The 230686-nt window shown below is 52.0% G+C and carries 196 protein-coding genes, 1 tRNA gene and 3 pseudogenes (2 of these 200 only partly in view); 74 read left to right on the plus strand and 126 right to left on the minus strand.

The annotated features are described in order from the left end of the window. Nucleotides 1–317, minus strand: the start of a protein-coding gene (locus tag EGM51_08525) for a hypothetical protein (GenBank protein QBG47433.1). 583 nt of this gene lie to the left of the window's left edge; only the first 317 of its 900 coding nucleotides appear in the window; it begins with the start codon at nucleotides 315–317; the stop codon falls past the left edge of the window. Nucleotides 318–397: 80 nt separating this feature from the next. On the opposite strand from EGM51_08525, the gene EGM51_08530 reads away from it, so the two are divergent. Then, a complete protein-coding gene (locus EGM51_08530) occupies nucleotides 398–640 on the plus strand; it encodes a hypothetical protein (GenBank protein QBG47434.1) in 243 nt (80 codons plus the stop codon). 25 nt (nucleotides 641–665) lie between these two features. Here the strand turns inward: EGM51_08530 and EGM51_08535 are convergent, their stop codons facing one another. The 17 genes from EGM51_08535 to mvaD all read right to left on the minus strand — a co-directional run bounded on the left by EGM51_08535 (nucleotide 666) and on the right by mvaD (nucleotide 26557). After that, nucleotides 666–2498, minus strand: coding sequence for an amino acid permease (locus EGM51_08535; GenBank protein QBG47435.1), 1833 nt, complete (start codon nucleotides 2496–2498; stop codon nucleotides 666–668). Further along, nucleotides 2495–3532, minus strand: coding sequence for a 23S rRNA (adenine(2503)-C(2))-methyltransferase RlmN (locus tag EGM51_08540; protein ID QBG47436.1), 1038 nt, complete (start codon nucleotides 3530–3532; stop codon nucleotides 2495–2497). Before EGM51_08540 ends, EGM51_08535 begins: the two co-directional genes overlap by 4 nt. Before the next feature lie 85 nt (nucleotides 3533–3617). After that, entirely contained in the window at nucleotides 3618–4466 is an 849-nt protein-coding gene (locus EGM51_08545; protein ID QBG47437.1) for a hypothetical protein, read from the minus strand. A gap of 198 nt (nucleotides 4467–4664) precedes the next feature. Beyond that, nucleotides 4665–5405 carry a type III pantothenate kinase gene (locus tag EGM51_08550; GenBank protein QBG47438.1) on the minus strand — a complete coding sequence of 247 codons (741 nt, stop codon included), beginning with the start codon at nucleotides 5403–5405 and terminating at the stop codon, nucleotides 4665–4667. Beyond that, on the minus strand, nucleotides 5402–6256 hold the full coding sequence (gene nadC, locus EGM51_08555) for a carboxylating nicotinate-nucleotide diphosphorylase (protein ID QBG49279.1): 855 nt from the start codon (nucleotides 6254–6256) through the stop codon (nucleotides 5402–5404). Before nadC ends, EGM51_08550 begins: the two co-directional genes overlap by 4 nt. Nucleotides 6257–6275: 19 nt before the next feature. Then, complete coding sequence (locus tag EGM51_08560) at nucleotides 6276–7337, minus strand: AI-2E family transporter (protein QBG47439.1); 1062 nt, start codon at nucleotides 7335–7337, stop codon at nucleotides 6276–6278. A 73-nt stretch (nucleotides 7338–7410) separates the two neighbouring features. Continuing rightward, nucleotides 7411–8838, minus strand: a complete 1428-nt coding sequence (locus EGM51_08565) for a phospholipase (protein ID QBG47440.1) — start codon at nucleotides 8836–8838, stop codon at nucleotides 7411–7413. An 88-nt stretch (nucleotides 8839–8926) separates the two neighbouring features. Further along, nucleotides 8927–9211: a hypothetical protein gene (locus tag EGM51_08570; protein ID QBG47441.1), complete on the minus strand. Its 285-nt coding sequence runs from the start codon at nucleotides 9209–9211 to the stop codon at nucleotides 8927–8929. A gap of 81 nt (nucleotides 9212–9292) precedes the next feature. Beyond that, entirely contained in the window at nucleotides 9293–9796 is a 504-nt protein-coding gene (locus EGM51_08575; protein QBG47442.1) for a hypothetical protein, read from the minus strand. Nucleotides 9797–9942: 146 nt separating this feature from the next. Then, complete coding sequence (locus EGM51_08580) at nucleotides 9943–10473, minus strand: toxin-antitoxin system YwqK family antitoxin (GenBank protein QBG47443.1); 531 nt, start codon at nucleotides 10471–10473, stop codon at nucleotides 9943–9945. A gap of 21 nt (nucleotides 10474–10494) precedes the next feature. Then, a complete protein-coding gene (locus tag EGM51_08585) occupies nucleotides 10495–11325 on the minus strand; it encodes a hypothetical protein (protein ID QBG47444.1) in 831 nt (276 codons plus the stop codon). 27 nt (nucleotides 11326–11352) lie between these two features. Then, on the minus strand, nucleotides 11353–19443 hold the full coding sequence (locus tag EGM51_08590; GenBank protein ID QBG47445.1) for a hypothetical protein: 8091 nt from the start codon (nucleotides 19441–19443) through the stop codon (nucleotides 11353–11355). A 460-nt stretch (nucleotides 19444–19903) separates the two neighbouring features. Continuing rightward, complete coding sequence (locus EGM51_08595; protein QBG47446.1) at nucleotides 19904–21334, minus strand: hypothetical protein; 1431 nt, start codon at nucleotides 21332–21334, stop codon at nucleotides 19904–19906. Between the two features lie 58 nt (nucleotides 21335–21392). Further along, a complete protein-coding gene (locus EGM51_08600) occupies nucleotides 21393–23303 on the minus strand; it encodes a hypothetical protein (GenBank protein QBG47447.1) in 1911 nt (636 codons plus the stop codon). Nucleotides 23304–23883: 580 nt separating this feature from the next. Continuing rightward, nucleotides 23884–24447: a redoxin domain-containing protein gene (locus tag EGM51_08605; GenBank protein QBG47448.1), complete on the minus strand. Its 564-nt coding sequence runs from the start codon at nucleotides 24445–24447 to the stop codon at nucleotides 23884–23886. 247 nt (nucleotides 24448–24694) lie between these two features. Continuing rightward, nucleotides 24695–25507, minus strand: a complete 813-nt coding sequence (gene mutM / locus EGM51_08610; GenBank protein QBG47449.1) for a bifunctional DNA-formamidopyrimidine glycosylase/DNA-(apurinic or apyrimidinic site) lyase — start codon at nucleotides 25505–25507, stop codon at nucleotides 24695–24697. Between the two features lie 60 nt (nucleotides 25508–25567). Then, on the minus strand, nucleotides 25568–26557 hold the full coding sequence (gene mvaD / locus EGM51_08615; GenBank protein ID QBG47450.1) for a diphosphomevalonate decarboxylase: 990 nt from the start codon (nucleotides 26555–26557) through the stop codon (nucleotides 25568–25570). A 47-nt stretch (nucleotides 26558–26604) separates the two neighbouring features. Between mvaD and EGM51_08620 the strand changes: the two genes are divergently transcribed. Next, nucleotides 26605–27747 carry a hypothetical protein gene (locus EGM51_08620; GenBank protein QBG47451.1) on the plus strand — a complete coding sequence of 381 codons (1143 nt, stop codon included), beginning with the start codon at nucleotides 26605–26607 and terminating at the stop codon, nucleotides 27745–27747. Nucleotides 27748–28012: 265 nt separating this feature from the next. Here the strand turns inward: EGM51_08620 and EGM51_08625 are convergent, their stop codons facing one another. Continuing rightward, nucleotides 28013–28471, minus strand: a complete 459-nt coding sequence (locus EGM51_08625) for a hypothetical protein (GenBank protein ID QBG47452.1) — start codon at nucleotides 28469–28471, stop codon at nucleotides 28013–28015. Nucleotides 28472–28995: 524 nt separating this feature from the next. Between EGM51_08625 and tig the strand changes: the two genes are divergently transcribed. The 3 genes from tig (at nucleotide 28996) to clpX (ending at nucleotide 32380) form a co-directional block, all read left to right on the plus strand. After that, a complete protein-coding gene (tig, locus tag EGM51_08630) occupies nucleotides 28996–30291 on the plus strand; it encodes a trigger factor (protein ID QBG47453.1) in 1296 nt (431 codons plus the stop codon). A gap of 105 nt (nucleotides 30292–30396) precedes the next feature. After that, nucleotides 30397–30996: an ATP-dependent Clp endopeptidase proteolytic subunit ClpP gene (gene clpP / locus EGM51_08635; protein ID QBG47454.1), complete on the plus strand. Its 600-nt coding sequence runs from the start codon at nucleotides 30397–30399 to the stop codon at nucleotides 30994–30996. Nucleotides 30997–31120: 124 nt separating this feature from the next. After that, entirely contained in the window at nucleotides 31121–32380 is a 1260-nt protein-coding gene (clpX, locus tag EGM51_08640; GenBank protein ID QBG47455.1) for an ATP-dependent Clp protease ATP-binding subunit ClpX, read from the plus strand. Between the two features lie 83 nt (nucleotides 32381–32463). Here clpX and EGM51_08645 read toward each other — a convergent pair whose 3' ends face one another. After that, complete coding sequence (locus EGM51_08645) at nucleotides 32464–33753, minus strand: hypothetical protein (GenBank protein ID QBG47456.1); 1290 nt, start codon at nucleotides 33751–33753, stop codon at nucleotides 32464–32466. Continuing rightward, nucleotides 33717–34244 (minus strand): sigma-70 family RNA polymerase sigma factor, encoded by a 528-nt coding sequence (locus EGM51_08650; GenBank protein ID QBG47457.1) that lies wholly within the window; start codon nucleotides 34242–34244, stop codon nucleotides 33717–33719. The genes EGM51_08645 and EGM51_08650 overlap by 37 nt, the downstream gene beginning before the upstream one ends. A 378-nt stretch (nucleotides 34245–34622) precedes the next feature. Here EGM51_08650 and EGM51_08655 point away from each other — a divergent pair, with 378 nt between their 5' ends. The 6 genes from EGM51_08655 to EGM51_08680 all read left to right on the plus strand — a co-directional run bounded on the left by EGM51_08655 (nucleotide 34623) and on the right by EGM51_08680 (nucleotide 38246). After that, nucleotides 34623–35447 carry a purine-nucleoside phosphorylase gene (locus tag EGM51_08655; protein QBG47458.1) on the plus strand — a complete coding sequence of 275 codons (825 nt, stop codon included), beginning with the start codon at nucleotides 34623–34625 and terminating at the stop codon, nucleotides 35445–35447. Then, entirely contained in the window at nucleotides 35437–35832 is a 396-nt protein-coding gene (locus EGM51_08660) for a cytidine deaminase (GenBank protein QBG47459.1), read from the plus strand. The genes EGM51_08655 and EGM51_08660 overlap by 11 nt, the downstream gene beginning before the upstream one ends. Beyond that, complete coding sequence (locus tag EGM51_08665) at nucleotides 35825–36322, plus strand: histidine phosphatase family protein (protein QBG47460.1); 498 nt, start codon at nucleotides 35825–35827, stop codon at nucleotides 36320–36322. Before EGM51_08660 ends, EGM51_08665 begins: the two co-directional genes overlap by 8 nt. Before the next feature lie 107 nt (nucleotides 36323–36429). Beyond that, nucleotides 36430–36612, plus strand: a complete 183-nt coding sequence (locus tag EGM51_08670) for a hypothetical protein (GenBank protein QBG47461.1) — start codon at nucleotides 36430–36432, stop codon at nucleotides 36610–36612. Nucleotides 36613–36692: 80 nt separating this feature from the next. Then, nucleotides 36693–37208: a shikimate kinase gene (locus tag EGM51_08675; protein QBG47462.1), complete on the plus strand. Its 516-nt coding sequence runs from the start codon at nucleotides 36693–36695 to the stop codon at nucleotides 37206–37208. 63 nt (nucleotides 37209–37271) lie between these two features. Further along, a complete protein-coding gene (locus EGM51_08680) occupies nucleotides 37272–38246 on the plus strand; it encodes a tetratricopeptide repeat protein (protein QBG47463.1) in 975 nt (324 codons plus the stop codon). 81 nt (nucleotides 38247–38327) lie between these two features. Here the strand turns inward: EGM51_08680 and EGM51_08685 are convergent, their stop codons facing one another. The 5 genes from EGM51_08685 to EGM51_08705 form a co-directional block, all read right to left on the minus strand. After that, a complete protein-coding gene (locus EGM51_08685) occupies nucleotides 38328–39020 on the minus strand; it encodes a hypothetical protein (protein QBG47464.1) in 693 nt (230 codons plus the stop codon). After that, nucleotides 39017–40009 (minus strand): serine/threonine protein kinase, encoded by a 993-nt coding sequence (locus EGM51_08690; protein QBG47465.1) that lies wholly within the window; start codon nucleotides 40007–40009, stop codon nucleotides 39017–39019. Before EGM51_08690 ends, EGM51_08685 begins: the two co-directional genes overlap by 4 nt. Then, nucleotides 40006–40674, minus strand: coding sequence for an HAD family hydrolase (locus EGM51_08695; protein ID QBG47466.1), 669 nt, complete (start codon nucleotides 40672–40674; stop codon nucleotides 40006–40008). The genes EGM51_08690 and EGM51_08695 overlap by 4 nt, the downstream gene beginning before the upstream one ends. A 6-nt stretch (nucleotides 40675–40680) precedes the next feature. Continuing rightward, a complete protein-coding gene (locus EGM51_08700) occupies nucleotides 40681–41280 on the minus strand; it encodes a hypothetical protein (GenBank protein QBG47467.1) in 600 nt (199 codons plus the stop codon). A gap of 251 nt (nucleotides 41281–41531) precedes the next feature. Further along, nucleotides 41532–42767 (minus strand): glucose-1-phosphate adenylyltransferase, encoded by a 1236-nt coding sequence (locus tag EGM51_08705; GenBank protein ID QBG47468.1) that lies wholly within the window; start codon nucleotides 42765–42767, stop codon nucleotides 41532–41534. Between the two features lie 176 nt (nucleotides 42768–42943). Between EGM51_08705 and EGM51_08710 the strand changes: the two genes are divergently transcribed. Then, nucleotides 42944–43019 (plus strand) — tRNA-Lys (locus tag EGM51_08710). 323 nt (nucleotides 43020–43342) lie between these two features. Here the strand turns inward: EGM51_08710 and EGM51_08715 are convergent. The 5 genes from EGM51_08715 to EGM51_08735 form a co-directional block, all read right to left on the minus strand. After that, complete coding sequence (locus EGM51_08715) at nucleotides 43343–44272, minus strand: IS110 family transposase (protein QBG47469.1); 930 nt, start codon at nucleotides 44270–44272, stop codon at nucleotides 43343–43345. Between the two features lie 640 nt (nucleotides 44273–44912). Continuing rightward, complete coding sequence (locus tag EGM51_08720) at nucleotides 44913–45902, minus strand: NAD(P)-dependent glycerol-3-phosphate dehydrogenase (GenBank protein QBG47470.1); 990 nt, start codon at nucleotides 45900–45902, stop codon at nucleotides 44913–44915. After that, nucleotides 45899–46501, minus strand: coding sequence for a glycerol-3-phosphate 1-O-acyltransferase (gene plsY, locus EGM51_08725; protein ID QBG47471.1), 603 nt, complete (start codon nucleotides 46499–46501; stop codon nucleotides 45899–45901). The genes EGM51_08720 and plsY overlap by 4 nt, the downstream gene beginning before the upstream one ends. A 73-nt stretch (nucleotides 46502–46574) precedes the next feature. Continuing rightward, complete coding sequence (locus tag EGM51_08730) at nucleotides 46575–47957, minus strand: hypothetical protein (GenBank protein QBG47472.1); 1383 nt, start codon at nucleotides 47955–47957, stop codon at nucleotides 46575–46577. A gap of 50 nt (nucleotides 47958–48007) precedes the next feature. Next, on the minus strand, nucleotides 48008–48574 hold the full coding sequence (locus EGM51_08735) for an ArsR family transcriptional regulator (GenBank protein QBG47473.1): 567 nt from the start codon (nucleotides 48572–48574) through the stop codon (nucleotides 48008–48010). 76 nt (nucleotides 48575–48650) lie between these two features. Here EGM51_08735 and EGM51_08740 point away from each other — a divergent pair, with 76 nt between their 5' ends. The 7 genes from EGM51_08740 (at nucleotide 48651) to EGM51_08770 (ending at nucleotide 57620) form a co-directional block, all read left to right on the plus strand. Beyond that, nucleotides 48651–49238, plus strand: a complete 588-nt coding sequence (locus tag EGM51_08740) for a hypothetical protein (protein ID QBG47474.1) — start codon at nucleotides 48651–48653, stop codon at nucleotides 49236–49238. Nucleotides 49239–49304: 66 nt separating this feature from the next. After that, nucleotides 49305–50684: a metallophosphoesterase family protein gene (locus tag EGM51_08745; protein QBG47475.1), complete on the plus strand. Its 1380-nt coding sequence runs from the start codon at nucleotides 49305–49307 to the stop codon at nucleotides 50682–50684. Nucleotides 50685–50771: 87 nt separating this feature from the next. Then, the gene (locus tag EGM51_08750) at nucleotides 50772–51782 is read left to right on the plus strand and encodes a DUF3857 domain-containing protein (protein QBG47476.1); all 1011 of its coding nucleotides are present in this window, start codon (nucleotides 50772–50774) and stop codon (nucleotides 51780–51782) included. Further along, the gene (locus EGM51_08755) at nucleotides 51725–54547 is read left to right on the plus strand and encodes a DUF3857 domain-containing protein (GenBank protein ID QBG47477.1); all 2823 of its coding nucleotides are present in this window, start codon (nucleotides 51725–51727) and stop codon (nucleotides 54545–54547) included. Before EGM51_08750 ends, EGM51_08755 begins: the two co-directional genes overlap by 58 nt. Nucleotides 54548–54551: 4 nt before the next feature. Further along, complete coding sequence (locus EGM51_08760) at nucleotides 54552–55226, plus strand: amidotransferase (GenBank protein QBG49280.1); 675 nt, start codon at nucleotides 54552–54554, stop codon at nucleotides 55224–55226. 156 nt (nucleotides 55227–55382) lie between these two features. Continuing rightward, on the plus strand, nucleotides 55383–56528 hold the full coding sequence (locus EGM51_08765; GenBank protein ID QBG47478.1) for a Gfo/Idh/MocA family oxidoreductase: 1146 nt from the start codon (nucleotides 55383–55385) through the stop codon (nucleotides 56526–56528). 9 nt (nucleotides 56529–56537) lie between these two features. Beyond that, the gene (locus EGM51_08770) at nucleotides 56538–57620 is read left to right on the plus strand and encodes a Gfo/Idh/MocA family oxidoreductase (protein QBG47479.1); all 1083 of its coding nucleotides are present in this window, start codon (nucleotides 56538–56540) and stop codon (nucleotides 57618–57620) included. Nucleotides 57621–57707: 87 nt separating this feature from the next. Here the strand turns inward: EGM51_08770 and EGM51_08775 are convergent, their stop codons facing one another. The 3 genes from EGM51_08775 to EGM51_08785 are packed head-to-tail and all read right to left on the minus strand — an operon-like array spanning nucleotide 57708 to nucleotide 61942. After that, nucleotides 57708–59057: a Gfo/Idh/MocA family oxidoreductase gene (locus tag EGM51_08775; protein ID QBG47480.1), complete on the minus strand. Its 1350-nt coding sequence runs from the start codon at nucleotides 59055–59057 to the stop codon at nucleotides 57708–57710. A gap of 52 nt (nucleotides 59058–59109) precedes the next feature. Continuing rightward, nucleotides 59110–60510, minus strand: coding sequence for a Gfo/Idh/MocA family oxidoreductase (locus EGM51_08780; protein ID QBG49281.1), 1401 nt, complete (start codon nucleotides 60508–60510; stop codon nucleotides 59110–59112). A gap of 10 nt (nucleotides 60511–60520) precedes the next feature. Next, nucleotides 60521–61942 (minus strand): Gfo/Idh/MocA family oxidoreductase, encoded by a 1422-nt coding sequence (locus EGM51_08785; protein QBG49282.1) that lies wholly within the window; start codon nucleotides 61940–61942, stop codon nucleotides 60521–60523. Nucleotides 61943–62147: 205 nt separating this feature from the next. On the opposite strand from EGM51_08785, the gene EGM51_08790 reads away from it, so the two are divergent. The 7 genes from EGM51_08790 (at nucleotide 62148) to leuB (ending at nucleotide 68549) form a co-directional block, all read left to right on the plus strand. Next, the gene (locus EGM51_08790; protein QBG47481.1) at nucleotides 62148–62909 is read left to right on the plus strand and encodes a DUF1080 domain-containing protein; all 762 of its coding nucleotides are present in this window, start codon (nucleotides 62148–62150) and stop codon (nucleotides 62907–62909) included. Further along, nucleotides 62909–63832 (plus strand): DUF1080 domain-containing protein, encoded by a 924-nt coding sequence (locus EGM51_08795; GenBank protein ID QBG47482.1) that lies wholly within the window; start codon nucleotides 62909–62911, stop codon nucleotides 63830–63832. The genes EGM51_08790 and EGM51_08795 overlap by 1 nt, the downstream gene beginning before the upstream one ends. A gap of 88 nt (nucleotides 63833–63920) precedes the next feature. Continuing rightward, entirely contained in the window at nucleotides 63921–64853 is a 933-nt protein-coding gene (locus EGM51_08800; GenBank protein QBG47483.1) for an AEC family transporter, read from the plus strand. Then, a complete protein-coding gene (locus tag EGM51_08805; protein QBG47484.1) occupies nucleotides 64850–65488 on the plus strand; it encodes an ATP-binding cassette domain-containing protein in 639 nt (212 codons plus the stop codon). The genes EGM51_08800 and EGM51_08805 overlap by 4 nt, the downstream gene beginning before the upstream one ends. Then, complete coding sequence (locus EGM51_08810) at nucleotides 65485–66267, plus strand: ABC transporter permease (protein ID QBG47485.1); 783 nt, start codon at nucleotides 65485–65487, stop codon at nucleotides 66265–66267. Before EGM51_08805 ends, EGM51_08810 begins: the two co-directional genes overlap by 4 nt. A 217-nt stretch (nucleotides 66268–66484) precedes the next feature. Beyond that, on the plus strand, nucleotides 66485–67261 hold the full coding sequence (locus EGM51_08815) for a hypothetical protein (protein ID QBG47486.1): 777 nt from the start codon (nucleotides 66485–66487) through the stop codon (nucleotides 67259–67261). A 202-nt stretch (nucleotides 67262–67463) separates the two neighbouring features. Next, the gene (leuB, locus tag EGM51_08820; GenBank protein QBG47487.1) at nucleotides 67464–68549 is read left to right on the plus strand and encodes a 3-isopropylmalate dehydrogenase; all 1086 of its coding nucleotides are present in this window, start codon (nucleotides 67464–67466) and stop codon (nucleotides 68547–68549) included. A gap of 94 nt (nucleotides 68550–68643) precedes the next feature. Here the strand turns inward: leuB and EGM51_08825 are convergent, their stop codons facing one another. From EGM51_08825 to EGM51_08835, 3 genes are read right to left on the minus strand one after another with little or no spacing between them, the layout of a single operon-like run. Continuing rightward, nucleotides 68644–69204 (minus strand): hypothetical protein, encoded by a 561-nt coding sequence (locus EGM51_08825; protein ID QBG47488.1) that lies wholly within the window; start codon nucleotides 69202–69204, stop codon nucleotides 68644–68646. Then, nucleotides 69197–69685: a hypothetical protein gene (locus EGM51_08830; protein QBG47489.1), complete on the minus strand. Its 489-nt coding sequence runs from the start codon at nucleotides 69683–69685 to the stop codon at nucleotides 69197–69199. Before EGM51_08830 ends, EGM51_08825 begins: the two co-directional genes overlap by 8 nt. Nucleotides 69686–69715: 30 nt before the next feature. Then, on the minus strand, nucleotides 69716–70204 hold the full coding sequence (locus EGM51_08835) for a peptidyl-prolyl cis-trans isomerase (protein ID QBG49283.1): 489 nt from the start codon (nucleotides 70202–70204) through the stop codon (nucleotides 69716–69718). A gap of 302 nt (nucleotides 70205–70506) precedes the next feature. On the opposite strand from EGM51_08835, the gene EGM51_08840 reads away from it, so the two are divergent. From EGM51_08840 to EGM51_08885, 10 genes and pseudogenes are all read left to right on the plus strand, one after another. Beyond that, nucleotides 70507–71481 carry a hypothetical protein gene (locus EGM51_08840; protein ID QBG47490.1) on the plus strand — a complete coding sequence of 325 codons (975 nt, stop codon included), beginning with the start codon at nucleotides 70507–70509 and terminating at the stop codon, nucleotides 71479–71481. Between the two features lie 64 nt (nucleotides 71482–71545). Beyond that, a complete protein-coding gene (mgtE, locus tag EGM51_08845) occupies nucleotides 71546–72922 on the plus strand; it encodes a magnesium transporter (protein ID QBG47491.1) in 1377 nt (458 codons plus the stop codon). Nucleotides 72923–72931: 9 nt separating this feature from the next. Further along, nucleotides 72932–73681 carry a DNA repair protein RecO gene (recO, locus tag EGM51_08850; protein QBG47492.1) on the plus strand — a complete coding sequence of 250 codons (750 nt, stop codon included), beginning with the start codon at nucleotides 72932–72934 and terminating at the stop codon, nucleotides 73679–73681. Then, nucleotides 73674–74798, plus strand: a complete 1125-nt coding sequence (locus EGM51_08855; GenBank protein QBG47493.1) for a dTDP-4-dehydro-6-deoxyglucose aminotransferase — start codon at nucleotides 73674–73676, stop codon at nucleotides 74796–74798. Before recO ends, EGM51_08855 begins: the two co-directional genes overlap by 8 nt. Nucleotides 74799–74853: 55 nt before the next feature. Continuing rightward, nucleotides 74854–75684 (plus strand): glycosyltransferase, encoded by an 831-nt coding sequence (locus EGM51_08860; protein QBG47494.1) that lies wholly within the window; start codon nucleotides 74854–74856, stop codon nucleotides 75682–75684. Nucleotides 75685–75730: 46 nt separating this feature from the next. Beyond that, nucleotides 75731–76690 (plus strand): glycosyltransferase, encoded by a 960-nt coding sequence (locus EGM51_08865; GenBank protein ID QBG47495.1) that lies wholly within the window; start codon nucleotides 75731–75733, stop codon nucleotides 76688–76690. Next, nucleotides 76690–77838, plus strand: a complete 1149-nt coding sequence (locus EGM51_08870; protein QBG47496.1) for an acylneuraminate cytidylyltransferase — start codon at nucleotides 76690–76692, stop codon at nucleotides 77836–77838. Before EGM51_08865 ends, EGM51_08870 begins: the two co-directional genes overlap by 1 nt. A 2-nt stretch (nucleotides 77839–77840) precedes the next feature. Continuing rightward, nucleotides 77841–78712 (plus strand): annotated as a pseudogene (locus EGM51_08875) (N-acetylneuraminate synthase). Then, nucleotides 78709–79443: a hypothetical protein gene (locus EGM51_08880; protein QBG47497.1), complete on the plus strand. Its 735-nt coding sequence runs from the start codon at nucleotides 78709–78711 to the stop codon at nucleotides 79441–79443. Before EGM51_08875 ends, EGM51_08880 begins: the two are co-directional and overlap by 4 nt. 32 nt (nucleotides 79444–79475) lie before the next feature. Further along, nucleotides 79476–80681, plus strand: coding sequence for a polysaccharide pyruvyl transferase family protein (locus tag EGM51_08885; GenBank protein ID QBG47498.1), 1206 nt, complete (start codon nucleotides 79476–79478; stop codon nucleotides 80679–80681). On the opposite strand, the gene EGM51_08890 is transcribed toward EGM51_08885, so the two are convergent. From EGM51_08890 to EGM51_08925, 8 genes are read right to left on the minus strand one after another with little or no spacing between them, the layout of a single operon-like run. After that, the gene (locus EGM51_08890; GenBank protein QBG47499.1) at nucleotides 80673–81833 is read right to left on the minus strand and encodes a hypothetical protein; all 1161 of its coding nucleotides are present in this window, start codon (nucleotides 81831–81833) and stop codon (nucleotides 80673–80675) included. The two genes, EGM51_08885 and EGM51_08890, sit on opposite strands and share 9 nt — an antisense overlap. Further along, the gene (locus EGM51_08895; protein QBG47500.1) at nucleotides 81826–82470 is read right to left on the minus strand and encodes a hypothetical protein; all 645 of its coding nucleotides are present in this window, start codon (nucleotides 82468–82470) and stop codon (nucleotides 81826–81828) included. The genes EGM51_08890 and EGM51_08895 overlap by 8 nt, the downstream gene beginning before the upstream one ends. Continuing rightward, nucleotides 82467–83096, minus strand: a complete 630-nt coding sequence (locus tag EGM51_08900) for a hypothetical protein (protein ID QBG47501.1) — start codon at nucleotides 83094–83096, stop codon at nucleotides 82467–82469. Before EGM51_08900 ends, EGM51_08895 begins: the two co-directional genes overlap by 4 nt. Further along, nucleotides 83093–84016 carry a hypothetical protein gene (locus EGM51_08905; protein ID QBG47502.1) on the minus strand — a complete coding sequence of 308 codons (924 nt, stop codon included), beginning with the start codon at nucleotides 84014–84016 and terminating at the stop codon, nucleotides 83093–83095. Before EGM51_08905 ends, EGM51_08900 begins: the two co-directional genes overlap by 4 nt. Continuing rightward, nucleotides 83998–85476 carry a hypothetical protein gene (locus tag EGM51_08910; GenBank protein QBG47503.1) on the minus strand — a complete coding sequence of 493 codons (1479 nt, stop codon included), beginning with the start codon at nucleotides 85474–85476 and terminating at the stop codon, nucleotides 83998–84000. The genes EGM51_08905 and EGM51_08910 overlap by 19 nt, the downstream gene beginning before the upstream one ends. A gap of 11 nt (nucleotides 85477–85487) precedes the next feature. Next, nucleotides 85488–86198, minus strand: a complete 711-nt coding sequence (locus tag EGM51_08915; GenBank protein QBG47504.1) for a glycosyltransferase family 2 protein — start codon at nucleotides 86196–86198, stop codon at nucleotides 85488–85490. Continuing rightward, nucleotides 86195–87703, minus strand: a complete 1509-nt coding sequence (locus EGM51_08920; protein QBG47505.1) for a hypothetical protein — start codon at nucleotides 87701–87703, stop codon at nucleotides 86195–86197. Before EGM51_08920 ends, EGM51_08915 begins: the two co-directional genes overlap by 4 nt. 3 nt (nucleotides 87704–87706) lie before the next feature. After that, nucleotides 87707–88219 (minus strand): GtrA family protein, encoded by a 513-nt coding sequence (locus EGM51_08925; GenBank protein ID QBG47506.1) that lies wholly within the window; start codon nucleotides 88217–88219, stop codon nucleotides 87707–87709. A gap of 99 nt (nucleotides 88220–88318) precedes the next feature. Between EGM51_08925 and EGM51_08930 the strand changes: the two genes are divergently transcribed. From EGM51_08930 to EGM51_08940, 3 genes are read left to right on the plus strand one after another with little or no spacing between them, the layout of a single operon-like run. Continuing rightward, the gene (locus EGM51_08930; protein QBG47507.1) at nucleotides 88319–91561 is read left to right on the plus strand and encodes a DUF2723 domain-containing protein; all 3243 of its coding nucleotides are present in this window, start codon (nucleotides 88319–88321) and stop codon (nucleotides 91559–91561) included. Continuing rightward, nucleotides 91561–92106 carry a hypothetical protein gene (locus tag EGM51_08935; protein ID QBG47508.1) on the plus strand — a complete coding sequence of 182 codons (546 nt, stop codon included), beginning with the start codon at nucleotides 91561–91563 and terminating at the stop codon, nucleotides 92104–92106. The genes EGM51_08930 and EGM51_08935 overlap by 1 nt, the downstream gene beginning before the upstream one ends. After that, nucleotides 92049–92582 carry a glycosyltransferase gene (locus EGM51_08940; GenBank protein QBG47509.1) on the plus strand — a complete coding sequence of 178 codons (534 nt, stop codon included), beginning with the start codon at nucleotides 92049–92051 and terminating at the stop codon, nucleotides 92580–92582. Before EGM51_08935 ends, EGM51_08940 begins: the two co-directional genes overlap by 58 nt. A gap of 171 nt (nucleotides 92583–92753) precedes the next feature. Here EGM51_08940 and pnp read toward each other — a convergent pair whose 3' ends face one another. The 9 genes from pnp to EGM51_08985 form a co-directional block, all read right to left on the minus strand. Then, nucleotides 92754–94859: a polyribonucleotide nucleotidyltransferase gene (gene pnp, locus EGM51_08945; GenBank protein ID QBG47510.1), complete on the minus strand. Its 2106-nt coding sequence runs from the start codon at nucleotides 94857–94859 to the stop codon at nucleotides 92754–92756. Nucleotides 94860–95021: 162 nt separating this feature from the next. Next, on the minus strand, nucleotides 95022–95291 hold the full coding sequence (locus EGM51_08950; protein QBG49284.1) for a 30S ribosomal protein S15: 270 nt from the start codon (nucleotides 95289–95291) through the stop codon (nucleotides 95022–95024). Nucleotides 95292–95509: 218 nt separating this feature from the next. Further along, nucleotides 95510–97102, minus strand: coding sequence for a sulfatase (locus EGM51_08955; protein QBG47511.1), 1593 nt, complete (start codon nucleotides 97100–97102; stop codon nucleotides 95510–95512). Between the two features lie 63 nt (nucleotides 97103–97165). Then, entirely contained in the window at nucleotides 97166–97636 is a 471-nt protein-coding gene (locus tag EGM51_08960; GenBank protein QBG47512.1) for a transcription elongation factor GreAB, read from the minus strand. Between the two features lies 1 nt (nucleotide 97637). Continuing rightward, the gene (hflX, locus tag EGM51_08965) at nucleotides 97638–98936 is read right to left on the minus strand and encodes a GTPase HflX (protein QBG47513.1); all 1299 of its coding nucleotides are present in this window, start codon (nucleotides 98934–98936) and stop codon (nucleotides 97638–97640) included. A gap of 92 nt (nucleotides 98937–99028) precedes the next feature. Then, nucleotides 99029–99937, minus strand: a complete 909-nt coding sequence (miaA, locus tag EGM51_08970) for a tRNA (adenosine(37)-N6)-dimethylallyltransferase MiaA (protein QBG47514.1) — start codon at nucleotides 99935–99937, stop codon at nucleotides 99029–99031. Continuing rightward, on the minus strand, nucleotides 99930–100514 hold the full coding sequence (gene lspA / locus EGM51_08975) for a signal peptidase II (GenBank protein ID QBG47515.1): 585 nt from the start codon (nucleotides 100512–100514) through the stop codon (nucleotides 99930–99932). The genes miaA and lspA overlap by 8 nt, the downstream gene beginning before the upstream one ends. Before the next feature lie 9 nt (nucleotides 100515–100523). Next, complete coding sequence (locus tag EGM51_08980; GenBank protein QBG47516.1) at nucleotides 100524–101060, minus strand: TraR/DksA family transcriptional regulator; 537 nt, start codon at nucleotides 101058–101060, stop codon at nucleotides 100524–100526. Between the two features lie 95 nt (nucleotides 101061–101155). Then, a complete protein-coding gene (locus EGM51_08985; GenBank protein QBG47517.1) occupies nucleotides 101156–104287 on the minus strand; it encodes an isoleucine--tRNA ligase in 3132 nt (1043 codons plus the stop codon). A 127-nt stretch (nucleotides 104288–104414) separates the two neighbouring features. Between EGM51_08985 and EGM51_08990 the strand changes: the two genes are divergently transcribed. Both EGM51_08990 and EGM51_08995 read left to right on the plus strand, forming a co-directional pair. Further along, on the plus strand, nucleotides 104415–108212 hold the full coding sequence (locus EGM51_08990; protein QBG47518.1) for an autotransporter outer membrane beta-barrel domain-containing protein: 3798 nt from the start codon (nucleotides 104415–104417) through the stop codon (nucleotides 108210–108212). 137 nt (nucleotides 108213–108349) lie between these two features. Further along, nucleotides 108350–110788 (plus strand): tetratricopeptide repeat protein, encoded by a 2439-nt coding sequence (locus EGM51_08995; GenBank protein QBG47519.1) that lies wholly within the window; start codon nucleotides 108350–108352, stop codon nucleotides 110786–110788. A 67-nt stretch (nucleotides 110789–110855) separates the two neighbouring features. Here the strand turns inward: EGM51_08995 and EGM51_09000 are convergent, their stop codons facing one another. Continuing rightward, a complete protein-coding gene (locus EGM51_09000; protein ID QBG47520.1) occupies nucleotides 110856–112055 on the minus strand; it encodes a phosphoglycerate kinase in 1200 nt (399 codons plus the stop codon). 143 nt (nucleotides 112056–112198) lie between these two features. Here EGM51_09000 and EGM51_09005 point away from each other — a divergent pair, with 143 nt between their 5' ends. After that, nucleotides 112199–112615 (plus strand): hypothetical protein, encoded by a 417-nt coding sequence (locus EGM51_09005; GenBank protein ID QBG47521.1) that lies wholly within the window; start codon nucleotides 112199–112201, stop codon nucleotides 112613–112615. Between the two features lie 25 nt (nucleotides 112616–112640). Here EGM51_09005 and EGM51_09010 read toward each other — a convergent pair whose 3' ends face one another. Further along, nucleotides 112641–113624, minus strand: coding sequence for a sodium:calcium symporter (locus EGM51_09010; protein QBG47522.1), 984 nt, complete (start codon nucleotides 113622–113624; stop codon nucleotides 112641–112643). Between the two features lie 198 nt (nucleotides 113625–113822). Between EGM51_09010 and EGM51_09015 the strand changes: the two genes are divergently transcribed. Beyond that, nucleotides 113823–115685, plus strand: a complete 1863-nt coding sequence (locus EGM51_09015) for a hypothetical protein (protein QBG47523.1) — start codon at nucleotides 113823–113825, stop codon at nucleotides 115683–115685. Nucleotides 115686–116445: 760 nt separating this feature from the next. Here the strand turns inward: EGM51_09015 and gap are convergent. Further along, nucleotides 116446–117441, minus strand: a complete 996-nt coding sequence (gap, locus tag EGM51_09020; protein QBG47524.1) for a type I glyceraldehyde-3-phosphate dehydrogenase — start codon at nucleotides 117439–117441, stop codon at nucleotides 116446–116448. Nucleotides 117442–118030: 589 nt separating this feature from the next. Between gap and EGM51_09025 the strand changes: the two genes are divergently transcribed. From EGM51_09025 to EGM51_09045, 5 genes are all read left to right on the plus strand, one after another. After that, nucleotides 118031–119260, plus strand: a complete 1230-nt coding sequence (locus EGM51_09025; GenBank protein ID QBG47525.1) for a hypothetical protein — start codon at nucleotides 118031–118033, stop codon at nucleotides 119258–119260. Next, on the plus strand, nucleotides 119166–119780 hold the full coding sequence (locus tag EGM51_09030) for an FMN-binding protein (protein ID QBG47526.1): 615 nt from the start codon (nucleotides 119166–119168) through the stop codon (nucleotides 119778–119780). Before EGM51_09025 ends, EGM51_09030 begins: the two co-directional genes overlap by 95 nt. A 2-nt stretch (nucleotides 119781–119782) precedes the next feature. Next, nucleotides 119783–120223: a hypothetical protein gene (locus tag EGM51_09035; GenBank protein QBG47527.1), complete on the plus strand. Its 441-nt coding sequence runs from the start codon at nucleotides 119783–119785 to the stop codon at nucleotides 120221–120223. Between the two features lie 84 nt (nucleotides 120224–120307). Beyond that, nucleotides 120308–120814: a hypothetical protein gene (locus EGM51_09040; protein ID QBG47528.1), complete on the plus strand. Its 507-nt coding sequence runs from the start codon at nucleotides 120308–120310 to the stop codon at nucleotides 120812–120814. A gap of 184 nt (nucleotides 120815–120998) precedes the next feature. After that, the gene (locus EGM51_09045) at nucleotides 120999–121205 is read left to right on the plus strand and encodes a hypothetical protein (protein QBG47529.1); all 207 of its coding nucleotides are present in this window, start codon (nucleotides 120999–121001) and stop codon (nucleotides 121203–121205) included. An 85-nt stretch (nucleotides 121206–121290) separates the two neighbouring features. Here EGM51_09045 and trxB read toward each other — a convergent pair whose 3' ends face one another. After that, nucleotides 121291–122235 (minus strand): thioredoxin-disulfide reductase, encoded by a 945-nt coding sequence (gene trxB, locus EGM51_09050; protein ID QBG47530.1) that lies wholly within the window; start codon nucleotides 122233–122235, stop codon nucleotides 121291–121293. A gap of 421 nt (nucleotides 122236–122656) precedes the next feature. On the opposite strand from trxB, the gene lpdA reads away from it, so the two are divergent. Together lpdA and EGM51_09060 are read left to right on the plus strand one after the other, a co-directional pair. Continuing rightward, on the plus strand, nucleotides 122657–124045 hold the full coding sequence (gene lpdA / locus EGM51_09055; protein QBG47531.1) for a dihydrolipoyl dehydrogenase: 1389 nt from the start codon (nucleotides 122657–122659) through the stop codon (nucleotides 124043–124045). Continuing rightward, a complete protein-coding gene (locus EGM51_09060; protein ID QBG47532.1) occupies nucleotides 123994–125220 on the plus strand; it encodes a DUF481 domain-containing protein in 1227 nt (408 codons plus the stop codon). The genes lpdA and EGM51_09060 overlap by 52 nt, the downstream gene beginning before the upstream one ends. Here the strand turns inward: EGM51_09060 and EGM51_09065 are convergent. Continuing rightward, nucleotides 125208–125816 carry a hypothetical protein gene (locus EGM51_09065; protein QBG47533.1) on the minus strand — a complete coding sequence of 203 codons (609 nt, stop codon included), beginning with the start codon at nucleotides 125814–125816 and terminating at the stop codon, nucleotides 125208–125210. The genes EGM51_09060 and EGM51_09065 overlap by 13 nt on opposite strands. A 348-nt stretch (nucleotides 125817–126164) precedes the next feature. Here EGM51_09065 and EGM51_09070 point away from each other — a divergent pair, with 348 nt between their 5' ends. The 3 genes from EGM51_09070 to EGM51_09080 are packed head-to-tail and all read left to right on the plus strand — an operon-like array spanning nucleotide 126165 to nucleotide 131312. Further along, nucleotides 126165–127916, plus strand: coding sequence for a threonine--tRNA ligase (locus EGM51_09070; GenBank protein QBG47534.1), 1752 nt, complete (start codon nucleotides 126165–126167; stop codon nucleotides 127914–127916). Nucleotides 127917–127962: 46 nt separating this feature from the next. Continuing rightward, nucleotides 127963–128463, plus strand: coding sequence for a translation initiation factor IF-3 (locus EGM51_09075; GenBank protein QBG47535.1), 501 nt, complete (start codon nucleotides 127963–127965; stop codon nucleotides 128461–128463). Between the two features lie 41 nt (nucleotides 128464–128504). Further along, entirely contained in the window at nucleotides 128505–131312 is a 2808-nt protein-coding gene (locus tag EGM51_09080; protein ID QBG47536.1) for an autotransporter domain-containing protein, read from the plus strand. A gap of 82 nt (nucleotides 131313–131394) precedes the next feature. Here EGM51_09080 and EGM51_09085 read toward each other — a convergent pair whose 3' ends face one another. Then, nucleotides 131395–133008 (minus strand): CTP synthase, encoded by a 1614-nt coding sequence (locus EGM51_09085; GenBank protein QBG47537.1) that lies wholly within the window; start codon nucleotides 133006–133008, stop codon nucleotides 131395–131397. Between the two features lie 240 nt (nucleotides 133009–133248). Between EGM51_09085 and EGM51_09090 the strand changes: the two genes are divergently transcribed. After that, entirely contained in the window at nucleotides 133249–137202 is a 3954-nt protein-coding gene (locus tag EGM51_09090; GenBank protein ID QBG47538.1) for an autotransporter domain-containing protein, read from the plus strand. Nucleotides 137203–137287: 85 nt separating this feature from the next. Here the strand turns inward: EGM51_09090 and EGM51_09095 are convergent, their stop codons facing one another. Continuing rightward, a complete protein-coding gene (locus EGM51_09095; protein QBG47539.1) occupies nucleotides 137288–138142 on the minus strand; it encodes an FAA hydrolase family protein in 855 nt (284 codons plus the stop codon). A gap of 73 nt (nucleotides 138143–138215) precedes the next feature. Between EGM51_09095 and EGM51_09100 the strand changes: the two genes are divergently transcribed. Continuing rightward, complete coding sequence (locus EGM51_09100) at nucleotides 138216–138863, plus strand: SOS response-associated peptidase (GenBank protein QBG47540.1); 648 nt, start codon at nucleotides 138216–138218, stop codon at nucleotides 138861–138863. A 30-nt stretch (nucleotides 138864–138893) separates the two neighbouring features. After that, a complete protein-coding gene (aroQ, locus tag EGM51_09105) occupies nucleotides 138894–139328 on the plus strand; it encodes a type II 3-dehydroquinate dehydratase (protein ID QBG47541.1) in 435 nt (144 codons plus the stop codon). A gap of 5 nt (nucleotides 139329–139333) precedes the next feature. Here the strand turns inward: aroQ and EGM51_09110 are convergent, their stop codons facing one another. The 12 genes from EGM51_09110 to EGM51_09165 form a co-directional block, all read right to left on the minus strand. Next, the gene (locus tag EGM51_09110) at nucleotides 139334–140320 is read right to left on the minus strand and encodes a DNA polymerase III subunit delta' (protein QBG47542.1); all 987 of its coding nucleotides are present in this window, start codon (nucleotides 140318–140320) and stop codon (nucleotides 139334–139336) included. After that, the gene (locus EGM51_09115; protein QBG47543.1) at nucleotides 140320–140958 is read right to left on the minus strand and encodes a dTMP kinase; all 639 of its coding nucleotides are present in this window, start codon (nucleotides 140956–140958) and stop codon (nucleotides 140320–140322) included. Before EGM51_09115 ends, EGM51_09110 begins: the two co-directional genes overlap by 1 nt. Nucleotide 140959: 1 nt before the next feature. After that, the gene (locus EGM51_09120) at nucleotides 140960–142336 is read right to left on the minus strand and encodes a cysteine--tRNA ligase (GenBank protein QBG47544.1); all 1377 of its coding nucleotides are present in this window, start codon (nucleotides 142334–142336) and stop codon (nucleotides 140960–140962) included. A gap of 23 nt (nucleotides 142337–142359) precedes the next feature. Further along, nucleotides 142360–142716, minus strand: coding sequence for a ribosome silencing factor (gene rsfS, locus EGM51_09125; GenBank protein QBG47545.1), 357 nt, complete (start codon nucleotides 142714–142716; stop codon nucleotides 142360–142362). An 8-nt stretch (nucleotides 142717–142724) separates the two neighbouring features. Continuing rightward, entirely contained in the window at nucleotides 142725–143354 is a 630-nt protein-coding gene (locus tag EGM51_09130; GenBank protein QBG47546.1) for a nicotinate-nucleotide adenylyltransferase, read from the minus strand. Nucleotides 143355–143374: 20 nt separating this feature from the next. Continuing rightward, nucleotides 143375–144112 (minus strand): hypothetical protein, encoded by a 738-nt coding sequence (locus tag EGM51_09135; GenBank protein ID QBG47547.1) that lies wholly within the window; start codon nucleotides 144110–144112, stop codon nucleotides 143375–143377. Further along, on the minus strand, nucleotides 144027–144695 hold the full coding sequence (locus EGM51_09140; GenBank protein QBG47548.1) for a tyrosine-protein kinase family protein: 669 nt from the start codon (nucleotides 144693–144695) through the stop codon (nucleotides 144027–144029). The genes EGM51_09135 and EGM51_09140 overlap by 86 nt, the downstream gene beginning before the upstream one ends. Beyond that, nucleotides 144539–146122: a hypothetical protein gene (locus EGM51_09145; protein QBG47549.1), complete on the minus strand. Its 1584-nt coding sequence runs from the start codon at nucleotides 146120–146122 to the stop codon at nucleotides 144539–144541. Before EGM51_09145 ends, EGM51_09140 begins: the two co-directional genes overlap by 157 nt. An 89-nt stretch (nucleotides 146123–146211) precedes the next feature. Beyond that, entirely contained in the window at nucleotides 146212–147393 is a 1182-nt protein-coding gene (locus EGM51_09150) for a hypothetical protein (GenBank protein QBG47550.1), read from the minus strand. 53 nt (nucleotides 147394–147446) lie between these two features. After that, nucleotides 147447–148007 (minus strand): hypothetical protein, encoded by a 561-nt coding sequence (locus EGM51_09155; protein QBG47551.1) that lies wholly within the window; start codon nucleotides 148005–148007, stop codon nucleotides 147447–147449. Between the two features lie 15 nt (nucleotides 148008–148022). Then, nucleotides 148023–148586 carry a hypothetical protein gene (locus EGM51_09160; protein ID QBG47552.1) on the minus strand — a complete coding sequence of 188 codons (564 nt, stop codon included), beginning with the start codon at nucleotides 148584–148586 and terminating at the stop codon, nucleotides 148023–148025. 61 nt (nucleotides 148587–148647) lie between these two features. Next, nucleotides 148648–149103 carry a hypothetical protein gene (locus EGM51_09165; GenBank protein QBG47553.1) on the minus strand — a complete coding sequence of 152 codons (456 nt, stop codon included), beginning with the start codon at nucleotides 149101–149103 and terminating at the stop codon, nucleotides 148648–148650. Between the two features lie 88 nt (nucleotides 149104–149191). Here EGM51_09165 and EGM51_09170 point away from each other — a divergent pair, with 88 nt between their 5' ends. Beyond that, complete coding sequence (locus EGM51_09170; protein QBG47554.1) at nucleotides 149192–150139, plus strand: ribonuclease HIII; 948 nt, start codon at nucleotides 149192–149194, stop codon at nucleotides 150137–150139. A gap of 53 nt (nucleotides 150140–150192) precedes the next feature. Here the strand turns inward: EGM51_09170 and EGM51_09175 are convergent, their stop codons facing one another. The 6 genes from EGM51_09175 to bamD form a co-directional block, all read right to left on the minus strand. Continuing rightward, on the minus strand, nucleotides 150193–150633 hold the full coding sequence (locus EGM51_09175) for a biopolymer transporter ExbD (GenBank protein ID QBG47555.1): 441 nt from the start codon (nucleotides 150631–150633) through the stop codon (nucleotides 150193–150195). A 2-nt stretch (nucleotides 150634–150635) separates the two neighbouring features. After that, nucleotides 150636–151067 (minus strand): biopolymer transporter ExbD, encoded by a 432-nt coding sequence (locus EGM51_09180; GenBank protein QBG47556.1) that lies wholly within the window; start codon nucleotides 151065–151067, stop codon nucleotides 150636–150638. Nucleotides 151068–151088: 21 nt separating this feature from the next. After that, nucleotides 151089–151679 carry a MotA/TolQ/ExbB proton channel family protein gene (locus tag EGM51_09185; protein ID QBG47557.1) on the minus strand — a complete coding sequence of 197 codons (591 nt, stop codon included), beginning with the start codon at nucleotides 151677–151679 and terminating at the stop codon, nucleotides 151089–151091. Between the two features lie 174 nt (nucleotides 151680–151853). Continuing rightward, nucleotides 151854–152672: a hypothetical protein gene (locus EGM51_09190; GenBank protein ID QBG47558.1), complete on the minus strand. Its 819-nt coding sequence runs from the start codon at nucleotides 152670–152672 to the stop codon at nucleotides 151854–151856. Further along, nucleotides 152669–153892 (minus strand): tetratricopeptide repeat protein, encoded by a 1224-nt coding sequence (locus EGM51_09195; protein QBG47559.1) that lies wholly within the window; start codon nucleotides 153890–153892, stop codon nucleotides 152669–152671. Before EGM51_09195 ends, EGM51_09190 begins: the two co-directional genes overlap by 4 nt. A 113-nt stretch (nucleotides 153893–154005) precedes the next feature. Then, entirely contained in the window at nucleotides 154006–155511 is a 1506-nt protein-coding gene (bamD, locus tag EGM51_09200) for an outer membrane protein assembly factor BamD (GenBank protein QBG47560.1), read from the minus strand. Nucleotides 155512–155659: 148 nt separating this feature from the next. On the opposite strand from bamD, the gene EGM51_09205 reads away from it, so the two are divergent. The 5 genes from EGM51_09205 to EGM51_09225 all read left to right on the plus strand — a co-directional run bounded on the left by EGM51_09205 (nucleotide 155660) and on the right by EGM51_09225 (nucleotide 159648). Next, nucleotides 155660–155866: a 50S ribosomal protein L31 gene (locus EGM51_09205; GenBank protein ID QBG47561.1), complete on the plus strand. Its 207-nt coding sequence runs from the start codon at nucleotides 155660–155662 to the stop codon at nucleotides 155864–155866. 130 nt (nucleotides 155867–155996) lie between these two features. Next, nucleotides 155997–157079 carry a peptide chain release factor 1 gene (locus EGM51_09210; GenBank protein ID QBG47562.1) on the plus strand — a complete coding sequence of 361 codons (1083 nt, stop codon included), beginning with the start codon at nucleotides 155997–155999 and terminating at the stop codon, nucleotides 157077–157079. Nucleotides 157080–157184: 105 nt separating this feature from the next. Then, nucleotides 157185–157679 carry a DUF3592 domain-containing protein gene (locus EGM51_09215; protein ID QBG47563.1) on the plus strand — a complete coding sequence of 165 codons (495 nt, stop codon included), beginning with the start codon at nucleotides 157185–157187 and terminating at the stop codon, nucleotides 157677–157679. A gap of 4 nt (nucleotides 157680–157683) precedes the next feature. Further along, nucleotides 157684–157956: a hypothetical protein gene (locus EGM51_09220; protein ID QBG47564.1), complete on the plus strand. Its 273-nt coding sequence runs from the start codon at nucleotides 157684–157686 to the stop codon at nucleotides 157954–157956. A 72-nt stretch (nucleotides 157957–158028) separates the two neighbouring features. Then, a complete protein-coding gene (locus tag EGM51_09225; GenBank protein ID QBG47565.1) occupies nucleotides 158029–159648 on the plus strand; it encodes an L-aspartate oxidase in 1620 nt (539 codons plus the stop codon). A 43-nt stretch (nucleotides 159649–159691) separates the two neighbouring features. Here EGM51_09225 and EGM51_09230 read toward each other — a convergent pair whose 3' ends face one another. The 5 genes from EGM51_09230 to EGM51_09250 all read right to left on the minus strand — a co-directional run bounded on the left by EGM51_09230 (nucleotide 159692) and on the right by EGM51_09250 (nucleotide 164386). Continuing rightward, entirely contained in the window at nucleotides 159692–159922 is a 231-nt protein-coding gene (locus EGM51_09230; protein ID QBG47566.1) for a hypothetical protein, read from the minus strand. After that, a complete protein-coding gene (locus EGM51_09235) occupies nucleotides 159919–160665 on the minus strand; it encodes a hypothetical protein (GenBank protein ID QBG47567.1) in 747 nt (248 codons plus the stop codon). Before EGM51_09235 ends, EGM51_09230 begins: the two co-directional genes overlap by 4 nt. Beyond that, the gene (locus EGM51_09240) at nucleotides 160662–161186 is read right to left on the minus strand and encodes a biopolymer transporter ExbD (protein ID QBG47568.1); all 525 of its coding nucleotides are present in this window, start codon (nucleotides 161184–161186) and stop codon (nucleotides 160662–160664) included. Before EGM51_09240 ends, EGM51_09235 begins: the two co-directional genes overlap by 4 nt. After that, complete coding sequence (locus EGM51_09245; GenBank protein QBG47569.1) at nucleotides 161110–161751, minus strand: MotA/TolQ/ExbB proton channel family protein; 642 nt, start codon at nucleotides 161749–161751, stop codon at nucleotides 161110–161112. Before EGM51_09245 ends, EGM51_09240 begins: the two co-directional genes overlap by 77 nt. Before the next feature lie 103 nt (nucleotides 161752–161854). Next, nucleotides 161855–164386 (minus strand): tetratricopeptide repeat protein, encoded by a 2532-nt coding sequence (locus EGM51_09250; protein ID QBG47570.1) that lies wholly within the window; start codon nucleotides 164384–164386, stop codon nucleotides 161855–161857. 183 nt (nucleotides 164387–164569) lie between these two features. On the opposite strand from EGM51_09250, the gene EGM51_09255 reads away from it, so the two are divergent. Beyond that, nucleotides 164570–165994, plus strand: a complete 1425-nt coding sequence (locus EGM51_09255; protein QBG47571.1) for a DUF1800 domain-containing protein — start codon at nucleotides 164570–164572, stop codon at nucleotides 165992–165994. Nucleotides 165995–166004: 10 nt separating this feature from the next. Further along, on the plus strand, nucleotides 166005–167252 hold the full coding sequence (locus tag EGM51_09260) for a DUF1501 domain-containing protein (GenBank protein ID QBG47572.1): 1248 nt from the start codon (nucleotides 166005–166007) through the stop codon (nucleotides 167250–167252). Here EGM51_09260 and EGM51_09265 read toward each other — a convergent pair whose 3' ends face one another. After that, entirely contained in the window at nucleotides 167253–168176 is a 924-nt protein-coding gene (locus EGM51_09265) for a GTPase Era (GenBank protein QBG47573.1), read from the minus strand. Nucleotides 168177–168278: 102 nt separating this feature from the next. On the opposite strand from EGM51_09265, the gene EGM51_09270 reads away from it, so the two are divergent. Continuing rightward, nucleotides 168279–169277, plus strand: a complete 999-nt coding sequence (locus EGM51_09270) for a hypothetical protein (protein ID QBG47574.1) — start codon at nucleotides 168279–168281, stop codon at nucleotides 169275–169277. Here EGM51_09270 and EGM51_09275 read toward each other — a convergent pair. Beyond that, complete coding sequence (locus EGM51_09275) at nucleotides 169274–169678, minus strand: peptide chain release factor-like protein (protein ID QBG47575.1); 405 nt, start codon at nucleotides 169676–169678, stop codon at nucleotides 169274–169276. The two genes, EGM51_09270 and EGM51_09275, sit on opposite strands and share 4 nt — an antisense overlap. Nucleotides 169679–169748: 70 nt before the next feature. Here EGM51_09275 and EGM51_09280 point away from each other — a divergent pair, with 70 nt between their 5' ends. Beyond that, nucleotides 169749–170567 (plus strand): CPBP family intramembrane metalloprotease, encoded by an 819-nt coding sequence (locus tag EGM51_09280; protein QBG47576.1) that lies wholly within the window; start codon nucleotides 169749–169751, stop codon nucleotides 170565–170567. A gap of 1 nt (nucleotide 170568) precedes the next feature. Here the strand turns inward: EGM51_09280 and EGM51_09285 are convergent, their stop codons facing one another. From EGM51_09285 to EGM51_09295, 3 genes are all read right to left on the minus strand, one after another. Beyond that, entirely contained in the window at nucleotides 170569–171306 is a 738-nt protein-coding gene (locus EGM51_09285) for a hypothetical protein (GenBank protein ID QBG47577.1), read from the minus strand. Beyond that, a complete protein-coding gene (locus tag EGM51_09290) occupies nucleotides 171177–171863 on the minus strand; it encodes a hypothetical protein (protein ID QBG47578.1) in 687 nt (228 codons plus the stop codon). The genes EGM51_09285 and EGM51_09290 overlap by 130 nt, the downstream gene beginning before the upstream one ends. Nucleotides 171864–171938: 75 nt before the next feature. Then, complete coding sequence (locus EGM51_09295; protein QBG47579.1) at nucleotides 171939–173414, minus strand: hypothetical protein; 1476 nt, start codon at nucleotides 173412–173414, stop codon at nucleotides 171939–171941. A gap of 156 nt (nucleotides 173415–173570) precedes the next feature. On the opposite strand from EGM51_09295, the gene EGM51_09300 reads away from it, so the two are divergent. Further along, a complete protein-coding gene (locus EGM51_09300) occupies nucleotides 173571–175397 on the plus strand; it encodes an ankyrin repeat domain-containing protein (protein QBG47580.1) in 1827 nt (608 codons plus the stop codon). A gap of 106 nt (nucleotides 175398–175503) precedes the next feature. Here the strand turns inward: EGM51_09300 and EGM51_09305 are convergent, their stop codons facing one another. The 6 genes from EGM51_09305 to EGM51_09330 form a co-directional block, all read right to left on the minus strand. Next, nucleotides 175504–176652: a DUF481 domain-containing protein gene (locus tag EGM51_09305; protein ID QBG47581.1), complete on the minus strand. Its 1149-nt coding sequence runs from the start codon at nucleotides 176650–176652 to the stop codon at nucleotides 175504–175506. Beyond that, a complete protein-coding gene (locus tag EGM51_09310) occupies nucleotides 176645–177127 on the minus strand; it encodes a 23S rRNA (pseudouridine(1915)-N(3))-methyltransferase RlmH (GenBank protein QBG47582.1) in 483 nt (160 codons plus the stop codon). Before EGM51_09310 ends, EGM51_09305 begins: the two co-directional genes overlap by 8 nt. 100 nt (nucleotides 177128–177227) lie before the next feature. Beyond that, nucleotides 177228–178145, minus strand: coding sequence for an SPFH/Band 7/PHB domain protein (locus EGM51_09315; GenBank protein QBG47583.1), 918 nt, complete (start codon nucleotides 178143–178145; stop codon nucleotides 177228–177230). A 9-nt stretch (nucleotides 178146–178154) separates the two neighbouring features. Then, entirely contained in the window at nucleotides 178155–178592 is a 438-nt protein-coding gene (locus tag EGM51_09320) for an NfeD family protein (GenBank protein ID QBG47584.1), read from the minus strand. A gap of 142 nt (nucleotides 178593–178734) precedes the next feature. Beyond that, nucleotides 178735–179550, minus strand: a complete 816-nt coding sequence (locus tag EGM51_09325) for an SDR family oxidoreductase (protein QBG47585.1) — start codon at nucleotides 179548–179550, stop codon at nucleotides 178735–178737. Between the two features lie 69 nt (nucleotides 179551–179619). Further along, complete coding sequence (locus EGM51_09330; GenBank protein ID QBG47586.1) at nucleotides 179620–182580, minus strand: hypothetical protein; 2961 nt, start codon at nucleotides 182578–182580, stop codon at nucleotides 179620–179622. Nucleotides 182581–182691: 111 nt separating this feature from the next. Here EGM51_09330 and EGM51_09335 point away from each other — a divergent pair, with 111 nt between their 5' ends. Then, nucleotides 182692–183066, plus strand: coding sequence for a DUF454 domain-containing protein (locus EGM51_09335; GenBank protein ID QBG47587.1), 375 nt, complete (start codon nucleotides 182692–182694; stop codon nucleotides 183064–183066). On the opposite strand, the gene EGM51_09340 is transcribed toward EGM51_09335, so the two are convergent. From EGM51_09340 to EGM51_09350, 3 genes are read right to left on the minus strand one after another with little or no spacing between them, the layout of a single operon-like run. Further along, entirely contained in the window at nucleotides 183063–183362 is a 300-nt protein-coding gene (locus EGM51_09340) for an MTH1187 family thiamine-binding protein (GenBank protein QBG47588.1), read from the minus strand. The genes EGM51_09335 and EGM51_09340 overlap by 4 nt on opposite strands. Nucleotide 183363: 1 nt before the next feature. After that, nucleotides 183364–185088 (minus strand): aminodeoxychorismate synthase component I, encoded by a 1725-nt coding sequence (gene pabB, locus EGM51_09345; protein ID QBG47589.1) that lies wholly within the window; start codon nucleotides 185086–185088, stop codon nucleotides 183364–183366. Nucleotides 185089–185094: 6 nt separating this feature from the next. Next, nucleotides 185095–186000 (minus strand): permease, encoded by a 906-nt coding sequence (locus EGM51_09350; protein ID QBG47590.1) that lies wholly within the window; start codon nucleotides 185998–186000, stop codon nucleotides 185095–185097. A gap of 127 nt (nucleotides 186001–186127) precedes the next feature. On the opposite strand from EGM51_09350, the gene asd reads away from it, so the two are divergent. Next, entirely contained in the window at nucleotides 186128–187237 is a 1110-nt protein-coding gene (gene asd / locus EGM51_09355) for an aspartate-semialdehyde dehydrogenase (protein ID QBG47591.1), read from the plus strand. A 190-nt stretch (nucleotides 187238–187427) separates the two neighbouring features. Here asd and EGM51_09360 read toward each other — a convergent pair whose 3' ends face one another. Then, on the minus strand, nucleotides 187428–190250 hold the full coding sequence (locus EGM51_09360; GenBank protein QBG47592.1) for a hypothetical protein: 2823 nt from the start codon (nucleotides 190248–190250) through the stop codon (nucleotides 187428–187430). A 145-nt stretch (nucleotides 190251–190395) separates the two neighbouring features. Between EGM51_09360 and EGM51_09365 the strand changes: the two genes are divergently transcribed. Then, nucleotides 190396–191271 (plus strand): hypothetical protein, encoded by an 876-nt coding sequence (locus EGM51_09365; GenBank protein ID QBG47593.1) that lies wholly within the window; start codon nucleotides 190396–190398, stop codon nucleotides 191269–191271. A 754-nt stretch (nucleotides 191272–192025) separates the two neighbouring features. Here EGM51_09365 and EGM51_09370 read toward each other — a convergent pair. From EGM51_09370 to EGM51_09385, 4 genes are all read right to left on the minus strand, one after another. Then, the gene (locus EGM51_09370; GenBank protein ID QBG47594.1) at nucleotides 192026–193123 is read right to left on the minus strand and encodes a hypothetical protein; all 1098 of its coding nucleotides are present in this window, start codon (nucleotides 193121–193123) and stop codon (nucleotides 192026–192028) included. Nucleotides 193124–193128: 5 nt separating this feature from the next. Further along, nucleotides 193129–195009, minus strand: a complete 1881-nt coding sequence (locus EGM51_09375; protein ID QBG47595.1) for a hypothetical protein — start codon at nucleotides 195007–195009, stop codon at nucleotides 193129–193131. Nucleotides 195010–195180: 171 nt separating this feature from the next. Then, nucleotides 195181–196524: an AraC family transcriptional regulator gene (locus tag EGM51_09380; GenBank protein QBG47596.1), complete on the minus strand. Its 1344-nt coding sequence runs from the start codon at nucleotides 196522–196524 to the stop codon at nucleotides 195181–195183. A 17-nt stretch (nucleotides 196525–196541) separates the two neighbouring features. Beyond that, nucleotides 196542–198170, minus strand: a complete 1629-nt coding sequence (locus EGM51_09385; protein QBG47597.1) for a sigma-54-dependent Fis family transcriptional regulator — start codon at nucleotides 198168–198170, stop codon at nucleotides 196542–196544. Between the two features lie 172 nt (nucleotides 198171–198342). On the opposite strand from EGM51_09385, the gene EGM51_09390 reads away from it, so the two are divergent. Genes EGM51_09390 through EGM51_09400 form a run of 3 tightly spaced genes read left to right on the plus strand, consistent with a single transcriptional unit; the run spans nucleotide 198343 to nucleotide 201865 of the window. Next, the gene (locus EGM51_09390; protein QBG47598.1) at nucleotides 198343–199560 is read left to right on the plus strand and encodes a M20/M25/M40 family metallo-hydrolase; all 1218 of its coding nucleotides are present in this window, start codon (nucleotides 198343–198345) and stop codon (nucleotides 199558–199560) included. Between the two features lie 12 nt (nucleotides 199561–199572). Next, nucleotides 199573–200814 (plus strand): acetate/propionate family kinase, encoded by a 1242-nt coding sequence (locus EGM51_09395; protein QBG47599.1) that lies wholly within the window; start codon nucleotides 199573–199575, stop codon nucleotides 200812–200814. Then, on the plus strand, nucleotides 200711–201865 hold the full coding sequence (locus EGM51_09400; GenBank protein QBG47600.1) for a hypothetical protein: 1155 nt from the start codon (nucleotides 200711–200713) through the stop codon (nucleotides 201863–201865). Before EGM51_09395 ends, EGM51_09400 begins: the two co-directional genes overlap by 104 nt. 53 nt (nucleotides 201866–201918) lie before the next feature. On the opposite strand, the gene EGM51_09405 is transcribed toward EGM51_09400, so the two are convergent. The 3 genes from EGM51_09405 to EGM51_09415 are packed head-to-tail and all read right to left on the minus strand — an operon-like array spanning nucleotide 201919 to nucleotide 203969. Next, nucleotides 201919–202557, minus strand: coding sequence for a DNA-3-methyladenine glycosylase I (locus tag EGM51_09405; GenBank protein QBG47601.1), 639 nt, complete (start codon nucleotides 202555–202557; stop codon nucleotides 201919–201921). Nucleotides 202558–202578: 21 nt separating this feature from the next. Next, a complete protein-coding gene (locus tag EGM51_09410) occupies nucleotides 202579–203268 on the minus strand; it encodes a DUF2293 domain-containing protein (GenBank protein ID QBG49285.1) in 690 nt (229 codons plus the stop codon). A 41-nt stretch (nucleotides 203269–203309) separates the two neighbouring features. Next, nucleotides 203310–203969: an AhpC/TSA family protein gene (locus tag EGM51_09415; GenBank protein QBG49286.1), complete on the minus strand. Its 660-nt coding sequence runs from the start codon at nucleotides 203967–203969 to the stop codon at nucleotides 203310–203312. Between the two features lie 295 nt (nucleotides 203970–204264). On the opposite strand from EGM51_09415, the pseudogene EGM51_09420 reads away from it, so the two are divergent. Further along, nucleotides 204265–205433, plus strand: a pseudogene (locus EGM51_09420) (MFS transporter). 88 nt (nucleotides 205434–205521) lie between these two features. Here the strand turns inward: EGM51_09420 and EGM51_09425 are convergent. The 20 genes and pseudogenes from EGM51_09425 to EGM51_09520 form a co-directional block, all read right to left on the minus strand. Then, nucleotides 205522–206136: pseudogene (locus tag EGM51_09425) on the minus strand (hypothetical protein). A 617-nt stretch (nucleotides 206137–206753) separates the two neighbouring features. Next, nucleotides 206754–207401 (minus strand): hypothetical protein, encoded by a 648-nt coding sequence (locus EGM51_09430; GenBank protein QBG47602.1) that lies wholly within the window; start codon nucleotides 207399–207401, stop codon nucleotides 206754–206756. Then, nucleotides 207398–207778, minus strand: coding sequence for a hypothetical protein (locus EGM51_09435; GenBank protein ID QBG47603.1), 381 nt, complete (start codon nucleotides 207776–207778; stop codon nucleotides 207398–207400). Before EGM51_09435 ends, EGM51_09430 begins: the two co-directional genes overlap by 4 nt. Before the next feature lie 132 nt (nucleotides 207779–207910). Next, nucleotides 207911–208324: a hypothetical protein gene (locus EGM51_09440; GenBank protein QBG47604.1), complete on the minus strand. Its 414-nt coding sequence runs from the start codon at nucleotides 208322–208324 to the stop codon at nucleotides 207911–207913. Then, entirely contained in the window at nucleotides 208308–208769 is a 462-nt protein-coding gene (locus tag EGM51_09445) for a type II toxin-antitoxin system HicB family antitoxin (GenBank protein ID QBG47605.1), read from the minus strand. Before EGM51_09445 ends, EGM51_09440 begins: the two co-directional genes overlap by 17 nt. Beyond that, nucleotides 208766–209017, minus strand: coding sequence for a type II toxin-antitoxin system HicA family toxin (locus tag EGM51_09450; protein ID QBG47606.1), 252 nt, complete (start codon nucleotides 209015–209017; stop codon nucleotides 208766–208768). Before EGM51_09450 ends, EGM51_09445 begins: the two co-directional genes overlap by 4 nt. A 161-nt stretch (nucleotides 209018–209178) precedes the next feature. Next, nucleotides 209179–212349 (minus strand): restriction endonuclease subunit R, encoded by a 3171-nt coding sequence (locus tag EGM51_09455; GenBank protein ID QBG47607.1) that lies wholly within the window; start codon nucleotides 212347–212349, stop codon nucleotides 209179–209181. Nucleotides 212350–212487: 138 nt separating this feature from the next. Next, nucleotides 212488–212970 carry a hypothetical protein gene (locus tag EGM51_09460; protein ID QBG47608.1) on the minus strand — a complete coding sequence of 161 codons (483 nt, stop codon included), beginning with the start codon at nucleotides 212968–212970 and terminating at the stop codon, nucleotides 212488–212490. A gap of 9 nt (nucleotides 212971–212979) precedes the next feature. After that, a complete protein-coding gene (locus EGM51_09465; protein QBG47609.1) occupies nucleotides 212980–213684 on the minus strand; it encodes a DUF3800 domain-containing protein in 705 nt (234 codons plus the stop codon). Further along, the gene (locus EGM51_09470; GenBank protein QBG47610.1) at nucleotides 213662–216817 is read right to left on the minus strand and encodes a site-specific DNA-methyltransferase; all 3156 of its coding nucleotides are present in this window, start codon (nucleotides 216815–216817) and stop codon (nucleotides 213662–213664) included. Before EGM51_09470 ends, EGM51_09465 begins: the two co-directional genes overlap by 23 nt. Nucleotides 216818–216830: 13 nt before the next feature. Continuing rightward, nucleotides 216831–219704, minus strand: coding sequence for a DEAD/DEAH box helicase (locus EGM51_09475; GenBank protein ID QBG47611.1), 2874 nt, complete (start codon nucleotides 219702–219704; stop codon nucleotides 216831–216833). Nucleotides 219705–220172: 468 nt separating this feature from the next. Next, the gene (gene thiE, locus EGM51_09480) at nucleotides 220173–220820 is read right to left on the minus strand and encodes a thiamine phosphate synthase (protein ID QBG47612.1); all 648 of its coding nucleotides are present in this window, start codon (nucleotides 220818–220820) and stop codon (nucleotides 220173–220175) included. A 2-nt stretch (nucleotides 220821–220822) separates the two neighbouring features. Beyond that, nucleotides 220823–221617, minus strand: coding sequence for a hydroxyethylthiazole kinase (locus EGM51_09485; protein ID QBG47613.1), 795 nt, complete (start codon nucleotides 221615–221617; stop codon nucleotides 220823–220825). A gap of 104 nt (nucleotides 221618–221721) precedes the next feature. Then, nucleotides 221722–222042 carry a hypothetical protein gene (locus EGM51_09490; GenBank protein ID QBG47614.1) on the minus strand — a complete coding sequence of 107 codons (321 nt, stop codon included), beginning with the start codon at nucleotides 222040–222042 and terminating at the stop codon, nucleotides 221722–221724. A gap of 408 nt (nucleotides 222043–222450) precedes the next feature. Next, entirely contained in the window at nucleotides 222451–223794 is a 1344-nt protein-coding gene (locus tag EGM51_09495; GenBank protein QBG47615.1) for a TolC family protein, read from the minus strand. Continuing rightward, nucleotides 223791–226946, minus strand: coding sequence for a multidrug efflux RND transporter permease subunit (locus EGM51_09500; protein QBG47616.1), 3156 nt, complete (start codon nucleotides 226944–226946; stop codon nucleotides 223791–223793). The genes EGM51_09495 and EGM51_09500 overlap by 4 nt, the downstream gene beginning before the upstream one ends. Before the next feature lie 35 nt (nucleotides 226947–226981). Continuing rightward, nucleotides 226982–228202, minus strand: a complete 1221-nt coding sequence (locus EGM51_09505) for an efflux RND transporter periplasmic adaptor subunit (protein ID QBG49287.1) — start codon at nucleotides 228200–228202, stop codon at nucleotides 226982–226984. Nucleotides 228203–228393: 191 nt separating this feature from the next. Then, nucleotides 228394–229041 (minus strand): DsbA family oxidoreductase, encoded by a 648-nt coding sequence (locus EGM51_09510; GenBank protein QBG47617.1) that lies wholly within the window; start codon nucleotides 229039–229041, stop codon nucleotides 228394–228396. Nucleotides 229042–229047: 6 nt separating this feature from the next. Then, nucleotides 229048–230091, minus strand: a complete 1044-nt coding sequence (locus EGM51_09515) for an NADP-dependent oxidoreductase (protein ID QBG47618.1) — start codon at nucleotides 230089–230091, stop codon at nucleotides 229048–229050. 20 nt (nucleotides 230092–230111) lie between these two features. Then, nucleotides 230112–230686, minus strand: the 3' portion of a protein-coding gene (locus EGM51_09520; protein QBG47619.1) for an iron-containing alcohol dehydrogenase. It continues 589 nt past the right edge of the window; only the last 575 of its 1164 coding nucleotides appear in the window; its start codon lies beyond the right edge, outside the window; it ends in the stop codon at nucleotides 230112–230114.

Genomic DNA, 230686 nt, shown 5'->3' on the forward strand with positions numbered 1-230686 from the left:
AACAGACCGAGGCGATAGTTGTCAATATTGTCCCAGGGCCGTACACCCAATCCGTCAAAATGATAATCATCCTGCCCATAACCGGCCGACACCGCAACCATCCGGTCAAAATCCCACATCCGGGCCATACCGGCCTCCACAAAATACCGACTCACAGCAAAAGAGCCCCCGCCATCGAGATCGGCAGGAAAATTATACACCGACCCGCCTTTCAGCGACGGCCCCCAGCGGGGAAACGAAAACTCAGGCGGCTTATTCGTCTGGCCGGACACGGCAAGGAGCAGGCCCGCAAATAATAGAATCAGTCGAAGTTTCATACTTTTTCCAATCATAGGATAGTGTAAAGAAAACCATATAATTGCTGAAATTCATATCCCAACCCGATTAAAGTTGCCGCATGAACACAGCAGCTTACATCCGGGCACTGGAAACGGAACGGGATGGCGACTGGGACGGCGCCCACCGTATTGTACAGAAAATCAGCACCCCCGACGCGGCATGGATTCATGCCTATCTGCATCGGGTTGAGGGCGACCTCGGAAACGCAGCCTATTGGTACCGCCGCGCCGGACGCCCAGAATGCCGATCGTCTTCAGAAGAAGAGTGGCAGGAGATTTACAATGCTTTAAAAGACACTTAATCCCCGCCGCCCACGTAAAAATTCATCACATCCGGATACGTTCGCTCAGCAGGAGAATATCCTTGAGCTGAGCTTCGTTCTTGGCACGAGTCCAGCGGGTCTCAAACTCCGGGTGCTGTACAATATGGGCAATGGCCGCCAGCGCCTTGAGATGCATGCTGCGCCGATCTCTGCTGCCGGCAATCACAAAAAACGCCTTCACCGAATGATCTCCTTCAAAAGGAATCCCTTCGCGGCTGCGAATCAGCGTAATATTAAAAAGGCCCTCGCCATCTACGATAATATGCGGAATGGCCACAAACGGCGTCAGCACACAACTGCCCTGCTGTTCCCGCTCAACGAACCGACGCCTGATTTCTTCTGCAGAATGATCCAGCACCCGCTCAAGAGCCTCCGACACCACCCGGAGCAGTTCATTCTGATCTGCACCCGGACCGAGATCAAGCGCCTCGGCATTCTTCAGAATTTCATCGAATTCATCGTGCACCACTTCATCCCGCTTCTCCAGCACCTCATAAAGCTCCTTCTCCAGCGAATCCGCCGTGAGTTCTTTATTCGTGAGACTTTCGACAATATGCAGCAGCGCATACTCCATATCCGTGCGTTTTCGCCCGTAGAAAAAATAGATCAGCAGGCCGAACACCACAATCCCCAGACTCACCTCAATCGCCGCCATCCCCATATCGATGATCAGCAGAGAAAAGCTGATTATTCCGAAAAGAGGAAGCCACGGGCACCACGGTACGCGAAAGGTCGGGCGGTAATTGGTCAGTTTGCTCTGGCGCATAACCAGCACCGCAGCCGCAGACAGCACATAGGCACTGATCACCACTGCCGATGCTGCTTTCACCAGTTTTTCAATATCCAGCAGCAGCGAGAGCAGAATAATCGCCGACGTCAGAATGATGGCCACCATCGGTTCGCCGCGCCGGTTGACCTTGGCGAAAAACGGAGGCAGCAGATTATCACGCCCCAATGCCAGCGGATAGCGCGAAGCCGACATAATACCTGCATTGGCCGTCGTCACAAACGCAAGAACCGCCGCCAGTGTAATTGCACCATAACCGATCGGTCCCACCAGCATCCGTGCGGTATCAGCAATCGGCGTATAGGAACCGGCGAGCTCTTCCGCCGGCAGCACCCCGATGGTCACAAACAGCAGCAATGCATACAGCAGCGTAATCGCCAGAGTGGCAGCAATAAACCCCGACGGTATATTTTTGCGCGGATTACGTACTTCCTCTGCAATCGTGGCGGTTTTCAGCAGACCACCAAACGAAACAAACACAAAGCCTGCCGTCGAAAGAATTCCCGAAAAGCCCATTCCCTCGTTGATGAAAGGCGTAAAATGAGAAGCCTCCAGATTCGGCATGCCAGCCACCATATACCCTCCCATCAGCAGGAACAGCAGCATCACCAGCGCCACCTCGAATTTCGCCGCCGCTTCGGCTCCCCTTATATTCAGCAAAGCAAACAGCACGGTCACCGGAACCGCCGTGGCAAACAGCGGAATCCGTTCACCACTCAGCAGATAAATCACTTCCGCCAGACCGAAAATCGCAAACGCGGTTTTCAACGAAAGCGCAAACCAGCTCAACAGGCCCGAGACCGTACCGATCAACGGCCCCAGACTCCGAGTCAGAAAATAATAATCCCCGCCGGCTTTCGGCATAGCCGTGGCCAGTTCAATCACACTCAGCACCCCGATAAGTGCAAGCAGTCCGGCAAGCAGATACGACAGAATCATTGCCGGTCCGACCTGAGAAAAAGCCAGACCAGGGAGTACAAAAATCCCCGAACTGATCATAGCTCCTGAGGCAATACAGAAGACATCAATAAAACCCAGGCCTTTTTTCATTCAGTCGCACCTTTTCGTTTATGCTGAACCAACTGACCGCACGCTGCGGCAATATCGGAACCCATAGAGTAACGGAGTGTAACGTCAAATCCCGCCGCTTTCAAGCGGTTCGCAAACTGTTCGCGCTCCGGCTGCGGCGTACCACGCAGGCTGCTTCCGGAAAATTCGTTATAGGGAATGAGGTTGATGTGTACCGGAATGCCGGTGAGATATTGCTCCAGCGCCTGAAAATCCTGCTCCCGGTCATTCACCCCCGCAAGCATCAGATATTCAATCATCACCCGGCCATGAGCTGAAGCCGCCACCAGCGTTTCACGGATCCGCTCAAGCGGATACACCCGGGCCTGCGGCATCATACGCTGCCGCACCTCCTGAACCGCGGAATGCAGACTCAGCGCCAGATGAACATTCGGATAAGTCTGCGTAAACAGCTCCATCGCCTCTGGAATACCCACTGTCGATACCGTGATGCGTGAACCGGCCAGATCAAACATTTTCGGATCCATCATAAAATCCAGCGCACGAAAAACCTGCCTGGTGTTCAACAGCGGCTCACCCATCCCCATAAAGACCACATTCCGGATAGCCCGCCCTTCCGGCTTCACCATCCGGTTGGCCTGAGTGACCTGATCCAGAATTTCGGCCATCGTCAGATTCCGCGTAAACCCCATTTTTCCGGTAGCGCAGAATGAACAATAACACGCACAACCGACCTGCGAAGAAATACAGATGGATGTCCGCCCGGTCTTCGGCCGCAGCACCACACTCTCGATCAGATGACCGTCATGCGTCTTAAAAATCAGTTTACTCGCACCGTCCACGTCCGAATCATGACGTTCCGCCAGCTCCAGACACCGGAACGTGATACTGCCCTCAAAATCCTCCCGCGCCTCTTGCGGCAGCACCGCCAGCGCTTCATGCCAATTCGCGGAATTCTTGAACAGCGCATTGCGGAACAGCTTCATCCGATGCGGCTGCACCGCATTCCGGCTCCGGATTTTCTCAATCGCATCGATATCGTAAATCGTGATCATAAAACCTGCGCAGCAGAGAGCACAACGATCACGAAGAGCAAACCACGCTCAACAGTGCACCCCGGCAGCCCGCTTTCAGTTCAGTCTACTGTTTGAAAGTTTTACGCGTCGTTTTGTTCAGCGCCTTCCACAACTCCGCTTCGTCGGCACAGTTCAGCAGCATTTCACGCGTATCTTTATCCCGAAACGTTTTCGAAAGCCCCGAAATGAGTTTCAGATAAAATGCACTCGTTGCCGTAGGAATCACCATAAAAAAGAAAATGCGCGACAGCGTGCGGCCGGGACCGCCGAACTTCACCCCTTTTTTACTGATCCCGACTGCCATCGAAAGACCACCCCCCTCAACACCGCGTACATGCGGAAAAGCAAGCCCGTTATCCACCGCTGTGCTGATAATGGCTTCACGCTGCAGCGCAAGATCAAGCAGATGCTCACTATTGTTCACAAAACCTTCCTGCTGCATCCGCTGACACATTTCCGCAAGTACCTCTTCGCCGGAGTTCCCTTTCAGTGGAAAAATCATCAACTCAGGTGCAGTGAAACGGGCAATCCCTTTCTTCTGCACCTCTCCGTACGACCGGCTGACGCGCTCGCGTTCCACGAGCTGGTCCGGATAATACAGAAAGCGGGCACAGTTCGGACAGCGGTTCAGCGCTTCCGACTTCACCACGCTCTGCACCAGACTCTTAGTCAGCGACATACCGCATCCTGTGCACAACTCACCGGCAACCGGCACAATCGCCTCCGGATGCTTCTGCAGAAGCCGATTGAAATGCGCCTTGATCTGCTGAGGCACGTCGGCACTCAGTGCCTGAATGGATTTGTTCAGTTCATCCAGACGGGCATTCGGTTGCGACACCTTTTTCTGCATGTTCGCAACGATCAGCTCCTGAAGCTGAATCAGCTGATTAATCAAACTGTGCGTTGTTGTCATATAAACTTCCTCTATGGGTTCAAAAGCTGGCAAATTTTACTGGTGGTAGAATAAAAGAAAAGCCCGGAGCTTATCTTTTCCAATCATTGGAACCTCACCGCCAGCGACCGTTCAATGATAATAACACAATAAACCGGTATTCTATGTCCGGGCAGCCGGAAACCGTACGAATACAACGTCCGGCCTTCAACCGCCGCATCATAAATTCAGCTCACCGATAATTCCGACCCCCCGCAGTGTGAGTTTGGGATCAATGACCGCCGCAATATCCCAGTCCTTGAATATCCACCCGGCATAACCGCCGGTACAGCAGACCGGAAGATCCGTAACACCGAAATCATTCTCCAGTGCCCGGAGAATTTCACGAACCATGCCGCGATAGCCCAGACGCGCACCGATCTGCATCGCCTGTTTGGTATTCCGACCGACAACCGCTTTGGTTTTCACCGGCTCCACATGCGGAAGCAGTGCGGTTTTCTCGGCCAGATAATCAAACATCAGCGGCAGGCCGGGACAGATAATGCCGCCTTTATAGCCCTTCACCGGATCAAGAATATCAAACGTCAGTGCCGTCCCGAAATCGCACACCACCGATGGCGTACCCATCAGCTTTGCCGCAGCTGCGGCATTGGCCAGACGGTCGGCACCGATTTTGTCCGGCTTAGGATAATCAACCGGAACGCCCAGTTCCAGTGCACAGGAAACAAACAGCGGCTTCGGCAGCCCCAGCTTCTTCAGCGCCTTCTTCCACCGGGCATTCACCGGCGGTACCACCGAGGCAATTACCACTGCATCAACCGGCTTCTTCGTGACAATCGGCACAACTTCTTCCAGATGCCGGAACCGAGATGCGCAACGCCCAACAGAAGTCACTTTTCCGTTCCGATAATACCCCGCCGAAGTACTGGTGTTCCCGATATCTATAACCAGTGAGGTCATTCCACAAAATCGAGCGCAAGATCGATGGACGGAGCGGAGTGCGTAAGAGCTCCCACCGAAATAGCATCCACGCCGGTCTGGGCAATATCATAAATCGTATCGAGATTGATACCGCCGGAAGCCTCCGTTTTACAGATGCCTTTGCACAACGCTACACATTCGCGCAATACCGGCGGCGGCATATTATCCAGCAGCACCCAGTCCGGACGGGTAGTCAACGCCTCTTTCAGCTGTTCCACCGTATCCACCTCAACCTCGATTTTCAGATCCGGATATTTTTTCCGTGCAGCTGCGACACATTCACCGACACCGGTTCCATACTTTTTTTCCCACGATGCAAGATGATTATCTTTAATCAGCACCGCATCATACAATCCGATACGATGATTCGTCCCTCCGCCGCAGAGCACCGCATATTTTTCAAACGCACGGTGCCCCGGCGTGGTTTTCCGGGTATCCAGCAGCATGACATCCGGATTACCGGCCGCTCTGACATATTCTGCTGTAATCGTCGCAACGCCGCTCATCCGCTGGATGAAATTCAAAGCAGTACGTTCCGCAGTCAGAATACTCTGCGCAGAACCTTTAATCACAAGCACCGTAGTCATCGCCTCAACAGCACGCCCGTCTTCAACCAAAACGTCGCACTGAAGCTCCGGATTAACCCTTCGAAAAACTTCCACCGCTACATGTATGCCGGCCAGACAACAGGCCTCACGTGCAACCATATGTGCAACCGCCTGTTCTTCAGGCGGCACCGTCGAATCGGACGTGACGTCGGTACCGATCGGACCGAGGTCTTCTGCCAGAGCCAGATCAATCAACTGATTAACTTCCCGTTTCTCAAAAATATTCGGTAATTCCACTGTTCTATTTCCCCTGGGTTTCGTGGGTTTCTTTCCACAGACTTTTGCCTGAGCCCATCAGGATACTGATTGGTTTGAGCGCGTCGATATTTTCACACACAATTTTAATCGCCGCCGCAATCGGCACCGAAAGCAGTGCCCCGGTGATACCCCACATCCAGCCGAAAAAAATCAGCGAAAGCAGAATCACGACCGGGCTCAGATTCAGACTGTCGCCCATAATTTTCGGCTCCACCACATTCCCCATTGTCATCTGAATCATCAGCAGCGCCACCGCCGTAAACACAGGCGTCCACACCGATGGATAATACTGAACAACAGCCAGCAGCACAGGAGGAATGGAAGCAATAATAGAACCGATGCTCGGTATGAAATTAAGAAAAAACGCCAGCGCCCCCCAGGTCAGAGCAAACTCCACCTTCAGCAGCGAAAGCACCACCCAGACCATCACCCCCGTGGTTCCACTGATCGCTACCTTCACCACAAGATACTGCCCGATCTGCTTGGAGATCGACGTAGTCATTTCAGTGAAAACCGTAGCCCGTTCCTCAGGGAATGCGGCGGCAACCTTATATTTGAAATACGGTTTACCCAGCAGCATAAACACCAGAAAGATCAGCACCAGCATCAGCTTGCCCAGAAAGTTGGTCATAAATCCGGCAAGCGTCACTGATGCCGATGCAATCTTTGGATACACCTGCTGCGTCCAGTTGATATCAGCCAGATAATCCTCCGGCAGATCCAGACCGGAAACCAGATCCTGATAAATCACATTAAGCTGCTGCAGATATTTCGGCGATTCCGCCAGCACATCGCGCACACGCCCGCCCAGAAAAACGCCACCGAGATAGCAGACAAAAAGCACCAGGACCAGCACCGCGAAAACCGACAAACCCAGTGGCACCCGCTTGTGCACCAGCCAGTTAACCACCGGTCCGCAGATATAGGACAGCAGCCAGGCAATCATCAGCGGAAGCACCACCGTTTGTGCCGCTTTGAATGCCGTTGCCACGGCAAACAGAACCAGCACACTGAGCAGGCCCGCCATTAAACTCGAACGCTTCATTCAAAAACCCCTTTAGAAGTGGCCTATAGATAAACCACATTTACGGACATTGGAAGGGGAATTGATCCATGCATCAGAAAATTGACATTCCGGAGCTTTCCCCCCACCACGCACTGAACTTCCGCCACCAGTTGCCATCGCGGTATTTTTCATAATCGCAGGTATGAATCCGGTTCGGCTCATTGTTCCACCACCGGTCAAAGGTATCGCGCGCTTTCGCCATATTCAGATTATCCAGAGGCGCGGTAAAGGCCAGATTGGCCTCGCAGTTGAAATTATTCATATTCCGCCGCGTATAATTACACGAACCCAGCAGCAGCGTGGCCGATCCGTCCGGATTTTCCACATAAAGCATTTTCACATGACACTGTTCACCATGTGTATCCGCCCACCGCAGCGGAATACCGTATTTCACCAGTTTCGCTCCGCTCTGCCGGTTCGGCACTCCGTTCTTTGTCCGCCCGAACGAATCTTTGGCCGGATCAAGAATGATACGTACATCCACTCCGCGTTTTCGGGCTTTTCCAAACGCCTTGATTATTTTTTTCTCCGACATGTAGAACATGCAAAGATCCACCCTCGCACCCGGATTCGCATGTTCCAGCAATTCAAGCACCTTGTCGCGAATCCGCCTTTCCGACAGCAGTTCGATCCGGCATGCATGAGAAACTTCAGCATCCCCTTTGATCCCGGACAGTGAAGATGCAGTCTCTTCAAACTCCGGCTCAAAACGTTCTGCACCGGACAACTCCAGAACCGCCGATTCCATCTCGCACGCTTCGGCCATGCCCGCATTCACTTTCAGAGCCACATTACGATGCGCCGAGCTGGCGCTGTGCGGATTGGCACTCGTCATCAGCAATGCTTTATCCGTAACCACCACCTTCCGATGGTTGGCCTTGAAATTCAGCATCCTGAACATACTGCGCAGCGAGATCCGCCCCTCACCCATCGGATTCGGCAGTACATTCCCCGGCCCCGTTCCCCACGGCTGTCCCAACAATCTCCAGGGCTTCGAATAAACCGGATTACTGTCACGTAGTTTATTCAGATCCGTCACCACCACCTGCACACCGGCTTTTTCCAATGCCTGAAACTGCGGTGATTCAATCGACCCGTACACCGTATTCACCGGATCAGTAATAAAGATGATTTCAACATCCGGACTGTTTCTCCGCTTCGCCTGCAGTTTTTCCGTCAGTTCCGGTCCCAGCGCCCGCATACACGGCCCCGCTTCGAAACCGAACTCATTCATCAGAAACAGATCCATCAGAACAAACCGCTCAGCCTCATCGATCATTTCATAGATCGTATCAAAAATTTCCTGGTCCACATGACGAACCTCATTCGTGTCCACCCAGGTCTGATCCACCAGAAACTCAACTTCTGAAGCACGGGTTTCGGCATAATAAGCCAACCCGCGTTTTTCATAGCTCGAAACACAGCCGGTCAGGAATGAGATAAAAACAGCTGCAGCCAGTATCAGAATCAGTTTTCGCATCGACCACTCCAGAACAAACCGGCAATTTAGACGCACTTCCAACGGTTGAAAATAAAAAAAGAGATTCGTGCATGTAACGCCTGAATCGTTAGCGACTTCGGTTTTCGGTGGTTAAGGTCGCTCTTGCGGCGGGGTTTTGAGTGGAGATCGGGCTGCGGACGCGTTTGGGCTGGTGCCCTTCGGGCAGGTAGAGCAGTTTGATGGACTGCAACAGGTCGTAGGCCAGGACGCCGAGCAGGTAGTAGACGTTGTTGGCCGCGAGGTTCCGACAGGGCGGTTGGTGCAGTCCGAGGTCGGTGAGCAGCTCAGAGAAGCGGCGGTCGTAATCACTTTTTAATCGTTTTTTTGAAGACTGGCTTCGAATCTGCGCCAAAGCGCTTTCCGTCGTAGATGACGAAGCCGTAGCGCCAGAACAGGTCGCCGTCACGGCGGTGACGAAGCACGGCAAAGGTTTTCAGGGTTTCGCAGCCGCCGGGCTGGCGTACTGGACGGCATGCACCTTTCCGTCACGCCAGCGGACGGTTTCGGCTTCGCTCCAGACCGCTTCCGGCAGCTCGGCAGCTTTCTGCTCGAGCGGCCCAACCCATTTGTTGTAGCTGACGCTGTAGTACTCGAAGTCTTTGGCGATACATTCAAGGTAATGTCCGGCACTTGATACACTGTCGGCAGACAGGTGTGAAGAGAAGCCTTCACCCAGCGGCGCGCAGCGTTCGAGCATCCCGGGCATCCAGACGCTGACGTCTCTGCCGTGGGCGCAGCTTTCCGGTGCGAACTTGTGGTCGGCGGGCGAACCCAGCACGGCATCGCACATAAACGGTTCGGCCCAGAGCGTCTGCCACGACTGGGCAAGGTCGCCGTTGTAGTTGATGGCCATCTGCCCGCCGTGGGCGGTTGCCTTGGTCGCGGAGCGAAACTCAATATTAATGCGACGGTCTTTCTTCGTATAACACCCGGTCATACAAAGAGTTTGGCAGACTTATTTTAAAAGGCCGCTCAAATTTCACCCGTAAGGTGAACAAATCACGGTATCGCTAATGATTCAGGTGTAACGAATGATTCCATCCCTTTTCAGGGATCTGACACTGCCGCACTCCTGATCGACCCCTATTTCAGCACCGTACCACCGTACTCATCCCAGAACTGCTGTTTAACAACAACGCCGTTTTCCATAAGCACCTCCGCTTTTTTCGCACCATCCTCATACCAGGCATAGGAAATTCCATGAGGAATGCCATTGCTGAATCCCGCATCTTCAGCCAACTGACCGTTCTTATACCAGCGCCGAAACCGTCCATGAATCTGACCGCGGACGATTTCTGCTTCAGACTTTTTTTCACCGGTAATGTACCACTGAGTTCGCAGTCCATGTGAAACTCCATGGGTGTAATATTCGGCCACCTGTAACTGCCCGTTGGTGAACCAGCCCTGAGACAGGCCGTCCGGAACGCCGTCCACGATTTCCGTGCGGCTTCTCAATTCACCGTTCGCATAACAACGTTCCTCGACCGGTTTTTCCGGACCGGCCGAATGAGGGCGCATCAGTGTCCAGAACAGGACGAAACAGACAAAGACCGTCCCGATTCCGGAGAAGAAAAGAACTCTGCCCGCAGGAGAGGAAAATTCAGATGCGCTCATATCGTTTTCCGCAGAAATCCACTATTGCACAACGCCCCGGTAAAAAACCGCAGGATTGGTTGAGTTCACCTTGATCTCAACGGTTTCCACGACGGCTGCCGGATAGGCAATCACCAGGTTCGTACGAATCGACGGCACAGAAAATACCGTACTGTTCCACTCCTGAAGATCCTCAGACTCCTCGATAGTGTATGTTCTTCCTCCAATCGCCAGAAACTGAAAAACGGTTGCATCCTCCGTGCGTTCCTTCAAATGGAGCTCAAACAGATCGGACTGATCAAATGCATACGTTCCGGCAATATACTCCTCAAAGTTGGTCATCCCGTCACTGTCACTATCCCCGTCCGGATCAATATCATTCAACGTTAAACCGCCATCGAGAATATCGATCAGAAACTGTTCCCACGCATCCGGCAGACCGTCTCCATCCGAATCAACTCCGAGCGTGAGATCCAGCCGCGTTTTCTGTCCCTCTTCTCCCAGCAGCAGGAAGTCACCTTGCATTTGAAGCGGGACATTGGTGGCGGAACCGATCACCACGTAAATCCGGAAAGGCACCTGGGGCGCAAGAGCATTCTCATGATAGGGATCCGATGGATCCACATCCATTGGAACAATCAGTTCATAGTTGATTCCCGGTTCAAGGCTCTCCGATACCCCCCCGCTGAAAGTCTTTCCTTCCGACGTTTCAAAGACAATACGGGAAGAATCATTCACCGGCTCGCCGTCTTCGCCCCGAATCATACCGTAGAGGGTATGCGGCGGAGCCGGAGGATATGCCATGGCCGCCCCGGCACTGAGCAACAGACCAACCCATGCCGTTCGCAGGATACTGTTTTTTGCTGTTTTCATAATTACCAACCTCAAGAGCACGTACGCTTAGTTTCCGGAATACGAATACGTTACGAAGTGAATCTTAATATCTTCAAGTGCCCGGATTAAGCGATTCAACCCCTCTTCCTCATCATTGAGCAGGGTTTTTCCGGGAATCACAATTTTCCAGCGGGTATTCCAAACCGAACGGGCAATCAAACGGTTGCTGGTATATTGCGACCGGGCCAGCCCCCCGCTGCCGACATAAATATCCGGACTGAACAGCGACGCATCGGACACCGGCCGGAAGGCCTGGTGTTTCCGGACCGCAAACATTGTTTCAGAAAGCGTATCTCCGGACTGATACATCGGCGTAACCGAAAAGTCGGAGATTCCGATATTAAACGGCATCGGCAGCGCTACATCATTAACGATCCACGAGCGGATTTCATCTGCATCGCCCAGCGGCGGGCTTCGCATAGTGTCAGCCCCCACCGGAATGAGATAAACGTACGGCGTTGCCGACAATCCGTCCGGGTTCAGGAACGATATATCCGGATCATCCGGAGATTCCCCGAATCCGGTATTCGCATCAGGATCGTCCATGCCCACATAACCTTCGAGCGCGAGACCGGCTGCGTAGATTTTGGTGGCAAAGGAGCTGCTGCTGAATGCATGATCCCCGGCGGCCAGCGGTTTTCCGAACAGGTTGTATCCATCTTGTATCGTTGTGCTGAACTCCAGAACGATACCCGGTACCGGCAAACCGTCATCATCGGCAATCTGCATGCAGTGCCGGCGGATATCCCCGTCCTCCAGCAGATCACGTTTGCGGGCCTTATGCAGGATTTCTTTCCAGCGCGCATCACCTTCACCATCCTCTTTAAGACGGAACAGCTCCCGTCGTAATGAAATCGTCGTACCGTAGCTGTCCGGATTATTAAAGCCGAGGCGCGTTTTCACAACATCCCAATCAGCTTTCATTTCAGCCAATACACTGGAGAGCCCCGGATCACCGGTGTTACTTCCGGCAAACTGAGGGGTTCCGTCAGGGCCCACCACACCGAGCGCCCGCGACTGAATGATCCGCGAGATAAAATCACGCCCATCATCACTGCCGAGCAGACCGGTTTCGTAGTCGTAGGCATTAGCAGCCAGCAGGCTGTATCGCGAAGTGAGATCGAACAGCGTTTTATAGCGTTCAAGCTTTTCGTTGCGGAAGATCCGGAACGCGGCATCCCGTGTCCGATACCCCTGCACCAGGGCGGCCGAACGCTTGCGGAAGATTTCACGCTCTTCCAGAATCCGGTTCCCCGATGCGATCTCGGCACGCGTGGCCTGCTGCGCATCCTCATACTCACGTGCGGCCTTGTTGATGCCCCATAGCTGGTCCTGCATATCGATCAGAATGTCCGTGATGCTTGCCACGGCGTCGCGCATCTCGATATCGCGTTCCAGCGGCTGAATCGCATTAAACTCCGTCCAGCGGCGCGCCGATGACGTTGCCCCTTCCAGAGACTGGATCACCGATTCACGAATGACCGCCGCTACCCGGAAGCCGATCTTAATCGAAGCGCTGATCGTTTTAATCGCACCCGAAGCCGCGAAGCCGACATCGCCGCCGGCAGCTAGTCCGGCGATAAAGCTGTCCGGTACCAGTTCGAGCGACGTCTCTTCCGCTTCCTCTGTCGCAAATTCGAGATTGTCCTGCAACGACTGGAAGATAGCATTGGCGATTTGAGCTTTTTCCAGCACCTCATCCGCAATCAGGAGGGACTCGTTATATCCCCGGATCTCCTTCTTCTTGCCTATTTCACCTTCCAGGACAGTGAGCTGACGTTTCAGGACCGCCTTAGTACCATCCTGCCCGTAAAGTGCTTCATAGAGCTTGTTGCGCGCGGCAATCTCTTGCGAGATAAGCTGCTGAATTCTACCCGGTGATGCCCGCTGCCCGGTCCAGTCAGACGGTTTTTCCAGATACCCATTCGGACCGATATGATACTCAATGACCTCCGTTGTCGGATCTTTACCATCAAATATATTCAGCGCATCGTATCCGTAATTATCCTGAAAATCTGACGGAAGATCCTGAACACCCAGACTGAATGTATGCGTTTCATTAATATTTCCGGGATAATTCCAGAGGCTTTCAAAATTCTGTTCCGGATTTTCCACATACATATAGTGCACCAGATCCGGTCCGTCATATTCCTGATTCCAGGTTTTTCCCGGCCCCGTATCGTCGGTATACGGCGTGCCGTAGACCTCAATCAGCGTATTACGATAAGCCAGCTCCTGCTCCGAAATACGGTTCTGAAGATTTACCAGCGAATCCTGTTCCGAACGCATCAGGCGGGTTACATCCTTGGCGTCGTCAAAGGCCGCCAGGGCATTTTTCAGCGCGGCTGTCGCCCGGGAATAGACCTGCTCAAAATGGGTTTCCCCTTTAGCACCGACCACATTCGGGTCAATATCAAAAACGACGGAGTCCTCCGGGATGCCGAGTGGAGAAACACCGGATTCCGCATTATCCATGGAAACCTGAAGGTCATCCGCGATTACCGGAAGCTCACTCAGTTCCGCCACCGTCGTACGATCAACCTTCTGAATCCCCTCGTGGGATAGATCCGGATCTTCATAGGGCACAATGGCATTGCCCACCACCCAGTTCAGATAACAGCCCTGCCCAATCCGGCTGGCCCACTGATCCATCCCCCAATGACGCGTCACGGCATTCGTCTCAGCGCCCGGGGCCGTATAGGTCCGTTGTCCATTTTCCCGGATATCAGAGAAGTGCGACCAGCCCACCGTATCGACCGGTGCATAATCCTGACGCCACGTCAGATCAAACACCTGCTGGCCGGAACGGGCCACCGCCGCGGCGGCCGCAGCAAATTTGCGTTCATCCTGATAATCAACAGATACCGGCTTCCCAAGAATGCTGACCGCCTCAATCCGCGGCACCCAGTCAAACTTCGAATTCATCAGCAGTGAATAATAGCCCTTTAACGCCGTTAAATAATGACCATAAGCATCGCCGTGACCCTGCGGATACATATGTGCCGCATCCTCAGCATCAATCACCCCGTCCGGATCATCATTCGGATTTTCCTGAATATTGTAATTCAGCGCATAGATGGCTTCTCCTGCGTCAATACCCCGGGTGTAGTTCCAGATCAACCGGTTATACACAGGCGACACCTCAACCCCCGGTTGAAAAACATCATCACGTCCGCGCAGCAGTGCAAGTTCTTCGTCCAACAGGGAAGCCAGCTGCCCCTTGAAAGAAAAAAGTGCGGTAGCAATATCACCGTACGTGCTGTCCGCGGTTCCGATTCCGATCGTTGGATTTGCCGCATCCGCCCAGGCCTCGTTACCCAGCATCATATACAGATCACTCAAATATCCCGCCGCCAGCAGCAGCGCATCATTGGCCGGGCCATAATTATAACCGGATTCAATACTCAGTGAACGGCCCCGGCGCAACACTGTTTCGTAGATTTCAATCAGGCCGTAATCGTTGATCGTTTCAAGGTTGAGGGCAATGTCGCCCTCCCAGCGCGGGCCAGCCTGTGTGAGGATACTGACATCCGTATTCACCCGGTTGTTAAAGAGATCCGTCACGCGCTGATTGAATGGATTGATTCCCGCCAAAACGCGTTTGATCCAGCCCTCAGCCAGCGCCGGATCCGTCCATTCCGACCATTGATTATAAAGCGGATGACCGGGCTGCCTGGCCCGATAACGCATAATGACATAGTTATCGCCCAGTGCCTGAATCCCGGCACCGCCCAACGTGTAGCGGGTGATATCATCGCCGGTCACGAGATCAAGATAGCCGGAAGGATCCTCAGGCGGGAAACCGTCAACCGGAGCCCCGATTTTCCATTCATATTCAAATTCGCCGGAACGCCCCCCCAGATCAGCCGTGTGCTGGAAAGACAGCAGTTCACTGAGCGGATTTTCAGCAGCGATCACTTTCAGTTCGCCGGGATCCAGTTCATCTCCCCCCACTTTGAATACGTGCAGGGCGACCGGATCTCCCGGCTCAGTGAAAGCATCACCTCCGGACTCCACCATCGTCACATAACCGCTTCCCGGACCGATGGCACTGACCGCATAGGAATCGTGCGGAATATTGTCATCCGCAATTTCAACGATATCACGGTACCCCACAGAGTAGGTGAGCGACTCGTTCGGAATATAGGAACCGGGCTGAGCCGAATCTTCATGGAAGGTTTCCACAACTGTATTGAGCCCTGTAACGACCGCATCCCACGCCGATTTATCCGGATCATCATCCGGACAGAGTGCCAGCGCTGCTTCAAGATCGCCGCCCCGCAGCAGGTTCAGCTGCAGATAATCCCGTCCCAGTGTTTCCTCCCTGTATTCCCCCTTCAGCACAAGACTTCCGTCGGCTCCCCGGTCAGGATCGAAAAACAGGCGCGGGCCGAGATGAGGCGGCAGGTTCGGAAAGTAGATTTTACCCAGATAGTATTCTGTTTTCACCCCGCCCGGAATGCTATCCAGCCCCTGCCCGGAAATATCGGAGAGTTTGAATACGGTCGGATCGTACAGAATGGCACTGTACTGCTCTGACTCCAGGTCGGAGGCAATCGACTGCTGATACAGTATTTTCGCGGTTCTCCAATCCCTGACTCCGGGAAGATTATACGCCGGTTTGGCCAGCGTTGACCCATACGGCAGCAACGGCAGCGGCTTGGAGCTGTCTTTCGGATCCACCACCGGCCAGACCGGACGATAGACGATATCCAGCGCGGCAGTGTCCGCAGAAGCACCGTCACCGACATATTCCCCATCCATCTCTTCTTCATTGTAAGGCCGAAGATACGGCACAATGCTGCCGGTTTCCGGAGGATCCTCCATTCCCGGCCAGGCAAAGCCCTCCATGGTTTTATAATAGTAACGCATGGTAAAACTGTTGGTCGGCGTGGGAGAAGCCGCCAGGAACGGAGGCCGGTTGGAAAAAGTCGTTACCGAACTCGTATACTTGTTTGTAGAGTTGAGCACCAGCGCGCCCTGAGTCTTCATGTTCAGATTGGATGAAACAGAAAGCGAAAACTGATTCGTCACCATGTCACCTTCATATCGATCTTCAATCAGCAGCGAGAGCGTATCGCTGTATCCTGCCTCATTGGTTGAAGGTGTACCCACCAAAGCCAGCCCTTCGATGCTCATCCAGCCTGGAAGATTCTCCACCGACAGGTCCAGGTACTGATCCTGCCTTGAAGCGTGAACAACATACCGGAACGGTTCATTCATCACAGCCACGGCATTCGGCAATGAATCAAATGTTCCGGTTGCGGCATTGTAAGATCCCGCCTCTAATTCAGGCCGTCCGGCATGCGGACCGCGGTAAACCCAGAAATCATCTTTACGATCTTTATAGGTGAATCCGATGTAATGAGCATAGGTATTGGCGTTGCCCGCCGTCGCCCAGTTACCGGGGAGGTCACCGGCCGAAGCCGGTTCCGTATTGTAGTTAACTGCCGTTTCACCAGTTCCTTCCACCGGTTTAGGCAACAGAGGAAGCGGCATCGGAGCCTGCAGCAATTGACCGGCCGGAACAATGTAATCAAAGACAAACCCATCGGCGGGTTTTTCCCGCAGCACTTTAAAGACCATCATCGCCGGTCTCAAATCACTTTCCACATAATCAAGCAGCACATACGGTTCCGAGGAATAATCCGATCCGCTGGTGATATTCAGATCATCACGGGTCGCAAACGGCGTTCCGCCGGACATGATGGCATGCTCTTCATTCGGATTGTATCCGGGCAGATCCGGGGCATTCTGGATATAAATACTGCCTTCAGCCGCCAGCGGGAAAAGATCCCCGCCCCCCTCATTACTCGCAAGAATGATTTCCGGTGTATTTTCAGGCCATTGTATTGTGTAGCGGCCGATCGCTGACGGCCAGTAAATCGGGGAAAAGCCCTTCGCCCCGTCCCCGGCATTGTAACCGGAATGACCGGCGTTCTGCCGAAACCACCAGACTTCCAGCTCATTTTTGCCCGGTATCGCATTCACCGGAATAATCGCACCCAGTGCTGCGGCATCAAAGCCGGCGGTAAACGGGTCAATGTAGGCCTCCGGATGATAGGATGTGCCGATCTCCGGATTCAGATGTCCTGCCTGGACATCATCCCCGACAGGTGCTTCGATCCGTTGCCCGACATCCACCGTTTCAAACAGGATTCTTGGAGAAACCGGGGTATTCACCCATGGACTCGATGCATTCGCCGGGGCTTCCGGAACAGCCGGCATTTCATATATCGGATCAAGCAGTTCATCCAAACCGGTGACTTTAGGCCCGGGTATTCCGGGCGGGAGACTTTCGCCGGTCTGATAATCTGTAGGACGATAAATCCCGCTGGCTGGAGTTGATTCAGGCACGGATATGGCCTGATCTTCAAACGACAAATTCAACCCGCTGATTACGACTCCGCCGCCACCTGCGTCGGACAGCAGAATGCACCCCCGCCCCGATGGAGATGTAAGGAAAATATCCCAATCATTCAGCCATGCATGACTGATGTCCCCAAGATGAACCTTAATCTGTACGACAGCGCCGGTCAGCCCGGATACCGTTACCACCGAGGGATAAGGGGATGCCGTTTCTTCCGGCGCCGGTATTAATATCGGACTGGTCTGACTGAAGGTATTCGTTAAATACGCATCTTCATTTTCCAGATAGGATACAACTTCCATACTCCAGTTTGAAATAGACCCGCCGTCGCTGCCGGAAACATCATCACTGACAAACAGGTTCCAATTTCCGTTAACCCCCCGGGTTACATCATTCAGATAATTGGTATACCTTCCGAAATCAACAAGGTACTCGGCATATTCATCCAGATACTCCGCATAGACCGCCGGATAGTTGGTATAATTCTGCCAGGCCTGCAGATCCTCCACAATGGTATCCGCAAAGTTGGTGCCCTTGAGATTATCGTCGAGCCAGGAATACACACGTTCAAAGGCGATATTGTCTCCGGAAGAAAAACGCAGCAGAGTACGGTGTGCCGGAACCGTTGAATCCAGCATGGTATAGAAGGCCGATGTCGGCGAAATTTTAGCCCGCGGCCGATCAAAAGGATCCTGATACTGAATGAACGGGACATTATCCGGATTCAACTGAACGGCCGTTGCCAGGGCCTCTTCATCTGTCGGCACATCCGGACGGACATAATGGCTGTAGCTGCCGATATCCGTCGGCCAGTCCAGTTCATACCGGGCAAGCCGTTTCGGCCAGCGGATCGAAGCCACCCCTTCCTCCATCCAGAAGATCTGCAGGTCAGACTGGTTCAGAGTTTTCCGGGCGGCATAGTATTCAACCTGCGCACTGCCTTCTATGACATGACGGTAAGCAAAATTCAATGCATTCAGCTGATTCAGCGGTTCCGGACTCACCGCATCGACCGTATCCGGGAACGGCGGATGAATGCGCTCGCCGAGTTCGGTTAATTCATCTACCGGCTGAGCCTGGCGATAGACATCCACAATTTCGAATCCGAGCTGCTCCCGGGACACATTGTCATCACGCAGATCCCCGAGCAGTTCAACAAAGACGCGACCTTCCACATTGTAGGCATACAGGTAACCCTGCTGCTGGTTATACCAGAGCGTACGCAGTTCCGGCAGGGCATTGGTGGCCGGTGAAGTATCTCCAATGGCCTCATATTCTTCAGTAACATTTTCAGGAAAAGTCACATCATTATAGACAATATTCACTGCACCCACGGAAGCCCCCGGTATCTGAACGGGTTTGCCCCTGGCCAAAAATGATTTTTCAGTCCAGTACATATTTTTCGGTTTTTTAACCGGACTTCCGGACACCAGATATTGCTGCGTATAGAGCAGGTATACATTAGCCCCGTTCGTCACAAAACTTCTTGCGCCCAGCTCATTTACATAGACCGGCTCGGAACCCTGAGCAAAAGGAACGCGTTTTCTCCATGTAATGCTTACCGGTCCCGGCTGAACCGCATAAACTTCCCCGGAGTGAGGGCTCCAGTAATAGCCCTCATTTTTATGACTGTTTTCGGTATAGGGTTCCGCGTCCCAATAGAGCAATCCTTCGGCGGTATCGGGCAACAGCACATTGTTTTCATCGGTTTCGGGTGCTGTAACCACCGAGCCGAAAAGATAGGTGATCGGCCGGTTCAGAAACGGTGCGCCGATCCGGGCCCGTTTAAGAACAAATGCCGCGCTTTCCGTTGAATCTGCCGGGACGGTATCATTAACACCCCCCCGAGGCTGAGCAAGGAGCTGTATTGTTTACCCGTAGCTGGAGGCACTTCGGGAGCCCGACCATCGGACCCCGGCGGTGTCCCCGCGATATGGGAAAGCGGAACGCCATTCGTCGACTGCAGATTATACGGTGTTGAATCCTGTACAATTTGCAGCGGGAGCACCTGTGCTTCCGCAGGTAAGGATGTCATAAAACAACCGGTTAAAAGTACAACCTGAAAAAATATGCGGATGCCCTTGCGCGAAACCGTTCCCGCCGGAGTCTTACCCGTCTTTTCCTCAGTGTATTGATGATGTCGCTTTTTCATGAGCATCCTCGGGAGGCTAAGTCAAAGAAATGGAATTACTGTTCCAGAGAAAGAATGCGGGATTCCAATGCATCCAGCCGGTCTTTGAGGGCCCTGTTTTCCGCCTTCAGAGTTTCGACCTTTGTATTGAGTTCTTTAATGGCGCCGATCGCAATCACTCCGACACGGCCGTATGAAAGACCCAGATATTCTTCCCCATCGTCCACAATTTCAGGGAAATAGGGTTGCACCTCCTGAGCAATAAAACCGAGCTGAAGTTCTCCATTCGGATTATCTTTAAAACGATACAGACGGGGCTGAAGCTGTACCGCCCGGTTCAGAACCGAATCCATATCCGTAATGTCCTGTTTCAAACGGGCATCACTGTTCCCTTTGAACCCGGACCCATCAGCATCAACCCAACCCTTTAAAGAGCCATTCAAATAAAAGAACAGATCCTCATCCAGACCGCCGGCATCGTCGGTATCAATTCGCAATGACCAGTCATCCGTACCGGAATTCGGTGTCGTACAGGACAAACGCAACACCTCAAGACCGCTGGAATTATAATCCACACGACGGCAAATACCCATTAAGCCATCTGCATTTTGAAATAAGGTATAAGTCCCATCCTCATAAGCCACCCAACGCGAATAGTTATCACCGACCCCCGGCTTGATCGTCAGGGCAGTATTGACGTAACGCTGGTTTATCCCGATACTCCCACTCAGCGTTAAGTCACTTTGCAGCTCGGAGTTACCCACCGCATTTGCTGCAATTTCGGAAGCGCCCACCGCATTCGCCGCGAGATCAGTGGCGGTCAGCGAATTATCCTGCACTTCTGAAGTGCCAACAGCTCCGGTCGCGATTTCAGACGCATAAACAGAGTTGGGAGCAAGGTCCTGATACGTAATGGATTCATTCTGAATATCAGAACTGTTGATGGTATTACTCAGAATATCGGCGGAAGAAACCGTGTTATCGGCAATATTTGCACCGCTGATGGAGTCCGGGGCAACGTGATGTGCCATAAAAGCGTACGGAACCGTGACCAGTTGGAGCCGCGGCAGAATATCCGCATCCGACCCGCCGGACCCGATTCCTTTAACACTGATGCCCATAAAACGCTCTGACGCATCGCTTCCCGTAAATACCGAGGAAAGGGCCGGCCGGAGTTCTCCGTTCACCTCGGTGCCTTCACCAAGCAATACACTGAAGTAGCCTTTATCCACCGTCACGGTCTGCTGTTCCGACCATTTAAGAATTCCGCCCGACTGCGCCGTCCAGATCCTGAAAATAATTTCGAAATTTTCCGGAGCACTGTTGCCGAGTACGGTTCCGTTGCCATCCACCACAAACCCCTGATAGGTCATGCGCTCCGGCGGCTCCTCTCCTGCGGAAACCCGGACAGGCAGGCCGAGTAGCACACTGGCCGCCAGCATTGAAAACAGGATGTTCGGCAGTTTCATATTGATCTGAGTTTTCATTGTTTTCTCCGTTTAAATAGTCATTTCAAAATTCACAGGATTAACGTTCCGACGTGAATCAAAGCGGATCGGTGATTTCTGCAATTTCAGAAACACGCCCCATACTGAACAGACCGCGTACTTCGAAAACCCGGCTGTCATTCGTCCCGCCGGCACGCGAAAGACCGATAACCCGGATAGTTTCCCGATACGATCCGGTTAACTGCTGATGGGCCTGTACCCGATCCGAAAAGTTGGTTCCCGGCGGGGCCACATTCAGCATGATTTCACGCTCAATCGTGTAGGACTCAGAACCTTGCCCCAGCTCCTGTTTAAAGCGGTTATCCAGATTGTCATGATCCGGATGATAGGTATGCAGAAAAGGATTCGAGCGGTGGTCATTAAACGCAGTGGTCACCTGAGCACTGATAGAACGGCCCCGCTCCAGTGTTCCGTCAAATTGCCAGCCCGGATTTTCCCCGCTCCAGGGAAGGTGGATGGCCGTGACACGGCGGACCTGATCATATTTGTCCGGATCCAGTACCGATTCTTCGCGGGTGATCACCGGCCGGGAAAAAGCATCCACTCCGAAATAGACCTGCTGCATCAGCAGCGCATTTCCCGATTCCGGGCTGTGCACAATCAGACGCAGAGGATAGGCCCGCGCGACCGGCTCGATATTGCGGTTAACGGAATCGACAATATAACGGCCTTCTTCCGAGATCCGGAGATCATTGGTCACCACCAGATCCGCATTGGTTACAATTAAAGGATCCGTCGATCCGGCCGCATAGGTTTTCAGGTATTGTCCCACTTCGGTAACCAACACCTGTCCGACCCATAAACCGGCATCCGAAGAAACGTCGGCCCGAACCGGAACATGGATGTCCAGCATCCCGCCCGAGTCAGAGAAATTCAGAATGCCCGCGAGCAAACTTCCCGGAGGCTCCGTAATCGCCGCCCGGTCTAGCCCCAGCACCACTTCAACTTCCGAACCCTCTTCATTCTTTGCAGCAAGTGTCCATTGGAAGCCGTTTCCGGCACCGGGAATCAGGATTTCAAATCCGGCCGTCAGTGTTTCCGGATCTGTAGGACCACGGACCAGCAGCTGAGGCAATCCGTCAACCGGCGGTTCCCCGTCAGGCGGATTCTCCGACGGAAGTAAATCCATCTGTACAATAACCGGCTGCCCGCTCATATTCCGTATACGTAAACTCAGCGTACTGCCGGAATCACGATAATTCAGCCCGTCTCTTCCTGACAAATCGACTTCAAAGGGACCGAAATATCGGTTGAACGCTCCCCCGGCAGACATCCAGAAAGCCTGTCCCCGGTTGAGCGCTTCATTTCGGTAAAGAAAAGGGTGGATCTTTTTCGGGTTGGCCGAATCCAGTTGAATTCCGCTGTAGGTATAAAACGTGTAATCCGCCGCCTGAAGTTCCGCCGAAGCATTAAAAAAATCTTCAATAACCGCCGGACTCATTTTGTCGGTCGGAAACCCGACGAGGTTCAGGCCGTCAACATTCCAGTTATAGACCGGAACCACGGGACGTCCCTTGATCGCCCAGGAATAATCGGTTCCCGTTTCCACCAGATAGGCTGTACCACCGGCCATCGTCTGCAGGCCCTCGAAAGGATCGCCGGCAATCCACTGCTTCCATCCCGTTGGAACCTGCGTATACTCAAAGGGATCCTCATAGAAATTTCCTGTCGACGGGGTATTCCAGCGCCAGATCTGAGTGATCGGACTGTTCACATCCTCCTCCAGCAACTCCGGAATGGATGCATGAGACGGATCAACATGTAAAAAAATCGCATTCCAGCCCTGCTTCAGCTCATAGGTTTCCGTAACCCACTGCGCCTGCACATTGAACAAAACGAATACAGAAAAACCGATCAGTGCTCCATGCAGCATTTTTGACTGATCATAAAAAAACCGGCCGCGGGCAGTTGCGAATGCAGTAAAGACACTAGTTTTTAAAAAATTCATCGCCACCATCCTTTGAGATTGGACTGCTGACCTTAAGCCTCATTTTTTATAATGCAATTTATAATAGTTTAAAATTCGATCAAAATTTACTCATTTTTAATAAGCCTATAATTTACTAATTTATTAAAAACCTCTTCAGCTAAATCTTTGGGTGACATTCGGTGAAGTAATGTCAAAAACACCTGAAACCATTGGTTTTCCTAGAGACAATGGCTGTTTTGTTTTCATGTACGACATTTGAATTAACGTTTTTAAGCCACTTTACGACGAATGAGGAGCGATCCCGGCCATCCACCGAACCAGTTCGGTTATTCGGGGCCCGATCTTTTCCAACAAGAAAAACATCTCTCTTAGCCCTGAAAAAGAAGGAGGACATGTAAAATCGCGTATAAGTGACCAACGGGCCGGAGCAAAGCGGAGTTATACTGCGATTTGACTTGTCCTGACGACGATTTAAAGAAACTCATGCTGTAACAGCAGGTGCTATTTGCCACGGATTCAGCGGAAGTCCAAAAAAATTGGCCCCGCCAGCGGGGAGCTGACGGGGCCAGGGGGTGGGGTGTTAACTAACCAGGGGAAGTTAGATCTTTCCTACGAGGTCGAGACCCGGAGTAAGGGTATCGCTACCCGGCTTCCAGTTTGCAGGACAAACCTGATCGCCGTGCTCGTGTACAAATTTTGCGGCTTCCAGCTTACGAAGTGCTTCTGCAGCACTGCGGCCGATGCCGAGATCGTGAATTTCTGCTGTTTTAAGCTTTCCGTCGGGATCAATGATAAAGGTTCCGCGAAGTGCCAGTCCTTCTTCTTCAATGTAAACACCGAACTGTTTGGATACTGCGCCTGTCGGGTCAGCACCCATCAGGTAGTTCACTTTGCCGATGGCTTTCGATTCATCATGCCATGCTTTATGAACAAAAGCGGTATCGGTGGAAACGGAGATGACTTCAGCACCGGCTTCCTGGAATTTAGGATAAAGTTCAGCCACTTCTTCCAGCTCGGTCGGACATACAAACGTGAAGTCTGCCGGATAGAACACCAACACTACCCATTTACCTTTAAAGTCTGACAGCCTGATGTCTTTAATTTCATCATCCTGAAACGCCGCCATTGCAAACTCAGGTACTTCCTGACCGATTTTAACCATGCTTAAATCTCCTTAATCCGTTCATTGTCTCTCAAACAACGGAGCAAACAGTACCATTTGCGTTCCGTTTGTAAATAGGAATATGGATACTTTTTTAATGTTTCCGCAAAACCCCTTATTTTATTGGCTGAAACCGCTGAAAAAACTTTATCAAACAAAGGATTTTCGGACAGAATTCATCATTTTCAGTGATTCATGTGCAAAAAATGCAGCATTACTCCCATGCGAATCGATACGCTCATACCCATTATACCTGACAGTTCGGACAAAATGTGGTCCCGCGCTGACCGACAACGATCTTCTTCAGTGTGTTTTTACACCGACGGCACGGCTTCCCCGATCGTCCATACGCCCTGACTTCGCCACGGTTTTCTCCGGAATCGCCGTCAACCTGCCGATAATTGGTCTTACCGGCGCCCAGCGAGGTACCGCGATTTCTAATTCCCTGCCGCAACACCGCCTTAACAGCTTTGAATAATTTTTCCCGCTCCAAATCAGAGAGCGAATCAGCCCGGCGTTCCGGATGAATCCGCGCATACCAGAGTGCCTCATCTGCATAGATATTTCCGAGCCCGGCCACCACCGACTGATCCAGCAACACCGACTTTACCGCACGCGCCCTCTTCCGAAGCTGATCTTCGAAATAGGCCAACGAAAAACGCCGGGTCAGGGCATCCGGCCCCAGCTCTCTAAGAATCACCTGCGGATCATCCACCAGTTTCCAGCGTCCGAACTTGCGGGTGTCCCGATAATATAGCGTTAACCCATCCGACAATCCGACCACAATACGGTCATAACTCCCCTGCTCCAAGGCAAACGAGCCCGCCATCCGCAAATGTACCATCAGGGTCTGTCCAGAACTGAGTGAAAACAGCATCCATTTCCCGACTCTGGAAATCTGCTCAATACGGCAGCCTTTCAGCAAACACTCAAACTCAGCGGGCGTAAAAGGCTCGATCGTTGGAGCCCAGTTCACCTGAACCGAACGAATAATTCTCCCTTCAACACCCCGTTCCCTCAACTGCGAGGCAATGGTTTCGACTTCAGGCAGCTCGGGCATTAATGATCTCCAATGACAGATTCAGCAGGTTTCAGATTCTGCCAGCATTCCGCGTCCCGTTTAATTGAAGGGCCGGACAACTTGAATACCAGGAAATGCAGACACAACATCCGCTTCCGAAGAAGCCTGAAACAGTAGTTTTATATTCGGTCCGGCGTCGATCGTGAGAAAAAGCTCAAGCCCTTCTCCGCGCAGACGCTGAACCCTGTGGATGATTTCGAGCGATTCCGGCTGCAGATAAATGAGCGGCGGCCAGGCAGACAGCATGGTGGCGTGCATCGAGAGCGCATTGTGCTCTGCGGTTTTTCCAAGCATTGGAAAATCCTGTTCCCGGATGGCGAGACGAATGGCTTCAAGATCGGCAGCCGCCTGCGCAGGCCATCTTTTATACAGCTCGGACGTTGCAACCGTCCGGTTCATGCCCTCACGGGAACCGACCGGCTTGTGAACATTGGACACTTCAAGTATACCGACCCGCAACTCCGGCCACTCAGCATCAATCCTCTCCGCATAGGAATCACTTCCGTCGTCATCGGTGCCGGCATACCACTGAACAAACCCGCTGTAGACCGAGCGCGCGGCACTGCCGCTGCCGAGCCGGGCGATCAATGACAGCATACGCCGCCCCAGCCCCCAGCCGGCCAGCTCATTCAGCGCCAGAACCAGCGCCGCAAACCCCGAAGCCGAGGATGCCAGCCCCGCAGCAGTTGGAATACTGTTCTGCGTCCGGACCTCAAAATGCATTCCAACCATGGGAAACAGCTTCAGAAAATCAACCGTTCGTTTATAGAAAGATGTTTCAGGCCCCATCGCCTCTCCATTGAGAAAAACCGCATCCTCAGCGGCCACGCAGATTTCGGTTTTAGTTCCGAGATCACCCAGCGAAACCGACAGACTGGACGTTACAGGCAGGTTAAGTTCGGGATTGCGTTTTCCCCAGTATTTAGAAAGCGCGATATTTGCCGGAGCAAAGGCCGCCCCCCTTTCCGACAGCCGCGTTTCAGTCCCCGCCAGAACGTTTTTGACAAATTGGGTTTGAATGTAGCTCATGAATTCCCTGTGATATTGTGGATTTACTAAAAGGAATACCGTTCTATATGAAGAAAAGCAACGTCACATTCATTGCCCTTACCCTTATTGCCATTCACGTCCTCGTCTTTATGTTCCTCATCGGCACCAAAGGCGGAGATTCCGAAACAGACTATCCGGAACGCGCCCCCCAACCAGTCACCGCGACCGAAGCAGACCCCGTGGCCATTCCCGAATTCAAGATCCCTGCAGTGGCCATTCCCGAAGCTCCAGCCATTGCCCCGATGCCGGAACCCGTAATCATGCCGGTTGAAGTGGTGAAAACGAACCCCGAAACACCGCTCGAAACCATTGCAACAACCGTAAATGCCCCCGGCTATCTCCGTTCCGACCGCCCGAACAAACGTACTAAACAGGTTTTTACAGAACTCAAAAACGATCCCTACCAAAGTGCCATCGTCGTAGATGCACGTACCGGAAAAATTCTTTACGAAAACCGTTCGGCCGTCTATTCCTATCCTGCCAGTGTCACAAAACTGATGACAATGCTCCTGACCCTGGAACAGATAGAAGCCGGTGTCATCAGCCTGAACGACCGCGTCAAAATCACTCCGGAAATTGCCGGCATCGGCGGATCAGGGGTTTACCTTGATGTGCGCGAATCCGGCGCATTCACCGTCGACCAGATGCTTGAATGCCTTATAATCCACTCCGCCAACGACGCTGCCGCCGCACTCGCCATCCATGTCGGAGGCTCCATGGAAGGTTTTGTGGATATGATGAATCAGAAAGCACGCGAGCTGGGCATGAATTCCACCAAATACCATTCACCGCACGGCCTGCCCCCCTCCGGCGGTAAACAACCGGACATCAGCACAGCCTACGATATTGCCATTTTGTCCCTGGCCTGCCTCCACCACCCGCGAACTCTCCATTACACCAGCACCAAACTCTCATGGCTGCCCACAAACAGTTTACGCAAAGAAAAGTTCATGCTCGCGAATCGGAATGCCCTGGTCGGAAAAAAGCCTTATCAAGGATGTGACGGCCTGAAAACCGGCTACCACTCCAAAGGCGGGTTCTCACTCGCCGCCACAGCAAAACGCGGAAAGAACCGGATTGTGGCAGTCATTCTCGGTTGCGAAAACCGGAATACACGTGATGTCGAAATCCGGAAACTCCTCGACAAAGGCTTCGCCGCACTGAAGTAGCGGTTCTCCACATCCAACCCTGCCACTTTATTCATACATTATAATGTATGGTTTAATTGAAATACCCTGTTTATTAGAATAAAATGAATTTCACACATTATAATGTATGAAATTTTCTCTCAAAAAGAACGCTCCCTACCTGAGCGATATTCCGTTTCACAGGCTCCGTTCAGATTCGGAACCCTACAGGTTCTCCTCTTTCAAAATCCGAATACCCAACCTTGCCCGACGGGTCATTTCCGACTCATCCCGTCAGTACATTTTTCTACTGATTATAAACTTCTCTTTCGCAGGAACTCACAAAACTTTCGGCAGTTGATTTCAGTTCCTCCCACTCTTTGCGGATTTTAGAGGATTCTTCAGGATCAATTTTTCCGTCGTTTTCAATACTTTCCGTCAGCACATCAAGCAACGCGGAAAATTCACGGACAATGCGACGGGTCATATGCAGGAGCGGAATTTTATCCACTTCCCCGGTCGGCACATTTTCTACAAAATAACCATCCGCCTTCCGGCAAAGCCACTCAATCGGACCGCGATCTCCGGTCAATTCATAAATGCGGACCAGCCGATCCAGCGGATTTCCCGTACCGCTGGCATCTTCAGAATCGGTCGGCTGGCACCATTTATAGATTAATGACGTAGAAAGTCCCAGATCCGAGGCCACAGACTTCACCCCCAAATCACTGACCGATTTTTTCAATATTTCATGTGATGATTCCATTTGATTCTCCTGACGGGCTCACACCATAGACGCAGGGAGTCCGACACTCTATTACAACTTCCACAGTTTTCTGTACCCACGCGGGATCTTCACCCACCAACGACACCCAAACCGCTCCTGATTTTATTTACAGCTTATTAAGATAAAAAGAGATAATCAAATTGTCCATCCGCAACCCATATATTCAAAAAACTTCCCGGACAGGCTTCTTCCACCGAAGCCAGCCATTCCGGTACGCCCCTTTTCTCGATCATTAAAAACTGCGTGCCGCCGATATAAATCGCCTTGCCGACGGGCTTGACCTCACGGGCCCCTGTGCGTATTGTGCGCTCTCTTTGACCAATATACAGAGAGCCGTACGTCCAACGCAGGTTGGAACAACGGCTTTTAGTTAGGTTCAGTTATTGGTATCGGGACAAGCCTGCCTGCAGATGAGTTGACCTGATTACCGATAATCCCTAACCGATAACCGGAGAAGGAAACCCGCGGTTTCCGGCTCCATTTATACAGGAGAAGAAGAATTTATGAACGTTTCAGTTAAAGACGACAGCGCCTGCCGGAAAATCATGACCATTGAGATTCCGGCCGATAAAATTGCCGAGGAGAAAGCCGAAACTCTGAAAGCTTATGTAAAATTCGCTAATATCCCCGGTTTCCGTAAAGGTAAAGCGCCCAAACACGTAGTTGCCAAAAAATACGCAGCCGACATCAACAAAGACCTGCAGGAACGTGTACTGCCTAAATACTATCACGAAGCACTTGCTGAAACCGAACTCAAAGTGGTGAACGTGGTCGATGCCACTGAACCGGAAATCACTGACGACGCACCGGTCACGTTCGACGTCACTGTTGATGTTGAACCGGAATTCACTCTTCCGAAATATACCGCCATTCCGGTAAAAGAAGAAAAAATCGAGGTCACCGACGAACAGGTACAGGCCCAGATCGATATGATTCTCAGCCAGCACGCCAACTATGAAGAAGTGGAGGATAAAGCCATCGAAGTCGGCGATATGGGCCAGCTGACCTATGAAGCCACCACCGACGGCCAGCCGCTGCAGGAAGCCGTCCCGGAAGCAAAAGGTATCGGTTCCGGCGAAGGCTACTGGGTATCCGCCGACGAATATTCCTTCATTCCCGGCATGGGCGAAGCGCTGGTCGGCCTGAATATCGGCGACAAAAAAGAAGTGGAAGTCACTTTCCCGGATGACTTCATGGTCAAAGAGCTGGCGGGAGTAAAAGCCCTCTACAACATCGAAGTCACTGCAGTACGTGTACGCACCGTACCCGAACTTAACGACGACATTCTTTCCAAACTTCAGGTCGATTCCGAGGAAACGCTGCGGTCCAGCATCCGCGAGCAGCTCGAAGCCCAGGCCGCTAACGCAGCGCTCAGTAAAAAACACGAACAGATCGTTGAGTACCTCATCAAGAAGACCAAACTTGAAGTTCCGGAAAGCGTCGTACAGCAGCAGACCCGCAATGTCATCAACGACATTGCCAACCGCCGTATGATGATGGGAGAAACGCAGGAAGCCATCATGGCCGACCTCGAAAACCTCCAGAAGGAAGCCGCCGACCAGGCGCTCGAGAACGTGAAACTGCGCTATATTGGCCTTGGAATTGCTAAAGAACAAGGGTTCGAGGCTTCTGAAGCGGAGATCGATGAAGAAATCGCAACGATCGCGATCCAGCAGCGTAAAGATGCTCAGACGCTGCGCAAGGAAATGGCGGAAAATGGGTCGATCGACAGCGTGGGCGAGCAGATCCGCTTTAATAAAGCCCTCGATTACATGGTCGAAAACGCGAAGATAAAATAAATTTCAGATTCGCCGATTCGAGAGGTGGATTATTGGATTGATGGGACAACCCGTTGGCCTGATAATCCTGCCATCTTTTTAAACCAAGAAAACGGAGCGATATTAATGAACGAAATGGCGAACTATCTTGTTCCAACCGTCATCGAACAGACCGGCCGCGGCGAGCGTGCTTTTGACATTTACTCCCGTCTGCTCAAGGAACGCATCATCTTTCTGGGAACAGGAATCGATGATAACGTGGCCAACCTGATCATTGCCCAGCTTCTTTTCCTGCAGAGTGAAGATCCGGAAAAAGACATCAGCGTATACATCAATTCCCCGGGTGGCGTGGTGACGGCCGGACTCGCGATTTACGACACGATGCAGTTTCTGAAGTGCGATATCACCACCTACTGCGTCGGACAGGCGGCCTCGATGGGTGCTGTCCTCCTTGCCGCCGGAGCACCGGGCAAACGGTTTGCCCTGCCCAATTCCCGCATCATGATCCACCAGCCGCTGGGCGGAGCCCAGGGCCAGGCCACGGACATCAACATCCAGGCCCAGGAAATCATGCGTATTAAACAGATTCTCAACGGTATTCTCTCGACCCATTCCGGTCGAAGCATCGAAGACCTCGAAAAAGATACCGACCGGGATAATTTTATGTCTGCCGAACAGGCCAAAGAATACGGTCTGATCGACGAAGTCGTCACAAAAGCAAAATAAAGAAACGGATGAACGGACTCCAGGATTGACTGGATACAGAGCAGATTCCCGACAGGTGTTGTAAAACCGTCAGCGTCTGCTCATCTATCCTTCCATCAGTCCCTACATCCAGAAGGATTCTCCCATGGCGGATAAACACAACACACCTGAATGCTCATTCTGCGGTAAAAATGAAAAAGAGGTTAAACGCCTGATCGCCGGACCGGGTGTATTTATCTGCGATGAATGTGTCGGATTATGTGATGCACTGCTGGGGCACCAGGCCGGAGAACACGATGAAGCACCCAATTCCTCTCAGGAGATCGGGGTACTCGCACCGCATGAAATTAAAGAAAAACTCGATGCCTACGTCATCGGCCAGGAACAAGCCAAAAAAGTGCTCTCCGTAGCCGTACACAATCACTATAAGCGCATGTTTGCAGAACTGGATGACGACGGCGTGGAGATCGACAAATCGAACGTGCTGCTCATCGGCCCCACCGGCAGCGGCAAAACGCTGCTTGCCAAAACGCTGGCACGCTCCCTGAATGTCCCTTATGCCATTACTGACGCAACGACCGTTACCGAAGCGGGCTATGTCGGTGAAGATGTTGAAAATATTCTGCTGCAGTTGCTGCAGGCGGCGGACTTTGATGTTGCGCGCGCTCAGAAAGGCATCATCTATATTGATGAAATCGACAAGATTGGCCGGCGCACCGATAATGTATCCCTCACCCGCGATGTCTCCGGCGAAGGCGTACAGCAGGCACTGCTAAAAATTATTGAAGGTACCGTCGCCCGCGTCCCCCCGAAAGGCGGACGCAAGCATCCACAGCAGGAATATCTCGAAATCGACACCTCCAACATTCTGTTTATCTGCGGCGGGGCATTTGTCGGCATTGAGGACATCATCAAAAAACGAGTCGACAAAAAGAGCATCGGATTCGGCCAGGCCAGCAAAACCGAGGAGGAACTTTCTCCGAATTTTGTAAGCATGAATGTTGAATCCGAAGATCTGCTGAGTTTCGGGCTGATTCCCGAATTTATCGGCCGGCTTCCTGTAGTTACCCGTCTGCAGGAACTGAGTGAAGATGATCTTGTCCACATCCTTACCGAACCGAAAAACGCAATGATCAAGCAGTACCAAAAGCTGCTCGCCATGGACGATGTTAAACTCGAGTTTGAAGAGGAAGCACTGCGCGCCCTTGCCCGCATGGCTATCAAGCGAAAAACCGGAGCTCGTGGTCTGCGCGCTATTATTGAGCACCTTATGCTCGACGTTATGTACGAAGTACCGATGCGCGACGATGTCACCCACTGTATCATTACGCGCGACATGGTTGAGCATGGTCTCCATCCGCTCGAAGGACTTAAACTGGTCGAAACCGAAAAAAAATCGGCTTAAGGTTTACGACATACTGACACTGTGAAAACGCCTTCTGCACTGCAAAGGCGTTTTTTTGTACCAGACCGCTCCGATCACTTTGCTTAACGCTGATCCGAGATTTTAAGCTCAAGAACCGGAGCCTGCTCAGTATCGCCTGCACTGAACCAGAAATCGTTGCCGCCGACATCCATCATCAGCAGAAATGCATTCCTGCCAGCAGTAAGCAACGAAACATCCAGATCCATTACCAGATCTTTTCCTTTTCCGACACCGCCGCTGAAATGAGCAATCGGAACACGCTTCCCCCCTCCCTGTTGATCGGGATCGACGCGATAAAGCCGCAGGTCGCCACGACCGCCGTATTCTTTCTGCCAGGCGGTCACATGCAGACGAAGAGCAGCTTCCAGAAGAGTTCCTTTCACCTCACCGATATCAAAAATTAAAAATCCTTCCGCATTCCGCTCAGGATCAACCACCATAAATTTATTACGGGTGAAATTCAGCGTCTGCACCAGCGACGGCCCGATACGCACCTCACGAAACGGAAGCGAAGCGTCCTGTTCGATAGACGTATCCGCAAAATGTCCGGCCCGGACAATACGCTTTCCGGGTCGATCGAGCGAATTAAACTGTACCTTTCCGCTGATCACCGACAGGCGCGTCCCCTCCTCCCCGGCCACAACTTCAAAAGAAGTTCCCAGCACAACCACCTCGGCATCGCGCGTAACCACGCGCATCGGCCGCCCCTCCTTCTGACGGGCAACCTGTGCCGACAGATGTCCGCGATCCAGCCGGATGCGCTTTGCCCCCTCAACATCCAGCACATGAACCAGCGAATTACCCCCCAGGCGGATACCCGTCTGCTCTTCCAGATACCGGAACGACAACTGACAGCCCGGCGGGATGATGATACGGTCACCCGTTCGTATTGCCGATGCGGAATTCAGTTTTCGGACATCACCATTGTTAACCACCGAAATCGCTTCACCTTCCACCGCAAAATAATCCGTGATCTTTGCAATTACCGGGGCCGTCGGCCGTGAAGCCATCATTTCAGAAATCGTTGCCGATTTGGAAAATAAAAGCACCCCCAGCGTGGCACAAACCGCCGAGATGGCTGCGATGGCCTGAATGTTCCTCCGGCGGCTCCGGCGGGATGTTATATGAATAATCTGCCGGCCTTCTGCATGATGCATATGATGCAACAGCCATTCATCGCGCCCGACCCGAACAAACTCCGCACGCGCCTCCTCATCCACCGACAACAGATCCTGCAGTTCCTGAAGCTCGGTTCGGCTCAGCTTCCGCAGATAGTATTCCGATATCAGATCAGTTTTAGCATATGTATGACTCATCATATCTCCGACTGCGACAACCGGAACTCCACACATTTGCGCAGCCCCAGCTTCATACGCTTAAGCATCCCGTAAATTCCCTGAACCGAACGCCCGATTGTTTTCGAAATCTGGGAGCAGTCGAGTTCTTCAACATAGCGCATCTGCATTATACGCTTCTGTTTTTCCGGCAGTTTTTCCACACAGTTTTTAAGCGCAATCTGGCGCTCGGAAATCTCCTCGTTTTCGTACGAGGTATAAAGCGGCATAAAATCTTCAAGGAGTTCGAAACTGATATTGGCGGCTTCCCGACCTTTGGTTCGGTAAAACCGCTGGATCTGATTCCGTGCAATGCCCATGAACCAGGGTAGAGCCGGACGTTCCGTATCATAAGTGGAGGCTTTCTTGGCCACAACAATGGCGATTTCCTGAAGAATATCCTCGGTGGCATGATAATCGCGCGTTGCGGAAAAAATATACCCGCGCAACCGGCCCTGGTCCGCATAGAACCGGCGTAGCAGTATTTCAATTAAAACAGCTTCCGTCATAACGCTCCCTGTTAGATGCTTATGGCCACTTATTCACCATTAATTCACATAAAAGCGAACAATTAGTCACGGAAAAGCCTGAATTACCGCATCGCCTTTCCAACCCTCAACCTCCCCGCCCATGTGCCGCCGATCATTCCAGCCCGTCACACAGCCTCGCTCGTTTTCTCCCATGATGCACAGGGACTCTCGATTCATACACAATCTGCGGATCTCCGGTCTTCACCTCATGCCCTAGAGCCTCGATCAGCTCCTTGCGGCCGTTCACCTGCAACGGCGAAACCCGGCATCCCTAAAACCAGAAGAACAGCGTAATTTTTCATACATTCACGTTAGCAAAAGGTTGAATCCGGAACCACTCGCATCTATTTTTCTGCCATGAAAAACATGATTAATCCGGCGGCACTCAAAACCGCGGCCGCAGAGCTGAAAGCCATGCGCTCGAAATCCCGGGTCAAATGCGGCATCATTCTCGGCTCCGGCTGGGGCAAAGCCGTCGAGGATTTTGACGGCATCGAAATTCCCTACGACCGCATTCCCGGCCTCGGTAATACCGGTGTGGCAGGGCATGCCGGTAAACTACTCTGCACCGACGTGAACGGTATGGAGGTTTTTATTTTCCAGGGTCGCCGTCACTGGTATGAAGGCGAAGGCTGGACGCCGGTCATTCTTCCCGTTTATCTACTGAAAGCAATGGGTGCCGACACGGTTTTGCTGACCAATGCCTCCGGCGGCATTCGCAAAGACCTTGCCCCCGGCACACTCGTCGCCCTTTCCGACCACATCAACCAGATCGGCTCCAATCCGCTTATCGGGCCGCATCTTCCGGAGCTTGGAACCCGCTTTCCCGACCAGAGCGAAATTTACCGCAAACCGTTGCGCGAAAAACTGCTCAAAGCAGGTGCCGATGCCGAAGGCGTCTATATTGCCACCTCCGGCCCCTCATTCGAAACCCCTGCCGAAATTCGGCAATACCAATCCATGGGCGCGGACCTCGTTGGAATGTCCACCGTACCGGAAGCAACAGTTGCCAATGCCATCGGTCTGCAGGTAGCCGGTCTCTCCTGTGTCTGCAACTGGGCTGCCGGAATTGCACAGCATCCCCTCACCCACGAAGACGTCAACAATACCGCCCACGACACCATGCCCCGCATGAAATCCACCATTGCCAGATTTATCAAGGATCTCACCTGTGCCCCCTGAAGAGCTGATTCACCATGCGTTCCAGGCCCTGGAACATGCACATGCACCCTATTCCGGCTATGCCGTCGGCGCAGCATTGCTGTGCGAAGATGGAACCGTTTATTCCGGATGTAACGTGGAAAACGCCTCATACGGACTGACTAACTGCGCCGAACGCTCCGCGTTTTTTTCCGCCGTTTCCAACGGCCGGAAAACCTTCCGAGCCCTCGCTATTGCAGCGTCCAGAGCTCCGACGCCCTATCCGTGCGGGGCCTGCCGGCAGGTCCTCGCTGAATTCTGCGATCCCGGTTTTGAGGTCTATATCGCCGACGGCGACAGCTTCAGCACCATAACCCTCGGCGAACTGCTGCCCCATTCATTCGATTTTGGAGAATCCCATGCCTAAAACCCTGTATCTTGTCCGCCACGCCAAATCAAGCTGGGTCAACCCGAGCTACAGCGATTTCGACCGCCCGCTCAATGACCGCGGGCGACGGGATGCCCTGGAAATGGCCCGCAGACTGAAAGATAAAGGAATGCTCCCCGAAATCATCATCTCCAGCCCTGCCCGTCGCGCCATAGAAACACTGGATCAGCTTCTGCCAGAACTCTGCGTGGACAAAAAACAGGTGTTTATGCAGAAACGCCTCTATGAAGCCTCCAGCGAAACGCTGATCGAAATTATTCAGGCTCTGGATCATTCCATCCGGTCAGCCCTGGTTCTCGGCCACAATCCATCCATAACCCGGGCCGCGGAAAAACTGAGCGGCGAACCGGTTGGCCATCTGCCGACCAGTTCTGTTGCGGCCATTAAACTGGATTCCGACGACTGGAACCTGGCCGGCATCTGTGCCGCCGATCTGCTTTTTCTCGATTACCCGAAAACACAGACCTGAAACGACATCCTTTTGCCCAAACTTTTCAACAGATAAAGATTGCGTCGACGGAGGGGGATGTGTAGGTTCCTCGCCTTGATTTTTCACCAAATGAATTGAGGTTTGCCATGAGAATTAGAAGAGCAATGCGTAAAAAGCCGTTGCGCCGTCCGGTCAAAAAACCGCGTTTGAAGCGTTACCGCATCAAACAGCAGAAATCCCGTCTGGCGGGTGCCGGCTATACGGAAGAACAGCTGGTACACATGAACACCAAGGAGATTCGCGCAGCAATTCGCGAAACCGGTGCTTAAGCAGTACGCTGACTGAGTTTGAGAAAACGCTCCTGACCGGAGCGTTTTTTCTGTGTCAGGGGCATTGCAAGGAGATTGGTATGAAAAATATTGTGCTTGTAGGATTCATGGGCAGTGGAAAAACCTCGGTAGGCAAACTGATTGCTGAACAGACCGGTATGCCCCTGCTCGACATGGATTCCATCATCGAGGAACGTGCCGGTAAGTCCATCAATGAAATCTTTGCGGACGAAGGTGAAGCCCACTTCCGCAAACTGGAGCGGGAGCTGGTACAGGAGCTGGCTCAGACTGAAGGTAATATCATTTCCACCGGCGGAGGTATTGTCCTGAACCCGGACAACATTGCCGATTTTGAAAAATCCGGCCTGGTGGTCTGTCTACTGGTCGATGCGGAGTCCGTGCTCGACCGTGTCCGTAACGACGATACCCGCCCTCTCCTCGCCGGCGACAAGGAAAAAGCGATTGTTGAACTGCTGGAATCACGCAAACCGCTTTACGAAGCTGTGACCCATAAAATTAATACCAGCGGACGGCCGTTTCCGCCCGTGCAGACTGCGGCAGAAGTTATTGCTCTCTACAACACATTCAATTCTTGATATTCAAGGGACGAATACTGAAACTGTGGTGTATCTTAATCTGAACCACTCGGGGTACGTTAAATGAGCGAAGAGAAAAAAGAACAACAGGATTTTCTAAGCGGTCACGAAGCGCTGCTGAACAGTATCAACAGCAAAAAAGAGACGCCTCAGGAAGAAACTGAACCGGAAACTGAAAACTCTGAAAATCCGGCAAGCGAAGCCGCTGCGCAGAAACCGGCTGACGAACCGACCCGAACAGAGCCCGACTCAGAAGAAACTGAAAACAGCACGGCTGCTGCGGAAGAAGAAAAGTCGGAGCCGGAAGCGGAAGTTGTAGAACAGAAGGTTGTTCCTGAAGTTCCGCCGGTCGTGACAGAAGTCCCGGCAAAACCGGCCCCCAAAAAGAAAAAACCGGCCAATCATGAACAGGCCGTGAAACAGCGGCACGAAGCCGTGGAAAAAGCAGAAGTTAAAGAGGTTCTCAAGTTTTATCAGAAATACCTCAAACCGGCAGCGGCCGCGATCATTGTGATCTGCGTTGTCGTGATCGCTGTCAGCCTGGTGCGCAACAATCGCATCAAAAAAGTAGCGGCCGCCGATTCGGCACTCATGTCGGCCCGGACGGCCGCCGATTATCAGGCCATTCTCGAACAGTATGGCAACACCCCATCCGCTCCGATGGCACTGATGGGCCTGGCGCAAAGTAAATTCAATGATGCTCAACCGGCCGCTGCCGCCGAACTCTACGCCGATTTCGTTAAAAAATATCCGAAACATGAAATGACGGTTCAGGCGGAGTACAATGCCATTTCCTGCCTGGAAGCAGAGCGAAAATACGACGAAGCGGCGGCAGCATTTGCTGCATTTCAAAAGACCCACGAAAAATCACACCTCGCCCCGGTTGCACTGCTGGATCAGGGCCGTTGTCTCGAAGCAATGGAAAAATATACCGAAGCCAGACAGGTTTACGAAGATGTCCTGGCCTTCTATCCGGACAGCGGCTGGGCACAGCTGGCTCAGGACAATATCAGCATTATCGACAGCAAGTTGAAATAAACAGCGTCTTCAACAGCTGAAAAAAAGACAGGCAGGTGCTCATGGACCTGCCTGCTTTGTTTTCTGCTCCGATCCTGCTCTTTATTGTTCCTCGAATTCCTCATCTTCAAGCAGCAGCTCACGGGCACTGATGAGCGGTCCCGGGAACATTTCAAGAAATTCAGCATCATCCTCTTCATAGAGCTCAATCATCGAATCATAAGCGGCACGACCGTAGCGAAGGATCTGCCCGAGTTCCTGACTCTGCACATCCTGCAGTACAAAACAGAATTCCTCATCGGTCGAATCTTCTACATTCAGCAGCAAACGATGCGTTTTAGGATTAGCCTTTTCAGGATTCCGGGTAAAAATACTGTATTTCACATATTCCACTACGCGCTGATTCAATCCCTTTTCCAGCATGAAAATAAGCTCTACAAGTTCTACCCGCGTCAGTACCAGCCGCACATTGGGCGCCTCCTGCCCTTCCGGCATCTGTTCATACATGCGCTCCAGCGACTCCTCAAACTCGTCAAGGATTTCCTCCCGGCCCATTTCCTCGGTTTCGGGTACCCAGTGAATCAGCATCCCGAGCTTCGGATCATTATACATGAGCGGTTTATCCACCCTGAAATTCAGATCACAGCCTTTGCACTGAATACGGTTGAGCATATTCTGCATCAACGCATCCTTCAATTCCGGATCTGTCTTCACGTTAACAACATCATAAAGACGCACATCCTGCTTCGTCCCGCAGGAAGGACAGGTGATATTTACAGTTCTGCTGATACTCATAAAAAATTCCCTCTATCGCCGTTCAGGCGTTCATCATCCATAATAGCGTGATACTGATGCTCCAGGTCATCGATCTCCCGTTGCCAGAACAGTTCACTGCCCCAGTCCGGAAAGTTGGCCCGGAATTTAAAATCGTCAATCTGCGTACTGCACCACGACAGAAAATAGATAATACGCATTGCCCGCAGGATTTCAATCAGCCGCAACTGCCGGTCATCGAAATCCATAAACTGCTCATAGCCCTCCAGAATCAGATTGATTTCACCCCGCGTCTGGTTGGCGTGGCCGGGCAGCAGCAACCAGATATCCTGTACCGCCGGCCCCATCACCATATCATCAAAATCAATCACCATCAGCCCCTCGCCCGGCCGCTCCAGGATATTGGCACGATGACAGTCCCCGTGAATCCGCTGCAGCTCAACCCCCTCAAACTCGCGCAATGCTATCTCAACAATGCGTGATGTAACCTCCCTGAAACGACCGGTCTGATGCGATGACATAAAACCGCCTTCCAGCAGCATTTCAATTTCCGGAAGCGTTGTGGTTTCCGGATGCATCTGCAGTCGATGTTCAGCGGCACGCCCCCAGCCCGCCTGATGAATCCGTCCCACAAGCCGACCAAGCCGTAACCAGCCCTCATTATCGCAAAGATCCATTTCCCGGCCTGATTTTTTCGGGAAAACGGCATACAGAATCTTATCATACAAACCGATGGTTCCGCCATGCGCCAGCTCCAGCGGAGCCACCACCGGAATCTCCTCGGCCGCGCAATCGCGGACAAAATCGTGCTCATCCTGCAGAGCCGCACGCTCCCAGCGTCCCGGACGGTAGAACTTGGCAATAAGCTTCTCTCCGCCGACCGTTTCCAGTTCATAGACCCGATTGATATAACTTGGCAACGGCGCTGTAAGACCGGTTAACCGGCAATCCATGCCCGTTTCCACCGCATCGAGAATGCGATCAGGAGTCAGGTCGTCAAATGCACTCATACATCCAGAATCCGGAAGAGATGTTCTGCATCGTCAAATGAATCCACAACGATATCCGGTTGCTCTGCTTCAAGCATTTCGCGGGAGAACTGCCCGTTGCAAACCGCAACGGAGGTCATCCCGTTGACGCGCGCAGCCTCAATATCCGAGGGGGTATCCCCCAGCAGAAACGAACCCTCCGGATGACCCGCGCGTTCGAGAGCCAATGCCGCCATACGGTTACGGTCGCTGTCGTCGTCACCGAATCCGCCGATATCGGAAAAATAGCGTTCAAGTCCACCGTGCTTCAGTTTCAGATAGGCGGTCGTGCGGGTATTCCCCGAAACAAGACCGAGTTTCCACTGACCGCTAACGCGTTCAAGAAAACGGCCGACACCCGGAAAAACGATCGGCGGCCGCTCTTTCATGTTTTCATCGAGATAAAACGCCATGCGCTCAAAAAAAAGCGCCGTTTTCTCCTCCGACAACACCTGACCGTTTTCGCTGGCCAACCGCGCCAGTACACCGAGATCGGTGGCCCCTGAAAAATTAATATGATCTACCGATATCGATACGCCGAACGCATCAAAAAAGGCTGCCCCGAAAGCGGGGCGGCCGGAACCCTTTGCATAGAGCAGCGTGCCGTCGATATCGCAGAATATAAATCGGTCCTGCACCGCAGTCACCTGTCCTTAATCCACCAGATCGATCAGCTCGTTGATGGCGTCGGCTTCGGACTTGTTTTCCTTCGGCTTACGTTCAGCTTTCGGCTTGCAGTTATTGGTATTGTTGTCACCGCTATTGTTTTTCTTCTGGCGGCGGCGCTGCAGGCGGTTTCCACGTGAACGATTACCGTTTCCACCTTCGGCTCGGTCGTTTCCACCATCATCTCCACCGGTATCGAAAACTTTGCGGAAGGTGCTCACCCGCATCTTCTTCACCTGACTGCCAACCAGCTTTTCTGCAGCAACATTCCCGGAGATCAGTACAGCACCGGCCCCTTCGGACCGAACAGTTTTCGCAAGATATTTAGCATGATCATCCATTGAAGCACTGTACAACACTGTGATTTCTTCAAATTTTTTCCCGGCCGGGGCTTTGTTAAGCGGTGTGCCGGAGAGCACAGCAATGACACCCAGTTTTTCGCGCTGGGCAAAGCGTGCCAGGCGGCGAAGCATCTGCAGCTGATTACGCGGGGGAATCTTGCCCTTCTGGCCAATGGCCTCGTTGAGAGATACGACGTCGACAACCAGCACCGTACGGGCCGGTTTGAACAGGCTGAATAAACCCATATTTATTTCCTTTATATTGTCTTTTCATTTTTCCATGCACATGCATCGTCGTTCCGGCTGTAAGCGTCTGGTTGAGATTTACAGCGGTGGCGATGTGCTGCCGTGCGGTTAAAGTTCCGGAAAGTACCCCAACCCATAAGGCGGCGCAAGCCCCGATTTTCCGAGGTCCCGGAGCGGAATCCGGCTGTTGGCCGGAAATTCCATGTCCGTTTTTACGCCTGCGTCAGTTAAAAGGCGAAGAATAAGGAGTTTTACAATACGGTTCCAGAAGGAATGACCGTATTCTTAGGAATAACCATGATTCCGTCACGAATCCAGTACAGATCAGTCCGCTCATTCTCGGGTTTCCCTTCAGGAGAAAGAATGACATTGTCGCCGATGCGGACATTTTTATCGATAATCGCATTTTTCACCCGGCAGTTTTTTCCAATTCCGATGGGAATACCGGAAGGATCATCCACCTGCCCGTGCTCGTAATAATCAGCGCCCATCAGGATCGAATCTTCAACAATCGAACCTTCCCCCACCAGAGCCCGCAGACCGACCACACAATGGTCCACCCGCTCACCGGAAATAATGCATCCATCGGACAGCAAACACCGGCTGAGGTTGCACTGATTGATCTTCGAAGGCGGCAGATACCGCATCCGGGTGTAGATCACCTTGCTCATATCATAAAACGAAAACTGCGGCAGCGGATCGGTCAGCGCCAAGTTGGCAGCCCAGAACGAACGAATAGTTCCGATATCCTCCCAGTAATCTTCGAAAATATAGCTGTATACCTTAAAATTTTCAATGGCACCGGGAATAATGTGTTTCCCGAAATCCGACTCATCACAATTGCAGAGCAGCTCCCGCATCACATTCATATTGAAAACATAGATCCCCATACTGGCCAAATAGGTATCATCATCACGCGGCGCTCTCAACGCCTCCAGCAGCTCTGCATCATCCGGTTTCTCAGCAAACTGAACAATCCGGCCATCTTCTTCGGTTTTCATGATACCCAGCGATCCCGCCTCATCACGCGAAACCGGCTTGGTGCTGATCGTCAAATCAGCTCCTTTGTCAATATGCTCATTAATCATTTCCTCCAGGTCCATGCGATAGAGCTGATCCCCCGAAAGAATAACCACAATATCCGGAGCCTCATCGCGGAAATAACGCATGGAACGCCGTACCGCATCGGCCGTACCCTGAAACCATCCGGCGGAATCCGGTGTCTGCTCCGCCGCCAGAATACGGACATGCCCGCCGCTGAACTGATCAAAGCGATACGTGTTTCCGATATGCTGATGCAACGAAACACTGTTAAACTGGGTAAGCAGAAAAATATTCCGTATGCCGCTGTTAATACAGTTGCTGATCGGAATATCGACCAACCGGTATTTCCCCGCAATCGGAACGGCCGGCTTCGCCCGTTCCGCCGTCAGCGGCTGGAGGCGGGTACCAGCTCCCCCGCCCAGAATAAGTCCCACAACGTTCATTCACCATCCCCTTGGGTTAATTACCGAGGCATAAATCAAGCATAGGAGAAGTGAGTATTTTTGCGAAACAAAAGAAAATAAAAATAATCGCTTGCCTCGCTCAGGCCTCTTCTGTAAAACATGCGCTCCTTTCACGGGAAAGACCTCATCAAACGGTTCGTGAAATGAAAATTTTTGGTCCGGTAGCTCAGTCGGTAGAGCATTTGACTTTTAATCAAAGGGTCCTGGGTTCGAGCCCCAGCCGGATCACCATATTAAACCCCGTTATCAGCAATGATAGCGGGGTTTTTGTTGATAGACTCCAGGCTCGCCCATGCTTGGGCACGGAAAATTGCGGAATGTATCAAACGCACTCCGCACTTTTCGAAAAAAGCTTAAGTCCGTCAACATAGCGATCCGTAATACGAGCCCCGGTCGGACCTTAAACTTTGTAAATGATCTGCTCTACCGGACTTTTTACAGTGCCAATCACTTTGCAGGCATGGTCCCTTCAATCCGGTACTTTATTTGAAATTGTGTTATACCAAACGTTAAAACTATCCGGTATAAATTTGATCTCTCGCAGAGCAACTGTGTCATAACTCAACCTTTATTTCTGCTTTTCTAAGTTCGGACTGCATGTGGATGAGCATTTTCCTCATCCCTGCGACCATTGCACATTTATAGGGTTTCCCGCGCGATTGGAGTCCATCGGTATAGGCTTTGATTACAGGATTATACATCGCTGCAGTTCCGGTCCCCATATACAGCGCTTTTCTGACCTTCGCACGCCCGCCTTTGATTTTTCGTTTTCCTTTAAATCTGCCGCTGTCTCTGTTGTAGGGGGCAACGCCGGCGAGAGCAACGAGTTCATTTCTGCTGAGCATCGTGATTTCACCGAGGAAGGCCATGATCATCCATGCGCTAACTTCGCCAACACCTTTGATGGCAGTGAGACAGGATAAACAGGCCGACAGACTCTCATCGGATTTGATCAGTTCCCGGATGCGCTTCTCAATGGCTGTAATTTCTTTTTTCAGGACATTGAGCATGCGTTTGATAGAGGCATGGATGAAGTCCGGGGAGTTCCGGATCCGGTTCTTTTCCCGTGCACCCTGTTCTTTAAGGTGATCGCGCCTGTCGAGCAGGGCGATCAATTCCCTGCGCCGACTCGATACCGGAGCTGCAGGACGTAATTCCTTACTTTTTGCGAACTTGAGGATTACATCCGCATCGATCGGATCGGTCTTGGCCTGTATGCCTTCACTGGCCGCAAATGCCCTTATCCGGGCTGGATTGGCCCTGCAGATCGGTATATCTGCTGCATGCATGCTCTCCAGCAACAGGCGTTCGTATCCGCCCGTTGCCTCACAAACAACAAAAGGCAGCTGAGCAGCTCTGGCTGCTTTAATTAAACGGGCAATGCCTTTTTTAGTGTTCGGGACATCAAAAGATCGTTCATCCGTCTGGATTTCCAGCGATTCTTTGCTAACGTCAACCGCAATCAGGGTTAATTCATGTTTCATGGTTTTTCTCCGTCTTGTAGAGGTGAGCTCAAAAGGCTCTGTCAACTGTTTGAGATAAAACCGGAGCAGCTTCGGAGGATCCCTGCTCTGCGATGAACGCTGCCTCCGGCAGGTTCTGGGCGCTGAATGATCTCTTCCGAAACCCCGCCGAGCTTTTCGTCAAAAGCTCGGCGGTTCCCTGGTGCTCCTCAGCTTACTTAACTGAGGAGCTTTTTTCCTCCCCTTTCTCCGACGAGTAATGGTTCCCATTCTCGAAAGGGGAAAAAGCTCAAATGATGTTGGGATAAACCTACAAGGCGCTGAGGACGCAGAGAAATTCAGTCATAAAGGGCTCCGCGCGCTCTGCGTCGCTGCGCGGAATAACGCTGTCGTTAAGACCGGAATGTTGTAGTAAATGGTATTAATTGCGCATTATGACAGCCAATAGAACGGTATATTCGCCCGCTCTTATTTGCGGGATAAAATCATCTCTGTTCGCAGAAATCGCATTTCGGCGCACTTTATCATAGACGTCAGAACTTTCACTCCGGCGGACTTCACATGAAAAAATTACAGCCTGAGCGGTGCTGTATCGATACAGCCTCACCCGGTCTTAGCGCACCGGGACTAAGACCGGCATACATCTCATCGGCAAAGGCGACTATTCAGATTCAGCTTTAGGAGTTCGCCCCATGAGATCAATAACCGCTTCACGGGGATCTTTCCCTTTGTGGACAACAGCATTCACCTGATCGGTAATCGGAACCGGCACACCTTTTTCTGCAGCCAGCTTGGCAGCGGCCTGGCAGTTCCACACACCTTCGGCCACCATTTTCATCGAGGCCATAATATCCTCTAACGTTTCTCCTTTTCCGAGCCGCTCGCCCACCCCGCGATTGCGCGAATGCCGGCTCATACAGGTCACCATCAGATCACCGATACCACTAAGCCCGATAAACGTTTCCGGTTTCGCACCAAGCGCTGTACCAAGGCGGGTAATTTCAGCAATACCGCGGGTCATCAGCGCCGCTTTGGTGTTATCGCCGAAACCCAGCCCGTCAGAAATCCCGGCCGCTACAGCCACCACGTTTTTCAGTGCACCGCCGAGTTCCACACCGATAACATCGTCAAGCGTGTAAACACGGAAGGTGTCATTGACAAACAGCTTCTGAATCCGCTCGGCCACGGCATGATCTTTAGCGGCAATCGCCACCGCACACGGGACACCACGTGCAACCTCTTCGGCATGGCTCGGCCCGGAAAGCACCGCCACATCGCGCCCGAGAATTTTTTCAGCCACTTCACTCATACGCTCATAGGTTTCTTCATCGAGCCCCTTGGTGGCACTCACGATGAGGGCGCTTTCAGGCAGATAGGGTTTGAATGCCTTAACCGTGTCCTTGTAATAGCGCGACGGAACAACAATCACCACCAATTCAGCTTCTTCCACCGCATTTTCATAACTGGAAGTCCAGCGGATGGAATTCGGCAGCTTGACGCCCGGAAGATAGTTAACGTTCTCTTTGAAAATGCGCATTTCATCCACATAACTTTCGAAGGGTCCCCAGACGGTGACCTCGTGTCCGTTGCGATCCAATACCATGGCCAGAGCCGTGCCCCAGCCTCCGTCTCCGATTACGGTTGCTTTCATGCGGATTTCTCCTTTTTCTTTCCAAAACGATTTTCAGTTCCATTGATCAGTCGTTTAATATTGGCACGATGTAGCCATATAACCAGAACTGCCAGAGTGCTTAATGTAACACATATGATCCGACTGTCTTTAAAAAACCAGACACTGATACCGACAGCCAGAGCCGCCAGAATCGAAGCCAACGATACAATACGAGAAAGAAGCAGGCTGATCAACCAGACCAGAAAACCGATCCCGACCGATGCGGGAGCCACACCGAGCAGCATTCCCGCACTGGTGGCAACCCCTTTCCCGCCCTTGAATTTAAGGTAAACCGGAAAACTGTGCCCCAGAATCGCCACCGTGCCGAACAGAACACCATAATCCGCATCAAGATAACCAATCATCGGAAAAACAAAAGAAGGAATGAATCCCTTAAGCGCATCAAGCAGAAAAGTGAATGTTCCCCATCCCCTTCCAACCACTCGAAAGACATTCGTGGCACCGATATTTCCGCTGCCCTTTTCACGGATGTCCACCCCCTGCGATTTCGCCACCAGCAGTCCGAAAGGGATCGCGCCGAAAAAATAGGCTGTTATGGTCAGTATTGCTATGGTCATTTAACCGTCTTCTTTCTGCCGCAGAACGAAAATGCTCTGCAAATCTTCATTCGCATATGAATTACCGTTGAAATCATTCCCCGAAAAGCCATCGACCCAGATTTTTGAGTTCTTTTTTGAGCTCTTCATCCTCCCCGATTTCCTTCACCTCATCTCCGAGAATATCGACAATCGTATCTGATACGGTCGGAGAGGACGCGTTTGTAGCGGAAGGATCTCCGCCTGCCAAATCCTTTAAAACCTTCTTCACACGTTCATTCTCGCCTATTTCCGGAACAACTTCACCCAGCGCTTCCACGGCGGCATCGACATTCGTCGGCACGTCAGAGGGATCTATTCCGTGTTTTTCAGCCTGCCCTTTAACCCATGCATTCAACAGCGAACCGGCATTCCGGCCGATCGCCGACATCAGAGCGCCCTGAAAATCGCCGCGTGGTTCACGGAGCGTGCCCGTAACAGGAACCGACAGCTCGAGCGATTCCACTGTCGCCATACCTCCGAGTTTTCGGGAAAGTTTATCCTCCAGTTCAATTTCACGCATGGCCATTCTGATCGCGGAATCCACAAAACGATGATCACGCACCTGAAGAAGCGGCTCAATGGAAAAAGGCTCCGGCCGAATCCCGGCCCGTTTCCAGAGCGATTCCAGCGAACGCGGATCAATCTCCATGACCTTACCGAATAAATCAAAGGAAAGCTGCTCCACATCCCGCACAGGCGCAAGTCTCAGGTTCAGCGTTGTGACATAACTGTTGTGATCATTCCCCAGACTGCCCTCAATAACAGCCCCTCCCCAGGGTGCGGCAGAGTCGGAAAGCGTGGAAAGATTTGCCGCTTTCAGGTTGAGATCCAGCACGACATCCAGCTGATCCAGTTGAAAATCAATATACCGCACCTTCGCATCACAGACCATGCGCTCGAACAGCAACTCAGGCAACGGTTTCTCCGGTTTCGGCGCAACAGATTCCCGCCCGGGTGGCGGCTCCGTTTCAACCGGCTGTTTTCCGGACTCCGGAATACCGGTGGGCTCAGCCGGGGATGCAGTCGCTACCTCCAGTCCCTCTTTCAATCTGTTGAAATTGATTTCGCCATCCTCATTACGGATCACATTGACGACAGCATTTTCGACCTCGACGTATTTCACCACAAGCGGCTTCTGCAGCAGCATGGACTTAACATCGACTTTCACATTTATACGTTCAACCGAAGCCAGATTCTCCAGCAGAAACCCTTCCGGATTACGCACTTCAACATCGTCGAGATGCAGCATGCCCTTTGCCGCATTGATGGACAATCGCCCTACCCGGACATCAATACCGATTTCGGCTTTGATCCTCGGCAGCACCACCTCACGCATTGTTTTTGTCAGCCCAAACAGCATCACCAGATGAAAGATGATTAAAATCACCGTCCCCAGCCCGAACACCAATCCCAGAACTTTAAACGTCGCCTTCATAAATCAGTATTCGACCATACTAGAGCCCGGCATATTCACCACCAGAAAAACTACAAACCGACCGCCAGCGCCAGCAACTCCCGGCCGAGCTCTGAATTCTGCGCAACCAATCGCAGCTCATCATGGTCCTTTTCAACGAAATTCCGGGCCTCAAGTTTTCTGAGATGCCGATAGAGCGCCTGCGGAGAAATCCCGGTTTTCACCGACAGCTCCAACTCCGACAATGCTCCCCTGGAAAGCTCCCGAACAATCGCAATCCGTCTATCGTGCGTAAACGCCGTAACCAATCTGATTACCGCCGGCACCGGCATATAATCATCATACGCACTGCGCAATGCAGCAAGCAACCGTTCCGCCCCCGCAACCTCCGGATTAGCCTGCGGACGGTACAGTACGAAATTTTTCTGGCGGCGCGGCAGAATCAGCCCCCGGGCATTCAGAGCGCGCAGATAGACACTGGTACACGGCTCCGTTAATCCCACCGCTTCCCCCAGATGAGTCACACCGGATTCCCCGGCCTGAAACAGCCTCCACAGCAGATACAGCCGCTTTTCATTTGCCAGCACTCTGCATGTGCGCCAGAGGGATGGATGTAAATCTGTCATCATGTTCTCCATATATTTCACACATTATGATGTATGAAATAACAGATTATCAATAAAACAATATATTTTATAAACTTCACACATCATAATGTATGAAAATACAACTCACCTTTCCTTCTTCCCTGACAAACGTGGATTGCACCCTGCCTCCAATCCCTCTATCTTTCTCCGCATGGGATTGTTCGAGAAAAAATTTACGATCGTGGTGGCGTGTAAGGCGAATATTACCCGGAGCGCATACCTGCATGGCTATATGGAACAGTACCTGAAGGAAAACTATCCATATGCCCGGAAAAAAATCCGTATCAAGTCGGCCGGTGTACGGGCGCGGCGGGGCAGTTCGGCCAATTCGGTCGTAAAACATGTGGCGAGAATCCATGGCTTCAGTCTGAAAACACACCGTTCCGATCCCTTCACAAAAAAACTGGTGAAGGAGGCAGACGTTATTCTGGTGATGGAACAGTGGCAGAAAGAGGAATTGCTGGAGCGCTACCCTAAAGCGGGGGATAAAATCTTCCGCATGATGGAATATCTGTGGCACGACGATCCGGCGGATATCCGCGACATTCCCGACCCTACCGGACAGAATACGAATGATTTTGAAGAGTTCATCGAGGTCGCTCACGCCGAAGTCGAACGCATTTTCCGAGAACTGGGACGGGAAGGCATTATTTAAAGGCCGCTCACATAAACCCAACATTCGGCGGGAAGAGTTGACTCAATCAAACGAGGCTCATTGATCATGAAAATATTATTTATTTCGGCCGCTCTGCTCGCCGGATCCATCCTTGCCCACGAAGGCGTACACGCTATGCGGCACTGGGAAATTCCGAGTCCGGATCCGGATCGGGTTTTTCTTACATTCAGCGGCGATCCGGCCACCTCACGGGCGGTCACGTGGCGGACAGACCAAACCGTCAGAAAAGCTTATGCCGAAATTGCGCCGGCCTGGGGAGAACCGGGGTTTATCCATAAAGCCATGCGGATCGAAGCAGAAACCGAAGTGGTTGAACTGAGCCGGATCATCAACAAAGACCGCGATCCCGTTCATTACCACAGTGTCGTTTTTCAGAATCTGGAACCCGAAACGCTTTATGCCTATCGCGTGGGCGACGGCAAGGACCGCTGGTCCGAATGGATTCAGTTTAAAACCGCTTCGGACAGGGAAAAGAATTTCCGCTTTGTCTATTTCGGAGATGCGCAGAATGATGTCTTCAGCCGCTGGTCGCGGGTCATCCGAATGGCGCACCAGACGGCACCGAATGCTGCATTTGCATTGCATGCCGGCGACCTGATCAACCACGCGAACGCCGATCCGGAATGGGCCGGCTGGTTCAAAGCCGGCAGCTACCTGCACGCGCAGTGGACCGGTGTCCCCGTGATTGGCAACCATGAATACAGTCCGGTGGGCGGTGCCAGCCGGGCCAATAAAACCATGTCCGCACTGTGGCGCCCCCAGTTCACCCTCCCGGTTGATGAATCCCTGCCGGATTCACTGAAGGAAACCGTCTATTCATTCGATTATCAGGGCGCGCGTTTTATCATCCTGAACTCCTGCTCCGAAAATACGGTCCAAACCCGGTTTCTTGAAAAAGAGCTGAAGAAACCCGGTGCACGCTGGAAAATCGTCTCTTTTCACCATCCGGTATTTGCCCCCGGCGGACGGACAAATTATAAACCGGAAGACCGCGAAGCCTGGCTGGATCTGTTTGCCGAATACAATGTGGATCTGGTGCTGCAGGGTCATGACCACAGCTATCTGCGCGGCCAGGTTCCAGCCCTTGAAAAAAACGGACAGCCATCCAATAATTTCCAAACGCTCTATGTGGTCTCCGTCAGCGGACCCAAACAATACCCGACCAACAAAGATTTTCTGAAGCAGTATGAACCGGAACACTATAAACCGGTTCGCCGCGGCGAAAACTCTCAGTTCTTCCAGGTTATCGAGGTGGACATCGACGAACTCATCTATGAAGCCTATACTGCGACCGGCGAGCTGTATGACCGCGCCGTGATCCGCAAAAATCATGAAAACGGCAAAAAGGAAATCCGGCAGGATTTTGAAGACATCGAATCGCGCACTATGCAGAATACCATTGAGTATTCAAAAAAAGATCTGTAGCAGATTCAACTAAACCGCACACATCCGGTCCATAGAAAGAGTTTGCGGGAGCCGTTCCTGAAAGGTACGGTTTCCTGAGCTTTTATCATGGAGATCTGTATGAAGAGTTTGTTGCGCGTCGGCCTTTCTGTTTTCACTGTTTTTCTTTTCACCCGGCCGCTTTCGGCCAAAGAATTTCTGGATCCGGATACGATCAGGAAACTGGCCGCCGATGTCACTGCCGAAAAATATCCCGATGCCGATGAGGTGCTGGTGGATGACGTGATCGAAGTCGAATATCAGGAGGATGGAACCTCCGATTCCTGGGATGACACCGCAGTTAAAATTATCACCGAAAAAGGCAAACGTAATAACCGCACCATGACACTCGGTTTCGATGTCGCTTACGGCACCAACTATTTCACCCGGGTCCAGCTGCTCAAACCCGATGGATCCATCGTTGAAATCGACCCCGAGGCCAACAGCAAGGTAATGACTGATCCGGGACAGATGAATGCCAACATCTACAATCCGAACTCCAAGCGCCTCACCCTCTCCATTCCCGGTCTCGAAGTCGGTGATACGCTGCGCTATGTCATCCGCCGCCAACACCACAAGACCATTGTTCCCGATTCTTTCAGCGACTATCAGACCTTTGAAGGTCCCACACCCTATGAACGGATGACCTATCGCATTATCGCCCCGAAATCGCGTCCGCTCGCAAAAATTGCACTGAAAGACGAAATTCCCGGCACGGTGGAATTTTCCGAACAGAAGAACGAACAGGATGACCGGATTATCTACACCTGGAAAGTTAAAGATGTCCCGCGCATGTTTGATGAACCGGATATGCCGACCCGCTACACGGTCGTTCAGCGCCTGCTCGTCAGCACCATAGAGAGCTGGGAGGATCTTTCCAGATGGTACTGGGAACTCTGCCTTCCCCGACTGAAAACCACCCCGGAAATGAAGGCCAAAGCCGCAGAGCTCGTTGAAGGGCCGAAACAACGCAGGAAAAAATCAACGCCGTTTTCAATTTTGTTTCACAGGAAATCCGCTACATGGGCATCACCACCGAAGACGAAGCCCCGGGCTATGAACCGCACGACGTCAGTATGACTTTTTCCAACCGCTACGGTGTCTGCCGCGATAAAGCCGCCCTGCTCGCCGCCATGCTGCGCGATGTGGGTGTAGAAGCCTTTCCGGTCATCATCATGGCCGGCCCGAAAAAAGATGAAGAAGTACCCCAGCCCTTTTTCAACCACGCCGTTACCGCCGCGCTGGATGATGACGGAAACTATATTCTGATGGATTCCACCGACGAAAATACAAAAGATATTTTCCCGACCTATCTGCAGAATATGAGCTATATCGTCGCCCGCCCCGAAGGCGACACTCTTCGGACCTCCCCGATCATCCCGGCGGAAGACAATCTGCTCACCATCAGTTCTGCCGGCACGCTCGATAAAGCCGGTAATCTTGAAGCGCAGAGCACCATGGTTTTTGAGGGAATCAACGACACCGCCTACCGCGGCTATTTCTCGAAAATCAAACCGGAGGAACGCCGCCGCTTTTTCGAAGGCCACATTAAACGCTCCATGCCGACGGCCGAACTCCAGTCTCTGGAAATTCTCCCGGCTGAGCTGCGCGACACTACACAGCCGCTGACGGTCAAACTTACATTCTCCGCCGATAATCTGCTCGTCGAAGGCGAAACCAAGAAAATGCTGTCTCTTCCAAGGCTTGGCAGCTCCCTGGGCTATGCCAATTTTCTGATCGGACAGACCGGCCTCGAAAAACGGGAATACCCGCTCTACACCCGCATGACCGCCGGTATCCGGGAAACTCTGGATCTGCGCATTCCAGACGATGTCGGCACCCTGAACATTCCCGACTACCAGACAATTGATAACAAGGAACTGACCTGGAAGATGAATGTTTCCCAGCAACCGGGAATGCTGTCGGCCGCCAACACCTTTCTCATGAATGCGGTTGAGTTCACCCCCGAGCAGTATCTGGTGCTGAAGGACAACCTGAAAGCGATCGAATACAATCTGCGCAAAAAACTGATTCTCGATGTACCGCCCCCCGGAAAAACAACCGAGCCCGATGTACGTATTCTTTCCCGCGACATCAACATTGATCTCGAATCGCCCGGTGTCTGGAAAGAGACCCAGCGTTCCCGTATTGAAGTTCTCACCTACGCCGGAAAAAAAGCGAATTCCGAAATCAAACTCGCTTATAATCCCGCCTGGCAGCACATCGAACTGACCGAGGCAAAAGTGACACTCCCTGACGGAACCGTAAAACTGCTGAGTAAAGACGAACTCAATATTATGGATGCCGGATGGGTATCATCAGCCCCGCGCTATCCCGCCGAAAAACTGCTGGTCGCCAATCTGCCCGGCGTGGAAATCGGTAGCATACTCGAATATGAATTTGTATCAACGGTTGACGGGAAACCCTACTTTTCCACCATACAGTCGTTCAATGCCCACGAGCCGATCGACCGCAAAACAGTGACCGTCAATGCCCCGGCCGATCTCGACCTTAAGATCCGCAACACCGGCATCAATGAAACCCGCACCGAGAGCAATGGAACGGTGACCTATGTCTGGGATGCCGAGAATCAGCCTGCCGTTGAAAAAGAAGAGGCCCTGCCCCCGTGGCACACCTTCAATCCAGTGGTCGCCATGGCATCGAGCGACTGGAAAACCTATGGAAACCGGATCCGGGAGGCGCTGCTGCAGCATACACTCAACCAAACCGACAGCGTTGCGCTGGCAGAAAAACTCACCGCCGGCTTAAAAACCGAAACCGAAAAGGCCACGGTCCTCCGGAACTGGCTGGCTGAAAATGTACGGCAGGCCGGTCCCGCACTGACGCGCCTTCCGCTCTCCGCACTCAGTACAGCCGATACCACTCTGACCGACCGCTATGGCAATAACGCCGATCGCATGATCCTGCTGTTCACCCTGCTGAAAGCTTCGGGATTCGAACCTGAATTTGTCCTGTCGGGCAATATCTCCCTGATTCCCGAAGCGGCAGAACTCCAGCTCGCAATTCCGGCACGCAACGCCTTCAGCAAAGTACTGTTGAAAGTCGATATCGACGGAGAAACAACCTTCATGGGCGGTGAATCGCAGTATGCAGAACTGGGAACAACCGCCTACAACCGCCGGGCCTATCTGGACCTCCGGGAGGGACACATTGACACCATTAAAGTCGACAGCGAAAAAGCGGACCGCGGACATCATATTTATGACATCTCGATGACTGCAGACGGAACGGCTTCCATCAAGCAGACCGCCATTCAGCAGGGCACCGCCTTTGAAGGTTTCCACCGGGGCTATGCGGAAATCACCCCGGAAAAACGGCGCCGCCATTATCTCGAAATGATCAACGCGGTATCCCAGTCAGCAAAGGCCGCCACCGAACTGATTACCGATTACACAACCTATCCCGGTAAACTGGAATATGCCGTGACGGCCGAACGCTATGCGGTGACGGATGGAGAATATCTCTATTTTTCGGTGCCGGGCGGACTGGGCGGCCTCCTCTCCTACCGTTCCAACGAACGCACCCTGCCGCTGGCCTGGGGTAATTATGTCGACAGCATCATTGAGTACAGCATTACCCTTCCGGAAGGATATGAACCGGCCATTCTGCCACGCACCTTTTCCTGGCAGGCCCCGCAGGGTGCCGGACTCGTTGAAATTGCCGTGGAATATTCAGAAAAGAATCATACGATCCGCATGGTGCAGATGGCCGACCTCAAACCGGCCCTCATTCCGGGCAAGGATTTCCCTGACATCATCCAGGCAATGAAAAAGCTGGCACATCCGGATATGCGTACTATTCTTCTGAAAAAGACTAAGGAGTAGGATGATGAAACTGCACTGGCTTCAGCACGTTCCGTTCGAAGGTCTGGGCTATATCGAAGACTGGGCAGAAGATCAGGAGTTTTCGATTACCTGCACCCGTCTTTATGACGATGACGACGAGTTTCCCGATGTGGATGATTTCGACTGGCTGATCGTTATGGGCGGCCCTATGGGCATTTTCGATTATAATGATTATCCCTGGCTTACCGACGAAAAGGAATTTATCGAGACCGCACTTGATGAGGAAAAAACCGTGATCGGAATCTGCCTCGGAGCCCAGTTAATGGCCGATGTGCTCGGCGCCGACGTATACCCGGGGCCCCGGAAGGAAATCGGTTGGTTTCCCATCACCCGCTCCCCCGAAGCCCCCGACCTGATTCCGGAAAAAATGACCGTATTCCACTGGCATGGCGACACCTTCAGCCTTCCCGATGGCGCGATCAGACTCGCCACCAGCGAACCCGGAATTAATCAGGGCTTTATATACAACGACCACGCCGTCGCCCTCCAGTTTCACATGGAAATCACCGAAGACAGCATCGAAGCTCTCATTCAGGAATGCGGAGACGAACTCACAGACGCCCCCTATATCCAAAGCCCGGAAGAAATGAAACGCGGCCTTTCAAATATTAAAAATGTTAATGCCGCAATGAAAAACCTGCTCGACACCCTGCTCTGAACCACGCCCTCTCTGCATACGCTCCGCTCAGTCCAGTCGGCATCGAATCAGCGAGTACACATCAGATACCGGCTCCCCCATTGCGGATAAGCCGTTCACACAGTTGACAGCTTCAGGCCGCCTTTGTTACCTTTCATGACAAATTAAGGATTTGCTATGAAATTTGGTATTATCGGTCTCGGCAACATCGGCCGGGTTCACGCAAAAAATATTCAGGACGGTTTAGTAGAGGACGCAGAACTGGTTGCAGTGGCGAACCTCCCGATCGAATCTACAGACGATTTCAGAAAACAGGGTATTGCCTGTTTCGGCGATGCATCGGAATTGATTGAATCCGCATTGTGCGAAGCTGTGATTGTTGCTCTTCCAACTCACCTGCACGCCCCCATCGGCATTCAGGCCCTGGAAGCAGGACTGCACCTGATCATGGAAAAACCGCTGGCCTGTCATAAGGCCGAGGGCGAGCGCATTCTCGCGGCCCTTCAGCGCGACGACCAGATTGCATCACTAATGATGAACCAGCGCACTCACCCCTGTTATGTCCGGATCAAACAATGGATCGATGAAGGTGCTCTGGGTGAACTGCAACGCGTTTCTTGGACTATGACCAACTGGTTCCGACCCGAAATCTACTATGCATCAAGTCCCTGGCGCGCAACCTGGAAAGGCGAAGGCGGCGGCGTTTTGATGAATCAATGCCCTCACAATATTGATGTGCTCCAGTGGCTCGTCGGTATGCCCGCAAAAGTCCGGGCACACTGTTCTTTCGGCAAATACCACAACATTGAAGTGGAAGACGAAGTGAATGCCTATTTTGAATTTGCAAACGGAGCAACCGGCCAGTTTTCCGCCAGTACCGGCGAATGTCCCGGTACCAACCGGCTCGAAATTGTCGGAGATCGCGGAACTATCATCACCGACGGCAATGAAGTCAAACTGATCCGCACCGAAGAGTCTGTTTCCGCGTTCAGCAAAACCACAGATGAAATGTTCGGTACCCCCGAAACCTCTGAGGAGATTTACCGGCCTGCGGAAACCGTCAACCAGCATGCCGCTATTTTAAACAACGTTGTAAAAGCCGCCAAAGGGGAAGCGGAACTGATAGCCCCCGCGGCCGAAGGGCTCAACTCGCTCGAGCTGGCGGGAGCCATGATTTATTCCACCTGGACTGAGGATGAAGTCAGCCTGCCGCTCGACGGCACAGCCTATGAAAAGATCATTAACGAAAAAATCGCCCGGTCCAAACCCCGTGAGGTCGTTCAAACCGAGGCCAAAGTGGATATGTCCAAATCCTATCGATAGAGAGTATATATGAGTAAACATCAGATTTCCAGCGGGGCGGATTATGCCCCGACCGCCGAAGCCGAAAAAGTGGTTGGACCGGGCGAGTTCATCTTCGCCTCAGCCTTCCTTGATCATGGCCATATTTACGGACAGACCAACGGTCTCCGCGACGCCGGAGCCACGTTGAAATGGGCCTATGATCCCGATCCGGCCCGGCTGGCCGATTTTATCGAAAAGAATCCGGAAGCCCGGGCTGCGGAATCCTATGAACAGATTCTGAATGACCCGGAAGTGAAACTGGTCTGCTCCGCAGCAGTTCCCTCCGAACGGGCCGGCATTGGTTTCAAGGCGCTGGAAGCCGGTAAGGATTACTTTACCGACAAATCACCTTTCACCACGCTTGAACAACTCGATCGCGCACGTGAACTGGTGAAAAAAACCCAGAAAAAATATATGGTCTACTATTCGGAACGGCTGCATAACGAAGGCGGTATGGCGGCCGGGAAACTGATCGATGAAGGTGCTGTTGGAACCGTACTGCAGGTCATCAACCTTGCACCGCACCGACTGAGCAAATCGATCCGTCCCGACTGGTTTTTCGAAAAAGAGAAATACGGAGGTATTCTGACCGACATCGGCTCCCATCAGTTTGAACAGTTTCTGCATTACACCAAAGCGAATGATGCCACCATTAATTTTGCACGCGTTGAGAACTTCAACAATCCCGACAAACCCGGACTGGACGATTTCGGCGAAGCCTCTCTAACTGCAGACAACGGCGCTTCATTCTATTGCCGTCTCGACTGGTTCACCCCCGACGGTTCTCCGGTCTGGGGCGACGGACGCACCTTTGTGGTCGGCACCGAAGGAACCATGGAGGTGCGGAAATACATGGACGTCGCGCGCGAAGCTCCGGCCAGCAGAATCTTTCTGGTGAACGGGAAAGAAGAACAGGAAATTGAATGTCTGGGCAATACCGGTTTCCCGTTCTTCGGCGATCTGATTCTGGACTGTATCAACCGTACGGAAAATGCAATGACGCAGGAGCACGCCTTCAAAGCGGCCGAGCTCTCTATGAAAGCCCAGGCGATAGCAGACGGGCTCATGTAGCACCCCGAAGTCTTAACCTGAAAAAGAAAAAAGAGACCTGATCCGATAACCGGAAGAGGTCTCTTTTCATTACAGCTTTATCTCCGTTTACAGTTTGTAGTACTGCTCCCAGCCCTTGCGCACCTCATCCTTCAGCAGGCTGTTGGCCTTTTTATTGTTGGTAATCTGCTTTGTTTTACGGTCGAAATGCAGTTCTCCGCCCAAACGCTGCGCCAGACAGCCCAGAGCCAAGACCTGAGACAGAGGCCCGGAAACCGAGAACGGTGAACGGGTCTTTTCCTCACCCTTACACGCCCGCAGGAAGTTGGTATAATGATCGGAATTTTTACCGAAGTTTTTCGGTATGCTTCCGGCCTTCAGCAGTTCGCGATACTTTTCGTAGGGCAGGATCTGGAGCGTTGATCCATGGCTGTCCCCCTGGAACACATAATCTTTTGAATAGATGAATTTACCCGGCTTATCCTTTTTCAGCTCACGGCCGGCAAACTCCTCCGGAACCGGGGGAAGATTTTCCTGCCCGTCGTACCAGTCGATATCCATAGCCGGCATGTCGCCGCGTGCCGGGAACGCAAAGTTAATGGTCGTAGCCAGCGGAAAGATCAGATCATTCGGCTGAATCCACGTTTTCGCGGTGATTTTTTCCGGCAGCCCAAGCTCAAGGAACTGATGAATTGTATCAAGGATATGTGCGCCCCAGTCGCCGAAACAGCCGGTGCCGTACTGATACCACCCACGCCAGTTTCCGGGATGAAACTTCGGGTCATAAACATTCGGGGTCGGAGTAACTCCCAGCCAGATATCCCAGTCGAGTCCGGCCGGTTTTTTCGCGCCGGTCGGATAGGCTTTCACATCGCCCCACGGATGCCAGCGCCGCCATTTATTCATATAGGCATCCACATGGGTGACATCCCTGATGATTTCCGCTTCCTTCCAGGCCTTGAACTGGAAATAGTTATCGCCGGAGTGCCCCTGATTGCCCATCTGCGTCGGAACGCCGTATTTCTTTTCGGCCGCCATAAGCAGTTCAATTTCCTGGAACGTACGGGCCAGCGGTTTTTCCGTGTAAACGGGCTTTCCGTTAGCCATGGAAACCATGGAAATCGGGAAATGCTGATGGTCCGGCGTAAGATTAATGACGGCATCAAACTGATTGGACATTTCATCAAACAGTTTCCGCCAATCCTGATAGACCTTGGCATTGGGATATTTGGCCTTCATCTCCTGCATGTTTTTGTTATCCACATGCACATCGCAAAGCGCAACAACATTCAGAATGCCTGAACGCTCGAAATTGCTGATGATACGCGGACCGCGGTTGCCCACGCCGATCCAGGCCACATCAACCTTTTCATTGGCCCCGAGCACCTTCCCGGGAATCATTGAAAATGAAGCGGCAGCCCCGCCGGCAAATAAGGCATTACGTCTGTTTAGATTCATATCCTGCTCCTATATAACAGCAACTCTCACACTGAAAGATGCCTGATTCCAATTACACTTTATAATACTGCTCCCAGCCTTCACGGACGTCATCCTTTAGAAGCGCATTGGCCGTTTTACTGTTGGTAATCTGCTGCGTTTCGCGGTCGAACTCAAACTCACCGCCCAGACGCTGGGCAATACAGCCTAGAGAAAACATCTGACAGAGCGGACCGGCCACCGAAAACGGCGAACGGGTCTGCTCCTCACCGCGCACCGCATTGACAAAGTTCTGATAGTGGTTGGAGTGCTTTCCGTAATCCTTTGTGACCGTGCCGTCGACCAGCATCTGCTTGAACTTCTCGTAAGGAATCACCTGCAACGGACGATGATGGCTGTTACCATGGAAAATCAGCTCTTTGGAATAGATGAATTTCCCCGGACCGCCGGGATTACGATCACCCATCTCTTTCGGTTTCGGGCACCAGTTTTTCTGCCCGTCATACCAGTCGATGTCCATGGCAGGGAGTCCTTCGCCACGTTCCGGGAACTGGAAATTAATGACCGACTTCATCGGGAAAATATAATCATTGCGTCCTTCAATCATTTTCGTACCGAACTTTTCAGGAAGTCCGAGTTCAAGGAACTGATGAATCGTATCCAGAATATGCGCGCCCCAGTCACCGAAACAACCGGTCCCGAACTGATGCCAGCCGCGCCAGTTGCCATAATGGAATTTATCGCTGAATTCCATCGGTCTGGGTGTGGTACCCTGCCAGACGTTCCAGTTCATGGTGGCAGGCACTTTTCCGCCGGTCGGATACCCCTTGACATCTCCCCACGGATGCCAGCGGCGCCAGTTGTTCATATAGGCATCCACATGCGTGACATCCTTAATGATCCCCGCTTCACGCCAGGCTTTAAACTGAAAATAGTTATCCCCCGAATGCCCCTGATTGCCCATCTGTGTCACCACGCCGTATTTTTTCTCGGCCTTCATCAGCAGGTCGCACTCCTGGAATGTACGCGCCAGCGGTTTTTCAACATAGACGGCAATACCCAGCGACATGGCATGCATGGCTATCGGGAAATGAGAGTGGTCCGGAACCCCGATGCAGACGGCATCAAGCTGATCGCCGATTTCATCGAACATTTTCCGGAAATCCCGGTATTTTTTCGCCTTGGGATATTTCGCAGCATTATGCGCCGGCGTGATGGTCGGCTTGCCCCAGCCCAGCTGTCCTTTGCTGTCATCTTTCACCGGCGAAGAACTGTCGATATCCACATCGCATATCGCAATCAGGTTGACCTTCGGATTTCCGGCAAACGCTCCGGTAATTCCGCCCCCCTGCTGTCCCAGACCGATGGCCGCGAAGTTCACTTTTTCATTTGCACCGAGTACCCGTCCCGGAATCATGGCCCAGCCGGCGGCAGCCGCACCGGCACCTAAAGTGGTTCTGCGTGAAATATTCATCATCTTTCTCCTAGATTTTATAGTATTGTTCCCAGCCTTTGCGGACCTCATCCTGCAGCAGACTGTTGGCGAATTTGTTATTGGTGATCTGTTTCGTTTCGCGGTCGAAGGTGTATTCCCCACCCAGACGCTGGGCAATGCAGCCGAGTGCAAACATCTGACAGAGCGGGCCGGCCACCGAAAACGGCGAACGGGTCTTTTCATCCCCGCGCACAGCATGAATGAAGTTGGCATGATGCGTCGAGTGCTTGCCGTAATCCTTGGAAACCTGTCCGGCCTTCAGCATATCCTTGAACTTATCCAGCGGAACAATCTGAAGCGGATGACCATGTGTCGAACCCTTGAACGTGAGATCATCGGAATAAATAATTTTACCGTTGCCCCAGAATTCCTTGCCCTCGTCTCCGCCCAGCTCTTTCGGCATCCGCGAACGGTTGCCCACTCCATCGCGCCAGTCAATGTCCATGGCCGGAAGGCCCGGCCCGCGTTCAGGAAACTGAAAATTAATGGTCGATTCCATCGGAAAGATATAATCGTTTCTTCCTACCAGATGGGTTGCGGCAATTTTTTCCGGCAGCCCCAGTTTCAGAAATTCGTGGATGGTATCGAGAATATGCGCACCCCAGTCGCCGAAGCAGCCGGTGCCGAACTGGTGCCAGCCGCGCCAGTTACCATAATGCAGTTTATCACTGAAATCGACCGGTTTCGGCGTGGTGCCCTGCCAGACGTTCCAGTTGACGCCCGCCGGCAGTTTTTCACCGCTCGGATAACCGGCCACATCGCCCCACGTATGCCAACGCCGAACACCGTTCATCTGCGCATCAACATGACGGACATTTTTAATGACTCCGGTCTCAGTCCAGAGTTTGAACTGATGATAGTTGTCACCGGAGTGCCCCTGATTGCCCATCTGCGTTACTACACCGTATTTTTTCTCCGCCTGCATCAGCAGCTCGCACTCCTGAAACGTGCGCGCCAACGGTTTTTCCACATAAACGGCTTTCCCCAGCATCATCGCCGCCATCGTGGCCGGAAAATGGGAATGGTCCGGAACTCCGATGCAGACGGCGTCAATCTGATCGCCCATTTCATCAAACATTTTACGGAAGTCCCGGTATTTTTTCGCTTTCGGAAACTTAGCGGCATTGGCTGCCGGCGTGGCATTCGGATTCATCCAGCCCCGGACAGAATACTTCGGTTTCACGTCTTTCGGCACCACCGGCGAATCGCTATCGATATCCACATCACACAGTGCAACCACATTCACACCGGGCTGCCCGCCGATAGCACGCAGAATATTTCCACCCTGCTGCCCGATCCCGATCGCCGCCAGATTCACCTGGTTATTCGCTCCAAGGACCCGCCCGGGAATCATCGACCAGCCGACCGCCGCAGTGCCTGCTGTAAGTGTTGTTCTTCTCGAAATATTCATCATCAGTCTCCTTATACACAGTCACCCGGCCGCCTCTAATGCGCACAACTATTACAACATGTATCAATTGAATCTTGCATACACAATCTCATTTTGTAACTTTTGATTACAAATATTTTCCGCGCTGTCCGATTAAGAATCTGGTGAGCGTCGGAATTCGTGTAATATTCATATAATTAACGACTCAAAAATGGAGATTTATACCATGAAAAACCTGTTTTTTTCTGTGCTGTGCACGTCGCTGCTGATCTCAGCGACCCAGGCCAACACGATTTCAGAAAGCCAGCGGATATATATTAAGAAATACGAAAAACAGAAAACCATTCCAAAGCCGGAAGAAATGCTGATCAATACCGAAAAAGAACCCGACATCTGCTGCGGATTCACCTCCCTCTTCAATGGAAAAGATCTGACCGGATGGACGGTGCGGGGAGGAAGACATACGTTTGAAGTCATGGATGGGGCGATCAAAGGCACCTGTGTCAAAGGTTCGCCAAGTACCTACCTGTGCACCGACAAATCGGATTTCAAGGATTTCATTTTCACCTGTGAAATGAAATGGCTGGTCGATGGCAACTCCGGCGTCATGCTGCGCGCCATCGCGGTCCCCGGCGGAAAACAGGGCTTCGAAAACGTAAAAGGGCCGCAAGCCGAAATGGAAGGCTTCAAGCCGGTATCCGGCGCGCATCGCGGCTGGTCCGGCGGAATCTACGGCCAGGGTTACGGCGGATGGGAATACCCGCTCTGGCTTGACGCCCATGCCGAAGCACGAAAACAGCTTAAAAAAGATGACTGGAACCGTCTCACCGTAAAAGCCGAAGGAGACACCATCAAAACCTGGATCAACGGGGTACCGGCCGCACACTGGAAAACCACCGACTATCTGGAAGGTTTCTTCGGCCTGCAGGTCCATGCCGGTCATCAGGGAACCATTCTGTGGCGCAACCTTAAAGTGAAGGAACTCTAATGAAAAAACTGCTGATTCTCCCTGCCGTGGCTCTGGCCATGACCGGAACCGCGGCCAAACTGCCTCCGGTTCCCTCGTACACCTCTGTGACCGAGGCCGAACAGGCCCATCCCGACTTTCCCATGGTTGGAGAATATGTCTCCTTCGATGGGAAAACCGCCCTTCAGGCCAACAAACTGCCCGACGGTAAATTCCTTGTCGCCCGGTATGCCGGAGGACTCCCGGGCATGGGATGGGATAAATCCGCCATCGATTCCTCTCTGAAATCTCCGGAAGAGTTGATCGGCGTCATACAGAATTTCCAGAAGATCGAACGGATTTCACCCACCCTCGGCAAACCGCAACCTGCCGATGCCATTCTGAAATTCCCGGAAGATTTCACCAACGTGCAGAACGGTTATCTGATGGCCGGCGGAAAAACCCGGAAAAACATCGGCTCGTTCTCGATGCATCTGGAGTTTATGCTTCCATTTAAACCGGATCGCAACCTTTCCAGCCAGGACCGTTGTAACAGCGGCATTTATATTTTCAACAATTATGAGCTGCAGGTGATGGACTCATTCGGACTCGATTTCGAGCACCCCGAAAACAATGCCAATAAAATTGAATCCAAGAATTATCAGTGGTGCGGAAGCCTCTATAAAAAGAAACTTCCCGATGTAGCCATGTGCTACCCGCCGCTGCGATGGCAGACCTACGACATCGACTTCACCGCACCGGTTCTGAAAGATGGAAAAAAGATTAAAAACGCCCGGATCACGGTACGGCATAACGGCGTATTGATCCACGACGATGTAGAACTCGAGACCGGCACCGGCCTCGGTGCCAAACGCCCGCAATTGGCCGAAGGTCCGATCTTTTTCCAGTCGCACGGCACCCCCGTAATGTACCGCAACGTCTGGGCAACCGAATTGAAAAACTGACCCAACCCCGACCGAGGATGCTGCGCCGCTGCGCGCAGCACCTCAATCGTCACTTGTCACACGCAACGGGAATCTCTACGCTTGGCGAATGTTTATTATCAACAGCATCGCCCCGATTTTTATACTGATCCTGCTCGGCAAAGTGCTCCAGAAAACGGGATTCATGCCCGAGGTGTTTTTCAAAAGCCTCAGTCGATTTGTCTTCTGGTTCGCCCTGCCGTCCCTGCTCATCAGCAGTATCAGTGAAGCCGATCTGGATTTCCCGACCATTTCGAAAATCCTGCTTCTCTTTTCGCTGGGTACCCTGTTCAGTATGGCATTCGCCTGGGGGATCTCCAAAATCCTTAAACTGCCCGATCCCAAAGCCGGCTCATTTATTCAGGGAGCCTTCCGCGGCAACGGCGCATTTGTCGGCCTTCCGGTTATTGCATATTCCCTCGGCAGCATCGACGCCTCCGCAGAACTGCTCGGCACGGTTGTCCTCGCCCCTGTTGTAATTGTGTTCAATGTACTGGCAGTCACCGTTCTTCTCCGTTACGGGAAAGAAAAACACACCGCCGGCGATTCCCTGACGACGTTCCTCCTGCAGATGGTCAGGAATCCCCTGATCATGTCCTGTGTGACCGGCATTACCCTCAACCTGCTCGACCTCCACCTGCCTCTCTTTCTGAACCGCTCACTCGAAGCCCTCGGCCGCGCCGCACTCCCCATGATTCTTATGAGCATAGGCGCAAGCCTCGCCGTCGAAAAACTGAAAGGCGCCGCCTCGCCGTCACTGATTTCCTCCCTCATCAAGGTCGTTGTCGCCCCGGCAATCGGATTTCTGCTTGCCGGATTTTTCGACCTTACCACCACCGAGAAAATGATCGCGATTTTCTATCTCGGATGCCCCACTGCCGGTATGTCCTATGTCATGGCCGAAGTGATGGGAACCGACGCCACACTCGCCGCCCGCATTATAGCGCTTAGCACCCTGCTTGCAGCCATCACCCTACCCGTTATAATCGCCATCGGACTATGATTTATTTTGAAAACATCACCTTAGCAGTGCCCGGAAAAACCCTGCTGAAGGAAACCGGCCTGCGACTGGCTTCCGGCGATAAAGCCGTTGTACGAGGCCCCTCCGGATGCGGCAAAAGCTCCCTGCTGAAATCAGCAGCCGGAGCACTTCCGATTACCGGTAAAATCCGCATCGACAACATCGAATTAAATGCCCGAACCACCGCAGAAATCAGAAGCCGCATCAGCTTCATCGGCCAGGAACCGGTCCTCGGCGCCGAAAAAGTCCGTGATGCCCTGCTTCTACCCTTTTCGTACAAAATTCACCGGAACAAACTCCCTTCAGACAAAACGATTTTCCAGACGCTGGAACGTCTCCACCTGAACGCCGAAATTCTGCAAAACGAAGCCGGACGCATTTCCGGAGGAGAAAAACAACGTATTGTTATCGCCCGGGCTCTTCTGTTGAACAAATCCATCTTTATTGCCGACGAAATTACATCCGCACTGGATCCGGAAAGTAAACAGGCTGTAATGAAAGAACTCTTCCGGAAAGAGATTACTCTTCTTTCCGTTTCCCACGATCCTGACTGGATAAATGCCTGTTCACGAATCATCGAAATCCATAATCAAAAGCTGACAGAGGCCGAAACATGATCGTTGATATGAACACCGCCTCCACATGCTCCATGTTCGCCCTGCTGCTCATCCCCACCGGCATCTTTCTCTGGCTCAACCTGGGCCTTGTCCGCGAAACGCTTATATCCGCAGTCCGGATGACCATTCAGCTCCTGCTGGTCGGGATCTATCTTAAATATATTTTCCAGCTCAACAACGGCTTTATAAATTCAGCCTGGGTCCTGATTATGATGATTGCCGCCAACGCCAGCGTCCTCGAAAAAGCCGGCTTAAAACGAAAACTGTTTTTCTGGCGGACCCTCACAGGAATTGCGGTCAGCACCTTTGTGGTCAGCGCATGGTTCATTCTCGTTGCCATCCGCCCCGACCCGCTCTACGACGCTCGCTACATGGTCCCGATCATCGGAATGATTCTGGGCAACTGCCAGCGCAGCAACGTCATGAGCCTCGAACGATTTTTCAGCGGAATCCGCGCGAATGAACAGGAATTCATGACCTATCTCATGCTCGGCGCCACTCTTCATGAAGCGATTCGTCCCTATCTGCGCGCATCGCTGAAAGCCACCATCAACCCCTCGCTTTCCACCATGGCCACCATGGGCATCGTCTCCCTTCCCGGCATGATGACCGGCCAGATTCTCGGAGGAGCCCTGCCCATACCCGCCATCAAATACCAGATCGGGATTATGCTCTGCATTTTCACCGCCATGGTGATTGCCGCCCTCGTCAACATTCTGCTCAGCCTTCCCGTTGCTTTTGACGATCATCAACGGCTGAAAACCGGCATTTTCCAATAAGACGATCCAGGGACTATTTTTTCACACATTTAAATGTATGAAATCTGTTATATTCAAAATGTTATATATAAAAATTAATTTCATACATTCGAATGTATGAAATACACAGCACTCAATCAGCACCCTTCTTCTCCCGAATCCCGGCGATTCATTCTTCAAAATAACCTTCCAATAAAAAAAACAGAGCCGTACGTTTTCCACTAACCGGAGAACGTTTATGAATAAAAAAACATCGCGCGCAGTTATCGGCACATTGTCATTCATCGCTCTGGTCAGTATGGGGTTCGCCATAATGACAACCTTAAAAAACCGAACTGCAAAAGAAGAAATCCTGGAACTCAAAACACAGATTGCGAATATGAAAGCGGCCGTGCCGGACGCGTCCAGAGAACCGGCGGTCATCTATCTTACCGGAAGCGGTGACACCAATGAAATGATGACTCTGAAGTCACAGCTGGCAGAAAAAGAAGCATTACTGGCGGAATTCCAGTCCAGCACCAACCATCCGGCTCAACGTAACCGCGATAACCGCCCGTCTTTTGAGGAACGTATGGCTCAAATGAAAAAGGAGAATCCCGAAGGCTATGCCGAAATGATCAGGCGTCGGGAAGAACGCTCAAGCCAGATGCGTTATAATCTGGCGGAACGCACCGCGACATTTCTGGATATCGACACCTCATCCATGACTGAGGAGGAACGTACAAACCACGAACAGCTTATTGCAAACATGGCAAAAATCTGGGAAATGACAGCACTTTTTCAGGATCCGGAAGCTGCACCGGACCGGGAATCCATGCGCGAAATGATGGAAGCGGTCCGCGATACACGGCCCCTTCTCGAAGCAGAACGGGAAGTCATGTTCAAACAGCTCGGCTCCGATCTGGGATACGAAGGTGAAGATGCCGAAGCCTTCGCTTCATATATTGCTGAGATCTATGAAGCCACTACCCTGAACCTTCCGGGCGGGCGCGGCGGAGGGGGCCGCGGACGCTGATCATTTCTTCAACATCCGGAAAGCGCCGGACAATACAGGTTTGCACTATTTGCAGGTCCACGTATAATTCCGCGCTCATTTTTTAAACAGCCGCAGGCAAATCCACGGAGTTCCCTGTGGCCGTTAATTGTTGAAGGTTATCCATTTTCCAGAATAACCGTTAACCAATAACCGGAGTCGACAGACTCCAAGAGGAAGAATCATGTCCAGATCATACAATATCACGCTGCTTCCGGGCGACGGCATCGGTCCTGAAGTCATCGCGGAATCCGTAAAAGTGCTCGACGCCGTATCTGAAAAAGCCGGCTTCAGCCTCAACTATACCGAACAGAATGCCGGCGGCGCAGCCATCGATGCACACAACGATCCCATGCCCGATTCCGTGATCGAAACCTGTAAAGCGTCTGATGCCGTACTTCTCGGCGCGGTTGGCGGCCCGAAATGGGATGCGCTCACCGGAGCGATGCGTCCGGAAAGCGGTCTGCTCAAAATCCGCAAGGAACTCGGCGCATTTGCCAACCTGCGCCCGGTCACTGTTCCGGAATCGCTGGCGGAAAACTCCCCGCTTCGCCCGGAAACGGTTGCGGGCCTCGACCTCTTCACCGTTCGTGAGCTGACCGGCGGCATCTATTTCGGTGAACCCCGCGGTACTGAAGGCGAAGGTGATGAAAAAAAATCATGGAACACCATGGTCTACTCCGCAGGTGAAATTAAGCGTGTGGCACGCGTGGCTTTTGAATGGGCCCGTAAACGCCGCAATAAAGTGACCAGTGTCGACAAAGCCAACGTGCTGGATGTTTCCCGTCTCTGGCGCGACACTGTGATTGAACTTCACGCTGCAGAATATTCCGATGTGGAACTCGACCACCTTTATATCGACAATGCGGCCATGCAGATGGTCGTGAATCCGCGCCAGTTCGATGTCATTCTGACCGGCAATATTTTCGGAGATATTCTTTCCGATGCCTCAGCCACTCTCGGCGGTTCTCTCGGCCTGCTGCCATCTGCATCGGTCGGCGGTCCGGTCGGCATTTTTGAACCGGTCCACGGCTCTGCACCGGATATTGCGGGACAAGGCAAAGCGAATCCGTTTGCAATGATCCTGTCGGCCGCGATGATGCTGGACACACTGAATGAAAGCGAAGCCGCCAACGCGATCCGCACGGGGGTGGAGCAGGTTCTCGACAAAGGCTACCGCTCCGGCGATCTGTGGAAAGAAGGCAACACCCTTGCCTCCACCACTGAACTCGGCGATCTCGTGAAAGAAGCCGCTCTGACTGCACTCTGAAAATGAAGGACCGCACATTGTGCGGTCAACCGGCAGGAGCATTTCCGCCCGGCGACCTGAAGCACAACACCCGCAAACCGGGCATTGTGCTTTTTTATTGGTTCCGAAGTTCTGTGGAGCTGATGTCCGCACGGAACAGCTCTTCGGGAACCGGGATAAACAGCTCTTCAAATCCTTTCGGAATATCGACATGTTCCAGGGACTGAAAAACGCCGTTATGAAGCCGCCCGGCAACAATAAACCGGGTTGCCAGAATCTGGAATCTCCGCAGTAAAGCCGGTACATCAGGATGATATTTCGGATCAAGAAGCCGGATGGCGGTATCGTAGCCCATAGCAAACCAGGCTCCGGGAAAAAGCTCCGCCTTTTCAATAAATGTGGGAGAATGGGTCAATACTACCGGAAGATCGATTTTTGCAAGCCGGCGATAAATTTCATCGCGCTCCAGCGGAGGCTTATCGACATTTTTAACGGAAAGTTCCAGCAGTCCAACCCGCCCGCTCAGCCTTTCAGCGGCTTTCAGCAAACCCGTGTGTCCCTGATGAAGCGGATTGAAGGAGCCGGGATAAAGTAACATTTTTTTCGGCAGAGTTTCACACCCCGCCAGCACATAATCAATTTCGCCATCGAGCAGTTGCTGCAACTGATCAGCCATTCTCCACCCCCAGAAAACCGGCGAGCAGGCGAATGATGTGCTCACTCAGGACAACATCCTGTTCCGCCCGCGCTGCCGGCTCAAGATCGATTTTCCGGCAGACCGTCTTTTCCGCGGACTGGATGCAGACATAAGCGCGATCAGCCCCTTTACGTTTCCGATTGGTCTGCAGAGCTGCCGTGCAGGCGATTCCGAGCGTCCCCTTTTCCAGTGCCCGGGCCGCCATTTTCCGGGCGCATTCCCCGGAACAGGCGGATGCCGGCTTTTCCCCGATGAACACTTCGAGAGCTTCCGGACTGTAGGGAATATGGACATCAAGAACAAAACGCGAAGCGCCGGGATGGATCAGCATGGCATGTACTGCAGTAATTCCGCCGCCGGTCACGGCCCACACCGATCTATAGCCGCTGGCCTGAATACGTTCGATAAGTTCGTCTTCAATCATGGATAAAAAATAAGGCGCAACCGCCGATGCTGTCACGCCCTCGTTTTCCGATATTCGGAACTATTTTCAATCGATCACACTGACTTCTGTGATCGTGACCGGTTCAACCGGAACGTTCTGATAAAAGCCGGAATTTCCGGTTTTCACGCCTTTAATCTCATTCACAACATCCATACCGTCGACCACTTTACCGAATACGCAGTAGCCCCAGCCATCCTGTCCAGGATAGTTAAGAAATGCGTTGTCGTTGACATTGATAAAGAACTGCGCACTTGCACTGTGCGGGTCGGACGTACGGGCCATAGCAATGGTGCCGATATCATTTTTCAGCCCGTTATCGGCTTCATTTTCAACTGTATTGGGGGCGGCTTTCTGATTCATGTTTTCATCGAAGCCGCCACCCTGAATCATGAATCCATCCATAACACGATGGAATATAGTGCCGTTGTAGTGTCCGGACTCCACGTAGGCCAGAAAATTGGCCACCGTTTTAGGGGCTTTTTCAGCGTTAAGCTCAAGTTTGATATCGCCTTTGGAGGTTTTCATTAAAATCATAACAGTATCATTATTCCTTTCTTCCACTTCTGATTTTTTTGTAGAGGACGGAGCAGAGATTCCACTTGCTGTTTCAACCGGTCTGATCTCTTCCGCCGCAATTGTTTTACCGGCTGTTTCAGCCCGCTTTCCGGCAGGATCAACACTCACCGTTCGGCAGCCGAACATCAGTCCGGTGACAGAGATCAACAGCATTAAACGTTTCATTATCCACTCCTGATTAAGTTTACAGCAATGCGACGAAAAATATTGGTATGCCCGGGGGTTGTCGATAAAGTTTCCGCTCGTTTTTGGAAACCTCTATGCCTACCCGAAAGAAGAAAACTCAACGAATCATCCGTACTCTGCGGCGCACGGCCCGTCACCCGCTGGAGGCGGCCGGCTATACTTTTTTAAGCTGGGTCATCCCGTTCCTGCCGCGCAGATCAATCGTCGCGCTGTCCCGGTGCGCCGGACGAATGGCCCTATTACTGCCGATCCGGGAACGGCATATAGGGTTGAAAAATCTCGACGCCGTTTTCGGCGATTCCAAAACCGCTTCGGAAAAAAAAGAAATTCTACGCACCTCCATTGCCACATTCACGCAAACCATGTTCGATGTATTCTGGTTTTCGAAAAATCCCGAACACCGTATTCATCAGTATGTGAGCTTCAAAGCATCTCCTTTGGTGGATATTTTCTTTGAAGACAGAGCCTCCATCTGCATTACAGCCCATATGGGAAGCTGGGAGGTTCTCGGCCAGGCAACCGCCCTGCACGGCGCAAATCTGGCAAGTATCGCCGCAACGGTTAAGAACGAAATCGTTAACCGCATTCTGATTAAACAGCGTCAGAAAACCGGGCAGACCATTATTCCACAAAAGGGCGCACTGAAAACCCTCATTGCCCGGCTCCGGAAAAGGGGTAAGACCGCTTTTGTGCTGGATCAGCATACCAACCCGAAAGACGGCGGCATTCCGGTCGATTTTCTCGGTCTGCCGATGTCTGTTTCCCCGGCACCGGCCGCTCTGGCCTATCGCACCGGAACGCCCATTTTTTTCGGCTTCAGCATCCCTGAACCCGGCGGAAAATACCGGATTGAAATTACCGACATACTGGAACCTCCGCCCTTTGAAAAAGAGGCGGACACCGACCGCATTGTGCAGAAACTGACACAGGAAATTGAAGACCGGATTTCCGCACAGATCCTCAAATATCCTCAATTCTGGCTCTGGTCGTATAAACACTGGCGGAAACAAGCGGACGGCACCTATCCGCCGAACTATCCGGACTATTAAAAAACGTCGACTCGACCCGGCCGAATCCGTATGGTCTTGCGCAACTTTCAAGTGGATAGAATTCATGTCGGATGTCAACCGGATCAAAGAGCGGATTAATTTCTGCATCAAAGGAGAACTCTGGGAACAGATCCCGAAGTTTTTCGAAGAACTGCATCCCGCCGACATCGCCGAAATCATCAACCACGCTCCGTCCAGCAGCTACAAAAAGCTGTTCGAAATGCTTGATGATGACATTAAACCGGACGTACTGGCTGAACTTGATGACCAGACCGGATCGGACATTCTTGAAGAACTGACCGACGAAGAGATCTCCGACATTGTCGAAGAAATGGCGCCGGACGATGCGGCCGACGTACTGGGCGAACTCAAGGACGAGCAGCGCGAGGATATTCTCGGCCTCATGGAAAACGAGGAGTCCGATGAAGTCCGAGAACTCCTTCAATACGACGAGGAAACCGCCGGCGGTATTATGACCCCCGATTTCGTGGCAGTGCGGGCTGACATGACCGCCGCAGAGGCCACCGATTTCATCGGTTCACTGGACCTTGACGAACCGGTCTATTATGCTTACGTCGTTGATTCCGAAGGCCGGCTGACCGGCTGGATTCAGCTCTGGGAACTGCTCAAACACGGCAACCGCAGCCAGAGGCTGGCGGACCTGGCGGAATCCGAAACCATTTCCGTTTATACCGATACCGACCAGGAAGAGGTTGCCCGTCTTGCATCCAAATACGACCTCAGCGCCCTCCCTGTACTCGACTGGCAGAACAAACTTGTCGGCCGAATTACCATGGATGACATCATGGACGTCATTGAAGATGAGGCCTCGGAGGACATCTTCAAACTCGCAGGTTCCAGCGAATCCGAACTGGAATACACCTCCCCGCTGCATGCGTCTAAAAGCCGCCTTCCCTGGTTGCTGATCACGCTGGCCACCGGCTTTTTCAGCGTACTTCTGCTCAACAGCTATCACGCCTACCTTTCGTTTTCCCATACTGTAATTCTCGGCGCATTTGTTCCCGTAATTCTGGCCATGGGCGGCAACACCGGAATCCAGTCATCCACTCTGGTTATCCGGGGTATTGCGCTGGGTACCGCCCACACTAAAAACATTCCGAAAATTCTGCTCCATGAAATCACCGCCGGCGCCATTATGGGGGCGATCTGCGGTATCGTATTCGGCCTGTACGCCCTGTTCGTCATCGGACGGGAAGAGACCGCCTTCGGGCCGACCTACCTGGCCCTCACCGTGGGAAGCGCGCTTTTTTCAGCCATGGCATTTGCCGCGGTTTTCGGCGCAGTGGTTCCGGTTATCCTGAACCGGATGAGAATCGACCCTGCCGTTGCTTCCGGTCCCTTTGTAACTTCTTCAAACGATATTCTCGCTTTGCTGATTTATTATGGAGTGACCTTCCTGATGATCAGCCTGAGGAGCTGAAAGATCACCATGATTATTCGGGCCACAGCAATTCCGCTCGCGATTTACCCCTATTCCAGCACATCTCATATTGTCCATTGGCTGACCCGCTACCATGGAAAGATTTCAACACTGCTGAAAGGAGCGCTCCGCCTGAACAGCCGGTTTCTCGGTGAATATGAACTCTTCAGCACGTCCGAGCTGCTCTACTTCGCCAAATCCGGCAGCACCCTTTTCACGGCCAAAGAGTGCGCACTGCTTGAACGCAGAGGCACTTTCCGGACCAACTGGCGCGCCATGCAGTCGGCCTCCTACCTCGCAGCTCTGTTCAACAGCACCACGCCCGAAAACGCCCCCCACCCGGAACTGTTCGCCCTTTTCGAAGAACTGCTCGATCTCGCAGAAACCCATGGTCATCACCCGCATTTCATCCCTTGGGCCGAACTGAAATTCTGCGATGCCCACGGCCATGCCCCGAACTTTTCAAACTGCCTCCTCTGCTCCTCCACAGAATCCCTGAAATTCTGTGCATCTCAGGGCGGCACAGTCTGCTCCAGCTGTTCCAGAGAACAGAAACTGCCAACAGTTGAAAGTCCTCCCGATGTGCTTGCCGCCCTGCGTTCCTGGCAGCAGGCGGCTCATCCATCGACCGCAACCGCATCGGCTTTAAACGCGCAGCAACGTACAAACATAACCACGATTATCAGCACCTTTATGCTTTATCAGTTCAACATGAAGTCTGAATATCGCCAGAGCCTTATGGAGACCGTTAATGTTTAAAACACCCTTGCATGTGGGCGCACCGAATATCGGGGATCGTGAAGCCTTTTTTGAACTGGCCAATGCCATGTTTGACAAACGCTGGCTGACCAATAACGGCGAAACTGTTCAGGCCTTTGAGCGCCAGCTGGAACAATATACCGGCGCGAACCATGTTATCTGCACCTGTAACGGAACCCGGGCAATTGAAGTTGCGGCGAAAGCACTGGAACTGACCGGAGAGGTGATCATGCCGGCGAGCACATTCATTGCCTCTGCCCATGCACTGAGCTGGGTGGGCCTGAAACCGGTCTTTTGCGATATCGATGATTCCTTCTGCATTGATCCGGACCATGTCGAAGCACTGATCACCGAAAACACCACGGCCATCCTGGGCGTGCACCTTTATGGCCGGATCTGCAATAATGATGCCCTGCAGTACATTGCTGATAAATACAACCTGAAACTGTTCTACGATGCCGCCCACGCCTTCGGATGCTCCCGAAACGGAATCATGGCCGGCAACTTCGGTGAATGCGAAATTTTCAGCTTCCATGCCACAAAATATTTCAACACCTTCGAGGGTGGAGCTATTGCAACCAACGACCCCGAACTGGCAGAACGTATCCGACTCATCATTAATTTCGGATTTGCCGATACGGATACCGTCGTTACGCTGGGTACCAATGCCAAAATGAATGAAGTCTGCGCCGCCATGGGAATGGTTAATTTACAAATGATCGACAGCCTCAAAGAGACCGGCCGGCGGAACTACGAAGCCTACAAAAACCACATAGACCTGATCGACGGACTGGACCTTCTGACCTTCCCCGAAGAAGAGGCCAATAACTGGCAGTACATTGTGGTTATGGTGCAGGAAAACTATCCGCTGACCCGTGACGAACTCATCCAGAAACTGGAAGCCCACAACGTACTGGCCCGGCGCTATTTCTGGCCCGGATGTCATCATATGGCCCCCTATTCCGGATCTGCGGAAATCGGAAACGATCCCCTGATAAATACCGAAAAACTCAATACCGGAGTAATCTGCCTCCCCACCGGAACGGCGGTTACCACGGAATCCATTGATGCTGTTGCCGGATTGCTGAAAACCGCCTCTGAACCGGCAACCCGCTGAACAGGAAATTACATGGACATCCGATACAGACGCCCTTTATGCTCTGTAATTTATTATGACTGAACAGACACCCAAAGTGAGCATTGCCATCCCACTGTACAACTGCGAATCACACATTCGGGAAACCATTGATTCTGTACTGTCCCAGACGTTCAGCAACTTTCAGCTGACGGTTCTTGATGATCACTCCACCGACCGCTCGGCGGAAATTGTAAAATCCATCAACGATCCGCGTATCCGCTACGAACGCAACCCGACCAATCTGGGCTTCTTCGGCAACTGGAACCGCTGTCTGGACGTAATGACCGGCACCTACTGTAAACTGCTGCCGCATGACGATACCCTCGAACCGACCTGTCTGGAAAAGCAGGTTGCTGTACTGGATGCGTTTCCGGAAGTTACTCTGGTACACAATGCACGCAAAATTATTGATCCGTCCGGGAAGGTTCTGACCACCCGACGATTAAACGAAAAAACAGGCATAAAAGATTCTAAAGCCAGCCTGAAAGCCATTGTACGCTCCGGAACCAACCCGATCGGGGAGCCGGCGGCGGTGATGTTCCGGCGCGCAACCAAAGAACAGATCCGTGGTTTTTCCGACGTCGATATGTATTCAATCGACATTGAATACTGGACCCGCCTGCTGGAAAAAGGACAGCGCTACTATATCGATGAAGTACTCAGCTCATTCCGCGTCTGGCCCGACTCCGCCTCCGTCAAACTGTTCGGTACCCAGTCCCGCTCCATGAAGGCCTTCTACCGGCGGCTGGAAAAACAGTTTCCCGAATCCATACACCCCGCCGATGTGCGGATAGGCGCGTTGAAAAGCAGATTTCTTGAGCTCGCACGTGGAGGCTTCTACCTGATGATGAAGCTTAAAAACTAACAACGCCGTGATTGCATCGCAAACCGCGAAACACCATTATGTCTATATGAATGCCGATTCTGAAACGTCAAGAGTCTCCATCATTGTTCCCTTTCTGAATGAACAGGAGAACCTCCCTTTGCTGTATAAGCGCTGCCTGCAGGTTTTCCGGAGATTGGAAGAAACGCCTGAATTTATCTTTATTGACGACGGCAGCACCGATGGAAGTCTCTCCTGGGTTCTGGAAACGGCAGAAAACGATTCAAACGTAAAATACATCCAGTTATCGCGCAATTTCGGTCACCAGCGAGCCATCACCTCCGGAATGAATCTCTGCACCGGCGATGCGGCGGTTATTATCGATGCAGACCTGCAGGATCCCCCCGAAGTGATCGTCGAGCTTATAAAAAAATGGAAAGAGGGTTTCGATGTAGTACACGCCGTCCGCTCCGAACGGAAAGGAGAAACCGGACTCAAAAAATTCCTGGCCCACTGCTTCTATCGTATCATGACCCATATCACCGAAGTGGAAATGACAGTCGATGCCGGCGATTTCCGGCTGCTCAGCCGCAAAGCACTCGATGCCCTCAACTCAATGCCCGAACAGCACCGCTATATGCGCGGCCTCGCCTCCTGGATCGGATTTTCCCAAACCTCGGTTGAATATGTCCGCGACGCCCGCCACGCCGGCGTCACCAAATATCCCCTCATCAAATCGATCGGACTGGCGCTGAACGCCATCACCTCATTCAGTGGAACCCCTCTTCGCTTTATCTTTTATCTAGGCGGACTCCTCTGCACCCTTTCCGTCGGCATCGGAATCTATCTCTTTATTGTCTGGAATCTGGCGGACCGCTCCCCGAATCATGCAGGAACCACCTATCTGACGCTGGCCATTTTCTTCGTCTCCGGCCTGCAGATGTTCTGCATGGGCATTCTCGGTCAATACCTCCGCCGCGTCTTCGACGAAATCAAAGACCGTCCGCTTTACCTGATTAAACAAACTAATCTGGAGATTCCGGAATAATGAAGATCATTGCCATCATTCCTGCCCGGGGCGGGTCAAAAGGTATTCCACGAAAGAACATCTACCCATTCAATGGAAAGCCGTTAATCTCCTGGACGATAAATGCAGCACTTCAATCCTCATATATCAATGCGGTGGTCGTTTCAACCGATAATGCGGAAATTGCCCGGGTTGCCAAAGACTGCGGCGCGGAAGTGGTTATACGCCCGAATGAAATCAGTTCCGATATTGCCTCTTCAGAGGATGCCCTGATCCACACATTAGAAAATCTGAACGAAAAACCGGACCTTACCGTATTCCTTCAGTGCACCTCTCCCCTGACCCGAAGCGAAGATATTGACTGCTGTATCAAGAAACTGATTGATCTTGATGCCGACAGTGCTTTTACCGCCACGGAGTCGCATCGCTTTCTTTGGAGAAAAACCGACCATGCCGAAGGAATCAACCACAATAGCAGGGAACGCCTGCGCCGTCAGGATATGGAACCGGAATTTGCAGAAAACGGTGCTGTTTATGTAATGAAAACGGACGGATTTCTAAAGTCCCGGCACCGCTTTTTCGGGAAAACCGTAATCGCTGAAATGCCCTCTACACGCAGCTGGGAAATCGACACCCCGGACGATCTCGTGGTCGCGGAGGCACTTTCCCGCTTGGCACAACCAAAAAATCCACTTCCGGAAAGAGTGGATGCTGTGGTCTTCGATTTTGACGGTGTTCTGACAGACAATACGGTATTTGTGAGCGAAGACGGCCGAGAAAGCGTCCGGTGCAACCGGGGCGATGGCTGGGGTATTGCCCGCTTGCGTGATGCAGGAATTCGTATGGCCGTGATGTCAACTGAAGAAAATCCGGTGGTTCGCTCCCGTTGTGAAAAACTGAAACTCGAATGCTTCCACCGGCTCGGCAACAATAAGATTGACCGCTTCACCGCGTGGTGCCAGGAAAACGGGCTGGATCCGGAGCACACAATCTATGTCGGAAATGATGCAAATGACATTGAATGCCTCACAGCTGCCGGTACCGGCGCAGTACCTCAGGATGCCCACCCTTCCGCTATTCAGGTAGCGGATCTGGTACTGAATAACAAAGGCGGACATGGCGCTGTACGCGAACTCTGCGACATGATTCTGACACAAATAAAGGAATAACCATGAACCCTCCGAAAGTAATCGCCGAAATCGGATGCAATCATAAAGGCGAAATAGATATTGCACACGAACTGATCATGACAGCCGCCATGTTCTGCAAAGCCGACGTGGTAAAATTCCAGAAACGCTGTCCGAAGGAGCTGCTCACCGAAGAGCAATATAATGCCCCCATCCCAACCCCATGCATGCCTACGGCGACACCTATGGCGCACACCGTGAATTTCTTGAGTTCGATCTCGATCAGCATCGGCAGCTGCAGAAGTGGTGCAAGGAATTCGGCATCGAATACAGCACCTCCGTCTGGGACACCACTTCCGCAAAAGAAATTACTGAACTGCAGCCCAAACTTATAAAAATCCCGTCAGCCTGTAACCTGCACTGGGAAATGCTGGGCTATCTCTGCGAACACTATAACGGAGAAATTCACCTCTCCTTCGGGATGACAACTCATGCAGAAGAAGAGCTGGTGATTCAATTCTTTGAATCCAAAGAACGCGCCAGAGATCTTGTCATCTATAGTTGCACCTCCGGTTACCCCGTGGCGTTTGAAGACATTTGTCTGCTCGAAATCAAACGCTTGAAAGAAAAATTTAAGGACCGGGTCAAAGCAATCGGTTTTTCCGGCCATCACCTTGGTATCGCGGCGGACGTAGCCGCTATGGTGATTGGAGCAGAATGGATTGAACGTCATTTTACCCTCGACCGCACTTGGAAAGGAACGGATCATTCCGCATCGCTCGAACCAGACGGCATGCGTAAACTTGCTCGCGACCTCCGCAATGTCCATAAAGCACTGACTTACAAACAAACAGAAGTACTCCCTGTGGAACTGATCCAGCGCGACAAACTCAAATTCAGAAACGAGAATCTATGAACAACTGTTGCCCCATTTGCGCCTCCAAGAATCTTGATTTCTGCTTTACTCACGAAAAATGGAAGGTCCCCTGTCTGAAGTGCGGTGATTGCTCACATGTTTTCGCATCCGAGCATATTGAAGAGACGGAAGACAGCTTCACGACAAACCAACAAAGAGCTGACTTCTATCTTCACTACATAAAGTCACTTTGTCCTGCGGTCATGATGGACATAGGAACCCCCGCAGACTTCTATATTCTCAAATCCGCCAAAAGTGTGCTTCCCGAAATCTGTTTATATGCTTTGGACTTATATGAGAAAGAACATCCGCCTTATGTCACACTGCTCAACAACTTCCCCGAGACACCGGTTGATTTAACTACTGCATTCCATGTTCTAGAGCATGTTCCAGACCCGAAACCCTTCATTCACTCTTTGATCAGTTCATCACAACACTTCATTATTGAGGTTCCTGATTGTTCCTCCATTGAGAAAATGCGCCGCTCCAGCACAAAACCGCACACTCATTTTTTCTCTGCGGACAGCCTTACGCGGTTGTTAAGTTCCTTTTCCTCTAATGTGCAAGTTGCTGTTAGATACGGAGCAGGCATCCCGCTCAAAATGTCGAGCATCATGGCATATTCTCTTCCGAACGATCTTACGATTCCTGCTGACTCAAGAAGTATTTCCAATTTCCTACCGAGGCTCCTCCTCAGTCAATACCTACTTCACCCATTAAAGAAATCATAGCCGGACTTTATTCGCAGAGCCTCACAATCCCTATGACACCCTTTCTCGACAAAGCATTGAACCGCGCATACTGGCTGAAACAACGAGTGAGCTATTCGCTCTTTCCTGACCACATAAATCAGGATGTACCCGCTCTCGTTTCGACGGACAAAGAGGCTACAGGAAAACGGATCGGCCATGTGGCGATGTATACCGATGGAAATGCGGGAGACACTCTGCTTCCTCGCACGGTTCGCGACGCTGTTGATCTTGAAACACCGAACCACTGGACTGGTATTCATGCACACCGAACAGTGAACAAAACCCTTCTGAAAAATATCAATGACCAGGACGGACTCCTGATCGGAGGCGGCGGACTGTTCCTGCGGGATACCAACCCCAACAACCTGAGCGGATGGCAATGGAGCTGCAGTCTGGAGGCCCTGAAACGGATCGAAATCCCTATTGCTTTATTTGCCGTAGGATATAATCGTTTCCGAAATCAGCCGGATTTCAGACCCGTTTTTCAAAAACACCTTGAACAGCTTACCCGAAAAAGTGTGTTCATCGGCCTTCGCAATTCCGGCAGCATCCGTGCTGTAAAATCCTATCTCCCGGAAGAGCTTCATCATAAGGTCCGTTATCAACCCTGTCCGACAACACTGTGCCGGATGCTTTATCCCGGATTATGCGGCGATGCGGAAAGAAAAAAGGGGAAACCGCAGGTTGTTCTAAACTGTGCTTTCGATCGGATCCAACTTCGACTGGGAAAAAAAGCGGATATCATTCTAAACGAACTGGCTCAGGTCGCCAAAGAGCTCTCCAATGATTGCCGCATTGCTTACTATGCCCATGCTCGCAGTGATCACCAAATGCTACCTTACCTGAACAAAGCAGGAGTCACTTATGATATGGTGGATCTGTTCCACATACACCCTCGCGAAGTAGTGAAAGCGTATGCAAAACCCGCACTGGTTATCGGCATGCGCGGTCATGCACAGATGATCCCCTTCGGATGTGGAACCCCGATTCTATCTCTTGTGTCACATGATAAGATTCGTTGGTTTCTGGACGACATCAAACGGAAGGAGTGGGGAGTGGAAATGACCACCCCCGATTTCAAAGAACATCTTATTTCATCGGCAAGACGAATGTTGAAAAACAACCCATCCATTCGGAAAAGCATTCATCAGATTCAAAACAATCTGCTGGAAATAACGCGCCGGAATGCATTGGATTTTCTGTCCGAATTAAAATAACCGCACCAGCGTATCCTCCAGAACTTCACCGGAATTACGATTATACGCATAGTAGGACATATCAACATCAGAAGCTTTCCACTCCAGGATCCCAGACAGATCCTGTGGTCTGGTCAGACTTACCGCCGCCCCATCAGAGTCCAGATTGAGCACATAGGCCTTATCATCCACCCAGCGAATAATCCCGACCGGTCGTTTTAAGATCAGCGCATTAATCAATGCCGTAGAAAAATATCCCGCGATATGACTGCATTCCAGAATCGCTTCATTAATATTTTTCTCTGTTGGATACAGTATAAGTTCAGATGAATTAAAATGCTCAATATACCACTGCCGATCCTCCCGCGGATGCGGCTTAACGGCAACCGGAACCGGCGATGCATCGATGATCTCCCTGAAATGTTTCTCTTTGGCTGCAAGCCCACCTTCTAACACGTAATCTTCAAACAGCGGTTGAGATACAATCAGCAAACGTTCTTCAGGATCAAATGAATCCATTGCATAAGCTTCTTCAAACTGGGCGGCCCCCATAGGAATAAGCTGTTCCGGAGAATAGCCTTCTTTTTCAACAAAAAACCGCTGATCCCGCTCTCCGATGATACAAGCCAAATCCGCTCTCGTTTCATGACGATGATTATAATAGTAATTATTCGGATTAATCAACAGACGCAGCTGAAACGGAATCGACCGGAAAAACGGCAGATATCCAATCTGAAATAAAGTGGCATCATAAAGCAGAAACGTACGAACAACCTTGATCATTTCCTTACAAATACGACGGAAGCGATTGCCGGTTGCGACAGATTCAAGTTCGGCAATGATTCCGTGCTGAATATGCAACGACGGAATTCCCAAATAGCGAGCCGCATGCAACAAAGCACGATCCTGAACCCAGCCTTTATCAAAAACCACGACAGCATCTGCCCTCATCTTTTTCAGGGCGGTAACAAATGAACATGTTCCCAGCGACTTAAGATCTATGGTTTCAATCTTTCTTCCGGACAGATCCGGACAGTCGTCCCATCCGTACACCGCCTGTTCCGTATGGAAGAAAATAATGTCATATCGCCCCGCCAGCGGCTCAAAAAGCGGTAGCGCAAAATGCCCGAAATACCGCCAGGACGGAAAAAAAACGACCAGCCGCTTACTCATGCACACTCCTTTCCGAATCCCGAAATATGGCAACCGAAACCACACAAAGAGAGAGAAGAGAAAGAAATCCAAGGCTGACAAGCAGAGCATCGGGACTCTTTAAAAACGCGAAGCTGACAATAACGTATCCCAGTGCAGCCACAGGAATAACCGACGCAATTGTAAAACGATACTGAGCAAGAGCATATCGCATAACACTACTCAAAAGGGCTACCGGAACCATGACCCATGACAGAACGCGCAACCAACGAACCAGATCTACAGAAGGCACTTCAATACCAAATAAAACCTGCGGCAGCCAACGGGCCAGAACCGTAAACAGTAATGCAGTTGCACTCGAACTTACCAAAGAAGCCAGCAGCGTTTTTTTCAGTAATTTCTGCTGTTTTGCTGAGCCTCGTCCTTCCGCAACAACTTTAGGAAACATGGCTCCGACCAGAGATTGCGGAATAAAAAGTATCAGTCGCGCCAACGTCGCAGCATAGGCAAAATCGCCAGCACACTCAGGGAAAAGATTTTTCACCATCACAACATCACCCGTCATCAAAACGGAATATCCCAACATAATAAAAAAACTGCCAAACAGATACTGCCTTATGGAAGGTAAGGGCTCCTCCGTTGGCACCTGCTTCTTCAAACACCAGACCAGAACCAGCCCCCATAAATAATCGTGGCATAAAACCCCAATCCATGTCCCAGCAATCCCCATCCGGCAAATGGAGAAACAGCTATTACGAAAAAGACACCTATTAAGAGACGAATCCCCGCCCCGATAACCATTCCCCAACACCATCCATCAAAGTGCTGTAATCCCAGCAAAGCACCATTCACAACAGGCCGGCAGAACAACCCCGTCAAAATAATCCCGAAAATAAAAACCGGAGCCTTACGCTCCAAATGCATAAAACCGGCAATCGGGCCCGAAAATAAAAAGCAGAGAGAAGAACACAGGAGCCCCACAGCCACCAAACGCCATCCCCAGTATATCAGTAGCCGGGAAACATCACCGGGTCGGTTCGCTTTAATCAGTAAATTTGAATACCGACTGATCGTCGTTGAAAAAACGCCCAATGGAAACGTAAGAATATTCAGTATTCCCAGTAATGAAACGAGTAAGGCGAATTCATCATGCTGCAACTGACGCCCCATAAACATCTGAAACAGAAGATTAAACACATGCGCTATCGCCATGCCCGCAAACAGGATGGAACTGTCTTTAAGAAGAGCGTCCGTATTGAAAAACCTGATCAACAGATTAATCATTCAGTACCAATCCTTTTTCGAATCACAATACAGACTACCCCGCCCACAAATGACAAAATAAACACCCCCGACGAAAACACCATTTCAGAAGCGCCACTCACACATCGGAATTCAACCGTGTGCTTTCCTTCAGGAACAGCCACTCCCATGCAAAGGTAGTCCACGCGCAGCAGCTCGGCCGGTTTTCCATCCACCTCAACACGCCATCCCGGCTGAAAACGCTGGGCAAAACGAAGGATGGACGGTTTATCTGTTTCCAGTTCCACTACTGCGGCCTTTTTGGAAACCTCGGCCTTCAGTGCCTGAAAACGACTGCCATTCAGCTTCGCTTCCGGAAGACCGGCTCCGGAATCCACCAGAACTGTCGTTTGTGGATTATGAGACTCTGAAACAAGCAGACTGCACTGATTCTCCAGCGGAACAACCTGCCAGTTCGAATAGAGGGCAAAACGCGGAACAGCATTTTTAAATTCCAGCAACACCTCCGGTCGCATACCTTTTGCCGTTGGAATCTGATAATTCAGCACCGGTGTAAACTGTTCGCCCAGCGCCGGATTATTTTTAAACTGCTGAAGAACAGTCTGCGGTGCGGCCACATATTTCACGGCCGAAAGTTCCCATACGCGAATCTGGTTTCGACCGACGGTTCCAAGAAATTCCTTATATTCGGAGGGCATGCGCGGCATCTGCCAGATGTTAAACAGATTCAGGCCGTGAAAAGGTCCGTCAGAGGCCAGCCACTGATTATAGATCCCGCTTTGATCCATAAAAAAGGTTCGTTCATTCCCCTGATTTTCTTTTATGAACCGGACGATGTCGTTGCCCTTTTTGATCCGGGCTATGTTATCCGCCTTGAAATAATGGGAGGACAGCATCACGCTGTCCAGCGCCAGCACAGCAATCAGAACCGAGCCCCCCACCGCGCATATTTCCAGCCTTTCCAATAAGCAAAGACCAATCCGGCAAGGAACAGACTCAGCAGTGCCGCATGGAACCAGGCACTGGATATATTTTTCACAATAATTTCTGAAAATTCTTTCAGTCCGATTGCAGTCAGATCGGCCTCGTATGAGCCTGGAAAAACAAGCGCCTTTAATCCGGCCAACAGCATCAAACCGGCACACCCCGCCGCTGCAATGCATAAACGGCGTACGGCTTTCGATTTTTTTGGGCCGGACAACAGCTGATCCAGTCCGTAAGCAGCCAAAACCGCCAGACAGATTTCTACATTATCGAGCAGCTTGATCGGTGCACGGATATTACTGACCATCGGCAGCTGATAAAACAGTTTATAAAATATGCTGTATTTGCCGAAAGACAACAGCAGCCCAATGAGCCCGGCAATTCCCCAGAAAAGCGCTGCACCGCCATCCTGTTCCCGGCGCTTTCCGAAAGCAGCCCAAAGACCGTAGAAAGCCAGTATTACCGGAATAATACCCAGGTAAATGCTGTCGAGTTTGAAGTTTGCAAACCCCTGCTTCTGCGTCTCCCATTCAGCGGATTGTCCGATTTTACCCCAATAGGGTCCTTCCGGATTCCCGCTGCTCCATCCCCCCCAGCCCGGCGCAATCAGATCCGGCCACTCACCCGGAACCATGCTCCATTGCGTGATAAAATTCCATTTTTCAGCACCCCCACCCTGAACAGAAGCAGCACCGGCAATATTGTTTTTATAGGATTTCAGCAGTGTCGAACCGGAAAGCAGCAGCGCAATGACAGCAATCGGCAAAAGCAAACCTCCCCAGCGAACAACTGATTTCAAATGCATCTGCAGCAGACGGAAAAGCGCATAGGGCCCGATAAACAAACCGGCCAGCAATGCCACATCCTGCTGTTCAATCATCATGATCCCGACCGCGAGTCCCGCCAGCATGGAAAATCCAATCGATTTCCGAAGCAATTCCGCACGAACTGATTTTTCAATCAGGCAGAGACTGAGCACTGAAAATGCAAGCACTTCCATTTTATAGGCATGACCGCCGGAAGCCAGCGTGAGCGAATTAAACCAGAATGCAATCAGGGCACCCGCAATTGATGCCGCCCAGCTGCGCCCCCATATCCTCAGAAACCAAACCATAGAAAGGGATCCGCCCAAAAGCACAAGCCCGTAAAATGTGTTGGCAAACATCGTAAGCGGCATAATCGCCAGCAGTATATTAAACAGGGTAAAGCCATAACCACTGCTCCCTAATACCTGATTGGCTGTAAACTGTCCGGTCAGCAACTCCGGCAGCATTGTTTTCTTTGCCGCCAGCCGCCCGATATTAAGATCCGATGCGGAAAAGACATGATCAGGAGCAAAAACACAACGGAAGGTGATCGCGGCCAGGACAATAAAAAAGAGGAGGCAGAATAAATATTTCGTACGATCTTTTTTCATTTTCCAACATCCTAACAATTTAACGCTCTTTTAACTCGCCATATCGAAGCCAGCATCTGCAGCCCCATCACAAAAAATCTGGTTGGGTTTCCTGGAACGTGGTGCCACTTAATCGGAAACTCACGAATACGATAACCGGCCCGCTTTGTTCTGCATAACAGATCAATATCGAAAGCCCAGCCCGGCTCAACGGCCTCCGGCAGGATGTTCTGAATCACTTCCGCTTTGAACAACTTGGCCCCGCACTGGCTGTCACGAACCGGCACCCCGAATAAACCCTGTACAAAGATCTTATTCAGTATCCGCGAAGCCGCCCGGCGCATCCATGACTGCCGTGGATAAACCTGAGCACCTTCAATCCAGCGAGAACCGATAATGCACCCATAATCCTCTATGTTTTCAAACATCTTAAAAAAGGATTCCGGCGGAGTCGCTCCATCAGCATCAACAAAGCCGATCAAACTTCCGCGGGCCTGCTTCATTCCAAGCTCAACCGCCCCGCCCTTCCCTGTTTTTCCAGGCTCATTCAGCACTTTAATCTGCGACCATTCCTGCGCAATTTTTTCTGCGACCCCGACCGTATCGTCGGAACAGTGATTGGCCACCACAATAATTTCCATTTCGTTACCAAACTTTTCCGCAAAATACGCTGAATACTCCCGCAACGTTTTCGGCAGCCGGAACTCTTCGTTATACGCCGGAATTACAATCGACAGCTTCATGGTGCCGCCTCATAAAGTTTAAGCGTCGTATGCGCCTGACCGAAGTCCGGAAATTCATCGAGGAGTTGATAACGCATTTCCACAAGGTTGAAGAACGCTTTCCGCTCAGCCTCGCCGACTTCGGCAATGGCCGGCGATTCGATCGACAGCCCATAGCCGCTGAAAGCCGCGACGGGAGCGGAGGAAGTTTCCAGCAAATGCAAGAGGAGATCACGATTAAGCAGGTGCAGTTTTTCCGCCTGCTCGGTCGGCATATCGGGATAGTAGGAAAACGGGCCCATTTCCATGCCGTGCGGCACGGAGCGTCCGGCCTCGATGGCCAGATAGGTGTCCTGTGTCAGCAGCACAGATTCCTCCGGAGAGTGCCGTTTAACGATTTCCGCCGCATCACGCAGCAGTTCGAGGTCGCTCTTTTCCTTAAACTTCCACCAGATGCGGTCGCGTCCTCGAACAAACCATTCCTGATTGATGGGAGAAGAAAAGGCGGTGGCGATCGACGCCAGCAGCAAAAACGAGAGCGAAGGAACAACCCATCGAGGTTCAATTCTTGGAAGAACCGTCAGTACTGCAGCGGCGGCAAGAATGGGATAGGCAATCGCCTGATAATCGTCATATGGAAACGCCGCCAGCCCGTGCACCAGCGAAATACCGATCCCGCAGCTCCACAGCAGCACCGCAGTCGGCTCCAGTTTCTTTTCCAATGGTTGGAAAACCAGCACCGCCAGTGTCAGCAATGTAAAAATGAGGTAAGCCTGCACAAAACGGGAGATAAAACCAACCTTCAGCGTCAGGATTGTACCGATCCCGCCGGGATCGCGGCCGGTGTGGTAGCCGAGCAGCCCGAAATGCGCCTGCTCCGGTGATTGAAAAAACAGCGGCGCATAAACCGCCAGCAGCATCACGCCCCCGCCGATGCCGAACCACAGCCAGTCAAGTTTGCGCTCTTTCTGAAAAATCAGCCAGATTCCGGTGATCGGCAGCACAATGCCGGCAGAAAGCCGCGTCCCCGCCGCCAGCGAAAGCAGTGCCCCGCCGAAGATCAACGCCATCCTGTTCCGAAAGGATAGCAGATAAAATCCCGCCATCAGGAAAAAGACGGTCAATCCGTAGGTTTTGACCACCGTCGTAAAATAGCTCTGGTAAACATTGCAGGCAATCAGCAGAAAAACCGCAATCCACGCCACCCCGCGTTTTTCCGAGATCCTGAATGCCAGCAATCCCGCAAAACCGGCAGCCGAAAGACCGAACATCATGGTAATCAGACGACCACCGACAACGCCGGATTTCTCGATAACCGGAAAAAGTGCGCCATAAACCTTCGGCAGTACCGGCCCCTGCGTGAAGGCAAAGTCGGCATATGGCCGCTGCCCTTCGAACACCATTTTAGCGGCGTAAAGATACCATCCTTCGTCCTGATTCAGGTTTCCGTGTATCAGATTCATACAGGAAAGCAGCAGTGCCAGCAGCACCGAAAGACCTCCAAGGATTGGAACCGCTTTTCCCATCAATCAGCCCTTAAATACAAACTTCTTGCGCATAGTGAAGTTGATTACCATAGCACAGGTGAACACAAAAAAGTAAGCCCATGTAACCTGCCAGTTATACTGTGCAATGAGGTAACGGCTCAGCAACGTGAAAAAGACAAAGGAGGCCGTGGATAACGCATAAAACAGGGCTACTTCTTTGAATTTCTGATGCCGCCCATCATTAAAAACAAAAATAACATTGGTAATATAGGCCACAGTATTGGAGGAAAGAAAGGCCACGATTTTATTAAGAACAAAATGCCTCAGCAGGGTCTCCTCCGGTACTACGCGGATGTGGCCGCCAACCCAACCGATGACCATTCCGAAAGGATCACCTTCCCGCAGACTCGGCAGAACAATCCAGGCCATAAGATAAAACACCAGCACATCCACCACAAACGTAACACCCCCGAAAAAGAGATATTTAATGAACTGGATACCGGTTTTTTCCTTATTGCGAAGGAAAGCATTCAAGCTGGTTAAAGAATCCGTCATAGATAAAAAGCGGCAGACATAGTACGCAAAGCAAACCGGGATAAGCGAGTGTTTTATCCCCCTGCGTACTGTTAATTTCCGGGAAAAACATCGAAAAAAATGAACGGTCCCGCACGGCCATGCAAACTTGACCTTAAAGCGGATTACTTTATCTTATGGGTTCATTTTGTAAATGAGAGGTATGCTTTGAGTTCTGAAAAGTTTTTCCGCAAGTCCGACTGGATTGCCTGCTGGGTAACCTTTGCCATTTCACTGATCGTTTACACGCTGACCCTTCAGCCGACCTTGGGCCTGGAGGACTCAGGCGAGCTGATTGTCGCCTCCGACTTTCTCGGCGTACCCCACCCGCCCGGCTATCCGATCTGGACACTGCTGACCTGGTTCTTTCAGTGGATCTTTCATGCTGTCACATTCCATGGCCAGCCCAATCCGGCCTGGGCCGTCAACTGGTTTTCTGCCGTTTCCGGTGCTGCGGCCTGCGGAATGATCGCCCTGCTGATCAGCCGGTCCGGCATGGACCTTCTGCGCAGTCTGCATAAGGAATCCCGTATTCTCGGCGAAAAAACAGAGCGTCACTTCTGCCTGGTGGCCGGTATTTCCGGCGGTCTGCTGCTCGCCTTCGGTCAGGGCATGTGGTCACAGGCTGTCATTGCCGAGGTTTACACCCTGAACATCTTTTTCCAGTCTCTGGTTCTTATTTTCCTCTATCGCTGGTTCCGGGAACCGGGCAGTACGAAATGGCTTATTCTCTGCGCCTTTGTCTTCGGCCTCGGCATCACCAACCACCAAACCCTGCTCTTCATGGGTCTGGCTATGGCGGTTGCGGTAGTGTTCAACGAACTTGAAATCTTCGCCCCGAAACATCTCGGTTTCACACTGGGGGCTCTGGCAGCACTCGTGCTCTCCCTGATCGGGGTCTATTTCGGCAACCTGTTCCTTCAGATTATCGGCATTGCCGGCTGCATAATCTGCTGTCTGCTGATTCGCGAAAAATTTCTGGTACGCGACTTCATCGTAACGGGTTCCATGTACATTCTTCTGGTCGGTTTCAATAAAATGGCCGCCGGAAATCCCGAACTGGCCGATTACATGTGGGTGGCCGGCCCCGATAAAGCCGGTTTCTGGATCTGGACGATCTATGCGCTGGCCGTGCCGCTTCTGGCCACATTTATCCTTCCCAAGGGGAAAATCGTGGGCCCGACCTTTCTCGTTTTATTCATCGGCCTCGGCTTCTATTTCTATATGGCCTTCTCTTCCGACCAGAATCCGCCGATCAACTGGGGCTATCCCCGTACCTGGCAGGGATTCATGCACGCCATCACCCGTGGACAGTATGAACGGGTCAAGCTGGCCCACGTCTTCACGCCGCGCTTCCTTGAACAGATCGGCACCTATTTCGGCGACCTACGCTCCCAGTTTATGTGGCCGATTGCCATTCTCGCGATCATTCCGCTCGGCTTTATCTGGAAAACAGGCAAGCGGAATATCTGCTGGTTTGTAACCACCATAGTTGCATTCATTTCCGTAGGCCTGGTGTTCATGATTCTACAGAACCCCAAAACCGACATCCAGAGCCTCTTCATCGGCCGAGTACAGTACATTCAGTCACACGCCATCTTCGTCATCTGGCTGGGCTACGGCATCCTTTTTCTCATGGCCTCGCTTGAAGCGCTGGTAAAAAACAACCCCTACACAAAAATTGCCGGCGTTGCCCTGGTTCTCCTGCTCCCACTCGCCCTTATTCATAAAAACTACTTTAATGAACGTCAGCTCAAAGTCGTCGGCGGTGCCGAACAGAACGGCCACGACTTCGGCTGGCAGTTCGGCAACTGGCAGCTCCGCGGCGTCGAAGGCATTAAAGACGACATGAAATACTGGTATGGCGAAGACACCGAAGAATTCAAAAAGCAATGGGCCGCCTACCCGAACAAAAACTATCCCGAACCGATGGGCCCCAACGCCATCTTCTTCGGAGGGACCGACCCCGGACGATTTGTTCCTACCTATATGATCTACTCCGCCAAAGTCCGCCCGGACGTCTACCTCATCACCCAGAACGCCCTGGCCGACAATACCTACATGAACGTCATGCGCGATCTGTACGGGGATCAGATCTGGATTCCTTCGCCCGTCGACTCCAACCGCGCTTTTCAGATGTATGTACAGGGTGTCAGAAACGGCACCATTAATGCCGGAGCCGACGTAACAACCGAAGGCGGAAAGGTTCAGGTGCAAGGCGTTGCCGGTGTGATGCAGATCAACGGCTTCCTGAGTAAAATGATCTTCGACCACAATCAATATATCACCGAACCCAAAACCGATGAGAAAACCCGTCCCGTTGGTGCGGCCGTGGTTTACGAAGATCCCGTAATTGATCCGCAGACCGGCCTGCCGCCCCTGCGCTCATTCTACGTCGAAGAAAGCTACGTCCTGCCCTGGATGTATCCCTACCTCACACCGCACGGCCTGATCATGAAGATCAACAACAAACCCACGCCATTGACGGCTGAAATCATCAAAAATGACACCGATTTCTGGAACTGGTACTGTGAACGTCTGCTGAACGACCAAAAATTCATTCGCGATATCGTCGCCCGCAAATCGTTCTCCAAACTCCGCAGTGCCATCGCCGGCCTCTACGCCGCTCGCGGAAAACCCAAAGAAGCCGAAGCCGCATTCCGCCAGGCGGTTGATCTCTATGACCTCAGCCCGGAAGCCAACTTCCGCCTCGCCGACCTGATCTCCAAACAGGGCCGTTACGACGAAGCCATCAAAATTTTCGAGATTTTCCTGGAGAAAGATCCGAAAAACGACAAGGCAGAAGCCTTCCTGGACAATCTGAAAAACATGAAAAAAATGGGTGCACGCCGTGCTGAACTTGAAGCCGGTCTGAAGAGCGGAAAAACCACTTTCCCGGGAATGATGGAACTCGTTCAGATTTATTACGCCATGAACAACTCCCGAGCCGGCGAGGCCCTGGCCCGTAACATGCTCAATTCCTCCGAACTTCCGCCCGAAGGGATGATGTCGATCGCCCAGTTCATGGCCCAGAAACGCAATCTCGACATTGTGGAACTGGCCCTCAAAAAATATACCGCCGCACGGCCGAAGGACAGCCAGGGCTGGATCAATCTTGCCGGACTGCAGCTGGCCCTGAATAAACGCAGTGAAATGTGGCCGTCCCTGCGTAAAGCGGTCGAAGCAGGCGGCGAACCGGCCCGCAATGCACTCCGCAAAGACAAACGTTTCGATACGGTTCGGAATACAACCGAATTCAAAAAAATCGTACCGCCCCTACAAACCGCAAATCCGCTGGGTCTGGCCCCCATTCCCGGCCTCTAATGAACATACTGGTTTATGACGACACCCCCGGCTTCGGCGGCCATCAGATTATGGCCGCCCGGGGAATTGAGGCTCTCGCCGAAACACCGGGACTGCACGTCACCCTGATGTATAACCCCGAAAACCGAAAATTTATCCGGAACCTGAAACATTTTGAACATCTCACGGTTCTGGAAGCCGACGCCCCCCGCATTCCGACCCTGAAACCGGATCGCATGCTCGTTATTCAGGGCGATATCACCCAGTCTATCTCCGGATTATGTGCGGCACGCCGCGCCGGCATTGAATGTATAAGCTATATCGCCATCCCTCATCGCCTTGCTGAAATGGGGGCGAAAATGGGCAGACTGCGGGATATTAAAAACCGGCCGCTTTTTCAGAAACCCGATCGTTTTATCACCATCTCTGAAAGTATGGCCGCACTGCTGCGCGAACGCGGTGCCCACCAGCCTGTAACCGTCGTTCCTAACGGCATCCCCCCCCGCCCATTCCGAAACTGTCCGTTGAGGAAAAACCGTTTACGATCGGGGTCATCGGCCGCATAGAATTTAAACAGAAACAGCAGGATTTCTTTGTACGCACCCTCCGTAAACATGCCGGCCTGTTTGCTGACTGCCGGACTCATCTCATAGGCAGCGGTCCGGATGAACAGAAACTCCGGAAACTGATCCGGGGCGATAGCTCCTTCACCTTCCTGCCCTGGCAGCAGGATATGGAAGAGGAGTATGAAAAACTCGATATGGTCGTGATTCCCTCGCGTTACGAAGGTGTTCCACTCGTCATGCTCGAGGCACTCGCCCGCGGCATTCCGGTTATCGGAAGCCGCCGTGACGGCATGCAGGATATTCTTCCGTCAGACTGGACATTCACCCCCGAAGATTCTGCCTCACTGGCCACCACCTTTTCAAATGTTCGAAAAACCTGGAAACAGAAAATCGAACAGATCCAGAACCGTATCCTGGAAGAGCATTCTCTGGAACGCTTCAGAACCGGATTCGTAAAAGCCGTAACACAGCAGTAAAAAATTCCACTTTGATTTTCATCGCTATTACCGACAACAATATAATCGGGACTTTTTTTTGCAGCACAACCACAATCCCCCATCCCGCGGGCCGGTGTTCACCCCACAACAAGATAACACAAAAAAAGGCGCCCCGTAGGACGCCTTTTTTTATTTCCATTAAACGGAAACTTATTCGCCGGCTTCGGCATCGTCGTTCAGCGCGGCTTTACGGCTGAGACGTACACGGCCCTGGTTATCGATATCGATACACTTAACGCGCATCGCATCGCCCGGCTTACAGATTGAATCGACAGAATCAATGCGCTCATTAGCCATTTCGGAGATGTGAACCAGACCTTCTTTGCCCGGCATACATTCAACAAAAGCTCCGAAATCTTTCACGGCAATCACTTTACCATCGTAGATTCTTCCGATTTCAATTTCGGCCGTCAGAGCATTCACTTCACGAATCGCCGCCTCCATCGCATCGGCGTCTACCGCAAAGATGTTAACCGTACCGTCTTCTTCGATGTCGATCTGGGCACCGGTTCCATCAGTAATCGCACGGATGTGTTTTCCACCCGGGCCGATAAGGGCGCCGATCTTTTCCGGATCAATCTTAACAGTGGTGATACGCGGTGCAGTAGCCGCCAGTTCCTGACGCGGAGAAGAAATCACGGCCTCCATCTGGTCGAGAATATCGCAACGCCCCTTCCGGGCGATTTCGAAGGCTTCTTCAACCTGATCCCAGTTCATACCATGAACCTTAAGATCCACCTGGAAACCGGTGATACCCTTGCGGGTACCGACAACCTTAAAGTCCATGTCACCGCAGTGGTCTTCCACACCGAGAATATCGATCACTTCAACCGATTTATCCTGGCCGTCTGTGAACAGACCGACCGAGATCCCGGCAACCGGAGCTTTCAGCGGAACACCCGCATCCATCAATGCCAGGCAGCCGCCACAGGCCGAAGCCATCGAAGACGAGCCGTTGGATCCCATCACTTCGGAAACCACACGTACGGTGTACGGGAAATCATCCGGCATCACCGGCGCAATGGAACGCTCTGCAAGGTTGCCATGGCCGATTTCGCGACGGCTGGTCATGCCGAGGCGTCCGCACTCACCCACCGAATACGGAGGGAAGTTGTAATGCAGGATAAAGTTCTTTTCGTCTTCACCGCCGGTCACCGCGTCAAAACGCTGTGCTTCTTTGGTGGTTCCGAGCGTAACGGTACAGAGCGTCTGCGTTTCACCGCGGCCGAATACGGCCGAACCATGCAGTTGCGGGAATACTCCGACCTGAATGTCGAGCGGGCGGATTTCCAACATACCACGCCCTCCGATCCGGGTATGGTCTTCAAGAACGTTTTTACGGACCGTTTCCACTTCCAGATCGTGGAAAGCGTGGAAATATTCATCTTCCGTCATCTCCGGGAAGAGATCCTGCATCTGCGGTTTTAACTCTTCCTTCAGGGCGCTAACCGCATCCTGACGTTCGAGCTTTCCGCTGATTTTCATCAGCTCTTTGAACTTATCACCAACGAGTTCACGGGCTTTATCCAGCAGCGTGGTGTCTTTCGGTTCCGGAGCGTATACTTTTTCCGGAAGACCGAGTTCAGCCCGAAGCTTCAGCTGACCGTCGATAATTTTAACCACTTCGGCATGCGCCGTTTTCATGGCTTCAATAAATTCAGCTTCAGGAATTTCCTTAGCGGAACCTTCAATCATCATCACCTTGTCACGCGATCCACAATAGGTCAGGTCTATGTCAGACGCGGCCAGCTGATCATGATTCGGGTTGATGATCCATTCGCCATCGTTACGGACGATCCGGACTGCGCCGATCGGGCCGTCAAACGGCAGATCGGTCAATGTCAGCGCCGCAGAAGCGGCATTCACGCTCAGCACATCGGTATCAAGCGTCTGGTCAGAGCTGATCAGCATGTTGTTGATCTGTACTTCGCGGTGGAAGTTGTCCGGGAAGAGCGTGCGGATCGGACGGTCTGTCACACGCATGGTAAGGATTTCCTTCTCAGAAGGACGGGCCTCACGTTTAATGTAGCCCCCCGGAAAACGGCCGGCTGCATAGAATTTTTCGCGGTATTCCACCTGCAGCGGGAAAAAATCCACGCCTTCTTTGGCTTCTTTCGCGGAAGTGACTGCGGAGAACACGACGTTTGCTCCGATACCACAGGTAACAGCACCGTCTGCCTGCTTAGCGAGCAGCCCGGTTTCGAGGGTCATGGTTTTTCCACCGACCTCGAATTCAACTTTGGTTGTACCCTTCATAACTTCATCTGCGCCCTTGCTAAAATTTTGTTCTGAAGAGCGCACCTTTCCTTGTTGTTTTTTGCCGTCCCATTGACGGCGATTATAAACGAAGCAAGCCCTTTACTTGAGATAAAGGGCTTACAAACGAATTACGGATTGTAGAACATCCGGTCAAACGACTTATTTACGAAGTCCAAGCTTATTGATCAGCTCTTTATAACGTGCGTCGTCTTTTTTCTGCAAATAGCTCAGCAGTTTTCGGCGCTTGTTCACCATCATGATGAGGCCGCGGCGCGAACTGTGGTCTTTTTTATGTGTCTTCAGATGCTCGGTCAATTCCTTGATGCGGGTAGTCAGTAACGCAACCTGAACCTCTACGGAACCGGTGTCCTGCTCGCCGCGCTTGAATTCGTTTTTAATTTCAGCTTTTACTGCTTGATCCATTGCTATGGACTCCTGTTGATATAGTTCTCTCTCAAAAAGTAAGAGCGGGACTATACGCACCGCCTCACCCCGTGTAAAGCACAGTTTCTCAAGGTTTTTCCGCCTGTTTTTGCAACCCGGAAAACTCAACCCCGAAGCGGCAGTGAATGCTGAAAAAGCAACGAATAGATATATTTACAGAGTATTCATTGTTTTTCAGCATTCATTGCGACTGAACCGCCCGCCTATTTTATTACGAAATCCGGTTCCGAATCATGATGATCGAATTCCGGCAGAATACACATCAGTTTATCGCGCTCTGCACGATGCGCCGCAGAGACCTTTTCCCAATCTCTGATCTGCGGGAAACGAATCAGATCATCCGGCTGATGCTCCACATCCCACCATTTTCCAAAACCGTCTTTCATCACCTTTTTTCCGCGAATCAGCTGCATACCGCCACGATAAGCATAAATCCAGTCACGATGATCCTGTTTATCCGTGGTCAGATACGGCCAAAGGCTCTTACCATGGATTTTATAATCGGCCGGAATTTCATACCCCATAATATCCGCCAGTGTCGGCAGCACATCAGCAATATTCACCAGAATATCCTGCTCGCCCTTTTTCGTGAAATCCGCCCCCGGCGCATAAACCATAAACGGGACATGACAGCCTTTCTGACGATCCGGGCTCCCCTTGCCGTACGTACTGGTTCCATTATCTGCACAGAAAATGAGAATCGTATTATCCGCAATGCCAAGCTCATCAAACTTCTTCAGATACTGCCAGATCTGAAAATCGATGTATTCCACATGGGTATGTATCCCCGGTTCCGTAACCGTACCATGCGTATCGTATCTCCCGTTATCGCCCGTTATATTCGGCTCTGTCCGGATATATTTTTTCCCGTCCCATTTAATACCCGGCGTCCCCGGCCATTTATTCCCCGACTCCGGATGCAGCCAGTCAAAACCGTCATGCCCAAGGTGAGTGGTGTGATAAACAAAAAACGGCCTGCCCTCATGATGCTTCCGCTCCATGAAGTCGAAAACAAAATCAAGCTCCACATCCGGTCCATACGTATTAAGACCGTAGTTTTTACGATCTTCTTCAGAAACCGGCCAATAGGTGCAGTTCTGCTCTGCAGTCGCCGGCGGTACAGTAGGATGATTCATCAAAGCTACAGACGGCTTCCAGTACCAGGATGTTTGAGCATAGTGCGAGAGCTCTTTCCCTGTATCTTCATTCACCTGTGTCTTCTTTTTCCCTTTCACATCCGTCAGCACAAAATCGGTATAAGGATTTTTCGGAAAGAGATAGGAACCCGGCGTGAAAACACCTTCATCAAAACCAAACAGTCGATGATCACACTTTTTCATCTGGGTTTTTCCGACCCATTGGGTCGCATACCCGGCCTTTTGCGCCACATGGCCTATCAGCAGCGGAGATGAAACGTAAAGAGGAACCACCCAGTCAGTTTTCTTCCCGTTTTCCACAATTCCGCCCAGATCACCGTTATGCCACCACTTATGCAGATTCGCATAGCGCCCCGTCATCATCATTGCCCGGCTCGGCGAACAGACCGTTGCCGCCCAGGCGGTTCTGATCCAGGCCCCCTTTTCCGCCAGCCTGTCGAGCACGGGCGTCTTCGCCCGATAACCCATATCCTGTGTATCGCGGCCCTTCGCATCGCTCCAGACAGAACTGCCATAGAACGGGATTTCGCGTGCGGAAATATCATCGGCAAACACCAGCACCACATTCGGTTTATCCAGTTTCGCCGACACACTGACAGCACCCGCCGTCAATAACACCAAAAGCATCCGTTTCATCATCTCATCCTTTTTTCCAGAAGTTGAAACCAAAGGACGAACGTAGCATACCGGTCCCTCTCCGCGTCAGCTGACCGAAAGTATTACCCCTTCGGCTCCTGCCCGGAACGAATACACATCCCCTTCCGTCTTTCCTGCCAGCGCTGCCCCCACGGGCGACTCCGGCGTAATCACTGTAACAGCCACTCCATCATCAACCGTCACCTCGGTACCGCCGCCACAGTCCAGCAGAAAAAACCAGTCTCTAAAACCGTCCATTTCCGCCTCAATCAGCGCTCCGGTTCCAATCGGTTTCCCTGAAAAATCCGGCGGTTGAAAACTGCGCAGTTCCAACACCCCGGCAGCCAACGCTTCAAACTGTTTGGCCAGCCCGCGTGCCAGATAGGACTGCTCTAAACCGCAGGTATCCCATTTGCTCTCCGCTTTGGCTTCAACATGCGTCGCCCCCTCCGCGGCCATTTTCTGCCCCTTTAACTGTACCCGAAGCTCCTCTTCCAGCGCATCAATCACGGCTTTCAGAACATTTGATTTATCCATTTTACCACTCCGGCTCTTCAACCGGATCGGTCGAATAGGGTTTACACTGTGCCGCAATCTGCGGCGAAACACGTACGAGCAGCTCAGCGTTGGCGCCCTCGTATTCCTGTTCCAGAATCGATGCATTCTTCTGCAGCGTCGCCAGCAGCTTGCCTTCGCTCAACGGCACCGAAAGCCTCATTTCGACCTTCCGCCCTTTCAGACAGTCGGCCAGTTCATCAAAAAGAAGATCGATATTTTCGCCTTCGCGCGCAGAAACCGCCACCGACTTCGGAAACTGACGCTGCAGGCGTTTGGCCGCGTTACGGCCTTTTTCATCATCGATTTTATTAAAAACATAAAGCATCGGCTTTTCGAGCCCGCCGATTTCATCCAGCACTTTGTGCACCGCCTCAATCTGCGTATCCACCTGCGGATGCGATGCATCGATTACATGCACCAGCAGGTCAGCTTCGACCACCTCCTCCAACGTCGCCTTGAACGAATCCACCAGATGATGCGGCAGTTTCTGAATAAATCCCACCGTATCGGTCATCAGCATCGGCTCATGATTCGGCAGCTCCACCTGCCGCGTCGTTGGATCCAACGTGGCGAAAAGCTGATTTTCCGCATAGATATCGGCCCCGGAAAGCCGGTTCAACAGCGTTGATTTTCCGGCATTGGTGTAACCGACAATCGAAACCAGCGCCCAGCCGTGGCGCCGGCGTCCTTTTCGTTGCTCAGTACGGCGCGTCCGCACCAGTTCGAGATCACGTTTTAACGTACGGATCAGCTCCTGCAGGCGGCGGCGGTCCATTTCGAGCTGCGTCTCTCCCGGCCCCTTCAGCCCGATGCCGCCCTTCTGGCGCTCAAGGTGCGTCCACATATTCCGCAGACGCGGAAGCAGATACTGATGCTGTGCCAGTTCAACCTGAAGACAGCCCTCTTTGGTCTGGGCCCGCTGCGCGAAAATATCCAGAATCAGCTGTGTGCGGTCGAGCACACGGGTCTCAAACACCTTCTGCAGGTTTCGGCCCTGCGCCGGAGTCAGATCATCATCAAAAACAACCAGCGAAACCCGGTTTTCTTTGATCCAGTCGGAAATCTCCTCCGCTTTTCCGGTTCCGATATAATGCCCGGCTTTGATTTTCTGCTGGCGGACCATAAAGCGGCCCTTTACCTCCGCACCGGCGCTCTCGGCCAGTTGCGCAAGTTCATCCATGGTATCCTTAACCCGCCACTCCTCCTCGTTTCTCAGAACGACGCCAACGAGCACGACGGTTTCAACACTCTTATCTTCAGTTTCTACAAGTTCAGGCATTCTCTATTGCTCTAGTATTCAGCAGTGAATGTAAGAAAAACAACAACACTGAGCACCTTTGAATTCGTTATTTTTCCCACACGCATTACATATCAGATCTGCACCGGTGTCGGGCCGTTTTTCTGCCAGACAGAGGAAACCGCAGCCGCCAGCGCTTCCGGCGTTTTAAAATCGGCAGTGTTGATCCATTCCACATTCAGCTGATTGCGAAACCAGGTCATTTGGCGTTTGGCAAGCTGGCGGGTACGGATCACCGTTTTTTCCCAGGCTTCCTCAAGCGTCATTTCATTTTTCAAAACAGCAAAAGCTTCTGCATAGCCGATCGCCTGCATCGCGGTCTGAGACAGCTCAAGCCCCATCAGCCGTTCCGCCTCTTCCAGTAATCCGGCGGCATACATTTCATCCACCCGTTTTTCGATCCGCTCCAGCAGTACTGCGCGCTCAACGTACAAACCGACCAGCTTCGGCTTCGGTTTCGAATTCCATTTACTGTTGGCCGTACCATCCTTTTCCAGAATCCGGATCAGGCGGCGCGGGTTCTGCCGGTCGTCTTCGGTCAGACGCTCATACAAACCGCCGGCTTCGGCTTTGGCTCGTTTTTCCAAGGCCCGGAAATCGAGCGACTCCAGCTCTTTCCGAAGTTCGGAATTTTCAGGCGGCACATCGTCGAACCCCTCGGTCAGACATTTGACATAAAGCCCGGTTCCGCCGACAACAATGATATTCCGCCCCGTCTCAAAAGACGGACGCACCGCATCCAGATAGGCCGCAACATTGAACTTTTCGGTCGGCTCAACGAGATCAAAACCTGCATAGTCGACTTTCTCCCGATCCCCGAAAGTCGGCTTAGCCGTACCGATATCCATTCCTTTGTAGATATTCATGGAATCGGCCGAAACAATCAGCTGCCCTTCCCGTTCCGCGATATACTGCGCTACAGCACTTTTGCCTGAGGCAGTCGGTCCGATGACAAAATGAGCATGCGGAGCGGCATCAGACATCTTCAGTTTTCTCTTCCTGCTTTTTCTTATCGAAAAAACTCATGACCAGAAAAACCACAAATACAATGCAGATAGCGGAATCGGCGACGTTAAAGGAAGGGTATTCATAGCTTCCGAAATGGAATGAAAGAAAATCGGTAACCCACCCGAAACGAATGCGATCAATCAGATTTCCGGCAATCCCGCCGAAAAGCAGCCCCATCAGCACTTCATTCCGGCGCTTTCCCTCAATGATCTGGCTGCGGAACCAATAAAGCGCCACCATCACGCCGAATGAAATCAGAATCAGGATAATCCCGTGACCGGCAAGCAGGTTCCAGGCGGCACCGTCATTGCGAACATAGACAATATTAAAAAAACCATCAACAACCGGAATGGAATCGCCATAAACCAGATTAGCGCGTATCGCCTGCTTGGTTAGTTGATCAAGAAACAGAATGACCAAACCTATGATAAGAATCAGCACTGACGAACTCCTGAAAAACAGCCGCAAAAAAGGCACAAGATGCACGAAGACCGGAGCAAAACATGTCTTTGTGTTTCTTGTGCCTCTTCGTGGCCGATAACAATCCGGTATTAATCCGGCCTACATGCCATGCATGGTGCTGCCGAACGGACGGTAGGTCGTGGCCTGCCCCTTTTCGATCTCATTCTGCGCCTTGATGGAGTAACGAACATAAGGCAACGCTTCGAGACGCTCGATGTTGATCGGCTCACCGTACATTTCACAAATGCCGTACGTACCTTTTTCAATGCGACGAATTGCCTCATCAATTTCAAACAGAACATCCTGTTCACTGGAAAGCTGATTAAGCGCAAATTCGCGGTCGAATGTATCGGTCCCCTGATCGGAAAGCGACGGATCGCGCTCATTGGCACTCAGGGAGTCGCGGTTGATGGAAAGAATTTCACCGGTCACCCGCTCCCGCAGAATCAGAAGACGGTTGAGCTGCTCTTTGAGCTGCTTGGTGGTGAAATACTTATTTTTCCCGATCTTCCCGCTCAGCGGGCCGCCGGACGATTTTGCAACAGGCGAAGCGGATTTCGCTGTTTTATTCGCAGTCGTTTTCCCGGCAGCAGCTTTCTTTGCAGGGGCCTTCTTAGCAGTCTTTTTTGTCGCCATTTTCGGTTGTACTCCAGTCAAAATTCAGTTCCGAACCCGAATGAGGGCTGGGTATTTATCATCTGCCCCATGTCGTGTCAATGAGCATATCCGCTTTATTCAGCGGTCATAATGGACACCACACAACCATGTCCGTTCAAATCTAATTCCGTACCATTTTCAATACCTTTTTCCGTTACTTCGCAAGAAAGTGCCAGCGTTTCCCCGGCGATATATTCCCGGTTCGCAGCAACAGCGGCCGTCACCTCGTCATCCGAGCTGAAAAGCACGTGAATGCGCTGGGTAATCTCCAGATCCATTTCCTTACGCAGATTCTGTACCTTATTCACAAATTCGCGTGCCAACCCCTCGGCAATCAGATCCTCATTGAGCTGCGTATCAAGGCCGACAACCAATGCGCCTTCAGCACTCACCGCCATGCCTTCTTTCGGATTACGGACAATTTCAATATCATCGGAAGTCAGCTCAACCGTCCGGCCGTCCAACTCAACCGGCACCGTTTCACCGCTGGAAATCTCCGCAATCTGCGCATCCGTCAGGCTGTTGATCAGCGGAACGGCCTTTTTCATCAGCGGGCCGAGTTTCGGGCCAAGCTGTTTAAAGTTCGGTTTCGCCTGAATCGTAGCCAGTTCCGAGGAATCGGTTCCGAACTCCACAGTACGCACATTCAGCTCATCGGAAATCAGACTTTCCAATGCCTGAATATTGGCCAGCAGCTTTTCGTCATCGCAGACGACATACATTTTAGCCAGCGGCTGGCGGTTTTTCAGTTTGTATTCCGCGCGCAGCGTGCGCCCCTGCTCAACAGCATTCATCACCATGGCCATCTGACCTTCGAGCACTTCATCGCGTTTGGCGTCGGCCGCGGTCGGAAAATCGCAGAGATGAACCGATTCCGGCATATCGTCGGTTTTCAGGTTCTGATAGATGGTTTCGGAAATAAAAGGAGTAAACGGCGCGGCAATTTTGCACAGACCGAGCAGCACATCATATAAAGTGGAATAGGCCTGCACCTTGTCGGTATCATCTTCCGTTTTCCAGAAACGGCGGCGAGAACGGCGGATATACCAGTTTGTCAGATCTTCAATAAACGCCACGAACGGACGAACCGAAGCCTGAAGATCGTAGCGGTCCATCGCCCCGGTCACCTGCTGCTGCAAACGGGCCAGTGAACTCTGAATCCAGCGGTCCATCAGATTGTCGCGCTCCGACACCGACTGCCCCGGCGTCCAGCCGTCAATATTGGCATAGGTCACGAAGAAACTGTAGGCGTTCCACCACGGCAGCAAAAGATGGCGGAGCGAATGCTTCACGCCCTCCTCCGAAAACCGGAGCGATTCCGCCCGAACGACCGGCGAATAAATCATATAGAGGCGCAGCGCGTCGGCACCGTATTCATTGATCACGTGGATCGGGTCCGGATAGTTTTTCAGGCGCTTGGACATCTTCAGCCCGTCTTCCGCCAGTACCAGACCGTTGACCACCACATTTTTAAAGGCCGGTTTATCGAACAGCGCCGTGGACAGCACCATCAGCGTGTAAAACCAGCCCCGGGTCTGATCAAGCCCTTCAGCAATAAAGTCCGCCGGGAAGTTCGCTTCGAAATGCTCCTTGTTTTCAAAGGGATAGTGGTTCTGTGCATACGGCATGGAACCGGACTCGAACCAGCAGTCGAGCACCTCCGGCGTCCGTCTGTAGGTTTTACCGTCCTTTTCGATGATGATTTCATCGACATAATGCTTATGCAGATCTTCAACTTTTCTGCCGGACAGTTTTTCCAGCGTTTCAATGGAATCAACGCAGATCATATCGGACTTATCGTCTACATTCACCCACACCGGAATACAGGACCCCCAGAACCGATTACGGCTGATATTCCAGTCCTTGGCGTCAGCCAGCCAGTTGGCAAAACGCTTTTCGCCGACGTAATCCGGCATCCAGTGCACGCCCGAATTGTTCGCAAGCATTTTTTCGCGCAGATCCTCAACCCGGACATACCAGGCATCAATGGCGCGGTAAATCAGCGGAGTATCCGTACGTTCACAGAACGGATAACTGTGCTGAATGGTGCTCTGATGGATCAGTTTTCCGCTGTGCTTCAATACTTTGATAATGGCCTTATCGGCGTCTTTGCAGAACTGTCCTTCATAATCCGGAACCCGGGACGTGAAAACACAATCCTCGTCAAGCGGATCGACCAGCGGAATATCGGCGGCGCGGCAGATCCGGTAGTCATCCTCACCATAAGCCGGAGCCATATGTACAATACCGGTACCGTCTTCGGTCGAAACAAAATCATCGTTCAACACCTGGAAGGAGTTCGGGTTATCAACAAAGAAATCGAAAATCGGCTCATACTTCAACCCCTTCAGTTCCGACCCTTTAAAGGTTTTGAGTATTTCGTATTCTTCTTCCTTTTTGTAATAGGCCGACAGGCGTGCTTCGGCCAGAACGAAGACCTCGTGCGTCTCTTTGTCTTTGATCGCCACATAATCAATGTCCGGACCGGCACAGATCGCCAGATTGCTCGGCAGCGTCCAGGGTGTTGTGGTCCAGATCAGCGCCGAAGCATTTTCAAATTCAAAATCGAGCAGTTTTACCCGAACCGTGATCGCCGGGTCCTGGACATCCTGATAGTTGCGCCCTGCCTCGAAATTGGAAAGCGGGGTATTGAGTTTCCAGCTGTAGGGCATAATCCGGTGCGCTTTATAAATACGCCCCTGCTTCCACAGCTCGGAAAACACCCACCAGATCGTTTCCATGAACGGTTTATCCATGGTTTTGTAGTCATTCTCAAAATCGACCCAGCGACCCATGCGGGTAACCGTCTTCTCCCATTCCTCCACATATTGGGTCACCATCGAGCGGCACTGCTCATTAAACACATCAACACCGGCCTCTTTAATGGCCGGAGCTCCGGCAAGCCCGAGCGCCTCCTGCGCCAGCGCTTCAATCGGAAGCCCATGGCAATCCCAGCCAAAACGACGGGAGACATAATGACCGCGCATCGCCTGATAACGCGGAATGATATCCTTGATCGTTCCGGCAAGCAGATGTCCGTAATGCGGCAGACCTGTGGCAAACGGAGGACCGTCGTAAAAAACAAATTCATCACTGTTTTTACGAATTTCCAGCGATTTCTTAAAAATATTCTGCTCTTTCCAAAACTGAATAATCTCCTCTTCCATCTGCGGAAAACTGACTTTGCTGGAAATATCACGGAACATATGCTATACCTCATCTGTTTAAAGAAGCGGAGAATGTAGCGACTGCCCTCCCCCTTGACAAGAAGGCAGGTCCGCCAATTTCGGGAAAAGCGGAAGCTTCATTCCCAGCCAGCGTTACTTGAGCTACATGATAAATCCAATCAAGTTATCAAAAATTTCGGATTGGACACAAAATTCTAATTTACGTTCGATTTCAATTGATCGGAACCATGGTGGGAGTTACATTGTGCTGTCTTTTTGTAAGGAGTATTTCGACCAACTACCGAGGGGAAATGGAATGAAAAAAACACTTTCAACGATGCTGATCGTTTATTTATCAACTTCGTCGCTGATGGCACAGAACCTGATTGATGCCAACGGCGGCTTTGGTGCCGTCGTCGGCGACGAGATTGTAACCGGCCTTAGTGACCCGTCTGATTATGACCTTTGGTATTATGCCGATCATTACACCACCGTCGGAACTACCGGTTATCTTGAACTGAACGTGAGTACAAATACTGTCATTGATATTGCCAATGGTATAACCACCAGCGTCCGAGATGGTGACAACGATATGTACGGAACAATTCATGTCAATTCATCGTTTGGAAAGAACACACTGACCATCAATCATAGTGGCGATAACAAAGTCGAGAACACCAATAGTGATGGCGGTTCCGCCATACACGTCAATTCCGCTTCTGATATCACCATTAACGGGGGCACATACGCCAAAACCGTTGTAAACTGGAGACAATCAGCAACCGGCATTTTCGGCGGCTTTGACAACCTATACCTGAACGGCACATCATTCTACGGAGGTGAAAACACCGGTGCGGATAGCGATGACGGTGGTACTGCTCTCGAAATAGCGGGGGGTAATACCGTTATTGTATTCGACGAAGACATGGGACAGATTATTCAGGGCGGCAGTACAGGTACAACAGACACAAAAGATGATTTTGATGCATTTAACGAAACCCTATCTGGTGAATCCAAATACGGAGGGTACGGCATTGAGGTTTCGGGCGGAACCCTTACTTCCACCAACATTAAAGTTACAGCCGGCTCTGCAGGTAAAATCGTTCTTACCGCCATTCGCCTTATAGACTCCACTGTGACAAGCGATGAAATCGGTGGTAATGCCATTCAAGGCACCACAACATTCAGTGCATACAAGGGGGATATTACCGGGACTGACGGCGGGGAAATCACCATGCAGAGTGTTTCTGTGGCCGACGGCTGGAGCGTGGAATTCAATGTGGACGGCGGCTCAACCATCAACGGAGGGATTCAAAGCGGAACGCTTGAACAAAGTACTCTAGTCGCAGGGAGCGGAGGCACCATTTCCATTGTACCGACCGTGGAAGGCAGTGCTACTCTGACTATGGAAGGCGGAGACGTCGTCAACGGCGATTCGGCAGGAGCAACGCTGATCGGATCATCCTTTTCTGCCGGCGATGGCGGGAGCACTGAAGACACATTCACAGCTTCTAATGTAGTAGCAATGTTAAACGGCGGAAATGGCTTTGTGAATACCGGCTCTACTGCAGCCGGCATCGATGACAGTGTCTTCTATGGCGGAGATGGCGGAACCATTTCGGTAATCACACTTGATGCGAGCAATGCCACAACGATTGCCGCTTCTGGCGGATCAGCTTATTCCGGAGCCCTGCAAGCCACAAACAGCACTTTTCTGGGCGGTGATGGAGGCGACATTGACCAGTCAGGAACCAGTTCTACCGTTGCTACAGCTGATGGAGGAAACGGCGCCACTGTTTCAGGCACTTCCTCCATTTCCGGAGGAATATATTCAGGAGGTAATGGCGGGAAGGCCGTTACTACTGAAGGCACGGCATCATCTTCCGGCGGTTCAGCTGTCTATCAAAATGGAGGCACTCTAACAATTGACGGGGGAACATTTGCCGGTGGTAATGGCGGTGTAGCAAGCGGTTCTGATGCATCCGCAAACGGCGGCCACGGCGTGTTCACAACAGGTGGAACACTCACCATTACCGGCGGTCAGTTCCGGGGAGGACTTAAAGGCAGCTCCGGTGCCGGAGATTCGAAAACAGCCGAAAACGGAAGAGGTGTTGCAGCTCTCGACAGCTCAGTAACCATTGATGGATCAGATGTTGAAATTACAAGAGGCCTTCTGTTTGAAGTCACCAGCGGATCCCAGGAATTAAACCTGCTTCAAGGTGCCATTTATGGCGATATCGACCTGTATATGGACAGTGGAGCCACAACCGAACTCAGCCTATCACAGGCCATTGAAACCGATGGCGTACTTAACCAGTACGGAGGAACTACAAAAGTGATGCTGACCGACTCAGAGGACGCCTCCGTTTTCAAAACAGTGAATTTAGATGGAACGATGAGTTTTGAAGGCGCTTTTGCAACGATTGCCGGGAATTATAATCTTTCGACCAACAGCGCTCTGATTTTTGATCAGGGTGCGGAGCTAAGTTCCGGCACATCCATTAAAGCCGGTCTCGCTGATATCGAAACGACCTCCGGCGACCTTATCCTCGGTAACGGCTCTTCCATTTCAATCGATTACAAGACGACGTTTGATCAAAACGGAACCTCTACAATGACTGGAGGACATATCACAACCGCCGGCTCCCTGGATCTATCCAACCCTACGGCTAATATATCGGTAAAAGGCATTGCGGCGGTTCCGAATCAGGTTGTACAATTGACGACAGGTGATGTTGAAACCGGAAGTAACAACCTTGAAGATGTTGTTACCGCTAATTTTGGATGGCTCGTGGATGTTGCTCTCGCGGAGAATAACGGTATTGAAGCCACCCTTTCATACGCGGGGCTGGATTCTGAACTGGGTGATATCCATTCAAATGTTCTGGACAGTGTCGAAACCGTCCTTACAGATCCCAATCTTACTTCTGAAATGGATTTCTATGAAATGAACGCATCGGGTTCATCTTCTATGCGTTTCGGAATCAGCCAGCTTGCAGATGTTGCAGAATCAACATTTCTTATGAGTCAGCACGTCAATCAGCAGCTTGCCGCGCGCGGCACAGAATTTCGTTCAATGAACGGATTTGCCTCCAGCAATCCCTCTTTAGGGAAAACCCCTAACGGGGTTGCCGGTCCGGACAGCGACGAAAAAACCATGCAAGGCTGGGTCCGTGCATATGGCTCCAAAGGATCCACAGATTCAAAAGGCGAATTTTCAGACTATGATTCAGACACATGGGGCATGGTCATCGGTGTGGATAAAAGTTTTGGGAACCTGCTGATAGGACTTGCCGGCGGCCACGCTCAAAGTGATATTGAAGGCTCTTATGATGCGGACGTCGATTCCTATTACGGCTCTCTTTATTCCACCTATGGCGGAGAACGCGTTTTTCTTGATCTCGCACTTACCTATGGTCAGGCGGATACAACAGAGACTCTGTCCGGAGGAGATTCCACTTCGTTCGATTCCGATTTCTTCAGCTTCTACGCCGGAGTCGGAATTACATATGACGTACATGAGATCATGAGCATCACGCCGGAAGCATCCTTCCTTGGAACATACTATGAACAGGATGGGTTTGACCGTTCCGGCTCTTGGGGAACAGCAGTTGCCAAGGAATATGACACCGCCTCCTACCTCACCTCTCTGGGGGTAAATCTCTCAACCATTCATCAGCTGGACTGGATCAGCAAAAACATTGCATTCCTTCCGGAGTTGCGTCTTCATTGGTTACACGAGCTGAATGCAGATCAGGATGATTTCCAATATAACGTCAACGGTGTCGGCTTCCTTCCCTTTGCCGTACGTTCGCGGGATGAGGATTTCGGTCGTATCGGACTCGGATTTGATGTATGGAGCTGGAATCATGAGAATGCCAAACTCGAATTTGACTATGACGGCCTGTTCTCCGACACCTATAATGAGCAGATCGTAAGCGGAAAACTGACTGTTAGATTTTAACCCATCTTTATCGGATTAAAAAAAGGTGATCAGAAATGATCACCTTTTTTTTGTACACCCGCGAATAAACTTGTTTTCGCACTGAAGAAAGGTAAATCTGAAACCAGATATTCCTCGGCGCATCAAAAGCATCTGTTATGAAATCAATTATCATTCCCTGCTTGAGTTTTTTTCTCTTTTCATTTGAAGCACAGTGCATCAATGCTGAAGGCATAGAAACGATTTCAAAAATTCAGACTGAAACGATACCTGCGGATTTATTGAAGAGTATCCACATTAAATATCCATTCAACCATGCCGTCTTTCCTCCCGACATCGTAGCCCCTTCCTTTCAATGGCATGACGAAAGTAACTCCCGCTTATGGTTGATGCTTATATCATCAGAAACGCTGTACGAACCTTTGCGGATTTTTTGTGACGGGAAAAATCCGGAACCGGTCATTGATCCCAAAGCTGTCAGTCCTCTCCACAATAGAGAAAAACTGGTGGAGAAAAACCTTAGAAGCTGGCGACCAGACCCTAAAACATGGGAAATAATAAAAAAGAATTCCCGTACAGCCCCTCTGAAAATCACTATCTACGGCTTTAGAAACCAAAACGCTACGACCCCACTCTCTTCCGGTACTGTTACGATTAACACTTCTGAAGACCCGGTGAATGCTCCGGTATTTTACCGGGATGTTCCTCTTATGCCCTCCCAGGATAAAAGCGGGAGCATTAAACCCATTGCAGCTGATGCTCTGGACCTTATTAAATGGAAACTCCGTGATATTTCAAAAGAAAATGCAGTAACGGTGTTATCAAAAATGCCGACCTGCGCAAACTGTCACTCTTTTTCAACGGATGGAAAATATCTTGGTATGGACCTTGATGGCCCCGATGGAGACAAAGGTGCATACACGATCGTCGGTATCGCAAAAAACATAACGATTAACCAAGAAGATATCATCAGCTGGAACGCCTTTGAAGGCTCTTCCCGGAACCATGAAAACTTCGGGCTGTTTTCTCAGATATCGCCGGATGGAAGATATGTCATCAGCACGCTCAACGAATCCGTATATGTTGAAAATTTCGCCGATGCCCGCTTTATCCAGGCGTTTTACCCTACCCGCGGGATTCTGGTCTTTTATGATACAGAAACCGGACAGATGAAACCGTTGCCCGGAGCCTCCTCTCCCCAATATGTACAAACAAATGCAGTCTGGACTCCGGATGGAAAAACTCTGATTTTCTCAAGAGCTTCAGCAAAAGATAAGTATGAACACAAGCGCCGAGCCTCCTTTCCCGGCGATAAATACGAAACCCAAATCCAGTATGATCTTTATTCCATTCCATTTAATGAGGGGAAAGGAGGAAAAGCTGTACCCATAAAAGGAGCCTCCAATAACGGAATGAGCAACTCATTTCCCAAGGTTTCTCCGGACGGAAAATGGATTGTATTTGTTCAGAGCAAAAACGGCCAATTGCTCCGCCCTGACAGTCGCCTGTATATTGTCCCGGTCGAAGGCGGAGATGCTCGTGAAATGAACTGCAACCTCGATCTTATGAATTCATGGCACAGCTGGTCCCCCAATGGGAAATGGCTGGTTTTCTCATCTAAAGGTTTAACGCCTTTCACCCAGATGTTTCTGACCCATATTGACCGCGACGGAACTGATACTCCGCCTGTTCTCATCCCCAATTCGACAGCCGCAAACCGGGCCGTCAATATCCCGGAATTTGTGAACGCGGAAACAGATGTAATCCAATCGATCAAAGCGCCGACTCAACAATCCTACAAACTGAATAACGAAGGAGTTAAACTTGGTAGAAGCGGAAGATACACAGATGCCCTATTCAAATTTGAACAATCAATAGAGCTAAACCCGTATTTCGCAGAGGCCCATATACACCGCGGAGTCACTCTGCTCAGACTCAAACGATACCGGGAAGCCGAACAAAGCCTCCGAAAGGCACTTGAACTAAAACCCGACGATGAAAATGCACATTTTAATATGGGGGCCGTTTTAGAGTCCAGAGACCTTCCCGAAGCAGTTCAGCATTACGAACATCTTTTAGTGAATTACCCTTATCTCGACCAGATCAGATCCCGCCTGATAGAAATCTATCTTGCGCAGCAAAACTACACACAGATTATCTCTCATGCGGACTATTTCTTAGAAGCCAGACCGGAGAATATAGAACTCAGAAACTTACTGGGCATTGCCTATTTCAAACTCGGGGCATTCAAAAAAGCAGAAAAACAACTGCAACAGGCCCTCAAACATAATCCGGATAAAATCCCCACATTAATCAACTACTCCTGGTGCCTGGCATCCGACCCACAGGCTACCGCTTCGGACAGAGCACAGGCAATACAACTTGCACTGCACGCAAAAGAGTTGACCGGAGGAAATCAGGCAGGAATCCTGGACGCAGTCGCTTATGCCTATGCAGCAAACAAACAGTATGATAAAGCTTTAACGTATGCGATGGCAGCATTGAATCTCGCAGAAAATGAACGAAATACCGCTCTGAAAGATCAGCTATCCCGGCGGATTAAACAATACAGACAGCAAAATACGTCGACCCGTTAATCATTCTGTAATAAACAAAAACCCCTCCTTTTACGGAGAGGTTTTCAATGCTGAACTGCCGGAAATTTTATTTATCGGTCAGAGCAACGATACCCGGGAGCTGCTTGCCTTCCATAAATTCGAGGGAGGCACCGCCGCCGGTGGAGACGTGACTCATCTGATCGGCTACGCCGGACAGATTGACTGCGGCAACAGAGTCGCCACCACCGATGATGCTGATGCTGTCGGATTTGGCCACCGCTTCGCAGACCGAGAAGGTTCCCTTCGCGAACGGTTCCATTTCAAAGCAGCCCATCGGTCCGTTCCACACCACCGTTTTCGCATTGGCTACCGCATCGCAGTAAAGCTCAATGGTTTTCGGACCGATATCCAGAGCCATCCAACCGTCTTCGATGGAATCGCCGGAAACTTTAACATTGGCGTCAGCGGAAAATGCGTCGGCAACGGTGTTATCGATAGGAAGCAGCAGCTCAACGCCCTTCTCTTCCGCCTGTTTGAGAATCTGACCGGCCAACTCAACTTTGTCTTCTTCAACCAGAGAACCTCCGATGGCTTTGCCCATCGCTTTGTAGAAGGTGTAGGCCATGCCGCCGCCGATGAGGATTTTATCGCATTTATCCATCAGATTGATGACTACGTCGATTTTTCCGGAAATCTTCGCCCCGCCGATGATGGCTACAAACGGTTTTTCCGGGGCTTCCAGGGTCTTACCGAGATACTGGATTTCTTTTTCCAGCAGGAAGCCGGCGGCACACTGATCAATAAATTTGGTCACTACAGCCATGGAGGCATGGGCACGGTGAGCAGTACCGAAAGCATCGGAAACGTAAACATCCCCGTAAGAGGCAAGCTCTTTGGCAAAAGCTTCCTGTTCTTCAGCGGTGCAGCCTTTGCCTTCTTCTTCTTTATAAAAACGGACGTTTTCCAGTACCAGGATTTCGCCGGCCGGGAGTGCTTCAACCAGGGCCTTCACTTCATCGCCGATCACATCGGGAGCGAGGGTGACTTTGGCATCAACCAGCTCTGCCAGACGGTCTGCTGCCGGTTTAAGGGTGAATTCCATGTTCTTTTCGCCTTTCGGACGACCGCAGTGGCTCATCAGTACCAGCGAACCACCGTTCTCAAGCACATAGTTAATGGAAGGCAGGGCGGCCTGAATACGCGTGTCGTCCCCGACAACACCGTCTTTTACCGGAACGTTGAAGTCGACGCGCATCAGTACACGCTTACCCCGAACATCCAGGTCCTTAATCGTCATTTTATTCATTTCTAACTCCTGTTGGTTAAACGTCCTTCGAAATAAGCCGTTGACTATAAGCATATCGAAAACCGAGTCAAACGAAACAAAGCTGTTGTCCTGCGTTACGAATCCGATAAATTGTTCCTTAAACAACGTCCGAGGATTAAAAAATGAATATAGACACTGCTACCGCCCGAATTGAAGCTGACTTGAAAAACCTGGAACGTGCTATCGGCGAACCAGTCTTTGATGAATGGGCGATTATTGAAAAAACTTCCGAAGGCTGGAAGCTGGTGGAATACCGAGGCGACCGGCATGAAGAATTCGTAGCCGGCTTCGTTCGGGATATGGCTGCACTGAAAGAGACCCTTGACCCCTCCAATATTCAGATCGGGGATTTTGCCTTTTCGCACGAAGGCTACGGCTCGGGCTTTGACGCCCACATCTGCGCCGGAAAAAATAAACTGGTGATTTTCAACAACACGAAGAAAAACACCGATGAAATCACGGCGAATCCCAAATGGACTTCCGCCCAGGTGCATTTCAACAATCTGCTCGAAGCATTTATTGCCGATCCTATAGCATAGACGAAGCGGAAAGCGCCATCTACTTTCAGGCCATCCCTGTCCAGAGAAAATAGCCGAAGGCAGCCAGCAGAAGTACGGCCACGATACGTGGCAGTCGCCCGAGCACCACAACAAACAGCAGATGCACAGCACACAACCCCATCAGAATCAGTAGAGACTGCTGCAGAAATTCAGAGCCTGGAATGTCTCGGAAAACAGCAAAAATTCCTATGCAGAGCGGAATGCAGATATGCGCATCGCCCGACTGCGAGGTGTAGACCACATCCATCCGGGCTTTGGAGGCATAGTAAAAGGCCAGAATTGCATTCGGCAATACCATGAGCACACCACTCGCCCAGCCTAGCACCTGCGGCGGAAAGGTATCGCTTTCCAGAGACTGGAACCACTGCACCAGCCAGTCAGTCGAAACAAAAACCCCGGCGGCCCCGATCAGCAGCAACAGCATTTCAACCGGAAGCGTCAACGGATAACTTTTCTTTTTCAGCAGATTGGTCTTTTTTACATCATAGACATGAAAGCACTGCCAGAATACAAAAAGAAGAAGCAGCACGAATCCGTCCATCCGTCCGATTTTTCCATCGGCAGCCAACAGCCAGATAAAAAGGGAAAAGAAAAGCGCCGCCACCAGATTGAGCGCCAGTGAAAGACGCCCCATTTTATGCTCCAGCACCACGGCCTTGCTTTTTTTCCGCGGAATGCTGGCCATGCCCCAAATCAGTACCGGTGCCCCGATCAGCAACGTCATATTCGTGATATTATTAAACAGACAGTTGATCAGAACGTCGTCGCCTTTTCCCGCATTCATGGCCAGGACAAGTGCAAAAACAATGTTGCCCATCCCCGAGCAGAACGGCATGAAAACGGTGCCCAGCACCGTACCTTCCACCCCCTGCCCCGACAGGGCCTCCAGACGCCAGACGACCAGCAGGCTCGCCAGCAAAAACAGCAGGATGCAGATGACGGGTGCGTAGTCGCCGAAGGCGGTGATCGTTTTATAGACAGCTTCCATAGGCCGGAAAACCTAGCAGGTTTGGAACCATTTTTAAGATTAAATTCGCCGCATACCGCTATTGGTATGCTTAATCCTTTTGAAGTATGGTGTATACCGATTTTGTGTGTTAGATGTATGTGCTTCAAATCGTGAAGAGGTTCAGCTGTCGGGGGACGGCTGAATCTAAACGCCTGATTAGACACAAAGGGACTTCAGATGCATATAGTGGATTGGATTATCGTCGCCGCATTTCTCGGTGTTAACATTGCCATTGGAATTTATTTCAGCCGCCGGGGCGGAAAAAATGTGGATTCCTTTTTTGTTTCGGGTCGATCGTTGAAGTGGTATGTCGCCGGAGCTTCGATGATTGCCACTAATTTTGCATCCGACACTCCCCTTTGGGTCGGCACCTGCGTCCGGGAATCCGGGCTGCACGCCGTCTGGCGATACTGGTCTCCACTCATCGGCTGTGCACTGGGCGTGGCCCTGTTCAGCCGCCTCTGGCGCCGCACCCGCGTTGTTACGGATAATGAAATGCTGGAACTGCGTTACAACGGGAAAGGGGCTCAGCTTCTGCGGGGAGTTACAGCCGGAGCCGGCGCATTACTGCTCTGCCCGATGATTATCGGCTGGGTCTGTAAAGCCATGATCACTATTGCTCAGGAAGCACTGGGAGTATCCGGACAGACCTTCTCCATTATCGGCATGGAAATGCCTGCCGAGATGGCCGTTACAGTTGTGGTTATGGCCTGTGCCATTGTGGTTTCAACCTGCGGCGGCATGATGGGTGCGGCCTACTCCGACTTCCTGCAGTTTCTTCTCGCGACGCTCGGCACCTTCGTGCTGGCCTGGCTCGCCATTCAGGAAGTCGGCGGTTTGAGTTCCATGGTGGAGCAACTGCAGTCGAATACCTCCTGGATGGGGCACGAAATGAATATTGCACCCCAAATCAGCACCGGAATCACTCCTGAAGGAAAACCCGGGGTAATGTCCATATGGAATGCTATCGGCTTCTTCGGAATCCTCTGGTGGGGCAATGCATTATGCGGCGGACACCAGGCTCAGCGCCTTCTGTCGTGCAAAAATACAAAACATGCCTCAAATGCACTGCTGATGTTCGCCATCATCTATTTCGCCGTCATCTGCTGGCCATGGATTGCCGTGGCTCTCTCTTCCCTGATTGTTTTCCCGGATATGGGCGAAGCCGGCCACGATGCGGCTTATCCACGAATGATGCTGCACATTCTTCCGATCGGACTCCGGGGCATTATGATGGGAACCATGATTGCCGCTTTCACCTCCACGGTACAGACCATGTTCAACTGGGGGTCGAGCTATATCGTTAATGATATTTACCGCCGGTTTGCCGTCCGGGAAGCTTCGGACAAACACTATGTGCGGGTTTCCCGTGTCGTTACTGTACTGGTTGGAGTACTGGGGGGCTTCATCGCTTTTAAAGCGGACAACATTCTTCAGCTGCTGGACATCTTTTTTGTAGTCGGCATCTGCTCTACCATGGTTGCAGTCCTGCGCTGGCTCTGGTGGCGGCTGACTGTCGAGGGCGAAGTTGCAGCATTTATCCTCAATTATGTACTCGGAATTCTTATGCTCTTCGGCCATCGGATTTTCGGTCTCGACACCCCGCTTTTCGATCGTCCTATGGGCTGGCTGTTCAACCTTCCTGATGAGATAAGTTTCACCCAGAGCGCCGATATGCTCGGCGCCCGCATGCTCGTTGTCATGTTCATCAGCACCGCCGCAGCCATCATCATTTCGCTACGGACAAAACCGACCGACATGAAACTTCTGACCTCCTTCGTTCAACGAACACGCATTCACCGCTTCGGCTGGGCACCGGTCGTCGACCGGATTGAAGGCTATAAACCGGCCCAAACACTTCCTCAGGTCTTAACGGACTGGATTTTAATTACAGCCACTATCTGCTCACTGCTCTTTATGTTTGCAAACATCCTGCGCAACCGCCTGCCCGAAGCCGCCGGAATGCTGGTCCTTTTCGGTGCACTTCTTTTCTGGGTCGTCCATCGAACCAGAAAGGAACTCAATGAAGACGATGCATAAAATCATTCAGTAACCCATCAGAGCCACATAGAACCGAATCATCAGCGCCCGGAGAATGCATAAAAAAAGCGGTCCGGATTTGCCTCGCACTGTTCTTCGGAAGTTCAAATATTCCGGCACAGAAAAACACTGCAGCAAAACCGGCCTCCATGACGCGAAAACTTCACCGAATGAATCCCGAAGCAACCCCGCGACAAACTGTATTTCGGCGGCTTCATCAATTTATCCTTCGGCGATTATTCAGTGATTGGAATAGAACCGATGATCAGCTATCAGATAACGCCGAAGTGTTCTTCGGGTGTGGAAATCCGGTATGACCACTACCCAAAGTGTGTTTGCGCGCTGCCGCATTACACAGCAGTTTTATCTGCAGCTGGAACCCGCAACATACAACGTTGAACGGTTTTACCGAAGCGGAGATTCCGCCGGCCGGCAAAGGGTCCCTTATATTTTCACAGGCGGCGACATCAGCCAGCCGACCAACGAAAAAAGCCGGATCTATACAGAAATCATGCTCGACCTGCTTCAGGACAGCAAATCGCCCTATGACAACCGAATGCCCTTTTTCAGCATTGGCACCGGAACCGGTTTCCAACCCCGAAGAATATATCTTTACCAGACTGCATTCGATGGGGACGCGATCGGTTGTTTATTCCGAGCCGGGCCTCGTATCTCCGCTGATAACGTACTGGCAGGTTCGTACATAAAAAAAGCGTCTCCGGAATGGAGACGCTTTTTGAATTCAGAGAATCGTCCGAACTTAACCGACGATAACTTTGATCAGGTCGAGAACCTTGTTGGAGTAGCCCCATTCGTTGTCGTACCAGGATACAACCTTAACGAAAGTACCATCCAACTGGATACCGGCACCTGCATCAAAGACCGAAGTGTTCACTTCGTCACGGAAGTCCGTGGCAACCAGCGGCTCATCAGTATAACCGAGAACACCAGCGAGTTCACCTTCAGAAGCTTCTTTCATTGCCGCGCAGATATCTTCGTAAGTGGTTTCCTTTTTCAGGTTGACGGTCAGGTCAACAACAGAAACGTCGGAAGTCGGAACGCGGAAAGCCATCCCGGTCAGTTTGCCGTTCAGTTCCGGAATCACTTTACCAACCGCTTTAGCTGCACCGGTGGAAGACGGGATGATGTTTTCCAGAATGCCGCGACCGCCGCGCCAGTCTTTCATGGAAGGACCGTCAACAGTTTTCTGTGTTGCAGTAGCCGCGTGAACGGTAGTCATCAGACCTTTTTCGATACCGAACTTGTCGTTCAGAACCTTAGCGATCGGTGCCAGGCAGTTGGTCGTGCAGGAAGCATTGGAAACGATGTCCTGACCTGCGTAGGAATCGGTGTTTACACCGCAGACAAACATCGGAGTGTCATCTTTGGACGGAGCGGAAAGAACGACTTTCTTTGCACCGGCTTCAATATGTTTACGGGCAGTTTCGTCAGTCAGGAAGAAACCGGTGGATTCAACAACCACTTCTGCGTCAACGTCGCCCCAGGCGAGGTTGGCCGGATCGCGCTCAGCGGTGATGCGGATTTCCTTGCCGTCTACAACAAGGGCACCTTCTTTTACTTCAACAGTACCTCCGAAACGACCGTGTACAGAGTCATACTTGAGCATGTATGCGAGGTAATCAACGTCCAGCAGGTCGTTGATGCCTACAACTTCGATATCTTCACGAGCCGCAGCTGCGCGGAATACCATACGTCCGATACGGCCGAAACCGTTAATACCAATTTTAGTAGCCATGATTAGCACCTTTCCTTTTTAGGTTAGAAACACCAGTTTCGTTCAAAATGAGCGCAAACACTACCCAACCGCCCAAACCCCGTCAATATCCTTAGAATTGTTTTTCGATGCGTAAATACCGATAGTTACCCAGCCTCTAATAAGATTGATTCTCAATATCAAAAACACCTCTATCGCAGAGTCTTCGGTTCGTTAACAGCCCTGCGGCGATCAACCCTGCAAACATCAGAAGCCATTTCTGCAACCTTTCCCGTCCCTGTCATGCTCAAATCCGAAATCCATACAAACGCGTCGTTATTTATATTTAATCTAAATAAGAATTTGACTTGCTGCTAGGCTGCGTTAAATTCACGGCGTTTTCCGGATATCGGAAAAGTTTCCTGTCAGGGTGGTCCTGAAGGCTGTTGTTAAACGAGATAATCCCAGCGGGCGGGTTCTGCGGCTGAACCGTGTGCCGGATCGTAAAACTATGCCCGAACAATATCATTCCAGACCGTTTGAGGACTGCACTTTTCCGCCTGTCACTATGCCCCTCTTTCTACCGGTTCCTCTTCGTTCGCGGCCGATTTAATAGACAAAGGAGATGCAAATGAACTGTAAGAACATAATGATCATCGGTCTGACCGCTGCAGCAACCGTGACTCTGGCCGGAGACCGTGACGCCGAGCGACTGGCTGCACTCGAAGAACAGGTGAAAGCTTTAACCGGTGAAGTGGAAAAGGACCGTTTCGCCGATGTTATCCCCGAACTTGGAGAATCCGTTTACGGCATGGGCCCTGCGGCATCGAAGGTCTACAATAAAGACCAGGGTCTGTCCATCGGCGGTTACGGCGAAGTGCTCTATGAAAACCACAACGGGTCAGACAGCACCAAAGACGATCAGTTCGACATGCTTCGCGCCATCCTCTATTTCGGATATAAATTTAACGAGAAGTGGGTACTCAACACTGAAATCGAACTTGAACACGCTAATGAAGCCTTTGTTGAATTCGCCTATCTGGATTATCTTCACAGTGATGCGCTAAACTTCCGCGGCGGTCTGATACTTATTCCGGTCGGCATCATAAACGAACTGCACGAACCCACCGTCTTCCTCACGGCCAAACGCTCCATGGTTGAAAATAAAATCATCCCGACCACCTGGCGTGAAAACGGTGCCGGTATTTTCGGTGATATCGGACCGGTCAGCTACAAAGTTTATGTCGTCACCAGTCTGGACGGCAACGAGATCGACGCGGATGGTGTACGCGGGGGACGGCAGAAAGGCTCCAAAGCGGTTGCCGAAGACTTCTCGCTCGTCACCCGTGCAGACTGGGAAGTCACACCGGGATTCACCATCGGCGGCTCAATCTACGGCGGTGAACAAGGGCAGAATACCGGCGTAGACGCAGGATTCATGCTGGGAGAAGCCCACATTATGGCCCGCAAAGGCGGCTTCACATTCAACGCACTGGTAACAGCAACCAAACTGAGCAATGCGGATGACCTGAGTGTTGCTAACAGTTTGCCAACTTCCGAGTATATCGGCGAACAGATGTTTGGCTGGTACACCGAATTCGGCTACGATATCTTTTCAAACTCAGACAAAGGGGAACTCCAGTTGACCCCGTACCTTCGGCTGGAGCAGGTGGATACACAGAGCAAAAAAGCGGCAGGCTCCACCGTCAACGCCGATCTGTATCGTTACGACATCATCACAGCCGGCCTGAACTTCCAGCCGATTGATGAAGTCGTGTTCAAACTTGAACATCAGTTCATCCGGAACGGAAACAATGACAACCTTGATCAGACCAACCTGGCTATGGGCTATGTCTTTTAAGGCAACTTTTTTATCGTGCATACTGCTGGCGGCCTCTGTGCAGGCGGGGAAATACCCCACTGCAGATGAGGCCGTCCGCCAGATCTTCCCCAAAGCGGTCTCTTTCGGGCGGGAAACACGGCTTTTGACGCAGACACAGCAACAGGCCGTGGCGGATCTTTCAGCACAGAAAGACATCACAGCCCTGGTGACCCGCTACGCGGTATACAGCGAATCCGGAACATTGGGCTATGCCTATCTCGACAAACATATGGTACGAACGCTGCCGGAAACCCTGATGGTGGCAGTCGATACCGACAGGAAGCTGGTCGGCATCCGGGTGCTGGCTTTTCGCGAACCTGCAGAATACATCGCGCGTGACGGTTGGCTGGAACAGTTCCTCGGAAAAACGGTTAAAGATGAAATCCGCATGAAAAAGAACATCGACGGTATCACCGGGGCCACCCTGACCTCGCGGGCGGTTACACAGTGCGCACGGCGCACACTGGCTATCCATCAGGTCCTCGAACAGCAGGATTGATCATGACCCGTTCCGACGCCTGGCTGCTGCACAGCTCCAACGGTCTCGTCATCGTTACCGGGCTTGTTTATGCCTGGATGGCCTACGGCTGTGAATCTGACGATCCCTATGCCATCGTCGGACACCCCTGGCAGCCGCATATCCAGCATGCCCACATCTGGGTCACTCCTCTGCTGGTTCTCATGCTGGGCCATCTCTGGGCCCGGCATGCAGAACCCCACCTGAAGCGGAAAACCGGAAAACGGAAGAACAGCGGATTGAGCATGCTCTATTCGGCACTGCCCATGATTTTTTCAGGATATGCCATAATGACCGCTATCGAGCCGGTCTGGCGCAAAACCTGGATTATCGTCCACCTGATGGCCTCACTCATATGGATACTGGGTTACCTTGTTCATTTACTACAGAAAGTTCGCCCAGTCTCCCCCCTATCCCGAAACTGACGCACACACAGATGGCTTTTTACATTTAAGCCCTTGCACCTGATCGTCATAAAACCGTATCTTGCGTCGTTCCCAAGACAGAGTATGATACGAAACGCAACCATTCTGACAACACTCTGGCTGATCGCATCTACTGTATTAGCTGATACTGTGGAGCAGACCGTAAAAACCGCGCTCAAAGGCCTGCGGACAGCCGAATCCCCTATCCCCTATTCACGCACAATTAAAGCGCTCTATATCGGCTTCGATGAAAAAGGGAAACCGAAAACCGGTGTGGCTTTCCGCGAAATCGAATCCTTTAAAACCATCACCGGAGTAGTCATCGTCGATAAAACAGAAACCGGCTACATTCTGCGCGAAGCTGTTTTTCCAGACATTGAAAAAATAAAAAATGCCAAGGACCGTAAACAGGTCATGACCGTCCTCGAACAGTTCCGGAATGTTCCGTTCGATCCTCATGCTGAAAAATCGGCCGTTGATGCCTTGTCCGGTGCCACACGCTATGGGATTAAAACCTCCGGATATCTTAACTACCTTGCGCGCCATATTGCTCTGCAGCTGGAATCGCCGCCCGAATGGACCAAACCATAAGGATACATACGCTGTACCATTAAGATCGACTGGGAAAATCCTGTGGATTTCCAGACGCCGGAAACGCCCTTTCTACATCCGGAACAGATTTTCCTCGGCTTCGACGAAATCGCCCCTGATACAACCGGCTCCCCCCGCCCCTCTTAAGCGCCGTATTCATCGTATCCGCCCCGGTCTCAACCCTATGAACAAAAGCGGTCAGATCATCTGCTGCCTCATCATCGGAATCAGCAATGCCCTGATCCGGAAATTCACCTTTTATACCGAAGCCATCATTTACGTAGTCCCGATAGAAAACTGCTGCACCCCGAGACTTAATAAAACCGTCTTCCAACTGCGCGGTATGCAGCTGCAGAAACGCACCGGCAAACCGCCGTCCCTTGGCAAATAAAAAGCCCCGCTGAAAACGGGGCTTGAGACCGAAGCATCGCCGACTCTGCAACCTATGAAAGCAAAGCGTGCGACCTCTACATCGACTAATCTTCCAGCGATTCCAGATAACGCTCCGCTTCCAGTGCAGCGGCACAGCCGGTTCCGGCAGCAGTGATCGCCTGGCGATAAACCGCATCCGACACATCACCCGCCGCATATACACCCTCAAATTTGGTTTTCACACCATCTGCAATCAAATAACCCACTTCATCCTTTTCAAGCTGATCAAATGGTTCCGTATTCGGCTTATGACCAATGGCCGAGAAATATCCCGACGCCGGAATCTCTGTGATTTCATCCGTTTTGACATTGCGGATTTTCACGCCCGTCACTCCGGAATCATCGCCTACGATTTCTTCAACAACAGAATTCCACGCGATTTCAATTTTCTCATTCTTAACGGTGCGTTCAGCCATAATTTTCGAGGCTCGCAGTTCATCCCGACGATGCACCAGCGTCACTTTAGAAGCAAAACGGGTAAGAAAAGTTGCCTCTTCACAGGCCGTATCGCCGCCGCCAACCACTACTACCGGAACATCCTTATAGAAAGCGCCATCGCAGGTGGCGCATGCCGAAACGCCGCGTCCCATAAATTTCTGCTCCGACTCCAAACCGAGATATTTAGCCGTCGCACCCGTGGCAATAATCACAGATTTAGCCTCAATCGGATCGCCCGCCATCATTTCGAGTCTGTACGGCTTCTTCGAAAAATCTGCTTTAGCCACCGCATCATACTGCAGAAACTTTGCACCGAAGCGCTCTGCCTGCGCACGGAATTTATCCATCATTTCCGTACCATCGATTCCCTCCGGGAATCCCGGATAGTTTTCCACTTCTGTCGTCGTGGTCAACTGCCCACCCGGCTGCATACCTTCAATCACGAGCGGTTCAAGGTTCGCACGGGCGCAGTAAATCGCCGCAGTATAGCCCGCAGCTCCAGCGCCGATAATTACAACATTTTCCATATTGTTTCCTTCAGTTAAATACATTGGAGTTTATGGACGTTGAAACTACAGGAACGTTCAGCCTTAATCAAACGCGTTTACAACTGTTTACCCACCCCGCCCTTTCTTTTTCTTCCGAAAAGAATCCTCAGAATAATGCACGATATACGCTATATAATTTCATACATTATAATGTATGAAATTATTGATCCTTAACGGAGAATTAGGCAATGGTACGATTCATATATTTAAAAGTATGAATATTTAATATAACGCCGGACTCCACCCCGCCGGGAACCCGCTTTGTGCAGACTGCAATGTTCACGCTTTCACATAGGGAATACACTTTGATAGAAGTTGACTTCAGTGAAACTGCGGAAACTTCCAACATTGGAAAACGCTTAGGGTTGACTCATAGATCATAAAATACCAATACTCCGATCATTATTTAAGGAGAGCAGATAAAATGGATTTTGATGTTATTGTAATCGGTGCGGGCCCGGGAGGTTATCCGGCGGCTATTAAAGCGGCTCAACTGGGCGCAAAAACCGCAATCATTGAACGGGAATGGCTCGGCGGAACCTGCCTGAACTGCGGCTGTATCCCGACGAAAACCCTGATTGCCGGAGCAGAGGTTTATCAGAAGATTCTTCATGCGGAATCCTTCGGCATCAACGTCGGAAAACCGGAAATCGACTATTCCGCCATGAAAAAGCGGAAAGATGATGTCATTCAGACGCAGCAGAACGGCATCGCCTACCTCCTGAAATCGCACGGCATCACCCTTTTTGAAGGAACAGGCTCATTCAAAGACGCTAACACCATTGCGGTGAAAAAAGCCGACGGTTCAACGGAAACCATTACCGGTAAAAATATTATTATCGCCACCGGCTCCACGTCCACCGTTCCCGGCTTTATTCCGAAGCATGATCGGATTGTTGAGAGCCGCGCCTTTCTGGAACTGGAAGAACTTCCGGAAACCCTGCTTGTACTCGGCGGTGGCTACATCGGGTCCGAGCTGGCCTGTATGGCGGCAGGACTGGGCGTAAAAGTCACCATTGTTGAATTACTGCCCGATATTCTGATGCTGCTCGACAAAGATATCCGCAATGTCGTTAAAAAACATATGAAGAGCGAGCTCGGCATGACGCTCCTGACCGGCGATGCCATGCAGGATATCGTGGCCGCCGATGACAAGGTGACCGCAAAAGCGGGTGATAAAATTCTCGAAGCCGATATGCTGCTGGTATCCATTGGCCGCAGCCCGGTACTGGACGGTCTTAATATTGAAGCCGCCGGCGTGAATGTGAACGAACGCGGCTACGTCGAAGTCGACGAGCTCAGCCGCACCAACATTCCGAATATTTTCTGTATCGGCGATGTTTCCGGACGCATGCAGCTTGCCCATGCGGCTACCTCGCAGGCAATGTATGTCTGCGAATACATTCTGAAACAAGAAGAGAAAATCGAAGAAGTCGTCATTCCCGGCGTCATCTTCACCTCACCCGAAGTGGCGCTTGTCGGCCTCACGGAAGAAGAAGCCAAAAAACTTGGCCGAGCATACAACATCGGCAAATTCCATTTTAAACCACTCGGCAAAGCGCAGGCAGCAAACGAAACCGAAGGCTTTGTAAAAATTATCGCGGACAAGGAAAGCGATATTATTATCGGTGCTCAGTGTGCCGGCCCGCACGCCACGGACCTGATCAGCGAAATGGTCGTGGCCGTCCGCGAAGAAATTACAGCAGAAGAACTGGGCAATACGGTTCACGCCCACCCGACTTTCGCCGAAGTCTGGATGGAATGTGCGCATGCCCTGCACAAAAGCTGTGTACATGCTCCGCCAGCTCGCTGAAAAAAACGTCCAATCACAGGAAGCAAAAACGTCTTTTCCGAAAGGCGTTTTTCTTTTTGCAGAGATTGACCCGCGGAAACCAAACCGATACGTTCCGCGGCCTGTTATTGAAAAGTACGTGTTCATTCATGAAAAATAGTATTTTCAGCCTCATTCTCCTGTTCAGCGCAGCCCTGACCGGCTTTGCGCAGGATACCATTGTGCTGAATAACGGCGATGTATTGAGCGGCGAAATTCTTGAACAGACTGCCAGCCATGTGTATTTCAAATCGGCGGCCTTTGGCTCGATCAGCATTAATCCGCGCGATATTGCCGAAATCCGTTTCACTCAAGATCAGCTTGGCGAAATTACCGTCCCGAAAGACGCAATTGCCAAAAACGAGGCAAAGCCCCCCAATCTTCCTGCATCTAAAAAACCAGAAAAAGCTGCAGCAAAGCCGCCCCAAAAAGACACCTCCAAAAAGACAAAGAAGAAAAAACAATGGTCAGGCCAGGCAGGTCTGGCCATTGCTCTGCGAAACAAAACCACTTCCAATCTCAGTGGGGTCTATAAAGATGAAAAATATGAAACCTATCGACTTTACGGAAACCTGAACTGGAAAGGTGAGCGCAACTCCCTGCGCTGGGACTGGACCTACCGCTACAGTGAAGATGAATATAAAATCCGCGATGATTTCTTCAATATCACACAGAAATACAACCGCAGTTTCAAGAACAAGAATCTTTACGCCACAGCCAAAACACTCTATCAGCGCGACTACAACCGGCGTATCGAAAACGAATATCTACAGACTGCGGAACTGGGGATTAAATGGTTTGGCAAAGACTCACGGGTAAAACTCTCCACTTCTGCCGGCGGTGGCTACCACATCTACGACCGGCTCGATTCCAGCCGGAGCAACAAGACATCAGTCTCACTGCCGAAATTTATCTTTGATGAAAATTTCAGCTGGAAAATCCTGTCCGCTCAGGAATTGGAAATCATCCAGAAATACACCCACCTGGGCAATCTGGACGACTATCATCTCGTCTTTTCCTTCGGTGTTCAAAACAAACTGGTACGCGAACTGTTTTTGCGCGTGGAATACAAGATTGATAAGGACACCGAAGTTTTCTACGACGACAAGGGCTATTATGACAAAGCCCTACTGACCAGCCTGGTCTATAAGTTCTGAACCGGCCTGTTTTTATTTTTACCGAACACCGTATCGGACTGCAACTCCGCGCCCTCCGACTCACGCAGAAGCTCTGTTTGATGCTCCATTCCTTCCTCCGGAAGAAGTTCATAGTCCCCCGTACTGACCAACCGCACAGCAGTCGCCGCCAGTAGAACCGCAGTGTCATCTCGCCGCCAGGGTTTTCCGTAAACCAGAATCATATAACCAGGTTTTGCCAGCGTTTTCAGATAACTGATCCGAGTCGGCTTATCAACAGTCCATCCGGCCTTAAACCGCCCCCCGTTTTCAGCTGCCAGACGGTACGGTTTTCCGCCGCCGTAATTTCTCCAGTCAAAATCGTGGTAATCGATATCAAACGCCACCTGAATCGTACGCTCCGTTTCCTTAAACTCAATACCACGAATGACCCCCGCCCATGCCACTTCAGTTTCGAGATATGTCTGAAAATTGGTCTGAACATCAGCAAACGTCACAGACCGGTCAGCACGGACAAATGCTTTCTTTTCCCGGCTGCTATGCGGTTTGTACACTTTCGATCCCGTCGACGCGCAGCCAGCCAACATACCGGAAACAAGCAGGACAAAAATTCTCATAAATCACTCCAATGATAATACATACCCTTCCCCGAACACAATAAGTGTAAATAGTGGCATACTGCATAAAAGAATACCATGCTAATTAAAGAAGAATTCAAACTCCACACATCATTTTCTCTTTCTTTTTAGCCGGTCCTGTTCAGCAAGAAGGTGCCCGATAGGAATCCGTTTATGAGCACAACAGAAAAAGATGCCCGACGGGCGCAACTGAACCGACAGCTCCCTCCCCCCTCATAAAACCCCGAAAAAAAGCGGATCGAATTCAAAGCCCGTGCCAATTGACACCCCTGCCCTAACGCCCTATATTTACCGCCTTTTTACAGAGTATTCTTTCTACTTCAGAGGATGAGAAACGACATGAATGATTTGGATCGCCTGCGCCACTCCACAGCGCACGTTATGGCCGCAGCCGTCTGCCGCCTGTATGATAATGTGCAGCTCGACATCGGACCATCGACCGAGGACGGCTTCTATTACGACTTTGACCTGCCCGAACGCATCACCCCGGAAGACTTCGAACGCATTGAAGCCGAAATGCAGAAGATCATTGATGAAGATCATGAATTTGTCTGTAAAACCGTTTCCCGTGATGAAGCCAAAGAAATTCTGAAAGACCAGAAATACAAACTGGAGCGGCTGGCGGATATTCCCGAAGGTGAAGACATTACCTTCTACACCTGCGGCGAATTCATGGATCTTTGCGCCGGACCGCACGTGGAAAGCACCGGCAAACTGCGCGCCTTCAAAATCATGAATATTGCGGGCTCGTATTACCGCGGAAAAGAAACCAACCCGATGCTGCAACGCCTTTACGGCACCGCTTTCACTAATCCGAAGCAGCTGCGACTCTATCTGAAACAGATCGAGGAAGCCCAGAAGCGCGACCATCGAAAACTGGCCAAGGAACTCGACCTTTTCTCCATCTCTGAAAATGTCGGTCCGGGACTGGTGAACTGGCATCCGAAAGGCGGCCGCGTCCGTACCATCATCGAAGATTTCTGGCGCAAAGAGCATTATAAAAACGGTTATGACATCATTTTCACACCGCATGTCGGGAAAGCCAATCTATGGGAAACTTCGGGCCATCTCGACTTCTACCGCGAAGGCATGTTTTCCGCCATGGACGTGGACGGTCAGGAATATTTTGTCAAACCGATGAACTGCCCGTTCCATGTGGAAATCTATAAATCCGGACTCCGCTCCTATCGCGAACTGCCGCTGCGCTGGGCCGAACTCGGCACGGTTTACCGCTACGAAAAAGCCGGCACACTGCACGGTCTCTTCCGCGTCCGCGGCTTTACCCAGGACGATGCCCACATTTTCTGTACCGTTGAACAGATTGAAGACGAAGTGAAAGAAGTCATTCGGTTCTGCAACTTCATCTGGAAAACCTTCGGCTTCACCGAAGTAAAGGCCTATCTCTCCACCCGCCCGGAAAAAGCGGTCGGTGAAGAAGCCCGCTGGGATCAGGCCACCAAATCGCTCGAATCCGCCATTAAAGCAGAAGGCCTCCCCTACGAAATCGACGAAGGCGGCGGCGCGTTTTACGGCCCGAAAATCGACCTGAAAGTGAAGGATGCAATCGGCCGCGAGTGGCAGACCTCGACCATTCAGTTTGACTTCAACCTGCCGGAGCGTTTTGATCTTAAATACATCGGCGACGACGGTGAAGCGCACCGCCCCTATATGGTGCACCGGGCACTTTTCGGCTCAATCGAACGCTTCTTCGGCATTCTGACTGAACATTATGCCGGCGGATTCCCGGTCTGGCTCGCACCCGAACAGGTGCGTGTACTGCCGCTTTCCGACGAGCAGCTCGATTATGCCGACGACATTCTTTCCAAACTCCGGAATGCGGAAATCCGCGCTACGGTCGATACAAAGCAGGGCAAACTGAACGGAAAAGTAAAGAACGCTCAGCTGGACAAAGTCCCATATATGCTTATTATCGGAAAGCAGGAAATGGAAAACGGCGAGGTGTCCGTACGTCACCGCCTAAAAGGCATGAAAGGTGCTTGCACGCTCGACGATTTCATCGCCCAGCTCAAAAAAGAAGAGCTGGATAAAACAACAGTAGACATGGAGGTCTCAGATTAGCAGGCAAAACTTCAGAGGACGGCAGCAGCGCGAGCCGCAGGTGCGTATGAATCATCGTATTCGGGTACCTGAAATCCGCGTAATCGATCCGAACGGTGAACCGATAGGCATCATGAAAACAAGCGATGCCCTCAATCGTGCAAAACAATACGGTATCGACCTGGTCGAAATCACACCCAATGCCAAACCGCCCGTGTGCAAAATCATGGACTATGGCAAGTATAAGTATGATCAGGAAAAAAAGAAAAAAGAACAGAAGAAGCATCAGGTTCAGACCAAGCTCAAAGAAGTGAAGTTCCGTGTCAACGTAGGCGACCACGACTACGAGACCAAGATGCGCAATCTGCGCAAATTCATTGAACATGGCGACCGGGTCAAAATTTCGCTGATGTTCCGCGGCCGTGAAAATGCCCACCGCGAACTGGGTATGGAAGTGATGCAGCGGGTCATTCAGGACACTGTCGATATCACCACGGTTGATCAGGCACCCCGCATGCAGGGGCGTTTCATCAATGCGGTACTCGTTCCGAAAAAGAAACAGAAGTAAAAGACAGATACCATAAAACCCGATCCACGGAGCTGTTCCCTATGAAAGCGTATTCAAACCGGAACCCGTTGGTCGGTCAGCTGAAAAAGGCCATGCCGCTTGTTGCGGCATATGCCTTTTTTTTATGTCTGGCCGCCTACGCCCAGAACAACGAAGCATCAAACAGTGATGTCTATGGGTCCAATCTCGACCGAACCGCCCTGACCACGTTTAATGACGGCTCAACCGATCTGGATATTTTCAATCCCCTTACCACCTCGCTGACCCTGAATCATGAGGTATCGGGATATGTGAATATCAGCAACAGTTTCAACACGTTCAGCATCAGCACAACTGCCGGAGGTTTGTTAACCTCGTCCAATCACGTATCGCTCTCGGTTTTCGGCGGAACCGACCTAATTGTCAGCGGAGGCTCCTTCGGAGGAAGCTCAGTAAACGCGGCTTCCAATGAGTGGACCGGTGCCATCGGCGGGCGGCTTTCAAGTGTAAGTCATGCGGAAATTCAGGATGCCGTATTTACCGGACAATCTGTTGAAAACGGCGGCACGGTGTCCGGCGGCGGTCCTCCGCTTCCCGGCGAGGCCTCCGTTGCGAATGCGTCGGGCTCAACCGCACTCATCGTGGAAAACGGAACATATGCCTCTATTTCGGACGGCACACTGACCGGCGGTGCAGCCGGAAGTGCCAGCTCCATCGAAACCAACACCTGGGCTGTCGGAGGCCACGGTCTGGAAATTTACTCCTCGTCTGTTGTGCTCAGCAACACCACGGTATCCGGCGGGGCCGGCGGAAGCGCCGGGGCTTACGGGAACTATACGTCCTATGCCACAGGCGGCCACGCCGTGCTGGCCACCAACTCCACCCTCGTCATTCACAGCGGAACGTTCAATGCCGGAGCAGGCGGCTCGGTGAACGGAACTGACGATGCCGGCGGCTATGCATTGTACGCCCGCAATGGCTCATCCGTCACGAATTACGGCGGCACCTTTAATGCGGCCGATGACCTTCATTCCGCCGTGATTGAAAACAGCGATATGACCACCTATGGCGGCACCTATTCCGGCGAAGGCCTGCTCAGCATAACCACCGGATCCGGGCACAACGACCTGTACCTTCATGGCGGCAACTTCAACGGCCTCTCTTTTATTAACACCTCTAACGGTACGCAGTTTGTCAGCGTCAGTAATATTGCCGTATATGCCGATGTATACATGGAGGGAGGAACCGTTGAAGTGGAAAATTATGATGATACCGCCTTCCAGACACTGAAAATCGAAAGCGGCACCCTGACTTTTAATCAGGACTTTGTTCTCAGCGGAGACATCACGCTCAACACCACAGAAAGTACGGTGCATTTTTCCGGTCTCACCGTAACCAACGGCGGCACCTTGAATACCGGAACCGGATCCATCATAACCTCCGGGGATGCACGCTTTGCCACGGGCTCCGGCCTCAACCTCTCCATAATCACCAATCAGGCAGGAATGCTGCAGGCCGCCAGCGTCACCTTTGAAACCAATTCAAGCCTGACGGTAGACGCCAGCCTCGCCGGTCTCTCCTCCGGCGTCACAAACATCAGTATTATCAGCGGTGCGCTTTCCGGCTTTGACACCAATCTGATCAATGCCGAAATCATTGTTTCGGCAAATACGAATGCGGAAAGCCGGACCACCGCCGTATTTGATCCGTCAGGCTCCGGACTAAGCATCATTTTTGACACCCTCAAACTTTCCGACTACTGGAATGCCGCAGGTGATTTCGCCGTGCTGGCCAACGAACTGGAAAATCTGGCCCCCACCGAGATGAACGTCATTATTAATAATCTCGGCGTCAAACAATCGAGCGCACTGGTCGAAGAAACCTACTTCACCACCATGAACACCTTCCAGGTTGCCAAACAGGGCCTCGATGCCGCAATCGGTCTCTCTCTTTCGCGCGGAACCGAATTCCGCGACCAGCTTGCACTGCCGAAAGCGCCGAATGGCCTCCGGGGCCCAGGGGCCGAAACACCGAACGACTGGCGCTTCTGGATGAAATATTATGGCAACTTTTACTCACGGAGTCCTGATGGACTGAACCCGGAATATGATGCCACCATGCACGGTGGCTTAATCGGCATGGATAAAAGTTTCGGACGGCTACTCATCGGTCTGGCCGGCGGAATGGGCAATTATAAAATCGATGCCGAAAGCAGCGCCGAACAGACGATGAATGCTTTCCAGGGAACTGTGTATTCCACAATCGGTTTCGGGCATTCCTTCATCGATGCCGGACTGGCTTATGGATTCAACGATGTGGAATCCTCCACAGCCGATCCGCTCACGCTTGAAAGCGAGTTTGACTCCCATCTGTTCAGTGCCCATCTCGGCGGCGGTATCGGCTTTGAACTCCCGAGGGCCGGAACCGTCATTACGCCGGAAACCTCTATCCGCTACACCACCTACAAGCAGGACGGCTATACTGAAAGCGGAACGGCAGCGGCACCGCGCACGTTTGACTCCTTTGATTCCGACTCATTTGTCGGTTCGCTGGGTCTCAATGCAGCCATGCTGAATTCCACAGCCATGGAGACCTTTGCATTCAAAATCGAGGGCCGCGCCCACTGGCTTCGGGAATTCAATCCGGAACCCGGTGACCTCCATTATCAGCTTGTGGGCGGCGCGAACGATTATACCATCATTTATCCTTATCTTGATGAGGATACTATCCGCCTCGGAGTCGGGCTTACCTTTTTCAATACGGAAAAAGCATCCCGCAAAAACGTGTTGTTACGCCTCGATTTTGATGAACTGATCGGCGAAGACTTCAACTCACACAACCTTTCGGCCAAAGCCATCTTCGCATTCTGAACAGTCTGCCGGACAAGAAAAATCCCCGCCTGATTTCAGCCGGGGATTTTATGTCCACCCGTCGAAATATTCCGGAACGGAACTATTGCTCTTTCATCCGGGCTACGGATGCGGCGACAAAATCTTTGAACAGCGGATGCGGATCAACCGGTTGGGATTTCAACTCCGGATGCGCCTGCGTGGCAACATACCAAGGGTGATCGGCCAGTTCGATCATTTCCACCACACCGATATCCGGATTGATTCCCGAAAGAATCAGACCATTGGCTTCGAGCTGCTCACGATAGCGGTTATTGACTTCATAGCGGTGACGGTGACGCTCTGAAACCCGTTTTTTCCCGTACGCGGCAAAGGATTTAGACCCTTCTTTCAGATCGCACGGACAGGCTCCTAAACGCATGGTACCGCCCTTTTCCTGCACCTCGGTCTGCTCTTCCATCAGGCAAACCACCGGATGCGTGGTTTTCACACCGCGCTCCTCGTCAAACTCGGTCGTGTGCGCGTCCTCCAGCCCGCAGACATTCCGCGCAAATTCAATGACTGCACACTGAAGACCCAGGCAGATGCCAAGGAACGGAATTTTGTTTTCCCGGGCATACTGAGCCGCGCGGATTTTCCCTTCCATTCCGCGCGATCCGAAACCGCCCGGAATCAAGACACCGTCCACCGTATCCAGAACGGACGGATCATCTTCAATATCTTCCGCCGCCACTTTCACGGCATCCACTTTATACCCGGCCGCATAACCACCATGGTACAATGCTTCATAAATTGATTTATATGCATCCTGCAATTCCGAATACTTGCCGACCACACCGATACGAACCGTTCCTTTGGGATGACGGATCGTTTCGATCAGCTTTTCCCATTTAGTGAGCGGCCGCGACGGTTTTGCAATCCGGAAGCGGTTAAGAATAATTTCATCGAGACCGGCGCGCGACAACACCAGCGGAATTTCATAGATCGAGGTTTCAACATCTTTTTCAACGATCACGCAGTCTTTCGGCACATTGCAGAAGAGCGACAGTTTTTCGAGATGCTCCCGTTCCATATCGACTTCCGTCCGGCATACCAGCACGTCCGGCATAATCCCGATTTCACGCAGTTTGGCCACGCTCTGCTGAGTCGGTTTGGTTTTCACCTCTTTCGCCGCGGCAATATACGGGACATAGGTGAGATGAATAAACATGGAATTATCACGCCCAACCTCCAGGGCCAGCTGCCGGAGTGCTTCGAGAAAAATCAGACCTTCAATATCGCCCACCGTTCCGCCAAGCTCGCAGAGAATGACATCCGGGTTATCTTCTTCCAGCACTTTAATGCGTGCTTTGATCTCATTAGAGATATGCGGAATCATCTGAATCGTTCCGCCCAGATAATCGCCGCGCCGTTCTTTATGCAGCACATCCCAGTAAATACTGCCGGCGGTAATGTTGCTTTTCTGAGAGGTCGGCGCACCGGTGTAGCGTTCATAGTGCCCGAGATCAAGGTCGGTTTCCGCGCCATCGTCCGTCACATACACCTCACCATGCTGATACGGACTCATGGTGCCGGGGTCGACATTGAGGTAGGGGTCCATTTTGAGCATGCGGATTTTCAAACCGCGATTAATCAGAAGACGCCCTACGGAGGCGGCAGTGATGCCCTTGCCAAGCGAAGAAACCACGCCACCGGTGATAAAGAGGTATTTAGCCATTAAATTTGTCCCATATTTAAAGTGCTGGATCGTTCAAAAAAATACGGGAAAAGAATCTATCGCCTTTCCGCAACCGGCTCAAAGCCTAAAATCCAACTATCGGAAAAAAGACATCATCTTCCCAGGCCTGCAAACAGTGAAAATCACCAAACTTGTTTGTGTTTTGCCCCTTCCGCCTGTACATTGCGCGAATATTTTCCGGGGCAGTAAGCCCCGCGATTAACACGGAGTCTTATACTGATGAAATTTACCCGAACCACGGTCTTTCTATCCCTGATTTTTGCGGTCGCTTCCACCCAGGCTCAGCTTTATAAACTGAACGAATCGGGCGGCACGAATGCGGTCCTTTCCACGGAAGAGACCTACGCCCGGATCATTATCGGCCAGGATCGTGCGGACAATTCGCTGGAAATTACGACCGGGGGCCGCGCCAACGTCGATTCGCTGGTGGATATTGGACAGCAGGTAGGGGCAACCAACAGTCAACTGACCGTACACAACGGCGGGCTGCTGGTCGTCGGATCGGCCGACACCAACAACCTGCCCTCCAGCGGCATCGTGGTGGGCGACTCAACCGGAACCGGCGAACTGAAGGTCGGGTTCGACTCCAGCGTTGAAACCGACAATCTGATCGTGGGGGCCGGAGCAGGTGAAACCGGCACTGTCGTTGCCCGCAACGGCGGCGAGATCACCGTGCTGGACGACCTCACCATCGGCACAACCAACAATTCGGGAAATACAGTTACCATTGAGGATGAAAGTTCGCTGATCATTGCCGACACTCAGAACCTCAACATCAACAATATATCCGGGGCCACCGAAGATCTGAATGAACTGAATATCAACAGCGGAGGTGCTCTTCTTGTTCAGGGCGATGTTGATTCCACAGCCCTCTCTTCTGTTGAAAATGTCAATTTTGAATCCGGATCCACGCTGGGAGTCGGCGGCACACTTACCGCGAAGGACAATTCGATTAACAATAGTATCAATGTACTGATCGACAACGCTCTCTCCACCAATCATACCGCACAGTGGTACGCAGACTACATGGATATCGGCACTTCGACCAGTGACAACGCATTGATTCTCCGGAATGGAGCCATTGCCGTATCCACCAATGATGTCAATATCGGCACTGACAGCTCCGCTCAGAATAACACTCTTTCGGTTGAAGGAAGTAATTCCGTCTTCACGGCTCAGGACCGGGTTTTTGTAGGCATCAACGGCAGCAACAATAAACTCTCCGTCCTGGACGGCGCTGAAGCCGACATTACCAGCGACCTGATTATCGGGTCCTCGCTCTCTTCCGGAAACACTGTACAGGTCAGTGGCACCAACAGCATGTTTTCTGTCGGGGGCAATACATATGTCGGCAGAAGTGGTGGAAGTAACACGCTTGAACTGGAAGATGGTGCCGTTGCGGATTTTCAGGGTGTTGTTTATGTGGGAAACCAGAGCGCAAACAACCGTTTCACACTTTCCGGAGCCTCAGCCTCGGTGACCGGCGAATTTATTATCGGCAACGAAGACTCTGCATCGGGAACTACCGGATCGGTAAACCAGAATTCAACGCCGAATACCTCCGGCAATATGGCCTTGGTCGGAACAAACTCCACTCTTACTCTGAATAACGGCCTGGTTGTTGGCAAAGAAGGCAGCGGCAGTATTCTCAATATTAATGATGGGGGTATCGTCGATGTAACCGGAGATGCTGTCATCGGTGAAGCATCCGGCGATAACTATATTTATCTGCAGCGCGACTCCAATACACAGTTCAACGTCACCGGCGATCTGGTGGTAGGCGAATCAGAAGAAGGCTCCAACCGGTTTGCCGTATATGGCGGCACTGCGGACATTGGCGGTGATCTGCTGCTCGGAGCCAGCACCAACCAGCACGAAATCAAAAACTTTATTCATCTGGAAACCACAAATGCCGCACTCCTGGTCAGCGGATCGCTTCAGATCGGGGCATCAAACTCTTTGAATACGCTTGATATCGTTGACGGAGCAACCGCATCGGCCTCACAGCTTCTCGTCGGAGCTTATGCCGGAACATCGAACAATACGGTAACGGTTTCGGGCGAAAATGCTTCACTCGCCGTATCCGGGCTGGTTCAGATCGGCTCCACTAACAGTGGCGGAAACGGCATCCTGCTGGAGGATGGCGGCATCCTGGAGGTTGCGCAGGACAGGATCACGATTGGCTCAACCAATGATTACCTTACCGTGGCCGACGGCGGTATCCTTAAAACACTTGGCTGGGATTTTGATGCCCAGACGAACCTGGCTACCAACATTGTTTTCGAATCGGGGTCCACACTGCATATGATGGGCTCTCTTTACGGAACCAACATGGTTGAAGGCGGCCTTAACTTTATTCTTGATGGCGCTGGAGCAGATTGGGATACCGGAACCAATACGCTGTATGTCGGTTATGAAACCGGAAATAACATCCTCTCCCTGACCAACGGGGCCTCAGTCTCCACAGCATCCGATCTATATATCGGCTACGACTCTTCGGATAACAGCGTGAATGTAGGCGGAAGCGGCTCCATTCTTTCTGTCGGCAACAACCTGATTCTCGGAGCGGAAGTCAATGACTGGCAGCGTAACTACCTGAATGTGCTCGATGGCGGTCAGGTCAGCGTCGGCAACGACCTGTTTGTATACCGAGGATCGGAAATTACGATTGATCCGGATTCCACCATCCATGTGGACGGGAATTATATTCAGGACCAATACTCCACCCTCAGCATCGGTGTCAGCAGCAATCAGGCCTCTTCAGGAAATATCAATCTGGTCGTTGAAGATGATGCCCGGTTCACCAGTAGCTACGATCCGGACAATCACGACATCATCCGCGTTCTGGACTACGGCATCGGAGAGTCCAACACCGTGACGATTGTTAAAGCGGGAAGGCTGTATCTTGACGACAGCAAAACCTCCGGCGGCGCCATTGCCGGCAGCATTGCCACCAACGATCTCCTCGGCTTCAGTGTGAGCATCTCAAACGAAACGGATTACACCTACATTATCCTCTCCGACTTCATCCAGGAATCTATCGGCAGCGGGGGCAACCTGAAGGGTCAGCTGCTTAACATTTCCAATGAAATTGAAACCATGGCGGATAATGGAAATTCCAATGCGGTGGCCATGGTTGACACCATCCGGGCAAACTTTTCCACCGAAGCGGAAATTAAGAAAGTCTACAGCGATCTGTATGGCGAAAAGACCAGCTCGATTCCTGCGCACAATGTAATCAATCAGGGCGTTCAATCCGTGAACAATCACCTCTTCATGCGCGCAGATACCACCCGTGCCCGCTCCGGACAGGCCCCTTCCACAATACAACAACCTGAAGGTGTTTCCGGACCACACCGACCGGGACAGGAACTCCAGGGCTGGATTTCCGGCTTCGGTTCCTGGGCAGACAAGAGTTCCTCTGACGGTTTCAATGGATATGATTCCAGTCTCAGCGGTTTCATGATCGGTGCCGATATGTCGGTTGCTCCGAATGTCCTTATCGGACTGGCCGGCGGTAAGGGAAGTGCCGACATCGACAGTGATAACGGGGCTTCGGCGGACACAAAATCAATCTATGCCGCCCTCTATTCCTCCATCGGTACAGATGCCTGGTTCGGCGACTTCAGCCTGATTTATGCAAACAGCGATGTAGATCTTGATCAGGCCCTGGGTACCACGGCCGACTACAACGCCGATAACCTCGCCTTCTCCATCGGCGGCGGAAAAGAAATCGTCAGCCGTTATCTGATCTTCACCCCGCAGGCTTCGCTGCTCGGAAATATCTACTCGCAGGAATCCTATGAAGAAGATGCACCCTATACCGTCGGACGCGAAGTCGACAGCTTCAACGCATTTTACCTGCAGAGTGCGATCGGCGGAAGTGCATCTTTCTACATGGGTATGGGCAATATAACGTTCAAACCGGAAATTCGGCTGCATTGGCTGCATGAATGGTTGGCCGACGATGACGACCTCGACTACAAACTGGCCGGAGGGGCCAGCAACTACACCCTGCAACTCCAGGCGCCGGAGGAGGATATCTTCAAACTGGGCATCGGGTCATCGGCAAAAATCGGGGAGTTCCTCGAACTCCGAGCCGATCTGGATACCCGGTTCGGGAAGGACTACAGCGATTACACCCTGCTGGGCTCCCTTCGCTATCAGTTCTAAATATTTCCAGTGTCCGGAAACAGCAAAGGGATCGCAATTGCGATCCCTTTGCTATGTGAGCCGGAGCATCTGAACATCGCGCTTCTTATGCCGAAACCACTTCGTTCCGTTGCACCCCGACACCGTCAATCCCGATTTCCACGACATCCCCGCTTTTCAACAGCACCTGCGGATCCCGCGCAGAACCGATCCCGGAGGGAGTACCGGTGGAAATAATATCACCTGGATTCAACGTCATCCCCTGCGAAATAAATTCAATCAGAAACGGAACATCAAACATCATCTCACCGGTATTACCGCTTTGAAGCTCCTCGCCATTGCATCTCTGCCAGACCCTTAACGTTCCAAGATCCGGCACTTCGTCCGGCGTTACCAGAAAAGGACCCAGCGGAGCAAATGAGTCGAATCCCTTGCCGCGCATCCACTGTCCGCTTTTTTTCTGAACAATACGCTCGGTCACATCATTCATCAATGTATAGCCGGCCACATAATCCAGGGCATCAGCGGCAGAAACGTTATATGCTGTTTTTCCGATTACAACGGCCAGCTCGGCCTCTCCATCCATCACCCGGGCCCCGTCCGGAATCCGGACCGGATCATTCGGCCCGTTCAGCGCCGAGGTCACTTTGGAGAACAGAATCGGTTCTTCCGGAATCTCATGCCCGAACTCTTTAGCATGGTCGGCATAGTTGGCCCCCACACAGATTATCTTGGACGGCCGGGCAACCGGCGGACCGAGACGGACCCCTTCAGCGGAAACATATACAGCTCCAGGATCCTTCAAAAGCTGTTCCAGCTGACGTAAACCATAATGGTCGAAAAAATACTCATTAAAATCTTCGATATGGAAAGCCAGCGCCCTCACATCAAGAATGCGTCCGTCACCGATCCACACTCCAGGACGCTCTTCCCCTCTTTCACCAAACCGAACCAGCTTCATACGATCCTCCAATGTCTCGAACTCATCGTAACGGGATTGCAAACTTAGGCAATACCGATTAATTATAACCTTCATGTGCGGACGATTTACACAGACCAAAACACGTAAAGAAGTGCTCGAACAAATCGGTGAAATTGAACTGCCACCGCTTTTTCAGCGCCGTTACAATATAGCTCCGACCCAGCGCGTCACCGTTATCCGCCAACAGAATCCGGCCAAAGCTGAAGAAGCGGTCTGGGGCTTCGAAAATCCGCGCTCCACTTCCCCCGTTATTAATGCCCGATCAGAAACCCTCACAGAACGTCCGATGTTCAAATCCCTGCTTTTCACCCATCGCTGCCTCATTCCGGCCGATGGCTTTTATGAATGGAAAGACCGACAGCCCTACTACTTTCAGACCCTGAAAAAACAGCTTTTTGCTTTTGCCGGACTGTATAAAAGAGGACGGTGCGTCATCATCACCCGGGCGGCCGATCATAATATGCAGGGCATACACGATCGCATGCCCGTCATCCTTTCTCCGGAACAGTGGAAGGATTGGTTGCTGGTTCCACCTCCGGGGAAGCCGAAAAGCACCATCGTGCATATGGAGCTTCCTGAACACCCCGCACCGCTTTCGGCGCGTCCGGTTTCACTGCGGGTCAACAAAGTAATACATGATGACCCCGCCTGTCTGGATCCCGGAGAAGTACAAACATCCTTGTTTCCCGACGAGCCCTGATCTACTTTTAACCGTTATGGAGAACCCCCGATGAAAATTCTTGTACTGAATGGCCCTAATCTAAATCTGCTGGGAACACGCGAACCCGAAATTTACGGTTATGAAACACTCGCTGATATTGAAGCTGAAATGAGCAGTATTTTCCCGGAAGTGGAACTGGATTTCCGGCAATCCAATTCTGAAGCAGAGCTGATTACCTGGATCGGGGAATCCCGCGGAACATTCGACGGTATCATCATCAACCCCGCCGCGCTCACTCACACCAGTCTGGCTCTGTGCGATGCCCTCAAAGCGGTAGCCGATATTGTGCCGGCAGTAGAAATTCATTTGAGTAATACCCACACCCGTGAGGCAATCCGGCATAAAAGCCTGACCGCTCCGGCATGCATCGGTCAGATTATGGGATTTCAGGGGTTCGGATATACACTTGCATTGCGCGCATTGATCCACGCAATCAGCAGATAACGCCACTACCTGCGGGCCAACTTGCGGAAGGCCTCATCGAAAATCTGCAGATCCGGTATATTACGCTCCACCCGGCGAGACATGGCCTCCACATCCTGGACTGCTTTCAGCGCGGAACCCTGCGTATGCATTTTCATCTGGGCTTCCAGAATTTCCAGGTCCTGTTGATTGATCAGCTCCTGAGTACCCACTCCCGAAGTCAGCAGCAGCACATCACGCTGCCAGTCCAGCATCACGCGAAATACATCGGCCTGTACTTCTTTCAAACGCGCATTGGTCCGTGCCTCAAGAATCACCTTCAGTTTCGATTCATCCAGCGCTTCATCATCATGATCCAGCTCCTCCATCACCGCATCGGAAATGCCTTCTTTAACCCGGTCGAGCAACGCTTTAAGCAGACTTGCCAGACGCGCGGCCTCCAGACCGTTCGACGGCGGCATTGCATGCAGAATCGTCATTAGCGGTTCTCGCCAAACCTCATCCATTGCAGAAAAACCGCCTTCGGAAAGGACAATTTTCTGACAGCGGGAAATGATGGTCGGCAGCAGCGCTTCAGCCGAATCAGTAACAAGCAGCAGCAGCGTATTCGCGGGCGGTTCTTCAAGGGTTTTCAGCAGCGCATTTTCAGAACTTTCATTCATGCAGTCGGCAGAAAGAATCACACCGCTTTTCCATCCCCCTTCGAACGAAGTCTGCGTCATGCGCTGGATCAGACCGCGCACATCTTCGGCCAGAATCTGTCGCGATTTACTCATTGGTTCGATCCAAAGGGTATCGACATGACTATGAGCTTCAACCTGCCGGCAGCCGCTGCATGCATTACACGGTTTTTCAGCCCGCTCGCAATAGAGCAGCTTCAGAAACGATTCTGCGAACTGCAATGCATTTCCACGCGGAGAACCAACAATGACATATGCATGTGCCAGACGACCGGTTTCATACCCGTTTTTAATTCCGGCCCACGCCTCTGCATGCAGGTCCACCACATCCATTACAGTAAAGCTCCTTTCACAGCATTCCAGACCTCGGAAGCCACATCATCAATCAGCCGACCGGCATCAATCACGCGGAACCGATCAGGCTCCCGTTCTACCAACCGATGATATCCATCCCGTACGCGATAGTGAAAATCGCGAGCCTCGCGCTCAAAGCGGTCGTGCGTTTCATCAGAACCGGCATAGCGCTTTTCCAACCGCCGGAAGCCGGTTTCAATATCCAGATCCAGCAGAATGGTCAGGTCGGGTTTCCGATCATAAACAGCAAATGTATTAATGGAATCCAGCGTCGCGATATCCATTCCGCGGGCGAATCCCTGATAGGCTATTGTGGAATCAATGAAACGATCGCACACCACCCACTCTCCTTTTTCGAGAGCAGGAAGAATAATCCGCTTCATAAGCTGCGCACGGCTGGCCGTAAATAGAAGCAGTTCTGCCCGATCCGCCAGCGGCTCTCCGGCAGTATCATGCTGCAAGAGATTGCGGATCTGTTCACCGGTGGCGGTCCCACCGGGTTCCCGGCTGCAGGAAACAGAGATCCCCTGTTCCTCCAGCCTGTCCACCAGCAACTGAATCTGAGTCGACTTACCGCTTCCCTCAGGACCTTCGAACGTTATAAACCGGCCCGGCATCTTAAAGCTTCCGGAGTTTGGGCCCCTCGGGGGTGTCTTTCACGGTCCAGCCCAGCTCAGCCAGGCGGTCGCGGATACGGTCCGACTCCGACCAGTCCTTATCGGCTCGTGCCCGGGTTCGGGCTTCCAGCAATTCTTCAACTTCCGGCGGAACCTCTTCTTTCTGAGGGATAAGCAGGCCTAGCACTGAATCCAGCTCTTTCCAGAGGTTGGAAACCGCCAGAGCTTCTTTTCCGGACATCGGCTTTTCCGCCATCGCTTTATTGCCTGCATGCACGGTATCAAAAACGGCCGCCATTGCTCCGGAAATATTCATGTCATCATCCATCGCCTCAGTAAATTTCGCACGCGTCTCGCGGGCCCATTCCGGCAGATCTCCGGCCTTGGTTTCAGAACCGATGGATTCTGTTACGTTGGCGTAGAATTCATCAAGCCGCTTAAGTGCCGCCCGGTTTGCATCCAGCGATTTAAAGGCAAAGTTGAGCGACTGACGGTAGTGCGAAGAAAGTAACTCATAACGCACTTCCCGGCCGGTATACCCCATATCCAGAATTTCCCTCAGTGTGTAGAAATTGCCCAGCGATTTAGACATTTTCCGTCCGTCTACCACAAGGTAGCCGCAGTGCATCCAGTATTTGGAATACATTTTCCCGGTCGCCGCTTCCGATTGAGCGATTTCATCTTCGTGATGGGGAAAAATATTGTCTACCCCACCGGTATGAATATCGAAGCTCTCTCCCAGCAGTTTCATACTCATGGCAGAACATTCGATATGCCAGCCAGGTCGTCCTTTACCCCAGGGAGAATCCCAGACCACATCACCGTCTTCGGGAACATAGGCTTTCCATAACGCAAAGTCGGCCGCGTTATCTTTATCGTACTCATCCTGAGAGACACGCGCTCCGGACTGCATGCCTTCTCGGTCAAGATGCGCCAGTTTTCCGTATTCTTTGAATTTATCAATGCTGTAATAGACCGATCCATCATCCGACTGATAGGCATAGCCTTTTTCAAAGAGCGTCTCGATGATGGAAATCATTTCGGGAACATAATCCGTAGCCGCAGGATAGTGCTCAGCAGGTTCAATGTTCAGCTTTCTGAGATCTTCAAAAAAGGCATCAATGTAGGTTTTAGTATATTCTTTCAGCGGCACACCCTGCTCAATGGAGCAACGGATGGTTTTATCATCGACATCCGTGAGGTTCTGAACCTGAGTCACCTCAAATCCGCAGAACTTGATGTACCGACGGAGAAGATCCTCAAACATATAGGCACGGAAGTTTCCGATATGAGCATAGTTATATACCGTAGGTCCGCAGGTATACATACGGACATGTTTTCCATCGAGCGGAACCAGCTCCTCTTTATTCCGGCTCATCGTATTGTAAATCCTGAACGCCACTATTCCACTCCTCCCAATGCCATCCGAGGTGCATCTTTCCAAAGTTTTTCCAAATCGTAGAATTCACGTAGTTCCTGTTCAAAAATGTGCACCATAATGCCCTGATAATCCATAATCATCCAGCCGCTATCCGGAACACCTTCTTTGTGGAACCCTTTGAATCCTGCATTTTTAAACAGTTTCTGAAGGCCATCATACAACGCTTTCAGGTGTGGCTTGTTAGCACCGGTTGCAATGACAAAATAATCCGCAATATTGGCATGTTCACGCAAATCCAGCACAACGATGTTCTCCGCTTTCCGGTCATCCAGAAAAGCGGTTAACTCTGCTATAATTTCTAAGTCTGTCTTTTCCATTGTTCCTTTCAACCCTGATAAAGGCCATGCTCAAAAATATACATTTCCACCTCAGCAGGCACCAGATAGCGTATACCAAGACCTTCTGCCACGCGCATCCTGATCTCAGACGAGGAAATGTCTACCATATGGGATTCAAAAGTATTGGCAAGCACCCTCTGCCGTAACGGTTCGGCCAATCCGACCTTTTGCTCAATCGCTGTAAAATCATCTTCCCCGGGACGAAGAAAAGATGCGATTTCGCAACAGCTCATGATTTCATCAATACGGTACCAGTTATGCAGATCCACTAGGGTATCACTTCCAACAATAAAAAACAGTTCCGCTTCCGGAAGCTCATCCACTAATCTGTTTACCGTATCCACCGAATATGAAATTCCTCCACGACGTATCTCTATATCGGAAACACTGAAACGAAGGTCATTTTTCACAGCCAGCGTCAGCATCTTCAAGCGATGTTCGGCAGATGCCTGCTGGAGATGCGTTTTATGCGGCGGAATGGAGGCAGGAATGAAAATAACCTGATCAAGTTCCAGTTTTTCAACCGCATCCTGCGCAATGATCAGATGGCCGTTATGCACCGGATCAAAAGATCCGCCGAACAAACCGACACGACTCACCGGGGCCTGCTCATCCATGAGCGAACTCCCCTTTCAAGCTACCAGGGCTTCTGCGGAACTTTAATGACGTCTCCGGCTTCAATCTTCACATCCAACGACGGATTTTTTTCCAGATCTTTCATGTTAAACCGATAGACCTTTCCATGCCGCGTGATTGTTACCCGGCTTTCCCAGGCAAACGGTGTATATCCTCGAGCTCCCGCAATCGCCTGCAGCAGTGTTGTTCCGCTCGAAAGCGGAAACTGCCCCGGCTGATTAACTTCACCCTGAACATAAAAAACCTTGGCGGTCATCGTAACATTGACCGATACCGTCTTGTAAATTCCGCCTTCAATATACAATCGTTCAATTTTAGCCGCCAACTGTGAAGGACTCAGCCCCGCAGCCATAATCGGTTCCAGATGCAACAAATTGATTTCACCGTTTTCATCAATAGTTACTTCCAGCTGCTGCTGCTCAAGGATTCCGCTGAAACGAATGTAAAGCGGGTCGAGCGGTTTCAGAACCAGACCACCGAGTGTCACATCCGAACCCTGCTCACCCTGCTCAATTAACGGCTGGGAGGCTCCGGTTCCGGACGGATTGACAGGCTGAATAACACAACCCGTGAGTAGAACGGAAAAAAGAAAAACGGTTGAAAAAATAAACTTACGCATTGCTGTAATCCTCTGATCAAATATGCCGCGGTTTTTAAGAACCACTCTCATCCAGTACTTCACTCTGCGAACTATGGTAATAGTCCGAATAATATGAGTGATAATAGTAGTAATAATCATCACGCATTACATTAATATTGTTCAATACTGCCCCGACGACATTGACTCCAAGCGTTTCAATCATCGCTTTGGCTTTCACCAGCATGTCACGCGGATATTTACGGTACTGGACCACAATAATCGCGCCGTCGGTTTCCTTGGCAATGATCGATGAATCACTGATACCAACCAGCGGCGGCGTGTCAATCAGTACCACATCATACTTGGATTTCAGACTGGAAATCAGCTCACCGATACGTTTGGGATCCAGTACGCCAAGCGAAGTGCGCGGAAGGCGGCCGCTCGGAAGAAAATGCAGATTCGGAACGCTGGTCGCTTTTATCGCCTCCTCTACAGGTACGTCACGCAACAAAACATTCGTCAGACCAAACCGGTTTGAAACCCCCAGAATCGTATGCTGAACCGGACGTCTGAGGTCGGCATCAATCAGGAGAACTTTTTCACCTTGCTGTGCACACACAAATGCAAGATTGAAACAGGTGGTAGACTTACCCTCACCGGCTCCACTTGAAAGAACGGCAAATGCCCCCCGGTGAGATCCCCCTCGGAGAAAGCAAGGTTTGTTCGAAGCACACGATACGATTCAGCATGTTCACTGTCCGGACCTTCTTCAATGAGCGGACGTACCTTCTGCGGTATCAGACCGAGAACAGGAAGACCAAGGATGCGCTCTACATCATCCGCAGTTTTGATCGAGGTATCAAGATACTCGATAAAGTATGCGAGACCTACGCCGGCTCCCAGCCCCACAAAAATGCTCAACAGCACATTCATGAAAAGATTCGGGCTAACCTGGCGCCGATTCGGCTCAGCAACATCAATAATTTCTACAGGATTTCGGGGTACTTCGAGTGTAATAATTTCCTGCCGATGTTTGGCTTTCAGCTGATTATAAATAAACCGTTCTGTTTCGAGGTCAGCCAATGCATTACGAAAGGGGCGGTATTTTGCGCCCTGAGACTCAATGGTTTCCGTTCGGACGGATGCCAGAGCTTTATCCAGACTTTCAAATTTGTTCCGGGCAATAAGATACTCGGTTTCCAGACTTAACCGGAGGTTACTGAGATGAGTTTTCAGAGACTCTTCCAAACGAGCTTTCTGCAGACGGTATTTTTTCACTTCCGGATGATTTTCACCGTAATCCGCATCCAACGAACTCAGCTGAACATCAATATCCTGCAACTGCTGAATTGTGGTCATCACAAACTGATCAAATGTAATGCGTGCCGCACGCTTCATCAGATCATCATCCTTGAGATTATCCAGAATATCGAGCAGCCCTTTTTTCTCCAGCATCTGCTCCTGTGCAACCAGCCGATCGCCCTCCAGCTGCTGCATCCGAATATCCTCAACATCAATGCTGCCCTCTGCACCAACAACCGCAATATCCAGACTCTCGCGAATCTGCTGCACTTTTTCTTCGACCGCCTCAACCCTGCGCGCCTGTTCTTTCAATGCCTCATCAATTTTATCGATGGCACCGCGGGCGGTTTTGATTGCAAGATCCAGACGGGAGTCCCGGTATACTTCAGCCAGTTCATTGGCAATGTCAGCCGCTTCTTCAGGATCATCGCGTCGTACATTAATAACAATAAGCGTTGTGTCGCGCTGCTGAAACACATCAATACTGTTAGCCAGAATTTTATGAGCAACATCCCGGCTAAGCTTTTCTCCATCATTCCCCCATTCTTCCTGAAGATTGAGACGGTTGATCACTTCATAAAGAATGGGTTTCGAAGTCAGGATTTCAAACTGAGTGCGAAGAAAGTACGGGTTATATGAGGAATAATAGGACTGTTGAACAGCAAATGGATTAATTTCCGGTGCATCTTCTGATACAGAAATACGAACAGAAGATGCGTAAATACTGGGTAGCATCAGAGTATATACAGTACCGGTTAATACAACGAGAATCGCAACTGCCAGAACGATCTCTTTTCGTGACCGAATTACACGCCAATAGTCGAGAAAGTGAAGGGTACTCGACTGTTGCGCCGTCTCATTGTTCATAAACTGCTCTCCATTCAAAAAATCAAGATGGTGAAGGTAAACCTCACCACCTTGTCATTCAAATCAAATCTGAAGATAAGACGCGTTTACTACAGGCGCAGTCTCCAGGCCGCATCGATACGATTTCCATCCCAGTCAGACAGCGGGCCGTCTGCACTACGATCGCGGAAAAGATAACCAAGCTCAACGAAGTTGTTACGGTTGACCTGATAGGAACAACGAAGTCCCAGCGTGACAAAGTTATCTTCCGCATCATCAACACCGAATGACGAATAGGAACTGTCATATTCACTGTACGTATAGCTCAGCGAACCTGAAAGAGCGATTTTTGCGGTAACATCATGACGCGCGCCAAGTGCAACATTGAAACGATCCTGAGCGTTATAGAGACTGTTTTCAGAACGATAAACCGAATAGCCCAGTGACGTCGTGATACTGGTACGAGCAGAAGGATTGACCTCCAGTCCCGCAGACAAATACGGCGTAGAGGTATCTTCACTTCCACTATTGTCAACATCCACAGATGTCAGTGTATAACCAACCCGTCCGAAACCAGAGACAGTCGGCGTAAAATTCTGATCCACACCTACAAGGAAGGTGACAGAATCATATCCGCCTCGATCACCATCATACGTCAGACTTCCGTAATTAACTCCACCCATTACCTGGGTTTTATCAGGATTCAGCTGTCTGAAATAAGAACCATCTGCTTTGAACAGGTCATAGTTGTTACCACTTCTGGTTCCGGTTCCCTGCCACTCACCATAGTCGCTGTCATCCCAGATCCGGAATTCATAACCCAGTCCAAGTTTCAGGAAGCTGACTTCATTCAGCGTGTAGTCAACAGAACCTAACAGATCATTTTCAAAATAATTCTGATTATCCTGCGATGTATAATCCGACTGCCCGTCCTTCTGCTGATAGCGGAAACGATCAGAAAGCGTCAGGAACGCGCGCTGAGAAACAGCATGATTCAGCTGCGCATACAGATTCTGATAACTTACGAATTCAGGATCCGCATCAAAACGATACTGGAATTCCGGTTCCCAATAAAACAATGCGTCAGTCCGTGACGAGAAGTTGAACTTAGCCGTAAGATTGACGATATCTGTAATAAAACCGGAATCTACAGCATCTTCAGTTTGGTAAATATTATCATCATATCCAACACGGACATGGTTTTGAAAGCGGATCACACGTTCTTTAGCTGCGAAAGATGTCGCAGAAGCAAGTGTAAGAGCAATGAGCACTTGAAGTGGTCTATTCGTCATGATGTATAACTCCCTTAAACAACCTAAATAATTAATTTCGCCCTATAGTAAGATCATTCCGGCGTAGCTTCGGAATCCCGAGGCGTATTACCCAAAGAAGCCCAGAGATTGCCAAACTGCCGCTGATAAAAATTTCTTACACGAGCGGAATCCCAAGGGACATCATACACGTTCGGGGGATCATAAGCTCCCCAAGCGCTACCACCCGTATTGGCATTTGCTGCTTCCGTCCGATCCTTAACAGCTTCTTTAACATCTAAAGCAATTACGCCATTAATCGCATCCTTCGCCTTCTGCAAAGCATCAGCTATATCATCAACAGCGGACTGAGCAGCATCTTCATCTCCGCTCTCAACGGCCTTTTCCATTGCGGAATACGCATCAAGTGCCATAGCCATTGCGGCATCAACAGCATCCGAACGCTCGCCAGCCTCAGCCACAAGCTCGGCATTTCCAGAACTTGCGGCTTCCGCCAAGGCAGCCTTGGCATCCACGGATATCTTTGCGATCTCCGACAAATCACTCGCTGCACCGGCAGGATCCACAGCAGATGCTGTAAGCGAGGTTAACCCCAAACCGACTGTTACCAACATTATTTTGGAAAGCTTTTTCATAATCCCTCTCTCCTTCTATTTTGAATATTTTTGAGCAATAATTTTTTTAACACGCTCATAGTTAAACTGAACCTGAGAACTGGATGCCAAAGCATCCTGCAGAGAAGTACGCATTACCGGTAACGTTTCAGTCTTATCTTCAGCAACAGCCTCTATGTAAAGCAGAGCAATCTGAACCACTTTGGCACCGGAATGAGCAACCCCGGCATTCACCTTTGCAAGCAAAGCATAATCGTTTGCAATTTCATCAGATGAGGCTGTTGCAATCTTCGATGCACTCACTTTAGCACCTTTCAGAGAATCAATCGCAATCTTCCAGTTATCAGAAGCCGCCTCCAGAACGCTGGCCACCTCAGACATCAAAGGAGAATCTTCAGGAATAGATACGATAAGCTGCTTCCCCTTTTCAATTGCCATACGGGCCTTTTCAACTTCAGCCTCCGCGTCGGCCACGGCCGAATCGGAGTTAGTGATAATTGAAGCCTCTTTTGAGGCAGCTTCCTGCCCCATAGCATGGCTGGGAACCAGCCCGCACAAAGCCGTAACGGCCAAACCAAAGATAAAACTGTGTCTAATCATGCCCTATCCTTTAGTTAATTTTCCAACAATTATAAAAAAACACTTCTATACGCAAGTAAAACTAATGCTTTAAACGAGACAATATTTTCAGGGTATCAACCAACGCCGCATAGCCCTCTCTATAATCAACACGATTAATAATACAGAATTCTTCCCAGGAGGCAATGCCTTTGGGCAACTTTACTTTCCCCATAAAATACTCTGCCTCTCCCGAAAACAGCAACTCAATCTGTCCCATAACCCTGGCACAATCTTTCAAGGTAAACTCGGTTCCATTAACCACTTCCATTAAGCCGAAATAAACACCCTGATCATTGAAAAAGGAAACACAGTCCGATAGCGAAGCGTTCTTATCCACATACCGCTCAAATAAACCGAAATACTTTCCGAACACCATCGCGGCGTCAGCATGAGTAGGAACCTGGGAATCGGATGCGGACATTTTCGACGCAGAGGAAGAACTCGCAAAGACGAAACCGATCATGACAACCATCAATACAATTCCGTTTTTTTTCATCTTCGACACACCTCATACAACGCGCTAAATTACATCTTTCCGCGTCAACCCTTATTACTTATACTAATAATTTAACTACGGAAACCTCATGAAAACCAACTCTTTTACCTATAAACTCACACCGGAACAACAGAACGCGGTTTTTGAACTCCTCAGCTCCCCTGCATATCTGCCTGAAAAAGTGCCGCACACCCGCATCGCCGTATCCATTCCGGACTGTCGCATCAATCTGTACAATTCGGGCAAACTGCTCGTACAGGGAAAAGCCGCCCGCGATTGGATCACCTTCACTCTGGAAACCGAAATTTTACACGAAGCCCGCCTAGGCTACGAAGATTTCCACGACCCGGAAGCCATCCAGCCGCACATGGGCATCGATGAATCCGGGAAAGGCGATTTTTTCGGACCGCTTGTTATTGCATCGGCCTACGTCAACGAAGAGCTTGTCGAAAAACTTAGAGAACTGGGCGTTCGCGACTCCAAAAAAATCTCATCCGACAATGTTGCATTAAATATGGCGCGCGATATCCGAAAACTGCTCGGCGACCGCTGCGCCATGATCACGATCGGACCGCGCTCCTACAACCGGATGTATTCTAAAATACGAAACGTAAATAAAATGCTGGCCTGGGGCCATGCGCGCGCTATCGAAAACCTGCTCGAAAAAGTTCCGGACTGTCCTCGCGCCCTGTCCGACAAATTCGGCCCGACCCACCAGATTGAGCGTGCTCTTATGGAAAAAGGACAGAAAATAAAACTGGATCAGCGCACAAAAGCCGAATCCGATCCCGCAGTAGCAGCGGCCTCCATTCTGGCACGCGCCGGCTTCGTATATGCCCTGAAACAGATGGGAAAAATACATGGATTTGAAGTGCCCAAAGGAGCATCGGACAAGGTACGGCGGGCAGCGGAAAAACTGATCGCCGACAAGGGACCGGGAATTTTACTCGATGTTGCAAAATGTCATTTTCAGACTACGGATAAGGTGCTTGCTGAAGTCGGTTATTCCCGCAGCGACCTACCCCGTCCCGATTAACACTCATCCGCCCGAACAGGCCAGACGTTGAAAATGTGTATAGGGACGGGAAACTACTCCGCAGTCCCGAACGTCACATTTTTTATGCCGGCACCGGCGCAGGCGTTGAGCACATCAATCACGCGCTCGTGCACCGCATCATCATCAGCAGCAATCGTGATCACCGCTTTGGTTTTAGAAATCTTTGCCGCCTGGGCATACCGTAGAAGCGTATATTCAAGATCAGCCAGATCGGATTTATCCGGCGAGGCATACACCTTGTTATTCAGCACAATTTCACCGGACGCGAGTACCTCGATAATCTGCTCATCCGGCATCTCCATCTGAGTTGACACCGAAACGGCGCCGGGCAGCGCAAGATCCAGATCCGCCTCCGTACGCTTTAACTGCGCGCTGACCATAAAATAGATGAGCAACAGAAACACCACATCGATGAGCGGAGCAATCTGCAGCTCCGTTTTTTCATTGATGAGCTCTTCGATCCAGGACTTCATGCTCAGTTCCCCGACTCAAACGTTGCGAAAATAACATTCACCACTCCGCCTTCAGCACAGGCCGCCATAACCTCTTTAACATGCTTATGTTTTGCATAGCGGTCGGCCCGCAGATAGATCTCCGTCTTCGGATCCTCACTCAGCAGTTTTCGTACATAGGGGGCAATCTCCTCAACCAGAACCGGCTTGAGATTCATAATAATATCCACCTTCTCACCCGTATGGTCCTGAGACCGGATCGTGATCAGGCGGCGCCCGCGCGCATCCTCCGGAACTTTCGACTCATCCGCCACCGGCAGCTCAACCGGCGTGCGGTCCATCTTCGACATATGCGAAGCCACCATAAAGAAAATCAACAGCAGAAAGACCATATCAATCATGGGAGCCATGTTGATTTCGTCTTCGCCGCCTTCAGCTGGAATTTTAAACTTCAAAGAAGCCGCCCGCTTTCAGAATCAGTCCACTTTAGCGTAACGGAAAATATTCATGTAATGCCCGACCAGACGCCCCATGGTCGACATGGTTTTGATGAAGTTATTCTTGAAAAGAAAATAAGCAATCATCGCGGGAATCGCAATCACCAGACCGGTTGCCGTTGTAATGAGCGCCTCGCCAATGGAGCCGGCCAGTTTGCCCGGGTCCCCCATGCCGCCCTGTGCAATAATCGAAAACGCCTTAATCATCCCCGAAACCGTGCCGAGCAGACCGAGCATCGGTGCCGTTCCGCCGATGATTGACAGAAAATTGATCGGCTTCATGAAGATCACCATCTGTTCATTGCCCGCCTCCTCAATCGCCTCCATCACATGCTGCGCATCATAATCGTGCTCCTCGGAAATCCGTTCCATTCCGGCATCGAGCACCGCCGTAATCAAACTGTCATTTTCCGCACATAGACTACGAATACCCTGCACATCGCGCTTGCGCATCAGCTCCTCAATCCGCTCTTTCAAATCCTGCCGCAGCATATTTTTTTCGCGAAGAAGCAGAAGATTCCGAATGATAAAATAAAACATCGCCACCGAAAACAGCCCCAGCGGATACATGGCCCAGCCCCCTGCTTCAGCAGAGTTCCGAGTGTAACCGACTCCGCAGCCTCAGCCTGAACCGCGGCAGCATCCACCCCGGCCTCCTGCGCAAGCGTCGTTGCAATCGGCAGCATCATGCCAACAAGCAGCACAACCATTGCAAAAACTCCGAAATAACCTTTTTTCATAACGCTAACCTCCACGGCTTCCAGTTGATTCCATTTTAATCGTTTCGCCCCGCTTACTCCAACGCGAATTCGGATAGGCAATAATCAGTTCGTCCGCAACCGCCGCAGCCTTAACCGGCTGCCCCAGCTTCTGATAAATCTCTGCTTCCAGCACCGTGGCCGGCGGCAGCCACTCCTCATCCCGAATATGAAAAGCGATAATTTTAGCCACATGCTGCATCGCGGTTTTCAGTTTCCCCGCCTCCAAAGCAAACCGCCCCTGAATATATTCCGTCATAGGCTCCGAAATGTCCGCCGGATTTCCAATGTCCGAGAAAACAGTCCGGGCATTCTCCACATTGCCCTGATCCAGCAGCATCAGCGCGAAATACATCCCCGCCACATCCATATCTCGTTCGTTTCCGGTTTTCCGAATATAACCCACCGTGGTACCGGCACCACCGGTATTTCCGTTCCAATATTGGCACCTCAGCCACCACACCAGATAATCGCCCAGATTGGTCGGCAGAGCACTGTATTGCGCCACCGGACCGACATACTGCTCCAGCAGTCCTTCAAGCGCTTTGCGGTCGCCACGATAAAACATCGATTCACACATACTTAACCCAACCCCCGAAAAACGGAACTCAATGGATTGAATCATCGACAAAGCAAACGACGAAGAACCTGTATCCTGCATCAGCCGATCGCCCTGAATATTGAGCGCCTTCACCACAAAGGAATGTCCCGAATTCAGCGTTACTTTCGCGGCATACTGCGACTTCGCCGCAACAGTAAGCATCGACAGCAAGATCACTGCGACGGTTTTAGACCGCATCCTCATGGTACCACCTCCCCGGCCCGAAGCTCCCCAAGCCGCATCGCCGCCTCAATCCCCTCCGGCGTGGCCGCCACTTCCTCGTTCGCCAGCATTTCCCGCAGCGTATTAATAATTTCCTGTTCGTAGCCGCCCAGTGTTTCCATACACTGAATACTCTTCATATAAGCCGGCGCCACCCATTCCGTATAATCTTCGTACAACACATAGATTCGCTGAAAATAGGCAAAAGCCTCATCGACCGCCCCGAGCTCCATTTTACAGATCCCCGACCAATACAACGCCTCCGGCGTCAGCGCCCCGCGCCATTCCCGAATGGAAAGCACCTCGGTATACGCCTCCAGCGCCCGCTCGAAATCGCCCGACATCCGGAACGCATCACCGCGCCGCTTCCGCGCATACCCCACCGATTTACTGTACCCGAACTTCAACAGAATCTCCTCGGAACGCTCAACCGCTTCGGGATACCGCTCCTCCCCGATCAGCGCATCAAGATCTGCGATCATAATATAGAGCATATGGTTCGAAACCGGAAAATGGACCATAAACCGCTCGTACGCTTCATGAACCAGCACCCAATCCTCCCGCTTCACCGCCTCACGGGCAATCAGCAGCAACGTGCCGGACCCCGCAGCCGGAATATTTTCGGACCGCACCACCGCACCCACAAAAGCCTCACGCTCGCCCCCCTCCGTAATTTCGGCCAAAACAGTCTGATAGCGCAATTCCAGCGTTCGCTCCGCTCTCCCGGAAACCGCCTGCAGATGCTCTTCCAGCGCCTCCATAATCATGGGTTTATGGACCGCAAGATCCGGATTCCGGTAGTCACTCACAATCTCATTCAGGATCAGATCCACTCCACCCTTAAACGCCTCATTTCCGTAGGCATTCACAACCTCAAAATAGGTTTCCAACGCACGGGCATACTGATTCATTCCCTTATAGGCTTTGCCCTTCCAGTTCGCCGCACTGGCAAAATCACCCTCCGCCCCATACTCCTTGAGATAGTCCGACATCATTTCCACAATATCGGCATAACGCTGCTCCATCTCCAGCACCTTGGCCGCCTGAAACAACGGATAGTTCACCTGCCCGATATTCAGCGCCTTCTCCCGGGCCATCCCGTAAAAATCGAGTGCCACATCCAGATCACCCTCAGCCGCACGCAGATCACCCAGCATTGCATAAGCCTCCGACAACAGCGTACTGTCCGGATAACGTTTCACAAAAGACCGGAAAGTCTCCTCCGACGCCACAAATTTCTCTGCGCCATACTGCGCAATACCCAGCCGGTATGAAGCATCCTCTTCATAAAGCCGTTTCTCATACTTCGGGTTACTCAGATACCCCGCAAAGGCCGGCTCCGCCTTTTCAAATTCCCCAGAAACAAAAGCGTCATCGCCCGCCAGTATTCCGCAGATTCATAATACCGGCTCTCCGGCCACATCCCGAGCACCTTGGTGAAATGCCGCAACGCCTCCTGATAATCCAGACTCTTGAAACGGATGTATCCCATCAGATACGTAATCTGATCGATATACTTATGGTTCGGCGAAAGTTCCAACGCCTTTCGCCCCATCTCATATGCCAGCTCAAACTGCTGCCGGGTCATATGCACCTGCATCAGATTCAGCGTCACATCATCACGGAATTCCCCGTTCGGCATCTGCTCGATATAGGCATACCCCTCCGCCGTAGCTATCGCCCATTCTCGCTCATCAATCATTACCGTAAACGCAGAATAACGCGCCTGATCCGCCAGTTCACTGCCCGGATTTTCATCAAAAATCCGTTGATAAATCGCATGGGCCGGCCAGTTCCGCCCCAGATCATTATAGCACTGGGCCATGCGCAGCAGAACATCCATGTCATAATCCTGAAAATTAACGATCACATCATACTGCGCCTTCAACCGGTCAAACAGTTGCTGCTGCTTCAACTGCCGCTCCTTGTATTCCGTCAGCGTCTGCTTTCCGTCCGCCACAAACGGTTTCATCGCCGTTTTGATATCGCGCAGCTGCTGTTCATAATGTGCTGTCAGCTCTGCTTTGGTCAGCACCAGACGATAGAGCAGCAGCGCCTTCTGAAATTCATGGTTATTATAATGCGAATCGCCCGCCTCCAGCAGAGCCAGATTCAGCCCGACATCATGCCGCGAGGCCCTATCACAACGCGGCAGAAACCGGAAAAGGTTTTGAAAATCATTAAGGCGCACATAACAGGTCACCAGCATAACCGCCGCCCCCGACCGGACCGTATCCGTCTTCGCCATCCGGTAAAGTGCCGACAGCGGCTTGACCGCCTCGGCCCATTTCTCCTGCTGATACCGCGCTTCCGCCAGCAGCTGCGTTACCGGGATTTTCAACGCCTCAGCCAGCCGAAGATTCCGCAGCACCAGCATCGCCTGCTCCTCCACCGCCGGCCACTGCTGCACCATCGTCAGACACTGAGCTGCCATCACCCGGGCCGATTCCTGCTGCGGATCATCCGGAAACGCATCCGCAAAGCGGACAAAATTTCGCGCACCGGAAACATATTCCCCCAGCTGCATCTGGCAGTAAGCCAGTTGATAAAGGGTAAACGCCAGCGTCTGCCGGGCCTTTTTCTCGTTATCCCCTTCCAGACGGACCAGAATTTCCTCCAGAAAAGGCAGCGCATCCTCCAGCTGCTCATTCTTCAGCAGAGCCTTGGCCGATTCCAGCAGCACACTGGTGGATTCGGATTGCGGATTCAGACGTGCCAGCTCGCTTCGCGTCATTCCCCGCCCCCGCTGCCGCAATTCCTGCTGAGCTTCAGCCCCGAAAAGAAGCCCCGCCGTCAGCAGACCCGTTAACAGCCCGGACATTTTATGCGCATTCAACATAGGTGAAAAACTCTACTCAAGCCTCTGAAAGGACGAAAGTGCAAAGTCGAAAAAAAGAAAAATCTGCCTTGCGTCAAGCCCGCTGTTCCTATAAAAACCTCGCTCCCTTAAAGAACTAGAGGATTTTACCATGAAAGCAGATATTCATCCGAAGTATGAAGAAGCGACCATCCGCTGCTCCTGCGGTAACGAGATTGTCACTCGTTCCACCGTTAAGGAAATGCATGTCAACACATGCTCCAGCTGCCACCCCTTCTTCACCGGAAGCGCAAAACTGATCGATACCGAAGGCCGCGTCGACCGCTTCAAAAAGCGTTTCGCCGAAGGTATGTATTAGTCGATTTGCCTTTAGCAAAGCCGAACCTGCGAAAGCACGTTCGGCTTTTTTGCGTTTAAACACTATTAAGGTATCGCAAAGCCCTCGCTTCGAAAATCCCGGACTTTTGCGGTTAAAACGAAGGTGAACCATGGTCGACCAAGCCTATTTAGATCAGCTCCAGTCCAATATCAGCGAACTTGAAAGCCGCATGTCGCTGCCCGAAATTTCGTCTGACCCCAAAAAAATGCAGGAATGCATGCGCGAATACGGCCACCAGAAAAAACTCGCCGAATGCGCCGCCAAAGTCATCAACCTTGCCAATTCCAAAGCCGAATCCGAAGCCATTCTCGCCGACCCTGACTCCGACGACGAACTCCGGGAAATGGCCGAAATGGAACTCACGGAAATCACCGAACAGCTGCCCGCCGCCGAACGCGAAATGGAAATTGCGCTCATTCCGCCGGACCCGACCGACTCCCGTAACGTCATTATGGAAATCCGCGCCGGCACCGGCGGCGACGAAGCTGCGATTTTCGCCGGCGACCTCTACCGCATGTACACCCGCTATTTCGATGTGCGCGGCTGGAAACACAAGGTACTCGACGTCAGCCCATCCGAATCCGGCGGCTACAAAGAAATCTCCTTTTCCGCCGAAGGCGAAGATGTCTATAAAGTGCTTAAACATGAAGGCGGAACCCATCGTGTACAGCGCGTTCCGCAAACCGAGACACAGGGCCGCGTCCACACCTCCGCCGCCACCGTCGCCGTACTGGCTGAAGTAGAGGATGTTGATATCGAGATCAAAACCGAAGACCTCCGCATCGACACCTACCGCGCACAGGGTGCCGGCGGACAGCACGTCAACACCACCGACTCCGCCATCCGCATCACCCACATTCCCTCCGGCGTGGTCGTGCAGTGTCAGGACGAACGCTCCCAGCACAAGAATAAAGCCGCTGCCATGAAAATGCTGCGCGCCAAACTCTACGACGACCAGCAGCGCAAAGCCGCCGAAGAGCAGGCTTCCGAGCGCAAATCCATGGTCGGCTCCGGTGACCGTTCCGAGAAAATCCGGACCTACAACTATCCTCAGAACCGCCTCACCGACCACCGGATCAATCTTACGCTTTATAAACTGGACCGCATCATGGAAGGTGCGCTCGATGAAATTCTTACGGCTCTCTACGAGCATGACATTGAGCAACGCATCAAACAGCAGATGAAAAAATAAGCTGCGCCCTGCTTTTCTGCCGGTTTATACATCCAGGCTGCCGCTGTGTATTTACGCACCCTTCCTGCTTTAAGTTATTCTCCTGAAAATGGAACCGGGTGATCTATGAGGGTTTCGTCATCAAAAGGCCGCAGGCTGACCGGCAGAATGCTGTTCAGCGGATTCGGGCTGTTCTTCGCATTCATCGGCGCACGGTTTGTGCAACAGGAATGGAATGCCCTGCAGGACGTCAAAGCCATGCAGCAATGGGTGCAGACCTCCTTCAGGATTGTAACAAGCAGAATCGATGATGATCACGAAGGCTTCCGCCTCTTTGTCAGCTACACCTATTCCGTCGACGGGCATACCTGCAGTGCAAACCGGATCGGGAAAAGACGATATTTAACCACCTCAAATATCGGTAACATTAAACGCCTTGAAAAACGCTTTCCGCCCGGGAAACTACGACGGAATCCAATGACAACTGGTTTTCCACGGCAGTATCCCACACTGGCCCGACATGAAAAAGGAATTCCTCCTCCTCGTCTACCCGCAAGAAACGGACGCCTAATCCTTTTATTTGCAGAACAGGAGACGTATATTCCTCGCCCGAAAGGATGATTAGATGAGCGGAATGAAAAGTGCATACGAACTCGCAATGGAACGCTTTGGCGGTGAATCCACCGAACTTTCCAACGAACAGAAAGCGGCCATCGCTGAAATCGATTCAAAAATGAAGGCCAAAGTCGCCGAAACCGAAATTATGTTCGATCAGCAGCTCGCTGCTGAACAGGACCCTGCCAAAGCCGGCCTCATTCAACAGACCCGTCAGCAGACCATCGCCAAAATTAAAGCAGACGCTGAAACCGAAAAAGAACAAGTGAGGCAAAAGGCATAAGGAACTCAGGGCATACGTGAAACTGAAACAATTCACTGATGCCGGTCAACCTGACCCTTAATTTCGTTTCCCATGAAAAACACACCCCAGAATGCAGACTTTCTCGTAATCGGCTCCGGCCTCGCCGGCCTGACCGCAGCAATGGAACTTTCCAAACATGGCAAAGTGCTCGTCGCAACCAAAGTTGAAGCTTCCGAATGCAATAGTTTCTATGCCCAGGGCGGCATCGCCTGCGTTATCGATCCCGATGACACGGTGCGGGCGCACGTAGAGGACACCCTCAGCACCGGCTGCGGACTGAGTGATCCGGACGTGGTCGAAACAATCGTACGCAGCGGCTATGACCGCATCCATGAACTGGAAGAACTCGGTATTGAATTTGATCTGAGCAAACTCAAAGGCAAAGAGACCGAATATGACCTGGGTCAGGAAGGCGGCCATTCACACCGCCGGATTCTGCACGCAGGCGACATTACCGGCAAATCAATGATGCAGACGCTTATTCTACGCGCCAAAGAAAATAAAAACATTGTCCTGCGCGAGAATCTGATGGCGATCGACCTCGTCACCACCGACTGGATTAACCATCCCGGCCAGAACCGTTGCATCGGCGCCTATTTTCTCGATTCAAAAACCGAGGAGATTTTTGCAGTGCACGCAAAATGCACGGTCCTTTCGACCGGCGGCATAGGAAAAGTCTATCCATACACCTCTAATCCGGATGTCGCCACCGGCGACGGCGTTGCCATGGCCTGGCGCGCCGGTCTGCCGATCCGCAATATGGAATTTGTGCAGTTCCACCCGACCTGTCTTTATCATCCCGATGCCAAATCGTTTCTGATTTCGGAAGCAGTTCGCGGAGAAGGTGCCGAACTCATGGATGTCCGCGGCCGGAAGTTCATGAAGGATTTCGATGAACGCGGCTCCCTGGCCACTCGCGATGTCACTGCCCGCGCCATCGACGCCGTCATGAAAAAACACGGCGATGAATTCGTTTATCTCGATATTTCCCACCGCTCCGAATCTTTCCTGCGCGAACGCTTCCCGAATCTATACAATGCCTGCCTGCGCTACGGCGTGAATATGGCCAAAGAACCGATTCCCGTCGTTCCGGCCTGCCACTATTCGTGTGGCGGCGTCGTGGCCGAAGTGAATGGGAAAACCGCCCTTCCCGGTCTCTATGCCTGCGGCGAAGTGGCAAGTACCGGACTGCACGGTGCCAACCGCCTTGCCAGCAACTCCCTGCTCGAAGCTCTCGTCTGCGGCCACGCCACCGCCGTCGAAATTTCCAGGGTCTGGAAAGAATTCAGCGAAGATGCCGTCATTCCCGACTGGCGCTGCGGTCAAGCCGTATCATCCGACGAAGCGGTCGTGGTCGAGCATAACTGGAATGAGGTCCGCACCGCCATGTGGGACTATGTCGGTATTGTCCGCACCGAACGCCGCCTCGCACGCGCACGTTCACGCATCCGTAATCTGCGGCAGGAAATCAAACAGTATTACGGCGACTATCTCGTAACCGCCGACCTGCTCGAACTGCGAAACATCGCCGATGTCGCCGAGCTGATCATCCGCTCCGCCGAACAGCGCAAAGAGAGCCGCGGGCTGCATTTCATGTCAGATCATCCGGAAACCTCCGATGAGCTCGAACATACCGTCATTCACGACGAACCCGGCGGACCGCTGACATAAAACCAGAGAGCTGCTCCTGAGCCGCTGATCCCGCGCCGACGACCTATGTTCTCACGGCTTCATTCAGATGACCGCAGCGCGGGCAGCGGTCCATAGGCCGGTTCCGGGCAAAGGCATAGACGTGGTCGCAGTTGGAACACTCATAAATACTCTCACGCTCACGCATCGGGCGGTGCTTCGCCCGGAGATTATAGAAAATCGCAAGAATGCCGGTCACCAGCAACGGTGCTGATACAAATACCATCAGCAGTATTTCAACATCAAGGGCTATCATTTTCCCTCCTCTGCATCGGATACAGACTCCGGCGCAGGCTGAGTTTCAGGAGAGTAGATTTCCACAATGCCCTCCACCGGCTTACCCGCACTGAAATTCAGCCCGTACAGCATTTTCAGAACACTCCGGTTGAGCGGAGCGGAATCAAGTGGTTTTTCAAGAAAAACATGCTGTACCACCCCCTGCTCGGAAATACTGACTTCAGCACGTACCGCCCAGGGTTTGGAAACGTCCTGATTCAGCTCCGCCGGCAGCACAATTCCACCCACCACGCGCGATTTCAGTTCCGGCGCAATTGATACCCGCCGGGCAGCAGTTTTTTCAGGCGCAGCACGGTAAATATCGTCCGGGACTCCAGGCCCAGAACCGATCGACGTTGTAAGCATGAGCTCGGACGAATTGAGTTCGTTCCTTCGGTGCATCCCCTGCACATCAAGAAATCGCTCCGGTTTGCCTGAACCTGGATCAAAACGAGGAGTTTGGATTCGATCACCGAGAAATTCGCGACTGAACCCGATACTCGACGGCAGCGAAAAAAGAACCGGAGAAGAAACCGTGCGAACACCGGGGCCGGACATGGGAAATGCGGTATGACCACCAGCCTGATAACGCGTGGCCGGCACATCCATGTTAATTCCGCCCTCCGGATCCTCCAACGGGTGGACCGGAATAAACAGCAGGACGTGAATTCCTGCAGCCAGACCTAGCGCCTTCAGTATTCCCATGGAAGAAGTCCGACTCACGGCACCTCCTCGTCAACAGCGGAAATGCGCGTTGCAATCGACACTTCGGTGATTCCGGCTTCGAGTGCCGCATTCCAGGCTTTTACTACGGTACCATGCGAAACATGTTCATCGGCCTCGATGATCAGTACACTGTCCCGATGCCGCAACGCTGCTGTACGAAGTGCCTCGCGCAGTCCGGCCTCATCCAACCGCTCATTATTGAAATAGTACCATTCGCCACGCGTAATCGAGAGCACCATCGACCCAAACCGCGCACCGCCGGAAAACGGAGATGCCGGCAATGTAATGTTAATACCCGGTTGCATGACAAACGGTGAAACCGCCAGAAAAAAGGCCAGTGCCAGTAATGCGGAATCGCAGAAACCCAGAGCGATAGTAAACACCCCTGCCGGCTTTCGGGTGGGTTTGAAATTTCTGAGCTGCTGGCTTTTTTTATGAGGATCAAAGGGTTTCATTACCGTCAACTCCGCCTTCGATGCGGTCATAAACCAGAAAATGATAAACCTCTTCGGCGGCATATTCCATATTCAGCGTAATGCGCTCCACCCGGCTCAACAGAAAGTTATAACCGGCAAAAGCGGGAATGGAAACACAGAGACCAACCGCAGTCGTGATCAGCGCCTGCCAGATTCCGCCGGCCAGATCCCCGATCTCAGCCAGCGGCGCATGCTGCTGCATGGCCATGAAAATCTGAATCAGCCCCACTACAGTGCCCAGCAGGCCCAATAAAGGTGTAATTTGGGCAATCGTCAGCAAACCGCCCAGATTTTTCTCCAGACGCGGAATCTCTCCCAGACCGGCTTTGATTATGGTCTGCTTCAACTCTTCCGGCTTTTCATCGGCATGCAGCAGTCCCGTGCGGATAATGTGTGCGACCGGACCCGGAGTCTGATCGCATATCGAAACAGCTTCAGCCGTATTTCCGCGGTTTACAATCGTATAGATTCCGCTCAGAAAATCATCCTGTTTGATCTGCGCACGATGCAGATGAAACACCCGCTCCAGAAAAAGTGCAGCAGCGGCAATACTGCAGACCAGTATCGGCCACATAATCCAGCCTCCCTTAACCATCAGTTCCAACATAAGCACCTCCGGGAATCTGAATACGCATTTTTGATTTCATATCGCCAGAACAGACCCGCCCGGGCCCGTGAACCGATTAATCGGCAATCAGAAAACATCATACCTATTCCGCCTCCTCCTGCTCCTGAAAGAGCAGCCAGTTTTCCTGTTTAATTTTAGCAATTCGTTCTTCCGCCCATTGATTAGCCGATTCATTCACATCAGCTTCGAGCAGTCGTTCATAAACCTGTACAGCCTCTTTCCAGGCGCGCTGCCGTTCTTTGATTGCACCGGCTGAACGGGCCGAACGGGTAAACCACGTAATGGTGTAGGGAGACCGCTCAACATCTTCATTGATAAATGTATAGACCACATTCATATAGCGGCTGAACGCCTTATCCGAAACATTTGTCTTTTCCAGACACTCTCCGATTTTGTTTTCCACATGGAGCTTCAGTCCGATCGGCGCCGACGGACGGTCAAGAATCGCCTGATACGAATTCATCGCCTCTACATACCGTTCGGGATTATCCACCCCCAGCGAAAACTGGCAATCGCCCTTCCGTCCCCAAGCCGAATTAACCAGATAACTATCAGGATAATTTTTAATAATTTCCTCAAACGCCAGAATCGCCCGGGCGAACTGACCGAGTTCCGTCAGCGTGTCGCCCTGCGCAAAACGCACCTGCGGCATGATATCGCTGTCCGGATAGGTTTTCGCCACCTCTGAATACCGTTCGATGGCCTCCACATAGTTCGACTGTGCCGCCGCCGCCCGACCGGCCCAATAAAGCGCACGAGCCGCATATTCGTGCCCCTTGAAATCCCTGGCAATCCGCAGAAAAAGCGGCTCAGCCTCATCATAACGCCCCTGATTATAAAACTGCTCCCCCAGCCAGAAGATCACTTTAGGCGACCATTCCGACTCGGGATATTTTTCAATGAACCCCATGCAGGCTTCAATCGACTCCTCATAGAATCCCTGCAACGCCATACTGAAACCCCGCATAAACTCAGCCTGCTCCACATATTCGCTATCCGGATATTTTTCAATCACCTCTTCGAAGGCCTTCTGAGCCTCGGGGTACTGCTTTAAATATTCATAAAGCACCAGCCCCTGCATAAACCGGCAGGTGGCGGCTGTGGATTCATTGGTATAGGTACTGATAATCTGATCATACTTTTCCAATGCGGCATCCCATTCCCGATTGGCTCGCAGTACATCGGCCGACCGCAGTGCTGCCTGCTCGGCGAACGGACTTTGCGCATGGTTGGACTCCAGGATACCGAAGGTGGTCAGAGCTTCATCACGACGACCGATCCGCATCAGGGAAAGGCCCAGCTGATAAAGCGCATTCGGCATATTATCGTGCGTCGGGAAATCGGTTACAAACGAGCGGTACCGTTTCTCTGCATCCTCAAGCCGGTCCGCCTTGAAATAACTGTCCGCCGCCTTGAACAGTACACTTGCCTGCAGTTCCGGATCTTTCAGCGCTTTGTAAGCTTTATCAAAAATACTCGCGGCTTCGGCATATCGGGCCAGCTCCCAGAGGCACAGCCCTTTGCCGTAATACGCCTCCGCCAGCCCGGCTTCATCCACAGCTACATCAAGATACACCTGATAGGCCTCCGCCGCCTCCTGATAGCGTTTGGCCTGAAACAGCGCATTGGACTTTTCCAACTGCAGCTCAGCCGCAATCTCCTGATCCGGGGCCTCCGCACGGCACTCTTCCAGCAGCTTCAATGCAGGTTCAGTTTTCCCCTCTCCCAGGAGCAGTCTCGCCAACGCCAGTTTCAACGGCACCCGCTGGCGTGCATCCGGCGAGAGTGCAATCCCCGAGCGCATTGCCGCCTCGGTTGCCTGAAGGTCGCCGACCTTCTGCTCCAGTGCCGCCAGATCAACCCAGGCATCAATGCGGTAAAGCAGTTTCAAATTTTCATTGGTAGCAAGTCCGGTCAGAAGTCCACGGGCCCGCTCGGTATTTTCGTCTGCCCCCTGTGTATAAAGCAGATGGGCGAGTTTCAGTTTTGCCCGTGATGCCGTATTGGTGTTCTCCGATTCACCCAGCTGTTCATACAGCGCGATAGCTTCGGGGATGCGCAGTTGCAACGCGTATACCTCGGCAAGATCAAACCGGTTTTCAGTCAGATATTGATGATTCGGAAAATGATCGGCAAACTGCGTATAGGTAGCCTCTGCCGCCGCAAGCTGACCGGTCTTTTTTTCCATAAAACCTTTAAGCCGCAATGCGGAAGGTGCATACCGACTGTTGGCAAGCTCTTCCCCGGCTGTATTCAGGATCTCCAGTGCCTGGGCATACTGACGTAATTCGAAATGAGCTCGGGCACGCCAATAGGCAAATCCCGGATCCCCGGAAAGGCCTTTCAGCTCCAGCAAAAGTTCGGAGTACCGCTTCTGTCCCCAGAGCGCATGCGCTAAAAGCAGGTTGGCCTCAATGGCCTCCTCCTCTTTCGGTTCAAGCAGCACCACTCCGCGGGCCTGCTGTTCCGCCAGCACAAAAAAACCATCATCCAGCGAAGCGCGGATGTTGGGATAACGCGAGCTCAGCGGCTTTGGAACCGGTTCCTGTGCAACCGCTTTGAAAGCAATAAACAACGCTGAAAAAAATAATATGGATAAATAGGATAGCCGCATAGAATGTCCATTAATTAGCCGTCATTATTTCCAATGACCGGGTAATATAAAAGCCCTTTTTCCCGTTCTGTCGCCTGTTAATTTTGCCGACGCCGGTAATTTTTATCACAATATCGCAGTGATGCTGTCCGTTTGACAGGTCCAGGCACCGTCAACCCTTGCAGAGAGGAGCTCTGCCGAACCATGAAAATGCTGCAGCCACAAAACTGGAATTATCAATGTGCGGCGCACCTGCTGGTTCGCAGCGGCTTCGGCGCAACACCGGAACAGATTGATGCCGCCGCATCCCGATCTCTGGAAAAAACGGTCAACACACTGTTTCAGCCCCCGGACAACATCCCTCCGCCGAAATGGGTGACTCCCGAATCCGCCATTAAACCGAATCTTCGGATGCTACGCGCTCTCTCCGACGAAGAACGGCGACGTTACCGTCGGGAACAGCAACGCGAAACCCGCCGCCAACAGCAGGAACTGACCGGCTGGTGGCTCAAACGCATGATCAGTTCCCCCTGCCCTCTGCAGGAAAAAATGACCCTTTTCTGGCATGGTCACTTTGCCACCAGCAGCCGCAAAGTCCGCTCGGCTTATATGATGTATGCCCAGAATCGGACCTTCCGCAGTAACGCCTTCGGCAACTGGAAGCAGCTCATCACCGCCGTTTCGCAGGATCCCGCCATGCTCATTTATCTCGACAATACCCGTTCCCGCGCCGGGGCCCCGAACGAAAATTATGCCCGAGAACTGATGGAACTCTTCACCCTCGGTGAAGGTCATTATACCGAAGACGACATCAAGGAAGCCGCCCGTGCGTTCACCGGCTGGATGGTCCATCCGCAACGATACACATTTTTCAATAATGTCCGGAATCACGATCGCAAACCGAAAACCTTCTTCGGCCGGACCGGAAATTTTGATGGACACGATATCATCCGGATCATTCTCGAACAGGATCAGGCCGCGGAATTCCTGGTTTCCAGACTCTGGACTTTTTTCGTCGGCAAAATTCCCTCTCCGGAAACGGCACAGGAACTCGCCGCACAATTCCGTGAAAACAACTACGAACTGCAGCCGCTGCTCAAAACCATGTTCATGAGCGAAGCCTTCTACAGTCCGGAAGCCCTGCGTACACAGATCAAAAGTCCCGTGCAGTGGCTCGTCGGCTCCTGCATTGCCCTCGGCATCCGACAGCCCGACACCCGCCAGAGCATCAACATGCTGCGCACGCTCGGACAGGAACTGTTTGTACCACCCAATGTAAAAGGCTGGGACGGCGGCTATGCCTGGATCACCACCTCCTCACTGACAGCACGCTACAACTTCGCAAAACAGCTGGTCAATCAGCGTAGACAGGAAAATGAAAAAGAACAACGTTCCGGAGGATATGTCGTCAATACCGCCGATGTACTGCCCTGGAATAAAAGAAACAGCCTCGAGCAGGCGCGCAGCCACCTCGAACTGAAGATTTATCAAACCGTTCTCTCCCCTGCCGACCGCAGCAGAATCAGCGGTTATTTTAACCACCTCAAGCCGGTCAGTGACTGGACAGATTCCGATGTCCGGAATATCCTTCATGTCTTGATGAGTACACCGCAATATCAGCTCACCTAGGAGTAAGACCATGAAAAGACGCGAATTCATCTACACGACGGCCTTTGGCGGAACCATCGCCCTCTCCACTTCAAACCTCTATGCCGACCTGCCGTCTGCCGCCGATCCCGTCACAGTCATCATTCAGCTTGCCGGAGGAAACGACGGTCTGAATACCGTCATCCCGATTGATAATGACTATTATTACAGAGCCCGCCCAAAACTGGCCATCAAACCTTCCGCCGCGCTGAAACTCAACGATACCACAGGACTGCATCCCGATCTCGGCGGGTTCAGAACCCTGTATGAGACCGGTCAGCTTGCCATCGTCGAAGGCGTGGGCTACCCCGAACCCAACCGCTCCCATTTCCGCGCCACCGAAATCTGGCATACCGGATCCGATGCCGACACCGTGGAACAGCACGGATGGCTCGGCCGTTATTTCGACACCTATTGCGCCGGTCATCCAGCCAGCGTCGGACTCGCCATCGGCAAACAGAACCCACAGGCCTTTGCCGCCGCCATGCCCACCGGAGTGACCTTTTATGACCCCCGCCAGCTCAACATCCGGAAAGCGCGCGGCAATGAAGATCTGATGATGAGTATGATGGGTATGGACGACGCGGACGAAATGTCGGGAGCGTCCATCGCTGCACTTTCCGGTGGAGGGCAATCTCCGGTTTCCGGAACACTTGATCCTCTCGCCTATCTCGAAAAAACGGCAACCGAGGCCCGGGTCAGCGCACAGCAGATTGATACCATCCTCACAAAAGTCAAACCGCAACGTGACTATCCGCAGAGCCGTTTTGCTCAGGAACTCAAAGTGGTCTCTCAACTCATCCGCGGCGGCATGCCGTCGAAGGTCTATTATCTTTCACGAGGCGGATTCGACACGCATACCAATCAGGCCGGATCGCACGCCAGCCTCATGAAAGAAATTTCCGAAGCCCTGCTTGAATTCAATATTGAACTGGAAAACACCGGGCACAACCGGCGCGTAGCCGTAATGGTCTATTCCGAGTTCGGCCGGCGCGTCAAAGAAAATGCCTCCGGAGGAACCGACCACGGCGTCGCGGCACCGGTCTTTATCATCGGCGGAGCCGTGAAAGGCGGCTTCTATGGCAGACGGCCCGATCTCGCCCCCGAAAATCTGCTCAAAGGCGATCTCGCCCACACCACAGACTATCGTCGCATTTACGCCACGCTGCTTGAAAAACATATGAAAGTGGATTCCATCCCGGTACTGCTGAAAAAATTCCAGCCCCTGGAATTTATCTAATCAGGCATAACCAAGCTTCTTGAGAATCCAGAAATTCTTACGCCAGTTTTTTTCAACTTTGACCCAGAGATTGAGCTTAAAGCGAACGCCGTACATGTCGTATAGTTCTTTTTCAGCCTGCTCGCGCACCCATTTGATCAGGCGCCCTTTATTCCCGATCACGATCCCTTTCTGGGAATGGCGTTCCACCATGACCGAAACCTCAACCGTCCACTTTTTTTCCTGCTCATCGATATCCTCAACCCAGATCGCCAGGGCGTGCGGAAGCTCCTGCTCCAGACGCTGAAAATATTTTTCCCGGATCACATCGGCAATATTCAGTTTCCGCGGATAGTCCGTTAGGATATCGTCAGGGAACAGCGGTTCTCCCTCGGGTACCGTCTCGAACAGCGTTGCAAGCAGTTCGGGCATATGATCACCCTGCAGCGCAGAGACCTCCATCCAGGAGACCTCCTTGTCCGATCCCCGGTCGGCTTTAACGGCTTCCCACATTTCATGGTATTGATCGGCGCAGCTGTAGCGGCGATCGCATTTATTCAGAGCCACAATCACCGGAGCTTCTTCGCGAGTGATCCGCCGGAACCAGCCATCATCCTCCAGCTCAGGTTTCGAAGCCCCATCCAGCACCAGCAGAATGGCGTCCACCCCCTGCACGGCTGAACGGGCGGCTTTGTTCAGATTTTTACCCAGCTCACCCTCCGCCTTATGCACTCCGGGCGTATCCAGAAATACAAGCTGTCCGCGTTCCTCGGTCAGAATAGCGCGGATCACATTCCGTGTGGTCTGAACCGTATCACTGACAATGCTGACCTTCTCTTCGACAAGATGGTTCAGCAGCGTCGATTTCCCGACATTGGTCCGGCCGACAATGGCTACGATACCGGACCTTCCTGGGCCTGTAACTTCTGTATGCTCTTCACTCATGCGAGCGGGTTTTACAGGGATTGGAAATCCGGATAAAGAATATTCGCTGATTTGCTTTTCGGCGTTGCGCCCTGAGCACCCTTTAACTATGGTGTCAGTGTTATGAGATCAGCCTGTCAACTTTTACTATTCGTCGCACTTCCGTTAAGTGCATTTTCCCAGTTTCTACCCGGTGCTCAGCCTCAGCCTCAGCAGCCGATTTCGATTGAAATCGACGGTTATGCCGCAAAGGTCAACGACCGAGTGATCACGCGCGGCGAAGTACGCGAGGCCATGGCCCCGGTCCTGCCCGAAATCTACCGCCAGTTTCAGGGGCCCCAGCTTGAGGAAGAACTTCAGAAAGCTTTCAATAAAGCGCGTGAAGATCTTATTGAACGCGCCCTGATTATGGAAGCGTTCGAAGAGCGCGGCGGCATGATTCCCGACCAGTATGTGAATGATGAAATTAAACGCATCATCAACGACCGGTTCAAAGGCGACAAAGCCATGTTTGAACAGCAGCTGGCCGAACAAAAAAAAACGCGCGAGGAATATGCCGACATGATCCGCGAACAGATGGCCGTCGGAATGATGATTAACGAAGAAGTCTCCCGCCGCGCCCGCGTTACTCCGGAACAGATTCGGGAGGCCTATGAAAGCAATAAAGAGGCATACTTTATTCCCGAAAAGGTAAAATACAGCGTGATCGTGCTGAACAAAGGCGACACCCCCGAAGACCAGGCTGTAAAATTCGAAGAAGCCCGGAACATTCGTAAGAAGCTGCTCGAAGGTGCCGATTTTGCAGAAACGGCCAAAGCGGTTTCGGAAGGAAGTCGCGCTGCGGAAGGCGGTGCATTCCCCTGGCTGCAGCCTAAAGATGTTCGTGAAGAACTACGTGAAATTCTGCGCATCCAGCCGGTCGGCGAAATCAGCGAAATCATTGAGACCGATACCCAGCTTTATATTCTGAAAGTGGATGCCCGCCGCCAGCCGGGCTATAAACCCTTCGATGAAGTCCGCAATGATATCAAAACCGCTCTCACGGCCAAAGAACGGGCGCGGTTGCGGGCGCGCTGGATTGAACGGCTGAAAGCCGATAATTACATCGTAATTTACGACTAATCATCCGGTCGGATCCGACCGCGCAGCTTTTTCTTCTGGCTCTGTTTCGATTTATCGTCGAGCATACGCGCCTTTGCACGGCGGGAGCGGCGGCGTTTCTGACGGCGTATTTTTTCGATCGCCTGCTGTTTTCTGCTTTTTGCGCCAAGACGCTGCTCCTCGATTTGTTCACACAGCTCCACGCGGGCCCAATAGCGGTTTTCCGCCTGCGACCGGGTTTTCTGGCAGCGAATCTCCATCCCGCTTTTTCTGTGGCACAGCTGTACGCAGGAAGACGTCTTATTGATCTTCTGTCCTCCTTTGCCGGAACCGCGGATAAACCGTTCTTCAAGATCCTGCTCAACAATCTCCAGCGCATCCATCCGCCCGCGCAGTTTTTCCCATTTTTCAGGTTTAATCATGTCGACAGCATAGGTCCCCGCTCCGACGTCCGCAATTGATTTCGCGAAACGGTCCTGTAAGATATGCTGAATGGAAGAGTCCGTATCTATCTGGCAACAGGCCCTGCAATGCTTTCTCCTCATTGGTGGTGGAATGGCATTGGCCGGTGTTATTGCCTATGAAAAACGGCATCCGGCCGACCGGAAGCAGCTCGATGATATTCTGGCCAACCGCTCCTGGGAAACCAGGCAGGTCTTCATGCTGCTGGGCACACTTGTAATGCTGTACCTCGCCGCCGGTTTTACCGGACAGTTTTTCCAGGGAGAACGGCGGCCGTTGCTACCCTATATCCAACTCCTCGTCACCCTGATCATTTATGTCGTGCTCATGCTGGAAGCCGGCATCATCAGCCGGATTCGCGGTGGAAGCTGGACAAAGAATCTGGGCGTTGACCGTTCCTGCTTCCGGAAAATCAGATTTGCTCCTCTCATCTACCTGGCCGCCATTCCGCTGATCATCGTGGCTTCAAAACTCTATCAGCTGCTACTGTCCCTCCTGCTCCGGAACGAGCCCGAACTGCAGGAGGTTGTCGAAATTGTCTCGCGCGATATGAGCCTGCTGAAAATGCTGTATATCGGGATGGCGGTTTTTGCAGCTCCTGTTTATGAAGAACTCCTCTACCGCGGGGTCTTTTTTCCCTTTATGGTCAAACGCTCCAACCTGACCATAGGCACCGTACTGGTTTCCGTACTTTTTGCCGTCATGCACAACAACGCCGGCTCTCTGATTCCTCTGATGCTGCTTTCGGTCGTATTAAGCCTGGCCTACTGGCGCACCGGTTCACTCTGGGTCAGCATCGGCGTGCATATGCTCTTCAATGCCGTAACCGTTATCGCCCTGAATATATAGCTTAAAACGTCACCAGTCCGGCAATGGCAGCCCCGATCACGGGCGCGTCGTCAACCTGAATGCAACGGATATGCAGACCACGCTTTTCCAGCAACGGTTTCAGGTAAGTCTGTACTTTCTCTGCCATCTGATAGGTATAGTAATATGTAGATCCGTCAATATTCACACAGACCGGATGAGCGGCATCTTTTCCGGCACCGCTTTTAACCGTCGCGGCACAGAGATTCACCGCAGTCAGCAACGCAGCCCGATCCACGACCCCGTTGAAAACAGTACGCATAATTTCGCGGTCACCCTCCGTAAACCGATCCGAACCGAGTCCGCCGATATCGCGTCCGTTTTTCGCGGCCAGATTGTCGATCTGAATAATGTACAGCTCGTCCAGCGCAGCCAGCGCTTCGCCCCCGCTTTCCGAAAAGACCGCCAGATCGTTCTGAAGCGCTTTCAGCAATTCCAGCGTAATGGAGCCCATGTACACTCCGGAGAGCGCTTTTTCAAAAACATGACTTCCCGGATTTTCGCTCGCTGCATCCAGTTTAAGATCGATAGCACTGCGAGGATAAGCCGCAAAACCGCCGGATTCCACATTAATGACCTGTTCGCCTTCGTTCATCTCCGGCAGTTTACCGATATTGCGGTTCTGCTCCACATAGGCGGTGTTGGTTCCGGTGCCCAGAATAAAACCGATATAAGATGAGGCTCCAAAGCTCTGCCCCGAGAAAGCCCCGCGAGCAGACAGGCCACGGTATCATTCAGCAGAACCACTTTTTTACCCGTGATTCCGCGCGCCTCCAGCGCTTCAATCAATCCGGCCCCTACATGCTGACCGACCAGTTCCGGAATTTTGATTTCCTTCGTCCAGTGCAGCAGCCGTCCGTCAAAATCCGGTTTAATTTCGGCCGGATAGGAAAAACAGAACCCGATGCTGTCAAAATCATCCTTCATCGGTTCCAGCGCATCCACCAGTACCTGATAAAACTCGGTTTTACTCTTTTCCTCGAACCGCCCCGGCATCGGCTGTTTACTGAATCCTTCGAGCTCAACATCGCCTGCTTCGTTAAAACGGGCAATACAGACACGCAGGTTGGTGCCCCCGGCATCGATCACCGCAACCGGTTTCCCGGCCGGCACCTTTCCGGAAGCGCCCACAAAAGCCGGAATCATCGCCAGAGAACTCTCTTCGCCATTCAGCCCCTTTTCCATTTCCTCCAGAAAATTGGCCAGCAGCTCTTCCGGCTCATAGGCTTCCGCCGACACCAATCGCTCTTTCAACCACGCATCAACACCTTCACCCATCGTCAGCTCCTTGAAAAAGCATTTTTTATACGTGTTAAAAATACAGGCGGCAAGCGGCGTTATCCTTGTAGTCGTTCACATCGTATCCGCACCGGACGGAATCGCCATCAGAAACTCGTTCCGATACCAGGCCCGAAGCGATACCCCATTGCGATGCAACGTGTATCTTGAATATTCCACCCGAAACCGAGGCTCCTGCTGAAGCCCGTTGAGCACCAGCAGATCAAACGTCTCGGAATCCCCGCAGAGCAGAATATCGGGCTTCCAACGGTAAAACAGCTCGCGGTTGAATCCGGAATGATTCTTAACGTGGGCGGCATCGCCCGGCGCATGCGCCATCTCCGTTGAATTCAGCCCCATCAGATCCAGAACAGAGCCGGCATAACCCAGCTTGTTTCCCCCGGCGGTAATGACGGCCACCGTCGGCCATCCTTCCAGATCCTGAAACATCCGGGTAAGCGTCTCTCCGTTCCGGCGTCCCTCTTCTGCAATACGGAATTCATGCCTGATTTTTCCGGAGACCGGAAAAAAGGCCCAGCTGATCAGAAACAGCAGCGGAAGGACATATGGACGCAGTTTGCCCGGGAAACGTCCCTCCGCCAGACGGTTCCATTCAAGAACCGCCATCAAACAGAGCAGCGGCCAGAGCGGCTGATAAAAGCGGAACGATCCGAAATGGTCCCCTCCGACCAATACCGGGATCCCGATCCCCGGCAGTAGAAACCAAACGATCCGGGCGGCAACCGGATCCGCTTTTTCCCGTTTTATGACCAGCGTCAGAAACAGCAGTACAACCGCAAAAACCATGGCTCCGCTGAACAGGTAACCCACCGGATAACCGAGCCCATCCAGAATATTGGAAAAAAAGCCCGGCGTTACTTTTGCATAATAGGTATTCGGAACCGGCCACCCGAAATACCACAACCGAAATGCAAGCAGTGCACTCAGCGAAATGGCATAGGTTACGAATACAGGAAGTGCCGCCTTGAAACGCGCCCCTTTGTCGGCAAAGACAAAAACCAGAAGAATCACCCAGGCGCCCCAAAGCATCGATTCAGGACGGGTAATCACCAGTAACGGCATCAGCAGAGCCGCCGCTCCGCTCCGCCGTTCGGCGACCGCCAGACCGAGCAGCGTTAACAGCATACACCACAGGCCCGTTTCCATCAGCGTAACCTGACACCAGGCAAACCACGCCGGCGCTCCGGCGAACATAATAAGAAATCCCGGCACCTCTTTCGCCCGCTTTACACAGGCTGTAAGGGTTACCGCTCCCAGAACCAGATTCAGGAAAAACAGTGGAATTTCCACCGTTTGAAAAAGTGCGACAAATCCGGAACAGATCAGCGTCCAGAGCAACGAAGTAAAACCCTCTACACGCTCTCCACCGATGTTATAAACGAAGCCATGACCGTCTGCAAAATGGTTGGCATAGACCAAAAAGATGTCGGCATCATCAATTCCGGTATGCGGCATACCCAGCATAATCCAGGCTCCGAGCGCGCCTAAAGCAACGGTCAGCAGCGAATAGATTGTAATCCGTTTAAACATCGGAGAAATCTAACGAATCACCCCGCGGTTTCCAATCATTGGAACAGAGAATCCCCCGGAAATTCGCCACCCGGCCACACATATCGGTCCTTCCCAAAGGAATAGGTTTCCAGGGATTGGACGCCGTGCCGCAGTGTGGTATAAACCGGGCATTTTATGACAAGAATGAGGAAAAATATGAATATGCTCCGACTCCTGCCTTTGCTGCTTATTGCCCTGTTGTCCGGTTGCTCGATGCAGGAACCCGCCGATACATCCGATCCCGAGGTATCTCAAAAATGGATTGCCCATTGCTACAAGGAAGCCGGCAAAGCCTCGGGTGCCATGAAAGCTGCCTGGCTGGTGAAAGCCTATGAATTTGCGGAAAAGGCGGATCTTTTTTCCGAGCAGGAAAAACAGGTTCCAGAACAGGTACTGCAAATCGGACTTCAGACCAAAAATTTTTCAGCATTCAACTGGGCCATTGATCATGGTGCAGAGCCGGCGGTTCAGTTCGGCGATCTGGTTGCCTATCATGAACTCGGCCGGGAGTGGCGGGATAAGGTCGTAGAATACAGTCCCGACAGTCTTCCGGTATTCATGAGCCTGGCGGTGGATGAATTTGATCGGAAATTTTTCAGAAAACATGCTGCCGCGTTCATGGAATATGATTTTGAGGTTCCGCAACCGCTGGAAAAAACCGAATTTAAAATCCGCTACCGCCGCTTTCTGGGTATTCAGCTGAAGGAAGCCCTGGAAAAACAGGACGAGGAAATGATCCGTTTCCTTATTTCCGTCACTCCCGAACTGGAAAACACCGGCTATCTGGACGAGGCCGCCCGCAGAGCCATGCAGGCTGCAGGCGAATATGTCTTCGGGACCCTGAACGATGAATCGCTGAAACTGAAACTGCTGGAGCTGAACTGGCCGCTGAAACCAATCGACTTTTCCAGTCCTGACCTGAGCGAGGAATTTCTCGAAGCCTATCGTGCCAAACCTGAATATGTCATTCACACACAGGGCCTCGAAGAATGGGACGGTCCAATGTCTCCGGAGGAAGCCCGTTTTCTGACAACCCTGCCGGAAAAGGCATGGGCACTCCTTCCGAAACTGCATTTCGATGAGCTCACCGAAGAGAGTGTAAAAATGGTGGATTCCGACGCCGCCGCACGGGTGATCGCCTTCAAAGCCGCTCAGAAACCGCTAACCCAGGCAGACTATAACGAGCTGGTCAACTGGGCACTTAAACACGGAAACAAATCCGTCTTTGAATATGTAATGCAGAAATCAGGAAAGCTGGACATCTTCAATATCGACTTTGCCGCGCTGGCCGAAAATCAGAAGCTGTTCGAAATCTATGCTCCGAAAATCATGAGCCGCATCTATTACACCATGGACACGGAACCGCGCGAGGACGGCGTAACCATCGGCAACATCAAACGGGTCTTCGGAGCCAAAAATGAAAAAGCCGGCCTGTGGCTGGTGCATAATTATGATCTTTCCGAATCCTGGGTCAAAGCAACGAAAGGACAGACCCTGTTGATGGATGTCTGCGAAATGGGCAATCTGCTCGCCACCCGCTATCTGGTGGAAAAACGCGGCGAGAATGTGCGCCAGCAAACCGGCTACACGGAAATGCAGTTTACTATCTTCGGCACCACCAAACCCACCGAAGGTAAGCTTTCTCCGATCTTTTTCGCCGCCAAAAGCGGAAACCCGGAGCTGATCAAATACCTCGTTTCCAAGGGGGCCAATGTAAATGCGCGCTCGAACTACCGTGCCACACCATTGATGTATGCTGTGAGCGCCGGTAAAGTGGAAGCCGTAAAAACCCTGATTGCACTGCGGGCGGATGTGAATGCAGAAATGAATCCGAATCTTAAGAATATGGACCTGCGCGAACTCGGCGTATTCCATGAGATCAGCAATCCCTACCGCCGTGCCATTAGCACCAACAACAAAGAAATTCAGCGTATTCTGAGAGAAGCCGGCGGCCGCCCCTGATTTCCTGCTGCTGGTTACAAAAAATGGAACCGCTGTTCCTGCCGTAAAAAGCGGGATCAGGTGCAGGACTGCAGATATGCGGATCTTCCCGGAAGCCTGAAACCCGTCAGAAACTGTAGCCGATGCCGATCACCATCTGATAGTCATCCTGCTCCGGATAATCCAGCCCGCCGACACCGTCATCCACCGGCTCCGGATCTTCCATCCGGTCCCAGATCAGAGAAATATCGAGATCCAGATCATGGATGATTTCATAGGAAAGCGTTGCCACCATGTGGTGCGTATACCGCCCGTTTTCCCTGCTCAGGAAACGGGCGGTATAGTCGTAAATCAAATCCACATCGCCCGTTACTTCATAATCCAGACGCGTACCGATCGTTCCGAAAGCCGATCCTGAATTTTCATCGGCGGGCGGCACCACCTCATCATAACCCGTCTCCTGATAACCGCCCCCCGCATTGGCCGTCCATTCGGTACGGGCCGTACGGATGACATCGTAACCGATACCGGTTGCCAGCGACACCTGATCGCTGATATTCACAAATTCATCGCTGTAATATTCCGCATCCACAATCCGCCAGTAAAATCGACCGGTCAGAAACCAATCGGCATATACGCTCAAACGATGATTGCCGGCTGTTTTCTCTGTATCCTTATCCGAGGTTTCCACCTCGCTATAATTTCCGATATAATCCATATTGAACCGCGAAGCCGCTGTACGACGCTTGATATTCACCATAGCCGTAATATCAAGCGTTTCTGTATTACCTCCGCGCAACGTCGCCCCCAGTGATGCACTGCCCGACCAGTTATCCCGTTTGCTGTTCGATCCGCCTGCAATAGAAACCAGTTGGCTCCGTTTAAACGTCTGCACCTCGCTGTCGTTAATGACCTTCACTTCTGACCCGTCAAGCTCCACAATCCCCTGCAGCACCTCGGTTTCCCGGCGTTTTATCTCAAACATTATTTCCTGGGGATCGCACGAGCGGATTTTTTTCACGTCGTCCAGATCCAGTTTCAGCAGGTCCAGTTCGTCGGAATCAAACTCCAGCGTATAATTATAAAGCACCTTGATTTCACCCTTAAGCCACTCGCCTGAATCCAGCTGAATCCAGTCAAATTGCTGATCCGGTGGAGGGACAAAATGATCCCACAGATCCTTATCCCCGGCTGCCGACGACGGGCCGGCCAGCAGAACCGCAAAACCTGCTCCAGAAATCCAGCGAGCCAACATGTTTCCTCCCTTTTTACTCATTGTGATACGGATGATGCTCCACCACCGTAAAGGCGCGGTATATTCCCTCAAGCAAAACCACCCGGGCAACACCTCCGGCCATCACCAGCGACGACAGAGACCACACCGCATCCGCTTTATTCCGAACCGATTCCGCCAATCCCAGCGCCCCGCCGATCACGATCACCATACGGCGCTTTCCAGCCATTGGAAATGCCCCCTGCCTTCCGGCCTTCAGCAGTTCCGCCATTTCCAGAGTCTTGATGTTCCCTCCCCGCTCATCACATGCCACCAGATAATCCCCGCCTTTCAGCAGTTTTAAAATCCGCTGCCCTTCCGCCTCTTTCGTCTGTTCCGGAGTGCGCGACGAAACCTTCTCGTCTTTATACTCCAACACCTCCACCCCGAACGGTTTAAGGCGTTTAATATATTCATCCTGCGCCGCCGCCAGCGCTTTCGGCTTTATTTTCCCCGGAAATAAAATACAGATTTTCATGCCGCGCGTTATGCCTTAATTCTTCTCCCATTGAAAAAGAAAAAGCCGGTTTCCAATCATTGGAAACCGGCACGGAAACGAAATACCGATTCGGCTTAAATCATTTTCCGACCTTACCGATCACTTCCTTGGCCGTAGCCACAAGACCGGCGACATCAGACAGGTTCGTAGGAATAATCATCGTGTTGTTTTCTTTGGCGAGCTTGCCGAATTCGGAAATATACTGCTCGGCAATTCGAAGATTCACGGCATCCGTTCCGCCATCCGCATTAATCGCCCGGGCAATTTCCGTGATGCCTTCGGCCGTGGCGGTGGCAACAGCGCGGATTTCGGCCGCCCGGCCTTCGGCCTCATTGATGCGTTTCATCTTTTCCCCTTCGGAACGGGCAATCGCCGCCTGCTTTTCGCCGTCGGCCTGATTGATCTGCGCCTGCCGCTCCCCTTCCGACTCCGCAATTACCGCACGTTTTTCGCGCTCGGCCTTCATCTGTTTTTCCATCGCATCTTTGATACTTTGCGGCGGAGTGATGTTTTTCACTTCATAACGGGTCACTTTTACGCCCCACGGATCTGATGCAGCATCAACCGCATCAACAATCGCCCCGTTGATGGAATCCCGTTCTTCAAAGGTTTTATCCAGATCCAGTTTACCGATCACAGAACGCATGGTGGTCTGCGCCAGCTGTGTGGAGGCGAAGCTGTAGTTGCCGATCCCGTACGATGCATTTTTCGGATCGATCACCTGCATATAAAGAATCCCGTCGACTTCAACGGAAATATTGTCTTTCGTAATACACATCTGCGGCGGCACATCCACGGCCTGCTCTTTAAGCGTGTGCTTATAGGCAACGCGATCAATGAACGGAATCAGAATATGCATCCCCGCCTCCAGCGTCTTACGATATTTCCCCAATCGCTCCACGATATAAGCATGCCGCTGCGGCACAATCTGCATGGTTTTTGCAATCGCAATAAATACGAAAACCACAACTGCCCCTGTGAAAACCAACCAACCCATTTTTTTCTCCTATTTGCTTTTAACCATTAACGTCAGACTCTTCTGACCGCTGATCACGACACGCTGCCCGACCGTAAGCGTTTCCCCGGACTCCGCTTTCCACGCCGTTCCATTCAGAATGACCTTTCCGGGCGATTCCGGAGTAATTTCCACCGACACTTCAGCCTCCCGGCCGATCATGCCTTCGTTATAAGAGTCTGTATTCACATCACTCTCATTTCCGGTAAACACCGGCTTAATCAGACGGCGCAGACCGAAAAGCGATACCAGTGAGGCAACAGTGAAAACCATCAGCTGCGCCGAAAGTCCAACCGGCAACAGCCAGCTCACTAAAGCCGTGATCAGTGCCCCGATCCCGAAAAAAAACAGAATCAGACCGGGCATAATAAATTCGCAAAGCATCAGCCCCACACCAATAATTGCCCACCAGAATATGGGAGTGAACATATCAACCTCCTTGCAATGTTTAAAAAGATAGATCTTTATTTTAACACTATCGATTACAAAGTGCCACGCTGTTTATAATCCATTAAAAAGGCCGGCTTCCACTTCTGGAAACCGGCCGCCCCGAATGGTCAGTTAACAGCAATCAGACTCCGCTGAAGGTCGAGAAACCGCCATCGACCGGCACCACGGTTCCGGTCACAAACGATGCCGCATCGGAAATCAGATAATGAATTGTTCCATAAACTTCATCCTGATTACCAAAGCGACGAAAAGGCGTATTGTCAATAACCTGTTGTCCACGTTCGGTGTAGGAACCGTCTTCGTTGATCAGCAGCGCGCGGTTCTGATTACCGATGAAGAAACCCGGGGCAATCGCGTTTACCCGGATTTTATCACCGTATTTAAGCGCCATTTCAGCCGCCATCCAGCGGGTAAAATTATCAATGGCCGCCTTGGCGTTGGAATAGCCCAGCACACGGGTAATCGCCAGCGGAGAGGACATGGAGGAAAAATTAACCACACAACCGGCTCCCTGCTGTTTGAAGGCTTTGGCAAAGGTCATCGTCGGCATGACCGATCCCTTCAGGTTCAGATCGAGCACTTTGGAATAGTCCTCGATCTTAAGATCAAACACATCCTGATCCGGCCCGATCGTGGCTCCCGGCATATTTCCGCCGGCGCCGTTGATCAGCGCATCAATGCGCCCGCATTTGTCCATGACCTGATTATAGACATGATCAAGCGCATCCTGATCGAGCACATTACAGGCAAACCCGCAGCACTTGTCGGAAATTTTCCGAGCTTCCGCCACGGTTTCATCCACTTTCTCCTGAAACAGATCCAGGTAGACGACATAGGCCCCCTGTTCCTGCAGATAGCGGGCGGTTCCCCCTGCAAGCACACCGGCCGCACCGGTAACCGCAATAACTTTATCCTGAATATCAAACAACTGATTCATAAACTCTCCTATTAACCTCAAAGGTTTGAGATATAAGAAAAACAAAATAACAATCCAATGAAAAGAAGTTTATTCCCCGGGGATGTGATAAAGCATCATTCCGTTATAAAATGCGGGCTGTCCCTCTGTCACCAGCCCCACCTGTGAAGCCGGCCACCGGCCTTCCACCTCAACCATGGGGCGACCGTTCAGCTCAATCAGCACACGATCCTCCAGTTTGACGCACCGGAAAAAATAGCTCGATTCCACCTCCAGAGTAATCACCGTTTCCTGCGGACGCGACATCGTATCCGATTCGGACGAACCATCACCAATCGCTTCATTCGATCCCAGCGACTCCCCCGGCGTGTATCCGCGTTTATATTCCCCTGTACGGCTGTCGATCACAATCGATCCGGGAATATAAAACCCGAATCCGATATAATTGCCGACCAGCGGACGGAACCGGACCGGATTAAAGATACCCGCCTTCTGAACCCGGGGCCCGGGTTCATCGGCCTCATAAAACCGTCCATCCTCCCAGAGATTAGGCTGTTCGCCCCGATCAAGTTTCGCGTATTTGATCACCATATCATCGCCCGGAATCAGGAACTCCTGACGCAAATGCTCAAACTCACCCTCCAGCCATCGAATATCCATAGAGGAAATCACCGACTCGGAGCGCAGACCATAGACCCACGAAGTGACATTCCGATACGCGGTGCTTTTGTCGTAAAGATGCCGATGTACCACTTTGGTCCGCAGTTTCCTGTGTACCGGCTTAATCTCGCGCCCATCGAGCTTCCCGGTCACCACCAGTTCACGTGCCCGCGTATCAATCATGGCTTTCAGATAGTTCTTCCGATCTGCAAACACCGGGAAAATCCCGTACGTACGGTTTTTGCCCTCTTCCATCTCTTCAAGCCGCACATTGACCGTAAATTCATATTGATTCAGGAGATCGCCCTTAAACAGACGACCGGTTTCAGAATGAGTGCGCTGCTCCAGACCCAGCGCTTTATGCATACGCCATTCACCGGACGGTCGCGTTCCGTCGGCCGCCCCGCCCCAGCCCGAAATAAACTGATCATGCTCATCCCAGCCGACGGTGTAGGTCACACCATCAAATTCGGCCTCCGAATTACCGCAATAGAAGCCGGGAACACCGGGCCGGGTGATTTTTGTCATCAGCGGCTTTCCGGGCAGCAGATCAATTCCGTTGAGTTTAACATCGAACCTGGTCCCGTTCCGGGTCACCCGCAACCGCTGCAGCGGCGCATCGGCTCCATCCATACCCGGCGGCTTTTCCAGCAAGCGGAATGTTCGGGGAAGTTTGAATTTTTTCGGAACCAGTCCGCCCGGTTCGATATGATAGGACCAGGTGCGTTTTGCCGGATTAATACTCACAATCAGATCGGATTCACCATCGCTCCAGGCCACCACGCCGACATCACCCTTTCCGGAAGCCGGAAACCGGATCCCCGTCTCAAAGAGATAATTCATTCGGGGTTCCTGCTTCAGATACGCCTTGGCTTTTCCAACGGGAGCCGACTGGCGCATGGCCCCATCCACACTCATCCATTTTCCGCCGGAAAACATCCACCGTTCCGCCCAGTCGATCTGCTCACCGGACGGAAATGTATCCGAAAACGTCGGCGGCACCGGTGCGGGATGATACCCCGGGCTGACCGCTGTGGTAGGGCCGTCAACCACCAGCTCCTTATCATAGAAAAAGACACGGTCAAGCCCGGTTCCGGGTTTGCCGTTCCACCAGGCCTGATACAGCATCCATTTTTCAAACCCGTTCGGCCCGTGAATCAAACGCGGAGCAGTAAGACCGTAAACAGTCGGCTCCACCGGAAGTTCCTCCGCATCAAACAATCCGAAATCAATAAACCGTACCGGCGCGTCTTCAGGAACCCGCACCCGAACCGCAATCACATTCTCCTCCGGATTGAACACTCCGTTGCAGTCCTCGGAAATATCGAAATTGCTGTAGGCCACAGCGGGCTCGGCCGATTCATAGACCTTTACCCCGTTAATAAACACCTGCACGGCTCCTTCATGGCGGATATTCAGCACCGGCGTTTCCGGAATTTCATGACGCAGATCAAATTCCCGGCGCACCCACAAATATTCCCCTTTATCCCATTTCGTACGACAGGCATGCAGCTGTGCACCGTTCACCTCATCCGGCGAACCGAATCCGCCGTCGCCCGTTCTCCACTTCGAATATTTATACCCGGACCTCATCCAGTCCCCCTCCGGAGGGATGGTGGTATAGCGCCCGCGCCAGGGCATAAATTCACCGGTAGGAAGAATCGTTTTATAGATATAGGAAAGCCGGTCCGCATTACGCCGCAGCACCGGATCGGACCGTTTATCGGTATTATCAAATTTCAGCGGGTTTTCATTCACCGCCACCCCCACTTCGCGCAGGCCGGTGCGCGGTCCCGGATTATTTGCAGCATAGAGCAGATAATAATTCCCCCGATATGCAACAACCTCAGGCTCACCCAGATCGGCACTATCAAGCGAATCCCACATCCCCCGACGCCCGTCCAGCAGCTGATCCGGTTTACCATACGCCTTCCAGGGTTTGGAATAGCGCTGCAGCCAGATCTCACCCTCTTTTTTACTGCCCGCGCGCCGGTTTACGGAAAAAAGCATTCCGCCTGAATCCTGATACATCCGCATTTCATTCCCGGAAAGCCCTGTTTTCTGCAAATCGGAAAACGGCTCAAGCGGATGTGCTGCCGAAGCATATCCCTGCCCCTGCGCATAAAGATGAAACAGACCGTTGCGGTAAAAAAGCTCATACGGACGGGCCACCGTCTCCGGAAGAACCCGGATAGGCTCTCTCCAGTCCACCAGATTCCCGGACCTCAGCATCACTCCGTTACTGACACCGTCCAGTGCATAATAGGCCCCGTTGTAATGCACCATCGCTCCGTCCAGCCGGACCGGCAGCGGATTGTTCAGTGCCAGAGCGCAGGAAGCTTCCCACAGCAACGCGGATATCATGCAGAAATTACTCAACCTTATGCCCATAGCCTCTCCCTTTTTCGGACCGGGATTATCCCGGATCACCACCCCGAAAACCAGCGTATTTTACGCACGATAGGCTTTACTCCCGCGGTCGGGTCCGCCACGTTTTTTCCCATGATTGGAAATGCACGTTTTTTTTATCTGACAGCCGGGTTCGCTCTCGTAGGACTGGCAACCCTCGGTATTTTTCTTCCACTGCTGCCCACCACCCCGCTCCTGCTTCTGGCAGCCTGGTGTTTTGCCAACTCCTCCGATAAATATCACCAATGGCTGCTCAACCATAAAGTATTCGGAAACCTTATCCGCAACTGGCAGGAAAACCGCTGTATGCCCCGGAAGGCTAAAATTCTTTCGGTAACCATGATCCTCCTCTTCGGCGGTTTTTCCATCTACCGGATTGAAAGCATCCCGATCAGAATCATCGGCGGTCTGCTCTGCCTGACCGGACTTTTTTTCGTTCTCCGGATTCCGGTCTGCAAAAAAAATTAGCGGATTTTTTCCATCACACTGTCAACCTTGTCTTCGAGCGACTGCTCCCGATCCGTACGGGTTCCCAGTTTGATATTCGTATGAATCCGCGGAGCACCCATTGCATGCACCTTTTCATGACAGGCCTTCACCGCAGCCATAACCTGATCCCATTCACCCTCGATGGAAGTTCCGTTGGGATGCAACGATGTTTTGAGCCCCGGCTGATTTAGAATCTCCTCACAGGCCGCAACATAGCCTGACAGCGAGACCCCCACTCCGATCGGAACAATGCACAGATCCATAATAACCTTCATCTCAATCCTCCAACACCGCTTTCTGCCACTTTCTCACCGAATTTACGAGCCACACTTCATCGGCCGATTTCAGATCCGCCAAAGTAATCACACCCTCTTCAATCGTACCGGCTTTCAACAATGAAGCCCGGAATGTACCGCCCAGCAGCCCGCACGCCACCGGCGGCGTAATCTTTCTTCCGTCCTTCGCAATCACCACATTGGTAAACGTCCCTTCTGTCACCTCACCCCGTTCATTCCAGAGCAGTACTTCATCATACTCAGGAAATGCAGCCCGTGCCTCTTCATAAACCGCACGGTGTGTGGTTTTGTGATAAAGAAAAACATTGTCCGAATCGACCGGTTTTTCCGCAATCGCAATTTTCCAGACCTCTTTTTCCGAAGCCTTCACCGGAAACCGCTGCACTTCTGAACCTCCCGTCTTTGAAACCAGCAAACGAATCCGCAAAGACTCACACCCGAGATTTTCCAGACTGCGCATAATCGTCTGCAGATCCAGAGGAATATCAAAATAGGCCGCCGACTCGTGTAACCGCCGCATATGCTCATCCAACAGATAAATCCCGCTCTCAGGCTCCCACAGCATGGTTTCCAAAAGGTGGAAATCCGGGCGGGGCTGAGTCAGCACCCGCGCCTTCGTGAGCGTTTCCTCATATTCCGACTCTGCCTCCGAATCCCACACAATTCCGCCACCGACCCCGAACTCCAGCATCCCGTTCTGAATCAGCGCCGTACGGATGGCCACGTTAAAACACGCTTCGCCCTCCGGTGTTATGAATCCGATCGACCCGGTATACACCTTTCGCGGCGAAGTTTCCAGCGACCGGATAATCTCCATGGTTTTCGCCTTCGGCGCCCCTGTAATGGATGCGCAGGGATAAAGAGCCTTAAAAACTCCGGAAAACGTTCCGTTTCCCCCCGTACTTATCCGTGAAGCCACACGCCCTTTCACCGTCGAGGTCATCTGCCAGACGGTTGGATATTTTTCGACATCAAACGTGCTGACCGTTTCGACACTCCCCGCTTCGGCGACGCGACCGATATCGTTGCGGATCATATCGACAATCATGATGTTTTCCGCCCGGTCTTTTTCCGATTTCTGCAATGCCTCCGCCTGCTTTTGATCATCAGAAAAAGTAAATCCCCGCCGCGCCGTTCCTTTCATCGGACGGGAGCTGACGATCCCGTTTTTCATCTGGAAAAAAAGTTCGGGCGATGCCGAACAGATGGCAAAGTCCTCGGTTTCAATAAAAGCCGCATATTCCGTATTCTGTCCGTTCACCAGTGCACAGAAAAAAGCCCATGCATCCCCCGCAAATTCAGCATGCAGCCGGTAGGTGTAGTTCACCTGATACGTGGCCCCTGCCGCAATGCTTTCCTTAATAGAACCAATCGCCGCGGTGAATTCCTCATTTGAAACAGAGGGTTCAGGTGTTCCGACAGAAAAAGCCGCCGATGAAACCGCATCAATATCCTCAAGAATTTCCGGAGCCCTGAACAGCCCCCACATCAACAGCGGAAAATCCCCCGAATCATGCACCCGAAGTGCCGGATCAAAGGCCGGAGCGGCTTCATAGGAAAGGAACCCCGCTGCATAAAGTCCCGACTGCTCCGCTTCGCCGATCGCGGGCAGTACCTCCTCCAGCCGCTCCGCTTTCAACACCTTTTCCGGATGCTGAAACCGCAGCCACCGCTTCCCCTGTTTGAGAACCACTTTCATTGGCATCCTGTTCTACTGATCCGCCAGAATGATTAAAAGCACACCGATCATAATTCCAAGCAGCACCCAGCTCTTTTTTCGTCTATTGACCTCTTTAAAAAGCAGAGCCCCAACGAAAAAGCCGACCAGCACACTGCACCGGCGAAGCACCGAAAGAATCACAATCAGTGCCTCCGGATTTTTTACGGCACAGAAATAGACCCAGTCGGAAAGAACCAGAAGAATCCCGATCATCGGAACCGTCCAGCGCCACTTAAACGGCGTAGTTGCTTCCCGTTTCGGCAACCAGAACACAGCGTTGACAATCACGAAAAAGATAAAATTGTAGAGCGAATACCAGACCAGGACCTGCATCGGTTCAAAATCCATTCGCTGAATCAGCCATTTATCCATCAGGGTGCTGCATGTCCCGATCAGCGTTGCCGCAAAAATCAGTCCGACCCATAGACTCCGGTGAAACTGAATGCCCTCTTCCCGACCCAGAACAGAAAACCCGAAATATCCCGCAAAAATCAGTGCCATTCCGCACCACTGCAGCGGCGACGGCATTTCGCCGAAAAGCAGAACCGCTCCAAGCAGCGTCCACAACGGACCCGAAGCCCGGATCGGCGACACAATCGAAATCGGCAGGTGCTTCATCGCAAAAAAAGCACAGATCCAGGATGATGCAACAATGGTCGATTTAAGAACCAGCAGGCCATGCGCCGCCGGGCGCAGCGGCGCGGCATAAATCCCCGCTGTTTGCGCCGCTTCCGGAAACCATCTGGAAAAACAAATAATCGGCACAGTCAAACAGATGCCTGCCAGGTTTGAAAAAAAGAGCGTCGGAAGAACCGCATTATCAATCAGAGCATGTTTTTTGCTCAAATCATATAACCCGAGCAGAAGCATCGAACAGAGTCCCAGCCAAATCCACATTTCCGTGCCTTTCCAAGATTTTCAGGTCCGCTTTTACCGGACATAAGGCGCGGACAATAGCGGCTTGCGTTCCCGAAGCAAATCAAATAGCGTGCCCACCTTTGTGAACGAAAACGGAGAGAAACCTATGAAAACTGGACTTATCGGATGGCGCGGCATGGTCGGCTCAGTGCTGATGGAACGCATGCGTGCGGAAAATGATTTTGAATACATCGATCCGGTCTTCTTCACTACATCCCAGGCCGGACAGGCCGCTCCGAACGTCGGCAAGGGAGAATCCGTTCTCGTGGATGCCTACGATTTCGAGGCACTGATGGAAATGGACACCATTATCACCTGTCAGGGTGGCGGCTATACTGAAAAAATGCACGCCGATTTACGCGCCAAAGGCTGGAACGGCTACTGGATTGACGCGGCTTCCACCCTGCGTATGGCCGATCAGGCCACCATCGTGCTTGACCCGGTCAACCGCCCGGTCATCGACCGGGCACTCGCTGACGGAAAAAAGGATTTCATCGGCGGCAACTGCACGGTCTCGCTCATGCTGATGGCTATCGGCGGCCTCTTCAAAGCCGGACTCGTTGAATGGGTTTCCTCCATGACCTATCAGGCAGCCTCCGGTGCCGGCGCCCAGAATATGCGCGAACTGCTGGCTCAGAAGGGTCACCTGTTCGAAGCGGCGGTGGAGGAGCTCAAGAATCCGGCATCCGCCATTCTCGATATCGACCGGAAGGTCAGCGAAGCCCTGCGCAGCGAAGCTATGCCGACCGAACAGTTTGGAGCGCCGCTTGCCGGATCGCTGATTCCCTGGATCGATAAAGCTGTCGACGACGGCCAGACCCGTGAAGAATGGAAAGGCTATGCAGAAACCAATAAAATCCTGCAGAATGATCCGCTGATTCCAATCGACGGCACCTGCGTCCGCATCGGTGCCATGCGTTCACACAGCCAGGCGTTGACCATCAAACTCAACAAGGATGTTTCCGTTGAGCAGATTGAAGATATTCTGCGCGGTGACAACGACTGGATTGACGTGGTTCCCAACAACAAAGAGGATACCCTCGCGCGTCTGACTCCCGCCGCCATCAGCGGAACGCTGACCGTTCCGGTCGGCCGCATCCGTAAAATGAAAATGGGTCCGGAATACCTGAACGTATTCACGGTAGGTGACCAACTCCTCTGGGGAGCCGCCGAGCCGCTGCGCCGGATGCTCCGCATCCTGCAGGAATCGTCATAAAGAGACCGAAATCCTTTCAATGTATAAAAATACAACAGCCCGCACTCCTCATTGCGGGCTTATTTTTTACTCTCCACCCGAGCAGACCAAAGTCACCTCCCTCGGCAGATACAAAAACGTGAGATAATTACGCCCGTTCTTCCTCTTTTCGGGAAAATACCCGACAAAGGCAGCATAACATAAAGTGCTTTTATTTCATAAGCTCAACTCCGAGTTTATAGAATCCACAGTCATCCGTTCCGTGAAAAACGTCCGTAAAGGCCCCGGCGGTCACATTACTTTCCAGTAGCTCGAATTCACTGAAGAGGTTCGTGGCCCAGTAAACCGTGTACACCCGTCCGGGAACCGCCGGCCAAAACAGTCTGTTTTGCGATGGCGAGGAATCGATCCCGGACAGCAGAAAAACTCTATCAGCTTCTGAGGGATCAATACCGGCGACATAGCATTGCTCAAATGTATTGACGGCATTGGCGGCGATTCTGTCCGTAGCCGCGTTGGTGACGCCGCCCGTGTATTTATACTCCCACCAGTCAGGGAGCCCGTCCTGATCAAAGTCCTGCGCAACAGCGGCATTCTCGGGAGCGCGCCATTCCAGATTGATCAGCCCCGTACTGAGATTTTCCGTATGCAGTACATCCCCGGATACCGTAATCGCATCTATCAGCGAATCCGCTTCGACGATCAGGCTTAAGGCATATTTCGAAAAGGAATCCGGCACCGAATTTCGATCTATCCGGATCGTCAGCACATGCCCCACCGGATGAGTTTCAATACCGCAGGCATCGCGGGTTTTTAAATATTCATTAACCGTCTGCGGTCCGGCAAACCACATGCGATCGTCTCCGTTCTTGCCATAGGCATTCGCGAGGTACTCCATATACTCCCTGAAATCAGAAAAGCGCATACTGCCGCCGTGGTAATCGGGTTTGCCCACCCGGTGCGAATATTCGCTAAGCCACCAATGAACCCCGTTCGTGCTGGCCGCCGCAACCGTATCGACCTGTTCCCGGTAGAAGTCCAGTCCGGTATCCGCTGTTGAAAAAATTCCACGGCGGGTAAGATTAAAATTAGACTCCGGCATATCAACGGCAGCTTTGTACGTACCCAGGGTTGCAGGATACTGCTGATCGTAGCATGCGAGAATACCATAGATATCCGGTTCGAACGGTTCGTCATAGTAACGTCCTGAATCGGAACCCCCGGGCCGAATCCAGTGGTTCATCCTGATCAATCCATCTGTCATGTTATACACATGGGCTATGTTATTTAAAATCTGCGCGTCCCGATCAAACGGCCAGGTGGCCGCATGCGACCAGCTGTGGTTGATGCAGTCCCAGCCATTGGTATAGAGTTCAATCAGATTGGACCAGGTCATATAGCCCGGGGTGATGCCGGTATGTAAATCGTTACCGGCGGAACTTACCGAATTCCAGACCAGCCCGGCGGTAAACGGCAGATCATTGCTGCACCCATCGGTATAATAGAGTCCGTCAGAGTGTGCATAAACATTGGTTTCCCAAACAGGGATTCCTCCGTTGAAGAGCGGCCAGGCGGCCGTGTACGGACAGTCATAGGCATCATCCATGCTCCAACTGAACGCAAAATCCTTCCCGTACTTCAGTGCACATTTTTCGATGCCCCACGCAGACGGCTCCCGATTAAACCTCACCGTAATGAGTATTTCGTCGTGATCTTCGGGCAGGATGATCAGCTCTCCTTCAAGGTCATCATCCGTTTTACCTCCGTTTTCAGCGGTCAAATCAAGCGAGCCCGCTCTACTGGATGAAATTTCAAACAGCACAGCACCTGAATCACCGGAAACAAACGTATAGGTGCACTCTCCCGATTCGGAAAAATCCGACTCCCCCATACCGACGGCAAGCCGCCAGGCGATATCAGACGGCGTGCCGTCGGTCGTCAACCGCACGGAACCCTCAAAATTCGTCATTGGAAACCCGGCCGTGTCGACCGCGCGAACTTCAACCGGTTTCCATTGGTTCTGTATTTGATAATCAGCGTGCTGAATAACAAAATGCCCCAGCACCCCCGTTGGCGCCGGAGGCGCATTAGTAATCAGCAGCGGACTTTCGATTAAATCCGGGCCGTATTGTATGGATTGACTTTGCTGCATAACATTCGATGCACTTAAATTGAGTTCGCCGGCCACAGCGGCGGAAACCTCCAGTAGCGCCACTCCGGTTTCATTGGACGCAAAGGTATATGAACCTTCACCGTCGACGGACACATCCAGCATGCCGGCGTCCGCCCCGAGCCGCCAGGCAACATTGCCCGAACCCCCATCCGTTGTAAGATGAACCGTATTTGTACATGCTGTCATCAGCTGCCCGGCAGTGTCAATGGCGCACAATTCCACAGAGCCCCACTCATTGGTCAGCTGGGCCCCTTGATGCGTCAGAACAAAGTGATCCAGAATGCCGGTCGGTTCAGGGAGAATCTCACCCAGAAAGAGGAATTCTGTTGCCCGGCCGCTCATCGGCGCAGCCGATTTCAAAATAAGATAGCGTGCCGCCGGAGTGATGGCCGCCTGCGTACTGCCCGCCTGCCAATCCCTGTACCACAGAATACCGGATGAACCGGTCACAGAGGCTTCGGTCAGAAAATTCAGTTGTTCTTCCGGAGTTGTACCGACGGAATTCGTACTGATGCCCGGACTCCAGAACAGCTGAACAAACGGACTCGCGGCATGGGAACCGCTGAACGGCCTGTAGCCCGTCCAGGTTTCATGAATCCGAATGCCGGCATAGTTCGTTCCGAAATCCACATACCCCCAACGCCCGGAGGAAGCATACACATCGGATCCGCCGCTCTCATACCCCGAAATTTCGTCCCCGTTCACCACCGGAGCATTAATCGGCTGATGATCGAACGCACGTTCAAACGGGAAGTAGAGGCTTCCCGCCTTCCCCGCCGTCACAGCAATCGGCCCAATATCAGAAACAGCCAGCGAAACCACACCGGAAAAAATCGCCACAGAAATCCGAATCTTTGTCATTTGGTTCCTCTACATGATCACCCATGGATTGAACAGCAAATACCCACAGTACCGCATGAATCATTCCGACATTGACATCAACAGGAACCGCGGTACATTTGCCCGCAATTTTAAAAATTAACGGCCAGAACGGAGACATCGGAAAATGAAACAGATTTGGACAGCTGCAATCGGAATGATGGCTCTCTGCAGCACAACACAGGCCGATTTCACAACGATCGGGTATGCAGGAAACGCGGCACAAAACGCCTCCAATCGCGACCACAACTTCCAACAGGGCGACGGTAACGGTGCCGTAGCCTACAGCTACCAGATCAGCAAAACCACAGTGACTATTGCCCAACTTGAAGCCGCCGGAGTCGGCAGCGGAAATGAAAATTACTGGAATGACGGCACCCGCACTGTGGGTGCCGATGCCCCGGCCGTTAGAGTGAGCTGGTATGAAGCGGCGCAATACTGCAACGTTCTTACCTCCGGCAATGCAAACTCCGGAGTTTATCAGTTTGATGATGAAGGCACGCTGACCGGTGTGATGTCGCGCGAAGAAATGCTGGAAACCGGCAACCTCTATTACGCATTGCCGACACTCGATGAATGGTACAAAGCGGCCTATTTCAAAGCGGATGGAAGTGGATACAGTCTTTATGCCGACGGTACCAGCAATACCGCAACGCCGCCCACCGCTGGAACCGACGGATGGAATTACGGATCATCTTCGCCGTGGAGTGTCGGAAAGGGGGCCGAAGAGCAGAACGGCACATTCAATATGATGGGAAATGTCTATGAATGGACCGAGACCTTTGAAGAGAGCGGCGGAAACACACATGCGGTCCGCCTTGGCGGTCGGTACTCCAGCAGTGAAGAATATCTGAGATCGTCCAATACGAGCATAACCTACCCAGAGGCAGACACTGAAAATTATATCGGGTTCCGCGTTGTGGCCATCCCCGAACCCGCCGCCGCCAGCCTGATCCTTCTCTTCGGAACAGGTTTTCTGTTTGCAAAACGACGGTTTTCATAAATCAGTTTCAGTTTTTTATAACATGCGGGACTGGCTGACGCCGAGCCGTTGCGCCGGATGCTCCGCATCCTGCAGGAAAACGCCTCGTAACCGTTTCTACACACAGAAAGCAGAAAAGCCCGGGATACAGGTTCCGGGCTTTTTCATTTTCACCCCACCTACTTTTCAGAAGAGGTTGAAGACACTTAACGGTTTCAACAGCAATAAGGTTGTCGCCTTCACTATTTGGATGTCGATTTCCATACCACCCGTCGACATGACCCATTACCGGATCAAATGATGTATCATTCACCTGAACCACTCATACCAAACGTTAAAACTATCCGGCATAAATTTGATCCCGCGCAGAGGCGCTGAGGCCGCAGAGAAATTCAGACATAAACGGCTCCGCGCTCTCAGCGTCTCTGAGCGGAATAACGCTGTCATTAAGACCGGAATGTATTAGTAAATGGTATCATTCATCCCGCCTTTGCCGGCGTTCATCACTTCCAATTGCGGCAGCCCTTCCGCTTCGGCCAGTTTTTCAATCATATCCTCCAGATGCGCCCGGTTCGGTTCAATCTTCCGGAGAACATTACCCATGGCGGTACTGTCTCCCACCAGCAGCATTCTAAGAGCTCCGCTTTTTGTAAAAACGTGCAGAACGAAAAGCCTGTTTTCATATCCGCTTTCTTCTCATGCTGCCTCCGGATTTCGGACTTTTCCCGAAGGCTGTACCGCACCCCATCCCGTATTCGGATTGTTTTTTTTGCGCTTAAGGGGTTGCACCGGGCTTTGCAGAAATCCGGTAGCTGATACGGTTTCCCGAAGTCTCTGCATAAACCTCCTCGACCACACCATTTCGATGATTCAACTCAACGCCGGAACGCTTCAGCTCCAGACCCTGCGGTTCCAGAACCGTAAAAGTAACGCCTTTACCCTCCAGCATAAGGCTTAGCTGATTTTCCACCATCTCAACAACGGAGTGCTCTTTCCCATCATATACCAATGCAGGAAACGAAACCCGGATGCCTTCGGATGACTTAATCACATCTTCAACCGTCACCCCGTCCTTATCGATCGTGATCGTTTGAGAAAGCTCCGGATAGTTGACTTTAAAACAAACTTTACCAGGCTCTTCCTCCAGCGTTTGAACCCAAGGATTCCGCCCGTTGTAATCTGCCAGTTTCTCCCATGTTCCATCTGCCTTTTTCCATGACGGCCCCACGGCCAGATTAACTCCTTCTCCGCTGAAAAAGGAAGCAGCTCCATCGGACGGTCCGAGCTGCGGGTGCCCGTTTTTCAGATGAATACGCAGCAGTCCGGTCGGATTGTATTGGTGATCGCCGTTGATATCATATTCCACATAATTTCCGGCAGCATTGGCAAAAATTTTCCGAAAATTCCCCAGCACCGGAATAACATAGCCGCCGACATCCGCCGGGGCCGGAAGTTCTTCAATTGAATCATCCGCAAACTGCCACGCCTGCGCCAGCATCGAACAGGTCAGCAGGTTGTAACACGAATGCTTGGAATAACGTTCATAGCCATGCTTCGCTTCGATCGGATAACGGTTTTTCACCACATAACCCGTGCCGTCGGGCCGTATCCAGCTTTTAACGGATGCGAGCGAAAGATTTGCGGCCCGCTTAAATGCCCCCGCCTCGGCCTTCTTTCCGGCTTTAGCATAAGCCGCGGCATATATTTCAAAAACAACCGCCTGCTCGGCCTCGTTCCAAATATGGTGCGAACTGCGATGCCCGGCCGGCAGCTCACCAAACGGTGACTGCATCAGCAGCGAAGTCCACGCACCGCGCCACAGAATATCCCGATAGGTTGAATAAACATATGAATCGTAGCCTTTTTCCAGCATGCCATTCAGGTAATGCCGCGCAAAAAGGTCATAGGCCAGCGGATTCCCCCCTCGTTATACATACCGTATTTTGAAAAGTTTTTCAGCTGCATGGTCAGACAGTAATCCACATACCACGGATCACCGAAACCATGACGCGTTCGCGCCCATTCTCCGGCAGTATGAACCAGATTCCAGTTGATCGCAAAATGGCCATTGTAGATTTTATAAAATCCGCGATGGTCCAGCGGATCCACCGGCTTCCGGTAGAAATGATATTTCGTGTGGTCGATTTCACCCAGCTTCCGCCGCCATTCCGTCTTCCGTTCTTCGGAAGCTACTCCGTCGAAAAGCTCCACGGCGAGTACCATCGGCCACGTATAAAAATCGCTGTGCCCCATCCCCGAGTCAGACGCCATATCACCCAGCGCAACATCCAGCGCCTTCATCCCGCTTTCAATAATCTCATCACGGACCGGATAACCGGAAGCAGCCAGAGCGGCAACACTGTGAGCATAACACGGAGTGGAATAATACCGCTCCATATGATCTACCGGATCAATAATCCGTCCTTCCTCATTCTGAAAGGTATGCATCACCTTCACCTGCCCGGCGATCACCTCAAGATAGTCCTCGCGTTTATACCCAAGCGGCTTTATTTCCTCCCGTGACTGGTGAGCAAGAAAAGCATTCATCTGCTTTGCCGCCGGATGGTTTGCGGGGATAAACGCATCCGTAAAAGCGGCAGGAGGCAGCAGCCGGCTCTGCTCCGGAAGGCCGGCGTTTACCACTTCAGGCGTAATGATCCCCTCTTTCACCAATTGGTATACCTGAGCACCGGCATAGAGAAACAGGCCGACCCCGTATTCCTGTGTCGATTTCGGATGCGACGGTCGCGGTGCGGCATCCACCGGCTGAATCCATCCCATAAAACCATCCGGATGTACCGCACTGTTCAGCGCATCCCATCCGCGAATCACTACCGGAAGATAGGTTGCCGCATCCAGAATTCCTACCCGAACTCCCCAGGCGAAACCGGCCGTAAAGAAGGCCGTACTGCTGCTTTCCGGCATCCGGTAATGCCAGTCATCGGCAAGGTTCGCACGCCAGAATCCGTCATCGCCCTGCCGTTCGGCCAGCGAAGCCGCCATCTTTTTGTACAGCTCAACATAGCGCCCGTAATACGGATCCTCTTTCGGAAGATACTTCAGCAGCCGCGCCAGCCCCGCAAATACCCAGCCGTTTCCGCGCGCCCAGAGCACCTTTTCACCGTAAGCCGATTTCTTTCCGATATAATGCGGGTCCCGGTAATAAAGATCATCCTCCGAATCATAAATTTTGTCGGTAATATTCCAGAATGCATCATGCAGCAGATCCAGATAGTGCCGGTTTCCCGTTGCCTGAAAAAGCATGGCAAATGCAGGTGCGGCGTACAGTGAATCGGCATAAACCCAGCCGGCATCGTTCTGATGCGGCTCGTGGCCATACCAGATTCTTCCGATTTCAGGCTTAAACGGCTTCTCCTCCTGCAGCCCTGCTTCAATATTTTCGATCTTTTTCGGATCAGGCTGCAACAGATAGAGTTCCAGCCAGGTCATTGTGCAGAACATGCGGTTGAACCCGGAATGTTCATGACCCAGACTATAGTGGTGTTTCTCTGCCCAGACCTCTGCCTGCTTCAGATAAGCCGGATCCTCTGTAGCATGATAGGCCTCCATCACACCGGTATAGAGGGTCGCCCGAATCCAGTCGCGGTCATATTCCCGCCAGGGATGCTCCACAGCATACGCATTCACCCGCTTCATCGTCGAACGAATGACTTCGGGTTCAAAATACGATGCACGCTCCCGGCCTCCTGCCGAAAAAGCCAGTGCGGTAAAAAGGGTAAAAATCAGTTTTCGAATCATAACTCCATCTCCTGTCTGTTTATCGGAGAACTCCGCTCTCCGCAGCACACCCCCGACGGTGTGCCGAAGAACCAGCAATAGATGGATTCAGGATTTCATGCCTCCGGAATGATGACCATAAAATCTCTCAAATAGTGATATTCGGTTTATTTCCAAGGAAAACGGGAAAAATCAGGATCCGGATTCCTGCAGTTTTTTGAACTCAAGCGGCGAGAGACCCTCTGATTTTTTAAACACCGTGCTGAAATAATTCGAATTATTATAGCCGACTTCGAATGCCGTATCCGTAACAGACCGATCGCGCAGCAGCTCTTTGGCCCGTTCCATGCGAAGTGTCGTGATATACTGGTTTACGGTCTGCTCTGTGGCCTTTTTAAACTCCCGCATCAGGTGAGCCCGGCTGACTCCCAGCTGCTCCGCCACCATCAACACGCTGACCCCCTCGCAGAAATGATCCCCGATATAGGCCTTCGCACGATGCACCAGCATATTGGCCCGCTGCTCCGGAATATCCGCAATCATTGCAGAAAGCTCGGCCGCTTCTGTCTCTGCAATCGCCCGGATGTTTTCCGGATTTCCGCTTTCTTCAATGGCGCGCTCCTGCTCCCGGTGACGCTCAATCAGCCCTTCGGGATCTCCTCCGGCTGTAATTGTCACATCCGTGAGCATGCTCAGGATTTCGCGGACCCGGATTTTATAACGGTCCAGATTGCCCTCGGAAAGCGCTTCAAGCGTGCGGAGCAGTTCAGCGATACGCGGCACATCGGCTTTTTTTCCGGATAGCACAAGATACTGCAGCTCTTCTTTAAGCAGTGCGGCACGGCCTTTCATATCGCGAATATCCTGAAAAACCGACCACGCCCAGCAGCAGGCCGGAATCACCGACCCCGTGTAATAAAATGCAACGCGGTGATCCCCGGAAACCCCCACCATCATAAAAATACCGAAAATCAATGCCCCGGAAAGAAATCCCGACAAGGTCCGGTTCCGACCGCCCGACAATTCCCGAACCATTAAAAATCCCGACGGCAGCACCAGAGTGATCAATGCCCCGTAGAGCAGTATTCCCCGTCCGGTCCGAATGGTCGCCGGCACAGGAGATGCGGAAAGCATCTCCTCAGTAAAAACAAATCCGCTCATTGCCGCATCCATATAAACCACATAAACGGCCGCAACCAACGCCCCTGCTGCATACGCAGGAACCACCCATTTCCAGTGGCTGACAAATCCCGACTGCCGGGCCGCAGCCACCTGCAGCGACGGAACCCCCACCGAAAACAGCAGCGCCATCCGGAACAGCAGAATTTTCTGGCCGGTAACGGCGTCAGAAAACTCCTGAACAGCCCGGCCGGCCAGAAAGATTGTGAACGTCAGAAGAAAACAGACGAGCAGTTTATAATCCGCTGAAATCCGTTTCCGGACAATCAGGACATAGATTAAAACCCCCATAAAAATCTGCGCCGCCAGTAGCGGAGCCAGCAGATTTTCTATATATTCTTTCGGAATATCCGGCATAGGGCCCTCCTCTCCTTTCAGGGCTTCTTCTCAATATCTTTCAGCTTACGCCACAGCGTGGCAGGACTGATTCCCAACGTTCTCGCAGTTCGGGATTTATTTCCGCCGGTCCAGTCCAGCACCCGCAGAATATGCTCCTGTTCCACTTCCGCCAGCGTACGCTGTGGAGAAAATGTATCGGGAGCGGCATCGCGCGCCGGATGAAGAATGTACGGCGGCAGGTGCTCCGGCAGAATCACCCCTTTGCTGCACAGCACCACGGCCCGCTCCATGGCGTTTTCCAGCTCGCGTACATTCCCGGGCCAGCGATAGGCCTGCAGATAATTCACACATTTGGCATCCAGATGCAGATCGGGTTTATTGAACCGGCTCGAAATACGGTTCACAAAATAACGGGCCAACGGCAGAATATCCTCCGGCCGCTCCCGCAGCGGAGGAATTTCAATTTCAATAACACGTAACCGGTAATAGAGATCTTCACGGAAAGAACCCGACTGAACCGATGCTGCAAGATTACTGTTGGTCGCCGCCAGAATTCGGACATCCACTTTGCGGGGACGATTTTCCCCCACCCGGACAATTTCCCGTTCCTGCAGCACCCGCAGCAGTTTCATCTGAAGCGCAAGCGGAATGTCACCGATTTCATCGAGAAAAACAGTGCCGCCATCCGCCTCCTCAAACAGACCGATCCGATCGTGCTGCGCACCGGTAAAGGAACCGGCCTTGTGCCCGAACAGCTCACTGTCGAGCAGCGTTTCCGGCAGTGCCGCACAGTTAACCGCAACAAACGCATTTTCCGACCGCTTCGAACTGCGGTGAATATATCGCGCCAGAACCTCTTTCCCCACTCCGCTTTCCCCGGTGATCACCACCGAGGAATCATAGCGGGACACCCGTGCAGCCAGATCCACCACCTGTTCAAAAGCCGTGCTATGCACTTCAAAGAAAGAGGGATTGGTTTTGTTTTCGAGCTGACTCATCCGTCGCCGCTGCCGGGCCAGCCGGAGTTCACTCTGCTTCAACTCTTCGGAAAGCTTGCGCACCTCCCGGCCGATTTCCACCTCCTGAAAGTATTCCCGGTGCAATTCGAGTTTCTGATCCCACGAGTCAACATCGCGCCCCGTGGCCCTGCATAGTTTTTTTCCGGATGCCAGACACTGATCCTCGATAAACACCACCTCTTTACCCAGACAGAACGAAGCATAGCCACTGGCATATCCCGTCTGGATCCAGCAGGCCGGGGCCTCCGCCTCCCCGAAGGCCGCCGAAAATTCCGCCGCTTCGAAGGAATCCCTCCACGTAACCCCCATGTGCAGATATCCCTCTGCTTCATCCAGCTCAAATGCATCAATGGTCACTCTGGCCAGACCCTGCAGCGACTGCATGGCCGGTCCGGCCCGCAGCCATTCCTCCAGATTATCCCACTCAAAAATCCGCTTCATCGCAGCCGCATCGGCCTGCCCCTGAATATAGCCGAAGCGCGTCAGAATTTTACGCGCGGGCACAGGCCCGACCCCTTCAAGCAAATCTTTGCGCAGATGCGCAAAAGCCCGGATATCATGAAGAATAAGACGTCTTCCCTGCAGACTGATCAATCCGCTGGAAAAACGGATCAACTCATCCAGTTGTAGTTCTTCTGCTTTCATAAAAGTATATTTATATGAAATGCATAATTTCACAATGAAATACTATTTCATTATAAAAATAATCCTCAAAATCCATAACCCGCTAAACAGCCGCACGATACAGCAACCGACCTTCTGGTGGCGCACTAAATGCATTAGAGCCCTTAACAAAACAACAGATAGGAGATAAATCATGTATTCGATACTCAGAGGTAAAAATACCGGACTGCATGTGCAGGAAATCAATTTTGCACAGCGACTGATTCAGATTCCAAGCACCAGCGGGCATGAAGCGGAGGTTGCCGCCTGCATCGAACGTGAAATGCAGCATATGGGATACGATCAGGTGTTCCGCGATGAATTCGGGAATGTCATCGGCACCATGCTCGGACATGAAGGCAAACCGACCATTCTGCTTAACAGTCATATGGATACGGTAAATCCCGAAGATAACGAACAATGGAAAACATCGCCCTTTGAAGGCAAACTTGCAGACGGCAAACTGTATGGAACAGGCGCGGCCGACTGTAAAGCGGGACTGGCCGCCCAGGTTTATACCGGTGCACTGCTGCAGCGCAGCCTCCTTCCTCTGCGCGGAAACCTGGTGGTTGCAGCCACGGTGGCCGAAGAAAACGGCGCCAGCGTCGGCATCCGGGGCCTGCTGGAACAAACCCTCCCGGAACTCGGCCTGATGCCCGATTATGCCATTCTCGGCGAGCCCACCAGCCTCGGACTCTATTACGGCCACGACGGATGGATTGAGGTGGACATACTGATCGACAGCTCCGCCACAGAAACGCTGCATGACGCCACCCGGAAAATCGCGGAGGAATATGCCGAACCGGAACAGCAGCCGTCATGGGCCGAAATCCGGGAAGTCGGCCCGATCTACCCGGACGACAGCGGTCGTTCCTGCCGAACCCTGCATGTAGCCCAGCGGATGGTTGAAGGTATGCCTGCAACCGCCGTACTCGACGAAATCAATCAGCATGTTCAACTGGCCGTCAAACCGCTGCCCGACATTCATGCGGCTGTGGCTGTCCACGAAGAGACACAGCAGATGCACAGCGGACACATGGTGACTATACGGCGCATTTCCAATGCCTGGACAACCGATCCGTTCTGCCGTCTGATCGAACGTTCACGCCAGGCCCTCGCCGCGGCCGACTGCGAAGTCCGGACCGGACGCTGGAAACTCGGAAAACTCGGCATGGGTACTGCAGGAGCTGTCCTGGTGAATGATTTTCACATTCCCACCATCGGCTACGGTCCCGGCAACGAAGATCTGGCTCATGCCGCAAACGAACATGTGAACTGCTCCGATATTCAGCAGGCGGTATACGGCACCGCATCCATTGTGCACGCACTGATCGGCGTACCGGTCTGCGGCTGGACCGCAGATGAAATATAACGGAGTGAACTCATGAACATTCTCGTATTCAACTGCGGCAGCTCATCGCTGAAATACCGCCTCATTGCCTTTCCCGCCGAAACCGAAATCGCGGCGGGAGAAGCCCAGCGGGTGGGACCGGCAACCGCCGAATCCTCCCGAATCTACCACCGCGTCGGCGGAGGTGAACAGGAAGTACACTATGCTGATATGCCCAACCACGGCGCAGCATTTCGGGAAGTGATGCAATTACTGAAAGCGGCCGGCCTCGAACCCGATGCGCTGGGCCACCGGACCGTACATGGCGGAACCCGGTTCACACAGCCGACCCGCATGGATCCGGAAGCCGTTCACGAGCTGGAAACGCTCAACAATCTCGCTCCGCTGCATAATCCGCCGACCCTGAATTTAATGCACAGCTGCAGCATGCAGTACCCCGACCTTCCGCAGGTTGCGGTTTTTGACACAGCATTTCATTCAACCATTCCGGAGGAAGCCTACACCTATGCTATTCCGGAAAAACTCCGCGAGCGGCATGGCCTCCGCAAATACGGTTTTCATGGCACCAGCCACCGTTTTGTGGTGGAGGAAGCGGCCCGCATACTGAATAAACCACTGAACACCCTGAATGCCGTCAGCTGCCACCTCGGCAGTGGCGGAGCCAGCCTGTGCGCAGTGAGAAACGGACGCAGCATAGACAATACCATGGGCTTTTCACCTCTGCAGGGACTCATCATGAGCACCCGATGCGGCGATATTGACCCGGCACTTACCCTCAGTCTGCTGATTTCCGAAAAAGATGGAGAAGCCGCCGTTGAACAGGTGCTGAACACCCGTAGCGGCGTCCTCGGGCTCAGCGGAACTTCCGGAGATATACGCGATATCCTCACGGCCGAAGATCCCGACGAATCCGTGCGGAATACCGCCGACGCTTACATCTGGCGGATCCGCAAATATCTGGGCGCCTACCTGACCGTGGTCGGCCAACTCGATGCAGTGATTTTCACCGACACCGTGGGCGAACAGGTACCCGATGTCCGCGAAAAGGTCTGCCAGGGCTTCTCCTGTTTCGGCCTGAAGCTGGACGCCGAAAAAAACCGCGCGGCTTCCGCTCTGCCCTGCGATATCGCCGCGCCGGAAAGCCGGATGCATATTCTGGTGATCCAGACCAATGAGGAACTGGCTATTGCGCGGGAAACCTATCAATTGCTGCAACAGGAACAGTGGAACGACTGTCCGGGAAAGGAATCCGATTATGCAAAGCTTAATACTTAAACTCGAAACCAATGCGCTGGCCTATGGCTTTTTCCCTTCGGGAAAAAAGACTGCGGCCCTGCAGGGATCCATTCCGGGAATCCGCAACGACATCAGTCTTTCCTCCGCCTTCAGACAGATCCTCAAACGGATTGAAGCTGAAGGGTATTCCTCATCGGAAAACACCGTCGGACTGCATGTGGCGGCAGGCGGCCTGAACTTTGCTTCACATACCGTGGCAACCCCCGAAATCATCAGAAAACTGCGTTCCCGGATTCCTGCTGCTCCCATGCATCTTCCCGCAGTTCTGGAACTCATAAAATGTGCCGGTCGCGACCTGCCGTCATGCCCGGTCGTGCTGTTTTTCGACACGGCGTTTTTCAACAAACTGCCGCCCCGGGAATATCTCTATGCCATTAACTCAGAGCTTCTGCAAGGACCCGAAGTGCGCCGCTACGGCTATCACGGACTGTTCCATCAGGCGGCCGCGCGGGCCGTGGCAAAGTCGGCCGAACCTCCATCCAGACCGGAAAAAATCATTTCGATCTGCCTGGAGCCGCATCCGGAAATGGCGGCCATTTTAAACGGCAGACCGGTCATGGTCAGCGGCGGCGCAACCCCGCTGGAAGGTCTTCCTGGACAAACCTCCTGCGGAGACATCGACTCCGGTGTACTGCTGACGCTTGCCCGAAAAGAACAGGCAGGCCCGGAACAGCTCAATCAGCTGCTCTCCCGGCAAAGCGGAATGCTCGCCCTTGCGGGCCGACCGGTAACCATTGAGGAAGTACTGATTTCAGAAGAGCAGGAACTGGCCCTGGCCAGAAAGGTGCTGGAATACCGCATTCTCCTGCGCACCGGCATGGCGCTGGCTGCGATGGACGGATTTGACCGCATTGTATTTTCCGGACGCTATGCAAAGGCCGGACAGACACTCGGTCCGCGTCTTCTGAAACAGCTCCCACAGAACGGAAAACCACCCCGTCCGGCCTGGCAGTGTTTTGAAACCCCGCTGATGCAGATTATGGCCGAACAGATCCCGAAACTGCGGCAGCCGGCCGACACAACAGGCTGAACCGAAAAACCAGCCCGTCAAATGATGCCCCAAAGCGCTGGATAATCTCCGCGCTAACGGGGCCGCTCAAACGCACTGCGTTCACGCTCAACGATCTCCCGGATGGCACAGCCTTCCAGATGATCGTTCACCAGGCCCATCGCCTGCATAAACGCGTAGGCCGTTGTCGGCCCGAAAAACTTCCAGCCCCGCTTTTTCAGATCCCGGCTTAATTGTTGCGACGTTTGGGTGATGCTCGGAATCGGGGCATCTGCAGGTTTTCCGATTTGCGGTTCGCGGGAATCCGGCTCCCATGACCAGATGTAGCGCGCCAGCGAACCGAATTCGTTCACCAGCTCCTGCGCCCGACGAGCATTGTTGATCGTTGCTTCAATTTTTCCGCGGTGACGGATAATGCCTTCGTTTTGTACGAGCGCCGTAATATCGGCGTCACCGAATTCCGCAATCCGGTTAAAATCGAATCCGGCAAAGGCCGCACGGAAATTTTCCCGTTTACGCAGAATAGTCAGCCAGGAGAGGCCCGACTGGAACCCCTCCAGACAGATCTTCTCAAAGAGCCGGGTGTCGTCCGCCACCGGACGCCCCCACTCCTCATCGTGATATTTCCGGTAAATATCCGGCCCATGCCCCCACCAACATCGCCGGATTCCACCATCAGACGTATGCAGGTATTTTGAATTCAACGCGCTCATTTCCTCCCCCTGCAAAATCTCTTACGTTAGCGCCCGGGCCAAGGGGCATAGACCGCGGTCAATATCCCGTCCCTGCCGATAAGCCGAAAGAATCCTTTTGGATTGCTGGGCCAGCTCGCGGCGGACTTCGCGGCGTCGGCCTTTAACCAGCGGAATGTGCATGTTGTCGTAGGCGGTGGTGGCGTGACGCATCCAGGCGATGACGGCGGCCGACGCACGGTCTTCAATCGGAATGCGTTTGGTGCGGGCCACGGTTCCACTGCCGACCGGCACAGCGTGCGCACAGATCAGTTTGGCCATTTTTTCGGCTTCGGCCTGATAGCGCGGATGGAAATCCAGCCAGTTCAGCAACGCTTCATAAAACATGACCTCATATTCGGCCTGCTTTCTTTCCCGGCGTTTCAGATCGGATTCGCGTTTTTTGGCGTAGCTGGATGCCGCGCGTTTTTCAGCAACAAGACGCCTGGCCTCCGCAATGTTTTCCGCAGGAGCCCAGACCCCGTCGGAAAAAACCTTCCGACCCTTTTTACGCGTGGCCGTCCAGGTCGGGCCGAGACCTTTCAGGGTTTTGGTAACGGCCGCATCCCCCGGTTTCAGACACGCCCAGTTTTCTGGAATATCCAGCCTCCTCCCCTCTTTATCCCACACAAAACGGTGAAACGGACTCGGAGAGGAGGTAACCAGAAGAGTTTCATTTTCAGGGTCCTTCATCATCCATACAGATTATCAGAATCCCCCGAACAGAATCACCCTCATTTTTTCAGTGCCGCAGTAATTTCAGCAGGTTCAGCCCGGTTGCGGTAATCCGCATCGAGGAAGGCATACGTAATTTTTCCATCCTGATTGATCACATACGTCGCCGCCAGCGGCAGCTCGGCAGATTCATTTCCATTGTAATCCGAAAGCCCGAACTTTTCCTCATAGATCGCCGCCACTTCATCCGTAAGCTTAAAGACAACACCGTATTCACGCGCAACGTTGTTATCAATATCACTCAGCACCTGAAATTCCAGTTCATTTTTCTCCGCCGTACTCATGGATTTATCCGGCACTTCCGGCGTCAGCGCAAACAGCGTCGCACCGGCGGCTTTGAAATTCGGCAGCTCTTTCTGCATGGCATGCAGGGTCAGATTGCAGTACGGACACCATCCCCCGCGATACCACATCAGCACTACCGGCCCCTCTTTCAGCGCATCACTCAGTCTGACCTTTTCGCCCGACGCATTCATCAGCTCAAAATCGGGGGCAACATCTCCAACCTGTTTTGCATGCTGCAGAATCCCGCTGTCAATGACGGCCTGAATTCCCTCGGCATAGATCTTCTTCACATCCTCCGGAGCTTTTGCACCGAACGCGTTTTTCCGGCTCTCCAACCGGGCTTTAAGACTGGCTTCTGTCTGTTCTGTGCTCATTTCTGATTCTCCTGATTCTTCTGTGCAGGAAACCAGCAGGGTGGTTACGGCAAGCATAGCTCCAGCTGTTATCAATATTTTCATGCGTATCTCCTTGTTTATAAATACGTATGGAGTACCTACAGCCGACCGGCGTTCAATCTTTACCCGGTGTTTCAAACAAAGATCTTCTCCTCCGGTAACCCGAACAGCCTGCACATTTCTTGACATCTTCGGGGCGGAATCTATTTTCGACCGGATCTTTTCACCCCTCTTGTGCAGAAGATCATTTTTTAACCCTGAAATACACAGCCATATGTCCACTCCAGAAAATCAAGCTTCAGATCAGCCCCTGCGGTCATTAACCATCGCAGTTTTCATCACCTATCTCACCGTCGGCCTTCCATTGCCGGTTATTCCGCTGTTTGTGCACAATACCCTCGGACTCAGCAATACGATGGTCGGTCTTGCAATCGGAATTCAGTTTCTCTCCACCGTTGCAACACGCGGCTATGCCGGCGGACTGGCCGACCGCTACGGTGCCCGACGCGCCGCCATGCAGGGCCTCGCGGCCTGTTCCCTGGCTGGAATCGCCTATCTCACCGCAGCCCTGCTCCCGGTTTCCGTACATTGGAAATTTGCAGCTCTGCTGATCGGCCGGATCATTCTCGGATTCGGTGAAAGCCAGCTGCTCACCGGCACGCTCGCCTGGGGATTCGGACTGGCCGGCCCCGGCCAGTCCGGAAAAGTCATGTCATGGGTCGGGATGGCGATTTTCGGCTCCCTGGCCGCCGGTGCACCGCTCGGCCTTTGGTTTAATCAGCATTGGGGCTTTGCCTCATTAGGTGTCTCCACCCTGCTGCTCCCGGTGCTCGCCTGGCTGATCAACCGCCGCGTTCCGGCCGTCGCCCCCATCCCGGCACCCGGCTTCCACTCACAAAAGTCATCGGCAAAATATGGCGGCCCGGACTGGTTCTGGCGCTGCAGGGCGTCGGTTTTGCCGTCATTGGCGCCTTCATCTCACTCTTCTTTCATGCAAACCAGTGGAACCACGCCGGACTGGCCCTCTCCTTTTTCGGTTTAGCCTTTGTAATGCTTCGCATTATAGCCGGACACCTCCCGGACAAACTCGGCGGCATACAGATCACGGTCGTCTCGCTGCTGGTTCAGATGACCGGACTGCTGCTGCTCTGGAAATCCGGCAGCAGCCAAATGGCCTGGATCGGTGCAGCATTGGCCGGCGGAGGATGCTCCCTGATTTTCCCCGCCATGGGTGTGGAAGTGGTTAAACTTGTTCCACCGCAGATGCGAGGCACCGCCATCGGAGGCTATGCCGCCTTCCTGGACATTGCCTATGCCGTCACCAGCCCGCTCGCCGGCATGCTGGCAACCTCGCACGGCTATGCCTCCATTTTTCTGGCCGCCGCCGGCTGCGCCGCCCTCGCCATTCTCATCACCCTCCGCTTTGCACAACGGCGTCCCTGAAAACGGTAATTCAGGATTCCTCTCCCTGCACAGAGACCGGAACGGTTGCTTCAGCGACACCGCCACTCAGCCAGCCATCGACTATCGACAACCTCCGGCTGTAGAATTTGACGAACAGTCCGACCAGCAGAGCGGCCGCCAGTGTCCCCTCACGAATGCCTTTCAACTGATGCAGCAGCACAAAAGAACTCAGAAGCCCCGCCAGAACCAGCGCACTGTCCACCCCGATTTTTACTTTGCCGAACTCGTGCTCAAACTTTTCAACCACCGCTGCAACAAACCCCTCGCCGGGCAGATAAGTCAGATCAGACTTCACCTCAAGAAAGACGCCGAATCCCAGCACCGCACAACTGAGCATGCACCAGAAAGCCCGCAGCCCGTAAGAGGAGACCGGCAGATCTGCCAACAGGTGCAGTGCCAGATCGATAAACATGCCGAAAACCATCACCGCCGGAAGCTGAATCAACTGAATAATACGGTAGTTTCTTTGCAGTATAATCATCTGTAAAATCATCAGCAATATGTTCAGCAGAACCGTCAACTCTCCGACGCTGAGCGAGGTCTTCAAACTGTAGACATACGGAACGCACGAAATCGGCGATACCCCGAGATCCGCCTTGATCGATAAAGCGACCGCAACAGCCATAATAAAAAGGCCGGTCATAAAGAGAGCAATTTTTTTAACCAACGTAGAGAGTTTCATTGAATACATCTTTCTTTCCCCGGCTGAACCCGGAAATGTAAGCGCGACAGAATAAGAACTGACGCCGTTTTGTCAAACCGCCTTCCCCCGCTGAAGACACCGAATGCAGAAATCAGATGTCAGTTACAGTAGAAATGGGCCTCGCCCAACATACGATCTCCAGACGAGTGAAAATAATTAATGGCCTGAACTTCGGCGACCGAAAAGGATTCAACCCCAAAAACCGGAGTATAATACAACGTAAAAATGAGTCACTGCGCCTCAGAAAAATAAAGTTTTTCTATCCCTTAAAAACCCATTCTGATTATTTTCCAAATCTCACAGGCTCACCTACTTTTCTGAAATACATAGTGTTTTATGGAACTCACCCTCGGTTCTGTGTTTCTTCAACCGAACTTTTCCGGGGTATGACACCTCCCGGTTTAAAAGTTCTGCGGTAGCGTATCCCTGCCGTTTGAAAATTAAATTAACTGATGGAGGTATAAAATGGCACTTGATTCAAATCATGACTATTCACAGGCGGAACTCGACAACCATGCCAATCAGCTGAACCCCGATGCTGAAGCCTATTGGGACAGCCGAGGTGAGGAGATGCCCGACAACCACGACGACCGGTTCTAGGAATCCGCCCCGCCCTCGTCCGGCAATCGCCAGACGGGGGCGGTTTCTTTCGCCAGTTTCAGGTGATGCCGATACCAACCAGCATATCCCGCATATACCATCGCAAGCTCCCGGGAAGGCATTCCATGTTCTATACATATTTCATGAAAACGATGCAGAGCATGGGCAATGCCATACTGAATAATCAGTCCCAGCGCTTCCAGGTCATCCAACTCCGCCGCCTGGACAATCTTGAGCATCCGCTCCCACGGAAGAACGGGATCGGCTTTGCGCCATTTATACATTTCCCTCCGTGCCACATCAAAATCCAGCTTAAGCCATTCCGCCAGCTTTTCGGCCAGTTCTTCCAGCGACTTCGATTCACTGTTGATCTTCAGCTGATCGAACCAGGCCCGCATGGGAGAACGCCACTGCTCATTTTTCCATTGCGGAAGATAGATGAACAGGCTTGGCTCCGGAAGAAAGCCCTCCTCCGTCCGTGACAGCGATAGATCGAGCACCGCCAGCACATAAAGAAAACTGTCGATGATCGGAAACCACATCGCCTTTCTGAGATAATCCAGATCAGTCACATTCTCCGGCCAGCGCGTACCGAAATATGTTGCCTGAAACAACGGGAAATCCTGCAGCTCATTCCGGATCATTGACAGTGCCCCTCAAAATCGGCGGCATGCAATAAAGCATTTAGCCGGAAACAAGCCCGTTCCAACGATTCCATCTCAAGCAGTGATGTCTCAGAGAAAAGGCGGGCATCCGGAGGAATTTCAGCACCGAATCGGCCTCTTAAAATGCCATCTTGAAAAACCCTAAGATTAAACGCCCACGGATATTCCATCGCTTCATCGGGAATATCCAAGTTAAAAACCGATGACAGAAACTGTTCAAACTTTGCGCCGCCTCCCGGAGCCAACCGGTCCACACTTTCCGCCATCTTTGCCCGGGTGCTCGGAATGAACCGAGGCGGCTTTTTCCGCCAGTTTTTAAAGGTCCTTTGAGTAATCAAAGGAAACAGCTTATGCATAAACCAGTCCGGCGACGCACCGACCAGTTGAGTCATAACGAGATGATGAGAGATAAAGATCATTCCGAATCTGTCTTCGAGCCTCCCAAATGCAAACCGAAGCTTGCCATGGGAACCCCGGGACGGGAAAAACTAACTATCGCCTGGCAGCGGAAGGCCCGCGAACTCAGTGTCCAGCAGCAGAAGCCGCATTTTACTTAACAGCTTTTGCCTGCAGATCTCATCAAAATACCAGGCCAACCCCGCAATTTCGTCAAAATCGGCGGACTCAGAAAGCTCAAACTGTCCTTCCACAGAAGCCGTTGCTTCCATCAGCAGGAGGTCTTTTTCGGGATCGGGTTGCTCCCCTGTTCCGCTGAAGGCTTTCACCACCAACGAGGCCTTCCAGCAAATGGTTTTCGCCGGATCGCACAGGCATTCTTTACGGTTATCGTTAAAGTGAAAATTAACAAATCCTTTACCCTCCGCCGGCTTGGAATTGTGCGAAATGAAAGTTTGCTGCGTAACCCGCAGTTGATGAACTGAAATATCAGGCTTCGTATTCACGGACGTCCTCCTCAATCCGATATCCACCGCCCCGCCGCATCGCATCAAAATCAAGCGGTTCGGTTACGCTGGTCTCCAGATGAATGTGCTGCTCGTTGTGATGGTGCACCTCACGCCCGGCCAGTTTCTCGGCAACCGCCTGAGATACAAAGTCGTTCAGCGTTGTTTCCTGCAGTACCGCTTCGATCGCGGCAGCTTTATGAAGCTCCGGGGTCATACGGACATTAAACGTGCCTTTAAAGGATTTGTCGGGATCCTTACCAATCGCAGCGCAGGTTTCGAGATAGTCATCGACGGAATCCCTAAAGGCCGCTTCGAGTTCAGGAACGGTCTCGGCCTCGTAGGTCACTAAATCATTGATATAAAGAATTTTTCCATGCAGGCATCTGTCCTCAAGGCTGTAATCAACCGAGCCGACATAGCTATTGTATTGAAGAGGTTTCATTTCAATTCTCCATTCTCCCGCAGATGCGCCCTAACGTCTTGAAGGGCATATTTTTTGACGATCGATCCAGGGTGCGGTTCATGCAAACTGATCAGATCCCCCGTGCTTTCCTTGTAAAACTTTCTTCGGGAACCTTTTCCTTTAATCATTACGTATCCGAAACCACTCAGTAGCGAACAGAGTTCTTTCCTGGTAAAATCCGCCGGAATCGTCTCAAACCGCGCTCTTACTTTTTCCTTCTTGCCCATCTTCTACCTTATTCCCCGCCAAACAGGCAACTGAATTTCAGTTGCAAATGCGCCTGATGCGGATGAAGCCATAGAATCAGCATCCATCCCGCCTGCACCGCCCGTCCGGGGCGGCATTGATCCAAATCATTGGTCCTCAAATCTTGACAAAATTGAAGGGGTTATTGGGTTTTGGCGAGTATCCGGTGGAAATAATCGGGCTGATTTTCCATGAAGAAGACGTGGTGGGTGTTGAATTCTTCGAGTGTCATCGAATCACCCCACCAGGAAACCTGTTCATAAGGGGTGTTGGATATAATAAAAGAGTTCAGAATAACATTCGGATCGCCGAGACGGGTTTCAAGGTTTTTTATGGTGCGGTAAAAGGCGATTTTCGGATCTTGCGTCCCTTGGAGATTGCGCAGGCCCTTGGGGTCGATGAAATTGATGCGCTGGGTTTTCCCTTCGAGAATCCAAAGAATAAAATCCGGATAGAAGTTACCGGCCTCGAAAAAGCCGATCCCGTGACCACGCGACATATTACGAAGCATGTAAAGCTCACGCCCGTCTTCAAAAAATTCGGGGTGTTCTTTGCAGTACGTTTGCACATCGACAACAAACTGTTGTTCACCCTGATTCAGGGCAACCGGCTTGATTTCGACATGAGAACTATTGACGTGCAAAAGCGGCTTATAAAGGTGGCGGTCAAACTGGATGGCTTTGAAACCCTGAAATTCCAGCGGCTTGAAAACACCTTGCGCCATATCCTCTTTGAGTCCGTTAATGCGCTCGATGATTTCGGTACAGGATTTGTCAATAGCGAGCTTGTACTCCTCAATGAAATTGGGATCGTCGGGGGTCAAAATGCGGTATTCGAGTTTATCTTTTTCCCATTCGGATTTTTTATAGGTATAGAACCGTTCCGCGTATTTTTTGAGCAGGGAAACGGCAATCTCCTGCCAAAGGCGCACCTGCCGGAAGGAACCGGCTTTGGAAATATCGAGCTGTTCCGGCGGGATATAGAGCGTGTACCAATCATTATTTTTCAGCAGTTGTTCAACCTGAGTTCGTTCAATAGCCAGGTTGAACCAAGCCCTTTCATTCTTCAATTGCTGGAGTTCAAAATAAATGGAATCCAGGTCCATGAACGCGATGTGCTGAACGGTCAGTTTTCCTTCGTGCTTTACAACCGCTTCGCCTTGTCGCATGTCTCTGGCTTGAAGAACTTGAAGCTGGGGATATTTATCAACGTTCACTTTGGGAATGCGCTCGTCGGGCAACGGCGGACGCAAAACAGGCTTTTCGGCCTGCCGTTTAAAATCAACACCGTCCTGCAATTTGATGGTTTTGAGCTTTTGGGTGCCGAGCAGATTGGTAACGGGAAGAATAATTTCCTCTCGGTCGTCGGCGGTAGGCAGCCCCTCCTCTTCGAGGTAGGCTTTAAACTGGGCCATATAGTCAGCTTTGACACCAAAAATCTGCAGTGTCTCCACTTGATCGATATGAGCCGGCGCGGCAATGCCCAGCAGCGCAGTGGTACGCTTAAGGCAGTAGTCTTTCCCTTTTAAGCGGACACCGCGGCCGAAGAGCTGGATCACCTGGGCTCCCTCGGTTTTTCCCATATTCATCAAACCCATCGAAGAAACCCGCCATGAGTTCCACCCTTCGGTGAATTTTCGCGATCCAATCAGCAGATTAACCGAGCTGTTTTTGTCGTTAATGGACTGGAACAGGGAATCAGCAAATTCGCGCTCTTCTACAACCAGAAGATCGCCCGCATAATCCTCGCAGAGTTTGCGGAATTTTGCGGTGTCCCCGATATTGATCACCGCAAAGGGGTCGTTATCGGCACCGATACTCACGGCAATTTCGCCGTCGGCATTTTTGAGTTCGCTGACATGCAAGGCGGCGACGGCGTCCGCATTGAACAGGGTCTTGAGAATCTCATCGTACAGGATAGCAGGCGCATATTTCTTTTTAATGAGATAGCCGAACGTATGGTTAAACAAAGAATGCCCCTGCGCATCGGTCAAAGCATCATTTCCGGAAACCAACCGGCCCAGCAGATCCTGCATCTGCTCGCGATTGCCAATAAAGCGGGAAAGGAACAAAAGCACGTCGAGCACGTCGGAAACGGGCTTTTTCTTTTCGGTACGCACGGCGTTGACGCTGTTACCAACAAAGACCCACAGCGGCTTGGCGAGCAGGTAAGGAGCAAACTCAGCCTCTTTATCCTGATAGAGTTTGAGTTGCTGAAAAAAGGAAAGCAGAGCGGCGGCCAGATAGTGATCCTTGAGCTCCCCCTCTTCGTTGTTCGGTAGATTGTAGATGCGGTACTGCTTGCCATAACCGTCGGTATAAAACCACTTGTAGGAATAGTCGAACAGCGTGCAGCGGGCATATTGCTGCTGAAGCGCCTCATTGCCTTTAAGCGCCTGACCGAACGTGGCGGAATACTCAAAGGAAAATCCTTCGGCGCACAGCTTGTTGCGCTGTTGAAGCCAGAGCCCTTCTTCCGCACCGGACATGCCGCGGTGCCCTTCGTCGACAAATACGAGATTATTCCCTTCGAACGATTCAATCGCGAAGGTTTTTTCGCCTTTCTTTTCCTTCAGCTTATGGATGTCGATGATCTCGATGTTGTGGCCGGCAAACAGGCCGCGACTTTCGCCGGTGAACATTTCGGCCTGAATGTTGGAGAGTGAAAATTCACGCAAATGCTGACGGGACAGCCCTTCGTTGGGCGTAAGCAGAATGACGCGGTTGAGCTTTTTCTGCTTCCTGTGTTTTTTGAGGTAGTGCTGGTACTGGAGCAGGTTGACGTGCAGCAGCAGGGTTTTGCCGCTGCCGGTGGCGCACCAGAAGGCCAGCTTGTTCATTTCCTCCAGCGTGAACGGTTCGATGGCGGGCGCGTCGAGCAGTTCGGGCCGGGCGTTGAACGTTTCCAGAAATTCGTTCAGCTCGGCGAGCAGCTGTTCTTTGTCGGTGAACCAGCGATCGAGGTAGATTTCGGTAAAAAGCAGGGAAAGATACTGGAAATATTTCGGATAGAGCGGCTGACCGGCCTCCCGGTTGCGCTTTTCGCTGATGCGCTTCCAGTGGCGCACAATATTGGCGTCGTAGGTTTCGAGCTGCTCGTTGGACAGGGCGATGCGGCCAACCAGACTGCGCAGATTGTAATAGAAATGGCTGCGCCCCTCAGCATCAACCCCTTCAAACCGCGAATCGTTCAGCTCTTGGGCGAATCTGTGGAAATCCGCCACTTCAAAAAGTCTCAACATCCAGTTGAACAGCACCAGACGCTGGTCGAAACGGGCTTTTACTTTTTTGGATCCTCGTTTACGTGAGGCCATCGAACTCTCCTGAAAAACGTTTAAAATTGAATATTGCCATTCTCAACTGGATGTGGGTTACTTCCCTCGATGCCGGTTTTCCGGCAGTGACTCCACGCCTCAAGGCGGCGGATACGGTTTCTGGCCCCGTGTACCAGTTTAATCACGGGGCATCTTTTTTTCATTCATCTTTATCTTCACACCCCGGCGCGTGTAGCCGCGGATATCCTTCCTCCCCGCACAATAAGCGGAAGAAAACCGCCACCCGCCTTCTTTTCGGGACCAAAGCCATATCACATATCTTTCCTTCCATACCACATACAACCGGTCTTTTGTCTGTTGAGGAACAATCCAGCATTCCACATCATCAATATCCCCTTCCAAAATCGCCTTAATCCAACGCATTCGTTCAATCCGATCCCGTGCCACCGCCTTTTTGCTGTGGGGATTGCGGGCACGGTTCGGCGAACACCGAAACGCATGATCATACCGGTCTTCATGAAAAACCACCGGATCGCCATTGTGCAGGGTAAGTTCCCCGACTTTCCCTTTATTTAAAAAAATTTCTCGATACATTTCCCGCCCCAGCTCTTCGAGCCCCTCGTCAGAAATCCCGTTCGTATCGACTAATAATTCCTCCAACTCCACCGGCTATCTCTCCCTTGGGGTTCTAAAATGGATGTTGAAGACATTAAACTTCTGGTCAACAGAACACGAGATCGACTGAACCGTCACGGCCCGTCCCCGCTTTTCGCCAATATAGCGGATCAGGTCACGTTTTGCGGAGTCCGGGGGAAGGTTGTCGCACCAGGCTGCCGCGCAGGCTCCGGTCAGCAGATCCGCCAACTGCATCAGGCGGCTTTGATGCGAATCGATCACCGTCAGATCTGAAATCCAGGCTCGGCCCCGAATCTTATTTTCCAACACGCGTCGCAGTTCGGTAAAGCGGTCGGCCCCTTTGTTCTTCTTAAAATCAAGCAGCAGCAGGTATTCATTGCCCTGCGTCAGCCACTGGTTCAGCATTTCATAATAAAACTTATAGAACCCCAGCTCGCGGTCACTGCCGTGGAAGCGGGCATAGTCCACCTTGTCCTGCTCTACGAGAATTACGCGAAAGCAAAGCTGCTGGTGGTCGAAAAAAAAGTCAACCAGCCGCTTGTATGCGTCCAGTTTTAAGCGGCTCACCTTATGCCACTTGATTTCCGATCCAAAACCGCATTCCTCACACACGCGCCGGAAAGCTTTGGACAAAACCGGTTTGTCCTCACGAGGGAGCCAGAGCCCGCCAATGGCCATATAAGGATTGGCGCCATGGCCGTCGTGACGGCTCTCGTCACAATAAACAACCATCTTCATTAGAACCCTCCCCGGGGAACATGCGGAGCATGAATTCTTCTTCGATGAGGCGGACTTTCCAGGTCTGCTCGTCCTTGCGCAGGTTTTCGAGGTGATTGTCGCCGTTGACGTAGATGATGTCGAACTCCATGTCTTTGGTGCTGTAGCCCTGTTTCACAAACCAGTCGTTCAGGGCTTCGCTGTCTGTTTCGGCCACCCTGCGCCAGAGCACGAGAATTTTTTCGCCCGCCAGATTTTCACCGGTCAGCACGGTGACGCCCTTAATGAGATCCTGCGTCTGCACCTTGAGGCCGATCAGGTAATTGAAGGTTTCGATCAGATCCACGTTGACGGGTTTTGTTTCGCCGACGGAGCCGGTCGCCACCTTGAGCGAGTACGAAAACGGATCGGCGAACGCGCTTACATTGAGCAGGCTGCCTTTGCACTCCACATCGAGCATATAGTGCAGCGTGTAGTCTTCCTTAAGCGCCGCATTCTTTTTGAGCAGATCGTCCTGTTCCGCCGTCCGCTTCAGCTCCAGATTGTTCAGACAGTCCTCATACGATTCGAGGCGCAGGTATTTAAAGCAATGGGAAATTCCAGACTTTGGATCGGTCGGCTTACCTTTTTTCCAATCTTTGGAAAAGACCACTTTCTGAATGCGCGGCTTGAGCACCGTATCGAAATAATCGCCCATTTCAATGAGTATGAATTTACGCTGGCCGGGATACTCTCGATTCAAAGACATTAGTCCATGGCCTGCTGTGCCTGAACCAGCAAAACAATCCAAAACAAAACCTTCTTTTTCCTCAACTGAGTAAAAGATCCACTCAGCAAGCTTTACGGGTTTTGGATAATCGATCATTCCTCCTAAACCCAAATTTTCGAGCTGAATGCTTCCATCACTTTTCAGACTGATAATTGAGCGGAGTAAAAATGATTCTACTTCTTTCAGATAGTTGATTGAACTCGGCTGAATTGTTTCTTTGGGAGAATACCAAATCCGTCCTTTGAGAACGCTGCCGTCTGGAAGTTTGTATGTAGGACCATCCGCTTCTGCCTTACGGAATGTATCCTCCTTCCAGCGCCAGCCACGATCTGGGATGGGGACTGGTTTCCCAGTTGCGGGACTGATGACTTCATATCGGGGCCCTTCTGTTTTTGCATTTGGCCACGACATATTAATTTTTCCAAATATTTCATAGTTGGGATCGAGCTCACAATAGAGGGTGATTCCGCGATCAAAGCCCTGCTTTTTGTAGAATTTCTTAAGTGCCTTCTGGGCAGAAATTAAATCCCTTTTTGCGGATTTCTCCTTACGGATAAGCTCATAGATATCCTCGAGAGCATCCTTTCTCATCACGAAACCGCGATCTTTAGAACGTCGCAGCTTTTGGTCTTTGGCAAACAAATAGATGTACTCATGAATGTTCCCAATTCCTTTGTCGTTTTTGGGAACACGCTTATTCCAAGTAATAGTTTCCACATGATTTTCTTCACCAAATACGGACTGAAGAATGTGTCCAAAATTCAAAAACTCATTCTCATCGCAATTCGCAAAGAGCGAACCTTCAGCATCTAAAAACCAATACAGATTACCAACTGCTTGGTTCATCATAGTTGCCCACGATGAGGACTGATAATTGTCTTTGTAAGCAAACCCATCATCACCAGTATTATAGGGTGGGTCAAAATAGACACATTTAACCTGTTCTCGGTAACGCTCCTGTAAAAGATTCAACGCCTGGAAGTTTTCTGAATGAATGAGAAGTCCATCGGTCTGCTCGTCGATGTTGTCGATGGCTGCGAGCAGCTTTTGCTTAAATTCGGCATCGTAAAACGCGGTGTCGATCACCATGTAGGGAAACGCCTTCAGGTATTCGACCGTTCCAAGGTCTGGAACTGTGTTGTCGCCCAGTCCCAATTCATCCTGCCCGTTTTTTGTGTCTTTTTGTGCCTTTTCGCGGCCAACTAAAAATCCCAGCTTTTCCCACTCGGCCCATTGCGCTTTGTTGGCCGCAATTTCGGGATACAGGTTTTCCGGCACGCGGTCGAGCGTGATGCACCAGTTGGATTCGACGACGAATTTTTTCTTGAGCCAGAGTTTTTTCTGGAACTCTTCCAACTGGGCAAGAAAATCAATCAGTTTGTGGGCAATGCCGCGCAGCACGCGGATCTGGACAAGATAGCTTTCGACGCGCGGCGCGGTTTCGTGCTCGATGTCGTCGAGGTGCATGACCTCGTTTTTGATGTAGAAGTCAAGCTCGCGCCGCAGGAATCCGCCGAGGTCCTTGTGGATGAAATAGTCCATGGAGTTCTTGGCGGTGTAGTCGACCAAATGTTTTTCGAGCACCGTACGATCCTTGCGCTTTTCTGTGGGCTTGGGCGCCAGCAGTTTGGGCGCAAAAGCACCGAAGTCGGCGGCGTGCTCCTTCACATAATCGACACAGGCGGTAATGAAAGCTTCCTGCTTGCGGTTGTCGGGGTCGGCGCGGTATTCAAAGCCGAGCACCACTTCATTTTCCAGAATCTCTGTTTTTTCGGGATTGAAGATGAAAAGGCGCTTTTTGTCGTCGGCCGCTTTGCGGTTGTCTTTTTCGATGTCGGCTTCGACGAGTTTGAAGTGCAGGCGGGGCGCGTCGTCGCCTTCGGCCAGCCGGACGGTGTAGTCGCGCAGGTTTTCGGAGGATTTGATGTAGTACTGGTCTTTGTTGGCCCAATGCAGCACCACTTCTTCGCCTTCGTAGGGAATGGCATAGACGCCCTCTTTGTAGCGGCGCATGGAAATGAAGTCGCCGGCGTCGTAATAGCGGGAAAAAAAGCGGATCAGGTGGGAATAGATCGCGTCCTCGGTCTTGGCCAGATCAACCGGTTCGCCCAGCCTGGCCTTCAGTTCCTGCACCTTGGGCACGGTGTCGGGATCGACGCCCAGCGCCTCGGCCTGCTTGATGGCCTCAGCCAGTTCGGCGCTGCCATTATCTTTGAGTGCGGCCAGTCCGGCCTTTACCTGCGGTAGCAGATCTTTATCGAGAAAGGTTTCAATTTCAGCCTGTTTGGCGTGCATGACGCGGTAGAAACCGAAATCGAGATCGGGGCGGTCGAGCTGAAAGAGCTCCCGCAGTTTGCTTTTGAGTTGGTCGAGTTTCGTTGCCATATCTTTTATCCTTTTAAATCACGCGCCATCGAATCGTAAAAAGACGCTGTTTTTCTGTCTTCTGAGAAAGGCGCTTTTCCAAGTCTTCGATCAGAAGGTCTCTTTTTTGCTCTATTTCGTCTTCCACATCAAAAATCTTCTGCCGCTGCCGGCGTTTTTTCTTTTCGAACTCACGGATTTTCATCTGGAGCGCTTCCTGCTCTTCGAGCGTAACCGCTTTGCGGGCTTCGCGGTTAAGCGCCTTGATCTGATCTTTTGTTTTCTGGAGTTCTTTCTGGGCAGCGAGCTCCAAATCTTCCGCCCATTTCCAGAGCCGTTCGCGAGCTTCGTTGAAATGTTCACTGTTTCGCTCCAGTGATTGTGCGAGTACGCCGTTGGCATGGCGTTCAGCTTCTTTATCGAGGCGCTCGACAACGGCATCCGGCATTGAGGACAGGGGTGCCGAATTTCCGCTGCACTGAAACAGTTTTTCAAATTCTTCCTGAGACAAGGCGGGGCCGTCATCAACAAACCCGGAAAAGAGCAGGTGTTCTTCTATGTCGCAACTGTCAATGATGAGCTGCTCAAGCACCAGCCAGCCGCTTTTCCCTTTCAGCACCTCCACCTGCGAAATTTTGACGGGATGGCTGGAAACATCAAACGTGACTTGAGCTTCAGGCGTTTCAATGGTACGCCCCTGTTCTATCACATATTCTCCCAGCGGATGGGACAGTCGGTAGAGGAATTCGCCGGGCAGATTAGTCTGCTTTTTTGAGATCAAACAGTATTCCCCGGGACGGATACCGTCTTGGGGCGGTTTATCCAGCTGAAACTTCAGGGCGGTTTCATCAAAGGATGCACAAGAATGCAGAACGTATCTGCTCAACGCCCAAAACATACGCGAGAAACGATCTAAAAACTCCTGCGAGTCCAGAAGATGCACGCGTAGGCGCTCGTGCACATCGGCATCGAAATTTTCCAGCAAGACCCGGCGCGTATTCGTCATGCGAACCTGTATGCTTTCCTCAAATTCATCCTGGAGACGATCAAATGCCGCCTGGATTTCTTCGGGTGATCGGCACTCCTGGTAGATCTCCAGTATACGGCGCTCAAAATCGATTCCGGATTCTATGACACCCAGAACTTCGTCCGAAGCGCCGAAAACGCCTTCGAACAGATTGAATTTGTGTTGAAGCAGCTCATAAACACGGCAATCGGCTTCATTCTTTTTATTCAGAAAGTTGACCACAACAACATCATGTCTCTGTCCGTAGCGGTGGCAGCGCCCAATGCGCTGCTCAACCCGTTGCGGATTCCACGGAAGATCGTAGTTGACAACCAAAGAACAGAATTGAAGGTTGATCCCTTCTGCTCCGGCTTCTGTAGCAATTAAAATTTCCGCCTGTTCTTTAAATCGATCCAGCAATGCCGTGCGCACGTCGACGGCCCGCGATCCCGTGACACGTCCTGTTGTTCGATTCACTTTTTTCCAGTCTTCGTAATACGCGCTGGCCTCCGCGTCGGAATTGGTTCCATTAAAAGAAACCACCTTTCCCTTAAAACCGTTGTTTTCCAAAAATGTTTTTACATAATCCTGCGTACGGCGGGACTCTGTAAAAATAACGGCTTTACGGGCAGCCCCCGATTTTGCCATTTGCTCAAATCCGACATCCAGCGCCGTGAGTAACGATTTTGCTTTGGTATCCACGCCGATATTTTGCGCCCATTCAATGAAGCGACCCAGCTCATCGATTTCAGATTGGAGCTTTACCAGATCAATTTTTTCCATGCTCCGGGAACAATCCCCTTCAAAATCGATAAGACTCTGCTCATCACCCAGAACATCTTCGAGAATTTCGTTTTCCAGCTCTTCTTCCTGAAGGATGCTTTCAATGATCGGCGTATCCTGTTCGGTTTCCTTTAAGGCAATGAGCCGTTTACGCATGGCCTCCAGAGTTCCGGCCACGGCCAGCGGCGAAGAGGCCAGCAGCTTGCGAACAATCAGCGCTGTCAGGTGCTTTTGCCGGTACGGCATGGCATAGGTGTCTTTGCGCTGAAGGAATGCCGATACTGCTTTGTATAGTTTCTGCTCCTGATCGGTCGGTTCAAACGGGCGGGTAATCAGTTTCCGGTTGGTATAGGGCACATATTCCTGGACCTGTTCACGCAATGTGCGTTTACAAAACGAACCCAGACGCTGCTTCAGACCGAGCAAGTCGCCATCCGAGTTCATGTATTGAGTTCGAAATGAAGGAACATCCGCAAAAATTCGCTCATCGAGCAGTGAACAAAGTCCATACAGTTCCAGCAATGAATTTTGCAACGGTGTTGCGGTCAGTAAAATTTTTCGAGCATCCTCCAAAGCAAATCGGATATTCTGCCCGATGCGGTTGCTCTCACGATAGGAATTCCGCAGTTTGTGCGCCTCATCAATCACCGTCATGTCCCACTGTACAGCCTGGACCAAATCCGCATTTCGGGCGGCGAAGTGCATGGAGCAGATAATGATTCTTTTTCCGTCAAACGGATTAATCGATCCGTCTTTCTGCGCATCCCGAAATGATTTTGAATCGAGCACAATGGACGGCAAATTAAATTTTTCATCCAGTTCCAAAGACCACTGTTTACGCAAAGCGGCGGGACAAATAATCAGCAGCTTGCGCTTACGTTCTGCCCATAACTGGCAAAGTACCAGACCGGCCTCAATGGTTTTTCCTAATCCGACCTCATCGGCCAGCAAAACGCCTTTGGTCAGCGGAGAGCGCAGCGCAAACAGCGCAGCATCGATCTGATGCGGGTTCAGATCAACGGCGGCATCAAAAAGAGAACGCGAAAGGCGCTCAACTCCCTCTCCGCCCTGCTTCATAAGCTCGTAAGCATAGTATTTTGCGTGATATCCGGTTAACATAGGTATAATTTTCCAATGGTTGGAACTATTTTACATAAAAGTTCCGAGCTTTGGATAAGGAAATAAAAAGAAGATCCAACCCGGCACTGTCAATATTCGTGTTAAACGGGTCAAGGATCAGAGCCGCCCAAGCTCTACCTGGATAAAATACCGACCTGTTTTTCTGTAATCAGCGGCAAAAAGGTAGGATTCGACGGTCTGAGAGCACTCGAAGAGCCCTCACAGAGTCTGCTATACCGGTTCTGGTTCCGTCCCGTATGATGATCCGCCAAAGCTCCGGAACATCTAAAGCGACAGACGCATCTATAGCGTTAGATCGGTTCCAGATAGCTCTTTAAATCGTCCACCGCCCTTATTACTCCCCAAGAATAAAACTAATGCAACAGTCAGGAAGACACAAAAGCAGTGCTGCGGCAAACCAGAGCTCTGTGCCCTTGGAATTTTCCCAACCTTTGGGAAATTTTTCTCTCAGCGGACCGGGTGCAAAGCCTGATCGATTTGACCCCTGATTTGGCGGGCGGCCTGTTTGGGGTCGGGGGCCTGGCAGATGGCGGAGACGACGGCGAGGCAGTCGGCGCCGGCGCGGATGACGTCGGCGGCGTTGTCGGCGCTGATGCGGCCGATGGCGATGAGGGGTTTGTCGGTGCGCTGACGGATAGTGCGGATGCCGTCGAGGCCCCATTCGGTGATGGTATCGGTTTTGGTCGGCGTCTTAAAGACGGGGCTGATGCCGAAGCAGTCGGAAAGTTCCGCGTCCTGCGTTTCAAGCTGATCGAGGTGCTCAATGGAATAGCCGAGCGAGCCGCAATCCGCCCAGACGGAGCGAATGTGAGCGGGGGCAATATCGCTGCGGCCGACGTGAATGCCGAAGGCACCGGACTGCATGGCGACATCGAGATTATCGTTGATGATCAGGGGAACATCATAGGACTGCAGCATCGTCTGCAGGCGTTCTGCTTTGTGGAGAAATTCGTCGGGCGCGGCGTGTTTTTCGCGCAGCTGCACGAGATCGACACCGCCCTGTACCGCCTGCTCGGCGACCTCAACAAAATCGCGCCCGGAGCAGTCGGCCTCGGAGATCACCAGATATAAGCGATAGGGAAACGGATCGGCCATGGTCAGCACGCGATGCGCAGGGTGTTTTTGAATTCGTCTTCGGTCAGATTGTAAAGTTTATCAAGCAGGTTCATCTGCAGACTGCCGGGACCGCTACTGGATTTTTCGGCGAGTTCACCGGCGATGCTCAGCAATGCAACTGCCGCAGTCATCGCTTCAATTTTACTTTCAGTCACCGCGAGAAAGGCGCCGATCAGGGCAGTGGCGGAACAGCCGAGTCCGGTAACGCGTGTCATCAGCGGTGTACCGTTGTGAATCTGAATAACGGACTGGTCGGAGACTATAAAATCGGTTTCGCCGGAAATGCCCACCACCGCTCCGGTGAGTTTATGGAGGGCCCGCGCGGCATCCAGTGCCTCCTGACTCTGCGCGGTGCTGTCGACCCCTTTGGTTTTGCTTTGATTCGCATTGGCCAGCGCCAGAATTTCGGAGGCGTTGCCGCGAATCGCCGTCGGGCGCAGGGCGATGAGCCGCGATAATACCTCATCGCGATACGAAGTGGCTCCGGCACCGACGGGATCGAGAATCCACGGTTTTTTAAGCGCCCGCGCCCGGCAGGCCGCCTGCAGCATGGCATCGGACCACGCATGATCCAAGGTTCCGATATTCACCACAAGTGCGCTGCAGAGCGCAACCATTTCATCTATTTCCTGGAGGGCATGAGCCATGATCGGCGAGGCCCCGACCGCCAGCAATGCATTGGCGGTATTATTCATCACCACATAGTTGGTAATATTGTGTACCAGCGGAGACTGAGTGCGAACGGTAGAAATATGTTTCCAAAGTTTTTCTTTCATCGTTTTCGATCCGGCAAAGGTTAATCATAAAAAAAGCGTAACCCTTAAAGAGCTACGCTTTAACCTTCACCGGATCAACTCCGGAAACGGAATAATCCGTTCATTCAGCGGTTCCGGGAATCGGACTGCAGTCCCGGCGGCACAAAGTGCGGCAGCCGCTCCGGATCGCGGCGGTTATAACCGATCCGTTTCCGCATCGGATTCCGGGTCTGTACGGTCCACCGGATCAATTCCCCGACAATACAAATCGGTGCAACCGCCAGCAGCGAGACAAACAGGACCTCAGAGAAACGGGCATCGATCATCCGATGCGCAACCAGGGCCACAATCAGCCCGACGGCCGGTGCCAGCAGCAATGCGCCAAACGTGATGGCATCGCCTGCAGTTCTATCGCTTTCTCGTTCTTTCATGATGTTCGTTTTCATGGTCTGTTTTCCTTTCTTCAAAAATTAAAAATTTCATTCACCGGAATCACGGCACCGGCTTTATCCGGCACCGACGAATCTTCATCTTTCTTTCAGTATAAATATTAAATCTTTTTATTTTTATTTAAGATAAAACCCGTTCTTCCGTTCAATTGCCCCGGCTTATAGATCATCCTGAGCGGACACTGCAGTATTTTTTTTGTTTTATTTTCATGTGATTTAGTGATATATTGTAAGGTTTTTTTGCTTTCTGGCTTATTTAGAGCGACTTACAACATCGGCACAACCATTGCCCCAACCCGCGTAAAGCTCGAATTCCACATTTCAAACCGGTTTCTAAAGCTAGATTACCGGTTTGGAGCTGTTTTATTCTCGCTTCGGAAACTGAAAAAGTGCCCTCGAAATCCCTTAGTAGATCCCCAGCGATTTATAGAGCCGGACCACACTTTTCGCCTGTTCCGCCTCGGCGGCCGCCAGTGCGGAATCGGCATTATTCGCCGTGCGCTGCGCATCGAGCACATCAAGGAACGAAACCTCGCCCTCGCGAAACAGCATTTCCGAAAGCTTCAGTGCCCGTGCGGAATTTTCATATGCCTTCTCAAGTGAACCGCGCCGCTCACGGATGCGGGCATAGTCGGTCATGGCACTCTCCACATTAGCCACCGCCTGCAGCACCGTCTGCCGCATCTGTTCATAGGCCTGCTTTTCACGTGCTTCCGCAGCATCAATCCGTCCTTCAATACGGCCGAAATCAATCAGGTTGACCGCCCCGTCAACAGCCCCCTGCCAGATTCGGGCGGAATCGAACAGAACGCCGTCAGCAAAACCGAAAAAACCGCTCAGACTGATCGTCGGATAGAGCTCCGCCACTGAAACATCGACCAGTGCAGAATCGGCTTCAAGCACCGCAGCGGCGCGGCGGATATCCGGACGTCCGGCCATCACATCAGCCGGAGCCAGCAGCAAAGCATTAACATCGGCCCCCGGAATCTCCACCCCTGCCTCCCGGTTCAGCTCAGGCATCTCCTGCGGAAGAAGCCCCAGCAGTACAGCCAGCTGAAGCCGCGCATTTTCCGCCAGCCGCTGAAATTCAGGAATCGACGCACGCGTCGTATTCACCAGACTCTCCGAACGCTCCACATCCAGCCGCGGTGCTTCACCGTGGGTATGCTGCTGTTCCACCAGCTTCAGCGTATCCTCCTGCGCCTTCAGGTTCTTTTCCGCAATAGCACGCTGTTTTTCGGCGGAGCGGAAATCGATATACGTGCGGACCACCTCCGCCGCAAGCGAAAGTTCCACCCACTGGAGATCGGCCTCCAGCGCCCGCAGCTGCGCATCCGCCGCATCCAGCGTATTCCGGTTTCTGCCGAACAGATCAACTTCGTAGGAAGCATCAAAACCTGCCGTATAAAAATTGCCGGTTGATTCCGTAAGTGCCTCACGCTCGCGTCCCGCATCCCCACTGATTCCAAAGCCAGGAAAAAGACCGGCTCTGGCCGATCGGCGTATCCCGCGCGCCTCACGAATGCGCGCAGCGGCAATACGCTGCTGCGGACTGTTGGTCAGCGCGGTTTCCACCAGGTCGGCCAACACCGGATCGTTAAACGAAGTCCACCAGACCGAAAGCTCATTCGTACTCACCGTCGCGGCGGAGACCTCCCATTTTCCGGGCTGTTTCAGTTCGGGCAGTTCCTGCCGGGTCACACAGCCGGTAAGCAGCAGCGGCAATATCCAAAGTATGTTTAGTTTCATGCAATCCGTTCCTTCTTTTTCGACCGGCGGATCTCGCCCTGCCGTAGCACGATGTAAAAAATCGGGGTAAAAACCAGCCCGAACAGGGTCACGCCGACCATGCCCGAAAAGACCGCCAGACCGATGGCGCGGCGCATTTCCGAACCGGCCCCTGTACTGAGCATCAGCGGCAGCACCCCGGCGATAAACGAAACGGAGGTCATCAGAATCGGCCGCAGCCGCATGCGCGAGGCATTGACGGCGGCCTGCACGATGGTCTCTCCCTGCCGCTCCAGCTCGCGGGCAAATTCCACAATCAGGATGGCGTTTTTACTCGCAAGACCCGCGAGCACAAACAACGCAATCTGCGTGAAGATATTGTTATCCGCCCCGGTGACCCATAACCCGAACATCGCCGAAAGCATACTCATCGGAACAATCAGAATCACCGCCAGCGGCATCGTCAGGCTTTCATACTGGGCCGCCAGAATCAGGAAGATCAGCAGCAGGCAGAGGGGAAAAATATAGATCGCCGTATTACCGGCCAGCTTTTCCTGATAAGTCATCTCGGTCCAGTCATAATCCATGCCCTGCGGGAGGGTTTCGTCCAGAATCTGCGTGATGGCATCCTGCGCCTGTCCCGAAGAATAGCCGGGTGCCGCATTGCCGTTAATATCGGCGGCCAGAAAGGAATTGTAGCGCATTGCTGTTTCGGGCCCGTAGGATTCCTGCACATCCACCATCGCCCCGAGCGGCACCATATTGCCGTCCAGATTACGGGTCTGCAGCCGGGCAATATCACCCGGCTGAGAGCGGAAGCGTTTATCCGCCTGTGCGATCACCTGATACGTGCGACCGAACTGATTGAAATCATTCACGTAAAGTGACCCCAGATACACCTGCATCGTGCGGAACAATTCATCCACCGGCACACCGAGCTGCTCGGCCTTGGTCCGGTCCACCTCCACCATCAGTTGCGGGAAATTAACATTATAACTCGAAAACACCCCGGTCAGCGCCGGATGGGCATTGGCTTTTTTCAGTACCGCCTGCACCGCGTCGTCCAAAGCCCGGGTGCCCTGATCGGCGCGGTCTTCAATCTGGAGTTTAAAACCGCCCAGTCTACCAAGGCCGCGCACGGGCGGCGGCGGGAAGACCGCAATATAGGCTCCGTCGATTTCATTGAACCGCTGTTGCAGTCTGGCGGCAATCGATTTTGCGTCCAGCCCTTCGTCTTTGCGGTCTTCAAAGTCCTCCAGAGGAATAAATGAAATCCCCGCACCGGGAGAATTCACAAAGCCGTTGATCGACAGCCCCGGGAACATCACGGCATGTTTCACACCTTCTTCAGTTTTCATGATCGCATGCATTTCGCGCAGCACATCCTCGGTCCGCTCCAGCGTGGCCCCCGGCGGAAGCACGGCGAAACTGATCAGATACTGCTTGTCCTGCAAGGGCACAAAACCTTTCGGCACCAGTTTGAACGAGAAGACGGCCAGAACCACAAGCAGAGCGTAGATCACCATCGAAACCGTTTTATGCCGGGTCACACCTTTCAGCGTTTTTTCATAGTCCCGCTGATTGCGGTCGAACATCCGGTTGAAACCGCGGAAAAACCAGCCGAAAGCAAAATCCATAAACCGGGTAAACCGGTCCCGGGGCGCATCCGGCGACCGCAGCAGCAGTGCCGACATGGCCGGGCTTAATGTGAGTGAATTAAACGTGGAGATGAATGCCGCAATGGCAATGGTCAGTGCAAACTGGCGATAGAACTGACCGGTCAGTCCGCTGATAAACGCAATCGGAATAAATACGCCGGCCAGCACCATCGTGGTGGCAATCACAGGACCGGTCACCTCTTTCATTGCTTTAATCGTCGCCTCGCGCGGCGGCAGCCCTGCAGCTACATTCCGGTCGACGTTTTCCACCACCACAATTGCATCATCGACGACAATCCCGATGGCCAGAATCAACCCGAACAGCGAGAGGACATTAATCGAAAATCCGAACATCAGCATAAAGGCAAAGGTTCCGATAATGGAAACCGGAACGGCAAACAGCGGAATGATGGAGACACGCCAGTTCTGCAGAAAGATGATCACCACCAGTGCCACCAGCAGGACCGATTGAAACAGACTGCTGATCACCGAGTCGATGGATTTACGAACAAAAACCGTCGGGTCGTAGACAATCGAATAGGTTACACCCTCGGGCATATCTTCCTGCAGCCGCTCCATCGCGGCGCGTACATCTGCGGAAATCTGCAGCGCATTGGCTCCCGGTGAGGCAAAAATGGGAATAGCCACAGCCTGACTGCCGTCGAGCAGCGACCTCAGGGAATAGCTCTGGGCATCCAGCTCAATCCGCGCCACATCGTTCAACCGTGTAACCACACCGTCTTCACTGCGTTTGATGATGACCCGGCCGAACTCCTCTGCCGACTGCAAACGGCCCTTTACATTTACCGGCATCTGCACCTGCACCGAATCGTCGTACGGCGGACCGCCAATCAGTCCGGCCGCCACCTGCACGTTCTGGCGACGGATGGCATCCACCACTTCAGATGGCGTCATGCCGAGTTCAGCCACCCGGTTCGGATCGAGCCATACGCGCATCGCATAATCCCCTGCCCCGAATGCACGGACCTCACCAACGCCGCCGATCTTGGCCAGCTCGTCTTTGATGTGCAGGCTGGCATAGTTCCGAAGGTAAAGCATGTCATAGCGGTCATCCGGCGAGTGCAGATGAATCACCATCGTCAGATCAGGCGAACTCTTCGTGACCGTGACCCCAAGCGAGCGCGTAACATCCGGCAGACGCGGCATCGCCTGAGTCACCCGGTTCTGTACCAGCTGCTGCGCCAGGTCCGGATCGGTTCCGATGGCAAAGGTCACGCGCAGCGTCAACGAACCGTCGGAAGTCGCGAGCGAATTCATGTACAGCATGTTTTCAACGCCGTTGATCTGCTCCTCGAGCGGCGTCGCCACCGTTTCGGCAATTTCTGTAGGGTTCGCCCCCGGGAACGAGGCATTCACCACCACCGACGGCGGCGTGACTTCCGGATATTCCGCCACGGGCAGTTTGAACATGGCGAGCAGGCCGCCGATTAAAACAAGCAGGGAAAGAACCGATGCAAAAATCGGACGGTCTACAAAATAACGGGAAAGATTCATGAATTAATCCTGGTTAATGCGATGCAGCGGCCGGGTCAGTTACTGACCGAAAGCCTGCGGTCGGTATCGGCGGTCAGTTCCGCCGTTTTAATTCTGGGTTCAACGGGCATGCCCGGACGGATACGCATCAGTCCGGCGGTGATGACCATTTCGCCTTCTTCCAGCCCGCTTTCAATCACACGGCGGCCGGCAATATGTTCTCCCAGAATAACCTCCCGGTATTCCGCAACGTTGTCCTGATTCACCACATAGACATACTTACGGCTCTGATTGGTTCCGATCGCCTTTTCATTCAGCAGAATATGCTCCTGCTTTTCCGGTGACCCCAGGTTCACGCGGACAAACATCCCCGGAACCAGCTCAGCATTTTCATTCGGAAAAAAGGCGCGGCCGCGAATCGTGCCTGAGGAAGCATCAATCTGATTATCCAGACTGTGGACGAAACCTTCATAACGGTTCTGCCCGGCCCCGATAGTAATCTCTACCGGAATGTTGATCTCTCGGTTCCGAATCCCTGTGGCAATGTGGATATGGTCCATATAGGTTTTTTCATCGACCTCAAATTCAGCATAAATGCCCTCATCAGAAACCAGTGTCGTCAGCAACGGCGCGGTCGGCCCTGCAGAGACCAGATTGCCCAGCGTAATTTCGGCGCGGCTGAGTCGGCCGGAAAAAGGGGCCTTGATATAGGCATAGTCCAGGTTAAGACGGGCCTGCTCCAGACGGGCTTCAGCTGCCAGGACCGCCGCTTTGGTCAATTGCGCATTGCTGGCGCGTTCGTCATACAACCGCTGTGCGATTGCAGATTCCTTAATCAACGCTTCCGCCCGCTCCAGCAGGGTCTGCGCAAGTTCACTCTGGGCCCGGGCCGATGAAAGCTCCGCTTCCGCCTGCTGCACGGCCGCCGCATAGGGACGCGGATCGATGACAAAAAGAACATCACCCTTTTCCACCCGCTGTCCGTCCGTAAAACGGATTTCTGTTACAGCCCCGCTGACCTGCGGGCGGATTTCCGCGCGGTCTACCGCCGCCAGACGACCGGAAAATTCACGCCACGTCCGCGTCAGTGTTTTCGTCACAAGGCCCACCTCAACCTCCCGGGCCGGTGGTACGGCGACCGGTGCTTCCGTATCTGCCTGCGCCTGCCGCGCGGCGAAAAAGATGCCCCCAACCACCAGAATACCAAAGACGGCCAATGAAATAACAACTGGCTTACGCCGAGATGCTGCCACCGCCTGCTCTTCTTTTTCAGTCATGCTCATTTTCAGTCTCCGTTAAAAAAATTTCCCTAACAAGGGTTTTGTCATCTGTTGGGTGTGGCTTTTAGTTTTTCTTGAAGGACCATTCAAGTTCTATTTATAAGTCATTTTGGACCGCATCGGTCTGAAAACATTCAGATTAAGTTTCTACACCCTGATAAAACGTAAGATACGCAAGGGTCAGCACGTTAAAACTGCCCCCTGAAATCATCCAGTATATCGCCATATACGGAAGCCGGCTGTGCACCGTTGAGTACGACCGCCTGATTAAAGATCATGGTGGGCACGCCGGAAACGCCCCGTTCAACCCAGAATTTCTCCTGCCCGCGAATTCGCTGTCGGATCTCATCATCCCGCAAGACCCGCAAGGCCTCACCGGCATTGAAATCCAGTTGCTCCAGCTCACCCTTCAGCACTTCCCGGTCGGCGATATCTTTATACTCCGAAAAATAGGCGGCAAACAGACGCCTCTGCAACTCCGTCTGACGCCCCTGCCCTTTTGCATAATCGAGCAGGATATGGGCATCCCGCGTATTGACAATGTTCATGTCATCGAAAAAGCGGAACGTAAAATCCAGCTCAGCCCCGCGTTCGGCCAGCTCCGCACGAAAGCGATGTCCCTGCTCCGGGACCGACCCATATTTCCGTGCCATGTGCACCAACAGATTTTCCCCTTCGGGCGGCATGTCGGGGTTTAGCTCAAACGGATGCCATTCAAATTGAACCGCCTTTTCCATGCCCCGATCCGCAATCGCTTTTTCCAATCGCCGGAAACCGATCACACACCACGGACAGACCACATCCGAAAGAATATCCACTTTAATTGCTGCACACATACTGTTTCAGATCCAGGAAGGGTCCGCAACGCGGATAACGAGCTTCCCGTTATTCCGGCCTTCCAGCAGCCCGATAAACGCTTCCGGGGCATGCTCAAGCCCATCAATCATATCCTCGCGAACCTTGATCTTACCGGCCTTAACCCATTCGGTCATTTCGGCGGCAAATTCGGGGTAGCGCGGAGCGTAGTCATCAAAAATTATGAAGCCCTGCATTTTTATGCGCTTGATCAGAAGCGTTTTCGTCAGCAACGGCAGACGGTTCGGACCGGGTGGCAGTTCGGTATCGTTGTAATGGGCAATCAGGCCGCAAAGCGGAACGCGTGCTTTCGTATTGAGTAACGGAAGAACGGCATCAAAAACTCTGCCGCCGACATTTTCAAAATAGACATCGATCCCGTCCGGACAGACTGCGGCAAGCTGTTCGTTCAAATCGTCAGCGCGATGATCGATACACGCGTCAAATCCGAGTTCTTCAACAGCGATGCTGCACTTTTCAGCGCCGCCGGCAATGCCGACCACACGGCAGCCCTTGAGTTTGGCAATCTGTCCGACGACCGATCCAACCGCACCGGTGGCAGCAGCCACAGCCACGGTTTCGCCGGGCTGCGGCCGTCCGATATCGAGCAGCCCCATATAGGCGGTGAACCCCGGCATGCCCAGCATACCGAGCGCCAGCGACGGGCGCTCCATCCCCGAATCGAGCTTCATCAGCCCGGTACCGTCCGAAACAGCATAGTCCTGCCAGCCGCTGTAACCGAGCACGAGATCGCCCTCACTATAATCCGGATGCCGGGACTGCTCCACACGGCTGACCGTACCGCCGATCATGACGGCATTGAGCTCAACCGGCGGCGCATAAGACGGCCCTTCGCTCATCCGGCCGCGCATGTAGGGATCCAGCGACAGATAAAGGGTGCGCAACAGCACCTCCCCTTTTCCAGGCATTGGAACTTCTGTTTCTTCCAAACGAAAGTCCGTCGGTTTGGGGGCACCATGGGGGCGGGCATTCAAGAGAATCCGGCGGTTGGATGTTTTGCTTTGTGTCATAATAGATTTTCCCCGATCGGTTATGCTTTCAGGCTGCGCTGGAGAATCCGCCGGCTGACGGCAGGTGTAATGTCCTGCTGTTCGCCCAGCGAAGTCATGCCGTGCGCTTCCAGCTGTTCAACAACAGCATCAATCGCCTCTTCACCGAGATCATATGCACCCAGATGCGTAGAAAGTCCTAAGCCTTCAAAAAAAGCTTCTGTTTTTACGATGGCTTCATCGATGCGGGCGTCGGCATCGCCTTCATTGATATGCCATACCCGTTCGGCAAACTGCAGCAGTTTTTCCGCTTTGGCAGCGCGCTGTTCGCGCAGCAGCGACGGAAGAACAACCGCCAGCGTCCGGGCGTGATCGATACCGTACAATGCGGTCAGCTCGTGACCGATCATATGCGTGGCCCAGTCCTGCGGCACGCCGGCGCCGATCATGCCGTTCAGCGCCCAGGTGGTGGTCCACATAAAATTGGCTCGTACCGTGTAGTCATTCTCACCCTCTTTAACCTGCGGAGCCAGTTCGACCAAAGTCTGCAGCAGCCCTTCAGCAAAACGATCCTGCACCATGGCCCCGGCGGGCCGGGTCAGATACTGCTCCACAA

The organism is Verrucomicrobia bacterium S94 (assembly GCA_004299845.1).
Lineage (GTDB): Bacteria > Verrucomicrobiota > Kiritimatiellia > Kiritimatiellales > Pontiellaceae > Pontiella.

Excerpts from the sequence above, each read along its gene's own strand:
- trxB (QBG47530.1), bottom strand. The coding sequence starts at position 122,235 with ATGTATTTAACTGAAGGAAACAATATGGAAAATGTTGTAATTATCGGC.
- EGM51_09505 (QBG49287.1), bottom strand. The coding sequence starts at position 228,202 with ATGACTGAAAAAGAAGAGCAGGCGGTGGCAGCATCTCGGCGTAAGCCA.
- pabB (QBG47589.1), bottom strand. The coding sequence starts at position 185,088 with ATGCCAATGAAAGTGGTTCTCAAACAGGGGAAGCGGTGGCTGCGGTTT.
- EGM51_09490 (QBG47614.1), bottom strand. The coding sequence starts at position 222,042 with ATGAAAACGAACATCATGAAAGAACGAGAAAGCGATAGAACTGCAGGC.
- EGM51_08885 (QBG47498.1), top strand. The coding sequence starts at position 79,476 with ATGACACCCTTTCTCGACAAAGCATTGAACCGCGCATACTGGCTGAAA.
- tig (QBG47453.1), top strand. The coding sequence starts at position 28,996 with ATGAACGTTTCAGTTAAAGACGACAGCGCCTGCCGGAAAATCATGACC.
- EGM51_08930 (QBG47507.1), top strand. The coding sequence starts at position 88,319 with ATGAACGGTCCCGCACGGCCATGCAAACTTGACCTTAAAGCGGATTAC.
- EGM51_09120 (QBG47544.1), bottom strand. The coding sequence starts at position 142,336 with ATGAGCCGGAATAAAGAGGAGCTGGTTCCGCTCGATGGAAAACATGTC.
- EGM51_08840 (QBG47490.1), top strand. The coding sequence starts at position 70,507 with ATGCCTACCCGAAAGAAGAAAACTCAACGAATCATCCGTACTCTGCGG.
- EGM51_09085 (QBG47537.1), bottom strand. The coding sequence starts at position 133,008 with ATGGCTAAATACCTCTTTATCACCGGTGGCGTGGTTTCTTCGCTTGGC.
- EGM51_09255 (QBG47571.1), top strand. The coding sequence starts at position 164,570 with ATGAAAATGCTGCAGCCACAAAACTGGAATTATCAATGTGCGGCGCAC.
- EGM51_08925 (QBG47506.1), bottom strand. The coding sequence starts at position 88,219 with ATGACGGATTCTTTAACCAGCTTGAATGCTTTCCTTCGCAATAAGGAA.
- EGM51_09040 (QBG47528.1), top strand. The coding sequence starts at position 120,308 with ATGATACGAAACGCAACCATTCTGACAACACTCTGGCTGATCGCATCT.
- EGM51_09155 (QBG47551.1), bottom strand. The coding sequence starts at position 148,007 with ATGAAAAAGCTTTCCAAAATAATGTTGGTAACAGTCGGTTTGGGGTTA.
- EGM51_09190 (QBG47558.1), bottom strand. The coding sequence starts at position 152,672 with ATGAGGATGCGGTCTAAAACCGTCGCAGTGATCTTGCTGTCGATGCTT.
- EGM51_09205 (QBG47561.1), top strand. The coding sequence starts at position 155,660 with ATGAAAGCAGATATTCATCCGAAGTATGAAGAAGCGACCATCCGCTGC.
- EGM51_09455 (QBG47607.1), bottom strand. The coding sequence starts at position 212,349 with ATGGCCTCACGTAAACGAGGATCCAAAAAAGTAAAAGCCCGTTTCGAC.
- EGM51_08755 (QBG47477.1), top strand. The coding sequence starts at position 51,725 with ATGGGCATCACCACCGAAGACGAAGCCCCGGGCTATGAACCGCACGAC.
- EGM51_09415 (QBG49286.1), bottom strand. The coding sequence starts at position 203,969 with ATGAGCACAGAACAGACAGAAGCCAGTCTTAAAGCCCGGTTGGAGAGC.
- EGM51_09265 (QBG47573.1), bottom strand. The coding sequence starts at position 168,176 with ATGAGTGAAGAGCATACAGAAGTTACAGGCCCAGGAAGGTCCGGTATC.
- EGM51_08900 (QBG47501.1), bottom strand. The coding sequence starts at position 83,096 with ATGATTAATCTGTTGATCAGGTTTTTCAATACGGACGCTCTTCTTAAA.
- EGM51_08655 (QBG47458.1), top strand. The coding sequence starts at position 34,623 with ATGAAAAACATGATTAATCCGGCGGCACTCAAAACCGCGGCCGCAGAG.
- EGM51_09465 (QBG47609.1), bottom strand. The coding sequence starts at position 213,684 with ATGAAGATGGTTGTTTATTGTGACGAGAGCCGTCACGACGGCCATGGC.
- EGM51_08855 (QBG47493.1), top strand. The coding sequence starts at position 73,674 with ATGTTTAAAACACCCTTGCATGTGGGCGCACCGAATATCGGGGATCGT.
- EGM51_09000 (QBG47520.1), bottom strand. The coding sequence starts at position 112,055 with ATGAATAAAATGACGATTAAGGACCTGGATGTTCGGGGTAAGCGTGTA.
- EGM51_09470 (QBG47610.1), bottom strand. The coding sequence starts at position 216,817 with ATGGCAACGAAACTCGACCAACTCAAAAGCAAACTGCGGGAGCTCTTT.
- EGM51_09240 (QBG47568.1), bottom strand. The coding sequence starts at position 161,186 with ATGCCGCCGAAGAGGTTTATCATTTTCTGGTTTATGACCGCATCGAAG.
- EGM51_08675 (QBG47462.1), top strand. The coding sequence starts at position 36,693 with ATGAAAAATATTGTGCTTGTAGGATTCATGGGCAGTGGAAAAACCTCG.
- EGM51_09475 (QBG47611.1), bottom strand. The coding sequence starts at position 219,704 with ATGTTAACCGGATATCACGCAAAATACTATGCTTACGAGCTTATGAAG.
- EGM51_09275 (QBG47575.1), bottom strand. The coding sequence starts at position 169,678 with ATGATTAAACCTGAAAAATGGGAAAAACTGCGCGGGCGGATGGATGCG.
- EGM51_08545 (QBG47437.1), bottom strand. The coding sequence starts at position 4,466 with ATGACAACAACGCACAGTTTGATTAATCAGCTGATTCAGCTTCAGGAG.
- asd (QBG47591.1), top strand. The coding sequence starts at position 186,128 with ATGAAAACTGGACTTATCGGATGGCGCGGCATGGTCGGCTCAGTGCTG.
- EGM51_08690 (QBG47465.1), bottom strand. The coding sequence starts at position 40,009 with ATGAGTGCATTTGACGACCTGACTCCTGATCGCATTCTCGATGCGGTG.
- pnp (QBG47510.1), bottom strand. The coding sequence starts at position 94,859 with ATGAAGGGTACAACCAAAGTTGAATTCGAGGTCGGTGGAAAAACCATG.
- EGM51_09080 (QBG47536.1), top strand. The coding sequence starts at position 128,505 with ATGAAAGCGTATTCAAACCGGAACCCGTTGGTCGGTCAGCTGAAAAAG.
- EGM51_08550 (QBG47438.1), bottom strand. The coding sequence starts at position 5,405 with ATGACCTCACTGGTTATAGATATCGGGAACACCAGTACTTCGGCGGGG.
- EGM51_08745 (QBG47475.1), top strand. The coding sequence starts at position 49,305 with ATGAAAATATTATTTATTTCGGCCGCTCTGCTCGCCGGATCCATCCTT.
- EGM51_09035 (QBG47527.1), top strand. The coding sequence starts at position 119,783 with ATGACCCGTTCCGACGCCTGGCTGCTGCACAGCTCCAACGGTCTCGTC.
- miaA (QBG47514.1), bottom strand. The coding sequence starts at position 99,937 with ATGTCTGATGCCGCTCCGCATGCTCATTTTGTCATCGGACCGACTGCC.
- clpX (QBG47455.1), top strand. The coding sequence starts at position 31,121 with ATGGCGGATAAACACAACACACCTGAATGCTCATTCTGCGGTAAAAAT.
- plsY (QBG47471.1), bottom strand. The coding sequence starts at position 46,501 with ATGACCATAGCAATACTGACCATAACAGCCTATTTTTTCGGCGCGATC.
- EGM51_09165 (QBG47553.1), bottom strand. The coding sequence starts at position 149,103 with ATGAAAAAAAACGGAATTGTATTGATGGTTGTCATGATCGGTTTCGTC.
- EGM51_09115 (QBG47543.1), bottom strand. The coding sequence starts at position 140,958 with ATGCCGGGCCGGTTTATAACGTTCGAAGGTCCTGAGGGAAGCGGTAAG.
- EGM51_08700 (QBG47467.1), bottom strand. The coding sequence starts at position 41,280 with ATGGGTTTATTCAGCCTGTTCAAACCGGCCCGTACGGTGCTGGTTGTC.
- EGM51_08770 (QBG47479.1), top strand. The coding sequence starts at position 56,538 with ATGAGTAAACATCAGATTTCCAGCGGGGCGGATTATGCCCCGACCGCC.
- EGM51_09220 (QBG47564.1), top strand. The coding sequence starts at position 157,684 with ATGAGCGGAATGAAAAGTGCATACGAACTCGCAATGGAACGCTTTGGC.
- EGM51_08585 (QBG47444.1), bottom strand. The coding sequence starts at position 11,325 with ATGAAAACAGCAAAAAACAGTATCCTGCGAACGGCATGGGTTGGTCTG.
- EGM51_08780 (QBG49281.1), bottom strand. The coding sequence starts at position 60,510 with ATGAATATTTCACGCAGAACCACTTTAGGTGCCGGTGCGGCTGCCGCC.
- EGM51_08765 (QBG47478.1), top strand. The coding sequence starts at position 55,383 with ATGAAATTTGGTATTATCGGTCTCGGCAACATCGGCCGGGTTCACGCA.
- EGM51_08715 (QBG47469.1), bottom strand. The coding sequence starts at position 44,272 with ATGAAACATGAATTAACCCTGATTGCGGTTGACGTTAGCAAAGAATCG.
- EGM51_08980 (QBG47516.1), bottom strand. The coding sequence starts at position 101,060 with ATGGCGACAAAAAAGACTGCTAAGAAGGCCCCTGCAAAGAAAGCTGCT.
- EGM51_09405 (QBG47601.1), bottom strand. The coding sequence starts at position 202,557 with ATGAGCGCGTTGAATTCAAAATACCTGCATACGTCTGATGGTGGAATC.
- EGM51_08880 (QBG47497.1), top strand. The coding sequence starts at position 78,709 with ATGAACAACTGTTGCCCCATTTGCGCCTCCAAGAATCTTGATTTCTGC.
- EGM51_08705 (QBG47468.1), bottom strand. The coding sequence starts at position 42,767 with ATGAACGTTGTGGGACTTATTCTGGGCGGGGGAGCTGGTACCCGCCTC.
- EGM51_09025 (QBG47525.1), top strand. The coding sequence starts at position 118,031 with ATGAACTGTAAGAACATAATGATCATCGGTCTGACCGCTGCAGCAACC.
- EGM51_08740 (QBG47474.1), top strand. The coding sequence starts at position 48,651 with ATGTATGAAAATACAACTCACCTTTCCTTCTTCCCTGACAAACGTGGA.
- leuB (QBG47487.1), top strand. The coding sequence starts at position 67,464 with ATGTCCAGATCATACAATATCACGCTGCTTCCGGGCGACGGCATCGGT.
- EGM51_09370 (QBG47594.1), bottom strand. The coding sequence starts at position 193,123 with ATGCTGGAAAAAGGCTACGATTCATATGTTTATTCAACCTATCGGGAT.
- EGM51_08785 (QBG49282.1), bottom strand. The coding sequence starts at position 61,942 with ATGAATATTTCGAGAAGAACAACACTTACAGCAGGCACTGCGGCGGTC.
- EGM51_08990 (QBG47518.1), top strand. The coding sequence starts at position 104,415 with ATGATAAATCCAATCAAGTTATCAAAAATTTCGGATTGGACACAAAAT.
- EGM51_08730 (QBG47472.1), bottom strand. The coding sequence starts at position 47,957 with ATGAAGGCGACGTTTAAAGTTCTGGGATTGGTGTTCGGGCTGGGGACG.
- EGM51_08595 (QBG47446.1), bottom strand. The coding sequence starts at position 21,334 with ATGAAAACTCAGATCAATATGAAACTGCCGAACATCCTGTTTTCAATG.
- EGM51_09260 (QBG47572.1), top strand. The coding sequence starts at position 166,005 with ATGAAAAGACGCGAATTCATCTACACGACGGCCTTTGGCGGAACCATC.
- EGM51_08560 (QBG47439.1), bottom strand. The coding sequence starts at position 7,337 with ATGAAGCGTTCGAGTTTAATGGCGGGCCTGCTCAGTGTGCTGGTTCTG.
- EGM51_09510 (QBG47617.1), bottom strand. The coding sequence starts at position 229,041 with ATGTGTGCAGCAATTAAAGTGGATATTCTTTCGGATGTGGTCTGTCCG.
- EGM51_09010 (QBG47522.1), bottom strand. The coding sequence starts at position 113,624 with ATGGAAGCTGTCTATAAAACGATCACCGCCTTCGGCGACTACGCACCC.
- recO (QBG47492.1), top strand. The coding sequence starts at position 72,932 with ATGATTATTCGGGCCACAGCAATTCCGCTCGCGATTTACCCCTATTCC.
- EGM51_09145 (QBG47549.1), bottom strand. The coding sequence starts at position 146,122 with ATGAACAATGAGACGGCGCAACAGTCGAGTACCCTTCACTTTCTCGAC.
- EGM51_09150 (QBG47550.1), bottom strand. The coding sequence starts at position 147,393 with ATGACGAATAGACCACTTCAAGTGCTCATTGCTCTTACACTTGCTTCT.
- EGM51_08790 (QBG47481.1), top strand. The coding sequence starts at position 62,148 with ATGAAAAACCTGTTTTTTTCTGTGCTGTGCACGTCGCTGCTGATCTCA.
- EGM51_09225 (QBG47565.1), top strand. The coding sequence starts at position 158,029 with ATGAAAAACACACCCCAGAATGCAGACTTTCTCGTAATCGGCTCCGGC.
- EGM51_09390 (QBG47598.1), top strand. The coding sequence starts at position 198,343 with ATGTATTCGATACTCAGAGGTAAAAATACCGGACTGCATGTGCAGGAA.
- EGM51_09500 (QBG47616.1), bottom strand. The coding sequence starts at position 226,946 with ATGAATCTTTCCCGTTATTTTGTAGACCGTCCGATTTTTGCATCGGTT.
- EGM51_09335 (QBG47587.1), top strand. The coding sequence starts at position 182,692 with ATGATTGGAAATGCACGTTTTTTTTATCTGACAGCCGGGTTCGCTCTC.
- mutM (QBG47449.1), bottom strand. The coding sequence starts at position 25,507 with ATGCCCGAGCTGCCTGAAGTCGAAACCATTGCCTCGCAGTTGAGGGAA.
- EGM51_08580 (QBG47443.1), bottom strand. The coding sequence starts at position 10,473 with ATGAGCGCATCTGAATTTTCCTCTCCTGCGGGCAGAGTTCTTTTCTTC.
- EGM51_08685 (QBG47464.1), bottom strand. The coding sequence starts at position 39,020 with ATGAGTATCAGCAGAACTGTAAATATCACCTGTCCTTCCTGCGGGACG.
- EGM51_08760 (QBG49280.1), top strand. The coding sequence starts at position 54,552 with ATGAAACTGCACTGGCTTCAGCACGTTCCGTTCGAAGGTCTGGGCTAT.
- EGM51_08835 (QBG49283.1), bottom strand. The coding sequence starts at position 70,204 with ATGATTTTAATGAAAACCTCCAAAGGCGATATCAAACTTGAGCTTAAC.
- lpdA (QBG47531.1), top strand. The coding sequence starts at position 122,657 with ATGGATTTTGATGTTATTGTAATCGGTGCGGGCCCGGGAGGTTATCCG.
- EGM51_08530 (QBG47434.1), top strand. The coding sequence starts at position 398 with ATGAACACAGCAGCTTACATCCGGGCACTGGAAACGGAACGGGATGGC.
- EGM51_09175 (QBG47555.1), bottom strand. The coding sequence starts at position 150,633 with ATGAAGTCCTGGATCGAAGAGCTCATCAATGAAAAAACGGAGCTGCAG.
- EGM51_09325 (QBG47585.1), bottom strand. The coding sequence starts at position 179,550 with ATGAATCAGTTGTTTGATATTCAGGATAAAGTTATTGCGGTTACCGGT.
- EGM51_09210 (QBG47562.1), top strand. The coding sequence starts at position 155,997 with ATGGTCGACCAAGCCTATTTAGATCAGCTCCAGTCCAATATCAGCGAA.
- EGM51_08605 (QBG47448.1), bottom strand. The coding sequence starts at position 24,447 with ATGGTTAAAATCGGTCAGGAAGTACCTGAGTTTGCAATGGCGGCGTTT.
- clpP (QBG47454.1), top strand. The coding sequence starts at position 30,397 with ATGAACGAAATGGCGAACTATCTTGTTCCAACCGTCATCGAACAGACC.
- EGM51_09360 (QBG47592.1), bottom strand. The coding sequence starts at position 190,250 with ATGACAAAGATTCGGATTTCTGTGGCGATTTTTTCCGGTGTGGTTTCG.
- EGM51_08955 (QBG47511.1), bottom strand. The coding sequence starts at position 97,102 with ATGATGAAACGGATGCTTTTGGTGTTATTGACGGCGGGTGCTGTCAGT.
- EGM51_09160 (QBG47552.1), bottom strand. The coding sequence starts at position 148,586 with ATGATTAGACACAGTTTTATCTTTGGTTTGGCCGTTACGGCTTTGTGC.
- hflX (QBG47513.1), bottom strand. The coding sequence starts at position 98,936 with ATGCCTGAACTTGTAGAAACTGAAGATAAGAGTGTTGAAACCGTCGTG.
- EGM51_09075 (QBG47535.1), top strand. The coding sequence starts at position 127,963 with ATGAATCATCGTATTCGGGTACCTGAAATCCGCGTAATCGATCCGAAC.
- EGM51_08890 (QBG47499.1), bottom strand. The coding sequence starts at position 81,833 with ATGAGTAAGCGGCTGGTCGTTTTTTTTCCGTCCTGGCGGTATTTCGGG.
- EGM51_09395 (QBG47599.1), top strand. The coding sequence starts at position 199,573 with ATGAACATTCTCGTATTCAACTGCGGCAGCTCATCGCTGAAATACCGC.
- EGM51_09380 (QBG47596.1), bottom strand. The coding sequence starts at position 196,524 with ATGCCGGATATTCCGAAAGAATATATAGAAAATCTGCTGGCTCCGCTA.
- EGM51_09015 (QBG47523.1), top strand. The coding sequence starts at position 113,823 with ATGCATATAGTGGATTGGATTATCGTCGCCGCATTTCTCGGTGTTAAC.
- EGM51_09250 (QBG47570.1), bottom strand. The coding sequence starts at position 164,386 with ATGCGGCTATCCTATTTATCCATATTATTTTTTTCAGCGTTGTTTATT.
- EGM51_09090 (QBG47538.1), top strand. The coding sequence starts at position 133,249 with ATGAAATTTACCCGAACCACGGTCTTTCTATCCCTGATTTTTGCGGTC.
- EGM51_09230 (QBG47566.1), bottom strand. The coding sequence starts at position 159,922 with ATGATAGCCCTTGATGTTGAAATACTGCTGATGGTATTTGTATCAGCA.
- EGM51_09045 (QBG47529.1), top strand. The coding sequence starts at position 120,999 with ATGAACAAAAGCGGTCAGATCATCTGCTGCCTCATCATCGGAATCAGC.
- mvaD (QBG47450.1), bottom strand. The coding sequence starts at position 26,557 with ATGAGCTACATTCAAACCCAATTTGTCAAAAACGTTCTGGCGGGGACT.
- EGM51_09375 (QBG47595.1), bottom strand. The coding sequence starts at position 195,009 with ATGATTCGAAAACTGATTTTTACCCTTTTTACCGCACTGGCTTTTTCG.
- EGM51_09410 (QBG49285.1), bottom strand. The coding sequence starts at position 203,268 with ATGAAGGACCCTGAAAATGAAACTCTTCTGGTTACCTCCTCTCCGAGT.
- EGM51_09290 (QBG47578.1), bottom strand. The coding sequence starts at position 171,863 with ATGGGTGAAGGTGTTGATGCGTGGTTGAAAGAGCGATTGGTGTCGGCG.
- EGM51_09305 (QBG47581.1), bottom strand. The coding sequence starts at position 176,652 with ATGAGTAAAAAGGGAGGAAACATGTTGGCTCGCTGGATTTCTGGAGCA.
- EGM51_08920 (QBG47505.1), bottom strand. The coding sequence starts at position 87,703 with ATGGGAAAAGCGGTTCCAATCCTTGGAGGTCTTTCGGTGCTGCTGGCA.
- EGM51_08910 (QBG47503.1), bottom strand. The coding sequence starts at position 85,476 with ATGAAAAAAGATCGTACGAAATATTTATTCTGCCTCCTCTTTTTTATT.
- EGM51_09330 (QBG47586.1), bottom strand. The coding sequence starts at position 182,580 with ATGGGCATAAGGTTGAGTAATTTCTGCATGATATCCGCGTTGCTGTGG.
- EGM51_09365 (QBG47593.1), top strand. The coding sequence starts at position 190,396 with ATGAAACAGATTTGGACAGCTGCAATCGGAATGATGGCTCTCTGCAGC.
- EGM51_09340 (QBG47588.1), bottom strand. The coding sequence starts at position 183,362 with ATGAAGGTTATTATGGATCTGTGCATTGTTCCGATCGGAGTGGGGGTC.
- EGM51_08720 (QBG47470.1), bottom strand. The coding sequence starts at position 45,902 with ATGAAAGCAACCGTAATCGGAGACGGAGGCTGGGGCACGGCTCTGGCC.
- EGM51_08535 (QBG47435.1), bottom strand. The coding sequence starts at position 2,498 with ATGAAAAAAGGCCTGGGTTTTATTGATGTCTTCTGTATTGCCTCAGGA.
- EGM51_09100 (QBG47540.1), top strand. The coding sequence starts at position 138,216 with ATGTGCGGACGATTTACACAGACCAAAACACGTAAAGAAGTGCTCGAA.
- EGM51_09170 (QBG47554.1), top strand. The coding sequence starts at position 149,192 with ATGAAAACCAACTCTTTTACCTATAAACTCACACCGGAACAACAGAAC.
- EGM51_09280 (QBG47576.1), top strand. The coding sequence starts at position 169,749 with ATGGAAGAGTCCGTATCTATCTGGCAACAGGCCCTGCAATGCTTTCTC.
- EGM51_09245 (QBG47569.1), bottom strand. The coding sequence starts at position 161,751 with ATGTTGGAACTGATGGTTAAGGGAGGCTGGATTATGTGGCCGATACTG.
- EGM51_08825 (QBG47488.1), bottom strand. The coding sequence starts at position 69,204 with ATGGCTGATCAGTTGCAGCAACTGCTCGATGGCGAAATTGATTATGTG.
- EGM51_09130 (QBG47546.1), bottom strand. The coding sequence starts at position 143,354 with ATGGATGAGCAGGCCCCGGTGAGTCGTGTCGGTTTGTTCGGCGGATCT.
- EGM51_08915 (QBG47504.1), bottom strand. The coding sequence starts at position 86,198 with ATGAAGCTGTCGATTGTAATTCCGGCGTATAACGAAGAGTTCCGGCTG.
- EGM51_08575 (QBG47442.1), bottom strand. The coding sequence starts at position 9,796 with ATGACCGGGTGTTATACGAAGAAAGACCGTCGCATTAATATTGAGTTT.
- EGM51_08625 (QBG47452.1), bottom strand. The coding sequence starts at position 28,471 with ATGGAATCATCACATGAAATATTGAAAAAATCGGTCAGTGATTTGGGG.
- EGM51_09430 (QBG47602.1), bottom strand. The coding sequence starts at position 207,401 with ATGATCCGGAATGAGCTGCAGGATTTCCCGTTGTTTCAGGCAACATAT.
- EGM51_08645 (QBG47456.1), bottom strand. The coding sequence starts at position 33,753 with ATGTGTGGAGTTCCGGTTGTCGCAGTCGGAGATATGATGAGTCATACA.
- bamD (QBG47560.1), bottom strand. The coding sequence starts at position 155,511 with ATGTCCGGGCTGTTAACGGGTCTGCTGACGGCGGGGCTTCTTTTCGGG.
- EGM51_08795 (QBG47482.1), top strand. The coding sequence starts at position 62,909 with ATGAAAAAACTGCTGATTCTCCCTGCCGTGGCTCTGGCCATGACCGGA.
- EGM51_09095 (QBG47539.1), bottom strand. The coding sequence starts at position 138,142 with ATGAAGCTGGTTCGGTTTGGTGAAAGAGGGGAAGAGCGTCCTGGAGTG.
- EGM51_08960 (QBG47512.1), bottom strand. The coding sequence starts at position 97,636 with ATGGATAAATCAAATGTTCTGAAAGCCGTGATTGATGCGCTGGAAGAG.
- thiE (QBG47612.1), bottom strand. The coding sequence starts at position 220,820 with ATGGCCGATCCGTTTCCCTATCGCTTATATCTGGTGATCTCCGAGGCC.
- EGM51_09450 (QBG47606.1), bottom strand. The coding sequence starts at position 209,017 with ATGGGCAAGAAGGAAAAAGTAAGAGCGCGGTTTGAGACGATTCCGGCG.
- EGM51_09350 (QBG47590.1), bottom strand. The coding sequence starts at position 186,000 with ATGTGGATTTGGCTGGGACTCTGTTCGATGCTTCTGCTCGGGTTATAT.
- EGM51_09485 (QBG47613.1), bottom strand. The coding sequence starts at position 221,617 with ATGAAAGAAAAACTTTGGAAACATATTTCTACCGTTCGCACTCAGTCT.
- EGM51_09445 (QBG47605.1), bottom strand. The coding sequence starts at position 208,769 with ATGAAACCTCTTCAATACAATAGCTATGTCGGCTCGGTTGATTACAGC.
- EGM51_09135 (QBG47547.1), bottom strand. The coding sequence starts at position 144,112 with ATGATTATTACTACTATTATCACTCATATTATTCGGACTATTACCATA.
- EGM51_08995 (QBG47519.1), top strand. The coding sequence starts at position 108,350 with ATGAAATCAATTATCATTCCCTGCTTGAGTTTTTTTCTCTTTTCATTT.
- mgtE (QBG47491.1), top strand. The coding sequence starts at position 71,546 with ATGTCGGATGTCAACCGGATCAAAGAGCGGATTAATTTCTGCATCAAA.
- EGM51_09270 (QBG47574.1), top strand. The coding sequence starts at position 168,279 with ATGAGATCAGCCTGTCAACTTTTACTATTCGTCGCACTTCCGTTAAGT.
- EGM51_09065 (QBG47533.1), bottom strand. The coding sequence starts at position 125,816 with ATGAGAATTTTTGTCCTGCTTGTTTCCGGTATGTTGGCTGGCTGCGCG.
- EGM51_08805 (QBG47484.1), top strand. The coding sequence starts at position 64,850 with ATGATTTATTTTGAAAACATCACCTTAGCAGTGCCCGGAAAAACCCTG.
- EGM51_08540 (QBG47436.1), bottom strand. The coding sequence starts at position 3,532 with ATGATCACGATTTACGATATCGATGCGATTGAGAAAATCCGGAGCCGG.
- EGM51_08800 (QBG47483.1), top strand. The coding sequence starts at position 63,921 with ATGTTTATTATCAACAGCATCGCCCCGATTTTTATACTGATCCTGCTC.
- EGM51_09300 (QBG47580.1), top strand. The coding sequence starts at position 173,571 with ATGACAAGAATGAGGAAAAATATGAATATGCTCCGACTCCTGCCTTTG.
- EGM51_08650 (QBG47457.1), bottom strand. The coding sequence starts at position 34,244 with ATGACGGAAGCTGTTTTAATTGAAATACTGCTACGCCGGTTCTATGCG.
- EGM51_09515 (QBG47618.1), bottom strand. The coding sequence starts at position 230,091 with ATGACACAAAGCAAAACATCCAACCGCCGGATTCTCTTGAATGCCCGC.
- EGM51_08810 (QBG47485.1), top strand. The coding sequence starts at position 65,485 with ATGATCGTTGATATGAACACCGCCTCCACATGCTCCATGTTCGCCCTG.
- EGM51_09030 (QBG47526.1), top strand. The coding sequence starts at position 119,166 with ATGAAGTCGTGTTCAAACTTGAACATCAGTTCATCCGGAACGGAAACA.
- EGM51_08665 (QBG47460.1), top strand. The coding sequence starts at position 35,825 with ATGCCTAAAACCCTGTATCTTGTCCGCCACGCCAAATCAAGCTGGGTC.
- EGM51_09495 (QBG47615.1), bottom strand. The coding sequence starts at position 223,794 with ATGAAACTAAACATACTTTGGATATTGCCGCTGCTGCTTACCGGCTGT.
- EGM51_09110 (QBG47542.1), bottom strand. The coding sequence starts at position 140,320 with ATGGATGTGGTGGACCTGCATGCAGAGGCGTGGGCCGGAATTAAAAAC.
- EGM51_08815 (QBG47486.1), top strand. The coding sequence starts at position 66,485 with ATGAATAAAAAAACATCGCGCGCAGTTATCGGCACATTGTCATTCATC.
- gap (QBG47524.1), bottom strand. The coding sequence starts at position 117,441 with ATGGCTACTAAAATTGGTATTAACGGTTTCGGCCGTATCGGACGTATG.
- EGM51_08735 (QBG47473.1), bottom strand. The coding sequence starts at position 48,574 with ATGGAGAACATGATGACAGATTTACATCCATCCCTCTGGCGCACATGC.
- EGM51_08935 (QBG47508.1), top strand. The coding sequence starts at position 91,561 with ATGAACATACTGGTTTATGACGACACCCCCGGCTTCGGCGGCCATCAG.
- EGM51_09215 (QBG47563.1), top strand. The coding sequence starts at position 157,185 with ATGAGGGTTTCGTCATCAAAAGGCCGCAGGCTGACCGGCAGAATGCTG.
- EGM51_08865 (QBG47495.1), top strand. The coding sequence starts at position 75,731 with ATGAATGCCGATTCTGAAACGTCAAGAGTCTCCATCATTGTTCCCTTT.
- EGM51_08600 (QBG47447.1), bottom strand. The coding sequence starts at position 23,303 with ATGAATTTTTTAAAAACTAGTGTCTTTACTGCATTCGCAACTGCCCGC.
- EGM51_08860 (QBG47494.1), top strand. The coding sequence starts at position 74,854 with ATGACTGAACAGACACCCAAAGTGAGCATTGCCATCCCACTGTACAAC.
- EGM51_08670 (QBG47461.1), top strand. The coding sequence starts at position 36,430 with ATGAGAATTAGAAGAGCAATGCGTAAAAAGCCGTTGCGCCGTCCGGTC.
- EGM51_09315 (QBG47583.1), bottom strand. The coding sequence starts at position 178,145 with ATGGGTTGGTTGGTTTTCACAGGGGCAGTTGTGGTTTTCGTATTTATT.
- EGM51_09320 (QBG47584.1), bottom strand. The coding sequence starts at position 178,592 with ATGTTCACTCCCATATTCTGGTGGGCAATTATTGGTGTGGGGCTGATG.
- rsfS (QBG47545.1), bottom strand. The coding sequence starts at position 142,716 with ATGGAAAAGACAGACTTAGAAATTATAGCAGAGTTAACCGCTTTTCTG.
- EGM51_08985 (QBG47517.1), bottom strand. The coding sequence starts at position 104,287 with ATGTTCCGTGATATTTCCAGCAAAGTCAGTTTTCCGCAGATGGAAGAG.
- EGM51_09295 (QBG47579.1), bottom strand. The coding sequence starts at position 173,414 with ATGTTTAAACGGATTACAATCTATTCGCTGCTGACCGTTGCTTTAGGC.
- EGM51_08620 (QBG47451.1), top strand. The coding sequence starts at position 26,605 with ATGAAGAAAAGCAACGTCACATTCATTGCCCTTACCCTTATTGCCATT.
- EGM51_08775 (QBG47480.1), bottom strand. The coding sequence starts at position 59,057 with ATGAATCTAAACAGACGTAATGCCTTATTTGCCGGCGGGGCTGCCGCT.
- EGM51_08565 (QBG47440.1), bottom strand. The coding sequence starts at position 8,838 with ATGCGAAAACTGATTCTGATACTGGCTGCAGCTGTTTTTATCTCATTC.
- EGM51_09005 (QBG47521.1), top strand. The coding sequence starts at position 112,199 with ATGAATATAGACACTGCTACCGCCCGAATTGAAGCTGACTTGAAAAAC.
- EGM51_09070 (QBG47534.1), top strand. The coding sequence starts at position 126,165 with ATGAGAAACGACATGAATGATTTGGATCGCCTGCGCCACTCCACAGCG.
- EGM51_09400 (QBG47600.1), top strand. The coding sequence starts at position 200,711 with ATGAGGAACTGGCTATTGCGCGGGAAACCTATCAATTGCTGCAACAGG.
- EGM51_09385 (QBG47597.1), bottom strand. The coding sequence starts at position 198,170 with ATGAAAGCAGAAGAACTACAACTGGATGAGTTGATCCGTTTTTCCAGC.
- EGM51_09185 (QBG47557.1), bottom strand. The coding sequence starts at position 151,679 with ATGTATCCGCTGGGGCTGTTTTCGGTGGCGATGTTTTATTTTATCATT.
- EGM51_08870 (QBG47496.1), top strand. The coding sequence starts at position 76,690 with ATGAAGATCATTGCCATCATTCCTGCCCGGGGCGGGTCAAAAGGTATT.
- EGM51_09310 (QBG47582.1), bottom strand. The coding sequence starts at position 177,127 with ATGAAAATCTGTATTTTATTTCCGGGGAAAATAAAGCCGAAAGCGCTG.
- EGM51_09435 (QBG47603.1), bottom strand. The coding sequence starts at position 207,778 with ATGCATAAGCTGTTTCCTTTGATTACTCAAAGGACCTTTAAAAACTGG.
- aroQ (QBG47541.1), top strand. The coding sequence starts at position 138,894 with ATGAAAATTCTTGTACTGAATGGCCCTAATCTAAATCTGCTGGGAACA.
- EGM51_09060 (QBG47532.1), top strand. The coding sequence starts at position 123,994 with ATGTGCGCATGCCCTGCACAAAAGCTGTGTACATGCTCCGCCAGCTCG.
- EGM51_08750 (QBG47476.1), top strand. The coding sequence starts at position 50,772 with ATGGAGATCTGTATGAAGAGTTTGTTGCGCGTCGGCCTTTCTGTTTTC.
- EGM51_08680 (QBG47463.1), top strand. The coding sequence starts at position 37,272 with ATGAGCGAAGAGAAAAAAGAACAACAGGATTTTCTAAGCGGTCACGAA.